At 49.4% G+C, this 225,376-nt stretch carries 237 protein-coding genes (2 of these 237 cut by a window edge); 170 read left to right on the forward strand and 67 right to left on the reverse strand.

Going from position 1 to position 225,376, the window contains the following annotated elements; all coding sequences use genetic code 11:
• The 10 genes from Q9M42_RS04945 to Q9M42_RS04990 all read left to right on the forward strand — a co-directional run.
• A protein-coding gene (locus tag Q9M42_RS04945; protein WP_322525411.1) for a methyl-accepting chemotaxis protein crosses the window boundary here: on the forward strand, positions 1-108 show its end. 807 nt of this gene lie to the left of the window's left edge; only the last 108 of its 915 coding nucleotides appear in the window; its start codon lies off the left edge, out of view; the stop codon is at positions 106-108.
• Positions 109-264: 156 nt separating this feature from the next.
• On the forward strand, positions 265-1,332 hold the full coding sequence (locus Q9M42_RS04950; protein ID WP_322525412.1) for an NAD(P)H-dependent flavin oxidoreductase: 1,068 nt from the start codon (positions 265-267) through the stop codon (positions 1,330-1,332).
• A 62-nt stretch (positions 1,333-1,394) separates the two neighbouring features.
• A complete protein-coding gene (locus tag Q9M42_RS04955) occupies positions 1,395-1,814 on the forward strand; it encodes a J-domain-containing protein (RefSeq protein ID WP_322525413.1) in 420 nt (139 codons plus the stop codon).
• A 96-nt stretch (positions 1,815-1,910) separates the two neighbouring features.
• On the forward strand, positions 1,911-3,257 hold the full coding sequence (locus Q9M42_RS04960) for an aspartate aminotransferase family protein (RefSeq protein ID WP_322525414.1): 1,347 nt from the start codon (positions 1,911-1,913) through the stop codon (positions 3,255-3,257).
• An 82-nt stretch (positions 3,258-3,339) separates the two neighbouring features.
• Positions 3,340-4,191 (forward strand): MurR/RpiR family transcriptional regulator, encoded by an 852-nt coding sequence (locus tag Q9M42_RS04965; RefSeq protein ID WP_322525415.1) that lies wholly within the window; start codon positions 3,340-3,342, stop codon positions 4,189-4,191.
• A gap of 245 nt (positions 4,192-4,436) precedes the next feature.
• Positions 4,437-5,420 carry a sodium:calcium antiporter gene (locus Q9M42_RS04970; RefSeq protein WP_322525635.1) on the forward strand — a complete coding sequence of 328 codons (984 nt, stop codon included), beginning with the start codon at positions 4,437-4,439 and terminating at the stop codon, positions 5,418-5,420.
• 123 nt (positions 5,421-5,543) lie between these two features.
• Positions 5,544-6,710: an MFS transporter gene (locus Q9M42_RS04975; protein ID WP_322525416.1), complete on the forward strand. Its 1,167-nt coding sequence runs from the start codon at positions 5,544-5,546 to the stop codon at positions 6,708-6,710.
• A gap of 1 nt (position 6,711) precedes the next feature.
• On the forward strand, positions 6,712-7,146 hold the full coding sequence (locus tag Q9M42_RS04980; protein WP_322525417.1) for a MarR family winged helix-turn-helix transcriptional regulator: 435 nt from the start codon (positions 6,712-6,714) through the stop codon (positions 7,144-7,146).
• A 148-nt stretch (positions 7,147-7,294) separates the two neighbouring features.
• Positions 7,295-7,843, forward strand: a complete 549-nt coding sequence (locus Q9M42_RS04985) for a DUF2812 domain-containing protein (RefSeq protein ID WP_322525418.1) — start codon at positions 7,295-7,297, stop codon at positions 7,841-7,843.
• Positions 7,844-7,875: 32 nt separating this feature from the next.
• A complete protein-coding gene (locus tag Q9M42_RS04990; protein WP_322525419.1) occupies positions 7,876-8,043 on the forward strand; it encodes a hypothetical protein in 168 nt (55 codons plus the stop codon).
• Between the two features lie 19 nt (positions 8,044-8,062).
• On the opposite strand, the gene Q9M42_RS04995 is transcribed toward Q9M42_RS04990, so the two are convergent.
• Complete coding sequence (locus Q9M42_RS04995) at positions 8,063-8,659, reverse strand: class I SAM-dependent methyltransferase (protein WP_322525420.1); 597 nt, start codon at positions 8,657-8,659, stop codon at positions 8,063-8,065.
• Between the two features lie 268 nt (positions 8,660-8,927).
• Between Q9M42_RS04995 and Q9M42_RS05000 the strand changes: the two genes are divergently transcribed.
• Entirely contained in the window at positions 8,928-9,188 is a 261-nt protein-coding gene (locus tag Q9M42_RS05000; protein WP_322525421.1) for a metal-sensitive transcriptional regulator, read from the forward strand.
• A gap of 135 nt (positions 9,189-9,323) precedes the next feature.
• Here the strand turns inward: Q9M42_RS05000 and Q9M42_RS05005 are convergent, their stop codons facing one another.
• On the reverse strand, positions 9,324-10,004 hold the full coding sequence (locus tag Q9M42_RS05005; RefSeq protein ID WP_322525422.1) for a GGDEF domain-containing phosphodiesterase: 681 nt from the start codon (positions 10,002-10,004) through the stop codon (positions 9,324-9,326).
• A 202-nt stretch (positions 10,005-10,206) separates the two neighbouring features.
• On the opposite strand from Q9M42_RS05005, the gene Q9M42_RS05010 reads away from it, so the two are divergent.
• The 7 genes from Q9M42_RS05010 (at position 10,207) to Q9M42_RS05040 (ending at position 17,851) form a co-directional block, all read left to right on the forward strand.
• Positions 10,207-10,659 carry a hypothetical protein gene (locus Q9M42_RS05010; RefSeq protein ID WP_322525423.1) on the forward strand — a complete coding sequence of 151 codons (453 nt, stop codon included), beginning with the start codon at positions 10,207-10,209 and terminating at the stop codon, positions 10,657-10,659.
• Between the two features lie 87 nt (positions 10,660-10,746).
• Complete coding sequence (locus tag Q9M42_RS05015; protein ID WP_322525424.1) at positions 10,747-11,094, forward strand: general stress protein; 348 nt, start codon at positions 10,747-10,749, stop codon at positions 11,092-11,094.
• A 139-nt stretch (positions 11,095-11,233) separates the two neighbouring features.
• Positions 11,234-12,040: a ZIP family metal transporter gene (locus Q9M42_RS05020; RefSeq protein ID WP_440972309.1), complete on the forward strand. Its 807-nt coding sequence runs from the start codon at positions 11,234-11,236 to the stop codon at positions 12,038-12,040.
• A 185-nt stretch (positions 12,041-12,225) separates the two neighbouring features.
• The gene (locus Q9M42_RS05025; protein ID WP_322525425.1) at positions 12,226-13,479 is read left to right on the forward strand and encodes an MFS transporter; all 1,254 of its coding nucleotides are present in this window, start codon (positions 12,226-12,228) and stop codon (positions 13,477-13,479) included.
• Between the two features lie 174 nt (positions 13,480-13,653).
• Positions 13,654-14,799 carry an iron-containing alcohol dehydrogenase gene (locus Q9M42_RS05030; protein ID WP_322525426.1) on the forward strand — a complete coding sequence of 382 codons (1,146 nt, stop codon included), beginning with the start codon at positions 13,654-13,656 and terminating at the stop codon, positions 14,797-14,799.
• A gap of 12 nt (positions 14,800-14,811) precedes the next feature.
• Positions 14,812-16,491, forward strand: coding sequence for an ATP-binding protein (locus tag Q9M42_RS05035; protein ID WP_322525427.1), 1,680 nt, complete (start codon positions 14,812-14,814; stop codon positions 16,489-16,491).
• Positions 16,472-17,851, forward strand: coding sequence for a sigma-54-dependent transcriptional regulator (locus tag Q9M42_RS05040; RefSeq protein ID WP_322525428.1), 1,380 nt, complete (start codon positions 16,472-16,474; stop codon positions 17,849-17,851). Before Q9M42_RS05035 ends, Q9M42_RS05040 begins: the two co-directional genes overlap by 20 nt.
• A 90-nt stretch (positions 17,852-17,941) precedes the next feature.
• Here the strand turns inward: Q9M42_RS05040 and adhP are convergent, their stop codons facing one another.
• The 3 genes from adhP to Q9M42_RS05055 all read right to left on the reverse strand — a co-directional run bounded on the left by adhP (position 17,942) and on the right by Q9M42_RS05055 (position 21,015).
• Positions 17,942-18,958, reverse strand: coding sequence for an alcohol dehydrogenase AdhP (gene adhP, locus Q9M42_RS05045; RefSeq protein WP_322525429.1), 1,017 nt, complete (start codon positions 18,956-18,958; stop codon positions 17,942-17,944).
• Between the two features lie 213 nt (positions 18,959-19,171).
• Positions 19,172-19,453 (reverse strand): adhesin, encoded by a 282-nt coding sequence (locus Q9M42_RS05050; protein WP_322525430.1) that lies wholly within the window; start codon positions 19,451-19,453, stop codon positions 19,172-19,174.
• Positions 19,454-19,716: 263 nt separating this feature from the next.
• The gene (locus Q9M42_RS05055) at positions 19,717-21,015 is read right to left on the reverse strand and encodes an arsenic transporter (RefSeq protein ID WP_322525431.1); all 1,299 of its coding nucleotides are present in this window, start codon (positions 21,013-21,015) and stop codon (positions 19,717-19,719) included.
• A gap of 194 nt (positions 21,016-21,209) precedes the next feature.
• Here Q9M42_RS05055 and Q9M42_RS05060 point away from each other — a divergent pair, with 194 nt between their 5' ends.
• Genes Q9M42_RS05060 through Q9M42_RS05070 form a run of 3 tightly spaced genes read left to right on the forward strand, consistent with a single transcriptional unit; the run spans position 21,210 to position 23,488 of the window.
• A complete protein-coding gene (locus Q9M42_RS05060; protein WP_322525432.1) occupies positions 21,210-21,800 on the forward strand; it encodes an NADPH-dependent FMN reductase in 591 nt (196 codons plus the stop codon).
• 27 nt (positions 21,801-21,827) lie between these two features.
• The gene (locus Q9M42_RS05065; RefSeq protein WP_322525433.1) at positions 21,828-22,325 is read left to right on the forward strand and encodes a cation:proton antiporter regulatory subunit; all 498 of its coding nucleotides are present in this window, start codon (positions 21,828-21,830) and stop codon (positions 22,323-22,325) included.
• A 5-nt stretch (positions 22,326-22,330) separates the two neighbouring features.
• The gene (locus tag Q9M42_RS05070; protein WP_322525434.1) at positions 22,331-23,488 is read left to right on the forward strand and encodes a cation:proton antiporter; all 1,158 of its coding nucleotides are present in this window, start codon (positions 22,331-22,333) and stop codon (positions 23,486-23,488) included.
• Between the two features lie 125 nt (positions 23,489-23,613).
• Here Q9M42_RS05070 and Q9M42_RS05075 read toward each other — a convergent pair whose 3' ends face one another.
• On the reverse strand, positions 23,614-24,219 hold the full coding sequence (locus Q9M42_RS05075) for a trimeric intracellular cation channel family protein (RefSeq protein WP_322525435.1): 606 nt from the start codon (positions 24,217-24,219) through the stop codon (positions 23,614-23,616).
• Between the two features lie 256 nt (positions 24,220-24,475).
• On the opposite strand from Q9M42_RS05075, the gene kynU reads away from it, so the two are divergent.
• Both kynU and Q9M42_RS05085 read left to right on the forward strand, forming a co-directional pair.
• Positions 24,476-25,747, forward strand: a complete 1,272-nt coding sequence (gene kynU, locus Q9M42_RS05080; RefSeq protein ID WP_322525436.1) for a kynureninase — start codon at positions 24,476-24,478, stop codon at positions 25,745-25,747.
• 36 nt (positions 25,748-25,783) lie between these two features.
• The gene (locus Q9M42_RS05085; RefSeq protein WP_322525437.1) at positions 25,784-27,388 is read left to right on the forward strand and encodes an FMN-binding glutamate synthase family protein; all 1,605 of its coding nucleotides are present in this window, start codon (positions 25,784-25,786) and stop codon (positions 27,386-27,388) included.
• Positions 27,389-27,506: 118 nt separating this feature from the next.
• On the opposite strand, the gene hemQ is transcribed toward Q9M42_RS05085, so the two are convergent.
• Entirely contained in the window at positions 27,507-28,256 is a 750-nt protein-coding gene (gene hemQ, locus Q9M42_RS05090; RefSeq protein WP_322525438.1) for a hydrogen peroxide-dependent heme synthase, read from the reverse strand.
• Positions 28,257-28,617: 361 nt separating this feature from the next.
• On the opposite strand from hemQ, the gene pta reads away from it, so the two are divergent.
• A complete protein-coding gene (pta, locus tag Q9M42_RS05095) occupies positions 28,618-29,622 on the forward strand; it encodes a phosphate acetyltransferase (RefSeq protein WP_322525439.1) in 1,005 nt (334 codons plus the stop codon).
• Between the two features lie 45 nt (positions 29,623-29,667).
• Here pta and Q9M42_RS05100 read toward each other — a convergent pair whose 3' ends face one another.
• The 3 genes from Q9M42_RS05100 to Q9M42_RS05110 all read right to left on the reverse strand — a co-directional run bounded on the left by Q9M42_RS05100 (position 29,668) and on the right by Q9M42_RS05110 (position 32,991).
• Positions 29,668-30,534 (reverse strand): MBL fold metallo-hydrolase, encoded by an 867-nt coding sequence (locus Q9M42_RS05100; RefSeq protein ID WP_322525440.1) that lies wholly within the window; start codon positions 30,532-30,534, stop codon positions 29,668-29,670.
• A gap of 109 nt (positions 30,535-30,643) precedes the next feature.
• Entirely contained in the window at positions 30,644-31,990 is a 1,347-nt protein-coding gene (locus Q9M42_RS05105; protein ID WP_322525441.1) for a sugar porter family MFS transporter, read from the reverse strand.
• 128 nt (positions 31,991-32,118) lie between these two features.
• Positions 32,119-32,991 (reverse strand): lipoate--protein ligase family protein, encoded by an 873-nt coding sequence (locus Q9M42_RS05110; protein ID WP_322525442.1) that lies wholly within the window; start codon positions 32,989-32,991, stop codon positions 32,119-32,121.
• Positions 32,992-33,199: 208 nt separating this feature from the next.
• Here Q9M42_RS05110 and Q9M42_RS05115 point away from each other — a divergent pair, with 208 nt between their 5' ends.
• The 6 genes from Q9M42_RS05115 (at position 33,200) to speB (ending at position 38,859) form a co-directional block, all read left to right on the forward strand.
• Positions 33,200-34,444 (forward strand): dicarboxylate/amino acid:cation symporter, encoded by a 1,245-nt coding sequence (locus Q9M42_RS05115; RefSeq protein ID WP_322525443.1) that lies wholly within the window; start codon positions 33,200-33,202, stop codon positions 34,442-34,444.
• 147 nt (positions 34,445-34,591) lie between these two features.
• Entirely contained in the window at positions 34,592-35,905 is a 1,314-nt protein-coding gene (locus Q9M42_RS05120) for an HD domain-containing protein (protein ID WP_322525637.1), read from the forward strand.
• A 70-nt stretch (positions 35,906-35,975) separates the two neighbouring features.
• Positions 35,976-36,479 (forward strand): YwgA family protein, encoded by a 504-nt coding sequence (locus tag Q9M42_RS05125; protein ID WP_322525444.1) that lies wholly within the window; start codon positions 35,976-35,978, stop codon positions 36,477-36,479.
• Between the two features lie 51 nt (positions 36,480-36,530).
• Complete coding sequence (locus Q9M42_RS05130) at positions 36,531-37,079, forward strand: YwhD family protein (RefSeq protein WP_322525445.1); 549 nt, start codon at positions 36,531-36,533, stop codon at positions 37,077-37,079.
• A gap of 62 nt (positions 37,080-37,141) precedes the next feature.
• On the forward strand, positions 37,142-37,981 hold the full coding sequence (speE, locus tag Q9M42_RS05135; RefSeq protein ID WP_322525446.1) for a polyamine aminopropyltransferase: 840 nt from the start codon (positions 37,142-37,144) through the stop codon (positions 37,979-37,981).
• A 2-nt stretch (positions 37,982-37,983) separates the two neighbouring features.
• On the forward strand, positions 37,984-38,859 hold the full coding sequence (gene speB / locus Q9M42_RS05140; protein WP_322525447.1) for an agmatinase: 876 nt from the start codon (positions 37,984-37,986) through the stop codon (positions 38,857-38,859).
• A gap of 55 nt (positions 38,860-38,914) precedes the next feature.
• On the opposite strand, the gene Q9M42_RS05145 is transcribed toward speB, so the two are convergent.
• Positions 38,915-40,126 (reverse strand): cytochrome P450 family protein, encoded by a 1,212-nt coding sequence (locus Q9M42_RS05145; RefSeq protein ID WP_322525448.1) that lies wholly within the window; start codon positions 40,124-40,126, stop codon positions 38,915-38,917.
• 135 nt (positions 40,127-40,261) lie between these two features.
• Here Q9M42_RS05145 and Q9M42_RS05150 point away from each other — a divergent pair, with 135 nt between their 5' ends.
• On the forward strand, positions 40,262-40,849 hold the full coding sequence (locus Q9M42_RS05150; RefSeq protein ID WP_322525449.1) for a hypothetical protein: 588 nt from the start codon (positions 40,262-40,264) through the stop codon (positions 40,847-40,849).
• Between the two features lie 19 nt (positions 40,850-40,868).
• On the opposite strand, the gene eutB is transcribed toward Q9M42_RS05150, so the two are convergent.
• The gene (gene eutB, locus Q9M42_RS05155) at positions 40,869-41,831 is read right to left on the reverse strand and encodes a hydroxyectoine utilization dehydratase EutB (RefSeq protein WP_322525450.1); all 963 of its coding nucleotides are present in this window, start codon (positions 41,829-41,831) and stop codon (positions 40,869-40,871) included.
• A 141-nt stretch (positions 41,832-41,972) separates the two neighbouring features.
• Here eutB and Q9M42_RS05160 point away from each other — a divergent pair, with 141 nt between their 5' ends.
• Positions 41,973-42,848, forward strand: coding sequence for an NAD(P)-dependent oxidoreductase (locus Q9M42_RS05160; RefSeq protein ID WP_322525451.1), 876 nt, complete (start codon positions 41,973-41,975; stop codon positions 42,846-42,848).
• A 46-nt stretch (positions 42,849-42,894) separates the two neighbouring features.
• Here Q9M42_RS05160 and Q9M42_RS05165 read toward each other — a convergent pair whose 3' ends face one another.
• From Q9M42_RS05165 to Q9M42_RS05180, 4 genes are all read right to left on the reverse strand, one after another.
• Positions 42,895-44,370 (reverse strand): MDR family MFS transporter, encoded by a 1,476-nt coding sequence (locus tag Q9M42_RS05165; RefSeq protein WP_322525452.1) that lies wholly within the window; start codon positions 44,368-44,370, stop codon positions 42,895-42,897.
• Positions 44,367-45,248: a TetR/AcrR family transcriptional regulator gene (locus Q9M42_RS05170; protein ID WP_322525453.1), complete on the reverse strand. Its 882-nt coding sequence runs from the start codon at positions 45,246-45,248 to the stop codon at positions 44,367-44,369. Before Q9M42_RS05170 ends, Q9M42_RS05165 begins: the two co-directional genes overlap by 4 nt.
• 143 nt (positions 45,249-45,391) lie before the next feature.
• A complete protein-coding gene (locus Q9M42_RS05175) occupies positions 45,392-47,056 on the reverse strand; it encodes a putative ABC transporter permease subunit (protein ID WP_322525454.1) in 1,665 nt (554 codons plus the stop codon).
• Positions 47,053-47,826 carry an ABC transporter ATP-binding protein gene (locus tag Q9M42_RS05180; RefSeq protein WP_322525455.1) on the reverse strand — a complete coding sequence of 258 codons (774 nt, stop codon included), beginning with the start codon at positions 47,824-47,826 and terminating at the stop codon, positions 47,053-47,055. Before Q9M42_RS05180 ends, Q9M42_RS05175 begins: the two co-directional genes overlap by 4 nt.
• A 120-nt stretch (positions 47,827-47,946) precedes the next feature.
• On the opposite strand from Q9M42_RS05180, the gene Q9M42_RS05185 reads away from it, so the two are divergent.
• Complete coding sequence (locus tag Q9M42_RS05185; RefSeq protein ID WP_022793068.1) at positions 47,947-48,189, forward strand: hypothetical protein; 243 nt, start codon at positions 47,947-47,949, stop codon at positions 48,187-48,189.
• A gap of 18 nt (positions 48,190-48,207) precedes the next feature.
• The gene (locus tag Q9M42_RS05190; protein ID WP_322525456.1) at positions 48,208-48,396 is read left to right on the forward strand and encodes a hypothetical protein; all 189 of its coding nucleotides are present in this window, start codon (positions 48,208-48,210) and stop codon (positions 48,394-48,396) included.
• A 33-nt stretch (positions 48,397-48,429) separates the two neighbouring features.
• On the opposite strand, the gene Q9M42_RS05195 is transcribed toward Q9M42_RS05190, so the two are convergent.
• Entirely contained in the window at positions 48,430-49,629 is a 1,200-nt protein-coding gene (locus Q9M42_RS05195; protein WP_322525457.1) for a DUF418 domain-containing protein, read from the reverse strand.
• 228 nt (positions 49,630-49,857) lie between these two features.
• Between Q9M42_RS05195 and Q9M42_RS05200 the strand changes: the two genes are divergently transcribed.
• The 3 genes from Q9M42_RS05200 to Q9M42_RS05210 all read left to right on the forward strand — a co-directional run bounded on the left by Q9M42_RS05200 (position 49,858) and on the right by Q9M42_RS05210 (position 51,445).
• On the forward strand, positions 49,858-50,187 hold the full coding sequence (locus Q9M42_RS05200; RefSeq protein WP_322525458.1) for a hypothetical protein: 330 nt from the start codon (positions 49,858-49,860) through the stop codon (positions 50,185-50,187).
• 96 nt (positions 50,188-50,283) lie between these two features.
• On the forward strand, positions 50,284-50,448 hold the full coding sequence (locus tag Q9M42_RS05205; protein ID WP_322525459.1) for a hypothetical protein: 165 nt from the start codon (positions 50,284-50,286) through the stop codon (positions 50,446-50,448).
• Between the two features lie 277 nt (positions 50,449-50,725).
• On the forward strand, positions 50,726-51,445 hold the full coding sequence (locus Q9M42_RS05210) for a Na-translocating system protein MpsC family protein (RefSeq protein ID WP_322525460.1): 720 nt from the start codon (positions 50,726-50,728) through the stop codon (positions 51,443-51,445).
• Positions 51,446-51,524: 79 nt separating this feature from the next.
• Here the strand turns inward: Q9M42_RS05210 and Q9M42_RS05215 are convergent, their stop codons facing one another.
• The 3 genes from Q9M42_RS05215 to Q9M42_RS05220 all read right to left on the reverse strand — a co-directional run bounded on the left by Q9M42_RS05215 (position 51,525) and on the right by Q9M42_RS05220 (position 53,163).
• Positions 51,525-51,770, reverse strand: coding sequence for a S8 family serine peptidase (locus tag Q9M42_RS05215; protein WP_322525461.1), 246 nt, complete (start codon positions 51,768-51,770; stop codon positions 51,525-51,527).
• A complete protein-coding gene (locus Q9M42_RS15535) occupies positions 51,746-51,859 on the reverse strand; it encodes a hypothetical protein (protein WP_369698792.1) in 114 nt (37 codons plus the stop codon). Before Q9M42_RS15535 ends, Q9M42_RS05215 begins: the two co-directional genes overlap by 25 nt.
• 95 nt (positions 51,860-51,954) lie before the next feature.
• Entirely contained in the window at positions 51,955-53,163 is a 1,209-nt protein-coding gene (locus Q9M42_RS05220) for a multidrug effflux MFS transporter (RefSeq protein WP_322525462.1), read from the reverse strand.
• A 205-nt stretch (positions 53,164-53,368) separates the two neighbouring features.
• On the opposite strand from Q9M42_RS05220, the gene Q9M42_RS05225 reads away from it, so the two are divergent.
• Both Q9M42_RS05225 and Q9M42_RS05230 read left to right on the forward strand, forming a co-directional pair.
• Complete coding sequence (locus Q9M42_RS05225; RefSeq protein WP_322525463.1) at positions 53,369-54,067, forward strand: TVP38/TMEM64 family protein; 699 nt, start codon at positions 53,369-53,371, stop codon at positions 54,065-54,067.
• 35 nt (positions 54,068-54,102) lie between these two features.
• Positions 54,103-54,894, forward strand: coding sequence for an SDR family oxidoreductase (locus tag Q9M42_RS05230; RefSeq protein WP_322525464.1), 792 nt, complete (start codon positions 54,103-54,105; stop codon positions 54,892-54,894).
• Between the two features lie 3 nt (positions 54,895-54,897).
• Here the strand turns inward: Q9M42_RS05230 and Q9M42_RS05235 are convergent, their stop codons facing one another.
• Both Q9M42_RS05235 and Q9M42_RS05240 read right to left on the reverse strand, forming a co-directional pair.
• Complete coding sequence (locus Q9M42_RS05235) at positions 54,898-56,127, reverse strand: NADH:flavin oxidoreductase/NADH oxidase family protein (protein WP_322525465.1); 1,230 nt, start codon at positions 56,125-56,127, stop codon at positions 54,898-54,900.
• Between the two features lie 79 nt (positions 56,128-56,206).
• On the reverse strand, positions 56,207-57,226 hold the full coding sequence (locus Q9M42_RS05240; RefSeq protein ID WP_322525466.1) for a zinc-dependent alcohol dehydrogenase family protein: 1,020 nt from the start codon (positions 57,224-57,226) through the stop codon (positions 56,207-56,209).
• A gap of 186 nt (positions 57,227-57,412) precedes the next feature.
• On the opposite strand from Q9M42_RS05240, the gene Q9M42_RS05245 reads away from it, so the two are divergent.
• Positions 57,413-57,706, forward strand: a complete 294-nt coding sequence (locus Q9M42_RS05245) for a hypothetical protein (RefSeq protein ID WP_322525467.1) — start codon at positions 57,413-57,415, stop codon at positions 57,704-57,706.
• Positions 57,707-57,724: 18 nt separating this feature from the next.
• The gene (yidA, locus tag Q9M42_RS05250) at positions 57,725-58,540 is read left to right on the forward strand and encodes a sugar-phosphatase (RefSeq protein WP_322525468.1); all 816 of its coding nucleotides are present in this window, start codon (positions 57,725-57,727) and stop codon (positions 58,538-58,540) included.
• Positions 58,541-58,602: 62 nt separating this feature from the next.
• Here the strand turns inward: yidA and Q9M42_RS05255 are convergent, their stop codons facing one another.
• Positions 58,603-59,568 carry a Gfo/Idh/MocA family protein gene (locus tag Q9M42_RS05255; protein ID WP_322525469.1) on the reverse strand — a complete coding sequence of 322 codons (966 nt, stop codon included), beginning with the start codon at positions 59,566-59,568 and terminating at the stop codon, positions 58,603-58,605.
• A 98-nt stretch (positions 59,569-59,666) separates the two neighbouring features.
• A complete protein-coding gene (locus Q9M42_RS05260) occupies positions 59,667-60,704 on the reverse strand; it encodes a potassium channel family protein (protein WP_322525470.1) in 1,038 nt (345 codons plus the stop codon).
• Between the two features lie 145 nt (positions 60,705-60,849).
• Here Q9M42_RS05260 and Q9M42_RS05265 point away from each other — a divergent pair, with 145 nt between their 5' ends.
• The 5 genes from Q9M42_RS05265 to Q9M42_RS05285 all read left to right on the forward strand — a co-directional run bounded on the left by Q9M42_RS05265 (position 60,850) and on the right by Q9M42_RS05285 (position 66,127).
• Complete coding sequence (locus Q9M42_RS05265; RefSeq protein ID WP_322525471.1) at positions 60,850-62,028, forward strand: galactokinase; 1,179 nt, start codon at positions 60,850-60,852, stop codon at positions 62,026-62,028.
• A 17-nt stretch (positions 62,029-62,045) separates the two neighbouring features.
• Complete coding sequence (locus tag Q9M42_RS05270; RefSeq protein ID WP_322525472.1) at positions 62,046-63,554, forward strand: UDP-glucose--hexose-1-phosphate uridylyltransferase; 1,509 nt, start codon at positions 62,046-62,048, stop codon at positions 63,552-63,554.
• 15 nt (positions 63,555-63,569) lie between these two features.
• Positions 63,570-64,571, forward strand: coding sequence for a LacI family DNA-binding transcriptional regulator (locus Q9M42_RS05275; protein WP_322525473.1), 1,002 nt, complete (start codon positions 63,570-63,572; stop codon positions 64,569-64,571).
• 89 nt (positions 64,572-64,660) lie between these two features.
• The gene (locus Q9M42_RS05280; RefSeq protein ID WP_322525474.1) at positions 64,661-65,230 is read left to right on the forward strand and encodes a DJ-1/PfpI family protein; all 570 of its coding nucleotides are present in this window, start codon (positions 64,661-64,663) and stop codon (positions 65,228-65,230) included.
• Between the two features lie 99 nt (positions 65,231-65,329).
• Positions 65,330-66,127, forward strand: coding sequence for a sulfite exporter TauE/SafE family protein (locus Q9M42_RS05285; RefSeq protein WP_322525475.1), 798 nt, complete (start codon positions 65,330-65,332; stop codon positions 66,125-66,127).
• Positions 66,128-66,171: 44 nt separating this feature from the next.
• Here Q9M42_RS05285 and Q9M42_RS05290 read toward each other — a convergent pair whose 3' ends face one another.
• The 4 genes from Q9M42_RS05290 to Q9M42_RS05305 all read right to left on the reverse strand — a co-directional run bounded on the left by Q9M42_RS05290 (position 66,172) and on the right by Q9M42_RS05305 (position 72,198).
• Positions 66,172-68,178 (reverse strand): methyl-accepting chemotaxis protein, encoded by a 2,007-nt coding sequence (locus Q9M42_RS05290; RefSeq protein WP_322525476.1) that lies wholly within the window; start codon positions 68,176-68,178, stop codon positions 66,172-66,174.
• Between the two features lie 260 nt (positions 68,179-68,438).
• The gene (locus Q9M42_RS05295) at positions 68,439-69,530 is read right to left on the reverse strand and encodes a copper resistance D family protein (protein WP_322525477.1); all 1,092 of its coding nucleotides are present in this window, start codon (positions 69,528-69,530) and stop codon (positions 68,439-68,441) included.
• Positions 69,527-70,102 (reverse strand): copper resistance CopC family protein, encoded by a 576-nt coding sequence (locus Q9M42_RS05300; RefSeq protein WP_322525478.1) that lies wholly within the window; start codon positions 70,100-70,102, stop codon positions 69,527-69,529. The genes Q9M42_RS05295 and Q9M42_RS05300 overlap by 4 nt, the downstream gene beginning before the upstream one ends.
• A gap of 164 nt (positions 70,103-70,266) precedes the next feature.
• Positions 70,267-72,198, reverse strand: coding sequence for a BglG family transcription antiterminator (locus tag Q9M42_RS05305; protein ID WP_322525479.1), 1,932 nt, complete (start codon positions 72,196-72,198; stop codon positions 70,267-70,269).
• Positions 72,199-72,420: 222 nt separating this feature from the next.
• Here Q9M42_RS05305 and Q9M42_RS05310 point away from each other — a divergent pair, with 222 nt between their 5' ends.
• From Q9M42_RS05310 to aroA, 8 genes are all read left to right on the forward strand, one after another.
• Positions 72,421-72,732, forward strand: coding sequence for a PTS sugar transporter subunit IIB (locus Q9M42_RS05310; protein WP_322525480.1), 312 nt, complete (start codon positions 72,421-72,423; stop codon positions 72,730-72,732).
• Positions 72,733-72,743: 11 nt separating this feature from the next.
• Positions 72,744-74,063 (forward strand): PTS cellobiose transporter subunit IIC, encoded by a 1,320-nt coding sequence (gene celB, locus Q9M42_RS05315; protein ID WP_322525481.1) that lies wholly within the window; start codon positions 72,744-72,746, stop codon positions 74,061-74,063.
• Positions 74,064-74,084: 21 nt separating this feature from the next.
• A complete protein-coding gene (locus Q9M42_RS05320; RefSeq protein WP_322525482.1) occupies positions 74,085-74,390 on the forward strand; it encodes a PTS lactose/cellobiose transporter subunit IIA in 306 nt (101 codons plus the stop codon).
• 93 nt (positions 74,391-74,483) lie between these two features.
• Positions 74,484-75,878: a glycoside hydrolase family 1 protein gene (locus Q9M42_RS05325; RefSeq protein ID WP_322525483.1), complete on the forward strand. Its 1,395-nt coding sequence runs from the start codon at positions 74,484-74,486 to the stop codon at positions 75,876-75,878.
• A 73-nt stretch (positions 75,879-75,951) separates the two neighbouring features.
• Positions 75,952-77,280: a 6-phospho-beta-glucosidase gene (locus tag Q9M42_RS05330; protein ID WP_322525484.1), complete on the forward strand. Its 1,329-nt coding sequence runs from the start codon at positions 75,952-75,954 to the stop codon at positions 77,278-77,280.
• Between the two features lie 120 nt (positions 77,281-77,400).
• On the forward strand, positions 77,401-77,742 hold the full coding sequence (locus Q9M42_RS05335; RefSeq protein ID WP_322525485.1) for a YolD-like family protein: 342 nt from the start codon (positions 77,401-77,403) through the stop codon (positions 77,740-77,742).
• 68 nt (positions 77,743-77,810) lie between these two features.
• Positions 77,811-78,107, forward strand: a complete 297-nt coding sequence (locus tag Q9M42_RS05340; RefSeq protein ID WP_322525486.1) for a hypothetical protein — start codon at positions 77,811-77,813, stop codon at positions 78,105-78,107.
• A 78-nt stretch (positions 78,108-78,185) separates the two neighbouring features.
• Positions 78,186-79,532 carry a 3-phosphoshikimate 1-carboxyvinyltransferase gene (aroA, locus tag Q9M42_RS05345; RefSeq protein ID WP_322525487.1) on the forward strand — a complete coding sequence of 449 codons (1,347 nt, stop codon included), beginning with the start codon at positions 78,186-78,188 and terminating at the stop codon, positions 79,530-79,532.
• A 45-nt stretch (positions 79,533-79,577) separates the two neighbouring features.
• Here the strand turns inward: aroA and Q9M42_RS05350 are convergent, their stop codons facing one another.
• Positions 79,578-79,907 (reverse strand): four-helix bundle copper-binding protein, encoded by a 330-nt coding sequence (locus tag Q9M42_RS05350; RefSeq protein ID WP_322525488.1) that lies wholly within the window; start codon positions 79,905-79,907, stop codon positions 79,578-79,580.
• Between the two features lie 107 nt (positions 79,908-80,014).
• Positions 80,015-81,106: a nitric oxide synthase oxygenase gene (locus tag Q9M42_RS05355; protein ID WP_322525489.1), complete on the reverse strand. Its 1,092-nt coding sequence runs from the start codon at positions 81,104-81,106 to the stop codon at positions 80,015-80,017.
• A 195-nt stretch (positions 81,107-81,301) separates the two neighbouring features.
• Between Q9M42_RS05355 and Q9M42_RS05360 the strand changes: the two genes are divergently transcribed.
• Complete coding sequence (locus tag Q9M42_RS05360) at positions 81,302-82,276, forward strand: NAD(P)H-quinone oxidoreductase (RefSeq protein WP_322525490.1); 975 nt, start codon at positions 81,302-81,304, stop codon at positions 82,274-82,276.
• Positions 82,277-82,313: 37 nt separating this feature from the next.
• On the opposite strand, the gene uvsE is transcribed toward Q9M42_RS05360, so the two are convergent.
• Positions 82,314-83,273 carry a UV DNA damage repair endonuclease UvsE gene (gene uvsE / locus Q9M42_RS05365; protein ID WP_322525638.1) on the reverse strand — a complete coding sequence of 320 codons (960 nt, stop codon included), beginning with the start codon at positions 83,271-83,273 and terminating at the stop codon, positions 82,314-82,316.
• 168 nt (positions 83,274-83,441) lie between these two features.
• On the opposite strand from uvsE, the gene Q9M42_RS05370 reads away from it, so the two are divergent.
• The 10 genes from Q9M42_RS05370 (at position 83,442) to allB (ending at position 95,644) form a co-directional block, all read left to right on the forward strand.
• Positions 83,442-84,341 carry an ABC transporter ATP-binding protein gene (locus tag Q9M42_RS05370; protein ID WP_322525491.1) on the forward strand — a complete coding sequence of 300 codons (900 nt, stop codon included), beginning with the start codon at positions 83,442-83,444 and terminating at the stop codon, positions 84,339-84,341.
• Positions 84,338-85,942 (forward strand): ABC transporter permease, encoded by a 1,605-nt coding sequence (locus Q9M42_RS05375; protein WP_322525492.1) that lies wholly within the window; start codon positions 84,338-84,340, stop codon positions 85,940-85,942. The genes Q9M42_RS05370 and Q9M42_RS05375 overlap by 4 nt, the downstream gene beginning before the upstream one ends.
• A gap of 27 nt (positions 85,943-85,969) precedes the next feature.
• Entirely contained in the window at positions 85,970-86,578 is a 609-nt protein-coding gene (locus tag Q9M42_RS05380) for a TetR/AcrR family transcriptional regulator (protein WP_322525493.1), read from the forward strand.
• Between the two features lie 145 nt (positions 86,579-86,723).
• Positions 86,724-88,343 carry a PucR family transcriptional regulator gene (locus Q9M42_RS05385; protein WP_322525494.1) on the forward strand — a complete coding sequence of 540 codons (1,620 nt, stop codon included), beginning with the start codon at positions 86,724-86,726 and terminating at the stop codon, positions 88,341-88,343.
• Positions 88,344-88,500: 157 nt separating this feature from the next.
• On the forward strand, positions 88,501-89,811 hold the full coding sequence (locus Q9M42_RS05390; protein ID WP_322525495.1) for a nucleobase:cation symporter-2 family protein: 1,311 nt from the start codon (positions 88,501-88,503) through the stop codon (positions 89,809-89,811).
• A 14-nt stretch (positions 89,812-89,825) separates the two neighbouring features.
• Positions 89,826-91,403 (forward strand): factor-independent urate hydroxylase, encoded by a 1,578-nt coding sequence (gene pucL, locus Q9M42_RS05395; protein ID WP_322525496.1) that lies wholly within the window; start codon positions 89,826-89,828, stop codon positions 91,401-91,403.
• Positions 91,404-91,754: a hydroxyisourate hydrolase gene (uraH, locus tag Q9M42_RS05400; protein WP_322525497.1), complete on the forward strand. Its 351-nt coding sequence runs from the start codon at positions 91,404-91,406 to the stop codon at positions 91,752-91,754. It abuts the gene before it with no gap.
• 27 nt (positions 91,755-91,781) lie between these two features.
• The gene (gene allC, locus Q9M42_RS05405; RefSeq protein ID WP_322525498.1) at positions 91,782-93,023 is read left to right on the forward strand and encodes an allantoate deiminase; all 1,242 of its coding nucleotides are present in this window, start codon (positions 91,782-91,784) and stop codon (positions 93,021-93,023) included.
• Between the two features lie 14 nt (positions 93,024-93,037).
• A complete protein-coding gene (locus Q9M42_RS05410) occupies positions 93,038-94,291 on the forward strand; it encodes a pyridoxal-phosphate-dependent aminotransferase family protein (RefSeq protein ID WP_322525499.1) in 1,254 nt (417 codons plus the stop codon).
• A 15-nt stretch (positions 94,292-94,306) separates the two neighbouring features.
• Positions 94,307-95,644 (forward strand): allantoinase AllB, encoded by a 1,338-nt coding sequence (gene allB / locus Q9M42_RS05415; protein WP_322525500.1) that lies wholly within the window; start codon positions 94,307-94,309, stop codon positions 95,642-95,644.
• Between the two features lie 17 nt (positions 95,645-95,661).
• Here the strand turns inward: allB and Q9M42_RS05420 are convergent, their stop codons facing one another.
• The 3 genes from Q9M42_RS05420 to iolG (Q9M42_RS05430) all read right to left on the reverse strand — a co-directional run bounded on the left by Q9M42_RS05420 (position 95,662) and on the right by iolG (Q9M42_RS05430) (position 97,759).
• Positions 95,662-95,814: a hypothetical protein gene (locus tag Q9M42_RS05420; protein ID WP_322525501.1), complete on the reverse strand. Its 153-nt coding sequence runs from the start codon at positions 95,812-95,814 to the stop codon at positions 95,662-95,664.
• A 106-nt stretch (positions 95,815-95,920) separates the two neighbouring features.
• A complete protein-coding gene (gene iolB / locus Q9M42_RS05425) occupies positions 95,921-96,718 on the reverse strand; it encodes a 5-deoxy-glucuronate isomerase (protein ID WP_322525502.1) in 798 nt (265 codons plus the stop codon).
• 15 nt (positions 96,719-96,733) lie between these two features.
• Complete coding sequence (gene iolG, locus Q9M42_RS05430) at positions 96,734-97,759, reverse strand: inositol 2-dehydrogenase (protein ID WP_322525503.1); 1,026 nt, start codon at positions 97,757-97,759, stop codon at positions 96,734-96,736.
• Between the two features lie 259 nt (positions 97,760-98,018).
• Between iolG (Q9M42_RS05430) and iolC the strand changes: the two genes are divergently transcribed.
• From iolC to Q9M42_RS05475, 9 genes are all read left to right on the forward strand, one after another.
• Positions 98,019-99,020: a 5-dehydro-2-deoxygluconokinase gene (gene iolC, locus Q9M42_RS05435; RefSeq protein ID WP_322525504.1), complete on the forward strand. Its 1,002-nt coding sequence runs from the start codon at positions 98,019-98,021 to the stop codon at positions 99,018-99,020.
• An 86-nt stretch (positions 99,021-99,106) separates the two neighbouring features.
• Positions 99,107-100,558 carry a CoA-acylating methylmalonate-semialdehyde dehydrogenase gene (locus Q9M42_RS05440; RefSeq protein WP_322525505.1) on the forward strand — a complete coding sequence of 484 codons (1,452 nt, stop codon included), beginning with the start codon at positions 99,107-99,109 and terminating at the stop codon, positions 100,556-100,558.
• A gap of 115 nt (positions 100,559-100,673) precedes the next feature.
• Entirely contained in the window at positions 100,674-102,593 is a 1,920-nt protein-coding gene (iolD, locus tag Q9M42_RS05445; RefSeq protein WP_322525506.1) for a 3D-(3,5/4)-trihydroxycyclohexane-1,2-dione acylhydrolase (decyclizing), read from the forward strand.
• A 193-nt stretch (positions 102,594-102,786) separates the two neighbouring features.
• Positions 102,787-103,800: a Gfo/Idh/MocA family protein gene (locus tag Q9M42_RS05450; protein WP_322525507.1), complete on the forward strand. Its 1,014-nt coding sequence runs from the start codon at positions 102,787-102,789 to the stop codon at positions 103,798-103,800.
• A gap of 81 nt (positions 103,801-103,881) precedes the next feature.
• Positions 103,882-104,922, forward strand: a complete 1,041-nt coding sequence (iolG, locus tag Q9M42_RS05455; protein WP_322525508.1) for an inositol 2-dehydrogenase — start codon at positions 103,882-103,884, stop codon at positions 104,920-104,922.
• A 48-nt stretch (positions 104,923-104,970) separates the two neighbouring features.
• Positions 104,971-105,909: a myo-inosose-2 dehydratase gene (gene iolE, locus Q9M42_RS05460; protein ID WP_322525509.1), complete on the forward strand. Its 939-nt coding sequence runs from the start codon at positions 104,971-104,973 to the stop codon at positions 105,907-105,909.
• A gap of 188 nt (positions 105,910-106,097) precedes the next feature.
• Complete coding sequence (locus Q9M42_RS05465) at positions 106,098-107,129, forward strand: LacI family DNA-binding transcriptional regulator (protein WP_322525510.1); 1,032 nt, start codon at positions 106,098-106,100, stop codon at positions 107,127-107,129.
• Complete coding sequence (locus Q9M42_RS05470; protein WP_322525511.1) at positions 107,126-108,040, forward strand: aldo/keto reductase; 915 nt, start codon at positions 107,126-107,128, stop codon at positions 108,038-108,040. The genes Q9M42_RS05465 and Q9M42_RS05470 overlap by 4 nt, the downstream gene beginning before the upstream one ends.
• Positions 108,041-108,190: 150 nt before the next feature.
• Entirely contained in the window at positions 108,191-109,546 is a 1,356-nt protein-coding gene (locus Q9M42_RS05475) for a sigma-54 interaction domain-containing protein (protein WP_322525512.1), read from the forward strand.
• A 53-nt stretch (positions 109,547-109,599) separates the two neighbouring features.
• Here the strand turns inward: Q9M42_RS05475 and Q9M42_RS05480 are convergent, their stop codons facing one another.
• On the reverse strand, positions 109,600-110,793 hold the full coding sequence (locus Q9M42_RS05480; protein WP_322525513.1) for an MFS transporter: 1,194 nt from the start codon (positions 110,791-110,793) through the stop codon (positions 109,600-109,602).
• Complete coding sequence (locus Q9M42_RS05485) at positions 110,790-111,212, reverse strand: MarR family winged helix-turn-helix transcriptional regulator (protein WP_322525514.1); 423 nt, start codon at positions 111,210-111,212, stop codon at positions 110,790-110,792. The genes Q9M42_RS05480 and Q9M42_RS05485 overlap by 4 nt, the downstream gene beginning before the upstream one ends.
• Before the next feature lie 199 nt (positions 111,213-111,411).
• On the opposite strand from Q9M42_RS05485, the gene Q9M42_RS05490 reads away from it, so the two are divergent.
• From Q9M42_RS05490 to hxlB, 7 genes are read left to right on the forward strand one after another with little or no spacing between them, the layout of a single operon-like run.
• The gene (locus Q9M42_RS05490) at positions 111,412-112,428 is read left to right on the forward strand and encodes a LacI family DNA-binding transcriptional regulator (protein WP_322525515.1); all 1,017 of its coding nucleotides are present in this window, start codon (positions 111,412-111,414) and stop codon (positions 112,426-112,428) included.
• 15 nt (positions 112,429-112,443) lie between these two features.
• On the forward strand, positions 112,444-113,454 hold the full coding sequence (locus Q9M42_RS05495; RefSeq protein WP_322525516.1) for a TRAP transporter substrate-binding protein: 1,011 nt from the start codon (positions 112,444-112,446) through the stop codon (positions 113,452-113,454).
• Positions 113,455-113,466: 12 nt separating this feature from the next.
• On the forward strand, positions 113,467-113,961 hold the full coding sequence (locus Q9M42_RS05500) for a TRAP transporter small permease (protein WP_322525517.1): 495 nt from the start codon (positions 113,467-113,469) through the stop codon (positions 113,959-113,961).
• Entirely contained in the window at positions 113,958-115,238 is a 1,281-nt protein-coding gene (locus Q9M42_RS05505) for a TRAP transporter large permease (protein ID WP_322525518.1), read from the forward strand. Before Q9M42_RS05500 ends, Q9M42_RS05505 begins: the two co-directional genes overlap by 4 nt.
• A 17-nt stretch (positions 115,239-115,255) precedes the next feature.
• The gene (locus Q9M42_RS05510) at positions 115,256-116,209 is read left to right on the forward strand and encodes a sugar kinase (RefSeq protein ID WP_322525519.1); all 954 of its coding nucleotides are present in this window, start codon (positions 115,256-115,258) and stop codon (positions 116,207-116,209) included.
• A gap of 11 nt (positions 116,210-116,220) precedes the next feature.
• Complete coding sequence (hxlA, locus tag Q9M42_RS05515; RefSeq protein WP_322525520.1) at positions 116,221-116,847, forward strand: 3-hexulose-6-phosphate synthase; 627 nt, start codon at positions 116,221-116,223, stop codon at positions 116,845-116,847.
• A complete protein-coding gene (hxlB, locus tag Q9M42_RS05520) occupies positions 116,844-117,404 on the forward strand; it encodes a 6-phospho-3-hexuloisomerase (protein ID WP_322525521.1) in 561 nt (186 codons plus the stop codon). The genes hxlA and hxlB overlap by 4 nt, the downstream gene beginning before the upstream one ends.
• A gap of 63 nt (positions 117,405-117,467) precedes the next feature.
• Here hxlB and Q9M42_RS05525 read toward each other — a convergent pair whose 3' ends face one another.
• Genes Q9M42_RS05525 through Q9M42_RS05535 form a run of 3 tightly spaced genes read right to left on the reverse strand, consistent with a single transcriptional unit; the run spans position 117,468 to position 118,448 of the window.
• A complete protein-coding gene (locus Q9M42_RS05525) occupies positions 117,468-117,707 on the reverse strand; it encodes a helix-turn-helix domain-containing protein (RefSeq protein ID WP_322525639.1) in 240 nt (79 codons plus the stop codon).
• Positions 117,700-117,876 carry a YvrJ family protein gene (locus Q9M42_RS05530; RefSeq protein ID WP_322525522.1) on the reverse strand — a complete coding sequence of 59 codons (177 nt, stop codon included), beginning with the start codon at positions 117,874-117,876 and terminating at the stop codon, positions 117,700-117,702. Before Q9M42_RS05530 ends, Q9M42_RS05525 begins: the two co-directional genes overlap by 8 nt.
• Positions 117,876-118,448 (reverse strand): RNA polymerase sigma factor, encoded by a 573-nt coding sequence (locus Q9M42_RS05535; RefSeq protein ID WP_322525523.1) that lies wholly within the window; start codon positions 118,446-118,448, stop codon positions 117,876-117,878. The genes Q9M42_RS05530 and Q9M42_RS05535 overlap by 1 nt, the downstream gene beginning before the upstream one ends.
• A 259-nt stretch (positions 118,449-118,707) precedes the next feature.
• Between Q9M42_RS05535 and Q9M42_RS05540 the strand changes: the two genes are divergently transcribed.
• The 7 genes from Q9M42_RS05540 to Q9M42_RS05570 all read left to right on the forward strand — a co-directional run bounded on the left by Q9M42_RS05540 (position 118,708) and on the right by Q9M42_RS05570 (position 123,836).
• Positions 118,708-119,568 carry a GAF domain-containing protein gene (locus Q9M42_RS05540; RefSeq protein ID WP_322525524.1) on the forward strand — a complete coding sequence of 287 codons (861 nt, stop codon included), beginning with the start codon at positions 118,708-118,710 and terminating at the stop codon, positions 119,566-119,568.
• A 49-nt stretch (positions 119,569-119,617) separates the two neighbouring features.
• Positions 119,618-120,244, forward strand: a complete 627-nt coding sequence (locus tag Q9M42_RS05545; protein WP_322525525.1) for a hypothetical protein — start codon at positions 119,618-119,620, stop codon at positions 120,242-120,244.
• 132 nt (positions 120,245-120,376) lie between these two features.
• Complete coding sequence (locus Q9M42_RS05550; protein ID WP_322525526.1) at positions 120,377-120,733, forward strand: lmo0954 family membrane protein; 357 nt, start codon at positions 120,377-120,379, stop codon at positions 120,731-120,733.
• 17 nt (positions 120,734-120,750) lie between these two features.
• Positions 120,751-121,389 carry a PspA/IM30 family protein gene (locus Q9M42_RS05555; protein WP_322525527.1) on the forward strand — a complete coding sequence of 213 codons (639 nt, stop codon included), beginning with the start codon at positions 120,751-120,753 and terminating at the stop codon, positions 121,387-121,389.
• 67 nt (positions 121,390-121,456) lie between these two features.
• Complete coding sequence (liaF, locus tag Q9M42_RS05560; RefSeq protein WP_322525528.1) at positions 121,457-122,179, forward strand: cell wall-active antibiotics response protein LiaF; 723 nt, start codon at positions 121,457-121,459, stop codon at positions 122,177-122,179.
• Complete coding sequence (locus Q9M42_RS05565) at positions 122,176-123,210, forward strand: sensor histidine kinase (protein WP_322525529.1); 1,035 nt, start codon at positions 122,176-122,178, stop codon at positions 123,208-123,210. Before liaF ends, Q9M42_RS05565 begins: the two co-directional genes overlap by 4 nt.
• On the forward strand, positions 123,207-123,836 hold the full coding sequence (locus Q9M42_RS05570) for a response regulator transcription factor (RefSeq protein WP_322525530.1): 630 nt from the start codon (positions 123,207-123,209) through the stop codon (positions 123,834-123,836). The genes Q9M42_RS05565 and Q9M42_RS05570 overlap by 4 nt, the downstream gene beginning before the upstream one ends.
• 48 nt (positions 123,837-123,884) lie before the next feature.
• Here the strand turns inward: Q9M42_RS05570 and Q9M42_RS05575 are convergent, their stop codons facing one another.
• The 6 genes from Q9M42_RS05575 to Q9M42_RS05600 form a co-directional block, all read right to left on the reverse strand.
• The gene (locus Q9M42_RS05575; protein ID WP_322525531.1) at positions 123,885-124,853 is read right to left on the reverse strand and encodes a sugar phosphate isomerase/epimerase family protein; all 969 of its coding nucleotides are present in this window, start codon (positions 124,851-124,853) and stop codon (positions 123,885-123,887) included.
• Positions 124,853-125,896 (reverse strand): Gfo/Idh/MocA family protein, encoded by a 1,044-nt coding sequence (locus Q9M42_RS05580; protein WP_322525532.1) that lies wholly within the window; start codon positions 125,894-125,896, stop codon positions 124,853-124,855. The genes Q9M42_RS05575 and Q9M42_RS05580 overlap by 1 nt, the downstream gene beginning before the upstream one ends.
• 31 nt (positions 125,897-125,927) lie before the next feature.
• A complete protein-coding gene (locus Q9M42_RS05585) occupies positions 125,928-126,749 on the reverse strand; it encodes a carbohydrate ABC transporter permease (RefSeq protein WP_322525533.1) in 822 nt (273 codons plus the stop codon).
• A 19-nt stretch (positions 126,750-126,768) separates the two neighbouring features.
• Positions 126,769-128,094 (reverse strand): carbohydrate ABC transporter permease, encoded by a 1,326-nt coding sequence (locus Q9M42_RS05590; protein ID WP_322525534.1) that lies wholly within the window; start codon positions 128,092-128,094, stop codon positions 126,769-126,771.
• 24 nt (positions 128,095-128,118) lie between these two features.
• On the reverse strand, positions 128,119-129,378 hold the full coding sequence (locus Q9M42_RS05595) for an ABC transporter substrate-binding protein (protein ID WP_322525535.1): 1,260 nt from the start codon (positions 129,376-129,378) through the stop codon (positions 128,119-128,121).
• Positions 129,379-129,454: 76 nt separating this feature from the next.
• Entirely contained in the window at positions 129,455-130,468 is a 1,014-nt protein-coding gene (locus Q9M42_RS05600) for a LacI family DNA-binding transcriptional regulator (RefSeq protein ID WP_322525536.1), read from the reverse strand.
• A 180-nt stretch (positions 130,469-130,648) separates the two neighbouring features.
• Here Q9M42_RS05600 and Q9M42_RS05605 point away from each other — a divergent pair, with 180 nt between their 5' ends.
• From Q9M42_RS05605 to Q9M42_RS05615, 3 genes are all read left to right on the forward strand, one after another.
• Complete coding sequence (locus Q9M42_RS05605) at positions 130,649-130,951, forward strand: metal-sensitive transcriptional regulator (RefSeq protein WP_371862273.1); 303 nt, start codon at positions 130,649-130,651, stop codon at positions 130,949-130,951.
• 59 nt (positions 130,952-131,010) lie between these two features.
• Positions 131,011-131,223 carry a copper chaperone CopZ gene (gene copZ / locus Q9M42_RS05610; protein WP_322525640.1) on the forward strand — a complete coding sequence of 71 codons (213 nt, stop codon included), beginning with the start codon at positions 131,011-131,013 and terminating at the stop codon, positions 131,221-131,223.
• Positions 131,224-131,345: 122 nt separating this feature from the next.
• Positions 131,346-133,763: a heavy metal translocating P-type ATPase gene (locus tag Q9M42_RS05615; protein WP_322525537.1), complete on the forward strand. Its 2,418-nt coding sequence runs from the start codon at positions 131,346-131,348 to the stop codon at positions 133,761-133,763.
• Between the two features lie 475 nt (positions 133,764-134,238).
• Here the strand turns inward: Q9M42_RS05615 and Q9M42_RS05620 are convergent, their stop codons facing one another.
• A complete protein-coding gene (locus tag Q9M42_RS05620; protein WP_322525538.1) occupies positions 134,239-134,505 on the reverse strand; it encodes a hypothetical protein in 267 nt (88 codons plus the stop codon).
• 172 nt (positions 134,506-134,677) lie between these two features.
• Between Q9M42_RS05620 and Q9M42_RS05625 the strand changes: the two genes are divergently transcribed.
• Both Q9M42_RS05625 and Q9M42_RS05630 read left to right on the forward strand, forming a co-directional pair.
• A complete protein-coding gene (locus tag Q9M42_RS05625) occupies positions 134,678-135,100 on the forward strand; it encodes a hypothetical protein (RefSeq protein WP_322525539.1) in 423 nt (140 codons plus the stop codon).
• Between the two features lie 116 nt (positions 135,101-135,216).
• On the forward strand, positions 135,217-135,603 hold the full coding sequence (locus Q9M42_RS05630) for a DoxX family protein (RefSeq protein ID WP_322525540.1): 387 nt from the start codon (positions 135,217-135,219) through the stop codon (positions 135,601-135,603).
• A gap of 48 nt (positions 135,604-135,651) precedes the next feature.
• Here the strand turns inward: Q9M42_RS05630 and Q9M42_RS05635 are convergent, their stop codons facing one another.
• Positions 135,652-136,698 (reverse strand): SEC-C metal-binding domain-containing protein, encoded by a 1,047-nt coding sequence (locus Q9M42_RS05635; protein ID WP_322525541.1) that lies wholly within the window; start codon positions 136,696-136,698, stop codon positions 135,652-135,654.
• A gap of 153 nt (positions 136,699-136,851) precedes the next feature.
• Positions 136,852-137,814 (reverse strand): L-lactate dehydrogenase, encoded by a 963-nt coding sequence (locus Q9M42_RS05640; protein ID WP_322525542.1) that lies wholly within the window; start codon positions 137,812-137,814, stop codon positions 136,852-136,854.
• Between the two features lie 182 nt (positions 137,815-137,996).
• On the opposite strand from Q9M42_RS05640, the gene Q9M42_RS05645 reads away from it, so the two are divergent.
• The 3 genes from Q9M42_RS05645 (at position 137,997) to Q9M42_RS05655 (ending at position 140,596) form a co-directional block, all read left to right on the forward strand.
• Positions 137,997-138,179: a hypothetical protein gene (locus Q9M42_RS05645; RefSeq protein ID WP_322525543.1), complete on the forward strand. Its 183-nt coding sequence runs from the start codon at positions 137,997-137,999 to the stop codon at positions 138,177-138,179.
• Between the two features lie 64 nt (positions 138,180-138,243).
• Entirely contained in the window at positions 138,244-139,680 is a 1,437-nt protein-coding gene (locus Q9M42_RS05650) for an NAD(P)H-binding protein (protein ID WP_322525544.1), read from the forward strand.
• An 82-nt stretch (positions 139,681-139,762) separates the two neighbouring features.
• Positions 139,763-140,596: an STAS domain-containing protein gene (locus Q9M42_RS05655; RefSeq protein ID WP_322525545.1), complete on the forward strand. Its 834-nt coding sequence runs from the start codon at positions 139,763-139,765 to the stop codon at positions 140,594-140,596.
• 69 nt (positions 140,597-140,665) lie between these two features.
• Here Q9M42_RS05655 and Q9M42_RS05660 read toward each other — a convergent pair whose 3' ends face one another.
• Both Q9M42_RS05660 and Q9M42_RS05665 read right to left on the reverse strand, forming a co-directional pair.
• Positions 140,666-140,905 carry a hypothetical protein gene (locus tag Q9M42_RS05660; protein ID WP_322525546.1) on the reverse strand — a complete coding sequence of 80 codons (240 nt, stop codon included), beginning with the start codon at positions 140,903-140,905 and terminating at the stop codon, positions 140,666-140,668.
• 75 nt (positions 140,906-140,980) lie between these two features.
• Positions 140,981-141,964 (reverse strand): aldo/keto reductase, encoded by a 984-nt coding sequence (locus Q9M42_RS05665; RefSeq protein WP_322525547.1) that lies wholly within the window; start codon positions 141,962-141,964, stop codon positions 140,981-140,983.
• 140 nt (positions 141,965-142,104) lie between these two features.
• Between Q9M42_RS05665 and Q9M42_RS05670 the strand changes: the two genes are divergently transcribed.
• The 3 genes from Q9M42_RS05670 to argS all read left to right on the forward strand — a co-directional run bounded on the left by Q9M42_RS05670 (position 142,105) and on the right by argS (position 145,406).
• Positions 142,105-143,091: a cyclodeaminase gene (locus Q9M42_RS05670; RefSeq protein ID WP_322525548.1), complete on the forward strand. Its 987-nt coding sequence runs from the start codon at positions 142,105-142,107 to the stop codon at positions 143,089-143,091.
• 202 nt (positions 143,092-143,293) lie between these two features.
• Entirely contained in the window at positions 143,294-143,731 is a 438-nt protein-coding gene (locus Q9M42_RS05675; protein WP_322525549.1) for a DUF1934 domain-containing protein, read from the forward strand.
• A 4-nt stretch (positions 143,732-143,735) separates the two neighbouring features.
• Complete coding sequence (gene argS / locus Q9M42_RS05680) at positions 143,736-145,406, forward strand: arginine--tRNA ligase (protein WP_322525550.1); 1,671 nt, start codon at positions 143,736-143,738, stop codon at positions 145,404-145,406.
• 41 nt (positions 145,407-145,447) lie between these two features.
• Here argS and Q9M42_RS05685 read toward each other — a convergent pair whose 3' ends face one another.
• Entirely contained in the window at positions 145,448-146,908 is a 1,461-nt protein-coding gene (locus tag Q9M42_RS05685; RefSeq protein WP_322525551.1) for a carbon starvation CstA family protein, read from the reverse strand.
• A 182-nt stretch (positions 146,909-147,090) separates the two neighbouring features.
• Here Q9M42_RS05685 and Q9M42_RS05690 point away from each other — a divergent pair, with 182 nt between their 5' ends.
• Positions 147,091-147,576 carry a GNAT family N-acetyltransferase gene (locus tag Q9M42_RS05690; protein WP_322525552.1) on the forward strand — a complete coding sequence of 162 codons (486 nt, stop codon included), beginning with the start codon at positions 147,091-147,093 and terminating at the stop codon, positions 147,574-147,576.
• Positions 147,577-147,916: 340 nt separating this feature from the next.
• On the opposite strand, the gene Q9M42_RS05695 is transcribed toward Q9M42_RS05690, so the two are convergent.
• Complete coding sequence (locus tag Q9M42_RS05695) at positions 147,917-148,108, reverse strand: hypothetical protein (RefSeq protein ID WP_022794603.1); 192 nt, start codon at positions 148,106-148,108, stop codon at positions 147,917-147,919.
• A gap of 193 nt (positions 148,109-148,301) precedes the next feature.
• Between Q9M42_RS05695 and Q9M42_RS05700 the strand changes: the two genes are divergently transcribed.
• From Q9M42_RS05700 to Q9M42_RS05715, 4 genes are all read left to right on the forward strand, one after another.
• The gene (locus Q9M42_RS05700) at positions 148,302-148,577 is read left to right on the forward strand and encodes a YhdT family protein (RefSeq protein ID WP_322525553.1); all 276 of its coding nucleotides are present in this window, start codon (positions 148,302-148,304) and stop codon (positions 148,575-148,577) included.
• Positions 148,574-150,025: a sodium/pantothenate symporter gene (gene panF, locus Q9M42_RS05705; protein WP_322525554.1), complete on the forward strand. Its 1,452-nt coding sequence runs from the start codon at positions 148,574-148,576 to the stop codon at positions 150,023-150,025. The genes Q9M42_RS05700 and panF overlap by 4 nt, the downstream gene beginning before the upstream one ends.
• A gap of 161 nt (positions 150,026-150,186) precedes the next feature.
• On the forward strand, positions 150,187-150,720 hold the full coding sequence (rpoE, locus tag Q9M42_RS05710) for a DNA-directed RNA polymerase subunit delta (RefSeq protein WP_322525555.1): 534 nt from the start codon (positions 150,187-150,189) through the stop codon (positions 150,718-150,720).
• A gap of 493 nt (positions 150,721-151,213) precedes the next feature.
• A complete protein-coding gene (locus Q9M42_RS05715; protein WP_322525556.1) occupies positions 151,214-152,815 on the forward strand; it encodes a CTP synthase in 1,602 nt (533 codons plus the stop codon).
• A gap of 62 nt (positions 152,816-152,877) precedes the next feature.
• Here Q9M42_RS05715 and Q9M42_RS05720 read toward each other — a convergent pair whose 3' ends face one another.
• Complete coding sequence (locus Q9M42_RS05720) at positions 152,878-153,399, reverse strand: DUF2529 family protein (RefSeq protein ID WP_322525557.1); 522 nt, start codon at positions 153,397-153,399, stop codon at positions 152,878-152,880.
• Positions 153,400-153,513: 114 nt separating this feature from the next.
• Between Q9M42_RS05720 and Q9M42_RS05725 the strand changes: the two genes are divergently transcribed.
• The 8 genes from Q9M42_RS05725 to Q9M42_RS05760 all read left to right on the forward strand — a co-directional run bounded on the left by Q9M42_RS05725 (position 153,514) and on the right by Q9M42_RS05760 (position 160,933).
• Complete coding sequence (locus Q9M42_RS05725; RefSeq protein ID WP_322525558.1) at positions 153,514-153,882, forward strand: response regulator; 369 nt, start codon at positions 153,514-153,516, stop codon at positions 153,880-153,882.
• A gap of 248 nt (positions 153,883-154,130) precedes the next feature.
• Complete coding sequence (gene fba, locus Q9M42_RS05730; RefSeq protein WP_298786347.1) at positions 154,131-154,994, forward strand: class II fructose-1,6-bisphosphate aldolase; 864 nt, start codon at positions 154,131-154,133, stop codon at positions 154,992-154,994.
• A 144-nt stretch (positions 154,995-155,138) separates the two neighbouring features.
• Positions 155,139-155,783 (forward strand): fructose-6-phosphate aldolase, encoded by a 645-nt coding sequence (gene fsa / locus Q9M42_RS05735; protein ID WP_091613202.1) that lies wholly within the window; start codon positions 155,139-155,141, stop codon positions 155,781-155,783.
• Positions 155,784-156,034: 251 nt separating this feature from the next.
• On the forward strand, positions 156,035-157,321 hold the full coding sequence (locus tag Q9M42_RS05740; RefSeq protein WP_322525641.1) for a UDP-N-acetylglucosamine 1-carboxyvinyltransferase: 1,287 nt from the start codon (positions 156,035-156,037) through the stop codon (positions 157,319-157,321).
• A gap of 18 nt (positions 157,322-157,339) precedes the next feature.
• Positions 157,340-158,311 carry a class II fructose-bisphosphatase gene (glpX, locus tag Q9M42_RS05745; protein WP_322525559.1) on the forward strand — a complete coding sequence of 324 codons (972 nt, stop codon included), beginning with the start codon at positions 157,340-157,342 and terminating at the stop codon, positions 158,309-158,311.
• A gap of 344 nt (positions 158,312-158,655) precedes the next feature.
• Complete coding sequence (gene rho, locus Q9M42_RS05750) at positions 158,656-159,933, forward strand: transcription termination factor Rho (protein ID WP_322525560.1); 1,278 nt, start codon at positions 158,656-158,658, stop codon at positions 159,931-159,933.
• A gap of 88 nt (positions 159,934-160,021) precedes the next feature.
• Complete coding sequence (locus tag Q9M42_RS05755; RefSeq protein WP_022794589.1) at positions 160,022-160,264, forward strand: type B 50S ribosomal protein L31; 243 nt, start codon at positions 160,022-160,024, stop codon at positions 160,262-160,264.
• A 90-nt stretch (positions 160,265-160,354) separates the two neighbouring features.
• Positions 160,355-160,933: a thymidine kinase gene (locus tag Q9M42_RS05760; RefSeq protein WP_298786336.1), complete on the forward strand. Its 579-nt coding sequence runs from the start codon at positions 160,355-160,357 to the stop codon at positions 160,931-160,933.
• Positions 160,934-160,990: 57 nt separating this feature from the next.
• On the opposite strand, the gene Q9M42_RS05765 is transcribed toward Q9M42_RS05760, so the two are convergent.
• Complete coding sequence (locus Q9M42_RS05765) at positions 160,991-162,319, reverse strand: FAD-dependent oxidoreductase (protein ID WP_322525561.1); 1,329 nt, start codon at positions 162,317-162,319, stop codon at positions 160,991-160,993.
• Positions 162,320-162,529: 210 nt separating this feature from the next.
• On the opposite strand from Q9M42_RS05765, the gene prfA reads away from it, so the two are divergent.
• From prfA to Q9M42_RS05900, 27 genes are all read left to right on the forward strand, one after another.
• Positions 162,530-163,603: a peptide chain release factor 1 gene (gene prfA / locus Q9M42_RS05770; protein WP_322525642.1), complete on the forward strand. Its 1,074-nt coding sequence runs from the start codon at positions 162,530-162,532 to the stop codon at positions 163,601-163,603.
• Complete coding sequence (gene prmC, locus Q9M42_RS05775) at positions 163,603-164,469, forward strand: peptide chain release factor N(5)-glutamine methyltransferase (protein WP_322525562.1); 867 nt, start codon at positions 163,603-163,605, stop codon at positions 164,467-164,469. Before prfA ends, prmC begins: the two co-directional genes overlap by 1 nt.
• Before the next feature lie 223 nt (positions 164,470-164,692).
• Complete coding sequence (locus Q9M42_RS05780; protein ID WP_322525563.1) at positions 164,693-165,745, forward strand: L-threonylcarbamoyladenylate synthase; 1,053 nt, start codon at positions 164,693-164,695, stop codon at positions 165,743-165,745.
• A 25-nt stretch (positions 165,746-165,770) separates the two neighbouring features.
• A complete protein-coding gene (locus Q9M42_RS05785) occupies positions 165,771-166,226 on the forward strand; it encodes a low molecular weight protein arginine phosphatase (protein WP_322525564.1) in 456 nt (151 codons plus the stop codon).
• A 72-nt stretch (positions 166,227-166,298) separates the two neighbouring features.
• Positions 166,299-166,736, forward strand: a complete 438-nt coding sequence (rpiB, locus tag Q9M42_RS05790) for a ribose 5-phosphate isomerase B (RefSeq protein WP_322525565.1) — start codon at positions 166,299-166,301, stop codon at positions 166,734-166,736.
• A 24-nt stretch (positions 166,737-166,760) separates the two neighbouring features.
• Complete coding sequence (locus tag Q9M42_RS05795) at positions 166,761-167,306, forward strand: TIGR01440 family protein (RefSeq protein ID WP_322525566.1); 546 nt, start codon at positions 166,761-166,763, stop codon at positions 167,304-167,306.
• Positions 167,307-167,520: 214 nt separating this feature from the next.
• Positions 167,521-168,780 carry a serine hydroxymethyltransferase gene (gene glyA, locus Q9M42_RS05800; RefSeq protein WP_322525567.1) on the forward strand — a complete coding sequence of 420 codons (1,260 nt, stop codon included), beginning with the start codon at positions 167,521-167,523 and terminating at the stop codon, positions 168,778-168,780.
• 160 nt (positions 168,781-168,940) lie between these two features.
• Positions 168,941-169,435 carry a peroxiredoxin family protein gene (locus Q9M42_RS05805; protein ID WP_322525568.1) on the forward strand — a complete coding sequence of 165 codons (495 nt, stop codon included), beginning with the start codon at positions 168,941-168,943 and terminating at the stop codon, positions 169,433-169,435.
• A 192-nt stretch (positions 169,436-169,627) separates the two neighbouring features.
• Positions 169,628-170,257 carry a uracil phosphoribosyltransferase gene (gene upp / locus Q9M42_RS05810; RefSeq protein ID WP_091613161.1) on the forward strand — a complete coding sequence of 210 codons (630 nt, stop codon included), beginning with the start codon at positions 169,628-169,630 and terminating at the stop codon, positions 170,255-170,257.
• Between the two features lie 443 nt (positions 170,258-170,700).
• A complete protein-coding gene (locus tag Q9M42_RS05815) occupies positions 170,701-171,069 on the forward strand; it encodes an ATP synthase subunit I (RefSeq protein ID WP_322525569.1) in 369 nt (122 codons plus the stop codon).
• A 58-nt stretch (positions 171,070-171,127) separates the two neighbouring features.
• Positions 171,128-171,856, forward strand: a complete 729-nt coding sequence (atpB, locus tag Q9M42_RS05820) for a F0F1 ATP synthase subunit A (RefSeq protein WP_440972312.1) — start codon at positions 171,128-171,130, stop codon at positions 171,854-171,856.
• A gap of 69 nt (positions 171,857-171,925) precedes the next feature.
• Positions 171,926-172,138: a F0F1 ATP synthase subunit C gene (gene atpE / locus Q9M42_RS05825; RefSeq protein WP_022794575.1), complete on the forward strand. Its 213-nt coding sequence runs from the start codon at positions 171,926-171,928 to the stop codon at positions 172,136-172,138.
• Positions 172,139-172,228: 90 nt separating this feature from the next.
• A complete protein-coding gene (atpF, locus tag Q9M42_RS05830) occupies positions 172,229-172,720 on the forward strand; it encodes a F0F1 ATP synthase subunit B (RefSeq protein WP_322525570.1) in 492 nt (163 codons plus the stop codon).
• A complete protein-coding gene (locus Q9M42_RS05835; protein WP_322525571.1) occupies positions 172,717-173,265 on the forward strand; it encodes a F0F1 ATP synthase subunit delta in 549 nt (182 codons plus the stop codon). Before atpF ends, Q9M42_RS05835 begins: the two co-directional genes overlap by 4 nt.
• A gap of 15 nt (positions 173,266-173,280) precedes the next feature.
• The gene (atpA, locus tag Q9M42_RS05840; RefSeq protein WP_322525572.1) at positions 173,281-174,789 is read left to right on the forward strand and encodes a F0F1 ATP synthase subunit alpha; all 1,509 of its coding nucleotides are present in this window, start codon (positions 173,281-173,283) and stop codon (positions 174,787-174,789) included.
• Positions 174,790-174,829: 40 nt separating this feature from the next.
• Complete coding sequence (gene atpG, locus Q9M42_RS05845; RefSeq protein ID WP_022794571.1) at positions 174,830-175,696, forward strand: ATP synthase F1 subunit gamma; 867 nt, start codon at positions 174,830-174,832, stop codon at positions 175,694-175,696.
• A 51-nt stretch (positions 175,697-175,747) separates the two neighbouring features.
• Positions 175,748-177,163: a F0F1 ATP synthase subunit beta gene (atpD, locus tag Q9M42_RS05850; RefSeq protein ID WP_322525573.1), complete on the forward strand. Its 1,416-nt coding sequence runs from the start codon at positions 175,748-175,750 to the stop codon at positions 177,161-177,163.
• A gap of 27 nt (positions 177,164-177,190) precedes the next feature.
• Positions 177,191-177,595 (forward strand): F0F1 ATP synthase subunit epsilon, encoded by a 405-nt coding sequence (locus tag Q9M42_RS05855; protein ID WP_322525574.1) that lies wholly within the window; start codon positions 177,191-177,193, stop codon positions 177,593-177,595.
• A gap of 310 nt (positions 177,596-177,905) precedes the next feature.
• On the forward strand, positions 177,906-178,181 hold the full coding sequence (locus Q9M42_RS05860; protein WP_322525575.1) for a DUF1146 family protein: 276 nt from the start codon (positions 177,906-177,908) through the stop codon (positions 178,179-178,181).
• Between the two features lie 38 nt (positions 178,182-178,219).
• On the forward strand, positions 178,220-178,348 hold the full coding sequence (locus Q9M42_RS05865) for a hypothetical protein (protein ID WP_322525576.1): 129 nt from the start codon (positions 178,220-178,222) through the stop codon (positions 178,346-178,348).
• 55 nt (positions 178,349-178,403) lie between these two features.
• The gene (murA, locus tag Q9M42_RS05870; protein WP_322525577.1) at positions 178,404-179,705 is read left to right on the forward strand and encodes a UDP-N-acetylglucosamine 1-carboxyvinyltransferase; all 1,302 of its coding nucleotides are present in this window, start codon (positions 178,404-178,406) and stop codon (positions 179,703-179,705) included.
• A 232-nt stretch (positions 179,706-179,937) separates the two neighbouring features.
• Complete coding sequence (locus Q9M42_RS05875; RefSeq protein ID WP_322525578.1) at positions 179,938-180,726, forward strand: flagellar hook-basal body protein; 789 nt, start codon at positions 179,938-179,940, stop codon at positions 180,724-180,726.
• A 43-nt stretch (positions 180,727-180,769) separates the two neighbouring features.
• Complete coding sequence (locus Q9M42_RS05880; protein ID WP_322525579.1) at positions 180,770-181,594, forward strand: flagellar hook-basal body protein; 825 nt, start codon at positions 180,770-180,772, stop codon at positions 181,592-181,594.
• 33 nt (positions 181,595-181,627) lie between these two features.
• Positions 181,628-181,882, forward strand: a complete 255-nt coding sequence (locus Q9M42_RS05885) for a DNA-directed RNA polymerase subunit beta (RefSeq protein ID WP_322525580.1) — start codon at positions 181,628-181,630, stop codon at positions 181,880-181,882.
• A gap of 22 nt (positions 181,883-181,904) precedes the next feature.
• Positions 181,905-182,327: a 3-hydroxyacyl-ACP dehydratase FabZ gene (gene fabZ, locus Q9M42_RS05890; protein WP_322525644.1), complete on the forward strand. Its 423-nt coding sequence runs from the start codon at positions 181,905-181,907 to the stop codon at positions 182,325-182,327.
• A gap of 362 nt (positions 182,328-182,689) precedes the next feature.
• A complete protein-coding gene (locus Q9M42_RS05895; protein ID WP_322525581.1) occupies positions 182,690-183,772 on the forward strand; it encodes a glycosyltransferase family 4 protein in 1,083 nt (360 codons plus the stop codon).
• A 113-nt stretch (positions 183,773-183,885) separates the two neighbouring features.
• Entirely contained in the window at positions 183,886-184,131 is a 246-nt protein-coding gene (locus Q9M42_RS05900) for a GlsB/YeaQ/YmgE family stress response membrane protein (protein WP_322525582.1), read from the forward strand.
• A gap of 40 nt (positions 184,132-184,171) precedes the next feature.
• Here Q9M42_RS05900 and Q9M42_RS05905 read toward each other — a convergent pair whose 3' ends face one another.
• From Q9M42_RS05905 to Q9M42_RS05915, 3 genes are all read right to left on the reverse strand, one after another.
• Positions 184,172-185,029, reverse strand: a complete 858-nt coding sequence (locus Q9M42_RS05905; protein ID WP_322525583.1) for an alpha/beta fold hydrolase — start codon at positions 185,027-185,029, stop codon at positions 184,172-184,174.
• Positions 185,030-185,168: 139 nt separating this feature from the next.
• Positions 185,169-186,245, reverse strand: coding sequence for a branched-chain amino acid aminotransferase (locus Q9M42_RS05910; RefSeq protein ID WP_322525645.1), 1,077 nt, complete (start codon positions 186,243-186,245; stop codon positions 185,169-185,171).
• A gap of 231 nt (positions 186,246-186,476) precedes the next feature.
• Positions 186,477-186,974 (reverse strand): sigma-70 family RNA polymerase sigma factor, encoded by a 498-nt coding sequence (locus Q9M42_RS05915; protein WP_322525584.1) that lies wholly within the window; start codon positions 186,972-186,974, stop codon positions 186,477-186,479.
• Between the two features lie 258 nt (positions 186,975-187,232).
• Between Q9M42_RS05915 and Q9M42_RS05920 the strand changes: the two genes are divergently transcribed.
• The 12 genes from Q9M42_RS05920 to Q9M42_RS05975 all read left to right on the forward strand — a co-directional run bounded on the left by Q9M42_RS05920 (position 187,233) and on the right by Q9M42_RS05975 (position 198,030).
• Positions 187,233-187,598, forward strand: a complete 366-nt coding sequence (locus Q9M42_RS05920; RefSeq protein WP_322525585.1) for an ArsR/SmtB family transcription factor — start codon at positions 187,233-187,235, stop codon at positions 187,596-187,598.
• A 262-nt stretch (positions 187,599-187,860) separates the two neighbouring features.
• The gene (locus Q9M42_RS05925; protein WP_322525646.1) at positions 187,861-188,778 is read left to right on the forward strand and encodes a thiamine pyrophosphate-dependent dehydrogenase E1 component subunit alpha; all 918 of its coding nucleotides are present in this window, start codon (positions 187,861-187,863) and stop codon (positions 188,776-188,778) included.
• A 21-nt stretch (positions 188,779-188,799) separates the two neighbouring features.
• A complete protein-coding gene (locus Q9M42_RS05930; protein ID WP_322525586.1) occupies positions 188,800-189,825 on the forward strand; it encodes an alpha-ketoacid dehydrogenase subunit beta in 1,026 nt (341 codons plus the stop codon).
• Positions 189,826-189,841: 16 nt separating this feature from the next.
• The gene (locus Q9M42_RS05935) at positions 189,842-191,149 is read left to right on the forward strand and encodes a dihydrolipoamide acetyltransferase family protein (RefSeq protein WP_322525587.1); all 1,308 of its coding nucleotides are present in this window, start codon (positions 189,842-189,844) and stop codon (positions 191,147-191,149) included.
• A gap of 14 nt (positions 191,150-191,163) precedes the next feature.
• On the forward strand, positions 191,164-192,549 hold the full coding sequence (lpdA, locus tag Q9M42_RS05940) for a dihydrolipoyl dehydrogenase (protein WP_322525588.1): 1,386 nt from the start codon (positions 191,164-191,166) through the stop codon (positions 192,547-192,549).
• Positions 192,550-192,631: 82 nt separating this feature from the next.
• A complete protein-coding gene (locus tag Q9M42_RS05945; protein WP_322525589.1) occupies positions 192,632-193,573 on the forward strand; it encodes a sugar-binding transcriptional regulator in 942 nt (313 codons plus the stop codon).
• 223 nt (positions 193,574-193,796) lie between these two features.
• Positions 193,797-194,219: a transcriptional regulator GutM gene (locus tag Q9M42_RS05950; protein WP_322525590.1), complete on the forward strand. Its 423-nt coding sequence runs from the start codon at positions 193,797-193,799 to the stop codon at positions 194,217-194,219.
• Positions 194,207-194,767 (forward strand): PTS glucitol/sorbitol transporter subunit IIC, encoded by a 561-nt coding sequence (srlA, locus tag Q9M42_RS05955; protein ID WP_322525591.1) that lies wholly within the window; start codon positions 194,207-194,209, stop codon positions 194,765-194,767. The genes Q9M42_RS05950 and srlA overlap by 13 nt, the downstream gene beginning before the upstream one ends.
• A gap of 34 nt (positions 194,768-194,801) precedes the next feature.
• Positions 194,802-195,836 (forward strand): PTS glucitol/sorbitol transporter subunit IIB, encoded by a 1,035-nt coding sequence (gene srlE, locus Q9M42_RS05960; RefSeq protein ID WP_322525592.1) that lies wholly within the window; start codon positions 194,802-194,804, stop codon positions 195,834-195,836.
• A gap of 57 nt (positions 195,837-195,893) precedes the next feature.
• Positions 195,894-196,268 (forward strand): PTS glucitol/sorbitol transporter subunit IIA, encoded by a 375-nt coding sequence (locus tag Q9M42_RS05965; RefSeq protein ID WP_322525593.1) that lies wholly within the window; start codon positions 195,894-195,896, stop codon positions 196,266-196,268.
• A 22-nt stretch (positions 196,269-196,290) separates the two neighbouring features.
• The gene (locus Q9M42_RS05970) at positions 196,291-197,583 is read left to right on the forward strand and encodes an NAD(P)H-dependent oxidoreductase (RefSeq protein ID WP_322525594.1); all 1,293 of its coding nucleotides are present in this window, start codon (positions 196,291-196,293) and stop codon (positions 197,581-197,583) included.
• Positions 197,584-197,682: 99 nt separating this feature from the next.
• Complete coding sequence (locus Q9M42_RS05975) at positions 197,683-198,030, forward strand: bh protein (RefSeq protein ID WP_322525595.1); 348 nt, start codon at positions 197,683-197,685, stop codon at positions 198,028-198,030.
• Between the two features lie 43 nt (positions 198,031-198,073).
• On the opposite strand, the gene Q9M42_RS05980 is transcribed toward Q9M42_RS05975, so the two are convergent.
• Entirely contained in the window at positions 198,074-198,286 is a 213-nt protein-coding gene (locus tag Q9M42_RS05980; protein ID WP_322525596.1) for a hypothetical protein, read from the reverse strand.
• A 307-nt stretch (positions 198,287-198,593) separates the two neighbouring features.
• Here Q9M42_RS05980 and Q9M42_RS05985 point away from each other — a divergent pair, with 307 nt between their 5' ends.
• A complete protein-coding gene (locus tag Q9M42_RS05985; RefSeq protein WP_091613066.1) occupies positions 198,594-198,776 on the forward strand; it encodes a hypothetical protein in 183 nt (60 codons plus the stop codon).
• A gap of 45 nt (positions 198,777-198,821) precedes the next feature.
• Here the strand turns inward: Q9M42_RS05985 and Q9M42_RS05990 are convergent, their stop codons facing one another.
• Both Q9M42_RS05990 and lhgO read right to left on the reverse strand, forming a co-directional pair.
• The gene (locus Q9M42_RS05990) at positions 198,822-199,184 is read right to left on the reverse strand and encodes a VOC family protein (protein WP_322525597.1); all 363 of its coding nucleotides are present in this window, start codon (positions 199,182-199,184) and stop codon (positions 198,822-198,824) included.
• A gap of 7 nt (positions 199,185-199,191) precedes the next feature.
• Positions 199,192-200,376: an L-2-hydroxyglutarate oxidase gene (gene lhgO / locus Q9M42_RS05995; protein ID WP_322525598.1), complete on the reverse strand. Its 1,185-nt coding sequence runs from the start codon at positions 200,374-200,376 to the stop codon at positions 199,192-199,194.
• 232 nt (positions 200,377-200,608) lie between these two features.
• Between lhgO and Q9M42_RS06000 the strand changes: the two genes are divergently transcribed.
• Positions 200,609-201,388, forward strand: a complete 780-nt coding sequence (locus Q9M42_RS06000; RefSeq protein ID WP_322525599.1) for a PAS domain-containing protein — start codon at positions 200,609-200,611, stop codon at positions 201,386-201,388.
• Between the two features lie 40 nt (positions 201,389-201,428).
• Here Q9M42_RS06000 and Q9M42_RS06005 read toward each other — a convergent pair whose 3' ends face one another.
• On the reverse strand, positions 201,429-201,617 hold the full coding sequence (locus Q9M42_RS06005) for a CsbD family protein (protein WP_298786233.1): 189 nt from the start codon (positions 201,615-201,617) through the stop codon (positions 201,429-201,431).
• A 105-nt stretch (positions 201,618-201,722) separates the two neighbouring features.
• Between Q9M42_RS06005 and Q9M42_RS06010 the strand changes: the two genes are divergently transcribed.
• The 12 genes from Q9M42_RS06010 (at position 201,723) to Q9M42_RS06065 (ending at position 214,969) form a co-directional block, all read left to right on the forward strand.
• Complete coding sequence (locus tag Q9M42_RS06010) at positions 201,723-202,700, forward strand: 2-hydroxyacid dehydrogenase (RefSeq protein ID WP_322525600.1); 978 nt, start codon at positions 201,723-201,725, stop codon at positions 202,698-202,700.
• Between the two features lie 550 nt (positions 202,701-203,250).
• Complete coding sequence (locus Q9M42_RS06015) at positions 203,251-204,210, forward strand: 2-hydroxyacid dehydrogenase (RefSeq protein WP_322525601.1); 960 nt, start codon at positions 203,251-203,253, stop codon at positions 204,208-204,210.
• Between the two features lie 88 nt (positions 204,211-204,298).
• Positions 204,299-205,504: an N-acetylglucosamine-6-phosphate deacetylase gene (nagA, locus tag Q9M42_RS06020; RefSeq protein ID WP_322525602.1), complete on the forward strand. Its 1,206-nt coding sequence runs from the start codon at positions 204,299-204,301 to the stop codon at positions 205,502-205,504.
• Positions 205,501-206,256, forward strand: a complete 756-nt coding sequence (nagB, locus tag Q9M42_RS06025) for a glucosamine-6-phosphate deaminase (RefSeq protein ID WP_322525603.1) — start codon at positions 205,501-205,503, stop codon at positions 206,254-206,256. The genes nagA and nagB overlap by 4 nt, the downstream gene beginning before the upstream one ends.
• Before the next feature lie 27 nt (positions 206,257-206,283).
• Positions 206,284-207,006 carry a GntR family transcriptional regulator gene (locus Q9M42_RS06030; protein ID WP_322525604.1) on the forward strand — a complete coding sequence of 241 codons (723 nt, stop codon included), beginning with the start codon at positions 206,284-206,286 and terminating at the stop codon, positions 207,004-207,006.
• Positions 207,007-207,100: 94 nt separating this feature from the next.
• Positions 207,101-207,559 carry a flavin reductase family protein gene (locus tag Q9M42_RS06035; RefSeq protein WP_322525605.1) on the forward strand — a complete coding sequence of 153 codons (459 nt, stop codon included), beginning with the start codon at positions 207,101-207,103 and terminating at the stop codon, positions 207,557-207,559.
• A 109-nt stretch (positions 207,560-207,668) separates the two neighbouring features.
• A complete protein-coding gene (locus Q9M42_RS06040) occupies positions 207,669-209,450 on the forward strand; it encodes a sigma-54-dependent Fis family transcriptional regulator (protein WP_322525606.1) in 1,782 nt (593 codons plus the stop codon).
• Positions 209,451-209,645: 195 nt separating this feature from the next.
• Complete coding sequence (locus tag Q9M42_RS06045) at positions 209,646-210,659, forward strand: thiamine pyrophosphate-dependent dehydrogenase E1 component subunit alpha (protein WP_322525607.1); 1,014 nt, start codon at positions 209,646-209,648, stop codon at positions 210,657-210,659.
• Positions 210,659-211,693 carry an alpha-ketoacid dehydrogenase subunit beta gene (locus tag Q9M42_RS06050; protein ID WP_322525608.1) on the forward strand — a complete coding sequence of 345 codons (1,035 nt, stop codon included), beginning with the start codon at positions 210,659-210,661 and terminating at the stop codon, positions 211,691-211,693. The genes Q9M42_RS06045 and Q9M42_RS06050 overlap by 1 nt, the downstream gene beginning before the upstream one ends.
• 17 nt (positions 211,694-211,710) lie before the next feature.
• Positions 211,711-212,952, forward strand: a complete 1,242-nt coding sequence (locus Q9M42_RS06055) for a dihydrolipoamide acetyltransferase family protein (RefSeq protein ID WP_322525609.1) — start codon at positions 211,711-211,713, stop codon at positions 212,950-212,952.
• A gap of 73 nt (positions 212,953-213,025) precedes the next feature.
• Positions 213,026-213,514 (forward strand): VOC family protein, encoded by a 489-nt coding sequence (locus tag Q9M42_RS06060; RefSeq protein WP_322525610.1) that lies wholly within the window; start codon positions 213,026-213,028, stop codon positions 213,512-213,514.
• Between the two features lie 90 nt (positions 213,515-213,604).
• Positions 213,605-214,969: an MATE family efflux transporter gene (locus Q9M42_RS06065; RefSeq protein WP_322525611.1), complete on the forward strand. Its 1,365-nt coding sequence runs from the start codon at positions 213,605-213,607 to the stop codon at positions 214,967-214,969.
• A gap of 12 nt (positions 214,970-214,981) precedes the next feature.
• Here the strand turns inward: Q9M42_RS06065 and Q9M42_RS06070 are convergent, their stop codons facing one another.
• Positions 214,982-215,710: an SIS domain-containing protein gene (locus Q9M42_RS06070; protein ID WP_322525612.1), complete on the reverse strand. Its 729-nt coding sequence runs from the start codon at positions 215,708-215,710 to the stop codon at positions 214,982-214,984.
• Positions 215,711-215,794: 84 nt separating this feature from the next.
• Complete coding sequence (gene nagE, locus Q9M42_RS06075; protein ID WP_322525647.1) at positions 215,795-217,177, reverse strand: N-acetylglucosamine-specific PTS transporter subunit IIBC; 1,383 nt, start codon at positions 217,175-217,177, stop codon at positions 215,795-215,797.
• 250 nt (positions 217,178-217,427) lie between these two features.
• Between nagE and Q9M42_RS06080 the strand changes: the two genes are divergently transcribed.
• The 4 genes from Q9M42_RS06080 to Q9M42_RS06095 all read left to right on the forward strand — a co-directional run bounded on the left by Q9M42_RS06080 (position 217,428) and on the right by Q9M42_RS06095 (position 221,575).
• Complete coding sequence (locus Q9M42_RS06080) at positions 217,428-218,234, forward strand: histidinol-phosphatase (RefSeq protein WP_322525648.1); 807 nt, start codon at positions 217,428-217,430, stop codon at positions 218,232-218,234.
• Positions 218,235-218,582: 348 nt separating this feature from the next.
• The gene (locus tag Q9M42_RS06085; protein WP_322525613.1) at positions 218,583-219,224 is read left to right on the forward strand and encodes a hypothetical protein; all 642 of its coding nucleotides are present in this window, start codon (positions 218,583-218,585) and stop codon (positions 219,222-219,224) included.
• Positions 219,225-219,619: 395 nt separating this feature from the next.
• Positions 219,620-220,588 (forward strand): C40 family peptidase, encoded by a 969-nt coding sequence (locus tag Q9M42_RS06090; RefSeq protein ID WP_322525614.1) that lies wholly within the window; start codon positions 219,620-219,622, stop codon positions 220,586-220,588.
• 204 nt (positions 220,589-220,792) lie between these two features.
• Positions 220,793-221,575: a CpsB/CapC family capsule biosynthesis tyrosine phosphatase gene (locus tag Q9M42_RS06095; protein WP_322525615.1), complete on the forward strand. Its 783-nt coding sequence runs from the start codon at positions 220,793-220,795 to the stop codon at positions 221,573-221,575.
• A gap of 33 nt (positions 221,576-221,608) precedes the next feature.
• Here Q9M42_RS06095 and Q9M42_RS06100 read toward each other — a convergent pair whose 3' ends face one another.
• The 4 genes from Q9M42_RS06100 to Q9M42_RS06115 form a co-directional block, all read right to left on the reverse strand.
• Positions 221,609-222,538 (reverse strand): LCP family glycopolymer transferase, encoded by a 930-nt coding sequence (locus tag Q9M42_RS06100; protein ID WP_322525616.1) that lies wholly within the window; start codon positions 222,536-222,538, stop codon positions 221,609-221,611.
• A 176-nt stretch (positions 222,539-222,714) separates the two neighbouring features.
• The gene (locus Q9M42_RS06105; protein ID WP_322525617.1) at positions 222,715-223,077 is read right to left on the reverse strand and encodes a hypothetical protein; all 363 of its coding nucleotides are present in this window, start codon (positions 223,075-223,077) and stop codon (positions 222,715-222,717) included.
• Positions 223,061-223,612, reverse strand: coding sequence for an acyl-CoA thioesterase (locus tag Q9M42_RS06110; RefSeq protein WP_322525618.1), 552 nt, complete (start codon positions 223,610-223,612; stop codon positions 223,061-223,063). Before Q9M42_RS06110 ends, Q9M42_RS06105 begins: the two co-directional genes overlap by 17 nt.
• Before the next feature lie 99 nt (positions 223,613-223,711).
• Positions 223,712-224,608 (reverse strand): LysR family transcriptional regulator, encoded by an 897-nt coding sequence (locus Q9M42_RS06115; RefSeq protein WP_322525619.1) that lies wholly within the window; start codon positions 224,606-224,608, stop codon positions 223,712-223,714.
• A 107-nt stretch (positions 224,609-224,715) separates the two neighbouring features.
• Here Q9M42_RS06115 and Q9M42_RS06120 point away from each other — a divergent pair, with 107 nt between their 5' ends.
• On the forward strand, positions 224,716-225,376 hold the 5' portion of the coding sequence (locus Q9M42_RS06120) for a tyrosine-protein phosphatase (RefSeq protein WP_322525620.1). 107 nt of this gene lie beyond the right edge of the window; 661 of the gene's 768 nt are visible here — the first part of the coding sequence; its start codon is at positions 224,716-224,718; its stop codon lies beyond the right edge, outside the window.

Below are 225,376 nucleotides of genomic sequence, written 5' to 3' on the forward strand. Positions count from 1 at the left end.
GAAAGCAGTCAGGAGCATATTAAGCAGGCTGTAAAAGAGTTCGAACATATTGGTACAGCAGCAAGAGGCCTGGAGGAAAGAGCAAAGCAATTCCGGCATATTTTATAAAAAGCAGCGGACCCATGTCCTTGCTTTTTTGTTTGCATAAAATGAATGTAAAACTTTAGGTTTAGTTCAAATGAATTAGATGCAATATATGTCATGCTATAATAAATACATTTCCAATTAATTGTATTAAACATTGTAGTAAAGGAGAGAGCACATATGGCGGTACGCCCTGAATTACTTATGCGTCTTCGTATCGAACAGCCCATTATTCAAGCCGGAATGGCCGGCGGGGTCACCACTCCGGAGTTAGTAGCTGAAGTCACAAAAGCAGGCGGGCTTGGGACTATAGGAGCCGGATATATGACTGCAGAGACTCTTCGTTCTGCTGTACAGCTTGTGAAAAAACAAACGTCGGGCCCATTTGCGGTAAATGTTTTCGTCCCGGAAAATCCGGAAGTGGTCGCTGAAGATGTTCAGGCAGCCAATGAAAAGCTCTCCCTGATTCATAAAGAATTAAAATTGGAGCCCCAAGCAATGCCTGAAAAGCTGCCTTCTTTCTTTGAAGAACAGCTTGAAATTATTATAGAAGAAGAAATTGCGGTTTGTAGTTTTACCTTCGGCATTCCTTCTGCTGCCCAGATTGAGCGGTTGAAAGCCCATGGCGTCTTTTTGATCGGTACTGCCACGACAGTTGAAGAAGCCGTTCAAAATGAACAGGCAGGGATGGATGCGGTCGTGGCTCAGGGAAGTGAAGCCGGCGGGCACCGTGGAACCTTTGTAGAATCCTTTGGGAAAGCGATGATCGGAACAATGGCTTTAGTGCCCCAGGTGGTGGACGGGGTCGATATCCCTGTAATTGCAGCTGGGGGAATTATGGATGGACGCGGTATTTTGGCGGCGCATGCCCTGGGCGCGGGAGCAGTGCAGATGGGGACTGCTTTTTTAACAAGCAGGGAAAGCGGCGCCCCGCAGGCCCATCAGGACGCGGTATTAATGAGTAAAGAAACGGACACCGCTGTTACTTCCATATTCAGCGGCAAGCCGGCTAGAGGGATTGCAAATAAAATGATGATATGGATGGAGGCGCTCGAGCATAACTGGCCGCCGTACCCCATTCAAAATATGCTAACGCAGCCGATTCGAAAAGAAGCGGCCAAACAAAACGAGCCTGCCTTTATGTCTCTTTGGAGCGGTCAGGGCACACGTCTGAGCGTACAGGAGCCGGCAGGTGCCATGATTAAGCGTCTTATGGAAGAAGCGGAGGAAACATGGGAAAGCCTTTAGAAAGACCCCGTATGTTCTGTTTGTTAAAATGAAAATATCATAAAAACAAAGGAGCAAAACGAATGGCGTTATCGAAGGATTACAACGAGAGACTCGCCGGGGAAAAAGAAGGACTAACGTACCGTGACCCTGTTGGTGAATTGATTCGGGAGCATGAAAAAAAGGGCGGCTTTGACAATCTGCCGGGACGCGGCAGGCCGCTGACAAAGGAGTATCTGCAAAGCGACACCTTTGACACCCTTTTAAAACGAAATGGATTTGTGCCTTCGTGGGTGCGGCTGCAGCGTGAAATCCGGCAGGATCTCGGGCGGATGCTGGAGCAGCAGACGGATGAAGCAATCTCTGATCGCCGTATAAAAAAAGAAATAAGTAAAATCAATAAAAAAGTCCGCCGGTACAATCAGCTTTGTCCAGCGCCAAGTCTGCAAAGGCGTTTAATAGAGAAAGAAAGCCTGCACAGACAGTATGAGTGCTGGCGTTAAACCGGTTGAAAGACACCGGTTTAAAATCAACCCTTTATGAAATATTTATTTCAATATATAATTTAAATGAAATAAATATTTATGGAGGTTCTTAATGTGAAAGAAACAAGCGTTTCCCGTAAAACTACACAATCAAGAAATCTTTACGAAAAAGCGAAGAAGGTAATGCCTGGTGGTGTTACTGCAAATATTAAATATTTTTCTCCGTATCCTATTGTGATGAAAAAGGGGGAAGGGAGTAAGCTATATGATGTAGATGGAAATGAATACATTGATTACCTGCTTTGTTACGGTGCTTTAATGACTGGACACGGGCATCCAAGGGTTATAGAAAAAGTAACAGAACAGCTTCATGACGCGGGTACGACTATTTTTGGCACTCCACACGAGCTGGAGATTATCATGGCAGAGAAATTAGTCTCCTTGTATAAATCTATTGATACAGTCCGCTATACTAATTCGGGTATGGAAGCAACTTTACTTGCTATACGAATAGCTGCTGCTTACACTGGAAAAAATCGACTGGCAAAATGTGAAGGCCATTATCACGGGGGATACAGTCAAGCACTGTACAGCGTGAATCCTGAACAAAATGAAGGAGGTCCTGAAAAGCAGCCGGAAGCAGTACCGGATTCTTCAGGCATGAGTTCTGAAGAAAAGCCGCTTATACTCCCGTTTAATAACGCTGGTGTAGCAGAATATCTTCTTAGAGCCAATGCTGCCACTATTTCTGCAGTTATTCTTGAACCAGTTCAGGGAGGATTTATTCCTGCTGATCCCGGCTTTCTTCAAATGCTCCGGAGAGTGACAAAGGAGCTTGGAATAGTGCTTATATTCGATGAGGTGAAGACTGGCTTTCGACTTGGACTCGGAGGCGCTCAGGAGGAGTACGGAATCACGCCTGACCTTACAGCTTTAGGTAAAGTTCTGGGGGGAGGATTCCCGGTTGGAGCTGTAGGAGGAAGTAAAAATATGATGGAAGTCAGTTCCCCGGACGGGGGTAAAGATATTCTGGCCGGCAATTCTTCAGAAGAAGGCAAAACTCTGTTTCACAGCGGGACTTACAACGGGCATCCCACGGTGTTGGCAGCCGGATTGGAAACGATAGCGCTATTAGAGGAACCAGGGGCTTTAAAGGGGATTTTTCAAAAAACTATGACGCTTCGGAAAGGCATCGAATCACTTTACGAGGAAGCAGGTATTCCCGTTCAAACAATAGGAAAAGGGAGTATCTTCAACTTTCTTTTTACTAAATCGCCTATTCACAATCACCGGGATTTAAAGCGTGTGAACATGGATTTTCGAAAACAAATCGATTGCAAATTGTTGGAATTAGGAATTTATACGAAGCCCCTCAATCGTTATTCCATGTCGATAGCCCATACAGAAGAGGATATTGAACGAACTGTACAGGCACATAAGCAGGCCCTCGCTGACATTTAAGAACAGGTAATGATTGAAGCGTAATCAAAAATGAAAAATGTTAAGCTGAAGGGGAAGTCATCTGGTAAAAAGGAAGAGAATAATGAAGGATATGAACGTATATAAATTGATTGCAGAAAAAATGTCCTCGATGACAAAGACTCAACAAAAACTGGGAAGGTACATCTTACAGCATCCGAATCAAGCCACGTTTCTAAAAGTCGGTGAACTGGCAGAGGAGGCGGGAGTGGGAGATGCTACTGTGGTTAGATTTGCAGTGCAACTAGGATTCTCCGGCTATCCAGCCCTCCAGGAACGGATGCAGGTTTCTTTACAGCAACAGCTCTCTACTGCAGAAAAAATGTATTTAAGTGAAGAAGTATATAAAGATGAAGCTCAAGGTATTCAACAGATCTTCCTCGGAGAGCAGGATAATATCCAGGCTACGTTAAAACAACTTGATATAAACGCTTTCCATCAAGTAGTACAGGATATTCTAGGGGCCAAACGTGTGTACATCATTGCTAATAGGAGTGCGAAGGCACTGGGGATTTTTATGCATTATTATCTAACAATGATGATTGATAAAGTAGAAATGATTGAGTTAATAGAGGAACAGGCAGATACATTATACGGGTTAAACGAGCAGGATCTGGTTGTCGGCATCAGCTACGCCAGGTACACGAAACGTACGACTGAGGTATTTTCATATGCAAAAGGTAAGGGAGCTAAAACAGCAGCATTAACTGATACCTGGGCTTCGCCTTTAGTACCGCACGCTGATAACGTGTTAACCGCTGAAAGTCAGATGCCTGCTATGATTAATTCATTTGTTGGGCCTCTTAGTGTTATTAACGCTCTATTAATCTATACTGGCCGGCAGAAGCAAAGCGGCTTTGAAAAAAAACTTCAGGACCTTGAAGAAGTGTGGAACAATTTCCAGGTGTTTGAGTAAAGGGTCAGACACCCGCAAAGTGAAAGCTTGAGGTAGTCGTCGTTCAGCCTTTACCTGCCGGGTAAGGGCTTCTTAATGTTAAAGCGTAAAGTTCTCAGTTTGAAAAGACTTCGAATATAAGAAATGAAGATTATTGTTATACTCGAGAGGGTAAAACGGGAAAGAGTTCTTAAATTTTTAAGGTTCCATGCTATGGGTCGTGACCAGAGGGAAGGAGTCAATGCTTTATTACCGCTACTCTATCAATTGTTGCATTTATACTTTCTGCTGCAGTTTCGGTATTTGCAGCCGTGAAACTGTCAGGTTATGCAGACATTATCAGCAGAAATACGAAGATTGGCGGGCTGCTGGCGGGGACTATTCTGCTGGCTGTTGCTACGTCTCTTCCTGAGCTAACCGCAACTATTTCGGCGAGTGTGATTGGCAATGCCGATATCGCCGTAGGCAATGGACTTGGAAGTATTATTTTTAATATTTTCTTTTTGTTTTTATTGGATATTTACTTTCGAAACAAACGATTGTTCCTTAAAGTATCAGACGATCATCTCTATACGGCTGTTATCGCGCTTCTGCTTTGTGTGGTAACTGCTGGCGGACTAATGCTTCATTACCCGCTCTCCTTTTTTGGGATAAGTGTTATCAGCTTGCTAGTAGTTGTTATTTATGTCGGCGGTATGTTCTATATATCTAAAAAGCAGAATGATGCGGCCGAAGAAGAGGAAAAAAAAGCTTCGCCGGACGAGAATGTAAATATTCGGCGTACTGTGATTAAATTTATTATGTTTGCTGTGGTTATCTTTGTATCTGGAAGTACGCTGTCTATATCAGGAGACGTGATGTCGAATACTACAGGTATCAGCGCTACGGCAGTTGGCAGTATTCTGGTCGCAACCGCCACCTCTCTGCCGGACGCTGTCAGCGTATTTGTAGCGCTTCGGCTGGCCAATGTGAATATGGCGATTGGGACGATTCTTGGAAGTAACATCTTTAACGTACTTGTAACAGCGATCGGGGACGTCTTTTACCGTGGCGGCAGTATTTGGATGGATACAAGCGATCAGACAACCATAATCGCCATTGCAGGATTTGTGCTCACGGGGCTGGTGATGATTATTGTGAAAAGAGATAGGACCAGAAATGCTTTCACCTACATGCTACCCTCGCTTGTAGTTGTGATAGGCTATATGGTTATGATTGCTTCCATTTTATTTTATAACGGAAGCACGTAAAAGCAGGCGCCCGCCTGCTTTTTTTATGGAAAAATATAATAAATAACCAGGCAGGTTAGTTGCACAAGCAACTAATCGTTTATAAAGTGGATAGAGTAAAATATAGACAAAGGAGTAATCTAAGTGTCTCAAAAGCTGGCTATACTATCCATTTCATTGATCACTGTTATGGCGGGGGCTACTATTTCTCCGGCGCTCGGTTCCATTTCTGAAGCTTTTCCCGACGCAAATGAAACCTCGATTAAATTAATCAATACCCTGCACGCATTGTTCATCATTCCATTTACTTTTATATCAAGCCGGCTCACGAAACGAGTGTCCAAAAAGTCTGTTTTAACAGCCGGACTCATCCTTTATGTTATTGGAGGTTTGGGAGGGGCTGTTGCTTCAACGCTTTGGCTGTTGCTCGTTTCAAGAGCGGTGCTCGGTATCGCCGTTGGGTTGATCATGCCGATATCGACGAGTCTGATCCCGGATTTTTATGAAGGTAAAGAAAAAACCGTCATGATGGGAAGAGTTAGCGCCTCCAATCAGCTGGGCGGTATTATCTCCATCGTGCTTGCGGGCATACTGGCAGGTATTTTGTGGAGGCTGACATTTGTAGTTTACGGCCTGGCCCTGTTGGTGCTTGTACTTGTTTTCCTTTTTCTTCCTAAACAGAAGCCGGAAGCGGCATCGGTGTCAGAAGACAGCGCATCGAGAGGAGTGGAAAAGTCTATTTTTGCTCTTGCCGGCGGTATGTTTATTGTCTTCTTATTCTTTTATTCCATTCCGACGAATATGGCAATCTTTCTGCAGGAGAGCAATATTGCTTCTGCTTCCCTGGCCGGGGTGATGATTGCTTCTTTAAACGTAGGAGGCTTTGCTGCAGGATCTATGCTTGGCAGTATTACAGATCGGCTGGGCAGATGGACAGTCCCTTTACAGCTGGCTGTAACTGGTTTCGGGTTCGTCCTTATCGCTTTTGGCGGGCAGGCGGTATTGATTACAATAGGTATCATTTTGATTGGTATCGGGCTTGGTACAATTATTCCGTTGATTTTTGACCGCGTGACGAAGGTGTCGAGCGCTGCCCAAATGTCTTTAGCAATAGCGGTGGTGCAGAGCTTTATGTATTTCGGACAATTTACGTCGCCGCTCGTGCTGGATGTTGTCGGCCGCCTGGCAGGTGGTTCGATCGGTACCAATCAGTTTATATACACCTTTTCTGGTATCACAGCTCTTGTAGTGGCAGTAATGGTGTTTCTGTTTATAGCTTTTGGGAAACGTAAGGCCCAGGAGGAGGAATAGTATGACTGTTTATTCTGTAGGAAAATGGGCAGCTGTTATTCAACGTTACACTCATCAATACATTGATAAACGATTCAATCATTTTGGTTTAGGGAATACAGAAGTGCTTGTACTTTTAACGTTATACGATCAGGAAAATGTACCTCAGGAGTACATTACCAGGCAGATAGTGATGGATAAAGCTACAATTACGCGCGCTATAAAACGCCTCGAAGAAAAAGGATATCTTTACCGGAAAGAGAGCGTTTCGGACCGTAGGGAAAAGATCGTTTTTCTTTCTGAAGCGGCCTGGAAAATAGAAAAAGAAATTTCAGAAGCGATGCGGGAGTGGAGAGATATTATGACAAAAGAGTTTACAGAGGAAGAAAAGCATACGCTTCTCAGGCTCATGGAAAGAGCGGCGGAGGGGGCAAGGGCCGAAGTGGAGTCCGGGTAGAGTGTTTGTGGCAGCAGGCAGGCCGTGGTAGCATAAAGATATATACTCCGCATAATTCTATTATTTCCCCGGCGCTCGCTGCCCTTCATTATGTCATCTTATCAATTTCCATCCGTGTATATTCCATATATAGGAGGTGTATAGTTACTTGCGAAGAGAAACCAAATTTTTATTTTCTTTTATGCCTTTCACTACCTACGATAAAGAAAAAATCCGTTTGAAGGAGCAGCGCCAAAAAGGATGGCAGGTCCAGGACTGCTCTCTGCTCGGTTATTCTTTGTCAGAAGTAAGGGAAGAAGAAAAGGAATATCAGTTCATCATGTCGAAAGATTATCAGGGATTGCGGAAAATTTCTGAGGATGAATGGACACTTCTGTGTTCCTCCCCGGTACTCCACATATTTGAAGGGGAGAAAGATGCTTCGTCCTTTCAGGACCACTGGACGCTTTATTTTTTGGAGGAGTACCGAAAAAAATGCCGGAGGTGGGGGGTTACAGCTGCAGTAAGTGCCCTTTTGTTTATAGTATTTCTGCTTTTGGTGGTAACTGATTTGAACCTGCCGGGCGTGGCAGTGAATTTTGCCTTTTTTATGCTCTCATTGTTTACGGGAATAGTAGCCTTTACCGTGATAAGGTGGCTCCGGACGCTTGCAGTCATCAACCAGGCTAAGCAGATTGTCAGTACCGGCACAAAATGATATTTTATCCTGTACATGAAAGGACGGCCTTCATGGAAGAAGAGCTTCGTTATTTGAATGAAGAGGACAAAAAACGATTTGAAGAAATTCAGGCAAAGCTTGAAGGAAATATTTCGTATGAAGACCAGAAAAAGCTCGTGACAGAGCTGGCAATACTGCGTGAAAGAAACGAACTCAAAAAAAGATCCCGGCCGGAATAGGCACGGGATCTTGCTGTATTCATGCCTCTGGTTTAATACATACAGCGATGCCGAGAGGGTAGTGAACACCGGGACGGGCGGGACGCTCGAAAGCGACTCCCTGTTGGTAATAAAGCTGCAGCTTCTCCCACGGCCAGTCTTCTCTTGATAAGAGCTCTTCCCATTCCTCTGTCGTCAACTGATGGTAATGAAAAGCGGAATTGCTTGGCTTGTGCCTTCCCTGGCCGAAGGGTGTAGAAACGATGAGTGTACCGCCAGGGCGAAGCAGGGCGTACATGCGTTTCATAAAGATACGGTCATCGGGCACGTGTTCAATGGTCTCAAAGGAAACAATCGTATCGAACGTGCCTATCTGCATGGGGAGACTCTCATCAAGAGCATCTCCTGTCTGGAAAGAAAGCTGGGGATGATAATAGTGCTTTTGGGCAAATACTATCGCCTCAGCGTCAATGTCTACGCCGAGCACATAGTCTACCTCACGTTTTTTGCCTTTAGCTGTCATCTGGGCTCCGTAGCCGACCCCGCAGGCAATATCAAGCACGCGGCCCTTCGCGTACGGCATGGCAAAATAATAGCGGGCGAGATGCTCAAGCAGCATCCCGTTGGTCGGTTTCATTTCTGAAGGGATGATTCGTTCTCCTGTGTCTTTTAGCACGAATAGTCACCGCTATCTGTATAGTTTAGTCTTCTCATCATATAAAAAGAAAGAAGGGAATTGCAAGGCTGAAAAATACTACGGGAGGCAGCAGCTTCCGTTACGCAGCATATGATACATATTTGACAAACAGGAGAGCATCGTATATATTTTTTATATACCCTCATGGGTAATAAAAAGGGATGAAGGCAGTATAAATAAATACTCTATTTGAAAGGAGGAGCCTTTCATGGAATACAATGATCAAATGAAAAACCGGGTAAAACGGGTAGAAGGACAGGTCCGCGGCATTCTTCGAATGATGGAAGAAGAAAAAGACTGTAAAGAGCTTGTTTCTCAGATGAATGCTGCACGTACAGCGCTCGATCGAGCGATCGGTCTGGTAGTGAGTGCGAATCTCGAGGAATGTGTGCGTGAACAGATAGAAAAAGGGGAAGATAGCGAAGAGCTGATCCAGGAAGCTGTTAATCTTCTGGTTAAAAGCAGGTAATCAACCGGGTTAATAAATTTTTAAAAGAAATAAAAGAAGCTTTTTAGCATATACTGAAAAAAGAAATAGATCAAACTGTTTAATGACTATAAGCCGCGTTCTTCCATGTGAAGAACGCGGCTTATTTAGTATGAACTATTGTCGTTTTTTTATACATTCTAAATAATTCATCACCGACACCAGGCGAACTGTATAAATAACCCTGATATTCATGACATTTTTTTGTCGTAAAAACTTTAATTGCATAGAGGTTTCAACATCCTCCGCGATAACATGAAAATTCAATTGTCCCGCAAAGTGTAGAATACTTTCGACAATAGCTGTTTCACGTGAAACACCGTTCATGCCCTGAATAAATGTTTCACCAATTTTGAGCGTATCAAGAGGAAAATTCTTTAAATATCCAGGTGAAGAATAACCGACACCAAAATCATCCAGAGAAAGCTTCATCCCGAGATTTTTTAACTGGTTGAGAACAGGGATAGCTTCTTTGGCATGCTGGATAATATTTTCCGTCAGTTCAATTTCAAGCACAGACGGCTCGAGACCTGTTTCCTTCTTCCAAACTTTGGTCTGGCGGCACGCTTCTTTTAGTATAAAACGGCCAAGGGGGATGAGCAGGCCGGTTTCTTCTGCTAAAGGGATAAATTCATCCGGAAGAGTTAGCCTAAGCTCGAGGCGACCCCAACGAACTAAAGCTTCAGTGTTTTTTTCGTTTTTAGGAAAAAGACTGATACCGATGGAGGCAGATACAAACATTTCAAAGCGGTCGATAATAACCGGCACGTTCAACATATCCAGAATACCTTCAGCCATATGAGCTGCCTGATAACCCTCCGCACGAGAAAGAACCACGACGAATTTTTAATATGTATATTAAGTAATATACGGGCGATCAAAAATTTTAAAGAACTATACCTTTTTTTTAAATTTTCCGGATGATAACAAGATAAAAGGGGTATAGATTTTAGGGCGATCGGCATAAGTTAAATTAAAAATTAATAAAGGTGGCTTTGCAATGCAGGGAGAGGACCGTGAAGTAGTATTTATCTCAGACAAGATCCATGCAATTATTCTTTTTTTGGATGATATTATCATTCAGGAAAAATATCACGTGAAGGATATTGAAAAGCTTCAGCCTGAAACGATGGAATCTCAAAAGCATAAATCAGCAATTATTTTAAACATTATGGAACGCACGGCAGAATTACTCCGTGGACGGTTTCCCGACTGCTGTGAAGCAGGGTCGCAGGTTACTTACACTGTGAGGGATCTGGAAAAGGCGAGGGAAGATTTAAAAACAATTCACAATGAAACTTTTAAAGAGTACGGAATTATTAAGTCCACGTACGAACCGGGAGAGAAAAACGAAGATTCTTTTATTACGAAAACGGTTGTAGGCCTGGTGAACTACAATGTGCATCTATTTGAAACAAAGTTTCTGGACTACATAGACCCACACGCTCTCTAGGTGAAAAGAGGGAGTTTGCCGGGAAATGGTTTAAACAGAGGCAGAATTGTTTATTAGAATAACAGTAAACAATAAAGGGAGGTTCTTATGAAACCATTTGTAAGAGAATACACCAATGACGAAGCTCTGCAGCAGGATGTTCAGCGCTTAGCTGAAAAGGGCATTGATAAAAGTAACGTGTACGTTATGACCCACGATAATGATCGCACTGGCCGTATCGCGGAGAATGCGAATGCCAACACTGTCGGCATGAAAGAAGAAGGAATAAAAAATGCAGTAGGAAACATGTTCAGCAAAAAAGGTGACGAACTCCGAAAAAAACTGCAGGAAATTGGATTATCCCAGGAAGAAGCTCATGAGTATGAGGATGAACTCGATGAAGGAAAGATCCTTCTCATTGTGACAGACACTGAAGGGGTCAACACAATTATTTAACAGTGCAAGAATAGAGCCGCTCTCCAGACGGAGGCGGCTTTACGTTTGTCGATTGACAAACTTTTACAATAAGGAATAGAATAACTTTAGACTTTCCTTAGGGAAACTTTTTTTAACAGAGTGAAAAGGAGATTATATTATGGAGTGGTTTGCGGAGCTGCATCCTACACTGCAGGCGCTGATTGGCTCTTTGTTTACCTGGGGTATGACTGCAGCAGGCGCTGCAGTTGTGTTTTTTACGAACAGAAACAATCAGAAGCTGATGGATAGTATGCTTGCATTTGCCGGCGGGGTCATGATTGCTGCGAGCTTTTGGTCGCTTCTTTCACCCGGCATTGATATGGCAGAGGAGCAGGGGCAGATACCTTATATTCCAGCTGTTATTGGTTTTTTACTTGGTGGTGTTCTTCTGTTGCTGCTCGACAGGGTCATTCCCATGATGGATGAAGACACATATTTCAAGGAAATAAAAGACAAGTATGCTAAGCACCGGACTACAATGCTGGTTTTTTCGATTACTCTGCATAATATTCCGGAGGGACTTGCTGTAGGAGTAGCGTTCGGGGCACTTGCTTCGGAATTCAGCAGCTCTACGCTCGCTGGAGCAGTAGCGCTTGCGCTTGGCATCGGCATTCAAAATTTTCCGGAGGGGACGGCAGTATCGATGCCGCTTCGCCGGGACGGAGTATCGAAAAAGAAAAGCTTCTTTTACGGTCAGCTGTCCGGTTTTGTAGAGCCGGTGGCTGCGGTAATTGGTGCTGCTGCAGTTATCATCATCCAGCCGCTGCTTCCATTTGCTCTCAGTTTTGCAGCAGGGGCGATGATATTCGTCGTTGCCAAGGAAGTCATCCCCGGTTCCCAGGAAAAGGGCAATGTACGGCTCGCGACTTTCAGCCTGATGATTGGTTTCAGCGTCATGATGATACTGGATGTAGCTTTAGGATAAAAGGGGGCGGCTGAAGCAGAGGGAGTTTTTCTGCTTCAGCTTTTTTTATATGGAAGGCTATTTTTAATGAATTAAGGATCAAAACCATGCACCCTTTTGTGATAAAGTAGCATAGATGAGCACACGGAGCAGAAGACTGAATTTATTTATAGCTTCTGGAGAAAATGCTGAAAAGGAGCTTCGACATGTGGGCTGATAAACCGAAAAACGGGTCGGGTCCTATTTTTTATGGATGGGCGATTGTGGCTTTATCCGCGTTAAGTATGTTTTTTTCCGGACCGGGCCAGACGTATTCGATTTCTATTTTTATTGATTATTACATTCAGGATTTTTCGTATTCGCGTTCTTTTGTCTCTGGTATTTATTCGGTTGGTACTCTGGCTGCCGGTATTACTCTTTTTTTCGTTGGTCGCGCAATCGATCGTCTGGGCCAGCGCCTGGTAATGGGGGCCGCAGGAATTCTTTTGGCTCTCGCCTGTATTTGGAATGCTTTTTTAACAGGTGCTGTAATGATGTTTATCGGCTTTTTTGCTATTCGATTATTTGGCCAGGGCTCGCTGACCCTTGTTCCTAATACGCTTGTGCCGCAGTGGTTTGTGAAGAAGCGCGGCCGGGCATTGAGTTTCATGGCGATTGGCGGTTTTGTCGGTGCCGCTGCCCTGCCCCCGTTGAACACATGGATGATCCATATGGTCGGCTGGCGGGATACATGGTTAATTTGGGCTGGACTGTTACTTGTTGTTTTTGTGCCACTGGCCTTTTTAGTGGTGCGTAATCAGCCGCAGGATGTCGGCCAGGAGCCTGATGGCAGAGGATCGAATGCCCAAGGGGAGAGCGGGACGCAGCGAAAAGCCATGCAGGAAAAAAGCTGGACCCTTCAGGAAGCTCGCAGAACTAGAGCGTTCTGGCTTATTCTCTTTTGTGTCAGCGTTCCAGCAATTGTAAACACAGGTGTTTCCTTCCACTTAGTATCTATCGTAGAAGGAAAGGGTCTTTCAATTTCGCTTGCAGCGTTGGTTCTCTCATTAATGGCATTTGTCGGTTTTCCGGTAACGTTTGCTGTAGGGTATTTGGTGGACCGCATTGCTGTGCATTACGTGCTTGCGATGACGTTTGGGGTACATATTGTTTCACTTTTGGTGCTTTTAACTATAAATTCCTGGACAGGAGCTATCATTTTTGGAGTGCTGTGGGGCATAGCCCACGGCTTTGAACGTATTGTGTTAAGCATTGTTTGGCCCAATTATTTCGGTCCCAGGCATTTAGGAAGTATTAAAAGCATTGCCCAGACGGTAATGGTTATTGGCTCTGCTCTTGGACCACTCCCGTTTGGCATTTTTTACGACTGGTTCAATAATTATACGGCAATACTATGGCTTATGATGCTTCTACCAGCTACGGCTTTAGTTTTTGCGCTTTTGTCCCCGAAACCCTCCTGACCGCTGTATTACTAATATATTTTTGTTCCGCGGGTCCATAAGTCCGCGGTTTTTTTCGTCAAAACAGGAGCAGGAAGCCTTTGCACATTAAGCAAGGGTGAGAGATAATAAATGCATATTAAGTAAACGTTTTCAATCAAACAAAAGCTTTCAACTAAATATGGTGGTGAGGATATGATTTCAAAATTTATGGCTCCCGAAATTATTTTCGGAGATCATTCGATTCAACAGACGGGTGAGAGCTTTTTACGACTGGGAGCGCAGCGTGTACTGGTAGTAAGCGATCCGGGCGTCAAAGAAGCCGGCTGGACAGTTCAGGCTATGGAAAATATACAGACTTCCGGTCTTGATTATCACCTGTTTTCAAATATCAGTACGAACCCTGACACGGCCCAGGTATTAGAAGGCGTGGAGGTTTATCAAAAAGCCGGATGTGACGCTGTACTTGGCATTGGAGGAGGAAGTGCGCTGGATGTGGCTAAAGCGGTGGCTGTCATTGTGAGCAACGGTGGAAAAATCGAAGATTACGAAGGTGTTGACCATATCCATAGTCCGCTTCCCCCGGTCATTATGGTGCCGACAACGGCGGGATCGGGATCCGAGGTCTCGCAATTTTCGATTATTGTCGATCCGGTGCGGAAAAAGAAGATGACGATCGTTTCTAAATCGCTCGTACCAGATATTGCAATTGTCGATCCGTTTGTATTAATGACAAAAGACCATTTGCTTACAGCAGCTACCGGACTTGATGCAATTACCCATGGCATAGAAGCGTATGTAAGTGCAGCAGCGACGCCGCTGACGGACGTGCATGCGGTTAATGCGATGAAGCTGGCGGCTGAGTTTTTGCGGCCGTCGGTGGCATCACACACAAATGTGGAAGCCAAGCGTGCGATGGCGATGGCGAGCATGCAGGCGGGACTTGCGTTTTCCAATGCCATTTTAGGAGCGGTACACGCGATGTCCCATGCGATTGGCGGCCGTTATGCTCTTCCTCACGGAGAAATTAACAGCATTTTGCTTCCGCATGTCATGGAATTTAATCTAATTGCTTCGCCTTCCCGCTTTGCTTCTATTGGCGATATTTTCGGTGCTTCTGCAGACGCCGGGGAAATGGTTCGTGCCAGACACGGCATTCAGGCCGTCCGGGCTCTTGCAGACGATATCGGCGCTCCAAAGACACTGCGCTCTGTCGGTCTGAGGGACCCTGACTTTGAAAGCATGGCCCGCGTTGCCCTTGATGACGCATGCATGATCACCAACCCGCGGGACGTAGCTTTGAAGGATATCGAAATGCTGTTCAAAAAGGCTTACGAATAAAGGAGCGTCGGTATGTTTACAGAAAAAGAGATGGTGATTGAAAAATTAACCGGGGTCCGTGCCTCAAAAAAAAGCTATTATACAGACTTGAAAGCAACGATTGCGGAACTTGAAAAAAAGAATCGCAAGCTTGAAATTTTGAGCGAAGTAGCAAAGGGGTTTCAGGTTACAGGGACAATGGAGACGGCACTGCAGCATATTCTTGAAACCATTTACGAACTGTATCCGATCGACCGGGTAAGTCTGTCGTTAATCGAGCATGGGGCCATGTCGTTGAAGAGTGTCTATCCTCTCTATGCAGAGGATTCCGCACTAGGTATGCATCTTCCGAAAAAAGAGTCGTTATACTGGAAAGCAATCGAACAGAATATGATTATTCTTCACGAATGGGAGCCAGCTGATACGTATGCATTTGTGGAAGAGCAGACGCTTTCGGCTTTGAATTTTCACTACGCGTGTGTCATACCGCTTCGGATAAAAGCGTCTACCATTGGTGTTCTCACCTTTGCAGCGGCTGAACGGATCGAGTGTGACCAGTCTGATATCAGCTTCTTCCGGCAGCTTTCGGATCATATTGCCGTTATGATGGAGAATGCGAGACTGTATCAGGAGGTGTATCAGGGCAAAAAGGAATGGGAGGAGACCTTTCAGGCTGTGGCGGATCTTCTGATATTAACTGATAACGATCACCGCATCGTCCGCTGCAACCAGGCCTCCTACAGTTTTTTTAATGAACCTCCGGAGGCTGTGGTCGGGCGGCACTGTCACGACCTGTTGTTTCACGATACAGAAGCGTTCTGTCCAATTGAAGAAAGCTATCACGGTGAATCGATGAAAAACTACCAAATGACGTTGAAAAACGGCCGTGTGTGCGATATTCAGACGTACCCAGTCCGGGACGGGAACAGGGAGATGAAGGGGCTGCTTATTTATATTAAAGATGTAACTGCGAGAATCAAAACTGAAGCGCAGCTCCAGCATTCCGGGAAGCTAGCGGCGATAGGGGAAATGGCGGCCGGAGTGGCGCACGAGTTAAATAGTCCGCTGACCGCGGTAATCGGCAATACCCAAATACTGCAGCGGAGTCTGACAGAAGAAGGTCCCTCAAAGGAGCTTGCGGTGGCGATTGAAAGAGGAGGCCGCCGCTGCCAGACGATCGTGCAAAACCTGCTTTCTTTCTCCCGCCCGGAAAAAGAAGAAAGTACGGAGTGTAATGTTAATGAAGCGGTTGAAGATGTACTGAGTCTGATTGGCTTTCAGATCGAAAAAGAGAATATCCTGATTGAAAAGCATTATACACCCGGTCTGCCGTTTGTCGAGGCAGGACCTCATCAGGTCGGTCAGGTGGTTATCAATCTGCTTTTAAATGCAAAAGATGCATTAAAGGAAAGCGGAGAGGCAGATAAAAAGATTCAAATTAAAACCAATGTTGTTCATTCAAGCGTTGTGCTTGAGGTAGAAGACAACGGATGCGGAATCGCCCAGAGTCAGAAATCGTCAGTGTTTGAACCCTTTTTCACCACGAAAAGAAAACAGAATGGGACCGGTCTGGGTCTGTCGGTAAGTAAAGATCTTGCAGAGAAAAACGGTGGCCGGCTGACGTTTATAAGCGAAGAGGGTAAAGGAAGTGCCTTTCAATTGAAGCTGCCGGTTCATAGAGGAGGAGATGAGTATGAAAATATTAGTCATTGACGATGACTATGATATCGGCACCTTTTTTCGTTATCTGCTTGTAGAACAGGGCCATCATATTGATCTTGCCCATGATGGAAAGGAATATGAGCGACTTCGCAGCCAGAACCATTTGTATGAACTGGCTTTTATTGATTTAAAGCTCCCTGATACAAATGGGTTAAGGCTGCTCGCGGATCTGAAGCAGGCGCAGCCCTCCTGCCGCTGTATTGTCATGACAGGATACAGCACAATTGATACAGCTGTGGAAGCAGTTAAGCTAGGGGCGGAGGACTATATTGAAAAGCCGTTTGAAGATATCAGCATTATTGAAGAGAAAATAAAGCAGCCGCAGTCAGAGCCGGGAGTTTCAGGACAAATTGAACAGGCAGCCGCACGAAGCGGCTTGATAATCGGAGAAAGCGAAGCAATGAAAGAAGTGGTGCGGCTGGCTGGGCGCTTTGCGCCAAAGCCTTTAACAATTTTAATAGACGGGGAAACGGGGACAGGAAAAGAAGTAGCCGCCCGCTTCATTCATGAGCTTGCCGGGCCGGGGGAACGTTTATTTCTTGGTGTGAACTGTGGAGCACTGCCGGAGCAGATGCTTGAAAGTGAGTTGTTCGGTCATGAAGCAGGAGCCTTTACCGGGGCAAATAAAACAAGGAAGGGGTATTTCGAATTGGCCTCCGGAGGGACGCTCTTGCTTGATGAAATTGGAGAAGCATCCCTTTCAACGCAGGTGAAGCTGCTGCGGGTACTCGAAACGAGAGAGCTTTACCGGGTGGGTGGTGAACGCCCGATTAAAACAAAAGCCCGTATCATCGCTGCCACAAACCAGGACCTGCATCTTGCTGCAGAGGCAGGAGAATTTCGTGAAGACCTGCTGTACCGTCTCGAGGTCGTCCGGCTGACTATTCCGCCTCTGCGGGAACGAAAAGAAGATATCCCTGCGGTGGCCCAGTCGATTCTCCGCAAAGAAGCACCGGCAAACACAGTAATCAGTCTGGAAGCTTTGGACGCGTTACAGGCTCACCACTGGCCAGGCAATATCCGGGAGCTCACAAACGTGCTGGTCCGGGCGGCCGCAGAATCAGACGGAAGGATTGAACGCCGCCATTTAAATATGAGACCCTCAAGCCGGAAGACTGCTGCCAGGGCTCGGATTGTATCAGGGGACTGGCTCAGACAGAAAAAGCAGGAGCTCGAAGAGACAAAATATTTGTCGCTTGAAAGCACCGTGGAAGATATACGGAGTGAAGAAAAGAAAAGTATTCAGGATATTATTGACCACGCTTTAATGCTCACCCGTGGAAACCGCCGGGAGGCAGCAGAAATGCTCGGAGTGAATACAAGAAAGCTGCGCTACTGGCTGAATGAATAAATTCCGGAAGAACAATCAGCAAAACCCGGCGGGAAGAGGAGCCCGTCCGGGTTTTACTTTGTGTAAGCGTTTCGTCAGTTTACCAGTAGTCTAGTCCTGAATTTTGAGCACAATTCTGCCGTTAATATCGCCTTTTTCCATTGAATCAAATACGTCGTTAATATCATCCAGTTCCTTCGTTTCAATAATAGGGCGGATCTTTCCGTTAGCCGCGAGCTCGAGACACTCCTGCAGGTCTTTGCGTGTACCGACAATGGAGCCTTTAACGTTCACGGCGTTTAGCACGGTGTCAAAAATAGGAATTGGAAGGTCCCCAACAGGAAGGCCAACAATGACTAAATTTCCTCCCCGTTTGACCGTCGAGTACGCCTGTTCAAACGCTTTCGGACTGACAGCTACGCTGATCGCGGCTTCTACTCCGTTTAATTTTTCCATCAGTACCTTGCCGGGATCCTCATTCATACTGTTAATCGTCATATCTGCTCCCATTTCCTTTGCGAGCTCCAGCTTGTCGTCGCGTATGTCGACAGCTACAACGTTTAAGGCCATGGCTTTTGCATACTGTACGGCAACGTGCCCAAGTCCGCCGATACCAAAGATGGCTACCCAGTCACCCGGCTTGGCTTCAGATACCTTGAGTGCTTTGTACGTGGTTACCCCAGCGCAGAAGAGTGGAGCCACTGTGTCAAAGTCCAGGCTGTCTGGAATTTTCGTCACATAGTGGGCGGGAGCTTTACAATATTCTGCGTAGGCTCCGTCCACGGAATAACCGGCATTCAGCTGCTGCTGGCAGAGTGTTTCTCTTCCTGAGAGACAGAATTCGCACTCACCGCAGGCAGAGTAGAGCCACGGAATGCCGACGCGGTCGCCAATTTTGATGGATTTGACGCCCTCTGCAACCTTTTCCACTACACCTACACCTTCGTGTCCCGGCACGAGAGGCAGCTTTGGTTTAACCGGCCAGTCGCCGTGAGCTGCATGCAAATCGGTATGACAGACACCGCATGAATGAATTTTGACAAGCACTTCTCCGTAATCAAGCTCAGGCACCGGGATATCTTTAATCTCTAGTTTTTGATGAAATTCATTAACTACTGCTGCTTTCATGAATGAACCCTCCTTATAATTTTGCAGGATGCACTCTATGTATATGCAAGGAGCGTGCCAACATTGAAAGCGGAGTTAATGACTGGTACAAGCGGGCCAGGTTATAAATAATTAATAAAGTAAGCCGATATTTCGGCCCAATATGACAAAAAAAGGCTCCGAAAACAAAAAAAAACAGCTCTGCTGTTCAAGCAGAACTGTTTGGGGAGCTTGTTATTCAGCTTCCGGAAGACCAGCCATGACGAGCTGTGTTTCGCCGTCTTCATTTTCCTGGGTGTCGAGCGTAACGTCCTGCATTAAGTCTGTAACGCGGTTATCCACTGCTACTTTAATGCCGTTTGCTTCTAGCACTTGATCGCTCTCCTGGGGATCCTGAAGAACAAGACCGATTTGAGAGGATTCTTCCATTTCTTCGACTGCCACGCGAAGGTGGTCCATGTTGTTTTCTTCCATCAGCGGTTCCAGTACTGCTTTAGCACCGTTTGTAATTTCCAAGAGTGAGCCTCCTTAATTTTTAAACCTGTATAGAATATATCTATACCTTTTTTTCTATCACTGCAAACTGCTGAATACATTCCCTGCTCTCCGTAAGTGTAGACTGTCGGAGCCGGGCGCTGGATAATTATCATTTGCAACTCTGCCAAGGGTAACAACAATATTGCTGTTATTCAACTAATTCATTCAGGAAGCCTGGCAGGTATTCATATTCCGAGCGAAGAAGGCGTTATATTTCCCGGGAAATGCCTGCTGCTTGGCGGTCAGCCGCCAATGATTAACAGCCATACATACAGGCCGATAAGAGTAATAAAAAGCGTTGGAATGGTCAGAATGATACCGACTTTAAAGTAATAAGCCCAGGAAATATGAAATCCGAACTGACGCAGCACATGAAGCCAAAGCAGGGTAGCGAGTGAGCCGATCGGCGTGATTTTCGGCCCGAGATCGCTGCCAATTACGTTGGCGTAAATAAGGCCTTCACGTACAGCTCCGGAAGTAGCTGTTTCTGAAATAGCCAGAGCATCAATCATCACTGTTGGCATGTTATTCATGACAGAAGATAAGAGAGCGGCGATAAAGCCCATCGAAAGTGTTCCGACAAATAACCCCTCATCAGCAGCTGCCTGTATCACAACCGCCAGCTGCTCGGTAAGCCCGGCATTCTGAAGGCCGTAAACGACGACGTACATTCCCACTGAAAAGAAAACGATATCCCACGGCGCTCCCTTTAATACTTTGCCTGTTTCAACAGCCGGACTGCGGCGGGCCATCAGCAGGAAGAATAACGCCACGACACCGGCTATGACGGAGACGGGAACCGCTACGAATTCGCTGACGAAGTACCCGACGAGCAGCACCGCAAGCACCACCCATGAAAGCCGGAACATTTTTATGTCCTGGATCGCTTCCTTTGGATTTTTTACTTTTGTGACATCATAACGCCCGGGAAGATCCTTGCGGAAAAAAAGGTAGAGGACAAGAAGACTCGCCCCGATAGAGAAAAAGTTTGGAACTATCATCCGGGTCGCGTATTCAACAAAGCCAATGCCGAAAAAGTCGGCAGAAACGATGTTTACGAGATTACTGATAATCAGGGGCAGGGAAGCTGTGTCAGCGATAAAGCCACTGGCCATAATGAATGGTAGAATCATACGGTCCTTAAATTCAAGAGCTCTAACCATCGCAAGAACGATAGGCGTCAGTATGAGGGCAGCACCGTCATTGGCAAAAAGCGCAGCAACGACGGCTCCGAGCAGAATTATGTAAATAAACATCCGGAGGCCGCTGCCACCGGCGATTTTTGCCATATGGAGAGCAGCCCATTCAAAAAAACCAATTCTGTCGAGAATCAGACTGATAATGATAATAGCAACAAAGGCGAGCGTGGCATTCCATACAATTCCAATAACGGTTTCGACGTCTCCAAAGCTGACAACGCCTGCGATAAGAGCGATGATAGCGCCTCCGCAGGCAGACCAGCCAATATTTAAGTTTTTCGGCTGCCAAATAACCAATAAGAGCGTGATAAGAAAAATAACAACTGCGAGCAGGGTGTTCATACATACCTCCAGGCCGGGCCGAAAACAATGCGGCGTCCGTTTCTTTCTAATTTAATCAGGCAATTGCTGAATTTATTATATAAGCATATGCTAATATAAATATTTATAGAAGTCAAAGTGCGATTCAATACTTTTAGAAAAAAGTGTGATTGCTAGGGTAAAAGAGCAGAAAAAATGTATAATGAGGCTAGAAGATGAAGGCAAAGGCGGTGAACCTTATGACAGAGGAACAGATGAATGTAACAGTAATATGCGGGAGCCTGCGGAAGGAATCCTATAACCGGAAGCTGTTGGATTTAATGAAAGCAGAGTTTCCGGAGCACTGGGAGGTTGAAGAAGCATTTTTACATCACATTCCGCTTTATCATGCCGATGTGGAAGAAGCAGGAACCCCCGAAGCCGTTGTAGAATTGAAGCGCGCAATGATGCGTGCGGACGGGGTCATTATCGTAACACCCGAATACAATAACGGAATGCCCGGTGTTGTAAAAAACGCCCTGGACTGGGCGTCCAGCCCGCCTGCGCACTCCGCTCTGACCCACCGTGCTTTTGCGCTTGCCGGAGCGACTCCCGGTGGCGGCGGCACAGCTTTATCCCAGTATCAAGTCCGGCAGACACTCACAGCCGCTGAGGCGTACGTGATGCCCGGGCCGAAAATGCTGGTGGCGGGAGTGACAGGAAAAATGAACAAAGAGCTGGACAAGCTTGAGGATGAAAAAATCACGCAGCACGCAAAAAAGTTCGTGCAGGCGTTTGATAGCTGGATGCACCGTTTTGACGGGTAAAGAAAAGACTCACAGGAGGAATGACAAATGAGAATCAGAGAACATGACCTGCCGGGGGTAGGAAAACGGGTAGCGTTTGAAAACCGGGACGGTATTACCACGGTCATGATCGTACACCATAGCGGCAAGAGAGAAATTTATTTTGTGGAAGACGAAGACGATGACGAAGCGCTTTTTTCAACTATATTCACATCTGATGAAGCGAAGGAGCTGGGCGCCCGTCTGCTTGGGATTCACGATGAACCGGTAGATGAAGAAAGCTTTGAGCGTTTTCGCCTGTTAAGAAAGAAAATGCTTGTTGACTGGATCAAGGTGAAAAAAGGCTCTAAGATGGATGTGCGTTCAGTGGAAGAAGCCGAGACGTCAATACCGGAAGGAGTTTCTATTGTCGGCATCATGAGGGACAACGATATTCTTCCAAAGCCCGAGGATGATTTTATCATTCAGGCCGGAGATACCCTGCTTGTTGTCGGAAAAAAAGATATTATTGGGCGCTTTGAAGAAGTTTGTAAGGCGAAAGGATAATTCTTATGCCGGAAATGCCTGATTTGCTTGCTGCGGGATTGATGCTGCTTGTGCTTTTTATTGGGGGATGGATGTCTTTTAAAATGCGGTTCCCCGATGTTATCGTCTATCTATTAATTGGAATTGTCGTCAGCAGCTGGCTGGCAGATTCTCACCTGCTGTATTTTGCCGGTGAGGTTGGTATTGTCCTGCTTTTTTTTATGCTGGGAATGGAGTTTCCAGTCCGGCAGCTTATGCATGTCGCAACGAAGGTTTTCCGGGCTGGAATTTTGGATATTATACTTAGCTTTGGAGTTACCGTAGGTATTACGCTGGCGTTTGGGCTTGGATGGCTCGAGGCCTTAATCATAGGCGGGGTCACCTACGCGACAAGCTCTTCGATCACAGCCAAAATGCTTGAAAACTCTAAACGGATGGCAAACCCCGAGTCTGAATTTATACTCGGCCTCCTCATTTTTGAGGATTTATTCGCCCCGGTCCTCGTGGCGGTGCTTGTCAGCATGACCGTAGGCAGCGGAGTTACTATAGGCACGCTCGGATGGACCTTTGTTCAAATTATTATACTGGTCGCAGGAGCAGTCCTGCTCGGAATATTTGTTTTCCGAAAATTGCGTTCATTTGTGGACCGCTATATGGATGAGGATTTTTTTCTCCTCTTCGTTTTTGGTATTGCGCTTACGTACGGCGGTATTGCTTTATATCTGAATTTATCCGAGGTGCTGGGAGCTTTTCTGGCTGGAATTATCCTGGCTGAAGTAAAACGGAGCGACGTGCTCGAAGGTCTGGTCGTGCGCTTCCGGGATCTGCTGCTCCCAATGTTTTTTGTTTATTTCGGCACTACGATTGAGGTCGGGGAAGGGGTTCCGATGATTCCGATGCTTCTCGTGCTGCTTTTCTGGTCAGTGGCTGCGAAAATAATCGTCGGATTTGCAGGCGGGAAGCTGTACGGCCTGTCATCCAAGGTAGCTCTGCGCGCAGGCTTATCTTTAACCCAGCGCGGGGAATTCTCCATTATTATTGCGGCACTTGCTACAGGCACGCTGCGGACCTTCAGCAGTATTTTTATTCTTCTTTCGGCTCTAGCCGGAGTATATTTGTTCCAGAAAGCACCTGAGCTTGCCACAAGCATTTACGGAAAGAAAAGAGATAAAAAAATAGTATAGGACGAAGCTTTGAAGGCTGCTCATCGAAGAGCAGTCTGTTTTTATAATTTTAAAAATGCTTCATTTTTAATCATCTCTATAGTATGTTGAACATAAAAAAACCGCCGGAGACTGGCGGGAGAAATTTACATGGAGGGAATCGTCCGGTGGGGAAGCTTCCATTGAAAGCGGTAGGAGCATACACGGCCGGAAACGAGCAGAACGAACAGCAGGAACAGGCCAAAGCCGCCGGTAACCCAGCCCATACCGATAAATAAGCCGCCGACCAGTGCCCAAAGGGCGTAGACCTCGGAGTGAAGCACCATCGGTTTTCGGTTGGCGAGCACGTCACGGATCAGTCCGCCGCCGCTGCCTGTGAGTACCGCTGCCACGATGACAGCGCTGAGCGGATGTCCCATTTCCACTGCAAAGAGGGCCCCCTGCATCGCAAAAGAAGCAAGGCCGATGGCATCAAAAAACGCCCCCCAGCTGTGCCAGTGCTTCATTAAAATATTTGGAAACAATACAAACAGCAGAATAGAAAAAAAGGAAACCTGGAAAAACAGCCCCTGACTCCAAAGCTCCGACACGGGGACCCCGATCAGAATGTTTCGAATCGCTCCTCCTCCAAACGCTGTGATAAATCCTAAAAACAACACCCCAAATATATCAAGGTCTTCCTCCATAGCGACAACTGCCCCGCTGATGGAAAACGCGATGGTGCCTATCACTGTCAGCATATCCCAGGTCATACAGCTCCTCCTTTCCCGGTTGATACGTCTTCATATAAAAATCGCTGCCGGAAAGGCAGCGACGGCGTATACACTTATAGTCCGAGAATGATTATAAGCTGTAACTGTAAAAATAGCAACCCAGTGCTTGGGCCAAAGAGAGATGCAGAATATTTCTGTTAGTATGGTGCAAAGAGCAGTTAATGTTTCACTTGCCGGGGGAATCATATATAAAATGGAAGTTAAAAATAATATTTATACAAAAAGAAGGGGTTCTATGAATATAGAAAGCTTACATACAAAGGCTTATGCGAAAAAACTGGACGACAAGGATGAACTACGGAAATACCGCCGGGAATTCTATATGGGTGAGACGATTTATTTGGATGGAAACTCGCTCGGACTGCTGTCGGAGCGGGCAGAAAAAAGCGTACAGGAAATCATGGACATGTGGAAGCACCTGGGCATTGAGGGATGGACAAACGGAAGCCATCCCTGGTATTACCTGTCGGAAAAGCTGGCACAAACTTCGGCTCCGCTGCTCGGGGCAAAAGAGGCGGAGGTGATTGTTACCGGTTCGACGACCGTAAATATTCATCAGATGCTTGCTACCTTTTATCAGCCTACCGCCAAACGGTACAAAATACTCGCAGATGATGCGGCTTTTCCCACCGATATTTACGCATTAAAAAGCCAGCTTCATTTGCGCGGTCTGGGGGAAGAAGCGCTGGTTCAGGTGCCGAGCCGGGACGGGATGCTTGATGAAGATGAGATTATTGATAGGATGAGTGACGACACCGCTCTATTGTTTCTTCCGGGCGTATTGTACCGGAGCGGCCAGGTGCTTGATATGGAGCGGTTAACTAAAGAAGCCCATGCCCATGGTATTCTGGTCGGCCTTGATCTTTGTCACTCGGTGGGGTCAATACCGCATGAGCTTCACGCATGGGGTGTCGATTTTGCCGTTTGGTGCAATTATAAGCATTTGAACGGAGGACCGGGAGCTGTTGCAGGACTGTACGTTCATGAAAAGCATTTTGGGGAATCACCGGGGCTTGCAGGCTGGTTCAGTTCAAAAAAAGCTGTGCAGTTTGATATGAAGCATACCCTTGAGCCGGAGGAAGCAGCCGGAGCCTACGAAATTGGTACCCCGCATGTGCTGAGTATGGCCCCGCTGATCGGCTCTCTGGAAATGTTCGGGGAAGCAGGAATCGGACGAATCCGGAAAAAGTCGCTGCAGTTAACCGGCTATATGATCGATCTGATTGACTCCGGCATTGGCAGCGGCCTGAAGGTGGTAAGCCCGCGGAACCCGGCTGCAAGAGGCGGACATGTGCTTCTTAAACATGAATATGCCGCCGGCGTCTGCAACGCGCTGAAAGCTGAGGGCATCGTTCCTGATTTCCGGGCGCCGTCCTACATCCGGATGGCGCCGGTGGCGTTGTACAATACGTATGAAGAAGTCCGGATGGCAGTAGAAACGCTGAAAAGAATCATAGATAATGAAGAATATCTGCAGTTTTCAAATGAACGTGGAACGATTGCCTGAAAAAAGTGAGAAGAAATGAAAGGAGGGCGTTCGGAGATGGAAACAGCTATTATTGTTCTTTTGGGGCTGTTAATTGCTTTTATCGTTTTGGCGCCTGCAGGGCTGGTGCTTTGGATGTACGTTAAGGACCGCCGGCAGAGGCAGCACGCTATTTTAAAAAATTTCCCGGTTCTCGGGAGGATGCGTTATTTAATTGAAAAAACGGGACCGGAGTTTCGTCAGTATTTATTCAACAACGATCTTGAGGGAAAACCATTTTCAAGAGAGCAGTTCATTTCTACTGTAAAAGCCGGTAAATACAAAACACGCATGCTTGGCTACGGGTCGAAAGAGGACTTTAATACGAATGGCTATTATATCGTAAACGACATGTATCCGACGCTTGAAGAGGACGTACGCCGGGACCGGAAGGCAGAAGCCGTTCCGTCCAAAGTATATGAAATTGACAACGAACGTCTGTTTACAAGGCAGGAGCACCGGGTAGAGGAATCGTTCGATCCGTTTCTGCTCGATGAGCAGGACGTTCTTACGCTTGGAAAGCATAGCGGGGTTAAGCATCCCTTTCATGTTAAGGGGCTCATCGGCCAGTCAGGCATGAGCTACGGGTCGCTCGGAGACCGGGCGATTGAAGCATTGTCCATAGGAAATGCCCGGGCCACCGGCTCCTGGATGAATACCGGGGAAGGCGGTTTGTCAGACTATCATCTGAAGGGGGGAGCGGACATCATGTGGCAGATCGGCCCGGGATTGTTCGGTGCAAGAAACCGTGCCGGCAGCTTTAACCGGCAGCTGTTTCAGGAACAGGCAGCTTATAAGCAGGTGAAGGCTATAGAGATCAAGCTGGCTCAGGGAGCAAAGCAGCGGGGCGGACACGTTGATGGGGCTAAGGTTACCGAAAAAATTGCCGCTGTCCGGAACGTGGAGCCATGGAAAACGATAGACAGCCCGAATCGGTTTAAAGATATTGAAACAACCGAAAAGTTGATGTCCTTCCTTGAAGAACTGCGACAGCTGAGCGAAAAGCCCGTCGGCATTAAAATTACTCTTGGCTCAAGACAGCACGCTTCCAAGCTGGCGGAGGAGCTGAAGACTTCAGAGATCCTTCCCGACTTCATTACGCTGGACGGCAGCGAGGGCGGCACGGGAGCTTCCTACAAAGAAATGGCGGACAGTGTAGCCCTCCCGCTCTTTTCAGCGCTTCCGATGCTTGAAGAAGCGCTGCTTGAAGCAGGGATTAGAGACAAAATCACTATCATTGCCTCCGGGAAGCTTTTAACGCCGAACAAGGCAGTCACTGCACTGGCCCTGGGCGCAGATTTGATCCACGTGGCAAGAGGGTTCATGGTCAGCGTAGGCTGTATCATGGCGCAGGTGTGCCACACAAACGAGTGCCCGGTCGGGGTGGCCACGACTGATCCGAAGCGGCAGGAGGCTCTTGATATTGAAGAAAAATCCTACCGCGTCACTAATTTTATTATTTCCATGCGGGAAGGAATGCATAATTTAGCAGTGGCGGCCGGGCTTTATTCGCCGACGGAATTTAACCGGAATAATCTTATTTATAAAGATATGGATGGCCGGACGTATTCCGTCGAAGACATTGTAGAAAGAAAAATGGAAAGAACGCAAAGCAGGGTTTGAGAAAATTTTAATCCGCCACTGAGAGCTAAAATATTTCCCGGGAAATACGCGGATTCTGCAGGAGACTCAAAGATAAAAAAACCGCCGAAGTGTATGCTCACTTTGGCGGTTCGTTCTATTATACAGAAAAATGTGCCTGGATTTTTTCGGGCTCGAGAATGTTTCCGACATAAAAGGCTCCAAAATCGCCGTAGCGGGCAGAGACTTCGTCAAAACGCATTTCGTATACGAGTTTTTTAAACTGGAGGGCGTCATGAGCAAATAAAGTGACTCCCCATTCCCAGTCATCAAGACCGGTGGATCCGGTAATAATCTGTTTTACTTTTCCGGCATACTGACGACCGGTCATGCCATGTGCTTTCATTAATTCGCGGCGTTTATCGATCGGAAGCGAATACCAGTTGTCTTCGCCCTCCCGCTTTTTATCCATCGGATAGAAGCAGAAATGCTCCCATTTTGGCAGGATAGGGTAAATGCGGCCACGGATCCACGGGTTCTCGAGAGGATCGCTCCCATCTTCCGGGGGCAAGTAGTTTCCGAGCTCTACGATGGAAACGTAAGAGTAGGCAGGAGTCGTGTAAGCTGCCAGCCCGGATTTATCGAAAGCAAGCTCAATATCGTGAATCTCTTTCATGGTCTCACGGAGCACCATGATAACAAAATCGGCTTTTTGACCGACAATCGTGTATAAAGCATGGCTGCCTTGTTCAGCCTCTTCCACTTGCTGAAATCCTTCAATCATACGATGGAATTCGTTAACCATCTGGTCGCGCTCTTCGCTTGGCACCTGCTTCCATGCATGCCAGTTAAAGTGGCGGAAGTCATGCAGACAATACCAGCCGTCCAATGTTTGAGAAGCTTCGCTCATCATGATTCCTCCTTCATCTAAACCTTCCGTTGCCCACTATATCACAGTACGAAAGCGTCCAAAACGAATATGATTGAGCAATTTGTGACATGTGCATGATCGCAGTTGAAAATGGCCATCCCTTCTATATCAGGAATTAAGAGGGGGCAAAAGTGTGAAAATTTACAAATCATTGAATTTATTCGTCCCGGTTTATTTTTTCTCACAGAAGGAGTATGCTAATGTATGAAAACTGTGCAGGTATTTTCATAATGAATAAACGAATGCTTCTCTGCAGGAGCTTCGCTAATTATCTGAAGAACTACTACAATGAAACCAACACCATATACACTTGTTTACAATATTTTGAGGAGGAATTTTGTTGAGCGATCTTTTCGCATCCATCTATGATCAGGTGAAAAAAGAACATCCTTCCATCGTACTGCCGGAAGGGGACGATGACCGTGTGGTCCAGGCAGCTTCACGTCTCGGGGAAGAAAATGTGCTTACCCCTATTCTTATTGGAGACGAGCAGGAGATAGAAGCCAGGGCACAGAAATTAGGCGTCTCCCTCGAGAACGTTACTGTCTTCAACCCGGAAACGTATGAAAAAATGAACGAGCTTGTAGCGGCTTTTGTTTCCCGCCGGAAAGGGAAAGAGACAGAGCGGACAGCAAAAGAAAAGCTGAAGGACGTCAATTATTTCGGCACAATGCTCGTATATATGGATTTTGCAGACGGGCTCGTCAGCGGGGCAGCTCACTCTACCGGTGACACCGTGCGACCGGCGCTTCAAATTATTAAAACGAAACCAGGTATTCAAAAAACGTCCGGCGTTTTTATTATGGTGAAAGAAGATCATAAATTTGTGTTTGCGGATTGTGCCATTAATATATCTCCAAGCGCTGAAGAATTAGCGGAAATTGCTATTTCGACCGCAGAAACGGCAAAATCATTCGATATCGATCCAAAAGTAGCGATGCTCAGCTTCTCTACAAAAGGCTCGGCCGCTTCCATGGAAACGCAGAAGGTATCTGAAGCAACAAGAACCGCCCAGGAGACCCGCCCGGATCTTGTCATTGACGGAGAATTCCAGTTTGATGCTGCGTTTGTGCCGGCGGTAGCACAGAAGAAAGCCCCGGATTCACCACTTCGCGGCGAGGCGAATATATTTATTTTCCCAAGTCTTGAGTCCGGCAACCTTGGCTATAAGATCGCCCAGCGTCTCGGCGGCTATGATGCCATCGGTCCGATTCTCCAGGGCCTGAACAAGCCGGTGAATGATCTCTCGAGAGGGTGCAGCATAGACGATGTGTATAAGCTTTCCCTTATTACGGCCAAGCAGGCTATCACCGAACGCGAAGCAGTAGCAAATAAGAAATCATAAATGAAAAAGGCCTTTCGGATAAAAACTCCGAAAGGCCTTTTTTTGCTACTGCCGTGTATCGTGCGTCTGCGTTTCCGGTACGGCTATGGTATCAAAGTCGTCCGCAAGCTTTTGCAGCCCTTCGCGCAGTGCACTGCCGCGAATTGGCATACCGTGGCCGGTGATTGCAGCGGCCGGCTCGAGCTTGTTTAGTTTTTCAACGGAGCTTTTAGCGGCGACCCAGTCCATTGTTAAATATTTCGGAGGACCGTGGATTTCGAGCTTTTGCGTCGTAACACGGGAGAGGGACTCCTGTTTTACAGTAACAAAAGCGTCCCCGGCGATGAGCGTCCGGTCCTGTTCACGGAACAGCGAGATGTGCCCCGGTGTATGTCCCGGTGTATGCAGCCATTTCCACTCGCTCAACTCAGGGACAGAACCGTCGGACGGAAGTGGCTGTACGAAGTCTCCCAGATTGATCGGATCGGTTGGAAACCGCGGCGACATCTTCGCCACGAGTCCGCGGTCTACAGAGCTGTCCGCCTGAGGATACGCTTTCTTTCCGGTCAGATAAGGCATCTCCTCCGGGTGGGCGTAAACGGGAACATTCCATTTTTTTACGAGCTCCACTACTGTACCCACATGATCAAAATGACCGTGCGTGAGTATGATGGCGTTTGGTTTATTGTTTGTGCCGTATAAATCCTCGACAGCCTGAATAACTTTATCCGTGGATTTAGGCATGCCGGTATCAACCAGCACCCAGTTGTTGTTATTGTCATGCTGCTCGATAGTACAGAGATTAACTATTTTATTTGTATAAGCGTGTACTCCTTGGGCTACCGTATGCTCTTTGCCGCTTTTCACCGAGGTCATCGGCAGATACTTGTCCGCCATTGGATTATGCAGCTCTTCGTTCGTTTCTTCGCTCATTATTTTCCTCCTTCAGAAATAAGCATGTATGATACGTATTTCCGTGTCCCGGATAATTAAAACCAGAAAAAAGACGGACGCTCCTGCAAGCGCCCGTCTAAAAAAGCTTTTATGATTTGGAGGATAATCCTCCGCGAAGATCTTTTTCAATATCTTCGAGACTGCGCCCTTTGGTTTCCGGAATAAACCGCAGTACGAATAAGAAAGCAAGAACGCCCATGAAGGCGAAGATAACGAAAACCCAATTGATGCCTATAGCACCTAATAGGATAGGGAAAGTCAGGGAAACAATTAAGTTTGCCAGAGACAATACGAGCGTTGTAATGCCAGTAGCTGCACCGCGGGCTTTCATTGGGAAGAGCTCTGGAAGCATTACCCATACAACCGGCCCCCATGTGGCAGAGAAAAACATGATAAATACGCCAAGGAAGACCACGATCAGCCAGGCAACGGTAGTGGTGAGTTCGACGCTGAATAAAATAATGGATAGTGCTGCCAGACTGCTGACCATACCTACGTTTCCAGTCAACAGCAGTTTTTTCCGTCCCAGCTTGTCGATCGTTGCGATCGCTACGAGCGTCATCAACACGTTTACCGTACCGATGCCGACTGTTCCAAGAATTGAAGCGGCGTCACCGAGTCCTGCTTCCGTAAAAATGGTCGGCGCATAATAAATAACGGAGTTAATACCAATCAGCTGCTGAAAGGCAGCGAGCAGACAACCGACTATTAACATTGGCCGCAGCCATTTTGCCTTCAGGAGATCGCCGGTACCTTCTTCAATGTTTTCGATTTCCTTCATCTGTTTCATTTCATCTTCGATTTCTGACTGGTCGCGTGTTAAGCCCATGATGTTCCGGGCTTCCTGTTCACGGTTCCGTTTGACCAGCCAACGTGGACTTTCAGGCATAAAGATTACGCCGATCATAAGCAGAATCGCGGGCACGGCTGCGAGCCCGACCATCCAACGCCATCCCTCAATTGGAGTGAAGGCGTAGTTGACGATGTAGGCAAGTAAAATACCGAGAGTAACCATCAGCTGGTTTAAAGAAGAAAGAGCGCCGCGCTGGTTTGTCGGGGCCATTTCCGATAAGTACACTGGTACAAGCGCAGTTGAGCCGCCGACTGCAAAGCCGAGAATGATACGGCCGGTAATAAGTACAGCTGCGTTTGGAGAAAATGCAAGAATCAGAGAGCCGATTAAGTAGACGAGAGCGATTACAAATACGACCCGTCTTCGGCCGAACTTATCCGATACATAGCCGCTCAACCCGGCACCAACAATAGCCCCTGCGAGCAGCGAGCTGACGACGACACCCTGCAGGAAATCCGAGAGAGGAATGTCCTGGTTAATGAAAATGAGAGCGCCGGATATAACACCGGTTTCATAACCGTACAATAATCCGCCAAGGGCTCCGAAAAAGTATATCCAACCCTTGCTTAAGCCGTTAGACATCATATACCCACCTTTAATTTTTTGTCCTGACAGGATTCTTCCACGTTTGGGAGTATTCCAAACATTTCCATTGGAATCATAAGAAAACAGCCGCAAACAATATCTGTGTTGGGCTGTGTTAAGTTTTCCTATGAGCGTGGCTGGGTCGCTTTTTTATTTCTTGCAAGCACCCTGTCGTAAAAATACGCAAAACGGGACTGCTCGTCCTCCGTGAGCTGATCATCGTACACAGAAGCACCCAGGCTCTCTGCTGTCTGCTGGATCCGCCGGTTGATATCCTGAATGGAAAAAGCGGTTCCGTACAGCTCTTCGAGGGAAGTCATCACAGAAGGAACTACGGCCGGCCAGGTGATCTTTGTGTCTGCCTGGTCATGAGCGGCACGCTCGTAGAATTCCCGCAAAACTTCTGCGCGGGCAGCGCCGCTCCGGGTGACGGCTAAATAAATCTGCACCGCTGCACCGCCTCTGATACGCCGCTGTGAAATGCCCGCGAATTTTTTTCCGTCGATGCTTAAATCGTAAGATCCCGGACAGTACGAGCCGACAATTTCATAGGCGTCAATATAACCTGGACTGTCGTCAAATACTTCCTGTATAAATGCCCACATCCATTCATAGCCGGCATGAATAGAAGTTCCGCGTTCTTCTTTAAAAATGAGGGAAAGATTATAAATTCCTTCATCGAGTACTACAGCAAGGCCGCCCGAATTGCGTACAATAACTTCGTATCCCTGCTCCCGAAGATATTCAAGCCCATCGGCTGCAGCGGGCAGCCGTGTATCCTGAATACCGAGGACAACGGTGGGGGCATGGACCCAGGCACGCATAACAGAAGGGGAAGAACCCTCTCCCAGACTCACACAAAAATTATCATCAAAGGCAAAAGATTGCAATGGATCCATATTAATTCCAGTTACTGAATGATCGATCCACCGCCATTTTTTACCCGTAAAAATATCTTTCATTTCCATTTTATGTACCCCGATTCTATTCATTTTCATTTTGACCGGTATTATTATAACATTGCTCTTTCTTTGTGAGATATTGCCTCGCACTAAATAGTAGAGGAAACCAGGATTTTTCCTTTCCAAACAGGATAATGAACAGTATAATTACGGTATCTGCCTGAGAGAGTTTTTAGTGGAGGGGCCCAAAAACAACATAGAGAGAATATTCATAATATTTATATTTAAAAAGGGGGACCTTAACATGAACAAGAAATTGACGATTTGGATTTTAATCGCGCTTGTTGCTGGTGTGATCGCAGGGATCATCTTGAGCTTTGGACCGGACAGCGTCTACAATCCAATAGATACATACTTACTGTATCCTGTCGGCGAAATTTTCCTTAATTTAATTACTATGCTTGTAGTACCGATTGTGTTCGTGTCGATTACGCTCGGGGCCGCAGCTTTAAATCCGAGAGATCTCGGACGGATTGGCGGCAAGACAATTGCGTTTTACCTTATCACGACGGCTATTGCCCTGACCATCGGCGTTATTGTTGCTTACGTGCTTCAGCCTGGGGCCGGCGGGGACTTTGATATTCAAAACGCCAGCTACGACGCAGAAGAAGCGCCTTCCATTGCAGATACCCTGCTCGGAATTATTCCGGACAACCCTGTACAGGCAATGGCAGAAGCAAACATGCTCCAAATTATTGCTTTTGGTATCTTCATCGGTATTTCCCTGGCCATGCTTGGAAGCAAAGTATCGATGGTAACGAAATTCTTTGAACAGCTGAATGATATTCTCATGTTTTTGGTTACGATTGTAATGTACACAGCTCCATTCGGCGCGTTTGCGTTGATCGCTTCTGCTATTGGGGAAGCGGGACTGGACGGACTTCAGTCCATTCTCATGTACGCTCTCGCAGTTATTCTCTCTCTCGTTTTACAGGCAGCTATTGTTTATACCCTTGCGATCTACTTACTCGGCAAAGGCAATCCGCTCACGTTCTTTAGGGAGTTTTTCCCGGCGATGGCCGTGGCCTTTAGTTTATCGAGCTCCAGCGGTACCCTGCCGATTTCGATGAGAATGGCCCAGGAACGACTGAAGGTAAGCAAGCCGGTATCAAGCTTTGTGCAGCCGCTTGGTTCGACGATTAACATGGACGGCACCGGTATTATGCAGTCTGTGGCAGCGGTGTTTATCGCGCAGGCGTACAGCATTGATCTTTCGTTTACACAAGTTATTGTGATTATTCTGACGGCGACCCTGGCAAGTATTGGTACTGCCGGTGTTCCGGGTGTCGGCCTGATAATGCTTTCGCTCGTGCTGACCCAGGTCGGGCTGCCGGTGGAGGGCATTGCCCTGATTATTGGTATTGACCGCCTCCTTGATATGCTGCGGACTTCCCTGAACGTGACAGGTGACGCCGTATGCGCGTTTGTAATTGACCGTTCGGAGAAACGAAAGCGTGGAGAAGAGATAGGTCATATTGGAAAAGAATAACGGGAACAGGTACCGGCGGCATATGCTGCCGGTATTTTTTATGGCTGCTTTTTTTGCTAAGCCAGGAAAGAACTTGCTATAATAACAGTATTGAAATATACGATCAGCGGGCCCGCTGAAACAGAGACGGAAAGGAACGCAATGACCATGCCGGTTGGAAACAAAAAGCTTCCAGAAGAAAAAGTGTTTAAGGATCCGGTCCACCGCTACATTCATATCAGTGATGAACTCATATGGGATCTGGTGGGGACAAAAGAATTTCAGCGGCTGCGCCGTGTTCGCCAGCTTGGAACGACGTTTCTGACGTTTCACGGAGCGGAGCATACCCGTTTCAACCATTCCCTGGGCGTGTATGAAATCATGCGCAGGATTATCGAGGTATTTGAAGGCCGTCCGCATTGGAATGGGGACGAGGGGCTGCTTTGTCTGAGTGCGGCGCTTCTTCATGATATCGGCCACGGCCCGTTTTCCCATTCGTTTGAAAAAGTGTTTAATACAGACCATGAAGAATGGACGCGCCATATCATTTTAGGTGATACAGAAGTGAATACCGTTCTCCGTCGGATGGGCGGGGATTTTCCCCAGCAGGTCGCAGACGTGATAGAAAAAACTCATCCGAATAAACTGATTGTCAGCATGATCAGCAGCCAGATTGATGCGGACCGGATGGATTACCTGCAGCGTGACGCCTTTTACACCGGGGTCAGTTACGGTCATTTTGATATGGAGCGCATACTCCGGGTCATGAGGCCGACAGAAGATCAGGTAGTTATTAAAGCAACCGGCATGCATGCGGTCGAGGACTATATTATGAGCCGGTACCAGATGTACTGGCAGGTATACTTTCATCCGGTAACGCGGAGCGCGGAAGTGATACTGACGAAAATTTTACAGCGCGTTAAAGACCTTAAAAACGAAAACTATCCGTTTAAATATCCCCCGGACCATTTTGAAAGCTTTTTCCGCGGTGCCATTACGCTCGAGGATTACCTGGACCTCGACGAGTCGGTCGTTATGTATTATTTTTTGATGTGGCAGAAGGAAGAAGATGCGATACTTCAGGATTTGTGCCGGCGCTTTATGAACAGGCGGCTGTTTAAATATGTGGAATTCGACCAGCATTTTATGATGAATGAGTGGCTTCGCCTGCAGCAGCTGTTTGCAGATCTCGGTGTAGATCCTGCGTATTACCTTGTCGTCGATTCTTCGTCAGATCTGCCGTATGATTTTTACCGGCCCGGCGAGGAAGAGGACCGGGTGCCTATTCATCTTTTGATGCCAGACCGCCGTCTTCGTGAATTGTCGAGAGAGTCGGATGTGGTAGAAGCGATTTCGGGTAAAAAGCGGACCGACCATAAATTATATTATCCGTCAGAGATTCTCGAGGAGCCCGGACAGGAAGACACGAAGCAGCAGATTAAGGACATACTTCATTTAAAATTAGGGAAAGTAGAACGGTGATTCCGCCGTCCTTCCGGTGAAGCCGGAAGATACATAAAGAAAGCAGCAGAAAGGGAGGGGGCGCGGCATTATGTTACCGGATCACGCGAAGATTATGGCCCTGCTTGAGGATACAAAAGAAGTTATTGGACGAAAAAAACTGCAGAAAATCGTATATATTGGAAAAAAACTGAACCTTCCATTTCAGGAAAAATACACATTTCGTATGTATGGCCCTTATTCAGAGGAATTGACCCTCCGGCTCGAAGAACTGTGCGGTCTCGGACTTATTACAGAATGTAAAGAAACAAAATCCGGCTATTATCAGTACCGGTATGAGCTTTCTGAAGACGGAACTTCGTTTTTGGAGAAATTCCCGCTCGATTGGCCGTCTGAGCGGGCAAAGCCTGTACTTCAGAGTCTAAACAGCCAGAGCGCCCGGTTTTTAGAGCTTGTATCCACCATGCTTTATTTTGATCACCTGTCCAAAGAAGCGGTGGAAGCCAGGGTGGCGGAGCTGAAAAAAAGCCAGAATTACCGCCCGGAAGAATTCGAGGAAGGCTGGGAATATATCGAATCGTTGCAGAATCAGTAAGAAAACAGGTACGATAAGAATAAGGAACGATTAAAGGAGGAGCTTTTCCGAATGAGTGAATTCAGTAAAGATAATAATAAAGGCGCTGAAAAGAAACGCGGCAGCCAGTTCAATATTCTAAGCGGGGACGCTACTAAAGGGGACGGAGGCTTTAACGCCGGTGCCCTTAGTCTGGACAATGTGACCCCCGTCTTTATCGACCCGGCGGAAGACGCAGCATTTATTGACATGGGAGCTCTGCACGCCAGATCCGAACCGGAAAAGAGGGTGAAATTCGGACCTGATAAAAGCAACGTTCCGGATGGCAAGCTGTACTGGCTCGTATGGGTATCAACGGAGCAGGGGGAAAACGGTCCGTTTTACGCCGGTCTTGGCGCCTGCGAAATGCTTGTGGACAAAAAAGCCCGCCGTGCGTACAAAAGTATGCCGGAGCATGTGAACAATCTGGATAAAGCAATTAAAGGGCGCATAGCGATTGCGCACATGGATGAGCACTCCCGCTACATTCTGCAGGAATATTTAAAAGCATTTAACCGGAACATGTGGGACAATTCGACCGAAGAGCTGTATGAGGCCTTCCGCGGAGCAGCGGAGCAATAAAAAAACAGGGCGTGCGGGGATATTTCCCGCACGTTTCGTCTGTGAAAAGAGGAGGAACGGCTATGGAAACGTGGTTTACAGAAAAACAAACAGAGCATTTCGGCATTACTGCACGTGTTACAAAAACGCTGCATTCCGAGCAGACCGATTTCCAGCAGCTCGACGTAGTGGAAACGGCAGAGTTCGGGAATATGCTGCTGCTTGATGGCATGGTTATGACTACAGAAAAGGACGAGTTCGTCTATCATGAAATGATGGCCCACGTTCCGCTTGCAGCACACCCGGAACCCAAGCATATACTGGTTGTCGGCGGCGGCGACGGCGGCGTTATCCGGGAAGTGCTGAAGCACCCCTCGGTGGAGGCAGCCACGCTTGTGGAAATCGATGGCCAGGTGGTAAAGTATTCAAAAAAATACCTGCCTTCCATAGCCGGGGCGCTAGATGACTCGCGGGTCGATGTGCAGGTAGCCGATGGGTTTATGCATATCGCGGAAAGTGAAGCAGCGTATGACGTGATCATGGTGGATTCCACGGAGCCGGTCGGCCCGGCCGTAAAGCTGTTTGAAAAAGGTTTTTACGAAGGTATTCACCGGGCGCTAAAGGAGGATGGCATCTTTGTCGCCCAGACGGATAACCCGTGGTTTCACGCAGACCTGCTTCGGACAGTATACAACGACGTAAAAGAAATATTTACTCATACCGAAGTATATACGGCAAACATTCCGACGTATCCGAGCGGCCTATGGACATTTACTATCGGTTCGAAGGAGTACAGACCGAAAGAGTTGCACCGACGTCGGGCAGAAGCATTGGACACTCATTACTATACGGCAGATATACATGAGGCTGCGTTTGCGCTTCCGGCTTTTGTGCAGCGGGGCCTTGAACGAATGGAGGCGTGACCATGGATGCCTTTGATCCGGCTTATACAGGAAAGGTATTTATCGGGAGCTCTGCTTCCTATGAGAACAGCAGTGTGGTATTGTACGGAATGCCGATGGACTGGACAGTCAGCTTCCGCCCGGGGTCCCGTTTTGGCCCGAACCGAATCCGGGAGACCTCTATCGGTCTCGAGGAATACAGTCCCTATCTGGACAAACATTTGGAGGACTATGCGTATCACGATGCCGGGGATATGATGCTCCCGTTCGGAAACCCGGCCAAAAGCGTAGAAATTATTCAAAAGACAGCGGCGCGTCTGTTTGCGGATGGCAAATTCCCTCTGGGGATAGGGGGAGAGCATCTTGTAACCTGGCCGATTATGCAGGCAGCCTGCGCGCATGATCCTTCTGTCGCTTTTATTCATATCGATGCGCACACGGACCTGCGCGAAGATTATGAGGGAGAGCCATTATCCCACGCCACCCCGGTACGGAAAATCTGTGAAAAAATAGGAGCGGAAAATGTTTATTCCTACGGAGTGCGCTCCGGAGAAAAGGAAGAGTTCGACTACGCCCGCACGTCGGGCATGCACTTCTCCCCGTTTGAAGTAGCAGAGCCGCTGCAGCGGGATTTGAAAGGACTGCAGGGCCGCTCGGTATACGTATCGATTGATATCGATGTTTTGGATCCGGCGTACGCTCCGGGCACAGGCACGGCGGAAGCCGGCGGCATAACATCAAAGGAGCTGCTGGAAGCCATTCACGCAATTGCCGCCTCGGAGGTTAATGTAATCGGGGCCGATATTGTGGAAATTTCACCTCCGTACGACAGCGGCGATCAGACCGCGATTGTGGCCGGAAAATGTATTCGGGAAATGCTCCTTGGCTGGACAAAATAGAAGCTGGGGCCATCAAAAAGGCCGGAAAGCCTCTTAAGGTTTTCCGGCCTTTTATTTACGTCAGACGAACGGGAAGCTCTGTGAGGCCGCGCATGAGTATGCCGGGACGCCATTCCAGGTTATCAGACGCTGTGTCCAGCTGCATCTCGGGGAAACGTTCAAGCAGCGTATTCACGGCGACTTCCGCTTCAACTCTGGCAAGCGGGGCCCCAAGGCAGAAATGGATGCCTTTGCCAAAAGCAAGGTGTTTGCTGTGGCCACGGGTGATGTCGAAAACATCCGGGTCTTCAAATGCTTCCGGATCACGGTTGGCCGCATCAAGCGCGACGAGTACATGGTCTCCCCTGTTGATCGTTTTTCCCTGAAGTTCGAGTGTTTCAGAGGCCCAGCGGTCGGTGCTGAATTCAACCGGTCCCTCGAAACGAAGCATTTCTTCAATGGCCGGGCGGATAAGGTCCGGCTGCTGCTGTAACGTGCGCATCTGCTCCGGGTGAGTCATCAAAGCGAACAGGCCGTTTGCAATGAGGTTTACCGTCGTTTCATGGCCGGCGATAATTAGCAGCGAAACGACTCCGTAAAGCTCCTGCTCGGATAAACGATCGCCTTCCTCTTCTGCCTGGATGAGCTTACTCACCATATCATCCTCCGGCTGCTCCCTTCTGGTGGCTATCCAATCCCTGAGGTAGGCGGTGAATTCCTCCGTGTGCTGCTGAATTTTTTCGGCTTTTCCCGGGTCATTGGAAGCTTCGACGAGGGTATTGGACCAGGTACGGAATTTATCCCTGTCCTCGCTCGGCACCCCGAGCATTTCGCAGATAACAATGATAGGAAGCGGAAAAGCGAAATCATCGATAATATCAATTCGGGAGCGGTCCTGCATGTCTTCGATCAGTTCATTTGCAATTTCTGTAATTCTGTCCCGAAGCTCTTCGATCATTTTCGGTGTAAATGCCTGCTGAACGAGTCCTCGCAGCCGTTTATGATCCGGAGGATCCGCAAAAAGCATATTTTGGGAAAAAATATTTTTCTGTGCTTCAGCGCGCTCTTCTTCATTTAAAAACACAGTGAAATCCTTTATGAAGCGATTGTCCTTCAGCACCGCGACAGCGTCCTCGTACCGGGTGACGATCCAGGCGTAATGGCCGTCGGGCATTAAGGTCTGGTGTACCGGGTCATGCTGCTGGAGAGAGTGGAAGGCAGGATACGGGTTCTGGTTAAAGGCATGCGTGAATAAGCCGGCTTCTTTACGGTGGAAATCGTTCTTCATTGTAATCGGCTCCTTTATAGTAGGATGAGGAAGGTTAATTATATTCCCGTTTTTTCGAAAGCGTCATCATTGTTGTTTGAAGAAGAAACAATTAGAATGTAGAAAAATCCATCCTTTGCGGAGGTATAGCAAAATATGATTTATCATGAATGGAATCGTAAATGGAATGAACTTGAATGCCACCGTCTATACCGCAACGATGATTTAGAAAAGGATAAACACGGATACATTGCCTGGGAACGGGAGCTGCCTTTTTTTAAAAGCTACCGCAGCCGTGCGTTTTATGTTGCTGAGACGTCCCGCTATATTGAACATTGGGCTGCCGCCGAAGAAAGGAAAGCAAGAGCAATCACGCGTCGTTTTCCGGAAAAATTCCGGGAGCAGAAGGAGGAAGCTGACCGTCTCATCCAGGCGGACTACCGGCTGCTGCTTTACCGTCGTCTGTATGAAGGAAGAGTGCCGTATGTATTAATGTCTCCGCGGCAGATGGAAGCGTGGCTGCAGAAGGAAGAGGCATTTCAGCTGCAGCTGACAACGCTGAATGCCGAAGAGGGCCCGCTTCAAAGCCTTTCTTTTTTGAAAAAGCAGATGGGAAACAAAAATTACCGTAAATGGTTCGCCCAGCGCCGGAAGGAATGGGAAAAAATAAAGAAGCAGGACGCAATGGACCTGCTTTCCTTGTCTCCGTACCGGTCGCGCCAGCGGGAAGAAAAGAAAATATAGCCAACAGGCAGCGGTCTGTTTAAATATACGGAGCGACTGCTTTGCGGTGGGTGTGGACGTCCACACTGCTGCCGGAAACGATAAGAACAGTGGGACCGTTAACGGCCACGAGTCCGTCTAAAAGAGCGCCGGCGCCGACAGCGGCTGCTCCCTCGACAACCATTTTGTGCTTATCGTATAAAAACGCCATGCCCCGGGCGATCGTGTCTTCATGCAGCCGGAGTCGCTGATCGGCATAGCGCTGAACCATGGAAAAAGTGTATTGATTTTCGAGTCCGATGCCTCCGAGCAGGCTGTCAGCAAGTGTTGGGGCCTCCGGTACGATAGTCGGCTTGCCGATATTCAGGCTCTCATCCATAGCAGCTCCTTCCCGGAGGGACAAACCGCTAAGCTCAAGATCAGGAATTTGTTCCTTCAGGGCAAGACCGAGGCCGGCCAGCAGGCCGCCACCGGACAGGCCGGTGAGCACGTGCTTCACAGAGGGCAGATGCTCGATGATTTCGAGTCCCATCGTTGCCTGCCCGGCGATGACAAAAGGGTGGTCAAAGGGAGGGATAAGAGTCAGCCCCTCCTCCTCGACGAGGCGGGCGCTGACTTCTCCGGCTTCATCCTGGCCGCTGCCTTCCACATGCAGCTCAGCGCCGCTTGCTTTCAGTGCCTCGACTTTATTTGCCGGTACGTTTTCTGAGACACATACGACGGAGCGGATGCCGAGACTGGCTGCTGCTGTCGCCACCGCAAAACCGTGATTACCGGTGGAAAATGTGACTACGCCCTGGGCCCGTTGCTCTGGAGTCAGAGAACGAATCATGTTAGTCGCTCCCCGGAGCTTGAAGGAGCCGGTGACGTGCATTTGTTCGAGCTTTAAGTACACAGGCTGGCCGGCAATATTTGTCAGAGGCTGGGAAAAAAGGAGCGGCGTTTCCGGAAGTACCGGACGTAATCGCTGTCTTGCTTCCCAGGCATGCTGAAGTGTTAACATAGAATCATCTCCTGCTGCAGCAAAATTTATAATTATACTTATTTAAACATAAGCGGAGAAGCGAAAACAATACGCTCTGGCGGACGTTTGCCAGGTTGCGGATAGGGAACACCCAAATAGAAGTGTACGCAGAAAGGATGAATGAGTGTGAGAGTTGGGTTTATTGGAACAGGGATTATGGGTTCAAACATGGTGAAAAATTTAATGGACGCCGGGGAAAAGGTTACGATTTATAACCGGACTAAGCAGAAAGCCCAGCACCTGCTCGACGCAGGAGCAGGTTGGCGGGAAACGCCGAGAGAGCTGGTTTCCAAGGTGGATGTCGTATTCACGATGCTGTCGAACCCTGAAGCAGTAGAGGAAATTGCGAACAGCGTGGATGGTTTGCTTGCCGGCGAAACAAGTCGAAAAATCTGGGTGGACATGAGTACCGTTAATCCCGGCTTTACCCGGCAGATGGCCAGAACCGCGAAAATGAAGGAAATGCGCCTGGTGGATGCACCGGTATCCGGATCTAAAGGACCTGCTGAAAAGGGAGAGCTGGTGTTTTTGGCCGGCGGTCGTGAAGAGGACGTACAAAAGGTACAGCCGCTTCTCGAAATTATGGGCAAAAATGTTCATTACATGGGAGGCACTGGAAGCGGATCTGCGATGAAAATGTCCGTTAACTTAACGCTGATGCATGCTATGACTAGTTTATCAGAGGGGCTGCACGCAGCGGAAGGACTGGGACTTGATAAGCAGCAGGCGCTTGATGTGCTGCTTCAGGTGCCGACGACGGCCCCTGCCGTCGCTGGAAAGCGTGACATGCTTCTGAGTGGCAGCTATGAAACCCAGTTTCCATTGAAGCATGCCTACAAGGATTTACACCTGCTCGAGGAATCAGCCTACCAGGCGGGAATTTCCCTGCCGGTCACCGGCTCAGTCCGGGAAGCGTATGCGCTGGCAAAGCAGTACGGTATGGGTGATGAAGACTTTGCGGCGGTGTATAAGCTGCTGGCAAAAGGAAGCGAATAAAAAATACCCCGGCAGGCCTTGTGTTCAGGTCTGCCGGGGTATTTTACTATTTAGCGGGAGCGTTGCTCTGCTGTTCTTCGTTTGCCTGGCGGGTCATTTCCTTCTCTTCTTTCGGGGAGCTTAAGAAAAGGGAAAGAATCAAAGCGACAAAGGCAAGAGCTGTGCTTCCCATAAAGGCCCACTCAAACCCGACTACCTGTGCGAGCTGGGGAGCCGCTTCTGCGGAGGTCGAAGCCTCCGGCTGATACTGTTGGGCGCCCAGGGCAACAAAGGTAACCAAAAGGGCTGTACCGATAGAAGCGGAAATCTGCTGCAGCGTATTCGCCATCGCTGAGCCGTGGGCGTACCATTTCATCGGCAGCTGGTTTAATGCTGACGTCATGACCGGCATCAGTGCGCAGGCGAGGCCGAACATGCGGATGGCGTATACAATGGTTAAATACGTAAAAGATGTTTCAAGCGAAAGGTTCGTAAACATAAAGGTAGTGATGGTAACAATAGACAGCCCGGTGATTGCGAGCCATTTCGCACCGAAGGCGTCAAACAGACGGCCTGTAATAGGCGACATAATCCCAATCACAATGGCTCCCGGCAAAAGCATCAAGCCGGATTCCAGCGGGGTGAAGCCTAACACATTCTGCATGAACAACGGCAGAAGCGTTTCCGCTCCTATTAATGAAATCAAAACAGCCATAGTGATACCAATGGCGAGACTGAATATCTTAAACTTAAACACGCGAAATTCGAGCATCGGTGAATTTAATGTAAACTGACGCCAGACAAATAATCCGATAATCAGAGCCCCGACGATCACGGCGGTAAGAACGACCGGGCTGCCCCAGCCGCTTTCGGAAGCCGTCCCGAAGCCGTATAAAAAGGATCCAAACCCAAAGGAAGAAAGGATAATGGACAATACATCAATCTTTGGGCTGCCCAGTTCGGTCACGTTTTTCAAAAAGATAGCTCCGGTAATAATCGTCAGTGCTACGATTGGGAGCACAGTAATAAACAGGGCTCTCCACGGAAAAAGCTCGAGAAGAAAGCCGGAGAGCGTCGGGCCGATAGCCGGGCCGAACGAAATAACGATCCCGATCATGCCCATCGCTGTACCGCGGCGCTCTACGGGAATAATGGCCAAAAGCACTGTCATTAATAGCGGAAGCATAATGCCGGATCCGGATGCCTGGACCACACGTCCAAATAGAAGAACTGGAAACGAAGGAGCGATAGCGGCGATCGAGGTGCCGACGCCGAATAAGCCGATCGCCGTCAAAAATAATCCTCTGGTCGTAAAGCGTTCAATTAAAAATGCGGAGATTGGAATCATAATGCCGTTTGTCATTAAGAAGGCCGTCGTCAGCCACTGAACGGTCCCCTGGGTGACCCCGAGGGCGTCCTGAATGGAGGGGAGGGCGGTGGCTAGCAGTGTTTCGTTAATAATTCCCATAAAGGCGCCAAGCAGCAGGGCCGTAATCATAGCTGCCTTCTGCCGGGTGGGGATGTCCCAGGATGAAGAACTCATAGTACTTGTTTCTCTCCTTTCCATGCGCTCCATTTTGCACTCAGCTTTTGTGTGTGTATATGGAGATTCGCGTGGTGCTGCAGCTGATGCAGTAAAGCATCGATCAAAAATTCCCTCGGTATTTCTGCCTTGAACTCTTCGTGAATCATTTCAGTTGTCTGAAGTGTCTTTTCAGGCAGTTCTCCCTGCGTGTGCCGGGCTTTTACAAATAAAAGCAGTGCTTCGGATTCACAGCGGATGCTTTCCATACCCTGCACGGGCTCGTCTCCTCCGGCCCATTCTCTCGGAAGCTGGGGCTCGAGGTCACTGTCATCTTTAACGATGGAGTGAAGCCTATCTACGATGAATGTAGAAAGCTGGTTCAACGGGAGGGCAGAAACATGCCAGTTCATAAGGGTTAAATAAGAGTGCATGACCCCTTCGAGAATGACAGCAAGATCGCTGACGTAAGGGCGTACCCGGGGGCCGAAGGCTTCCAATAGTGATTGTTCATGCCATTCCTGAAAAAAGCGGCGCATACGGTTTAAGTAGTTGGAAATTTTGTTTTCCATATGAGGAGGAAACTCCGTGAAAAGCATCTGAAACAGCGGCCGATACTCCGTGAATTTCTCCAGCTCGATGCGTATTTTACCCTCGAGTCGTTTGAGCTCGGGCTCATGCTGTGTTCCCTGATAGTTTTCGGCCTCATAAAGCATATTTTCATGCACCTTGCGGAGCAGCTCTAAAAGCATCGTTTCTTTGGAATCAAAATGCTTATAAAAGCCACCTTTGGATATGCCGCAGGCCGCTGTAATGTGCTGGATGGAAGTGGAGTGGAACCCCTGCTTCACAAATAGCTGCAGTGCTGCTTCCAAAAGCTTATCCTTACGCTCTGCCATGCAGTTTTCGACCCCCTTTTGACTCTATGGTTACTTTTGGTGAACGTTTAGTCACAAAGAGTATCGTAGCATTTGCTATGTAGAGAATCAAGTAATGAGCTTAGAGATTTTAACACAAAAAAGCTGCCGGACTCCCGGCAGCTTTATGGATCTAAATAATCCACGCCACGCTCTTTGAGCTCTTTTGTACCATGACGCAGATGTAGATAGACGATTAGGATCGCAATCCCAGCGGCAGACAGAAGCCCCCCTGCTCCCAGCAGGCTGATCCATTGCCACGGGGCTGTATTCCATAAGGGAAGAAAGGCAGGCTCCGGGCCGTGGTGCCATTTTGAGTGCAGGGATAGACCGGCACTTAAAAGCATCCAGGCGGGGAAGAAAAAAAGCAGAAGGTACAGAACGTTTAGAAAGAAGGATACTACTCCTGTATCGAACCGCACCCGTTTTTGCGGATTTTTTTCATTGTACGTTCCCCCGGCCGCTCCGGCCCACACACCGGAAGCCGCGGCAACTGCTGTAAGGGATAGCGTCAGGACAAGCCCGGCGAAAAACAGTACGATGTTCCACCTAAAGACTATAAAGGTGATCAATTCAAGTGCAGCAATTGCCGCTCCTGTCATGACCCAGTGGCCCAGGAATTTTCCGAGGACAATCTGCCGGGGAGTTACAGGAAGCGCTCGCAGCATCCAGCGGGAGTCGCCCTCCCGTCCAAACGAGGCCGCGGCAAATTGCTGCAGACCAAGCAGAATGGCGGGTCCGAGCATAGCGTGCACACTACTCCAAGCAGAGGCAGGATTTGCCCAGGGGGAAGCAATTGCCGATCCGCTGCCAAAGAAATTAATGAACATTAAAATAAGAATAAGGGCAAATGTGAAGAAGGTGGTCCATTCTTTCGGGTTTCTCTGCACGGCCCGCCATTCTTTAAAGGCAATGGCATAGAGGACAGAGCGGGCTTCACCGGGCCGGGTCGATCTGATTTTGTTTCCCACGGGCTCGGTGGCCCGCTGCCAGGAGGAAAAGTAGCGTTTTTCCACGAACCACAGAGAGGCGAGGCTTATGACCGTCAAAGCTCCGAGACAGGCCGCTGTATAAATGATTCCTGCGCCTTCTCCCTGAAAAGAAGTGAAAAGAGCGGCTGCTGCAGGCTGAGTGGGAAGCCATACGGGAGCTGCTTCAATGGTAAGAGATGTGTTACCGTTTTGCATAATGATGTTTGGCATCTGCGCAGCCAGAACAAACAGGGCTGCAGATAGAAAGCTGATTACAGTAGTCAGCTGCTGGACGCGTTGGGCCGGCAGAATATAAACGAGAAACAGATTCAATAGAAACGCGAGACCTGCTCCAAAAACAGACAGGCCGAAAAACAAAAGAGCAGCGGCCGGATAAAACAGAAGGTGGGCTCCCGAAACGGCCCCGATGATAATGCTGAGCCCAGTTAACAATAAGAAGGAAAGCAGAGGAAATCCAGCCCACCCGGTGAAAAACTGCATGGCAAACAGATGCCTCGAGCGGATGGGAAGAGTGAATAAAAACTCAATATCTTTGGAGCCGAACAACAATTGAAACGTGCGCGGCATGGTCACAAAAGTGATGACAGCCATAATGCTCAGCAGCAGGTAAACGACGACCGCATGTAAGCTTTCCGGAGAGAAAACGTCCCCAGCCGCAGCCATGCCGAGACCAAAGGGAAATATAATGAACAGGGCCAGGGCTGTCAGAGTGATGTATAATACTTTCCGCCCGGACGGCAGAGACTCGTACTGATGACGCATGGTTTTTTTCTGATAATACCAAAGCGTTTGTATCATGGAATCTCCCCTTCAGGGTCTTCGTTCTCCTGCTGCTCTGTCATGCGCAAAAAGACATCCTCCAGAGAACCCCCGGCATGACTGGCGTGCTCCTGCTTAAGCTCCTCGGGAGTGCCTGTCTGCAGAAGCCTCCCCTGATGAATGATTCCGACCCGGTCACAGAGCTGGTCAGCAACGTCGAGCATATGAGTAGAGAAAAAAACAGCAGTGCCTTCTGCTGCGGTTTCGCGCAGAATGGCCCGGAGGTCGCGCGAGCTCTTCGGATCGAGCCCGACTGTAGGTTCGTCCAGAAAAATAACAGATGGCTGGTGAATCAGGGCTCCGGTTAAAGCTATTTTCTGCTTCATGCCATGTGAATACGTCTCCATCAATCTACCGGCACTTTCTGTTAAATCAAACCGGTGCAGCAGCTCCTCTGCATGTTCTATCCATATGTTTTTGTCGAGTTTAAATACAGAAGCAATAAACTGAAGAAATTCCCATCCTGTGAGCTTTGGATAGATATCTGGTTTATCGGGCAGATAGGCAAGCTGCTGCTTTGCTTCGAGCGCTTGACTTTTAATCGATTTGCCATGAATGTATCCATCCCCGCTGCTCGGTTCAAGCAGGCCGGCGAGCATTCGCATCGTCGTAGTTTTACCGGCCCCGTTTGGTCCGAGAAAGCCGAATATTTCATGAGCATGTACCTCGAAACTCAATGGGTGCACAGCAGTGGCCCCTTTAAATTGTTTTGTCAGCTGGTTTACTTCTACTGCGGGAGAATCGTGCATGTCGGGCCCTCCTTTGTATGATATGCTGTGGGCAGATGCACAGGCATGTTCATCATAAATGATATAGAAAATAATGGAAATGATAATAAGCGTACCGTGTAAGGAGGCAGAGAGACTGAAATGACCTATGAAGAACTGGCGGATAGACTGGACCGCACGTCTGACGGTGAAATGATTGGTTTTTTGATGGTACCAAAAGCGCACCGGAAGCAACAGAAAAAAGTGAACAGCTATTTAAAGGAACGCTACGCTGCATCTGATTCTGATTCCTTGAAAGACATTGTGGAGCACTTTTGTGAAGAAAACCTGGAACCTGGGGAAAGCCGGGAAATTGAGTTTTATCCAACGGAAAAATTAACCTAGCCAAACGGGGGAGAGACGTTGAAACCAAAAAAAGTGATGAATCTGGCTACGCTTATTAACGGCATCGGCGTATTTTTATTTATTTTAGCCAGTGTCCCAAACTGGATTCCCGCTATTTTATGCCTGTTTGGATGCACGCTGCTCGTGTTTCGCAAACAGGCAGCAGACTGGTGGAATAAAAACATTACTAAAGAACCGGAGCAATGAAGGCAGCTGCGCTTGAGCGGCTGCCTTTTGGTTTCACATTGTACGGGCGTAGGTCCATTTGCGCCACAGGTATTCCATTGGCCCCTGGGAAAATTTCTTCACATACCAATGGCTGCCGGCGAGCTGGAAAATATAAATGATTAGCGCTACAGTAAACCCGCTAGTAACAGAAACCTCCCCGAACAGCCCCAGACCGTAGCCATGAAACAAGAGAACAGCAATAACAGTCTGCAGCAGATAGTTTGTTAAAGCGAGTCTTCCCATGGAGGCGAACGGAAGCAGAAGCCGGCGCAGGCCTGGTTTTTTTACGGCCAGCACAAACGACGACACGTAAAACAGCATCAGCACCGGTCCGGCGATATAATTCAAACCATCTCCGAGGCCGGTGCTGAGACCGCGGGGAAGGGCTGTCCATTCCTGTTTAAATGCTGTAACGACGGTATTTAGAGCGAGGCCAAGCCACAGGCTGTGCACCCAGAGACGCTTCCATGACTTTATATGAGAAGCAGCTTCTGTAAACATGCTTCGGCGTCCAAAATAAAAGCCGAGGAGAAATAAACCAAGAATGAAGGGTATAGAAAACGGAAGCTGAAGCAGGACGAATACGACTTCATTACTCAGCCGGTAGGATAAAATATCGCCGTAGGAGCCATTTCTCATTACAGAAATCCCCGAAGCAACTGACTGCTCGGCGGAGGCCCCGGGATTTATTGAGGCAGTACCCGCAGAGGCTGCAGTTAAGAGGAGCGTCATAAAGAATCCCGAAGCAAGGATAAGCCCGATAGCCCATGCTAAAATTGCTTTACTGCTTCTATGGGTGAACATAAGCAGAAAGAAGCCGGTCACCGCGTATAAGTGAAGAATATCGCCGGACCATAAAAATACGAGGTGAATCATGCCGATAAACAGCAAAAAAAGAAGCCGGCGCTGAAAAATACGGTCAGCGGGAAGGTTTTTTTCTACCAGACGCTTGTGGAACATATAAAATCCGAGTCCGAATAAAAAAGAAAACAGAGGATAAAATTTTCCGATCACAAAAAAGTCCAGCAGCGTATTAATAGCTTGATCGGCGGCTGTGGTCTCCGTCAGGCTGGTATTTATCATGTCTGTGTACTGGCTGAAGCCTAAAGCTTTAAAGGCAGCCATATTTGCCAGTATAATGCCGAGCAGGGCAAAGCCTCTCAGCATGTCGATCGTATGTATACGTTCTTTTAGAGATACCGCCCGAGCCATCTGATTTCCTCCTTCTTAGGAACTAGATCCAGTATACCAAACCTACGTACAGAGAAAGAAAAGGTTGCGGTAATTCTTTAAAGAAAGATTACACGGAAAAAAATGAGGGTAGTAAGGAAGTATGGTAAATATGTTATTTCTCTACAGCTCTGTATAACGTTAAATTCACAGAGCTTTTTATTCATAAATAACTATCAATTAAAGTAAATAAAGAAAAGGAGAGATACATTGAGAACAATAGAAATTAATATTCATGAAGATGAAATGCACGGCACGATTGATGAAACACATAAGTTCACGTTTAGAAAAATGGAAAACCGGTCCAAAAAAACATTTCCCTTTGGTTTATTTAAAGGACACGCAAAGGAACATTCAAATGCTGCGTATCTTGAGATTTATCAGGAAGAACAGCGGGTGCTTTACTGGGAGCTTGAAGATTTTCAGGATAAGGATTCTCTTGTTTTTACCCGGGAAGGGCTGCTTGAGGAAGGGGAATGGAAGCCAGAAGAACTTACGCTTGAAGGACTCCGGGTAGAATTTTACGAACCGGAATTATAAAGCTTCGTACATAACAGGAAACAGCTTCTAAGACTAATACCTCTATGTCCTTGTTATGGTAATTTTAATATTTTACCACTGTATGGGAGGGGTTTGATGCTTAGTTTTTTGGTTGGAATGCTGATCGGAGCTGTTTTTTCCGCCGTGATTTTTTTCATAAAGGCCCAGCGTACTGTACGTGTGCAAAATCAGCAGGAAATTGTCCACCGGCTGCTCGCCAGTGAACGGAGGAGCCGTTTCGATGTACGGAGTATGAAATGAATACGGAAAAAGGACCGGTGCTTGAAAAAAGTGTCCGGTTTTTTATGTGGGTTTATTTTAATAAAAATGCGGGTTAAACGCAGATTATCGAAATTAAATGATTGAATGAAGCGCATGGGCGGGAAAGAGATAATAGAATATCATTTATCAAGGTGGTATTTTGCAGGCACAATGGCCGGCCTTCCCGGGGAGGTAGGCCTTTATTTTGCAACTAATACATAGATCTGTTTTTGAGATCTTTAAATTTAGTCGGTATATATTAAGAGGAGGAGAGGGCATGGCGGAAAAATACTCAAGTGAAGACCTGCAGGAGCAACAGAAGCAGTTGGGAAGCTACCTTGGAAAGTTATTAAGGGATCACTTTGGGAAGGGCCCTGAATCGGTCTACGTCAGTATTGATCCTCATTGCATCGTAATGCATATCCGCAAATTTCTCTCCCCGATGGAGCAGGTAATTATCGGGCAGAGAAATCAGGAAGCTGTCGAAGAGCTTCGGGAGACAATGATGGAGCAAATTCTTCCCGAAGTGAAGCATTACCTGTCAAGGATCGCAGATATAGAGGGCTGGGAATTTTACTTTGACTGGAATATCGAAAACCGGTCTGGCATGATTACTGCCCTGAATTCGCAGGAATTAAAAATTAAAAAAGACCAAAAACGACCGGAATACGAAGAAAATATCAAAAGAAAAGTAAACGATGTCAGCGCCAAAACAGAAAAAATTCCTGATGATATCGCCATGTACCAGATTAATGAACGAACATTAATAGCGGCCCGGACAGGTATTTTAATTCTGATTGAAAAAGAATTAATCAACCAGGGGCATGGATCAAACTTGAAAACGGCGAAGCGCCACCTGGAAAAACAGCTGTTAAACGAAATACGCTTTGATCGTCTGTTCGGGACGAAAGTACATGATATTTTCGTGGACTGGGATTTTTACAATGACACAAGTGTTGTAGTTTTTGTTACGGATCCAGTGCCGGAAGCGAAATAACTGTACGGTATATGTAAGGTCATGCCGGATGTGCGGCATGACCTTTTTTGTGTCCCCGCAGGATTAAAGCACGACAGCTTCACTTTGAACTGTCTGGACAAGACGTTTGCCAACGTTTGCCAGTACCGAGCATTAGCATGCTGCTGCCGCCTGCGCTCAGTGGATAGCCGAGAGGAACCGTGCGGAGGAGCTGGGCATACAATTCCGGCTCGGAAATACGCCAGCCAAAGCCTGTTTCCGCCCAGTTGGTTATAAGGGCAAGGGCGCCAGAAGCGTGAGGGGCTGCCATGGAGGTGCCGCTCAACCGGACGTAGGAGCTATCCACATACGCAGATAAAATCGAAGCCCCAGTGCTGGGAGATCAATTTCATCGTTGGTATTCGTAAACGGGGTCAATTCGTTGGAAATGTTCACAGCCCCGACTTGAATGACTTCATTATAGGCCCCCGGATAGGCAAACTCTTCAGTATCAACATCCCATTAAATTAATTAAAAATATTTATTGATTATTAAGCCGGCTTTTCCGTTGGTCCGCCTCGTTTAGCCATGAATACGTATGTTGCGAGAGCTAACGCACTCATCAAAAAGATGGTGAGTCCCATCGGCACGGCTGTTTCTTCGCCCGCAATGCCAACCATAGGAGCCGTTACGGCACCAAGCACAAACGGCAGAAGACCTAAAAGCGCTGAGGCGCTGCCGGCGATATGACTCTGGGTTTCCATCGCAAGGGAAAACGAAGAAGTAGCGACAAAGCCGATAGAGGTAACAAAAAACAGAATAGGAAGCACAATCCCCCAGAGCGGGCCTTCAAAAATAACGACCACAAGCAGAGCAAGACCGGCGGCAAAGGCCATCACAAGTCCGGATTCAAGAAATATTTTTTCGGGAATCACTGAGGCAAAACGACCGACCATAAACGTTCCCAGCAGAAGGCCGAGCCCGTTTAATCCAAACAGAATACTAAACACCTGAGGGGACACGCCGTATATATTTTGATAAATAAATGGAGTACCGGCTACGTAGGCGAAAATCCCGCCGATCATAAAGCCCTGGGAGAGAGCGTACCCCGAAAACTGCCGGTCTTTAAGAAGGGATAGAAAATTGCTGAAGGTAGCTCCGAGATTGCTCGGCACCCGGTCGTCTGCAGGAAGGGTCTCGCCTAAACGAAACGCCGTAATCAGCAGCAGGATGGTACCTAGTATAGAAAGCGTTAAAAAGATTCCGGGCCAGCTGGTGAAAAGGAGCACCCCGCTTCCGATAGAAGGGGCGAGCAGCGGCACAAGGTTGTTGACGAGCATCAAAAGGGCAAACAGCTTCGTGAGTTCGGCCCCGCTGCTGACGTCCCGGACAATTGCCCGGGAAATAACGAGTCCGGCTGACGCGGCAAAGCCCTGTATAAAACGCCCGGCGATCAGAATGAAAATATTCGGCGCAAAAATACAGGCGGCTGATGCGGCAATATAAACGATCAGGGCGACAATCAGCGGACGACGCCGGCCGTACACGTCACTGAGGGCCCCGGCGACGAGCTGGCCAACGCCGAGTCCGAGCAGACAGGCTGTTAAACTCAGTTGTACGATAGAAGCACTGGTCTCATAGGAAGCAGTAATATCAGGAAGTGCAGGAAGATACATATCAATAGTCAAAGGAATCAGTGCTGCAAGTGCTCCGAGCAGGACAACAAAACGGGCCCGCCTGAAGCCGGTTAATTGGTTCATATGTAGACCGCCTTTCTAAGCGAAAATATAAATAAAGGAAAAAGCTTAAACCTGCTTTAGCTTACCTAAAAAAAGAAGAGATGGAAAGTTTTTTGCCCGTCCTCATAAAAAGAGAACGATTCTACAAGCATAATTTTTTGGAAAATAAGGCGTATGAAGCCACTTCTCCGTTATAATAAAAAGAGATATTGAGGAGGAAAGCGTCATGAAAACAAAATTAAAACACTACGCTCTGCGACTGACAATTACGGTGAGTGCCGCCATTTTGATTCTGCTGCTTTCGCGTTTTTACCTGCACCTCAACCCTGAAGACGTGAAAGGTTGGATGGAAAGCATTGGATTCTTCGGCCCGGTGGTGGTGCTTCTGCTATTTGCCGTCCGCCCATACTTGCTTGTTCCTTTACCTATATTCGCAGTGGCTGTCGGGTTCTTTTTCGGGCACTGGCTGGGGGCTCTCCTTATTTTTCTAGGAGCCGTGCTGGGGGCGTCAGTTTCTTTTTTCACTAAGAGGCGTAAAGCGGGAGATTTGAACTTAGATGAGAAAAATATGGAGGAACTGGATAAAATCAAGGAAGAACTCGAGGATCATGGCTTTAAATTTTTATTAATGCTCCGGCTTATCCCTGTGCTTCATTATGATTTATTAACCTCCCTAAGCGCCCGGATGGACGTGGGGTGGGGGCAATACCTTGGGGCAACAGCACTCGGGACTATCCCGAGAGCTGTTCTGTTGGGTTTTTTTGGATCAAGCATTTTGTCCTTCGATCCGATGAAAATGATTATCCTGGGAGTCCTTGCAGTAGTGATAGCTGTGCTCGGCTATGTACTTAAACGAAGGGTAGAGGACGAATTTGACACCGAAGAACTAAAAGAAGAAACGAAACAGCTGGAGCCGCCGGTATGAATGCATTCGGGCCACAGCAAGAAGGAGAGAAAAATATGGATCTACAGCTTGCAGGAAAAACGGTGCTCGTACTCGCATCAAGCCGAGGCCTTGGAAAAGCATCGGCTGCCGCATTCGCAAAAGAAGGCGCTGATATCATGATTACGGGCCGCTCGGAGGAGAGCCTGAAAGAGGCGGAAAAAGAGCTTCAGTCTCTAAGCAGCCGCGGCCGGGTCGGCTATTATGTATGCGATGTTACAAAAGGGGCAGAGGTAAAAGCGCTTGTTGAATACACCGTGGAAGCATTCGGTCCGGTTGATGTGCTTGTTAATAACGCCGGCGGTCCTCCTGCCGGCACGTTTGATGATTTTGATGACGATGACTGGCAGCAGGCGTTTGATTTAAACCTGATGAGCTTCGTACGCGCGACACGCGCAGTACTGCCGTCAATGAAGGAGAGCGGTGGCGGACGGATTGTCAACATTACGTCTTCTTCGATGAAACAGACGCTGGACAATTTAATTTTATCGAATACATTCCGGGCCGGCCTGATGGGTCTGGCTAAAAGTCTGTCCCAGGAGCTCGCTCCGCACGGCATTCTCATTAATTCCCTGGGGCCTGGAAAAATAGCTACAGACCGAGTGGCAGAGATTGATGGAAAAAAAGCCGCACAGATGAATAAGAGCCCAGAGGAGGTGCGCAGGGAGTCGGAAGCAGCGATTCCGACCGGTCGCTACGGGCAGCCGGAAGAGTTTGCGGCACAGGTTGTGTTTTACGGATCCTTTGCCAACACCTATGTGACCGGCCAGACACTGCTCGTAGACGGCGGGCTGATAAAGGCGCTGTAAAGCTTATCCTCTGCGCTGCCGGATAACATTTAAGCCATTTTTCATCAGAAGAATCCCTAAAGAAAGAACGGGTGGGAGACCCGGGGCGGCTTTCCGGCCTTTACTAAGCCGGGCGAGCTGCTGGTTATACCACGCAAGCTCCATAATTCCGAGATTATCAATAAACGGAAGGCCGGTTTTGACAGGAGCAATCCGTGGGACCGGAGCTTTTGAAAGCAGCCTGGCCGGATAGTCCGGGCACGCAGCCATGGGTCTTGCCAGACCGATGAAATCGGCTGCTCCTGACTGGAGGGCGTTGTCCATCGCTGTACGGGTGCGAAAGCCCCCGGTTAAAATTACCGGAACCTCTGTGGTCTGCTTCAAACTTTCAGCATATTCGAGGAAATAAGCTTCACGCCGAAGCGTAGAGGCAGAAGCATTTTTTCCAAATAGCTCCGGACGTTCGTAAGTGCCTCCGGAGATTTCAATCATATCCACTCCAAGGCGTTCGAGCTCTTTAATTACATACTGGGATTCTTCCTCCGAAAAGCCGGCTTTCATAAAATCCGCACTGTTAATTTTTACTCCGACAGGAAATTCCGGCCCAGTGGCCTCGCGGACAGCATTAAAAATTTTACGCAAAAAGCGGAAACGGTTTTTAATCGAACCTCCCCATTCGTCGGTCCGCTGATTATGGCGGGGCGAGAGAAACTGGCTGATCAAGTAGCCATGGGCGGCGTGAATCTGAACACCGGTGAAACCGGCACGTTTGGCCAGAGAGGCAGTACGGGCAAACTGCCGGATGATTGTTTCTATTTCTGGAGGCGTTAGAGCCCGGGCGTCGGGAAAGAAGCGTTGGATCCCTGATTCAAACGGTACAGCCGAAGGGGCTACGGCTTCACGGGCAACGCCTTTTGGTACCTGTTTGCCCGGGTGATTGATCTGCATCCATAAATGGGTGTTATTATGCGTGCCGGCACGGGCCCAGGCGCGGAACAGGCCAAGCTGCTTTTCGCTCTCAAGCACGACGTTTCCCGGCTCCCCAAGTGCCTGCTGGTTTATCATCACGTTCCCGGTAATTAGCAGGCCTGCGCCTCCTTTGGCCCAGGTATAGTACAGCCGGAAAATATCAGCGCCCGGTAGGTGGACGCTCGAAGCGAGGCCTTCGCTCATGGCTGATTTAACGAAGCGGTTTTTAAATGTCACATTTTTATTATGTAATGTAAACGGGGAAGCGGCGGTAACGTCTGTCAAAATGATCCTCTCCTTACTACTTCGAATGGATTGGGAAAAATTAAGCGGAGCGCGTCACAGATGCGCTCCGCTTGCTTTATTACTGCTCGTGAGAAATAACAATTTTGCCGAAGAAGTTTTGGCTCTTCATGTGGCGGTAAGCCTCCTGGGCCTGTTCGAATGGATAGACCGTATCAATGACCGGCGTCAGCTGATGGGAAGCGATGGCGCGGTTCATGGATTCAAACATGTCCCGGCTGCCGACGCCAATCGTTCTTGTCGAAGCTTTTCCGAACAGATCATAGTAATCGATTTTGTCCCCGGTTCTTGTGAGCACGCCGATTAAAGCTACTTCTTCACCGGGGGCGACTGCTTCAATTGACTGGTGAAATGAGGCAGGGCCGACCACTTCAACGACACGGTTTACGCCGCCGTTGGAGAGTTCTTTGGCACGTTTGCCCCAGTCCGGGGTGTCGTTGTAGTTGATAATGTTGTTAGAGCCGAGTTCCTCAAGCTTTTCCTCTTTCCAGCTGCTCGAGGTGGTGGAAATAACGCGAAGTCCCAGAATTTTCGCCAGCTGCACGGCGAACACGGAAACGCCTCCGGTGCCAAGCGTCAGAACAGTGTCTCCGGGCCCTGTTGGAGAGGGACCGTGCAAAGCGTTCCAGGCAGTAACGGCCGCGCATGGAAGCGTGGCTCCCTGCTCGTACGTGAGATGGTCAGGAAGACGTACAAGCTCCTCGGGATTGATTACTTTATAGTCTGCCAGCCAGCCGTTACTGTGTGTGCCATACGGCTCCATATAGGAAGGGCGCTTTCCGCCAAACCATTCCCGCGTGAAATTGCCGGCTACCCGGTCTCCGACTCGGAAGCGGCGCACGTCTTCGCCTGCTTCAACAATTTCCCCGGCGCCGTCCGACAGCTGTACGAGATTTTCCCGCAGCTCGCCCGGGTAGTTTCCTTCGATCATCGCGAGGTCCCGGTAGTTTAAGGAAGTAGCTTTCACCCGGACAAGCACTTCTCCCCGCTGTACCTGCGGGATGGATTCTTCTGTCATCTCTAGACTTTCTATGCTTTTCGGCTCACGAAGCCGAAAAGCCCGGTTTTGTGCTGATACCATTGTATAGCCTCCTTGGATGTTTGGACTCCTTACTGTTCATTCCCCCGGGGACGATTTTTTAAAAGAGGCGGGCGTGATTTTATGCAAAAAGTTATACTGAAAGCATAACCGGATAATTTTCCGTAAAAAAAGGAATTTTATTACGTTTAATAAAGAAGGAGGCCCGGGGTGCGGAAAAACACAGCTATGACTGAAGTAGAAAATGTGATTGTCCACAAAGCAGCAGAATTTGAGGGATATACTGTTTTATTCTCGATCCACGGCCAGCGTTTTCAATTTTTAATAGCCGATGGAAAGCCGTTATTTCCGTTAAATGTCCTTCATACGTTTACTGAAAAAGATGTATGCGGCCAGTGTGGAAAAAAGGTGCTGCAGGTGCCGGTGGGCCAGCAGGTGTGCAGAGCTCTTCAGCACCGGAAAAAAGAACTGCTCGCCTATATGGAGGAGCATTTCCTTTGGGGACCGGCAGGACATATTTAAATACGCAGGAGGATTGGTATGTACAAACTAATAGCCGTAGATATGGATGGGACCATGCTGAATGATCAGCATGCACTGACGCCGGAGGTGATTCAGGCGGTCCGGAAAGCAAAAGGAGCCGGTATCAAAATTGTACTGTGTACCGGACGGCCGCTCCCGGGTGTTCAGCGTTATGTGGATCAGCTGTCACTTCGGGAAGAGGGCGACTATATCGCTGTATTTAACGGCGCGCTTGTCCAGGAGACCTTCACAAGCCGGGTCGTCAGCCAGCTCGATATGCTGTATGAAGACGTTATGGAGCTTGAGTATCTGAGCCGGGAGCTTCCCATAGCCATGCAGTACTTTAGTGAAAAGCATATTTATACCCCGCAAAAGGATATTGATAAATACACGGTGCTTGACGCTTATCTGAATAGTATACCTTTGCGCGTGCGCACGCTTGAAGAGGTAGGGCCGTCTTTGGCACTGCCGAAGGTGATGTTTGTCGGCGAGAAAGATGACATTGACCAAACAGAGCTTTTACTGCCGGAGAAAATTAAAGCGAGAAATGAAATCATGCGCAGCACGCCGCATTTCCTGGAATTTCTTCATCCAAAAGCAAGTAAGGGCAACGCAGTGATGGATCTGGCGGCCCGGCTTGGTATCGCCCGGGAGGAAGTAATGTGCATCGGGGATAACGGCAACGATTTATCTATGATAGAGGCAGCAGGGTGCGGGGTGGCGATGGGAAATGCCATTCCGGAAATCAAGGCAGCCGCTGATATTATTACGTTGACAAACAATGAAAACGGGGTGGCAGAGGCTATTAACAATGTCCTGCTGCAGTCCCGTTAAGTAAAAAAGCCTTTATTCCATGCGGAATAAAGGCTTTACTTGTATTTCCCGGGAAATGCCGTTTATTCGAATGAATAGCGGAAATTCCACTGCCGCCTGGATTCGTCCATGAGTGCCATCACATCAGAGGAATACTGCAGGATCGAGGCATAGTCCCGGCTGGAGACAGACCGTTCCATTTCCCGAATTTCATAATGCAGGGCTTTTGACGTCTCGCCCTGAGTAACGCGCTCGCTTTCTCCGTTTGTATACTCAATGACTGCCTCGTCGGCCCGGGGAAAGTTGTCGACAGTAATTGAGCCTTTATCGCCGGCAATAATCCCTCTTTTGGGCATCCTGGAGCTGAAGGAAAGCTGAACTGTCGCTATCTGGCCCCGGCTGTTTTTTAAAACGATCCCCGACTGGTCATCGACACCGCTCCCGGCCATTTCTCCAATGGTGGCTACCTCCTGCGGCTGCTCCTGCAGAAAAAAACGGGCAAACGACAGGGCATAAACACCGATATCAAGCATCGCGCCCCCGGCAAGGTCCGGATTAAAGAAGCGGTTGGTGGTGTCATACTCTTTAATAGTGCCAAACGTGACGTTAATAGAGCGCACGCTGCCGATTACCCCGTGTGCGATCTTTTGCTGCAGCTCACGGTGAAGCGGATGGTAATACAGCGTCATCGCTTCAAGCAGCACCAGTTCCCGGTCTGAAGCAAGCGCTGTCAGTTCATCGAGCTGCTGCTTGTTAACAGTAATGGCCTTCTCGCAAAACACATGCTTCCCATTTTCAAGGCACTGCCTGGCAATCTCATAGTGATTCGTGTGGGGAGTGGCGATATAGACGATATCAAGCGCTTCGTCTTCGAGGAATGTGTCCAGCGAATCAAACGGATGCCCAATGTTAAAATCATCTGCAAAGCCTTTGGCTTTATCCATGGTGCGGGAGCAGACGGAATGAATCCTGCCGTGCTCATCGTTTAATGCTTCAGCAAATTTTCCGGCGATATTGCCGGTGCCGATGATTCCCCAGTTAAAGCTCATATGCGTCACACCTTTTCTTTTAGTTGTTTACCCGGCTATTATAACGCAGCGGAAGAATAATAAGGAGATAGTTTCCAGTTAAACAGTGGAGAATAATTTTATTTTGCCTGTTTCCCGCTAATTTTATGGTACGTATCTTCGTGGCAGATAACGAAAAGCTGCGCGTCCTCCGGAATACGTTCGTCGAGCTTATGGTTAATATTTAAATCCTCGTGGTCTGATACGAGAGTTGCCCCTTCTTCGAGCAGATCCATATAAGCTTCGCGGTACGTCCCCCAGGAGGGGCGCTTAGGTATTTCATACAAATCCTCTCCGTGCCTCTTGGATAACAACTGAGACACGATCCTTGAGGTACCCGGGCTGAAGGCGGAACGGACGGCCAGCTGTGAGATCATTTCGGAGCTGACGATAAATTCATCCACCTCCACGTGGGTAAAGTTGTGAATATTATTTCGTTCTTTGACTTCTACGATGGTGTAAATGTCTTTAAAGTGTCGCTGGATGCTGGTGGCAATTAATAATGATTTTCCGTCGATATAGGAAGGGTCATGGATATATTCCCCGTTGATGGTAATTTCATTGGGGAAAATAAATACCGCCCGGGCTTCACTAATGTTTGCCTGCTCCAGTACCTCTTTGTCGACTGGGTTGCCGCGGACGTAAAACAGACGTTCATGATGATAAGGCGTTTCTTCATACTGATCGATAAGTACGATTTCAATATTTTTTTCCGTATTTAAAATTTCCTGGATCGCGATTTTCGCATGCTTGCTCCAGTCGGCGATGACGATATGGTCTTTTCCACTGTACTCCAATTTTCCCCGCTCCTTTCTGCGGTTATATACATATATAAAATCAATAACCTTACTGATCACGATAGAAATCAGACCAATGCCAATCATGTACAGAAAAATGCCGTACAGCTTTCCGGGCACTGTCTGAGGAACGTAATCACCAAAGCCGACGGTAGTGACAGAAGTCATGACCCACCAGAAGCCGTTGAATGGGCTGCCGAATTCTTCAGGCTCTATGTAATAGATCACAAAGGAACTTCCCCCAATCACGAGGGCAGTAATCATAAAAATAACTGTTGTATTCACATTAATTAGACGTTCAAACAACTTATTAAAAAACACCCGGGCCGCCTCCTTCCTGCTAAAAGTACTATTACCCCTATTGAAGCTGCGAAAATCTGAAACTTTATAGTAAAAATTTTAGTAAAAGATTTATTTCAGCTTAGCTTTCCGTTATACTGATAAAAAGAATGGAGGAGGCTATTCCATGGATGCAGCGGTATTGAAAGAATTTGAACAACAGTTTTCCCGCCAGGCGGAACGGCTGTTTTTTGCTCCCGGCCGTATCAACGTCATTGGTGAACATACAGATTATAACGGAGGATATGTGTTCCCGTGTGCGATTACAAATGGAACGTATGCAGCAGCGGCTGGCCGGAGTGACCGAAAAATGCGGCTAGTGAGCGGCAATTTTTTAAACGACGGAATGGTAACGCTCTCATTGGATGAGCTTTTGTTCCAGGAGGAAGACGGCTGGGCGAATTATCCGAAAGGGTTATTTGCCATTTTGGCAGCAGAAGGCTATCAATGTGAAACCGGCTATGATATTTATTTTTCCGGCAATATCCCAAATGGGGCCGGCCTATCCTCGTCGGCGTCAATTGAACTGGTTACAGCCGTATTGCTTAATGAGTGGGAAGGCTGGGGACTTTCCATCAAAACCCTGGTGCTTTACGCCCAGCGGGTGGAAAACGAGTATATCGGTGTTCAGACCGGTATTATGGATCAGTTTGCGATCGGATTTGGCAAAGATGGGCACGCCATGCTGCTTGACTGTGGAACGCTCGAATATGAATACGCTCCGCTTCCGATAGATAAATATACCATTTTGATTATGAACACGAATAAGTCCAGAGAACTTGCAGACTCAGCGTATAACGAGCGGCGGGCCGAATGTGAAGAAGCACTGGCGGAAATGCAGCAGCACCGGGATATTACGAGCCTTTGTGAGTTATCGGTAGAGGATTGGAACCAGCTCAGCCTGGAGGTCAATAATGAAACAGTCCGAAAAAGAGCCCGGCACGTTATTTACGAGCACGACCGCACGAAGCAGGCAGCAGCAATGCTGAAGGCGGAAAATTATGAAGCGTTTGGCCGACTGCTTAATGAGTCACACCGCTCGTTAAAGGAAGATTATGAGGTAACCGGTCCTGAGCTCGATACGCTGGCTGAGACCGCCCAAAAGCAACCTGGGGTGATTGGGGCCCGGATGACGGGAGCGGGATTTGGCGGATGCGCGATCGCTTTTGTGGAGCATAGCCAGGCCGAAGAGGCAGAGAAAAGTATTGCAGAAGCCTATGAAAAAGCGACAGGCTTCAAACCTTCGTTCTACAAAGCTACTGCCGGCGGGGGAGCGCGGGAGCTGACACGGGCTGGGCAGAAGTAAACAAAAGGAGAGGTTCTATGGCCATGCAGGTGGATTCAGCCATCATGTCGCTCGTCGATTGGGCAGAAGAAAATAAATTGATTCATGCAGAAGATAAGGTGTATGCACGCAATCAGCTGCTGCGGGAGCTTCACCTCGAAGCGATTGATGAAAATGCAGCTGGAGGCCCAAAGCCGTTTGAGGAACTGCTCGGGCAGCTCATCTCCTACATGGTGGAGGCAGGGATCGTGGAGGATTTGCTCGACAGGCGGGAGCAGGCCAAAGCAGACATCATGAATATTTTCCTTCCCCGGCCTTCTGACGTCCAGCGGACCTTTGAAGAAAAGCACAGTCGGAACCCGGTCGAAGCAACCGATTATTTTTACTGGCTGAGCCGGTCCTCCAACTACATTCAGATGGACCGGGTAGCCAAAAACGTTCATTTCCCGTATGCATCTTCCTATGGGACGATCGATATTACGATCAATTTGTCCAAGCCGGAAAAAGATCCGCGTGATATTGAAGCACAAAAGCAGAAGAGTGCGCCGGTGTCGTACCCGAAATGCGTTCTGTGTAAAGAAAATGAAGGATACCCGGGGAGGATCGGCCATCCGGCCCGGTCGAACCACCGGTTAGTCCGGACAGAGCTTGAAGGGGAAACGTGGTATCTGCAGTATTCCCCGTATATTTATTACCCGGAGCATTCCATTCTTCTCAGCGAGTACCACCGGGATATGAAAATCAACCGGGAAACCTTTACCCGCCTGCTTGGATTCGTAGAGCAGTTTCCGCATTATTTCATGGGCTCAAACGCCGATCTTCCGGTAGTGGGCGGATCGATTTTATCCCATGATCACTACCAGGGCGGAAGGTATACCTTTGCCCTGGAAGAGGCAGAGCCGGAAACTGTTTTTGGGGTCGTGGGAAATTCGGATTTAACTGTGGAAATTGTTCACTGGCCGATGAGCGTTCTGCGGCTTCGCTCGGAAGAGCAGACAAGCGTGATTGAGGCTGCGGAAGCTGTAAGGAAAACCTGGCAGGATTATACCGATACGAAGCTTGAGATAGAAGCTTACTCCGGCGTAGAACCGCATAACACGGTAACACCGATTGCAAGGAAAAATGGCACGGCCTGGGAAATGGATATAGTGCTGCGCAACAACCGGAAGACCAATCAGCGTCCGTACGGCCTGTTTCATCCGCACGAGGAAGTGCATCATATTAAAAAAGAAAATATCGGTCTGATCGAAGTCATGGGACTAGCTGTTCTTCCGGCAAGACTCCTCGGTGAGCTCGACCAGATCACTGAGTTTGCTGCAGGACTTGGGGGGACTGTGCCCGGACAGCACGCAACGTGGGCCGAAGAGCTACGCGGTAAGCTGGAGGGACGACCGAAGGCTGAAGTACGGCAGAAGGTCGAACAGGGTGTGGGTAAAAAATTTATGGAGGTGCTGCATCACGCCGGCGTTTTCAAGCAGGATGCTGCCGGACGAAGCGGGTTCCTTCAGTTTTTACATGCTCTGCCCTTAGAGCTCAAAGAAAAATAAAAGGAAGCTGATGACATGGCAACGATAAAGGATATCGCAAAAGAAGCCGGCGTGTCGATAGCGACTGTCTCCAGGGTGCTGAACTACGATGACACGCTCTCTGTGGCGGAAAGCACAAAGCAGCGTATTTTCCAGACCGCCGAAGCGCTGAACTATACGAAGCACGCCAAACGGAAACAGGCCGTTCAGGCCCTTACTATCGTTTACTGGTATACCGAACAGGAAGAACTCGAAGATCTCTATTATCTGTCGATCCGCCTTGGTATTGAAAAACGCTGTGATGAGCTGGGCATCCGGGCCCGGCGCCTGCTGCTTGAAGAATTCCTGAACCAGGAAGCGGCCGAAAGCGAGCCGGTCATTGCCGTAGGTAAATTCAGCCAAGCGCAGGCGGAACGTCTGCAGCATGTGAGCACTCAGCTCGTCTTTGTGGATTCCACTCCGGATGAAGAGACGTTCGACTCCGTTATTGCCGATTTTCAGCGGGTGACGGAAAAAGTTCTTACGTATCTCCGGGAGCTGGGGCACAAGCGTATCGGCTATCTGGGCGGACGGGAGTCGTACCCGTCAGAAACGGTGACGATTCCGGACCCGAGGGAAGAGACATTCCGCCGGCTGATGACTGAAAAAGAACGCCATACAACGCCCTGGATGCGAACGGGCCGCTTCACGGTTCAGGATGGTTATGATTTAACAAAAAACGAACTGGCCGCTGAGGCTGCAGAAACGAGACCGACAGCTCTGTTTGTGGCCAATGACACGATGGCAGTAGGATGCCTGCGCGCGCTCCATGAAGCGCAGATCAGAGTACCGGAAGACATCAGTGTGGCCAGCGTCAATGACGTCAGCGTCGCGAAATTTGTTTATCCGCCGCTTACGTCCGTGAAGGTTTACACAGAAGTGATGGGGGAGACGGCGGTGGATCTTCTGCTTGAAAGACTCGATGGACGGAGAACGGTTCCCAAAACGGTGCTTGTGGGCACCGAGCTGCAGAAAAGAGAAAGCTGCGGTCGTGCTTAAACTTTTATGCAGAAAACATATTTCTATTACATCAAAAGGGGTATAAAATAAAAGTAAGCTTTCCATCAATCAGAAAAGGAGCGTGTACGATGAGTGCGAAAAGAGTATTGATCGTGGCCGGTGATGCCGTGGAAGCGCTGGAGGTGTATTACCCGTATTTTCGGTGCATGGAGGAAGGATTTCATGTGGATCTGGCAGCTGCCAGTGTCAAAAAGCTGCATACGGTAATTCACGACTTTGAGGACTGGGAAACGTATACGGAAAAGCCGGGGTACGGCATCGAAGCGAATATCGCTTTTGAAGACGTAAACGTCTCTGACTACGATGCGCTGATTATTCCGGGAGGAAGAGCACCGGAGCACATCCGGATGAACAAGGACCTGCTTGAAATCGTAAAGCATTTCTTTGAAAAGGATAAGCCAATTGCGATTATGTGCCACGGAAGCCTTGTGCTGACACCAATCGCAGAGGTGGCCAAAGGAAGAAAATTGACCGCTTACCAGGCGTGCAAGCCGGAAGTGGAAAGCATGGGCGCAGAGTATATCAATGAAATGGATTACGTGGATAAAAACCTGGTTTCCGGGCACGCATGGCCGGATCTGCCTGCCATTATGCGGGAGTTTGTGAAACAGGTAAACGATGCCCCGGTAACAACGTAGGACGGGGTTCGGGCGGGCCGGCTGGATAAGCCGGCTTTTTTTGATGGCTGTTCATGCTAAAATGGAGTTGAACTACATAGAAGAAAAGAGGACAAGGAAATGATGGAAGCTGTTTTACTGCTGCTCACAGGCATATTTGCTGCTGCCTGCGGTTCGCTGGTCGGCCTCGGCGGAGCGTTTATTATTGTACCGATACTTGCACTGTTCTTTCCGATGCCGGCCTCGGATATTGCCGGCACCTCGATGGCAGTTCTTTTGTTTACTGCCATTTCAAGCACGTGGACATATTCGAAGCAAAAACGGATTGATTATAAAAGCGGTGTCTATTTTGCGCTTGCCATGATGCCGGGCGCAGTCTTTGGGGCGTGGCTGACCCAGTTTTTTGATACAGATACGTTTTATACTGCGTTTGGCATCTTTTTATTCTGCATGGCCCTGTTTCTGCTGTTCCGGCCGAAAAACAAACAGCGGAGCGCCGGCAGGCCGACGACAAGCCGGACGTTCACAGACCTTACCGGCCATACATATGAATACTCATACAATCGCTGGATCGGCTTGTCGATTGCGCTGGCTGTCGGCGTTATTTCAACGTCGTTTGGTGTCGGGGGAGGATCTGTTATGGTGCCTACCATGGTGATGCTGCTTGCTTTTCCGCCCCATATTGCAACGGCCACCTCGATGTTTTTAATGGTACTTTCGGCGGCAGTGGGAACGGCGGCTCATGCCTGGTTCGGCCACGTGCAGTGGGAGAGCGTGCTCTGGCTGGCGATTGGGGCTGTAATCGGCGGCCAGATTGGTTCTGCGCTTGCGGCGAAGCTGCCGGGCGCTATTATTCTGCGCGTGCTTGCCATTAGTCTTGTCTTTGTTTCGTTAAGGCTGATCTTCGGAAGCTCATAAATAAAGATCCCGGCTCGATACGAGAGCCGGGATCTTTTTGGGATTTAGTCGTTTTCTGTTTTGAAATGGGAAACGATTGTATTTAACTCTTTGGACATCATATTCAGCGCTTCTGCGAGAGCGTCGATCTCCTCCACTGCCTGAAGCTGCGTTTCCGAGGCTGAGGCCACGCTTTGGGAAGTGCCGGCATTGTGTTCAGATATTGCCGAGATTTCGTCAAAGGAAGCAGTGATTTCCTGGGAGCTTGCCGCCATTTGCTCCGAAGTAGCTGCCACACTTTCAAGGCGCACGCTGACTTCGTTCGTGTAATCCGAAATTTCCTGAAAAGCTGCCTTCGCCTGTTCGGTCATCTGCAGACCGTCCTGAACCTCGCCGGTGACCTGCTCCATGGAAACGGCAGAATCCTGAATTTCTGTCTGAATCGTAGTAATAATGGAAGCAATCTGGGAGGAAGAATCCCGGGACTGCTCAGCTAGCTTTCGGACTTCTTCTGCGACGACGGCAAACCCTTTGCCGTGCTCTCCAGCCCTGGCTGCTTCAATAGCAGCATTTAAGGCAAGCAGGTTGGTCTGCTCTGAAATGGCAGTGATGACATTTAAAATGTTTTCAATTTCCCGGGAGCGGGCGCTCAGCGTCTGGTTTACTTCATTGGATCGTTCGACGGAGGCATGAATGGAGCGCATTTTTTCCAGGGCGTCGCTCACCGTAATGAGGCCGCCGTTCGCTTTTTCTGTCGTCGAAGCCGCATGCTCGGAAATGGAGGTCGTGCTGCCCGCCACTTCCTGGACGCCTTTGGAGACCTCCTCCATGGCACCGGCGCTTTCTTTAATACTTACAGACTGCTGCTCCGAGCCTGAGGCTACCTGCTGCAGGGAGGCATTGACTTCGGTAATGGCCTGGCTGGAGGTATTGGAATTTGATAAAAGCTGTTCTGATGAGTCCTGAAGAAGACGGGAGCTCATATCAAACTGGCCAATCAGCTCCTTCAGCCTGGTGCTCATCCGGTTAAAATGCATGGCAAGCTGGCCGATTTCATCCCGCTGGTTCAGCTCAATATCCTCACCGGTTAAATCATCATCGGCTACCTGCTTCACCCGGTCGGTAATTAAACGGATAGGCTTTGTAATACGGCCCGCGATCAGAATGGCAGCACCAATAATGAGCAGAGCTGCCACGCCGATAATCGTAAGCACTGTCCACTTGAGGGCGTTTGTTGCTGCGAGGATCTCCTCCATTGGCGTCAGAAAGAAAATTTTATAGCCTGCTTCCTGAACCGGCGCAGCGGATACGAGCAATTGTTCATTGCCGTTTTCTATTGTCGTGGAGGATGCTTCCTCCTGATCCTGGGCAAGCAGCTCCTGCCATTCACCGCTGATATCAGCCTGGCCGACCGGCTGGCCGGTAAGGTCTTCCTGCGGATGAAGCTGGATGACGTTTTGATTATCCACGAGAATAGGAACAGCGCTGTTTTCCTTTTCGTTGTCTGTATAACGCTTCATTAAAGCATCAAAATTAACAGATGCAGACATAACGCCGGCAATCTCGCCATTAGAGGCGGTCACCGGAGAAGCCACGACCACAATGCGGTTTCCGGTAGCATTGGAGTTAAGGACGTCGGAGATCGTAGTCTCGCCGCTCATCCCATTCTTAAAGTAGTCTCTGTCGCCGAGATCGAGTTCCCCTATGTTTTCTTCAGTAGTATGCGCCTCTACGATTCCACTTTTGCCGGTAAATACGACGGTTTCAAATGTTTCATCGCGTTCCATGATCTGGTTCATCAGACTGAGGCGGGTATCGGTATCGCCGCTGCTCATATCCTGCGTTCCCGCAGCGAGTACAATTTCATCAAGCCGTTTGACGAGCCAGCGGTCCATCTCCTCTGCGGCGGTTTCAGAAGTCATCGTCAGTTTTTCTTCTTCTTCAGCCACTACGACACTGCTGCTTTCCTGAAAGACAAAAAAAGCGACAGCCGCAGCCGGAACCAGGCCGATCACTAAAAACCATATGAGTAATTTTTTTCGAAGATTCGGCTGTAATAATTTTTCCTTCACGTTCATCCACTCCCCCAATATGTAAACAAATTCCTTCTCTTACTTCATATCGGGTAAATGGAAAAAAAGTGAAGCTTTTCAAGAAAGCAGTTTTACTGCTGATCCTTCAGCTGCATGGATTCGTTAAAATACCGTTTATTTTTCAAATGAAATATAATACCCCCGCCCGTTCATAATTGAAATTATTTCCCGGAAATACTGCTGTGCAAATAAAAAAGCACTCATGAATACTTCCATGAGTGCTTATGCAGCAGTCCTGCTCAGGCAAAATCCAGAATATAAACGAGACCGGTATATGCACTAAGCACAAACATACAGCCGAGAACGAAAACGCTGACCGGCGAGCGTCCGCGATAAAAGCTCTGGACCATCAAGTATAAAAATCCAATGGACAACAGCACGCTTAAAATGGTTATGGGATTCAGCTGCAGCTGAAAGGAAGCACTATCCGTTATAGAAGCAGGATAGAGTACATGAAACAAAAAAGCCGGGTTTTCATAATGCAGACTGCCGCCTGGCTCCTGCTCGGTCATAAAAGCAGTAATCACAAAGATGAGCATGGCGGTCAGGCTTTCCGCCCGCAGCCAGGGACGTGGATTGTAATCCGTGACCTGCTGCAGGCGCCTGCGGATGAATATTCCGTTAAAAAGCGCAAAAATGAGAATAACAATATAAAACAAATGCTTCCATATGAGGGCTTCACCGTATGGAAGAGCCCATGAGCCGATAAATGGGTCTGTCAGCAGCTGTCCCATGATAACGCCGGTAAAGGCTATGATGATGACACACATGACAGCGATCAGTGTGAACCATTCCAGAAAAGAAGCCCATTGTTTATAGGAAACGGCAAACCAGCTTACCATCAAAAGCGTTCCAATCCACAGACTCACGGCAAGCAGATGGAAAAAGTGAAGTGTCCCGCCGATGAGCGGAATCGCATTCGCAGCGTGGCCGGATGCTCCGAGAGCGCCAATCATTCCCATAATAAGAACGAGCCCGACCACGGCAGCAGCGCGCGGCATGCCGGTGGAATGAAAGAAAAGAATAAATATCCCGAGCAGAAAAAAGCTCAGGACAAACAGTGCTACCCAGCTCTGGCCTACTTCGTACTGGAACAATATGCGCTCAAGAGCGCCAAAAAAAGGCATGTCCCTGCCAGAAGCTATCGTGCGGGTGAGCTGGGCGATGGGCACGAAGGATACGACGGGCAGCAGGGCTGCGGCTGCTGCCGGAACGAAAAACGGGATGGAAAGAGCCGGCCGGTGCGTTGCAGGGATAAGCTGAAGCACAAGCGTACCGGCGAGCACAGCAAAAAACAAATACTGCAGAGCATTGCCTGCTGCAAGAATCATGTCCGGCGTTTAAGGCGGAACAGGAATAGGGCCACAATGGCAACTACGAGACCGAGGCCGATCACTCCAATGGTTATGCCGAACCCGGAGCCGGCTTCTTCTTCATTAATGGCGCTTTCGGTTTCACCGTCAGCGTTTTCCTCCGCTCCTTCCGCGTTGTTTTCAGAAGAGGAGGCGTCCTCGGAGGTGGCTGCTTCTTCTTCGGATGTTTCTTCTTCGGCTGCTTCTTCTACAGTAAAGGAAGAGCTGTCCTCCATAATGTGGCCGTCTTCACTGACAATATCAAAAGAGGCTTCGTATTCTCCGGCTTCGAGCGGCTCTTCCATCGTTACGTTCAATTGATCCTCGGGTTCGATGGAAATATCAGCGGTTTCCACGTCATTTCCTTCTGCATCTTTGACCGTAACCCCGTTGTAGTCTTCAATAGGACCGTCAAAATAAAACGTGATGTCTTCCGGTGCTTCTACCGTGGCCCCGTCTTCAGGGTCGGAGCTTTCGAGGTGTGTATGTGCTTCAGCCACTGCAGGCGAAAGCAGGAAGCCTGCGGCTACGCAGGCGATTAAACGGCGCATAGGTTTTTCCTCCTTTTATATGAACGAAAACGTGATTATAAACGTCTTATTCCTTTATAACAAACAATACGTTCGGAAAGGAGGAAAGGATGTGAATAATTTACGAAAATCGTTTTCCAGAAAGAAAAAAAGCAGAGAAGAGTCATTTTCTCTGCTTCATCAAATCAGGAAGAGGCGAGGAGCTGGAGAAACCCTTCAGCAGTTTCTGCTTTTAACAGCCGTTGAATTAATTTCGGCTGTTCAATCACCCGGCCGAGCAGCTCATACATCTCCTGGAGGTCTTCGGTGCTGTCTTTTTTTACATTTAACAGGCAGACAAGCTGCACAGGCCGCTCACCCCAGCGAACAGGTTTATCGAGTGTGCAGAAAGCCAAGAAGGTCTCCTCGGTCTTCGGCGTGACCGGATGAGGAATGGCGACAAGATTGCCGAAGGCAGTCGAGGCCACATTTTCCCGCTCGAGAACAGAATCGAGAAAACCATCATCAATCAAGCGCCGGGCCGCCAGCTCCCGTTCGAAAAACGTGAGTATCTGCCCAGTAGTCGAAAACGGTTGGTGCAAAAAGACGAGGGACTCCCGTAAATACGTGCGGATAGCGGGTTCTTTGGTAATGAAGGCCTCGATGGTTCGCATGTCGGCTTCGCTCAGAATCGTATTTACCTGAAGGACAGGAACAGGCAGGTCGTCGTAAATCGGAACTGAGCTGATAATAACGTCGATATGGTCAAAATTCATGTCCCGAAGCCGGTAGTATTCCGTTGTGCCCATAATATGGAGACGTCTTCCGAACTTTGACTGAAGCCGGTAGTAGAGTAGCTGGGCGCTTCCGCGGCCGGAGGCACAGACGATCAGGCAGCGGGAAGGCATTGTTTCCATTTTACTGCGTTCCAGAGCGGCACCGATATGAAGAGCCAGATAACCAATTTCATTTTCATCAATACGAATATCGTAATGCTCTTCGAGAGCGATGCCGGCGACCACGCCGGCTTCAAAGGCGAGCGGATAGTTGGCCTTAATATCGGCAAGCATCGGATTGCGCACATTCATATTGTAACGGAACCGGCTGATAGCGGGCTGCAGATGAAGCGCAAGGGCGATGATAAGCTCTTGATCGTGCTGGAGCTTCAGATGCAGCTCTTTGTCAATGTGAGCGAGCAGAAAAACCACCATATCATACGTATCGGTATCGAGAGAGTTTTTTACTGCCTCAACAGTGCCTTCTTCGTTGTCAAACAGGCGGGTTCCAAGCAGGTGAAGCGTAATGTAGGCAATCTCTTCTTCGGGGAATGACACCTGCCAGGTCTGGTTGATTTCTTCAACAATGTTTTTGGCTACCTGGTATTCACGCTTTTGCGTCAGTTCATCAAATTCTGCGTGATACATCGATACGTAATACTCGTCCTGAATACGCTGGTAGGCAATAAGAATATGGTTAAATAAATTGTGGAGGGCAATATCGGATAACGAAATATGCTGCATTTTAATCTGCTTTAAAATGATGCTCCAGATGCTTTTTCGTTCTTCTTCGGAAAGGTGGAGAAAAGGCAGCGACTGATCGTAGCGTGGCTGCTCATTTTGCCGGTCGAAAATATATTCAGCGATGCAAAAACGCATGCGCATCTCGCTTCCCTGAAGATGCAGGCCATCATTGGCCGTCCGTTCGAGAGCAATATTATACTCCTTTAAAATCTCCCTTACCTTTTTCAGGTCATTCTGTACCGTGGAACGGCTTACAAACATCTCGTCGGCAAGCTCATCCAGCTTGATGAAGGAACTGGCAAGAAGAAGCCGCTGAATCAGATACGCGACCCGTTCTTCGGGCAGGTTGGGGAGCGCCTGGGAATCAGGGGATGCCGGCTGCAGGTACTCCTTAACATAGGCCCGGAACTTATCATTGTCGAGGATTTTCAGCTGGTATCCCTTTCCTTTAATGGCTTCAATTTCTGCCCCGTGCGATTGAAGCATTGTCTGAAGCCCTTTGATGTCCTCCCGGACGGTCCGGCTCGACACCTGGTGCAAAGACGCCAGGTAGCTTCCAGTCACCGGGACGCCGCTTGCCACCAATTCTCTTAAAATGCTGTTGCTGCGTGTAGTCATATCTCTCCCCCCTTAAGGTAAACACGTATGTAAGCGCTATAAAATTTCATGATCTACAGTGCGCAATTAGGGATACTATAAAAGTAGCACAAAAGAAGCAGGAAGGAAGTGCAAATCATTTCCGCTTCCTAACGGAAGAACATTCTCTATCTGTGAAAGCGCTATTTTATTATATTGAATATATCAACCGCACATCATTTTATTTTAATTGGAGGAATATCAATGAATATTTTATTAGCATGCTCCGCCGGAATGTCGACAAGCCTTCTTGTTTCAAAAATGAAGGAAGCAGCCGAGGAGCAGGGGGTCCAGGCAGAAATATGGGCAGCAGCCCAGGATAAAGCACCGGAAGAAATCAAAAAGGCGGATGTCCTTTTGATTGGCCCGCAGATGCGTTTTATGAAGAAAAAATTTGGCAAGGTCGCCGATGAGCAGGGTATTCCGCTTGATATTATTGATTCCGTCGCTTATGGACGTGTGGATGGAAAAGCTGTACTTGATCACGCCATGAAGCTGTTAAACGAGCAAAAATAGGGGGGAGACATATGAATCGTTTTATGGAGGTATTGGAAAACATTCTGATGCCAATCGCAGAAAAATTGAATAACAACCGTCATCTGACGGCCTTGCGCGACGGGTTTTTGATTGCCCTGCCGTTAATCATTTTTGGCTCCATTTTCGTCGTTATCGCCAATTTTCCTTTTCTCGACCAGCTGATCGGGGAAGACGCATTTGCAGCCTATCAGGCAGCACTTGGGCCGGCTTCGGCATCGACGCTCAGTATTATGGGGCTTTTTGTTATAGTTGGTATAGGGTATAAATTAACAGCCTCTTACGGCGTGGAAGCACTCTACGGCGGTGTCGTTGCTCTGGCTGGTTTTATCATATTAACACCGCAGGTCTTCGAAGACGTTGAGGGAGTTATACCAACTTCCACTCTCGGCGCGGAAGGCATGTTCGTCGGTATATTAACCGCGTTCCTCGCAGCCGAGCTGTACCGCTACTTCGTCCAGAAAAACCTGACGATTAAAATGCCGGCTGGGGTTCCGGACGCGGTCTCGAGATCGTTTAGCGCCTTAATCCCAGTGTCATTGACCTTATCCGTATTTCTCGCTATCCGCGTTTTGTTCAGCTTTACCCCGTTTGAATCTGCCCAGAACTTTATTTATACCGTTTTACAGGAACCGTTAACCGCGCTTGGCAGCGGGCTGCCTGCTACGATCATTGCTGTTCTTATGATTCAGGTGTTCTGGTTTTTCGGCCTGCACGGGCAGATTCTGGTTAACTCCGTGTTTGACCCGATCTGGTATGCGCTGAACGAGCAGAACCTGAGCGCCTTCCAGGCAGGAGAAGAGCTTCCGAACGTTGTAACAAAACAATTTATTGATACATTTATTGTAGGGATGGGCGGCTCCGGGATGACGCTTGCGATCGTGCTCTGGCTTTTCATGCTCGCACGCAGCAAACAGGCGAAGCAGCTCGGCAAAGTCGGCGGGCCTCCAGGATTCTTTAACGTTAACGAACCGATTATTTTCGGTCTGCCGATCATTATGAACCCACTGGTATTAATTCCGTGGCTGGTAGCTCCGGTCGTTATTGCAGTCATAACGTATGTAACGATGTCGATCGGCCTGGTGCCAAAGCCGGCAGGAATCATCGTTCCATGGACCACCCCGATTTTCTTAAGTGGCTTCCTGGCGACCGGGAACGCCTGGCAGGGAGCTGTCCTGCAGCTGTTTAACCTGGCCGTGGTGTTTATCATCTGGTTCCCGTTTCTGCGGATTCTGGACCGTCAGTATGTCCGGAATGAAGTAGAAGGAGAAAAAGAAACGACAAATGCAGACAACAAGCAAAAAAGCGGTTAAATCAGAATAGGAGTGGAGAATATGGAAGCGTTAACAGAAACCGCGTTTCAGATTATATTATACGCTGGCAATGGCAAAGCAAACGCCATGGAAGCGATCCAGGAAGCGAAGGCCGGAAATTTCGACCGCGCAGAAGAACTGATCAAGGAAGCAGGGGAAGAGCTCGGGAAAGCACATTCCTATCAGACAGACCTGCTCACGAAAGAAGCGAGCGGTGAAGACTTTTCCGTGAATGTCATGCTGATTCATTCGCAGGATCACCTGATGACCTCGATGACGGTCAGAGACCTGGCGGAAGAGATCGTGGAAGTGTATCGCACCCGGTAAGTATAAAAAGGGACCCGGCAGAAAGAAAAAACAAGCCGGGCCCTGCTTTTTGTCAAACGTACACAGGCACAACCATTTTAGGAGGTACCATCTATGGCAGAGCAGTTCACGTTTCCAAAAGGATTCTGGTGGGGGGCGGCCACATCCGCCACCCAGATTGAAGGCGCCGCAACTGAAGGCGGCAAAGGGAAAAATATTTGGGATCAATGGTTCGAAGAAGAGCCGAATCGTTTTTTTAACGGGGTGGGCCCTGGCACTACGTCCGATTTCTACCATCAGTACAAGGACGACATCGCCCGGATGAAGGACATTAATTTTAACTCCTTTCGCTTGTCGATCTCTTGGTCCCGGCTGATACCGGACGGCTCCGGGGAAGTGAATCCGGAAGCCGTTGATTTTTACAACAATGTTATCAACGAAATGATTGCGCAGGACGTGGAGCCATTTGTCTGTTTATATCATTTTGATATGCCGATGGCGATGCAGGAGATTGGCGGCTGGGAAAACAGGGAGACGGCGGAACACTTTGGCCGTTATGCCGGCATCTGCTTTGATCTGTTCGGCGACCGGGTAAAAAAATGGTTCACGCACAATGAACCGATTGTTCCGGTGGAGGGCGGCTACATGTATGACTTTCACTATCCTAACGTCGTCGACATGAAGCGGGCGGCCCAGGTGGGCTATCATACGCTTCTGTCCCACGTCTTCGCGGTGAAAGCTTTTCGTGAAAAGGGCCGAGCTGGAGGGGAAATTGGCATTATTTTGAATCTGACACCATCGTACCCACGGAGCAGCCACCCGGCAGATCTGAAGGCTTCCCGGATTGCCGATTTATTTTTCAACCGGAGCTTTCTTGATCCGACGGTGCTCGGGGAGTATCCGCAGGAGCTGATTGACCTGCTTGGGGAGCATGGGGTGCTTCCGGATACCGAGAGCGGGGACAAGACGCTGATTCAGGAAGGAAAAGTCGACCTGCTGGGTGTGAACTACTATCAGCCTCGCCGGGTTAAAGCGAAGGAAAACCTCCCGAATCCAAGTGCTCCAATACTGCCGGAATGGTTTTTCGATCATTACGAAATGCCCGGCCGGAAGATGAATCCGTACCGCGGATGGGAAATTTATCCGAAGGGTGTCTATGACATCATGATGAATCTCCGGGATAACTACGGGAATATTCCGTCGTTCATTTCTGAAAACGGCATGGGGGTCCAGGACGAGGCCCGGTTTATAGAAAATGGCATGATTCAGGATGATTACCGCATTGAGTTCATCCAGGATCATCTCGAATGGCTGCACCGGGCAATCGAAGAAGGCGCTAACGCCAAAGGGTACCATCTCTGGTCGTTTATCGATAACTGGTCGTGGATGAATGCCTACAAAAACCGCTACGGCTATTTTTCCGTCAATATTGATACAGAGGAGCGCACACCGAAAAAAAGTGCCTACTGGATCACTGCCGTCCACAAAAATAACGGATTCGAAAAATAGCATTACGGGACCGTCTGTCTACACGCAGGCGGCCTGGTCTGTATAAAGACACGCAGAAAAAAGGAGCGAGACGATGAAGGAAGGTATTAAGATTGTAACGATCGGCGGGGGCTCGAGCTATACGCCGGAGCTTGTGGAGGGCTTTATTAAAAGACATTACGAACTGCCGGTGAAGGAGCTGTGGCTCGTGGATATTCCGGAAGGAAAAGAAAAGCTGGAGATCGTAGGAAAACTCGCCCAGCGCATGGCAGCTGAAGCAGGTATCGATATGGCAGTGCATCTTTCCTACAGCCGGGAGGAAGCACTGCCGGGGGCGGATTTTGTCACCACCCAGTTTCGGGTCGGCATGCTTGAAGCACGGGCGAAGGACGAGCGGATTCCGCTTTCCTACGGCGTGATCGGCCAGGAAACAAACGGGCCGGGCGGATTGTTTAAAGGACTGCGGACCATTCCGATTATTATTGACATTGTTCATGACATCGAGCGGCTGTGTCCGGACGCGTGGCTTGTAAACTTTACGAATCCGGCCGGTATGGTGACAGAAGCGGTGCTGCGCTATACGAACCATGAACGTATTGTCGGTCTCTGCAATGTGCCGGTAGGAATGCAGATGGGTGTGGCCGAAGCGCTCGGAGTAGATGGCAGCCGTGTCCGTATTGATTTTGCGGGGCTGAATCATATGGTGTACGGGCTGAACATTTACCTCGATGGCCAGGACATAAAGCAGCAGGCGCTTGAAGCGGTGGCAGATCCGGCGAATGTCTCCACCATGAAAAATATCGCAGCGCTCGGATGGGAGCCTGATTTTATCCGGGCTCTGCAGGTGCTGCCCTGCCCTTATCACCGGTATTACTATAAAACAGAGGAAATGCTGGCCGAGGAACTGGAGGCTGCCAAAGAAGCAGGTACCCGGGCCGAAGTCGTCCAGGGGGTGGAGGAGGAGCTGTTTGCCCTCTATGCCGATGAAACGCTCCGGACAAAGCCCGAGCAGCTTGAGCAGCGCGGCGGGGCTTATTACAGCGAAGCGGCCTGCAGCCTGATCAATTCGATATATAATGACACCCGGGACATCCAGCCGGTTAATACGAGAAACCGCGGTGCCATTACAGGGATTCCGGCAGAGTCGGCGGTGGAAATCAGCTCCGTCATTACGAAGGAAGGTCCCAGACCGGTGGCTGTCGGAGAACTGCCGGTGGCAGTCCAGGGGCTTGTGCAGCAGATCAAATCGTTTGAGCGGGTCGCTGCCGAAGCAGCAGTGACGGGAAGCTACCAGACGGCTCTTCTGGCAATGACGATTAATCCTCTCGTCCCGTCCGACACGAAGGCAAAGCACATGCTTGATGATATGCTCGAAGCCCACAGGGAGCATCTGCCCCAGTTTTTCCAGACAGAAAGGGCTTGAAATGATTAAGGTCTCCTAATGCAGGAGGCCTTTTTTGTCAGAAAAAATTTCCATATTTTAAAGATAAACCACAAAAAGAACAAATGTTCGTGTATACTAAAACGAAAGGAGGCGTTACGGATGAAGGAAAACAAATTAACCCCGGGGTCGAATATGCGCTGGGAATCCAGCCGGATGATTCTGCCGGAGCACCGGGAAATGTGGCTGCGTCATCAAAAAGAGGACCGGATGAAGTTCAGGCCTCTCTGGGATGAGCAGCAGCTTGAGGAATTTTCCCATCGCCTTCAGGAGGCGATGGCGGCCGGGTCGGAAGTGACGCTTCACGTGTTTGATCCTTATGCAGAAATCAAAATGACCGGAAAAATTCTGCATCTGGATGCGCTGAACAAAACAATTAAAATAGAGGCAGGTGGAGACGTTCGGCATGTCGGCGTGCAGGATATTATGGATCTGGAAACGTAAACGCACGTTTTTGAAATAGGCGTGAGGGAAAGGAGGACAAGAAAAGAACTCAAAAGGGAGAGGATGAAATGAAGGATAAAAAATTCAGCAGAATTTCTTTAACGTCTTCTTTGGGAGGTCTCGGGCTGATTGCTGTATCGATTATTGTTTCAGCGGTGTTTTCCCTTCCCGACAACAGTCCCTTTGTGCCGTTATTCGGTTCGCTGCTGACGATTGGCATTCTGCTGCTTGCACTCAGCGCATTTATGAGCATGATTGCTTTTTCGCGCCGGGAGCCGGGATGGATGAAGCTGAGCGGCTGGGTTGTTATGGCGGTGCTTCTTCTCTGGTTTATGGTCAGTCCGGCACTTACCGGGGTGGTGTAAGCCTTTGGAAAAACGTTGGTTGCGCGCAGTACTGGTTCATGGTGTAATGTAGAAAAAGATGCAGAGGACGGATGTTTTATGAGTACACCAGATTTTCGGGCCCGCTCGCCGTGGGCATCATTAACGGATGTAGACAAAGTACACGTTTCTCCAGTTGCGCCAGGGTCGATTCAGAGCTCTTTAACAGTGCCCGGGAGTAAAAGCTTTACGAATCGGGCACTGATCATGGCTGCCCTCGCCGAAGGCACGTCCATCCTTTCGGGTATTTTAAAAAGTGATGACTCGTACTGGTGTCTTGGTGCGCTCCGGGCGCTTGGCGTCAAGTCTGAAGTGGAGGGCGATACAGTTACGATCCACGGATGCGGAGGCCGGTGGCCGGAGGAGAACGCAGAGCTTTACATAGGCGCTGCCGGTACTACGGCCCGTTTCCTTCCGGGGCCGCTTGCAGCAGCCGGGAGCGGGGTTTACAAAGTTGAAGCGAGCAAACGGATGAGTGAACGTCCGGTGGAGCCGTTAATGGAAGCCCTGGAAACGCTCGGGGCTGATGTTCATTACATAGGTAAAAAGGGGTTTTACCCGCTTGAAATTCATGCGGGCGGGCTCCCCGGGAAAGAAGTGACCATTTCCGGGAAATTATCGAGTCAGTTTATCAGTGGCCTGCTGCTGACGGGCGCCTATACAGAGGAAGGCCTGCGTATCCGGATTCCGGATTACATTGTGCAGCATGCCTATGTACACATTACGCTCGATTTAATGAATCAGTTCGGGGTACCGGTCACGTACAATGAGGATTTAACCGATATGCAGGTGCCGGCAAAGAGCTTTCAGGGCCGGAGTATGGCGCTTGAAGCAGATGCGTCGACAGCCAGTTATTTTATGGCACTTGCGGCACTCACGGCCGGAACGGTCCGTATAAATAATTTAACGATGGACACCAACCAGCCGGATATAGGAATGGTGGATGTGTTTGAAAAGATGGGCTGCCGTGTGGAAAAAGGTGACACCTACATTGAAGTCACAGGCCCGGAACAGCTTTCGGGCGGGTTCGAGCTCAGCATGAAGGAAATGTCCGATCAGACGCTGACCGTTGCTGCCCTGGCTCCGTTTGCCGATGCGCCGATTACTATCCGGGACGTGGAGCATATTCGTCATCACGAATCAGACCGCATTCACGCAGCGTGTACCGAGCTCCAGAAAATGGGCATCCGTGTGGATGAATACTCGGACGGACTGAAAGTATACCCGGGAACACCGGTCGGGGTGTCGCTTCACTCGTACGATGATCACCGGGTGGCTATGGCCCTTTCGCTGATCGGAGCGAAGGTGCCCGGGATTCATATTGAAGACCCGGGGTGCGTGTCGAAAACGTGCCCGACCTTCTATGATCTGTTTGAAGCAGCCGGCGTACCGGTGAAATTTTCATAAAAAAGAAGCCCTCTCCATTTTTAGGAGGGGGCTTTTGTGCAGAAATTATGATGCAGCAAGCTCCCGGCATGCTTTTTCACAGCGGTAGCAGGCATCGGCGCAGTCTTTGCAGTGCTGGTGATCATGCTTGGAACATTCATCTCCGCATGCCTTGCAGGCCTCTGCACACAGCTGAGCGGTCTCTTTCATCAATGGACTGTTAGACTGGATTGCTTTAGCCGTCATAGCGCAAATATCTGCACATTCGCGGTCAAGGCGTATACATTCGGCCATCATTTTCACGTCGTCTTCTTGCAGGCAGTCGTTAAAGCACTGATTGCACTGCTTCATACATTCGATGCAGGCTTCGAGGCATTCCTTTTGGGTAGAATTCATATTCATCATCCTTTCTAATATTTGGTGCTGGTATAGGGGTTCCCGGAAGGGGTATTTATTCAAACGTAAAATATGTAGAAGCAGATGAAGCCTGCTTCTTGGTATCATTATTTGTAAGGGTGCTGCTGGTAAAAGAAATTAGGCGTGTGCATGATATTGCGGTAGGAGCTGTGGAAAATATGAGTAGAGGCCGGCGATACCGGAGGGATCAGCCATGTCCAGTCTCCGGTTACTTCCCGGCCTGCTTTTTGCTCCTGCTGCTCAAACCGTCTGAACTGCGAGGCGGCCGTGTGATGATCCACCATGCTGACGCCTGCTTTTTTATACGAATGAAGCACAGCGCGGTTCAGCTCGACAAGCGCCCGGTCCTTCCATAAACTTCCCGCGTACGTCCGGTCGATGCCAAGTACGTCTGCAACCCGTGGCAGCATATCGTAGCGGTCCTCGTCTGCGAGGTTCCGGGCGCCGATTTCCGTTTCCATGTACCAGCCGTTAAACGGCGCGGCCGTATACGTGATGCCGCCGATCTCCATTTTCATATCCGAAACAATGGGGACAGCGTACCATTTTAAATCGAGAGTGGCGAAAGCATCGCTATCCGGGTGGGTAATCGGTACTTCGAGTACTTCTTCGGCTGTCAGCGGAAACCACTGGGGATCGCCTTCGTTTACCTGAACGACCAGGGGAAGAAGATCAAACGATGTTTCTTCGCCCTTCCATCCCAGAGATTCACAGTAATTTGTAAAGGCCGCAGACTGCGGGTCGCCAATGATTTCCCCGTCCCGTTCGTAGCCGGCGTAGCGGATCAGCTGATAGTTCCATATGCGCATCCGCTCCTGCCCGTTTTTGACCGAAGGAAATACGGAGATAGTCGGAATGATTTTTCCGCCGTTTTCTGCGTAACGGATATGGCGGCGGAGCGCTTCAGCCGCCTGTTCCCCGGTATGCGCGTCCCGACAGTCAATAACCTGCAGGCTTTTCCAGAAAAACCTACCGATGCAGCGGTTGCTGTTGCGCCAGGAAACCTTCGCTCCGAATGCCATCTCCTCAAACGTATGCTCATAATGCCCGGAAGCTTCAATCTCCTGCTCCACGTTTTCCCAGCGCGCCTGAAAAATTTCCGCCGGCTGGTCTGTTTCCCGGTAATACTGCTCTAAAAATGCGTATGCGTCCTGTTTTAATACTTGTATATTAGTCATTATTTGTCTGCACCTCAGCTTTTGCCTTTTTTCCAGTATAAAGGTATTAGCTGCTATTATCGAAAAATCAATCTTGCAAAAGCTATTTCCCGGGTAATAAACAGCTGTGACGATGGCAGATAAATGTACGAGTTGACACGTGCTTTAAGGAAGCGAATACTGGAAACGAAAGATAAAGGGAAGCGAGTGATAGCAATGAAAGCAGTAATTACCACAGAAACCGGCGGACCGGAGGTACTGCAAATTCAGGATCGTGAGGCTCCAAAGCCGGAGATGGATGAGGTGCTGATCAGGGTAAAAGCAGCAGCCGTGAACCGGACCGACATTTTAAACCGGGAGGGCAAGGCCGGATATATCGAAAACCCGGTGCTCGGCATTGAAGTGGCTGGTGTGGTGGAAGAAGCAGGTATTGAGAACCCGTTTTCACCGGGGGACCGGGTGATGGGGCTTGTGAATGGCGGCGGCTACGCAGAATACGCCGTCATGCGGGCCGACCGGGTGATGCGGATACCCGATGCGTTCACATATGCCCAGGCAGCAGCCGTGCCGGAGGTATTCTTAACGGCCTACCAGACGCTTTATTGGATCGGGCACCTGAACCAGCATGAATCCGTTCTGATCCATGCCGGGGGAAGCGGTGTAGGCACGGCGGCCATTCAGCTTGCAAGCCAGCTTTCGTCGGCCCGCATCTTTACTACCGCCGGATCAGCGGAAAAGCTGGAATTTACTCAAAAGCTCGGCGCAGAAGTACGCATCAACTATAAAGAGCAGAATTTTGAGGAAGAGGTACTTGCGGCTACCGATAATAAAGGTGTAAATGTGATTTTGGATTTTGTCGGGGCCTCCTACTGGGAACAGAACCTGAAAAGCATTCAAACCGATGGGCGCTGGGTTTTAATTGGCGTGCTTGGCGGGGCGAACGTGCCGAATGTGAACCTGATGAAGCTGCTGATGAAGCGCGTGCAGCTGACCGGTACGCTTCTTACACCGCGGAGCGATGAGTATAAAGCCGAGCTGAGCAGGGATTTTGTGAAGCACGCAATGCCGCATCTTGAAGACGGCTCCATCCGTCCTATCGTAGACACAGTTTTTTCATTTGAACAGGTTGCAGATGCGCACCGTCATATGCAGGACAATAAAAACATCGGAAAAATCATATTGGAATGGTAGAAAAGAGCCTGGCTTCAGGCTCTTTTTTTATGGCTGCTCATTTCCACTGGAGCTCTGCACCGCCGGTCCGGGTCACGTTCCGTCGCGAAGCGAGGTCTTCGACGAGCTGCAGAAGTGCGTAGTCCTTCTGCTTTGCTTCAATCATGCCATCAATGGGCTCGCCGATTTGCTTTAAGGCTTGAAGAAACGGAAGATTGAACTCCGGATCCACGTAGTCGGCATGGCTGCGGAAGGCCTCGGATGATTTCGGTGAGGAAAGATGGATTTTCGGTCGGCTATCGGTATGTGCCCACGTATCGATAAAACGTGGCAGCAGCTCCTCCAGACGTTCCTCCCCGGAATGGTTGGCCTCGAAGTGATGATAATCAAACATCATTGGAATTTTTTCCTGTTCACAGACAGCGAGCACGTCGCCTGCTGTGTACGTTTTATCATCATTTTCCAGTGTCATCCGTGCCTTGATTTTTTCGGGCAGCTGCTGAAGGTTTTTGTGAAACCGTGCCACCGCTGCATTTTTATCCCCGTAGGCTCCTCCGACATGCAGGTTGATCCATGCCCATTGTTCAAGTCCCATGGCTTCAAGCATATGGTAATGATACTCCATGTCCTGCACGGCATTGGCGGTGACATTCGGCTTGTCGCTTGTAAATAACGTAAACTGGTTCGGGTGAAAGCTCGGGCGGATATTGTTTTTCCGCACGAGTCTGCCGATTTCCCTGTATAAATCCGCAAAAGGCGTTATGTAATCCCATGCGGCGTCGTCATGAGTGGCGAGCGGCGCAAGCGAGGAAGAAAAACGGTACAGGGGAATGTCGTGGGCGATATTGTAATGAAGCATCCGGATCGTATGCTCCAGATTCAAACGGGTGACCTCGTGCAGCTTATCCTCGCGGCTGTCCTGGTCCATTTTCTGCCAACGCGTTAGTGTCATTGTTTTGCCCGGAGAAGCATTCCAGAGAGCGAGAGCCTGGGATACGTATCCGAGTCGTAAAGTCATCATACATACTGCCTCCAATTTCAGATCTTTGTTACACATACCCAAAAAGCTGCAAACGTAGTCTTCAGGGGCAGTGGCAGAGAAAATAAATCGTGACTTAATTGAACGAATATTGTAAAATAGTTTAAACGATAATAATAAAAAAGTTCAATTTAAGGGGGTGCAGACGTGAATGAACTGGTGAAATTAGAGGGTGTGTCAAAATATTTTGGAAAGCATGCGGCGCTTGAGCATGTGGATTTGATGATCCACCAGGGAGAAACGGTAGGGTTTCTCGGTCCGAACGGATCCGGAAAGTCTACAACGATCCGGGTGATGCTCGGTCTGCTGAAAAAAAGCGGCGGTGAAGTGAAGCTGTTTGGCAAAGATGCGTGGACTGAGGCAGTAGATATTCATAAACGGGTGGCTTACGTACCGGGTGATGTGAACGTCTGGCCGAATTTAACCGGCGGCCAGGTGATTGATGTTCTTGGGAAGCTGCATGGTGATTTTAATGAAGAGAAACGCCAGCAGCTGATTGAACGTTTTCAGCTCGATCCGAGAAAAAAAAGCAAAACGTATTCGAAGGGAAACCGGCAGAAGCTGGCACTCATTACGGCGTTCGCCTCGGAGGCGGATCTGTATATTTTTGACGAACCGACTTCGGGTCTGGATCCGTTAATGGCTTCCATCTTCCGGGAGTGCGTGCGGGAGCTGCAGCAGGAAGGAAAGGCTGTGCTTCTTTCGAGCCACATACTGGCAGAGGTGGAGGAGCTGTGTGACCGGGTGAGCATCATTAAAGAAGGAAAAATTATTGAATCCGGAACGCTTGAGGAGCTTCGGCATTTAACCCGTATTTCCATTACGGCAGAAACGAAGCAGACGGTCGCTTCTTTAGCGGAACGGAGTGACGTTCACCAGTGGAAGGCAGACGAGTCGAAGGTGCACTTTTATGTGGATGCAAAAGGACTGGCACCGGTCATGCAGGAACTCGCGGCAGCGGAGGTGGTTTCACTGGAATCCAGGCCGCCGACGCTCGAAGAAATTTTTCTTCGCCATTATGAATCGAAGGCAGGGGAAGCAGGATGAACACGTCCATGTTCACAGGAACGGGCAGGCTGTTTTGGGTCATGCTCCGGAAAGAAAGAGTGCGGCTGCCCATTTGGATCGCTTCGATTTCAGTGCTGTTTCTGCTCAGTATTCTGAGCTTTCCGGAAACGTATCCGACGCAGGAAGACCGGCAGGGAAGGGCTCTGCTTCTGGAAAGTCCGGCGCTCCGGGCGATGGCAGGACCCGGCTATGGGCTTGAAAACTATACGTTCGGAGCGATGATTACGAATGAGATGTTTTTATACGTGGCGGTCGCTGCTGCGTTTATGAGCATCTTCATGATCGTTCGCAATACAAGAGCAGAAGAGGAAAGCGGACTATCGGAGCTTGTGAAAGCAGGAGTTGTCGGCCGGGTTAGTATGTCCACAGCTGCTTTTTTGCTGATGGTGCTCGCGAATCTTTTCGTCGCCATCATTATTATTGTCGGCATGCCCTATACGATAGAGGGGCTCAGCTGGGCAGGGGCCTTGGTCTTTGGACTCGGGGTCGCCGGCGTCGGGATCATGTTTGGCGCCATCAGCCTGTTGATGGCTCAGGTGAGCGAAAGCGCCGGAGCGGCATCCGGCATCAGCTCTGCGCTGCTTGGCCTGGCATTTTTATTCCGGGCCGTCGGCGATGTGGCTGCCGTGGATGTATGGCGGTGGCTGTCTCCGATTGGATGGGGCCAGGCGATGCGCGCCTTTGTGGATGAGCGCTGGTGGCCGCTCGGTCTGTTTGCCGGGGGTATTATACTACTCGCCGTGGCAGCTATTTATGTAGACTACCGCCGGGATGACGGGGCCGGGGTGCTGAGGGTTCAGGGCGGTAAAGCCCGGGCCGGCAGCAGTTTGACTCACCTGCTTGGTCTGCAGAGCTTTTTATTTCGATGGGTTTTTCTGAGCTGGGCAGCGGGCGCGGCCCTGTACGGTATGGCGATGGGAGCCATCAGTGAAGAAGCTGCGGACTTTTTTGCGGATAATCCAATCGGGGAAGATTTTCTCGTACAGGCCGAAGGAGCCACGCTTGCAGAATCGTTATTTGCCACGTATATGGCCTTTCTTGCCATGCTCGCGGCTGGCTATGCGCTGCAGGTGATGACCAAAATGATCCGGGAGGAAAAGAGCGGCCGGGGAGAGATTTTGCTGGTACAGTCTGTACCGCGTCCGCGGTGGATGCTTGATTATCTCCTGATTTCCTGCGTGGGAAGCTTCATGCTGCTTGTGATCAGCGGCATCGGCGCCGGAGCGCTTTACGGCTACTACACGGACAGCGTGGAAGGGGCATGGAAGGTGTTTTTCTCTGCCATCGCACAGACGCCGGCTGTCTGGGTGTTTATTGGGTTGGCGGCTTTATTAATGGGCCTGTGGCCCAGGGCGATGTCGCTCGTCTGGCTTGTGTATACGGCGTTTACCCTGATCGGGCTTATTGGGCCGCTGCTTCAGCTGCCAGACTGGGTGAGTGACATTTCACCATACGCGCAGATTCCGGGCGTGCCTGCAGAGGAATGGACAGGCTGGTCGACAGTTATTCTTCTGGCAGTATTTGCCGCTTTTACAGCAATCGGAATGTATACGATTAGAAAAAGAGACTTAATCCTTTAAAGTAAGGATAGAAATGGGGAAGCAGCAGTGGCGCACAATAAAAAACGACGAACAACAAGAAAAAAGAAAGATCTGGTCGAAACTGCGCACCGCCTGTTTCTGCAGGAAGGGATAAAAGCGGTCACCATCGAACAGCTGTGCGCGGAAGCAAGTGCAAGCAAGGCCACATTTTATAAATACTTTACAGACAAAGAAGGCATTTTAAGCGAAATGCTCGACGGCGTGATGCAGGAGTCCAAAGAAAAAATGGAAGAACTGATCGGGCAAAGCAGAAAGCATGGGATGACCGAAGAAATGCTTTTGAAAATATTTGATATGAAGGAATACGAATCATTTTTTCAATCAAGCTTTCTCACAGAATTAATGCAGGATTATCCGCATGTACTGGCCGATTACAGCAGCCGGGGCGAAAAGATAGTCATGCCGGTATTCCGGGAGCTGGTGGAGCTGGCAAAGACGCAGGGAATACTCCGGGAAAATATTAATATTGATTTTTTCATGTCGTATGCCATCTCGCTCCGGCAGATGGTGGCCTTCCGGATTCAGCAGGGGGAGGACGTGCCGGGGGGCATGACGCTTGAAGAATACCAGACGCATTTTTATGATTTGTTTTTGTACGGTATCGTTAAAAGATAATCAAAAAGGCTGCCGGGGACGGTGGCTTTTTTGCGGTAGCTGGGATTTCCCCTGGCGGGTGGAGGGCGTTTTCTGCTACAGTAAAAGTTAAATTAACCAATCGTTTCAGAAATGATTGGATATGTATCACAAGGAGGCAGAAACGGTGAACATAGGAGAAACGCTGCAGCGCCCGGTTTGGAAAGATGCAACACTGCTTGCCGGAAAAGACGGGGACATCCGGGAAATCCGGCAGGTGAACATGATGGATGCGCCGGATATTGTTGATTATCTGCAGGAGGATGATCTGCTGGTAACGACCGGCTATCATTATAAAGATCGTCCTGAGGAATTGAGTATACTCATCGAGCGGATGGACGCTGTAGGATGTGCCGGCATTGGGCTGAAAATCGGGCGTTTTCTCCAGGAGGTTCCGGAGAACGTTCTCGAAAAAGCAGACGAGCTGCAGTTTCCTATTATTGCCCTCCCGGAAGATATCGGTCTTGGAGCAATGGTCAACGATATGCTCAACGACATGCTTTCGGTACGGACAAGAGAGCTGCGCGAAGCGTTAAACATCCACCAGCGGCTGACCGATCATGTAATGCATGGAAAAGGCCTGACAGCGCTCCTTGAAGAAGTGTGCGACTACATCGGCTTTCCGGTTCTGCTGCTGGATGCCTATGACCGTCCGATCTATGCAGGCGAAGGAATGGAGAAAGCGCAGGGAGTACTTGAAGCGCACCGTAGGGCAAAACGGGATTTATTTTTAAGCGGCAGTACATACAGCAGCTTCTGCGTGTGGGAAACAGGGCAGACGTACACATTGTTTCCGGTACGGACGCATGAAACACGCAGCGGGTGTCTCGTAATTGGCGGCGAAATTCTGATTTATGACAACGGGCTCGTGCTGATCATCGACCAGGCTGTGAACGTGATCGGATTCGAACGAATGAAGCAGAGTGCCATCGCTCAATATGAACGAAGAGCCCGTGACGAATTTTTTCAAAATTTCATTAACGGAGGCTATTCGTCCGATGAAGAAGCGCGAAACCGGGCGGAGGAGATGGGGCTGCCAAATAACCGTAATTACGGCTGCGCCGTCGGTATGCTTGACCCCGAGCCCCGCCTTCCGGTCACCTATACCCAGCAGCAGCGGGAAATGGACCACATGTATGAATACATTGAAGGCGAGTTGGACAAATGGCGTTCCCCGGCCTGGTTTTTTAAAAAAGAGCGGCAGTGTATTATTTTGTGGGAAGCGGAGCAGCTGCATGCAGACGCTGATGAAGATTCAGTGGAAGCCCTGCGGCAGCTGCAGGAGGGGATTCGCCTGTTTTTTGACCGCTCGATATCCTTTGGCCTCGGAAATGCGGCGAGGACGTTTCTTGACACCCCGGCTTCCTACAAAGAGGCGGAAAACACCCTTTACAACAGCCAGCTCACCGGTGAGCGCGGCTTCATCCGCTCCTATTATACAAAGGATATCGCCCAGCTTCTCCGGCTGCTGCCCACCGAAGAGCTGGCCTCGTTCAGCCACTCAGTCCTGCAGGAACTAACGGAGGGGGGCCAGGAGGACCAGGGGCTTGTGCAGACGTTATCCGTCTACCTGGAGTCGCACTGCCATGTGGCTGATACGGCAAAACGGCTTTACATTCACCGCAATACGGTGCTCTACCGCCTGGAAAAATGCGAGGAGCGCTTAGGGGTTTCCCTGAAAAATCCCGAAACGACGATGCGGCTGCGCCTGGCGCTGCGGGTGCAGAACGTCCTTTCCTCGGAATGATGTAAGATAATCTGCGCAGAGCCCTTCGCTTTCTTAAGAATTATAGATAAAGTAGCTAAAATATTTTGATAAATTTATATAGAATATCTAATGAAACGAGTCCGGGCCTCCTATAAGATGAATAGTAAGGTAATAATAAAAGGAGGAACACCTAATCATGGCTAACGGAACCAACGGGCTTCGGACTTTTTCATTGGGACTTCAGCACGTACTTGCAATGTACGCCGGAGCGATACTCGTTCCGCTTATCGTAGGACGCGCGCTGGAGCTTTCAGCAGAACAGCTGGCATACTTAGTGGCAATTGACCTGCTTTCCTGCGGTGTGGCAACTCTGCTGCAGCTGTGGAGAGGAAAACATATCGGCATCGGACTACCTGTCATGCTTGGGGTATCATTTGTAGCAGTGACACCGATGATCAGTATTGGCACCAATTACGGCATAACAGCTATTTACGGTTCGATTCTTGTGGCGGGACTGTTTGTTGTTATCTTTGCCAGATTTTTTGGAAAATTACAAAAGCTGTTCCCGCCGATTGTGCGAGGCACTGTCGTAACGATTATCGGGCTGTCGCTTATTCCTACTGGTATTAAAAACATGGCCGGCGGAGAAGGAAGCGAAAATTTCGGTTCTCTTTTCAATCTGCTTTTATCTGTCGGCGTACTTGCCGTAATAATCCTTCTATTCCGGATGTTCACCGGGTTTATGAGGTCGCTCGCTGTTCTGATCGGTATTGCCGGCGGCACGATAGCCGCAGCAGTGATGGGACAGGTCTCCTTCGGAGAAGTGATGGAAGCCTCGTGGTTCCAGTTTCCACAGCCGCTGTACTTCGGCATGCCAACATTTGAAATTGGGCCGATTATCACGATGGTTATCGTGTGCAGTGTGATCGTCGTTGAAACGACAGGGGCCTACTACGCAGTTGCCCGTATTACGGATCGTGAACTAAACGAAGACGATCTGGTCCGAGGCTACCGTTCCGAAGGGCTCGCAGTCATTATCGGCGGCTTGTTCAACGCTTTTCCCTACAGTACATTTGCCCAGAATGTAGGTCTGCTCGAGCTGTCAAAGGTAAAAACGAGAAACGTTATTTTCTCTGCAGCTATGACCCTGATCGTCCTGGGACTGATTCCAAAGGTTGCTGCCCTGGTGGTCATAATTCCAACGCCGGTGCTTGGCGGAGCGACTGTCGTCATGTTTGGAATGGTCGTCGTGGCGGGTCTGCAGATGCTTCGCGAGGTCGATTTTAATGAACAGTCGAACCAGCTGGTGGTGGCCTGCTCCGTATCTCTTGCGCTGGGCGCCACAGTAGTGCCCGAGCTGTTTTCAAGCCTTCCGGAAGGGCTTGCCATCATCTTCGGAGACGGTATTATCACTGGTAGTTTAGCCGCAATTTTCATCAATCTCCTATTTAACACACGGTGGAAGGGGGAACATGTATATAATGGAGAAAAACAAAGCAAAGCTTGAAGGAGGAGTAGTGCATGCTGACTATTGAACAAGTAAACCAATTATCCCGCCGGGAATTTATCGACACTTTCGGAGGGGTGTATGAAAATTCTCCGTGGGTGGCAGAGGCAGTTGAACCGGTGAGGCCGATGGAATCTGTTGAAGATCTGCATCAGCGGATGGCAGGCGTAGTTATGACATCCGGGGAAGAGAACCGGCGCGCGTTGATCCAGGCGCATCCTTCTCTCGGGGAAAAGAAGCCGATGAGCGGGGCATCCACTGCCGAACAGGAAAGTGCTGGTTTAACGGAGATGGAAGAAGAGCAGCAGGAAGAGCTGCGTATTTGGAACGAGCGTTACCAGGACAAATTTGGCATGCCGTTTATTATGGCGGTAAGAGGAAAGACGGCAGAGGATATTTTACAGGCAGTACAAACACGTATGGACCATACCCAGGAGGAGGAAGAGCGCCAGGCTCTCCGGGAAATTCACCGCATAGCTTTTCTGCGGCTTGAGGCCATCATTGAAGAGGAGCAGCCGGAAACGGGGGCTGCATCAAACGAAAGTGTGGAAACAGACAATAGTGCCGCAGGCGGAGAGCATGAAGCTTCTGCAGCACTCGCGGCAGAGCCGGCCCGCATGTCCCAGACAGTGACAAGGACAAGCAGTAAAAAACGGAGAACAATGAGCTATGGCAAAGGCGATGTGTTTGCCTACCGAACCTTTTCCATTCCATTTACAGATATTACGCCAATACCGGAGTCTCCGTACGAGGGCACCAATAATACGATCTTTGGTTTGAATGTGTCCGTTAATATTACCGGGGAAGCCTTTCTGCCGAGCTTCACCGAAGGCGACAACAGTATGGTGGTGGCAACAGACTCCATGAAAAACTTTATCCAGCGCCATCTGGGAAGCTATGAAGGTGCGACGGTGGAAGGGTTCCTTGCTTATGTCGGGGAAGCGTTTCTCGAAAAATATGATCATGTTGAAACCGCGGAAGTATACGCTGATCATCTTCCTTTTGAAAAAGTGAATGTAGACGATACAGGATACAAAAGCGGTGTAGTTTTTAAAAAATCTCATAACGAAAAACCTGCAGCGATGGTAAAAGTAGGACGGACTTCATACGGGGCTCCGCAAATTATTGAGCAGGAGAGCTACGTAAAGGACGTCCAGCTCGTGAAGGTAGTGGACAATTCATTTGTCGGCTTTATCCGGGATGAATACACGACGCTGCCGGAGGACTCCAACCGCCCGTTGTTTATTTATTTAAATATCGGCTGGACATATGAAACGCCACATACTGCCTTCGGACAGGGCGGGGAAGGCTACGTAGCTGCTGAGCAGGTGAAGGATATTGCAGCTGCCGTTTTCCATGAAACACAGACGGCCTCGATTCAACAGCTGATCTATTATATCGGCCGCCGGGTGCTTGAGCGGTTCCCGCAGCTTCAGGAAGTCTCGTTCGAGTCGCAGAACCATACGTGGGATACTGTTGTCGAAGATATTCCGGGAAGCGACGGCAAAGTATACACAGAGCCGCGCCGTCCATACGGCTTCCAGCGCTTTGCGGTACACCGCGAAGATCTGGATCCTGAAGGAGAAGTATAAATGGGACTCACAACACATGTGCTTGATCTGGCTTCCGGCCATCCAGGCGAAGGTATAGCTTTAACGCTGTACCGTCTGGATGGCAGCCGGAAAATTAAAGAATCAGAACGGGTCACCAATGCAGATGGACGGGTGGATGAACCGCTGCTGCAGGCAGATGATATTCAAACAGCTGCGTACGAGGTGGAATTTCAAACAGGGGAGTATCTCCGGCAGAAGGGATGGACAAAGGAGGAACCGCATTTTCTAGAAACGGTGGCCCTCCGCGTCACGCTTTCGGCGGAAGAAACGTCCTATCACCTTCCGCTGCTGTTATCCCCCTACGGCTATCAAACGTACCGGGGAAGCTGATTAAAAGCCAGGCAAAGGAGGGACCGTATGGCTGTTCATTCTTCAAACATAATTCAGGACCAAATCGATCAGCTGCTGGAGTGGCTTGCCGGCTTTGGAAAAACAGAAGACGGCGGTGTGACGAGGCTTTTATATGATAAATCGTGGCAGCAGGCGCAGGAAGCAATAAAGGAGAAAATGGGGGCAATGGGTCTTGAAGCCCGGTATGATGCCGTCGGAAATGTATTCGGACGCTTTGAAGGGACAGAAAAAACGGACAAGGTCGTTATGACAGGCTCTCACATTGACTCTGTCGTAAATGGCGGTATATATGACGGTGCTTATGGAGTGGCTGCTGCAATGCTTGCCGTAGAAAGGCTGAAGCAGACTTACGGGCGGCCGAAGCAGAGCATTGAAATCGTATCATTCTGTGAGGAAGAGGGAAGTCGTTTTCCGGTCACGTTCTGGGGCTCGGGCCATATTACCGGAAGGCTGTCAGAGGGTGAAACAGAGACCCTGAAGGATACAGACGGTATCTCTATCGGCCAGGCGATGCGGGCATGCGAATTTGAAGCTGCGGCATCGCTTCCGCTCAAGCGTGATGACATTGACTCCTTCATCGAGCTTCATGTGGAGCAGGGAGGCACATTGAAAAAGACGAATGCTTCTGTTGGTGTGGTGTCAGATATTGTCGGACAGCGCAGATATCACATTACCGTGGAGGGAGAAAGCAATCACGCCGGAACCACTCCCATGCCTGAACGCAAGGATGCGGTGGTGTTATCCAGTGAGCTGATTACAAATATCACCGCGATGGCCAGGCGGAAGGACGAAAGCATGGTGGCCACAGTGGGCAAAATGGAAATTACGCCAAACGTACCGAACGTGATCGCGTCTAAGGTCGTTTTCAGCCTGGATGTCCGTCATCACAGCAAAGCGCTGCTCGAAGAATTCGAGCAGGAGCTCGAAAATCTGTACGCTGCGCAGGCTGCACAGTGCGACATGAGCGTTTCTTCAAATTGCTGGATGGAGGTAGAGCCGGTGCCAATGAGCAGAGATGTATATGAAACGATGCACAAAGCTGCTGAAAGCCTGCATATTTCATCGCAGCTGATGATCAGCGGAGCCGGGCACGACGCCCAGGTCATGGGCAGCTATTATCCGACTGCACTGTTGTTTGTGCCAAGCGAAGCCGGTGTGAGCCATTCCCCGAAGGAATACACCAAGTCCAGCGACTTGGAACAGGGAGTCAAAGTGCTTGAAGAAACACTGTTTCGTTTAGCGTATTAGAAAGGAGAGTAAATATGGGCTATCATCAGGAAATCCAGCCGCCGCTCCGCACGATCATGACACCGGGCCCGGTGGAGGCGGATCCCCGGGTGCTCCGTGCCATGAGCACGCCGGTAGTCGGACAGTTTGATCCGGCCTTTACGAGTATTATGAATGAAACGATGGAGCTTCTTCGCCACATCTTTCAAACTGAAAATGAATGGGCCTTTCCGGTGGACGGGACCTCCCGTTCAGGTATTGAAGCAGTGCTTGCGAGTACGATTCACCCGGGGGACCGGGTGCTCGTGCCTATTTACGGTCGGTTCGGGTATCTTTTAACCGAGATCGCCGAACGGTACGGCGCAGAGATCCACACGCTAGAAAAGGAATGGGGGACGGTCTTTTCCCCGGAAGAAGTCATCGAGGAAATGGACCGTGTGAAGCCGGATATTGTTGCGATGGTGCACGGCGAAACGTCGACCGGCTGCATTCAGCCGCTTAAAGAAATCGGGCACGCCTGCCGGGCACGCGGGATCTACATTGTAGTGGATGCGGTGGCGACGATCGGCGGCGTGCCGGTCAAAACAGATGAATGGTGTCTTGATGCGGTCATCGGCGGGACGCAGAAATGCTTCAGCGTCCCCTCCGGGATGGCACCGCTTACGTACAATGAGCGCCTCGAGCGCCGCTTTCAGGATCGGAAAAAAGTGGAGCGGGGAATTACGACTGAAGCAGACAAGCAGCCGGAGGCACCGATGATCCGGAGTAATTACTTTGATCTCAGCCAGCTGCAGGACTACTGGGGTCCACGCCGCTTGAATCATCATACCGAAGCGACGTCGATGGTTTATGCGCTTCATGAAGGTTCGAGACTGATCGTCAACGAAGGGCTTGAAGCCCGTTTTGCCCGGCACCGCTACCATGAGGAAGCGCTGACATCCGGTTTAAAGGCAATGGGCCTGTCGCTGTTTGTTGAAGGCGAACCGAAGCTGCCGGTTGTCACCTGCATTAACGTCCCAGAGGGCATTGACGCAGATGAGGTCCGCAAAATGCTGCTTGAACAGTTCGGGATTGAAATCGCGTCCTCTTTCGGACCACTGCACGGCAAAATCTGGCGCATCGGTTCCATGGGCTACAGCTGCCGGAAGGAAAATGTGCTGGCCGTGCTCGGAGCGCTGGAATCAGTGCTTTTATACGCCGGGGCCCAGGTGAATCCCGGAACTGCCCAGCAGGCAGCCCTGTCCTTTTATATGCAGGAAAAAGATACAAAAGCCACGGCTGAAGTATAGGAGGACACATAAAGAATGTATGATCTGCTGATTAAAAATGGAATCGTTGTCCGCCCAACCGGTACAGAAGTAACTACCGTGGCAGTCACAGATGGAAAAATAGCAGCCTTTGGCGTTTCTGATGAAAAGAAAGCGCAAAGCGTAGTAGACGCTGATGGGATGCTCGTTATGCCGGGAGCGGTAGATGTTCACGTTCATTTCAGTGAGCCCGGCCGGGACTGGGAAGGCTTCGAAACAGGCTCCCGGATGCTTGCAGCGGGCGGTATCACTACGTATATGGATATGCCCTTAAACGGTATTCCTTCTACGATTACAACGGAAAACGCCGAAGAAAAAGCAGCGCTCGGCCGGCAGAAATCCGTCCTGGACTTTGGGCTTTGGGGCGGCCTCGTCCCCGGGGGAGTAGAACATATTCCGGCTATGGCGGCGCGTGGCATACGTGTATTTAAAGCCTTCATGTCGCCGAGCGGCAACCCGGAGTTTGAACGGGCGGATGATGAAACACTGTTCCGGGGCATGCAGGTGATTGCTGAACACGGAGGGATGCTCGGTCTTCATGCAGAAAGCGAGCCGGTAGTGAGTACGCTCAGCAGGCAGTTCGAGGAGCGGGGCCAAACGGAAGCGGATGACTATTTAGCTTCGAGGCCGGTGGAAGCAGAACTCGAAGCGGTACAGCGCGCTCTCGTTTTTGCGAAGCAGACAGGCTGTCCGCTGCACTTCGTACATATTAGCTCTGCTGAAGCGGTCCAGGTGATTCAGCGCGCAAAAGCAGCCGGGCAGGACGTTACGCTCGAAACCTGCGCCCATTACCTGATGTTTGACCACGAAGCACTGCAAATGCGCGGAGCCGAAGCAAAATGCGCGCCACCGTTACGGGAGGCCGCGGTGCAACAGGAGCTTGTGTCCAGATGGAAGCAGGGAGAGATAGATATGGTGACCTCCGATCATTCACCGTGTCCGGAAGAGTTGAAAGAAGGCGGGCTGTGGCAGGCGTGGGGAGGTATTTCGAGCGGACCATACACGCTGTTAAGTGTACTCGAGCTCACAGCGAAGCATGATCTGTCATGGGGACAAGCAGCAGCGTGGACTGCAGAGCAGCCGGCGTACCGTTTTGGACTGCATCAAAAGGGGAGCCTGGAAAAAGGGAAGGATGCAGACATCGTGCTGGTCGACCTTTACGAAGAAACGACAGTAGCACGTGAAACAATGCATATGCGCCACAAACACAGCTTGTTTGAAGGGCATCGTTTTCCGCACCGCATACATTCGGTCTGGCAGCGGGGCACAGAAATTTATAACGGAAAAACTGATACATTTACAAACAATAAAGGAAAGTGGCTGCAGGAACAATGATCCGGCAGCCACTTTTTTTAGCGCAGAAGGCGGTTAATGAATTTACGTGCTGTACGGTTGGCAGAGCGGCGCGCGAGGCGTTTCCCCAGGGAACCGTTTTTAGCTGCCTTTACATCACCAGTCACACGGTTAGCTTTTAAAATCGTACGTGCGAGCTTTTGAAAAGCCATCTGAACACTCCTTTCCGGGAACTTCTTGTTGTATAGTATATATCCTAATTTGTACAAAAATAAGCCTCCAAATGAATTTCATTTGAAGGCCTGGAAGCGGAAAAGTTTATTTCAGCAGCCATTCATGATCCGGGTCATTATGGAATTTCCACTGGCGTACCGGGCCGGCCATCACGTTCAAATAATAAGCCTGGTAGCCTGCAGGAGCTGCCACCGGATGGTAGCCTTTAGGCACCATCACTACATCGTTGCTGTTTACGACCATTGTTTCATCAAGGTCTCTCGGATCGTCGTAAACGCGGTGAATCAGGAATCCGCCTTCCTCCGGGTCCACTTTATGAAAATACGTTTCTTCCAGGTAGGACTCGTGTGGAAGGTTTTCGGTATCGTGCTTGTGCGGCGGATAGCTTGACCAGTTTCCTTCCGGTGTATACACCTCCACCACGAGCACGCTCTCGGCTTCCTCAGAGTCCGGAAGGATATTATGCACTCTCCGGGACATGGAGCCGGAGCCGCGGTCTTCTGTGCCTACATCCTCCGGGCCGATCAGGCGGGCATTGTACTTTCCGGTTGCCGGTGCCTTACAGACGGCGAGTTCAATATCTGTATTCGCCTTTACCTCAAAGCGGTCCCTGGCCGGAACGTATACCGAATACGGCGGAATTTTTTCGAAAACACTCATGCGCTTGCCGAGGTTTTCAAAGGAGTCATTGCTGGTCTGGATGTCTGCTTTGCCGCTTAACAGCACGAGGCATGCTTCGTTATCGCCGGTGTCGGCCTGAATGCTTTCGCCCTCCTGCACACGGTACACCTCGAAGCCGACATATTTCCATCCGGCGCTTTCCGGGGTAACATCATGGATTTTTTGTGCGTTGGTATCTGGTTTTACGACTAAGTTTGGCATACATAAACACCCTTTCTAAGAGATTTCAATTGTTTCGGATTCCACATCAGCAACATATACGGTTTTTTTCTCTTTCCATGCTTTTGCTGCAGCCAGTGCAGCCGTCTGGGCGGCGATGCCATCATCGCCGGTGCAGACAGCCGGGGTGTTGGACTGCACGGATTCAGCGAACATCGCAATTTCGCGCTCGAACGCCGTCTGATACCGTTCGAGGAAGAAATGCACCGGCTTTTCCGATTTAATAAAATCGTCCTGCCACCACTCCACCTGATGGATTGGCTGGTTCGGCACCGTGGCTGCCCCGTTGGAGCCAAACAACTCGAGACGCTGGTCATAGCCGTAGACCGCCCGCCGGCTGTTTTCAATCACACCGACGGCCCCGCTTTCAAATGTTAAAGAAATAACAGCCGTGTCAATGTCGTCGTAATCGTTGAACCGCTTGTCGGTCAGGGCACCGCCGTGCACAGAAATAGCTGCAATATTTTCTCCCATAATATAGCGGGCCATATCAAAGTCGTGAATAGTCATATCCACGAACAGCCCGCCGGATGTTGCCACGTATTCCATGGGAGGCGGGGAAGGATCGCGTGAAATAATCTGCAGCATCTCGGGGGTGCCGATCTGGCCGTTAATCCGCATCTTTCGCACCTGCTGGAAGGAAGGATCAAAGCGGCGGTTGAAGCCGATCTGAAAAACAAGACCTGCTTCTTTGGCCGACTTGACTACCCGGCGGGATTCTTTAATATCGAAGCTGATTGGTTTTTCACAAAAAATATGTTTTTTGTTATCAATGGCCTTATCAATCAGAGAAATATGCTCTGAGGTGGCAGCGCAGATGAAAACGGCATCAATTTCGGGGTCAAAAAGAATATCTTCGGCATTGGACGTTACGTACTGCGGAGAAAAGGCCTGCTCGATCGTTTCAAGAGCAGAGGTGTTTATATCTGCGACAGCCCGGAGGCCAGTGTCAGGAAGATGATGAAGGTTTTCTATATGCAGCCGGCCGATGCGCCCGGCGCCGATAACACCTATATTAACCATATGCGGAACCTCCATAAAAATGTATTTTAAAGAAAGCGCTTAACTTTAATGTGAATTATACATTAATGAATCGCTTACATCAATCGAAGAATGAGATTTTTCAGAAAGCATGCAGCAGCATTCACCTTTAATATAGAAATTAAAGAAAAATCAAAAAAATACTTTACATCTGAATGCGCTTTCTTTAGAATCAGACGTATAGAAGAGGAAAGCGCTTAACCATAAATCGATTAAAATAACGAAGGGTGGTTATGTTTTAATGGAATTTCCAAAAAACCGTTCAAGGGATCTGGTTGGCATGGGCCGGCTGACGATTGACATGAACGCGAATGAAATTAACCGTCCGATGGAAGAAACGAGGACGTTTACGAAATATGTGGGAGGATCTCCGGCAAATATTACGATTGGGGCATCGAGACTCGGTCTCAGCACCGGCTTTATCGGCAAGATAGCAGATGATCAGATGGGCAATTTTATCCGCAGCTACTTTGAAAAAAATAATATCAATACGGAAAACGTAAAAACAGACGATACGGGTGCGGTGACCGGTCTCGCCTTTACGGAAATTATTAGTCCGGAAGACTGCAGTATACTTCTGTACAGAGACAATGTGGCGGATCTGAAAATCAGCCCGCTCGAAATTTCCGAGGAATACATTAAAAATACATCCGCGGTAATGTTTTCCGGCACGGCGCTTGCTGCGAGCCCTTCCCGCGAAGCGGTCTTTCTCGCGGCAGAATATGCGCATAAACATGGAACGAAGGTGCTTTTTGATATTGACTTTCGTCCGGCGACGTGGAAATCAAAGGAAGAAACCGCCACGTATTACAACCTGCTGGCTGAAAAAAGCCATCTGATTATTGGAACAAGAGACGAATTCAATATGATGGAAAACATGGAGTCAGAAATGGATGGAAGCGATGATAAGACTGCCTCGAAGTGGTTTAATCACTCAGCAGAGATTGTGCTGATTAAGCACGGAGCCGAAGGGTCGTTTGCCTATACGAAGGACGGGGACTATTTCACCGGGAAAACCTTCGAAACCGAAGTGCTGAAAACGTTTGGAGCCGGAGACGCCTATGCTTCCTCCTTTGTTTATGGCCTGATGCAGGGCTGGGAAGTCGACCGGGCGATGGATTTCGGCGGCGCGTCCGCAGCCATTGTCATTTCCCGGCACAGCTGCTCCGAAGCGATGCCAAAGGCGGAAGAAGTACAGGAGTTCATTGATGAAAGTGTGAGAAAAGGTACCATAAAGTCCTAAGAGGACAGGGTGCTCAGGTATAATCATATGAAAGTACTTCAAAAAGCAATTCTAACATCCGTTAATATAGAAAGGACGATGAAGATATGCAGGAACAAGCAGTAACGACCTTGAAAAATTTTATCGGCGGCGAATGGGTGGAATCCCGGTCGGCGACCGACAATGTCTACAACCCGGCTACCGGTGAAGTGATCGCCCGCGTCCCGCTCTCCTTGAAGGATGAAGTGGACGAAGCCGTGAAGGCGTCCCAAGCGGCGTACCGCGACTGGTCGAAAAAGCCGGTCCCGCAGCGGGCCCGCATCCTGTTCGCCTACCAGCAGCTGCTCATCCGCCACTGGGACGAGCTCGCCGAAATCATTACGCTCGAAAACGGCAAAAACCTGAAGGAAGCCAAGGGCGAAGTGCAGCGCGGCATCGAGTGCGTGGAATTCGCCGCCGGGGCCCCGACGCTCATGATGGGCGACCAGCTGCCGGACATTGCCACCAACATCGAGTCCGGCATGTACCGCTACCCGATCGGTGTGGTCGGCGGCATTACGCCGTTCAACTTCCCGATGATGGTGCCGTGCTGGATGTTTCCGCTTGCGATTGCCTGCGGCAACACGTTCGTCATGAAGCCGTCCGAGCGGACGCCGATGCTTGCGAACCGGCTCGCGGAGCTGTTGGAGGAAGCGGGGCTTCCGAAGGGCGTGCTCTCCGTGGTACACGGCGCGCATGACGTCGTGAACGGCCTGCTCGAGCACGACGACGTGCCGGCGATTTCCTTTGTCGGCTCCCAGCCGGTCGCGGAATATGTGTATAAAAACGGCACGGCGCACGGCAAACGCGTGCAGGCACTCGCCGGGGCGAAGAACCACACCCTCGTCATGGAGGATGCGGACCTCGATAACGCCGCCTGGCAGATTCTGAATGCCGCCTTCGGCTCTGCCGGGGAACGGTGCATGGCCGCCTCCGTGGTCGCGGTGCAGGAAAGCGTGGCCGATCAGCTGGTGGCAAACATCCAGGCCTATGCCGACGACGTCACCATCGGCAACGGCCGTGAAAAAGACGTGTTCCTCGGGCCGGTGATCCGCGAAGGCCACCTCGAGAAAACGAAGGCCTACATTGACAAAGGCGTCGAGGAAGGCGCGACGCTCGTGCGCGATGGGCGCCAGGACGAGGTTGCCAAGGACGGCTACTTTATCGGGCCGACGATCTTTGACCACGTGCAGCAGACGATGACGATCTGGCAGGACGAAATTTTCGCGCCGGTGTTATCCATCGTGCGCGTGCCGGACCTGACGGCCGGCATCGCATGGGCGAACGAGTCGCGCTTTGCGAACGGCGCCTGCCTGTTCACGAGCTCCGGGCACAGCGTCCGCGAATTCCGGGAGAACATCGACGCCGGCATGCTCGGCATCAACGTCGGCGTGCCGGCCCCGATGGCGTTCTTCCCGTTTTCGGGCTGGAAGGATTCCTTCTACGGTGACCTGCATGCGAATGGCAAGGACGGCGTGGAGTTCTACACCCGCAAGAAAATGGTCACCGCCCGCTGGTAAACGTATAGCTTCAGCCAAATAGCACAAGCCCAGACTGTCTTCTCTTTCCTTTCTATTCTGAGAGAGGAGAAGGCAGTTTTTTCTTCTATAAAACGACAACAGGAAGGGGATTTTTATGCCCGTATTAACGACAGCACAGGCAATCGTACGTTTTTTGGAGCAGCAGTATATTGAATGGGACGGCGAGGAAATTCCGTTTGTAGATGGAATGTTTACGCTCTTCGGCCACGGTAACGTTCTTGGTCTCGGCCAGGCTCTTTCTGAAGCGAAGCGGCTCCGGGTGTACCAGGGAAAAAACGAGCAGGGGATGGGGCATGCGGCCATATCGTATGCTAAACAGAACAATCGCAAACGCATCATCGCCTGCACGTCTTCAGTCGGCCCTGGCTCTGCCAATATGGTGACAGCGGCGAGTGTGGCGACCGTAAACAACATACCGCTGCTTCTTTTTCCGGGAGACATCTTCGCAAGCCGCCAGCCGGACCCGGTGCTGCAGCAGGTGGAACAGCCTCACGACTTAACGATTTCCACGAACGATGCGTTCCGCCCGGTAAGTAAGTTCTGGGACCGTATAACAAGACCCGAACAGCTGATGAGCTCCTTAATCCAGGCGATGCGTGTACTGACAAATCCGGCAGAAACGGGTGCTGTTACCGTGTCCGTGCCGCAGGACGTCCAGGGGGAAGCGTACGATTTTCCGGAATCGTTTTTCCAGAAACGCGTTCACCGTGTTTCAAGAAAAGTGCCGGATGAGCGTTCGGTGAAGGAAGCAGCAGCTTTAATCCGGAGCAAAAAGCGTCCGTTTATCATTTGCGGAGGAGGCGTGCGTTATTCAGAGGCGGGAGAAAGCCTGAAAAAAATGGCGGAAGCCTGGAACGTGCCAATCGCAGAGACGCAGGCCGGCAAAAGCGCGGTGGAAAGCACGCATGAGTGGAATGTTGGAGGTCTTGGTGTAACTGGTAATCTGGCAGCGAATACGCTCGCTCCGAAGGCGGACGTTATTATTGCAGTAGGTACGCGCCTGGCTGACTTTACCACCTCCTCGAAGCAGCTGTTCCGGGATGAAAATGTCGAATTTATTTCGATCAATGTGTCGGAATTTCACGGGGTGAAAATGGATGCAGCCCCATTAATCGGGGACGCTCAGGCTGTAATTGACGCGCTGGTAAACGAAACAGGAGACTATACGTCTGAATTTAAAAACGAGACCGAAGAGGCGAAGGCGGCCTGGACCAGGGAAAAAGAGCGGCTTTATTCTGTCCGATACACGGAAGAAGGCTTTACGCCTGAAATCGCCGGTCATCTTGACGAGGAGCTGCAGGAGTACCGTAAAGTGCTGGGCACGGATCTGGCGCAGACGACAGCACTCGGTATTGTGAACCGGGAAATCGATGAAGACGCTGTAGCCGTCGGAGCGGCCGGAAGTCTGCCTGGCGACATGCAGCGCCTGTGGGAGTCGAGCCAGAAATACCGGTACAACATGGAATACGGCTACTCCTGCATGGGCTATGAAATTTCCGGGGCGTTTGGGGCCAAGCTTGCTGAGCCGGACAAGGAAGTATACGCCATGGTCGGGGACGGCAGCTTTTTGATGCTGCATTCAGAAATGATTACAAGCGTACAGGAAAACAAAAAAATTAACGTAATGCTGTTCGACAATTCTGGATACGGCTGCATTAACAACCTGCAGATGGGCAACGGCATGCAGAGCATTGGAACCGAATTTCGTCATCGTGATGAAGAAAAGGATGAAATGTGTGGCAGTGTGATGCACATTGACTATGCGAAGGTAGCTGAAGGCTACGGCCTGAAAACGTACCGGGTGACGACAGAGCAAGGGTTGAAAGAAGCAATCGCTGAGGCGAAAAAGCAGACGGTGTCTACGCTGATTGACGTAAAGGTGCTGCCGAAGACAATGACCGGAGATTATGAATCCTGGTGGCACGTCGGAGTATCAGAGGTTTCTGAGCGCGAAAGCGTGCGGGAGTCCTTTGAAGACAAAGAAAAGCAGCTGCAGCATGCCCGGAAATATTAAATGGTTAAACGCGTTCAGAGCCCCGGCTCTGGACGCGTTTTTTAAATGTAAATTATCTTTTTGATAAATCGCTTACATTTTTTCCGTTTACCCCTTGAATTACCCGGAAGGAAACGATAATATGAACATAAGTTAAGCGCTTACTCAAAAACAATTATATTAACTATAAAAACAGTGCAGGAGGTTCTAGGTCGTGGATAAAGTGAAGGTTGGAATACTCGGAGCGGGGCACATCGCTGCAGTGCATGCTGCTCTTTTAAAACTGGATGAACGGGTCGAAATCGTTGGAATTGCTGACATTTTTGAAGAAAAGGCGAAGGCACTGGCCGCAGAAGCAGGCCCGGACGTTCGTACAGCGGGCTCCATCGAAGAGCTGATTGCGCTTGGTGTGGACACGGTCTACGTCACTACGCCAAACACGATGCATGTCAGTCCGGTTCTTCATTGTTTGAAAAATAATGTAAACGTCTTCAGCGAAAAGCCAATGGCCACCTCGGAGGAAGAAGCAAGACAGATACGCGATGCCGCGCGGGAGTCTAAAGGCTGCTACAATCTTGGCATGAATCGCCGGTATGCCTATGTGTATAAGAAAATTAAAAGCTACATGGATTCCGGCCAGCTGGATGCGTGCTCCGCCCATTTCAAAATGAACCGGGGAGAGCTGCTGCATCCTGCCTGGACCTCGGATCCAGCGAAGACTGGAGGCTTTTTATACGAAACGCCTTTTCATTTGATGGATCTCTGCCGCTATTATTTCGGGGAAGTAAAGAAAGTGAAATGTGAAGCAACACAGGCCGTTTCAGACAGCGAGCTTGATAACTTTGCGATTCTTTTAACCTTTGAATCCGGCCTGGTCATGACGTTCAACACCTTTGCCCATTCCGGATGGAGCTTCCCATTTGAAGCGATTGAAATTTACGGCAAGTACAGTACGGCGTCAACCGCTGAACTCGAAACGGTGAAAATTGCCTGCGGCCTTGAAGGGGAGATTGACTCGTCGGATTATCACCTCATGCCTGTCAGTAAAAAATGGGGATATGAAGAAGAAAACCAGCTGTTCATTGATGCTCTGGTCAAAGGTACAGAACCGCCGGTAAATGCAGAGGAAGCGTACAAATCAACCTTCCTGTTAACAAGCATTTATGAAAGCGCTAAAACCGGTAAAGAAATAAATATTGCCGACCAGTTAAACAAAGTACTTTCTTAAGTAAAGAGACAAGGAGTGGCCAGAGGCTATAAAGAAGAGCAGCTAAGTCAGGCGGACAGAAAAAACACAGGAGGTGCGCAAATGGCACAGAACGATATAAGAGTAGCGGTGCTCGGACTCGGACGACTGGGACTGTTTCATGCAAGCAACATGATGAACAAAGTAAAAGGAGCCGAGCTGATACTGGTGTGTGATCCACTCGCCGAACACGCCGAAATGGTGGCTGAACAGCTTGGGGTGGAACGCTGGACGTCTGACCCTGAAGAAGTGTTTGCCGACCAGGAAGTGGACGCAGTCGTGATTGTAACGCCGACCAGTACGCACGCTGACATGATTACGAAAGCGGCCCGCAGCGGCAAGCAGATCTTTGTTGAAAAGCCGCTGACCTCCACGGTGGCAGAAGCCGAAGAGGTGATCAAAGTCGTTGAAGAGACCGGCGTTGTCTGCCAGGTCGGCTTCATGAGAAGGTACGACCCTGGTTTTCATGATGCCAAGGAGCGTATAGAAGCCGGAGAAATCGGCAAGCCGATTTATTTTAAAGGGTTCTCGAGAGACAGCGGCTCACCGCCTGCCTCTTTCATCAAAAACAGCGGCGGCATATTTCTGGACTGCTCTATTCATGACTATGATATGGCCCGGTATTTAATGGGCTCGGAAATTTCTTCCGTTTCCGGCCACGGCCGCATTCTCATTAATTCCTTCATGGAAGAATACGGAGATGTCGATCAGGCGATTACGTATTTGGAGTTTGAAAACGGAGGCGCCGGAGATGTGGAAGCAAGCAGAACATCTCCATACGGCCATGACATACGTGCAGAGATTATCGGCACCGAAGGAGCAATCTTTGTCGGTTCGCTCCATAACAGCGATGTGACAGTGCACAGCAGCTCAGGAAGCAACCACGAGATTGTGCCAAATTTCCAGACGCGGTTCCGGGAAGCGTATATTCTCGAGCTCGAACAATTTATTAAATGCGTCAAAGGAGACCAGGAACCGCGGGTCACTTCATTGGATTCCAAAATCAATATGCAGGTAGCGCTTGCGGCCACCGAATCATTTAAACACAACGGAGAACGTATTTATATGAAAGATGTTCACCAGGATAAGGTTTATACCGACTAAATAGACATTAAAAAATATCACGAAATGATAAGAAAAGGGGTGCAGCATATGGCGGGGCTTGGGAACTATGAGTTCCATCTCGGAATTGCAGCTATCAGCTGGGTGAATGATGACATTCCGGGACTGGGAGACCACTATTCACTGGATCAGATTTTAGGAGAGATGCGGGAAATCGGGTACGAAGCGACTGAAATGGGTCGCACCTTTCCACGTAACCTTGACGAATTAAAAGCGATTCTCGAAGAGCACGATATTACGCTTGCCAGTAAATTCGTCGGCACGCAGTTTTCCAACCTGCAGCATAAGGAGCAGGAAGTCCGCGATTTCGAACAATGGGTCCGGTTTTTGAAAGACATGGACTGCGAATACGTGATTGTGTGTGAAATGGGCAACTCGATGCACTGGGATAAACATGATCCTGACAAAGCAAAAATTACAGCACCTTCAGAAGCGCAGTGGAAAAGCATGGTGGACGGCTTGAACGAAGCCGGACGCATCGCGGAAAAATACGGACTCAAGCTCGTGTATCATCCGCATGCCGGCACGATTGTAGAACAACGCGAGGACGTGGACCGCCTGATGGCAGAAACCGACAAAGATGCTGTGTCGCTGCTGTATGATACCGGGCATGCCTTTTTCGGCAACTACGACCCGATGGACCAGCTGACGCGCTACTACGACCGCATTAAGTACGTACACTACAAGGACGTACGGGAAGACATTTGGAACAGGACGATTAAAGAAAACCTGACATTCCGGGAAGCTGTACTCGAAGGCCTGTTTACCGTTCCCGGCGACGGCTGCATCGATTTTGAGCCTGTCCTTGAAGAGCTGATGAAACGGGGCTACCAGGGGTGGACAGTAGTAGAAGCAGAACAGGATCCAGACGTCGCCCCGCCGTATAAATATGCGAAAATGGCGAAGGATCATCTGGATGAAACGATGGACAGGGTTCTGGAAAAATACGGGGAAAAAGCCGGGAGATAAACGAATGAAGGCATTTCGAGGGAATATCGAAATGCTTTTTTCTGCTTCAGGGAGCCTGCACTCCCGGAGGCTCGCAGTGATTTTTGTTTTCCCCTGGGCCAGAAAGCTTAAAAGAAAAGGCTTTCCCGGTGGATAGGAAGGAACGGAGGATTTATAATAAACGAAACGACAAAAATGAGGAAGATAAAATGAGACCGACAATTTACGACATCGCTGAGCGGGCTGAGGTTTCGATCGCTACAGTGTCAAAGGTGATAAACAACAAAGGAAAAATAGGGGAGAAAACTAAACAACGGGTGCTCGCCATTATGGATGAGCTTGATTATCAGCCGAGCACGGTGGCCTCTGCCCTGACAGGAAAGCAGACGAATACGATCGGCCTGCTGGTTCCTGATATTGCCAACTCCTTTTTTGCCGAGCTTGCGAGAAGCGTGGAAGACACAGGACACGCCGGTGGGTTCAATGTCGTTATATGCAATACCGACAACAATCCGGAAAAAGAAATTCAGTATTTGTGGTGGCTGAATCAAAAAAGAGTGGACGGTATTATTCTGGGCACAGGGATACAAAACACTAAAGCCCTGCAGGATTTTATGAAACAGAACATTCCCCTCGCGCTCGTGGCTAGAGACGCTTCCGAGATTAATGTAGATACGGTGCTCGTCGATGACTACCGGGGCGGATACGCGGCTACGAAGCATCTGCTCGAAGCAGGACATACCCGGATTGCTTTTGTTGTAGGCGAGATGAATAATTCGAGTGATACAGAGAGGCTGAAGGGGTTTTACGAAGCGTACGACGAGCACGGGATAAGCCGGGAGGAAGCAGTGCTCGTAAAAGACAATAATTCAATTGATGACGCTAAAAAGTCGATGCTGCAGGCTTTGCAGAGTGACCCTGGTATTACCGCAGTATTTGCTTTGAATGACTTTTTGGCAATCGGCTGTATTCAGGCAGGTAAAGAAGCCGGGCGGCGGGTACCTGAAGATTTATCCGTTGTCGGCTTTGATGATACATTTATTGCTACGCTGAGCGATCCACCGCTGACTACAGTAGCGCAGCCCATTCTTGAAATGGGGCGGCTGGTGACACAGATGCTCGTGGACCGGATCGGCGGCAAAAACGAAACGACACGGACGGTTATTTTAAATCCGGAGCTGCACGTGCGTAAGACGACCGCAGGCATAAAAGAAGCAGAAAGGGATGTTACGAGCTCATGAAATATAACACGCTTGGAAAAACAAACGAACAGGTCTCTATCGTAGGTATTGGAACGTATCAATTCGGCGGAGAATGGGGCAAGACCTTCACTCAAAAGGAAGTGGACGGTTTGTTTGAAGCAGCAAGAACGGAAAACCTTAATTTTATCGATACCGCCGAATGCTACGGGGACCATCTTGCGGAAGAACTGACCGGCACGGCCATTCAAAAGGATCGCGACCAATGGTTTGTAGCCTCCAAGTTCGGCCATCATTTTCACGGGCCGAACGACCGGACCCGGCACTATGATCCGGAGGATGTGCAAAAGCAGCTTGAATCCTCTCTCCGGGCGCTCCGGACAGATTACATTGATCTTTACCAGTTTCATTCCGGCACAGACGAAGAGTTCCGGGATGATAAGCTGTGGACGATGCTCGATAAACAGAAAAAAACCGGCAAGATCCGTCATCTCGGTCTTTCCGTGAAAAAACAGGACTACATGGATCAGATCAGGAGGGCAGAAGCTGTCGGTGCAGAAACGATACAACTGGTGTACAACCGCCTCGACCGTGAAAACGCCGAGGATGCTTTTCCGGAATGTGACCGTCAGAATCTCGGTGTTATCGCCAGAGTCCCGATGGCGAGCGGCTACTTAAGCGGAAAATATACACCTGGAGCTTCCTTTGAAGAAAATGATGTCCGCCACCGTCATCCGCAAAATGAGCAGGAAGCAGCCCTTCAGGAAGCCCTGCGGCTCAAGGAGAGTCTGCCGGACGATGTACCGCTTGCCCAGTGGTCTCTTGCCTGGTGTCTGGCCAACTCGAGTGTGGATGCTGTCATCCCCGGCTGCAAAACTCCGGAACAGCTGGTAAGCAACGCCAAAGCTGTAGATCTTCTTGATAATAAAGACACTTCCCTGTTCACTATTTAACTGAAACAGCTGACGCCTTTTCCTGAGTAGGGAAGGGCGTTTTTTTACGTAAAGAATAGAAAAATGTCCTTGAAGTAAAGCTGTTGTTTCTTTTGGGAAGCAGAAGGGAATAGTGGGGTAATAATTCATAAACAGAAAGGATGATGGAGTGTGGCAGAAGTAGAATACTGGAAACAGTTCGTAGTAGAACCACAAATGCTCGAAGCGTCGAAAACGGAAGTGTCTGACGTGTTGAAGGTTTGGAAGAACGGAGAAAAAGATGCAATCGTGATGGTTGATGAAGACAGCCGCCCGGTGGGAGTTCTTGATGAAACAAAAGTGTGGAATCACATCTACAAGGAAAAAAGCCTTGATAAAAAGATTAAGGACGGATGGATCTTGGAAGTTTCTCAGATTACGGAAGGACAGATTCCAGAATCGTGGGAACAGCAGTATCCACCAATCGCAGTCGTTAACAAAAAGGGGAGAGTCACCGGTGTCTGGACGGAAAAAGCGTTAAAAGAGCTACATACGTCTGAAACGGCTTCCTCTCCTACCTTCCGGCCCTCCATTGCTTCCTTCCGGCGTGTCATAGGGGAAAATGAAGAGATTCACCGGGCGATCCAAACAGCGAAGCGGGCCGCTAAAACGAAAACCCCCGTCTGGCTTTCCGGGGAAACGGGCACAGGCAAGGAATTGTTTGCCCAGGCGATTCATCAGGAAAGCGGCAGGACAGGAGAATTTGTGGCAGTGAACTGCGCCTCCATCCCGGACACTCACCTTGAAGAAGAATTATTCGGAAAAGAAGTCCCAATGCAGCCCCAGCAGGGTGCCGTTGGCTTGCTTGAAGCAGCTCATGAAGGCACTTTGTTTCTAGATGAAGTAGGCAATATGTCCATGGCGATGCAGGCAGCTCTTTTGCGCGTGCTTGAAGATTCGTATGTACGTAAGATCGGCAACGCAGCCCCAATTCCGGTAAATATGAAGATCATTTCTGCTACTAATGAAAATATTGAACAACTGGTGGAAGAAGGGAGATTCCGCCGGGATCTCTATTACCGCCTGCATGTGGTGCCTGTAGATCTGCCGCCGCTCCGCGAGCGGACCGAAGACCTCCCGCTTCTGGTGGAATATTATAATACGCATTTTTCCACTGAGCTGGGCGTGAAGCCGCTAAAAATAACGAACAAAGCCATGGAAGCCATGAAACAGTACGACTGGCCGGGGAACATCCGGGAATTGATGAATGTTATTGAGCAGCTTTCTGCGATGCACGACGGCGGGAAAATACGCACGGAAGACCTTCCTATCTCTTCTGTTAAAGCCCGTGAAGCCGCAGAGCCCGTTCAGGCAGCCCGGACCGAAAGTGCGAACGCAGCAAACTGGAAGGACCAGAAATCGGCCCAGGAGCAGACCATGATCAAGCAGGCACTTGAAGAAGCAAACGGCAATAAGACAGAAGCTGCTAAAAAGCTTGGGATCCACCGGACAACGTTATATAAAAAAATGCGCGATCATCATATGTAACACAAAAAAGCAGGAGCTTTCCTGCTTTTTTTATATACATAATATTATACAGATCAGGCCTTCTTTTCTTCATAGGCATATACCGACGACGTCCGGAAATACAAAAACAAAGCCCCAATCGTCAGCAGTATAATGCCTGCCGTAATTTGATATAAATACTGATATCCGACAGCGTTCACTAAAAGCCCGAGAAAAAAGGAGCCAAGAGCGATGCCGGAGTCAAACATAATAAAAAATGTAGCGGTGGCATGTCCGCTTCGGTGCGGCTCGGCCGCCTGAATGGACATCGTTTGAAAACCGGGAAGAAGGGTTCCGTAGCCAAGGCCGATCAAAGCGGCAGACAACAGCAGCATCCACCCGGCAGTGGTAAAGCTGAGTGTTACGAGGCCGATGGCGAAAATCAACAGACACGGGTACAGAACAGTCCCCGGCCCGCGGGAGTCAAATAACGGCCCTGCCACCGGACGGGAAGCAATGACGACAACAGCGAACACAAGAAAAAAGAAACTCGATACCTGGATCAGGCCTATGGCTTCAGCAAACAGGGACATGTATGAAATAACACCGGCGTAAGAAAAAGAAGCAAGCAGCCCGATAGAAGCAATTGGAAGTGCCCGCAGTTCGATAAAATCATGAATGGACAGCTTCTTTTTTTCAGTGTGCGGCGCGGCAGGGATTCCTGGATCCCTGGCAATGGCTGCGCACCAGACTCCAACAATCATAAACATGCCGAGCAGTACAAATAAAAGGGCAAACGGAGCAAACTGTATCAGCGTCAGTCCGATGAATGGCCCGATGACGACCGCGACATTCATGGAGGTCGTGAAATAACCGAGGCCTTCCCCGCGGCGTTCATTTGGAATAACATCTGCAGCGATAGCGCCGGTAGCTGTACTCAAAATCCCAAAAGGAATGCCATGTACAAACCGGAGCAGCAGCAGCCCCGTATACGTATCAATAAAAAGGTATAAAAAGGTACAGAGAACAAACGCGGCGGCGCCCCAGACCAGCGCCCGTTTACGCCCGGTTTTTTCCATGATCTTACCGGCAAATATCCGGGTGAGGATGGTAGCAATAAGCATAATCGTGACGATGAGCCCGCCCTGGGCACTGGTGCCGCCAAGACTGCCGGTAACAAAAAGGGGTAGTGTAGTTAAAAGAGAATAGAATACAGTGAAAACCATGAAATTGGTGATCGTGATACTAATAAAATCCTTTGTCCAGATGGGATGTTCATGACGGCTCACTCTTCCCCACTCCTTTCGTTCGTAATTTTTCCAAGCAGTTCAAGCAGAACTTCCCGGTCCTGGTCTGACAGGTGCACAAGAGAACGCTTCTCTGCCTCTGCAACTCGTGCTTTAATTTCGGGAAGTATCTTTTTCGTGCTGTCGGTAAGGTGGATAACTTGCGTACGCCGGTCTGCGCCAGGACGTTTTTCGATCCACCCATTGCGATCCATCGTGCCGATTGTGCGGGCAATCGTCGGCGCTTCCACCTGCAGATATTTCCGCATATGTGTCTGGGTGGATGCTCCACCGGTAGCAAGCACATAAATAATCATATACTGCGCATGGGACAGCCCAAACGGGGCAAGCGTTTCGTTTAGCGTGTTCGACAGCGTACGCGACCGCTGATGAATCATATGAATAAGCTGATCTGATTTCATAGAAAAGAAAGCTCCTTGTGAATTTAATTAGCATGCTAACTAATTGCAGCTCCACCAGTATACGAAGTAATTGGAGAAAGGTAAACCCTGGAACCAATTTACGAAAAGCAAAAAAATAATAAAGCGTTTGCAATTTAGGGGTGTATCTTTTAGAATGAAATAAATCGTTTTACTAAAACGTTTTATCAGGAGGAAAGCTATGCGTAAAAATGTGACGCTGCGTGATGTGGCAAAAGAAGCAAATGTTTCCATAAGCACCGTATCCCAGTTTATGAACGGCCGTTTTACATACATGGGTGAAGAAACAAAAGGACGTATCGAGCAGGCGATTGCCCGGTTAAACTACCGGCCGAATGCGATTGCAAGAGGGCTTAAACAACAGAAAACGACGACGATTGGCGTTATTATCGCGAACGTGGTGCACCGGTTTTCCACGCTTGTGGTCAGAGCGATTGAAGATATATGCATTAAGTACAATTATCACGTCATCATCTGTAATGCCGATGACGACGAAACAAAAGAAAAACAGTACATTGATATGCTGATGGCAAAGCAGATTGACGGAATAATTATTATCCCAAGCAGTCAGGACCGAAAAAATTATAAAGACATTCTAAGCTATCAAATTCCATTAGTATTTCTGGATAGAACGGTAGAACAGTCGGAAATTCCTTCTGTAGTGGTGAATAATTATAAGGCTTCTTACGAGGCGGTAAAGCATTTAGCCGATAGAAGATACCATAATATCGGCTTTATCGGTCCGGAGCTGAAGATGAATACAAGAAAAGAACGCTTCCGCGGGTTTGAGGATGCGCTCGAGGCAGAGGGGATCGCTGAAAATAAAGAGCTTGCATACCACGGAGAGGTCAGCGGTGCCCAAGAGGCATTGAGGGCCATGATGAAACAGCAGTCCCCTCCGGATGCGCTGTTTATCTCTAATGACCGCATGCTCGTAGAAGCACTGACATTTGCCAAAGAACAACAGCTCAATATTCCTGAAGACCTTGCTCTGGTAACGTTTGATGAAGTGGAATACGCTGCTTTCTTTTCTCCATCGCTAACAACTATTGAGCAGCCGGCCTATCAAATGGGACAAAAAGCAGCAGAGCTTCTCCTGGAGCAGGTGAACGAGGGCGTGCCGGCCGAGAAATTAAGTCGTGAATATATATATGAGACAACTTTTCATGTACGGGATTCCACTGAAGCAAAAATATAAAAGGAGGTTTGAATGATGAAAAAAGTAAGCGTTACCATGATGGCGCTCGCCGCTGGAGTGCTCGCCGGCTGCAGCAGCGGCAGTACTGAAAGCACGGCCGGGGCTGAAGAAAATGTTCATTTAGTAGCCGCCACCCAGCTTGATGATCAGAGTCCCTACGCTGTTGGATTGCGGGAATTTAAAGAAGTCGTAGAAGAAGAAAGCGATGGAAGTGTCACGGTGGAGGTACACACAAACGGATCGCTTGGCGGAAGCGAAGCAGAGCTTGCCCAGAGCGCGGAGACTGGCTCGGTAGACCTGGTGGTCGCTTCTCCCGGGTATTTGGCTCAAAAAGTAAAAGAAGTGGATTTTTTCTCCGTTCTGTATCTTTTTGAAGACCGCGAGCACTGGGAGCGGGTAGTGGACGGCGAGGTAGGCGATGAAGTAGCACGTGTGACAGAAGAAGAATCAAATTTTAAAGTGCTTGATTACTGGTCGGCAGGCACACGTAATTATTACGGAACGCAGCCAGTCGAAACGCCGGAGGATTTGGAAAATAAAACGGTCCGGACTCAGGATTCACCGGTGGTGACGAATACTTGGCAGGCGCTTGGCGCCCAGCCGACGAGTGTGGCCTGGAATGAGATGTATCAGGCGCTTCAGAATGGATTGACGGATGCAGCAGAAAATGATTTCACCAATATTTATTTAGCCAGTCATTACGAAGTAGCGGATCATCTGTCACTCACGGAGCACGACGTTACGACACGGGTATTTTTCACCACCCAGGAAGCGTACGACGGTATGAATGCCGAGCAGCAGGAAGCGGTTGATACAGCTGTACAGGAAGCGACTGAAACTGCTCGGGCAACTGATGAGGAATTGGCCAGTGAGTATAAACAAAAGCTTCAGGAAGAAGGCATGGAAATCAACGAGGTGGATAAAGAAGCCTTTACGAGGCAGACGGAAAGCGTACGCAGAGATGCTGTAGAAAACCTTGGGATGGAAGAAGAATACGAAAGGGTTCAGGAACTAAAGGATAAATAGGTGGGTGAGAAGATGAGAGAATTTATCGATAAAATTCAGCGAGTATTTTTGTGGGGAGGTGCAGCCGCCTTTTCGATTTTCTTTATATGCGTAGCACTTCAGGTGATGACCCGCTATGTCCCCGGAGTCGCCTTTCTCTGGTCAGCTGAGGTGGCTACATATGCCTTTATATGGATGGTGCTGCTCGGAGCGGCAGCAATGGTTAGAGAACGGCAGCACTTTACCGTGAGCATTCTTTTGGAGAAGCTGTCCGGCAAGTATTTGCTGGCGCTCCAGATAGTTATCCATTTCTTTTTAGTTCTGTTCGGTCTCGCGTTTGTCATCCACGGGATCCAGATTACGACCCAGTTCAGCAGCTGGACACTGAACTACCTGCCGGGAGTCAGTCAATTTTTCATTTGGCTGCCTGTGCCAATTGCCGGAGCAGGAATCATACTGTTCGCGTTTCAGAATGCGATGGACCACTGGCGTCACTACCAAAATGTCGTGGAGGTGAATAAAAAATGATAACCGCGATTGGATTAATACTGCTCTTTTTAATATTAATGGTACTTGGCATTCCTATCGCATTTGTGATTGGCATCGTCAGCTATATTGGTTTTCTCGTTATGGGAACGGTGCCGCTTGAAGCTGTTATTCAGCAAATGTTCGTCGGGTTAAACTCCTTTATTTTGCTCGCGGTGCCGCTGTTTATCTTTGCGGCAAACATCATGAACCGGGGAAAAATATCCGAGCGGCTTATCCAGTTTGCGGTGTCACTCGTCGGTCATATCCGTGGGGGACTCGCCCACTCCAATGTCGTCGTTTCTATGTTTTTCGGAGGCATATCCGGAGCGTCTACGGCTGATACGGCAGGGGTGGGAAAGATTTTGATCCCAAGTATGAAAAAGGAGCAGTACAGCACGGAAACATCAGTGGCTGTAACTGCTGCCTCCTCCACGATGGGGATGATTATTCCGCCATCGATTCCGATGGTTATTTACGGAAGCCTGGCAGGGGTATCGATTGGCCAGATGTTTATCGGCGGAATTATTCCAGGGTTGTTAATTGGCGTTGGATTAATGCTGTTTATATCAGTCATCTCGAAGAAAAATAATTATCCGAAGCATGACCGGCTCGATACAAAGGCGATTGTTAAACACGGCATCCGGAGTTTTCCGCCGCTGCTTACGCCGATTATTATCCTTGTTGGCATCATGGGCGGGTTTGTTACTCCGACCGAAGCGTCGATCATCGCCTGCATTTACTCGTTTATTCTGGCGTTCTTTTTTTACAGAAGCATCCGCCTTCGGGATATGCCCGAGATCGTTATTGAAACATTGAAGCTCAGTTCGCTCACGCTGTTTGCACTGGCAACTGCCACATCGCTTGGGAGACTGATCAGCTTTAACAATATCCCGGCCCATATTTCCTCCTTTTTCCAGGAGTCGGTGCCGTACGCGTGGCTTCTGATTGTGCTGATTATTCTTTTGTTTTTATTTGTCGGTATGTTTATGGACACTGTGCCTTCGATCATTTTGTTTGTGCCCATTATCCTGCCGGCAGCATCAGAGCTCGGCCTCGATCCGATTCATCTCGGAATTGTCGTACTCATGTGTCTGGCCGTAGGTCTCGTGACGCCTCCGTACGGTCTGTGCCTGCTGCTTGCAAGTGCGATTGGCGGGCTTTCCATCAGTCGCTCGTTTAAAGCTACGATTCCGTACATTGGCATGATTCTGGTTGTGATTTTAGTAATTGCATTCGTACCGGGCATTTTCATGTGGCTGCCGAATGCGTTTGAATAAGAATGGAGGCAGTAAAGATGCGGGACGTCCTTACAATTGGCGACGCAATGATTACAATGAATCCGAAACAGCGGGGGCCGATGCGTTTTACGACTGAGTTTGAGCGGAAAATTGGCGGAGCCGAGTTAAACGTGGCTGTCGGCTGCGCCCGTCTCGGGCTTCAGACAGGCATGATCAGCCGCCTGGGCCGCGATGAATTTGGCCGCCATATTTTTAATATCCTGCGCGGAGAAGGAATTGACGTTTCGGGAATAGCTCTTGAAGAAAACTATACTACTCCCGTGAATTTTAAAGAAACGCTTGAAAACGGAAACGGGCGTACGTTTTACTACCGTTTCCCATCACCGACAGAAGAAATAACGTTACAGCATGTGAAAGAACAGCTGAGCGGGCAGCCGAAGGTATTTTATATTACCGGCGTGTTTGCTTCGCTCCGCGCGGAAAACGTGGAGATGCTCCGGGAAGCGTTGCGTTTTGCAGGAGAGCAGGGAGTGCTTACAGCTATGGATCCGAACATCCGTCTGCGTCTTTGGAACAAAGAAGAGGCAGGGGAGGCCATCCGGTCTTTGCTTCCATATGTAGATATCGTGCTGAGTGGAAGAGATGAAGCGGATATGCTGTTCGGTGCGCAGTCAATAGAAGAGCATCTTGCTTCTTTTCAATCGTACGGCATTGATCGTGTCATTATTAAAAACGGCAGTGACGGAGCAGCCGGAAAACACGGAACCAGGGAAACCGTGCATCAGCCGGCGGAAAAAGTAGAAAAAGTGGCTGATACCGTAGGAGCAGGAGACGGTTTCAACGCAGGCTTGCTGTACGGCCTGCTGCAGGGATATTCACTGGAAAAGGCTTTGAGAATCGGCGCGGTAGCCGGAGCAAAGGTGGTACAAGTAGCAGGCGACAATGAAGGGCTGCCGCTTTTAGAGGAAGTGAAAGCAGCGCTTGGGAACGAAGAGCGTGTGGAACGTTAAAGGAGGAAGCAATGAACATACAGCTGGCGTTGGACCGGTTAGCTTGGGACGACTGTTTTAATGTCGTTCATCAAACCGAATCATATATCGACTGGATTGAAATAGGCACGGGAGTCATCAAAGAATACGGCATGGACATCGTCCGGCAGATGAAGCAGGAATACCCGGATAAAATGTTGGTCGCCGATATGAAAACATGCGATGCAGCAAGGGCAGAAACAATCCAGGCCTTCGAGGCAGGCGCAGATGTAACGACGGTGATGGCTTTTGCATCGGACGCTTCTATCCAGGCAGTACTGGAGACCGCTGAAGAATACGGTAAAAAAGCTTTTGTGGATCTGTTGAATGTGCAGGAAAATCGGCGGCTTGAGGAACTTGACAAGCTTGGCATCCGCAGTGCTTCGCTGCATATAGGTAAAGACATGCAGCAAACAGGAGCAGGCGACAATAATTATTACAAGCTGCTGGAGGCATTTCCGCACTGGGAAGTATCAGCAGCCGGCGGTTTAAAGGCAGAAACCCTTTACAAAATTAAGGATGCCCGTCCGGACGTCATAATTATCGGAGGCGCTATTACAAAAAGCGTAAATCCCCGGCAGGCAGCGGAACAAATACGATTGGAGGCAGACAGGCTATGAATGCAGAACACGTATTAAACACTATTTCCGGGGAAATAACAGAGGTTGTGGGCGGCGTGCGTGCAGAAGAAATGGAACAGGCTGCTGCGAAGCTTAACCGCGCTCCAAGAATTTTTGTAGCCGGTGAGGGACGCTCCGGTCTTGTCGGAAAAATGTTTGCAATGCGTCTCATGCACAGTGGATATAACGTTTTTGTAGTCGGTGAAACGATTACCCCTTCCGTGGGAGAGGGAGACTTACTTGTAGTATTATCCGGTTCAGGAAATACTTCGATTCTTGTTCATACGGCGGAGCAGGCGAAAAAAAGCGGAGCAGAGCTTTTGGTCTGCTCGACCAACCGGGAGTCTTCCCTCGGAAAGCTCAGCGATGCTTTTATCGCTGTTCCTGCCGCGACAAAAAAACGGCTGGAGCACGAGCCGGAAACGATCCAGCCGCTCGGAAATCAGTTTGACCAGAGCCTGCATTTAATACTGGACGGCCTGATTATTACTGCTGTCCATGCACACGGGGAAGCTGACTACGAGCAAATGGCCAGGCGTCATACCAACATGGAGTAGCATATATGTAGCAACCGGTCCGGCCGAAAGCCGGTCCGGTTGTTTTTTATGGAGCGAGCCGGTTTATTCGTTCGCCTGCTGCTCGTAGCGGCGTTTGTATTCCCAGAAGCCGGGAACTTCCGGCGGCTCGTACGTGAGTATTTTTTCAATACATTTCAGGCGGAGCTCCTGCTGAAGATCCTCACGCTCCTGATAGGAAGTTTGACGCAGCGCCTGCTGGATGAATGGTTCGAATTTTTGAAGCTCTTCATACAGCGCTTCCTCGCTCATACGCTGATTTTTTGTGGTCCGGTTATTAGTCATCATGCATTGTATCCTCCTTTTTTGGTGAAGAGCACGCCAGACGGGTTACATCCCGGCGTAAATGCTCAATCCGCTGTTCAATCCGCAAAAGCAAATAGAACGTTACAACAATAGGAAAGCCGACATTGGCCAGCAGTTCGACAACGGCACTGGTATCAATAATGTGCATCACCGCTCCTCCCGTTTCCCGGCATAAAAGCGAAGTGTCTTCAAACCTTTCCGGTGGGCGTTTGACACTGCCTGGCGGCTTATTTGAAGGTGGCTGGCAATGTCTGTATCCTTCCACCCGCAGCTGTATTTTTTAGAAAAAATCCACTGCTGGTACGGAGTCAGCGAACGAAAGCCGAGCCAGAGCGGATAATGGCGCAGCTCTTCTTCAAGGCTCTGCTCTGAGCCCTCACTGTAAAATGAACTGGTTTCTTCAAACAGTGCCTCCTGGTCGGACAGAGGCGTCCGCTGCTGGCGCCGGCGATGATAACGATCATAGCGGACGGCTTCCCAGTGCAGGGTTTTTAACATATAAGAACGCCAGACCACATCCTGGTAGTAACGCTTAAAAGATAGATCAATGGCTTTGTGGGCCCAGGCAGCATCATCGTTTAAAGCCTGTTTTAACAGCTGCTGATGGACAGTGTCCTCCAGAAATTCGCGGATGAGCCGGGTGCGCAGGAACGAATGATTTTTCTCTTTGAAAGCTTCCCATGCTTCTCTTTTTGAATCAGCGTATGATGAATGTGTCATAGATGCCTCCTCTCCTTACCCCTGTTGTTTATAAAAGACATCTTCAAGATAAAAAGTAAACCATATATACGAACATTTGTTCTTATATTTTATACGAACACTTTTCCTGTAAACAAGAAAATACTGAAATTAGAAAAATTTACAGGTTAAGTCCTGTTAAAAAAGACTCATCGGTGGCATAATGTGTTTACAAAAAGATTAGTAAAAAACAAAAGAGGGAACAAACATGTATTAGCTTCATGTAACAGGAGGGGAAAAAGTGAGTTTAACATCAGGGCCGTCAAGCAGGTACACTTTCTCCATTGAAGAGATGGCTGAAGAAATCATGAGCGTGATCGCTGAGTCCCTTCAGGTGGACTCTGTTTATATTGCAAAAAAAGAAGATACTTATATGGACGTATTAAGTGCTTACAACAACCGTGGGGATGATCTTGTTTCTGAAGGAATGAAAGTGGAGCACGAAGCATCGTTCTGTCAGTACGTGCTGAAAAATGATGACCAGGAGTATTTTCATTTTTCCGATGCAGTGAGTAATGAAGAAACCAAAGAACTGCTGATGTCGAAAAATTTCAATGTACATACCTTTCTGGGCGTGTACATTAAAGATCAGGACGGCGGCCCGTTTGGCACACTGTGCGTATTGAACCGCGAGCCGCGTGAATTTAAGAAGGAAGAAATTTCGTTGATGCAGACGTTTGGTAATTTACTGAGCTACCTGATTCGCGTAGACCGCATGGATGAAAAAATAGAAGTGCTCGGGTACCCGATTGTGCCGATAGGTGAAGGGATCGCTGTGCTCCCGCTCGTCGGGACGATGGATGAAGCAAGATCCAACCGTTTGATGGAAACAGTACTGCAGGAAGTGTACGGCGGGAAATACGACTATTTTATGATCGATGTGTCTGGCGTTTCCGCCTTTAATGAAATGTTTACAACGTATATTTCCCAGGTTATTCAGGCGCTGAAGCTGATGGGCATTGACCCTATTCTAACCGGCGTCCGCCCGGACATGGCTGTTCAGGATATACGAAAAGATATCCTCGGCGAAAATATTATGATCGAAAAAAGCCTGGAAACAGCGCTGAAGTCTATTGGATTCCGCCTGGTAAGAAACGAGTAAACAGAAAACGCCGGAAGGTTTACATATCAAGTTGAAAGAAGGAACTGGTATGAGTACAAAAGCAGAACAGATGGATGAAAAAGTGGAAAATGAAAATAAACTCACCGTGGCTGTGGTGGAGCGCCTTGTTTCAGAGATTTTCGGCATCTCGCTGCAGAGCATTGCTGCGGACCCGAAAGCCCCTGGTGCCCGGAGGTCACAATCTGTTTTTGCAGCATGGACTGAAAAAGAATGGGAGACTGCCGGCAAAGAGGAACTGCTTGATTATGCACTCGCCCGGCTGCCCTCCCCTCCGTCCGGGGAAATGGTGCGGCAGGTTATTAATGACGTGTACCGCGTGAATCTCAGCGGCATTTCCGCCCTCGAAGCATCAACGTTTTCGCTCTTTTCCAAAGGGAAATGGATTAAGCAGAATGAGGACGATTTATTTATACTGGACACCGGATCGACGGATACAGATGTCACAGTCTCTGTAACAGAGCATTTTATCCGGCAGACGGGGTCCGGCAGACTGCCGGCGGGACTTTGCGGAGAGCTTGAAGCACTGGGATATGTTTACCTCCCGGCGAAAAATCAGCTGAATTATTCGAGTCCGGACGGCCGTCCGGTTGACGATGCATTTAAAAAGAAGACGATCGGGGCCCTTGAAAATGCTGGGCAGCAGATCGAGACGTAAGCACCCTTTTGTACAGAAAGGGTGTTTTTTTATGATAAATACGTCTTGAGGCGTAGAAAAGATAGACCCCGGGCTGCTCCCGTAAGCCGTGAAACCGGCGTAAGATAAAAGTACAGGAAGGGGGGAAACACCATGTGGAAAAAAATCGGATTAGCATCAGTGATTACGATCGCAGCGATTATCGTTTTATCTAACCTTGGGCCGCTGCTGCTGCTCGCAGCTGGAGTAGCACTGGCGTATATCGTCTACCGCCAGTTTCAGGAAAGCACGTCTACCGCGGCAAGGGTTTTCTGGGTGATTGTGGGCATCGCAGCGATACTGCTTGCGCTCACCAACATCTATGCAGTAATCGCGCTTCTCGGCTTGTATGCCATATACTGGAGCGTGAAAAAATGGAGTGATGATGAGTTGGATATTGACCGCCGGACCAGAACGAAAGATCCGTTCACTGGCTTTGAAGAAGAATGGAAAAAACTAAAACGCAGATAAAAAAGGAGGAAAGAGCCATGGCGGGCATTTGGCAGCAGTTCAAGGAGGATGTCGAACAGGAATGGGAGCGGTGGAATATGAAAAAGGAAACAGACAATCCGATTGTATCGCTCAACCGCTATATTAAAGAAGCGGAACGCGAAACGGAAAAGGTAAGCAGGCTCACAGACCGTCAGCGCCGGCTGGTGGAAGAATTTCAGCACGAACAGGACGAAGCAGAAAGCATGCTGGATAAACGTAAGCAGCAGGCCTCGGTGGTAAAGCATTACGAAGAGAATGAGCTGTATGAGATTGCTTTGAGGGAAATTGAACAGTACGGTGACCGGGCGCAAAAGCTTGCCACGATGAAAAAAGAAGCAGAAGAGCAGCTGCAGACGCTTGAGAGGCGGTATCAGGAAATGGTGTACAAGCTGAAGGATATGCGTCTGAAACGGATGGAGTGGATGGGGCGGGAAAATGTAGCCCGGGCCAATCACAATATTACGAAGCTGTATGAAGAGAGCGGGCGCAGCCCGGAAGCCCGCTTTAAGGAAGTAGAGCAGTATTTAGAAAGTATGGAGCAGCACCATCAGCAGGAGTATGAGCATTCCACCTTCGACGAACGGGTAGCCCGTCTTGAAAAGCGGAAGACAGAGGCGGAGCAGGAAAAAGCGTGATAAAATAGAGACGCTGACCAGGGCGTCTCTATTTTTAACTTACATAAACAAAAAAAGGAGGGTTCCTATGTTTTCCCACATATCAACGAAGATGATCCAATTCGTGTTTTTTACGGGAATCCTCCTGTTCCTACTGGAATTTTTTTCGCATGGAGCCGGTTTAGTGCCTGTGCTTTTCTTTTTCGCCCTGTTTATTTTTATTGGAAAGAGGACGAAAAGGCGGACGCTTTCGGCCATTTTCTGGTGGACCGGGTGGATCGGCCTGGGCCTTACAGCGATCACTCTCTGGGCTGTACAGTTCTGGGTAATTGCCTTTTTTGTTCTGCTGCTTCTGCAGATGCGCCGGTCAGGCAGGGAGCCTGTCGAAGAACAGGCAGAGGTGGAAGAGCTGGCGGGCAGGGTGGAAATTTATGAGCGGGACCAGCTGCTTGGCAACCGCCTGTGGGGGCGGGAGAAGGTCGGACGGAAGCCGTTTCACTGGAAGGACATTAACGTGATCGGCGGCGTGGGCGATAAAATTGTTGATGCCACCAATACAGTTCTGCCGGCGCAGGCAGTGGTTATCGTCCGTCACGGCCTTGGCTCAGTGACCGTTTATGTGCCGTACGAAGTGAACGTGATTATCCGTCACAGCACGATATACGGGCGTGTGCGCCTGTTTGGAAAAGAAGAAGCAAAGCGCTGGAACCAGACGGTCACTTATCACGCTCCTGCGGCAGATAAGGAAGCCTCCACGCTTTATATTTTCACCTCGCTTCTCAGTGGAGATCTGGAGGTGGAGCGACGATGAACAGCTTTGTGAAAGCGGCCGGATGGGGGATCGCTGCAGCCTTTCTCGTCAGCGCCTCCACCGTCATTCCGTTACTGTTGCTGCTGCCTTTTGACATGTGGGATGTGCTGATGGGGCAAACTGAAAGCGGTCTCCCGTATGGCTTTTTGTTTGTTGTTCTGATTGTTCTGCTCGGCACCGCTCTCGGGCTTTTGACGCTCCGGGCCTGGAATGCCCGCTGGCAGCAGCTGCAGGCTGTGCTGGAGCGGTTGAGCAGAGGAAGCTCTAAAAATATCTGGCCTGCGGAGATATACCGGGAAGTAGAAGAGCTGCGCACGGAGCTTGAAGCAGTGGAACGTCAGCTGCAGGGGCAGGCGGAGCGGGGGCAGAAGCTGGCCACAGAACGGGCTGAAGACCGGGAAAAAAGTCTGCAGGAAGTCATTTCGCAGGAAAGAAACCGGATTGCCCGTGAGCTCCATGATTCGGTCAGCCAGCAGCTGTTTGCGGCTTCCATGATGATATCTGCGGTTAATGAACAGGCCGGAGCCGGAGAAGTCTCCCGGGAATGGCAGACTATCGAGCGGATGATCAACCAGTCCCAGCTTGAAATGCGGGCGCTGCTTCTTCATCTACGGCCGGCGGCGTTGAATAAGCAAACACTGCAGGAAGGAATTACGCAGCTGCTGAACGACCTGACAGCGAAGGTGCCGCTTCAGATTAAGCAGGTGATTGAACCGTTTCCGATTGAAAAGGGAGTGGAGGACCAGCTGTTTCGAATCAGCCAGGAGTCCATTTCCAACACGCTTCGCCACGCGAAGGCGAGCGAGCTGAAGGTATCATTGCTGCAGCGCGAAGAATTTATTATTTTGCGTGTCCAGGACAACGGTGTCGGATTTTATATGGAGGAAGAAAAACCGGACAGCTACGGACTGAGTACGATGAAGGAACGAGCGGAGGAAATCGGCGGGCACTTTCATTTAGTGAGCCTGCCGGGAGAGGGCAGCCGCATCGATGTAAAAGTGCCGTGGCTGCCGAAGGAGGAAGAGGCATGATTACCATCCTGTTTGCAGATGACCACGAAATGGTTCGTATTGGAGTGACTTCATATTTATCGACGCAGCCGGACATGGAAGTAATCGCTGAAGCCTCAAGCGGAAGGGAAGCGGTCAGGCTGGCTCTGGAACTCAGGCCGGATATCATTCTCATGGATCTGGTGATGGATGATATGAATGGGATTGAGGCGACAGAAAAAATTATGGAGGCATGGCCGGCAGCCAAAATTATTATTGTCACAAGCTTTATCGATGATGAAAAGGTATACCCGGCGCTTGAAGCGGGCGCAGTAAGCTATATTTTAAAAACCTCGCGGGCCGGGGAGATTGCAGCGGCGATCTGGAAAACACACGACGGGCAGTCAATTCTGGAGCCGGAAGTAGCGGGAAAGCTGATGGCAAGCATGAAACGGCGGGACCAAAGGGAACTGCACGAGGAGCTGACCGCACGCGAGCTCGAAGTGCTGAGGCTGCTTGCGGAGGGGAAAACCAATATAGAAATTGCCGAAGAGCTGTTTATTGCCCTGAAAACAGCGAAGGTACACGTAAGCAATGTCCTCCATAAGCTGCAGGTGCAGGACCGGACCCAGGCAGTTGTTTATGCGTACAAGCATCGCCTATTTTAAAAAGCTGCCCCCTGAATAAGGGAAGCAGCTTTTTTCATACGGAGGGCTCTACGCCCACCACATGTCGACCGGTCGCTCGGAAATGTTGACGGAATTCAGATTTTGTACAGCCCGCTCGAAGCCCTCATCGAGTGACATGATCGGATCTTCATGCTCGATGCTGACCACATGGTCATAGCCGAATGTCCGAAGTGCACTTATCATATCGCTCCATTCCTTCATGCCATGACCGAAGCCGACCGACCGGAAGCTCCAGGCCCGGGACTGAACGTTGCTGTATGGCTGCATATCGGTGAGGCCGTACATGTTGACGTTGTCCTGATCGATATACGTATCCTTGGCGTGAAAGTGGTGGATGGCTCCTTCTTTTCCAAGAATTTTAATCGCGGCTACCGGGTCGATCCCCTGCCACCACATATGACTTGGATCAAGGTTGGCTCCCACTGCCTCATTGGTCGCCTCCCGCAGCTTTAATACCGTGTACGGCGTATGAACGAGAAAGCCGCCGTGGGGCTCGATGCCAACCTTTACACCATGTTCTTTAGCGTAGCTGCCCGCTTCCTTCCAATACGGAATAAGCTTTTGCTCCCACTGCCAGTTGTAAATGTCTGAATAAGCGCTCGGCCACGGGGCGACCGGCCAGTTTGGGTGTTTGGCGCTTTCGTCGCTTCCGGCGACACCGGAGAACGTATTGACGACCGGGATGTTCAGGAGGCTGGCAAGCTGCACGGTTTTTTTGAACGTGTCGTCCGCATCCTTCGCTTCAGCCGGGTCCGGGGAAATCGGATTGGCGTGGCAGCTGAGTGCGCTGACGGTTAAGCCACGGGCATCCAGTGCTTCCTGGAACTGTTTGCGTGCATCTTCGCTGTCTAAAAGCCTGTCTACGTCTGCATGGGCGCTGCCTGGATTGCCGCCGGTGCCAAGCTCTACGGCCTGCACCCCGGCACGTTTAACCTTGTCGAGCATATCTGTAAAAGCCAAATCAGCATAGAGAACAGTAAAAACGCCGATCTTCATTATTCAACACCCTCCTTTCCGATAGCCACAAAATGGCCGCGTTCGCTGGAGGCAAGGGCTGCCAGAATAACAGCGAGGGCCTGCTTTCCGTCTGCGCCGGACACCGGAACCTCTGTATTTGAGACAATGCTTTCGGTAAAGGCGTCAATCACCCCGGAGCTTTCCTGGCCGCCGGCGTCATTGGTCTGAATGCCGCCTAGCTCGTAGCGGACCGTATGCCCGTTGGTGTAGTGGGCAGTCAGCGAATGAACCGGGTCGTCTTCAAGGCGGAGTGTTCCTTTTTCGCCGTAAATGATCGTCGAGTTGTCTTCCTCGGGAACATACGCCCAGCTGGCCGTGAGGGTGCCGATTAAGCCTCCCGCTGTTCTAAGCAGGCAGACCGCGTTGTCATCCACTGTAATATTTTCCTTCGCATTGTTTTCCACGAAAGCAGCTACCTGGGTCACTGGCTCCCCGAGCAGAAACTGAATCAGGTCGGATTTGTGCACCCCAAGGTCTCCCATGGCGCCGATAAAGGCCTCCTCTTTGCGGAAAAACCAGCTGTCCTTGCCGTCAATGCTCCATCCTTCGGGACCGCCGTGGCCAAACGTCGTCCGGAAGCTGAAGATTTTGCCAAGGTCGCCGTTTGTAATCAGTTCTCTTGCTTTCACGTGTGAAGGAACGAAGCGCTGATTGTGGGCTATCATTAATTTTTTACCGCTGCGTTTTTCAGCTTCGATCATTTCTTCAGCTTCCTGTTCGCTTGTCGCCATCGGTTTTTCACAGAGCACGTGCTTACCGGCAAACAGGGCGTCGATACTGATTTGGGCATGCATATGGTTGGAGGTGCAGACGCTGACCGCCTCAATCGATTCATCCTTTAACAGTTCATGATAATCCGTATAGGCCGAAGCCCCGAGACGGGAGGCTGTTTCTTCGGCGCGCTCCTTTACGAGGTCACAGACCGCCCGGATAGTGGTATGTTGATTTGCTTCATATTCTGGAATGTGGCGGTTTCTTGCGATGCTTCCACACCCGATGACACCGATATTTACTGCTTTCATGTGAGTTCCACTCCTTTTTATATAGTGATGATTATTCTTTTACTGACCCGCTCGTAAGTCCGGAAACAATCCGGCGCTGGAAAATCAGAACGAGAATGACAATCGGGATGGTAACGATGACGGTGGCAGCCGAAATGTCGCCCCACGGGACCGTGTATTCGCTCTGATAGAAGGAGATGCCAACTGGAATCGTCCGCCAGGCATCGGCGGTGTTGATGGCCAGGGCGAAAAGATATTCGTTCCAGGCTGCGACGAAAACAAGAATCGCCGTGGTAAAGATACCCGGGGTAGCGAGTGGCAGAATAATCTGGCGGTACGTCTGAAATGGCGTAGCGCCGTCTAGCTTGGCCGATTCTTCAAGCTCCCAGGGGATTTTTTGAAAAAAGGTGGCCAGAATCCAAATCGCAAGCGGCAGGCTGATGGTAATGTACGGGATAACAAGTCCAATATAGCTGTTGCGAAGTCCTGTGTCCGTCACAAAGTTAAAGATCGGAGACAAAATTGCAATTGGCGGAAACATCGACGAGGCCAGTACAAGACCTAAAATTAAGGACTTGCCGCGTATAGGCAGCCGCGTAACCGCATAGGCCGTGAAAGAAGCAATCAAGAGCGATAAAACCGTAGTCAGGCCCGAAACGACAAAGCTGTTAAGCATGTAACGGAACAGCGGCCTCGTCGTAATCGCTGAAGCGTAGGATTCAAGAGTAGCATTGGATGTAAACCAGGCGAACGACGTCAGTTCATTCTGGGGCTTCAGGGATGTTAAAAAGATCCAGATGAACGGAAACATAACGAGAAATACGAAGATGGCCAGGAAAATGTAAAAACGGATACCGGCTTGGTTTTTAAGCATGTACAGTCACTCCTTCCACTTATTTTTTCGCTCTTTCCGGAAACAGGTCTGACCCAAGCAGCTTAACGAAGATAAAGCTGATGATGGCCACACAGACAAACACAATGACGGAAAGGGCAGAGCCGGCACCGAAGTTCTGCTGTTCAAACAGGGCCTTGTAGGCAAAGACGGAAATTGATTCCGTGGCGTTTGCCGGGCCGCCGCCGGTCAGTACATAAATCAGGTCAAACACGCGGAAGGCGTCAAGTGTCCGGAACAGCAGGGCAACAAGAATCGCTGACTTTAACAGTGGCAGGGTTACAAAGAAGAACTTCTGTATTCTGCCAGCTCCGTCGACTTCTGCTGCTTCATACTGCGTATTTGGTATCGTCTGCAGCCCGGCAAGCAGAAGGAGGGCCATGTAAGGTGTCGTTTTCCACACATCTGCGAAAATGATGGAAAACATGGAGCCGGAAGCCGTCGTTAAAAGTGCACCCGGGTCAGAAATTAAGCCAACCGCTGCCATATAGTGAGCGACAATCCCCGACTGTCCGTCGAACAGATAGCTCCACATCATGGCAGCTACCGCTGTTGGGATAGCCCACGGCACGAGGACTGAAGCCCGGACGATACCGCGCCCTTTGAAGGTTCGGTTGATTAACAGGGCGACACCGAGTCCGATGATCAGCTCAGCACCGACGGAAACGATCGTAAAGAATGTCGTATTTGTCAAAGCGGTCCAGGTCCGGCCGTCAAGCAGGTAATCCGTGTAATTCTGCAGGCCGACAAAGTTCGAGGACAGCACCGAACCCTGCAGGTTTTCGAGCTGAGCGGCCAGGTAGCCAATTTCTAAGGCGATATCACCATCAGCTTGCTGCTGCATGGAGTTGACGGCTTCGATCTGTTCATCCATCGCGGCTTCAAAGTCGCTTCCCCACGAGCCATCAATAGATTGAATACGCAGGTTATCGTCAGTGATCGGCTCGTAGTCATTCAGCATGCTGTTGACTTCCTGATAGCTTGAAGCCATGGCGTCTTCAGCCACAAGCTCTTCGTGATGCTCCTGGACGACTGCCCAGGTTTCGTTGAACGTTTCCTCTCCTTCCGGATAAGCCTCGCTTAACTCATTGACATTTTGCTCGACAAGGTACCGGTTATCGGCGTATTCCTCGAGGTTCAGGCTTTCGCTCATTATTCGCTCCGACTTGGTAGGGTCATTCAGCCGGTAGTCAAACAGGCTGTTCCAGCCGGAAAGCATGATCGGCCATACAACAACAAGAAGAATCAAAATGAGCGCCGGGGCAACCATTGCGTAGCCTAATTGTTTTTCGCTTAATTGAAATTTTCGTTTGGGTTTTCCAGCCATGCGGGTTCCTCCTTCGAATCCGTGTTATTCTTCATTCAAAACGGCACTCAATTTGCGTTCCATGTTGGCCGCAGCTTCTTCAGCCGTAATTTCTCCTGCCGCTGCCCGCGAAAGTTCAATCTGCATAATATCCGATACTTCCGGATAATCTGCTGTGACTGGACGCGGTACTGCATTTTGAAGCGTTTCGACGAAGGCATCATCCGCAAACAGAGCGTTTGCTTCCTGGATGTCTTCATCTTCATACAACGACTCAATAGTAGGAGCCCGGCTGCCTTCGAGAGCACCGATTTTCTGGCCCTGCTCACTGGACATAAATTTCACGAATTCCCAGGAAGCATCGACTTCTTCGGAGTTTTTATTGATCATGGTGGTCCATCCGCCGAGAGCAGAAGCGGTGCCGTCGCTGCCTGAAGGAAGCGTAGTGAAGCCGACATTGTCAGGAATATTGGAGATTTCCGGGTCGGTGGAAGTAGACAGCAGGTACGGCCAGTTTCTTGCAAAGACGGTGTTACCATTTATAAACGCGTTTTCTGTTTCAATTTCCTGGAAATTCAAAATATTATCAGGCACAAATTCAGACTGGGTTATATCGATCATTTTTTGGATACCTTCAATGGCCTCCGGAGAATTAACGACTACCTCCTGATTTTCGTTAATGATCTGGCCGCCATAGGCGCCGATGTATTCAATGGCATTAGTCACAAGGCCCTCGTACTGGGAAGCCTGCATCGAGTAGCCAAAGGAGGTGCCTTCTTCGCCCTGGAGGTCTGCAGCCATCGTTTCGAGCTCTTCCCAGGTTTCCGGTGGTTCGTCTACGATATCCTTACGGTAGAACAGCAGACCGGCATCTGTATAAGCCGGCATGGCGAACTGCCGTCCGTTATAGGAGGTGGATTCAATAGTGGCCGGGAAATGGGCATCAATATCGACGTTGTCTCTTTCAATCAGACGGTCGAGCGGAAGCGCATAGCCGGCCTGGGCAAATTCCGCCGGCCAGACCACGTCAGCCGCAAATACATCGATTTCATCACTGCCGCTGCTTAAAATCGTAGCGTACTGGTTGTGCTGTTCTCCCGTATCAGGCGGCATCTCCCGTACATCCACATTGATGTTTGGATGCTCTTCTTCAAATGCCTTGATCGTGGCATCTGTTGCGTTAGTCGTATCCACACCGCGGGCGTACGTAATTGTGACTTCGTCCTCAGCAGTGGGAGAGATGTCCGCAGTTGAACATCCGGTGAGCATTATAAACGCTCCTGTAACGGCTGCAGCTTTCTTCATGCCTATTCCTCCTTAAGTGAAATCGATTTCAAAATATCCGAAACGTTTCGGGTGGCAGAAAGAAGCAGTAAATAACCTACCTGCCCCCCGGAATGCCGGTGGATTCCCGCACGGTTAACGAAGCAGGAATTATCAGGCTGGCAGGCGTATCTCGTCCTTCAATCTTCTCAATAAGTAATTCACAGGCTTTGCGCCCGAGCGTGTACCGGTCCTGATGGACAGTGGTCAGGGGCGGGGAAAAATACTCTGCGAGTACGAGGTCGTCAAAGCCGACAATTGATAAATCCCGCGGCAGAACGTACCCGAGATGATGGGCTGCCCGCATGACCCCGTGAGCCATTAAGTCACTTGCGCAAAAGACGGCAGTAATGTGTGGATGGGCTTTAAGCAGCCCGAGCGCTTCCTGCTCTGCCTTTTTTTCATCGAAGGCTGCCTCCCGGACGTACTCCTCCCGGTAAGGCAGGCCGGACTCCCGAAGTGTTTCTTCGTAGCCTTTCCGGCGTTCTTTGGATACGTAAGCGTAATGATGGCCGTTAATAAATGCGATGTGTTCATGACCAAGTCCGATCAAATGTGCCAGTGCCTGACGGGCCCCATCAGCGTTATCGGTAGTGACAAAGCTTGCGTTACCGCTTTCCACTTGATTGTCGATAAACACACATGGAAGTCCGGTAGCCGCCAATTCCTCGGTAGCGGAGTGGTCGTGGGGGAGGTTCTGGGTAATGACTCCTTCGAGCTGTCGTTCCCGGCACATTTGGTAATACGTACGATCCCCGGTAGGACGGGATTGAAACAGGATAAGGTCATAACCGCATTCATTGGCGTATTCGTTTACGCCGGCCAGGATATCAAGTGTGAACGTATCCTTCGGATTGGACGGAAAGGACTGGGAGGTTAAGAGCCCAATTGTCTTCGAACGATTCATAACGAGACCGCGGGCGATGTGGTTTGGCGTATAGTCCAGCTGTTCAGCGATCTCCTGAATACGCTGGCGCGTCTGTTCATTGACGTCGCTGTATCCATTCAAAGCTCTTGAAACAGTCGTGACGGAAACGCCGGCTGCTTTAGCGATATCTTTTATGGTATTCATAGTTAGCCTCCGAAACGTTTTGGAAGAATGACTTTATTATAGAAAACGCTTTCATTTTACGCAACCCTAAATTGAAAATTTTTAAAAATTAAAACAAAAACAGTGCTTTTCTATGAATCATAAAAATTGATTAAAGCCGCTCCACCTAGTAAACTAGCGGTAAATAAGCGATAAGAAGGAGTGGACAGTATGGAGCATGCTTCAGGCAATAAAAGGACCGTCCAACCTAATAAACAACAAATGCTGAATCGGTTAAAGCGCATTGAAGGACAGGTGCGCGGCGTTCACGATATGGTTGAAAACGATCGGTACTGTGTCGATATTTTAAACCAGATTGCAGCTATTCAGTCTGCGACCAACAAAGTGTCACTGGCATTAATGGAGGACCATACCTCGCACTGTGTGGCGAACGCCATTAAAGACGGCGAAGGTGAAGAATCCATTGAAGAGCTGATGGCCGTTATGCGGCGGATGATGAAGTGATTTTTGACAATACCCCTGCGGTGTATTATATAATTAGGGGGAGAGAAAGGATGGTTGAAATGAAAAAAGAAACGATCCAGGTAGAAGGAATGAGCTGCGGACACTGCGTTTCTGCGGTAGAAGGCAGCGTTGGTGAACTGCAGGGCGTCTCAAATGTGAAAGTAAATCTCGATACAGGCGTCGTAGACGTAGAATATGATCCTGAAGTAACTTCACGAAAAGATATTGATGAAGCGATAGATGACCAGGGATACGATGTTGTATCTGCATAAATAATTAAGAAGGAGCGGATCGTGGCTGCACGATCCGCTTTTTTATCACAGTTTTTGTTTGCTAAATACTATACGGGGGTATAATATTAAAAGAAAGCCTGCAATGGAAATGAGGTGCCGGTATGGAAAAGCATAAAACCAATAACAATCTTTCCCGCTGGAACGCATCCGTGGAGGGCATGACCTGTGCGGCCTGCTCCCGGAGGATTGAAAAGCAGGTAGGGAAAATGGACGGGGTCTCGGAAGCCTCCGTTAACTTAACAACCGAACAGCTTTCGGTGCAGTACGATCCAAGCGAGGTAGCACCACACGATATGGAAGAAAAAATAGAGAAGACTGGCTACAGCGTCCGCCACAGTGAAGCGGTGTTTGACGTCTCCGGTATGACCTGTGCAGCCTGTGCCAACCGGGTGGAAAAGAAGCTGAATAAAATGCCGGGCGTGTCGGAAGCCACCGTCAATTTGGCGATGGAGCGTGCAACGGTTCACTATTTGGACGGGGAAGTTTCTGTAGAGGACATGGAACAGGCAGTGGATAAATTAGGATATGGATTAACCGAACGGACCGAGGAAGAGACGGAGGATCCGAGAGAAAAAGAACAGCGGAAAAAGGGATGGCAGCTGCTGATTTCCGCGCTTTTAACCCTTCCGCTTGTATGGACGATGGTATCCCATTTCGGATTTCTGTCCTTTCTCTGGTCTCCGGAAGTACTGATGAATCCATGGGTTCAGTTAGGCATTGCGACGCCGGTGCAGTTTGTGATCGGCTCCACGTTTTACCGGAGCGCCTATAAATCACTGCGGAGCGGCAGCGCCAATATGGATGTGCTGGTCGCCCTCGGAACCTCAGCTGCCTATTTTTACAGCCTGTATTTTGTGCTGACAGGCAATGCATCCGAAGGGCTGTATTTTGAGACATCAGCAGTGATTATTACCCTTATTCTTCTCGGCAAGTGGTTTGAGGCGAAAGCGAAGGGACGTACCTCGCGCGCCATTAAATCGCTGCTTTCGTTAAAAGCCGAAACCGCCCTGGTGGAACGCGGCGGAGAAGTAACAGAAATAAAGAGCGAAGACGTCCAGGAGGGCGACGTCGTCCACGTGAAGCCGGGAGCCAGAGTCCCGGTGGACGGAGAAGTCATAGATGGCCGCTCATCCGTGGATGAATCCATGCTTACGGGTGAAAGCATTCCGGTGGAAAAAGACACGGGAGACACGGTGATTGGGGCGACGGTGAATGGAAACGGACGTATCCGCATGCGCGCCACCCGGGTCGGCAAGGACACGGCATTGTCCCAGATTGTCCGTGTCGTCGAAGAAGCCCAGGGCGGAAAGGCGGAGATTCAGCGCCTTGCCGACCGCGTATCCGGCGTGTTCGTGCCAATTGTAATTGGCATCGCGCTATTGACTTTTCTCACCTGGATTCTTTTTGTGCAGCCCGGATCGCTTGAAGCGGCGCTCCTGCCGACTATTGCCATTCTTGTTATTGCCTGTCCATGTGCGCTCGGCCTGGCAACGCCGACGTCTATTATGGCGGGCTCCGGAAGGGCTGCTGAAAACGGCGTGCTGTTTAAAGGCGGCCAGTACTTGGAAAGCACCGGGGCAGTAGAAACAATCCTGCTCGATAAAACCGGCACGATTACAAAAGGAGAGCCGGCAGTGACGGATATTGTACCGGCACCGGACTGGACGGAGCAGCAGGTGCTGATGCACGCTGCTGGAGCGGAGCAGTCCTCCGAGCATGCGCTGGCCCAGGCGATTGTCCAGGATGCGGCGCAGAAAAATATGATGCTGCCACGGGCCTCTTCGTTTGAAGCAGTGCCCGGCAAAGGAGTGCTTGCAGTCACAGACGCTGGTATTGTCGCGGTTGGCACGAGTGCCTGGCTGGCGGAGCGCCATGTGGCAGGAATTCCGGAAGAAGCGGAAAACGAAACGCTGGAGGAGCAGGGCAAAACAGTCATGGGAGTAGCAGTAAACGACCGCTTTGCCGGCTGGATCGCCGTAGCTGATACAGTGAAAGAGACATCTAGACGGGCAGTGGAACGCATGCAGGCGGCAGGGCTTGAAGTCGTTATGATTACCGGTGATAACGAAAAGACGGCCCGCGCTATTGCAGCAGAAGTAGGGATTGACCGTGTGATTGCGCGCGTACTCCCTGAACAGAAAAGCAGCGAAGTAACGCGGCTGCAGCGTGAAGGGCGTCGCGTCGCCATGGTCGGAGACGGGATTAACGATGCGCCGGCGCTTGTGACAGCTGATATCGGGATGGCTGTTGGTACAGGAACGGATATCGCTGTGGAGGCAGCCGACATTACGCTGATGCGCGGGGATCTAAACAGCGCAGCAGATGCGGTACTCATGAGCCGGGCAACGATGAAAAACATTAAAGAAAATTTATTCTTTGCGTTTGTGTATAATTCCATCGGCATTCCTATTGCCGCCATCGGCCTGCTCGCTCCGTGGGTAGCCGGGGCAGCCATGGCGTTCAGTTCCGTTTCTGTTGTGCTGAATGCCCTGCGCCTTCAGCGGATGAAAATTTCATAATAAAATCAGGCAGTGCTTAAGCGGCTCTGCCTGTTTATTGTTCACCAGGAGAGGAAAATAATCATGAATCCAGTTCATTACTATATTACTATTAATTTTCTTCGTTTGTGTTATAATAGATAGGAATTTATAGGTATAATATAATGGTTCTAATGCATTTGATAGATGCTTCTCCAATTAAAAAGTGATTCAAGGAGGCTGTTCAAAATAACTGCAAATTGTATGTCCCCATCCATAGGCAGTGCTAAAATCGCTAATTCTGACTCTATCGATAAACTCACAAAGTGCCTGTATCAAACCGCCAACATCGAACTTGGTAAATTAACAGCTTCGATAAACAGTGCCCAGAAAGAGCTCAATTTATTAATGCAGGAGATTCAAAGGCTCCAGGGTAAATCTGTATGATGCCTGGATATATGCTAAGCAGCTATCTATCGTAATAAAAACAGACAGGGCGTAATGCCGCTGTCTGTTTTTAGGCTGCCCCTATTTTTTTATCCAACAGGGCGGCGATAACGAACATAAAAATCATGCCGACGCTTACGACGAATAAGTCGGGTCCAATCCAGCGGGTGAATACAATGCTTAAAATTAATACAGAGAAAAAGGCTATAAATGTTACATTCGCTGCGGCGAATCGGTGCCGGCGGCCGTGCTGTTTAATGCGGGCGATGACGTAAATAACGGCATTTAATGCCAGGCCGATAAATAAAAGGTAATACAGATTTAATGTTAGTTCCATGACTCATCGATCTCCTCAACTACATTCTGGTATGTATTCGTGTATCGGGACGTCTTCTTATATCACTTTACATGGTAACATGAACTTGAAAAAGGCGGTAGGAAAGATAAACCGTGCCCGCATATGCTACACTTGCCGTAGAAGTTAGTGATGGAAGGAAGGAACAATTACGATGCAGATAGAAAAATACGAAGGTATGCCTCCAAGCGAAGTGCTTCAGGGCATCCTATATTTACACGCGCAGCTTTTTGAAAAAATGGAACCAATGCATCAGACCCTCGAACAGGCAGAGGCATCCCTTGTACAGGTAGCACGGAAGGAAGGGAAAATACTCGGCTACGACATCAGCTATGCGAAAGATGACAGCGTATGGTACAGCTGGCTGAACGGAATGGAAGAAGCGTTTGAAGATGACGGATGGAGAAGCCGTCTTGTCGGCAACGTTCTTATTCATGCCCGTGAGCAGGGATATCAGGTAGTGCAGACGAAGCTTGCCCACCGGTATCCGGAATTTATTGATATGCTGCAGGCAGCAGGCTTTCAGGTTAAAGAGGAATTAACAGATGAACGCATCTGGCTTGAGAAAAAACTGTGACAAGAGGCCGCTCCGGTCTCTTTTTTTATAGGCAGAAATCACGTCTCTTCTTACAGTGCCTTTTCAAATTCGCAGTAGTTCGGCATACTGATGAAAAAGAAAGAGGAGGAAGTCATATGAAAAATATCGAAGCCGGGCTGCTGATTCTCCGGGTCGTGACGGGCGTGATATTTTTAGCTCATGGAACTGATAAATTATTGAACGGGATGGACGCTTCAACTGCATCGCTTGGCAGCATGGGAATGCCGGATGGCACTGCTTTCGCTGTAGCGGTCATCGAAGCCGCTGGAGGCATTTTACTGATTCTTGGACTGCTGACGCGTGTTGTGGCCGGCTTGTTTGCACTCATTATGCTTGGAGCGATTGTAACGGTCAAATGGCAGCAGGGGCTGATTGGGGGCTTTGAGCTTGATCTTATACTGATGGCTGCCTCTATTCATCTGGCGCTTACCGGAAGCCGCATGCTTGCTTTGAAAAAACGAAAAAAGAAACGCTCTTTCTGAAACAGTAAACGGCCTGCAGGGAGCAATCCCTGCAGGCCGTTTACTGTTTTATGCATTTTCATTTGAAGTATAAGGCTCCATCTTTTTCCACTGCGTACGAATAGTGGACGAGGCTACGCCGTAGCGTTCGGCGATTTCCTTCTGAGTGCCGCCTCCTACTGCGTATTCAAGGGCTGCTGCCTGGGCTTCCGGCTTGCGGATCACAGGGTTTTCCTGTTCGCAAAAGCGGAGCCACAGCTCTGAAGCTGCAGCTGCTGCGTCTTTAGACAGCTGATCGGAGTTTTCGAGCGCGTCCACTACTTTCTGCTGGTCGTCATTCAGGCCTGAAGTAGATGCCGCAGCGGTCTCTTTTGTATCGGCCGCAGTATCTGAACCTGTTTCAGAAGGGGTGGAGGTGCTATCTGCTTCTTGGTATTTTTCCTGAAGATCGTCCTTCAGTGTGCGAAGCACGTCCGGCAGGTGATGTGTGATCCAGTCAGCTTTATCCGCTTCGTTATCCGGAACGGAGCCGGTAACACTTTTAATGACGTCGTCGCCGAAATCCGGATGGAACGGCAGCAGGCCGAGCATTGGATACCATTTGTCCTCCACAGGAACTAAAAAGGCGAGAAACACAATGTTTTCCTGCAGGTCCCGGAAAAAGGAAAGTGGCTCAATATGGTGAACTTCCTCGCTCAGCAGGTCAGTGACTTCATACCAGTCGTCGGTCATTTTATTCAGGCGGAACAGTGACAGGTTATGTCCGGTCCAGTTGGAATAAAGCCGCTGAAGCCGCGGGTGCTGATTATTCTGCTCTATCTGCTGATGGATGTTCATCCATTCCCTGCGCTCGTTGCCGTGCAGTAAAAAGTCGGCAAGCGCCAGGTTCTGGACAAATTTATGCCAGGCATAAGGGAAATAGTTCGGCCGGTAGACGCGGCGGTAATAATGGCTGAAATCCTTCCGGCTGTCTTTGTTTGCAGCGGCTGCAAGATCCAGCTGTATGTTGGTTACTTCTTCAGTCGTATAAGCTGGCTGGTTGGCGGGATCGCCGCAGCATTTTTTGTATTTTTTACCGCTGCCACAAGGACACGGATCGTTACGTGAAATACTCATACATTCAGGCTCCTTCTCACTAGTATGTTACTATTCCTTCAAATTCTAACATACATTGCCCCAAAATGGGGAATCCGTGCGCTTCAGGGGGAATGGAGACATGAAAAAGCCCTTCGCAGTGGAAGGGCTGTATTTGTATAATAAGAGACTTGTTTAATTAGCTGCCTGTCCGTTCGCATTTTCCCATACGTTGCGGAGTGTCTCTGCGCTGTGGCGGAAGTCGCGGGCTTCTTCTTCATTCAGTGGCAGTTCGATCACTTCCCGTATCCCCTCGCGGTTAATGATGGCCGGCACACCGATGCACAGATTATTTTCTCCGTACTGGCCGTCCAGGTGGGCGCTGACGGTCAAAACACTGTTTTCGTTTTTAAGAATCGCGTTTGTAATACGGGTGAGTCCCATCGCGATGCCGTAGCTGGTGGCGCCCTTGCGCTCAATGATCTCATAGGCAGCCCCGCGGACGTCTTTAATCATGCCTTTCATTTCCTTCACATTTTTGTCTTCTTTTTCATCCGCGAGCTCTACTGCGTTTCGGCCTCCAACGTTTGCCTGGCTCCAGACGGCAAGCGACGTGTCGCCGTGTTCACCAATGATATAGGCATGGGCATTCTGGGCAGCAGTGTCGAAATAGTCACTCAGCATAAACCGCAGGCGGGCGGTATCCAGAATCGTCCCGCTTCCAATGACCCGTTCTCTTGGAAGTCCGCTGAACTGCTGAGTGGCATACGTAAGAATATCCACAGGGTTGGTGGCTATAAGGAATATTCCATCAAAGCCGTTATCCATCACCTGACCGACAATATTTTTAAATATAGCGGTATTTTTGCCTACAAGATCGAGACGGCTTTCACCGGGTTTTTGGTTAGCACCGGCTGTAATGCAGACGATGTCGGCCTCCCGGCAGTCTTCATAGGTGCCAAACCATGTTTTAGTAGGATGCGGAGCAAAGGCTTTACCGTGATTGAGGTCCATCACGTCCCCTTCGGCCTTGCGTTCATCCAGATCGATGATCACGAGCTCCTCGACGACGCCCTGATTAATTAACGAAAATGCATAGCCGCTGCCGACAGCGCCGGCTCCGACAACAACAACCCGGTGGACGTGATTTCTTTTCATATATAAAATCCCCTTTCGAATATGAATCATGTGAATGAATGAGCAAACTTTATCTATCTATATTGTGCACTATTTCACAAATTGATGCAAGTACAGAAAATATATAATTGTGAACAAATGATGAACTTACGTGTTGGGAGGAAATCGAAACGGGAAAGAAGCAGAAGAGGGGGGATGACTCAATGGAAAATGCGTTAAAATATGCGATGCCGACAGCGTTGACGTGGGCAGTGATTGGTCTGCTCGCCGGTCTGAATCTTGACAGAGGATGGCTGTGGGTGCTTGCTTTTGTAGTTTTCGGATTTCTCGTCAGTTTTGTTACAGTGATAATTGCACAGTGGATTATTTCTAAAATAAATATGTAATTAGCAGCGGAGAAATTAGGGAATGGTATATGTATAGCTTATAAGCGAAAAGGAGCGTGCAAGCATGGAGGATATAAACGGCCGGAGGCCGGTCATAGCTATTACTGGCGCTAGTGGATACATCGGAAGAAACCTGATGAAGGAACTGAAAAAGCATGCAGATATTATTGCTCTGTCGAGAAACATAGATACAAAAGAAAACGAGGAGCATGTAACATGGCGCTCGTGCGACTTATTTTCATTAAAGGACGCGGAACAGGCACTCGAAGGTGCAGATTACGCTCTATACTTAGTTCATTCGATGATGCCGACATCCAAATTAACCCAGGGCAGCTTTGAAGATATGGACGTTATCCTTGCCGATAATTTCGCGCGTGCCGCTGAGCAGAAGCAGGTGAAGCAGGTCGTTTATTTGAGCGGCATTATTCCTGAAGCTGACCGGCTGTCCCGCCATTTAAGCAGCCGGCTCGAGGTGGAAGATATCCTAAAATCATACCGGACGCCTGTGACTGCTATACGTGCGGGATTAATTGTCGGTCCACAGGGCTCTTCGTTTCCTATTCTCGCAAAGCTGGTAAAGCGGCTGCCGGTCATGATCCTTCCGAAATGGACGCAGACCAAGACCCATCCCATTGCGCTTGCCGACGTATTAAACAGTCTGCAGAAGAGCATCGGGGAAGAATCGCTTTACAACCGTTCCATCGATGTTGGAGGGCCGGACGTAATGACCTACCGGAAAATGATGAACATCACTTCAAAGGTGATGGGGAAAAAGCGGTACGCAGTCACCGTGCCGTTTTTCACCGTGCGCCTTTCAAGACTGTGGGTGAGTGTAACTACAGGGACACCGAAAAGCCTCGTTTATCCACTGATTGAAAGTCTGATCCATCCGATGGTGGCTGACCCTGCTAAAAGTGTGAAGGGCATCAGTGATGGAAAAATTCCATTCCGGGAGGCGGCAGAAAACTCTCTGAAGGAAAGCAGGAAGGAGCAGTCCTCCATTCTGGCACGCCTGAAGCCGGCCCCTGTGGAGCGGAATGTACGCTCTGTCCAGCGCGTCACCATTCCAAGAGGGAGAGACGCGGACTGGACGGCCCGTTACTATATAAAGTGGCTTCCGAAGCTTCTGCGCCCATTCGTAAAGGTGGAAACGACCGACCGCTACCAGTACGGTCTGCGGCCTGCCTTTATGAAAAGAACATTTCTCGAGCTCTCCTATTCCAAGGAGCGCAGCGAAGAAGACCGGGCGCTGTACTATATTACCGGTGGACTCCTTGCACAGGTAAATGAAGGAGAACGGGGCCGGCTGGAATTTCGTAAAATTCCTCATACAAACCAGTGCATTGTAGCGGTACATGATTATGTTCCAGCTATGCCATGGTACTTTTATCAATATACCCAGGCGTTTATTCATCTTTGGATCATGAACCGTTTTAAAGCACACCTTGAAAAAGATCAGTGGACGTTAAGAAGGTCCCGGCAGCTCCAGCCGGAGACATAACTTTCCCCGTTTGGTTTCACCTTTTTTAAGGAACACGGAAAAGGATATGAGTACTCTGCATATAGAAGGGAGACGGTGCCGTATGAGCACCAACCAGTTGATCCGTGACTATTTCTTCAATCACGCAGCGGAAATGGCGAATTCATGGTACGAAACGTTGGAGGAATCAGATAGGGAATCTGCTTACGCAACGACGGACCCAAAAAAAGTGGAGGAACTGAAGTCTCAGACGTATGAGTTTCATTTATATTTCTCGAGTATTTTTATCGAGGACCGGAATACATGGGAGAATACCTTTGAAGTATGGATAGACGGCATTATAAGTGATCCCAAATACTTCCGGACGAAGGATGCGCGAGTCGTCCGGGAAATGATGAGATACCGGGAGCAGTATACAGCCTATTTGAAGCGCTTTTACGCTGAAGAGCACACAGAGCTCTCTGCCAATATGAAGGAACAGCTACGGGAGCTCGTAACAAACGGCGTGGATCAAATTATTCTTTCTTACGTGGAAAAATCCAACCGGCTGCTCCTGCAGAAATTAGAAGCGAGGGAAAGCATTATTAATGAACTGAGCGCTCCGGTTATCTCTCTGAATAAATCATCCGCTCTTCTTCCGTTAATTGGAGAAATTGACGAAGAACGGGCTGCGGTAATTCTCGAGCACACACTCGAGGCATGCTCGAAAAAGCAGGTCTCTGAATTGTTTATTGACCTTTCCGGGGTAGCCGGCATCGGTACTCACGTCGCTCATCAGATTTTCGGGCTGATCCGTTCGTTAAAGCTGATTGGCGTACAGCCTGTCCTGGCAGGAATGCGTCCCGAAATCGCCCAGACCTCCGTCAATCTTGGCATCAGCTTTCAGGATGTGCCGATTGCTTCATCGCTTTCCCAGGCAATGGATCAAAAGCATTAAAAAAAGCCGGCCCCCCATATTGATGGGCGCCGGCCTTTTCTTCGTCTTTAATACAGAATCACTCTGCTTTTAGACTTTTTCGACAACGTACGTTGGCTTCTCAACGAATCTTTTGCCGCCTAGTTCTTCAGAATGATCGAAGTAGCCGCCGAATTTATAAACGACTTTGTACTCGCGGTCTGGCTCTGTAAACAACTGGTTTTCGTTGTTGGAGATGACCGTGACGTGGTTGTTTTCTACAAAGCTGTCAATTTCACTCGCTTTATAGTTTGTACCTGCAGTAAGTTCGGAAACAGATTGGCTTCCCATATATAATCGCTCCTTTGCGTTATAATTTGTCCACTGGTACTGTTACCCGGGTAAAGCCTGTCTTAATCATACGATTTAATAGCCGCCCCTGATGCTTGGCTCCACGTCCTCTAAATAAAACTTCGTCAGCTTCTCCTGCTCCTCCCTGGAGAAGGAAGGCACGCTGACCGCTTCGAGGCTGTCGGTCACCTGTTTTTCGTTACGGAATCCCGGTATGACGCAGGTGACATCCTCGTTATCCAGAATCCAGCGCAGAGCTGCCTGCGCCATTGTACCCCGCTGCTCTTTAATCCACTGGAGGGAGGTGCTGAGCTCCACGCCCTTTTGGAAAGGAAGGCCGGCGAATGTTTCTCCGACATTGAAGGCGTCTCCGTCCCGGTTGAAATTGCGGTGGTCGTCTTCAGCGAATGTCGTTTCTTTTGTATATTTTCCAGTTAACAGTCCGCTTGCGAGCGGCACGCGGGTCAGGATACCGACGCCCTGCTTTTTCGCCTGTGGAAAAAGCCGTTCTGCCGGCTTCTGGCGGAAAATATTGTAGATAACCTGAAGTGCCTTAACATTTGGGTAATGGAGGCATTCCATGCCCTCCTCCACTGTTTCCACGCTGACTCCGTAGTGGCGGATCTTTCCCTGTGCCTGCAGGTCATCAAGCACCTTAAACACCGAGCCGTCTTTTAAAACGTCAATCGGCGGACAGTGAATCTGATAAAGATCCAGGCGTTCGCGTCCGAGGCGCTTCAGTGTAGCGTCCAGGTAGGCCGTGACACTTTCCCTGGAATAAGTATTTGGGTCATTAATATCGCCGCCGCGCGCAAATTTGCTGGCCACGTGAATCTTCTCTTCTTTTCCTTTCGTTGCTTTTCCAATCAATTCCTCGCTGTGTCCGTCCCCGTACACGTCAGCCGTGTCGAAAAAATTCACGCCGGCGTCCATGGCAGCCTCGAGGCCCTTAAGCGCTTCGGTATCGTTTGTTGCTCCCCACGCGCCGCCAATTGCCCACGTGCCAAAGCTCAGTTCACTTACTTCCAATTCGGTATTTCCTAACTGACGATATTTCATATCGTCCACCTGCCTTTTAATTAAAGTATGTTGGGCTATTCCCGATCTGCAGATATTTAAGCGTTCTCATGATTAATGGTTTTGATTTAGTGCAATGTTTCCTATAATAAAAGCAGCACATTTTAAAGGAGGCGGAGTCCTTGTATTTATTCAAAGAAAAACCGATCAGAAATACGATTGATGTCAATCAGCAGGCGCTTTCCCTTATTGAAGACGGCTTTCGGCGCCTGCAGGCAGGAGAAGTAACCATGCCTCCCGTACTCAGCATGCCCATTGCCGATAAAAATGGTGAAATGGATGCAAAAACGGCCTACGTCAAGGGCATGGACCAGTTTGCCCTGAAAATTTCGACCGGTTTTTTCGATAACCCGGACAAAGGGCTTCCAAGCCTTAGTGGCATGATGCTTTTGTTTCATTCGGATACCGGCTTCCCGGCAGCAGTGCTTCAGGACAATGGATATTTGACCGATGTGCGCACAGGAATTGCTGGCGCTGTGGCAGCCAAATACCTGGCTAAAGACGAGGCAAGGATTGCAGGTATCGTCGGCACCGGCACGCAGGCGCGCTTTCAGCTGCGGGCGCTGAAAATGGTGCGGCCGTCAATTGAAAAAGTATATGTGTACGGACGCAAAAAAGAACGGATTGAAGCGTATCAGCGTGAAATGGAGCATGAGCTCGGTGTTACGACAGAAGCTGCCGATCTTGAAACAGTAGTACGAAACTGTGACGTGCTCGTTACGACGACGCCGTCGACAGAACCGTTCATCAAAAAAGAATGGCTGCACCCTGGGCTGCATATTACAGCTATGGGCTCAGATGCCTCGGAAAAGAATGAAATCGAGCCGGACGTACTCGGAGCGGTGGACATTCTTGCCTGTGATGCGGCTTCGCAGGTGTTTTCCATAGGGGAACACCGGACGGCAAAAGAAGCAGGGATTATCGATGAAAGCAGCACGGTGGAAATCGGTGCGATTATCAGCGGAGATGCCCGTGGCCGGGAAACGATGGAGCAGGTAACCTTCTGTGACCTGACAGGCACCGGAGTGCAGGATACAGCCATTGCCGTTTATACGTACGACCAGCTCAAGGCCTCCGGAGAAGGAATCGAAATAACAGAAGACGAATAAATGAAGGACTCCGGTCCTGCTTTCCGGCTCGGTCAAAGGGTGATCGAAGCTTCTCTGCTCCGGCAGGGAAGCTTTTTTGTCTGCAGGCTTTTCAAATGATCAATTTTCCCTTCTCAATGCGTGAAGTCGTGTTAAAATAAGACAGTGATTAACCGGAACGTTAAAAGCGAGTATGTGCAGGCATAGAGAAAGGTGGCTCATCGTGGCAGACACAGCAAAGACCCCGGTAAAAGTCGCTATGACAACCAATATGCAGCAGGAAGATGAACGGGAAACCATTCAGCTGAACGCAGATGGCGAAATGTACGAAAAGCAGGAATGGACGTATGTCCGGTTCGAAGAAGAGCTTGAGGGCATAGGAAAGGTACAGACAACGCTGAAAATCGGAAACGCAGAGGTGATGGTACTCCGAAGCGGGGCCGTGGCCATGCGTCAGGTATACGCGTACGGCGAACGTACCGAAGGCACCTACGATATGGGCTACGGCCGGCTTCATACAGAAGCGGTAACAGACCATCTGGCTGTGACAAAGGCCAACCTCGGCTGGGTGATGCATATTGATTTTCATTACCGGCTGGTACTGCAGGGAACGCCGGTAGGGCGTTACGAAATTTCGATCGTTATTGAGGAGGACGCATGAGCATATGAATATAATGGATCAGGTGAAGGAGCAGTTAAAAACAGAAATTGCGGCGGCAATTGAAGCGGCAGGACTTGCCCGGGGGGGAGACGTCCCGGAAATTGTGCTTGAAACCCCGAAGGAAAAAAGCCATGGGGACTTTGCATCGAACGCAGCGATGAAGCTCGCAAGCGTGGCAAAAAAGGCTCCGAGGGCGATCGCCGAAGACATCGTGAACCACTTAAACACAAGCAAAGCCTCCGTCAAAGAAATTGAAATTGCCGGACCTGGCTTTATTAACTTTTTTATGGATAACCGTTATTTGATTGATGTGATTCCGGAGGTGCTTGACCAGGGAGCGGAGTACGGTCGCTCTAATGTTGGAAGGCAGAAAAAGGTTCAGGTGGAATTTGTATCGGCGAACCCGACCGGCAATTTGCATCTCGGTCATGCCCGCGGCGCGGCCGTTGGGGACTCGCTCTGCAACATTCTGGACTTCGCCGGCTACGACGTGACGCGTGAATATTACATTAACGATGCCGGCAACCAGATCGTAAACCTGGCAAGATCGGTCGAAAGCCGGTACTTTGAAGCCCTTGGCATGGAAATGGAAATGCCTGAAGGCGGCTATCAGGGAGCAGACGTGCGCCAGTTCGGCGAAGAGCTTGCAAGCGAACAGGGAGACCGGTTCGTCCACGTTGAGGAAGAGGAAAGGCTTGAGTTTTTCCGCGAGTACGGCCTGAAGCGTGAAATCGAAAAGCTGAAGCAGGATCTTGAACAATTCAGAGTACGTTTTGATGTGTGGTATTCAGAAACCTCTCTTTATACAAACGGCAATGTTGAAGAAACGCTGCAATACCTGCACGACCAGGGAGAAACATACGAAGAAGACGGGGCAGTATGGTTCCGCTCGAGCCGTTACGGAGACGATAAAGATCGGGTGCTCGTGAAAAATGACGGTACCTATACGTATCTGCTCCCGGATATTTCGTATCACCGGGACAAATTCGGCCGCGGCTTTGAAAAGGTTATTAATATCTGGGGAGCAGACCACCACGGCTATATTCCGCGTATGGAAGCAGCGGTACAGGCGCTCGGCCATGATAAAGAACAGCTCGAGACGAAGATCATTCAAATGGTGAATCTGTTTGAAAACGGCGAGCGTGTGAAAATGAGCAAACGGACCGGCAAGGCGGTAACACTGAAGGATCTCATGGAAGAAGTCGGCATCGATGCGACCCGGTATTTCTTTGCGATGCGGAGTCCGGACACTCACATGGACTTTGACCTGAGCCTGGCCAAATCGCAGTCCAACGAAAATCCGGTATACTACGTGCAGTATGCTCATGCACGGCTTTGCAGCATCTTCCGTCAGGCGGAGGAACGCGGTATCACCTTTGATCCGGCGGCAGATTTGACGCCGATTCACAGTGAAAAAGAACTGGACGTACTGAAAAAAATCGGGGAATTCCCGGAAGAAGTGGCGATTGCAGCGGATAAATACGCTCCGCACCGCATGACTACCTATCTTCATGAACTGGCTTCTGCGTTTCACAGCTTTTACAATGCGGACCGCGTGATGGACGCTGAGGATGAGCCTAAAACCCAGGCAAGGCTCGTACTGGCGAAGGCAGTCCAGACGACGGTGCAGAACGGCCTGGATCTTATCGGCGTGAACGCGCCGGAAACGATGTAATAACGACGAAGGCACCGCCCGAAATGGGAGGTGCCTTTTTGTTATGCTTTGGCGGGAGCTTTTTCATATGCGGATTCGATCTGTTCGTCGACCGGAAACCTGGTTCCCACGTAGGCGCGGGCCCGTTTAACAAATAGGGCGATAACAATCAGTGTGCCGACAGCTGCAATAATATAACTCAATTCCATCGGAAGCCCGAAGCCGATCGGCGCATTTAAAATGTAGGTAAACGTTGCCATAGTCATGAACGTGGCTGGAATCGAAGCGACCCAGTGGTTTTTCCCGGCAAGCACGAGATACATGGCCCCGACCCACAGGGCGATCATAGCGGTGGACTGATTGGCCCAGGAAAAGTACCGCCATAAAATGGTGAAGTCCATGTTTGTTAAAGCAAACGAAGCGACAAACAATGGAAGCGCGATCCAAAGCCGGTTCGGCATTTTCTTTTGATTGATCCGGAAGTAGTCCGCAATGATCATCCGTGCGCTTCTAAACGAAGTATCACCGGATGTGATTGGAAGAACTATAACCCCAATGACTGCGAGCGTACCGCCAACGGCACCAAGCATCGTCATGGAGACTTCACTAACTACAGCTCCGGGACCGCCGGCAGCGATGATTTCATTCAGGGAAACGCCGTTAAAAATGCTCATGGCAGCAGCGGCCCAGATCATGGCGATGATGCCTTCGGCGATCATCATGCCGTAGAAAATTTTTCTTCCGCTGCCTTCATTTTGTGTAGTCCGTGAAATGATCGGCGTCTGGGTGGCATGAAAGCCGGAGATAGCCCCGCAGGAAATAGTTAAAAACAGAAGCGGGAAAATAGGCGCCTGATCCGGGTGCATGTTTTGGAACGAAAGCTCCGGAATTGGCTGTCCCTGAACGATAAGTCCACCTCCGATACCGACAGCGCTGAGCAGAAGGAGCGCCCCGAGGATCGGATAAATCTTGCCGATAATTTTATCGACCGGAAGCAGGGTTGCGAGAGTATAATAGGCGAAAATAACGGTAATAATAGCAGCAAGGCTGATCCATCCAGGAAGAATTCCGCTCAGCAGCTCCGCAGGAGCAGTGACGAAAACGGTTCCAACTAATAATAAAAGAAGCACTGAAAACCCGTTTACAATATGCTTCATCGACTTGCCGAGAAATTTGCCGGCAAGCTGAGGAAGGTGGGCGCCGCCGTTCCGTATGGAAATCATTCCGGTTAAGTAATCATGCACCGCTCCGGCAAAAATAGCTCCGAACACGATCCATAAAAAAGCAACTGGGCCGTAAAGGGCGCCCATAATCGGGCCGAAAATTGGACCAACGCCGGCAATATTCAGCAGCTGAATCATGGAGTTCCGCTTCGTCCCCATAGGGAGGTAGTCTACGTTATCCTGTTTCGTGAAGGCAGGAGTGGCCCGTTTTTCATTTGTAGTGAATAATTTTTCAATAAAAGCGCCGTATGTAAAATAGCCGATAATTAGTAACGCTACTGCGACGATAAAAGTAATCATGATGTCATCCTCCTGGCAAATTTGAATACGCTTACAAATTAGTTATACAGTTGGAAATCATAAACGTCAAGCAGAAAATGAAGCAGGTACGCGCGGTTTTTATTACAGACAGGAAGGGTAAATAATGGTAGATCTAGAAGAATAACAGGAAGACATGCTACCATGCAGAAGGAGGAAACGATATGGCCGTAGTTATTCGTTCGATGGAGTATAAAGATTTGGACCGTATCCGTGAAGTCGCAAGGGAGTGCTGGTACGACGCCTACGAGGGTATTATTCCTCTGCCAGCCCAGGAGATGTATTTAAGTCAGGCCTATAACGATGAGATGTTAATGCGCCGCATATCCAAGCATACCTCCAAAGTAGCTGAAGTGGACGGGAAAGTCGTGGGATTTTCTGATTTAGGACCGATCGACGACAAACGAAGCTGTAAAATGTCTGCTATGTACCTGCTTCCTGATTATCAAAGCCAGGGGATTGGAAAACAGCTGTTTGACGAAACGCTGATGGAAGAGCCGAACGCTAAAAAGATCCGGGTCTATATAGAGGAAAAAAATACACGCGGTCAGAAATTTTATGAAAAACAGGGATTTGAGAAAAAAGAAAAGCTTCAGGGGGAATTCGGCGGCTATCAGATTCCGATGCTGATTATGGAGAAGGAAATGTAAAAGAAAAGCGGAGGAAGCCTGACCAGCGATGCGTACCCTGGAAGAGCTTTGGAAAAGTGGCTTTTTCACTTTGACAAAGGTCTGAAGGGATGCGACATCGTTGGCTTCCGGAGCTGGACAGAGAAAACGCGGTTGGCGAATAGAGGAAAAAGTAACACCCGGGTTAAAGGAATTTCGACTAAAACCGCTACGTCGTGTAGCAACGTCGAACTGACCCGCGTCGTGCGGGCCCGAAAAGCGGAGTTAGCCATAGCCTGTCCCCCGGGTCTGCGATTCTATAAAATAAAAAAGCTGCTTCCTCACAAAAGAGGAGCAGCTTTGCACTTGATAGATGATTATTTTAATGGGTTACTTCATTTTTTAATAGAACGATGCGGTGGTAAGGAAATTCTTCTTCTTTTCCTACAATTGGATAATCACTGAATTCTACAATAACCGTACGTTCAAATTCAGAAATAACTTTCATTTCATAGCCTTCGTAATGAACGACTTCTCCGGGCTCGAATTGGTCAAATTGTTTTTCGCCAGCCATTTACATCAACACCTTTTGACTTTATTAAATTACATTACCCTTTTTTATAATGATTAAACATCACTTGAAAGTACAGGCATAATACATATATTCTCGTGAAACAGGAACGATTTGTCAATATAGTTGCAGCAGACTGGTAAATCAGCTAAACTAATTGAAGTTTTTGAAGGAACGAAATAAATGGAGGATGGTCATGAGCCTGGAAGAAAAAGAGAGAAAGCTGCAGCAGCTCACAGCTAAAGAAGCGCTTCTTGGTGTTGCTATTGCTGTGGGCCATTTTATTTGGTGGTTTGGTTTTGCATATGGGCTTGGGGGCAGAGACCCCGAGAATTATCAATACATACTGGGTATGCCTGACTGGCTTTTTTACAGCTGCGTACTCGGGCCGGTTCTTTTACTCATTACTCTTTGGTTTGTCGTAAAGTTCGTCCTCCGCGATATTCCTCTTGATCAGGAGGAAGACCGATGAATATAGAAGTGATTGTGCCATTAGTCGTTTTTTTACTTTTTACGTTTGCGATCGGTATCTGGTCCGCTAAAAAAAGGACCGGAGCTACATCTTTTCTTCATGACTACTATTTAGGAAGTCGTGAACTTGGAGGACTGGTACTGGCCATGACAATGGTTGCGACGTACGGCAGTGCGAGCAGCTTTGTTGGAGGTCCCGGCATCGCCTACGACCGCGGACTTGGCTGGGTGCTGTTATCCATGGCCCAGGTGGTTACCGGCTATTTCACGCTCATGATCCTCGGCAAGCGGTTTGCCATCATGGCCCGCCGGTACCGGGCTGTTACACTCGTGGATTTTCTCCGCTCCCGCTATAATAACGGACTGGTCGTTATTATAGGAGCATTCAGCATTGTCATCTTTTTATTTTCCGCGATGGCCGCGCAGTGGGTAGGAGGAGCGAGGCTGATCGAATCGGTCACAGGCATGAGCTATCAGGCGTCCCTGTTTCTGTTTGCAGCAGCAGTGCTGTTTTATGTAATCATCGGAGGCTTCCGGGCAGTAGTGGTTACAGACGCAGTGCAGGGTATTATTATGGTCGTCGGTACGTTGATCATTTTTACCGCCACACTGATAGCTGGAGGCGGAATGAACAATATTATGACCTCCCTGTATCAGGAAAACCCAAACCTAGTTACACCGTTCGGCGCAGACGGGGATTTAACCGCACTCTATGTATCGTCATTTTGGATTTTAGTCGGTGTGGGAGTAGTCGGACTGCCCCAGGTGGCAGTACGGGCGATGTCATATAAAAGCTCAGCTGCTATGCACCGTGCGCTTCTTATCGGAACAGCAGTGGTTGCTTTTATGATGTTTGGCATGCATATGGCCGGGGTGATGGGCCGCGTCGTCGTCCCGGGCATTGAAGTGGCCGATACCGTTATGCCGGAGCTGACGATGACCGTCCTTCCCGGATGGCTGGCCGGTATCGTACTGGCAGCGCCGATGGCGGCTATCATGAGCACCGTGGATTCCCTGCTTCTAATGATCAGCTCCTCAGTAGTCAAAGACGTATACATTAACTATATCAGGCCCGACGCTTCGGAAAACAGAATACGCATGCTGAGTTTGGTTGTTACGGCAGCAGTCGGCATTATCGTTGTAGCTATTTCGTGGAGTCCGCCGGAGTTTTTAATCTGGCTGAATCTGTTTGCCTTTGGAGGACTGGAAGCCGCGTTTATCTGGCCAATCGTTTTAGGACTGTATTGGAAAAAAGCAAACGGATGGGGAGCGCTTGCAGCGATGATCACCGGTATCGCCTCATACATGATTATTTCGATCTGGCTCCCGGGGTGGCTCGGTATGCACGAAGTAGCAATGCCTGTTCTTTTTTCACTTGCAGCGTTTGTGCTCGTGTCTCTTGTCACAAGCCGGCAGCAGAATGAATGGGCGCCCCTGGAAAACAATTAAGCAGGCAGCCGGTAAATTCTATCAGTAAGAATTGAATAATAATTATGGAATTTTTCTTCGAAATATGTTTATAATTTTAGGTATGAATTTTCGTAGCGATGAAGCGATTAATATAAAGGAATCAGCATAAGGGCATGTTTGTGAAAAGGAGCGATGAAGCTGTGAAAATAAACGAGTTGAGCGAAGAAAAAGTACGGGAAATGTCTTCGATGGAACTGGCGTATATGATCCTCGAAGAAGAGGGCGGAGCATCAGGCTATACGAGAGTTATGGACCGGCTGACAGAATTAAAAGGGTACACAGAAGAGGAAAGAAAAAGTCGGATGATCAAATTGTTTACATCCATGAATTTGGATGGACGGTTTGTGCATCTGGGCGAAAATCACTGGGGTCTTCGCGGATGGTATCCTCTCGATCAGTCAGATGAAGAACTGAGCCACACAGTGCAGGGTTCGGACGAGCTTGCTGAAGAGATTGATCCGGAGGAAGAAACGTATGACGATGATCTGGTAGACATTTCCGATGACCTGGACGCCATCTCTAAAAAAGACGACGCCGATGAAGATACATTTGATGATAATGATCTTGAAGGCTTTGAGCCGGGCAACTCGGGGCCAGGCTTCGATGAAGAAGACGAAGATGAAGAAGAAAGTGGAAGCGACAATACAGAGGAAAGTGGAGAAGAGAGCCGGTAATTTTATCGTGGTCAAATCTTGACTTTCGAAACTCGTATAGGTACAATCATTTTTGGGCTGTGACGTAAAGGTGAAAATGATACCTATATAAGCATGAACGATAAACAAAAGTGTGCCCCCTCCATATGGTGGCAGGGCGCCACTTTTGTTTTTTTTATGAATAAAGAAAAGCGGGGGAGCCTTGTTCAACCGCGACAGGTACTTCCCAGACATGCAGGGCAGCCTGCTGTCCGAAACCGGCTGGAAAGTAACCCCGAGCGGTTAGGCTCCGAAGCTGGACAAAGAAAAGCGGAGGGTGTTTGGGCACCAGCTTAAACGGCTCGTCGGTTTCAGTCGGCTTGAGACGAAGTCGCAAACGATCTGAAATCACGAATGGGTTAAGCTGGTAACACCCGAAGCTGGACAAAGAAAAGCGGAGGAAGCCTATTCAACGGCGCGGACCCTGAAAGCACTATTTTAAAGAACATTTATATAAAGAGAGGCAGATAGGTATATGGCGAGTAAATATATTTTCGTTACTGGCGGCGTTGTATCTTCGTTAGGTAAAGGCATTACAGCAGCTTCCCTCGGAAGACTGCTTAAAAACAGAGGACTTAGTGTTACTATCCAAAAGTTTGACCCATATATCAACGTGGACCCGGGAACAATGAGCCCGTATCAGCACGGGGAGGTTTTCGTTACAGACGATGGAGCGGAAACAGACCTGGATCTCGGACACTATGAACGCTTTATCGATATCAACCTCAGCAAAAACAGCAATGTCACGACCGGAAAAGTATACTCCTCCGTTATTCGCAAAGAACGGCGCGGCGACTATCTCGGCGGCACTGTACAGGTTATTCCGCACGTCACAAATGAAATCAAGGAACGGGTGTACCGTGCAGGAAGGGAAACGGGAGCCGATGTAGTAATTACAGAAATCGGCGGTACGGTCGGCGATATTGAAAGTCTGCCGTTTCTTGAAGCCATTCGTCAGATCAAAAGCGATGTCGGACGCGACAACGTAATGTACGTGCACTGTACGTTAATTCCATACTTATCCGCAGCAGGAGAAATGAAATCAAAACCGACGCAGCATAGCGTCAAAGAGCTGCGCGGCATTGGCATCCAGCCGAACGTCATTGTGCTCCGGACAGAAAAGCCGGTACCGGAAAACATGAAAGAAAAGATTGCATCGTTCTGCGACGTGCCTTCAGAGTCAGTCATTGAAGCAGGGGATGCAGAAGTGTTATATCAGATCCCGCTTGAACTGCAGCGCCAGCATATGGACCAGATCGTCTGCGATCATCTGAAGCTGACAGCGCCGCCGGCAGAAATGACGGAATGGACGGCGCTCGTCGACCGGGTGAAAAACTTAAGCAAAACGGTACGTATTGCCCTGGTGGGAAAATATGTAGCGCTTCCGGATGCGTATCTTTCAGTGGCGGAGTCGCTGAAGCACGCCGGGTACCACTTTGATGCAGACATCGAAATCGACTGGGTGCAGTCGGAGGATCTGGATAAGAATAATGTGGCTGAGCGCCTGAAGGATGCCGATGGCATTCTTGTGCCCGGAGGCTTCGGCGACCGGGGGATCCAGGGCAAAATTGAGGCGATCACCTATGCACGGGAACAGAAAATCCCGTTTCTCGGAATTTGTCTTGGCATGCAGCTTGCAAGCGTGGAATTTGCGAGAAACGTGGCGGGCATAGAGGATGCAGGCTCGGCAGAATTTCACCCCGACGCCAAAAACGCAGTAATCGACCTGCTTCCGGAGCAGAAGGATGTAGAAGATCTTGGCGGCACGCTCCGGCTCGGTCTTTACCCTTGTAAGCTAAAAGAAGGGTCCCGTGCAAAGGAAGCTTACGATGAGGCGGAGATCGTCTACGAACGTCACCGCCACCGCTATGAATTCAGCAATGCCTACAGAGAACAGCTCGAAAACAACGGATTTATCTTCAGCGGTACGAGTCCAGACGGGCGCCTGGCAGAAATTATCGAAGTAGCAGACCATCCTTACTTTGTTGCTTCGCAGTTTCACCCGGAATTTGTTTCCCGCCCGACTCGCCCGCAGCCTTTGTTCCGCGAATTTATCCGTTATTCCGCAGGGGAATAAATAAAAGTAAGCCTGGATGGTGTCTATGCCATCCAGGCTTCTTTGTGCAGCATACTTCTGCTTTATTCGAGTTCATCTGATAATTCTTTAATATATAAATATAAAAGCTGACCGGCGAAGAAAGCTGATAAAGCAAATGGGTCCCCGTAGCGCTCTCCCTTTTCATCTGGAATGACCGGTTCGGCTGAGGGTGCTGTAATATGGCAGTTTAACGGCCCGAGCAGTTCGTTGATCCGGGCATCGTCCTGCGTGTAAATAATTAAAGGTGTTTCGCTGTTTTGGCATGTCTGGATAAACGAAAGCATCTCCTCGCGTTCGTCGGGATGGATGATTAAAAGCAAACGGTCGACCTCGGACAGGGCTTCGGTATCGGGAGAAGGTATAATGGCCGTTGTTCCTTCCGGGGCATCCGATTGAGCGGCAAGCGCCAGGGCAATGGAATGAGCGGACGGAGATCCCGCTACCCAGAGTCTGCCCAGTCCCCTAACAGCCTGGACAGCCAGACGTGCTGCGTCTTCAAACTCTTCCTCCTGATCCATGATGCTTTGAAATTTACCCTGAAGCTGGGTGGAAAAAATTTTCATGAAAATCCTCTTTTCTGCTTTGAAATTAATGGATGGCTGAAACATACGTGGTCATAAATCTTATAGTAATATATACTGCAGGTAGAAGAAAGTAGAGAAGGAGGAATTCATGCAATGGAACGGGTGTTAATTGTAGATGATCAAATGGGAATCCGGCTTCTCTTAAAAGAGGTACTCGAAGAAGAGGGGTACACCGTCAAAGAAGCACATAACGGCGAGCTTGCTTTACATATGGTGGAAGAATGGACGCCGGAAATTTTTATCATCGATATGAAACTCCCGGGGATCGACGGACTCACACTGCTTAAAGAGCTTCAAAGCGCCTCCCGCCTCGAAGACGCCTACGTGATTATAATGACCGCCTATGGTGAAAAGGAACAGGTGGAAGCGGCCAGGCAGAACGGAGCGGATTACTATATCGCCAAGCCGTTTGACATTGAAAACTTAAAGAGCGTCATCGGCAAACTTTCGCAAGAAGGGTGACAACTGGCCTCGATATGCTATAATGAAAAAAGAATTTGAGTAAGATTTACATAGCATAGTCGGTTTGTTTTCAAGCGGAAGTATCTGACAGTGAAGACGTCCTGATCGTATCATCATTACGCTTTAATACACACTACCCGATGCAGCCTGAATGAAAGCTGCAGATGCTTTCGTGTGCTTAAATATATTTACTATGTATGGAAGCTGCTCAAACATTTTGCTTGAAACGAAGAGGGAGGATATTTTTTATGCCATTGGTATCAATGACGGAAATGCTGAAAACAGCACAAAAAAATCAGTATGCCGTAGGACAGTTCAACTTGAACAACATGGAATTCACCCAGGCCATTCTTCAGGCGGCTGAAGAAGAAAAATCCCCAGTAATCTGCGGTGTTTCTGAAGGAGCAGCCCGCTACATGGGTGGCTTCGAAACAGTCGTTACTCTGGTAAAAGCGTTGATGAAAGAATATAACGTAACAGTACCTGTAGCCATTCACCTCGACCACGGTTCGAGCTTTGAAAACTGCATGAAGGCAATGAAAGCAGGCTTTACTTCTGTAATGATCGACGGCTCCCACCATCCGCTTGAATACAACATTGAAATGACTAAGCGCGTTGTCGACGCTGCACATGCGATCGGCGTATCTGTAGAAGCCGAGCTCGGCCGTGTAGGCGGCCAGGAAGACGACCTGGTCGTTTCTGAAGCGGAAGAAGCTTACGCTATTCCTGCAGAATGTAAAGAGCTTGTAGAGCAGACTGGTGTTGACTGCTTCGCAGCAGCGCTTGGCTCTGTGCACGGTCCGTACAAAGGCGAGCCGAACCTCAGCTTTACCCGTATGGAAGAAATCCAACAGCTCGTGGATGTTCCGTTCGTTCTGCACGGTGGTACAGGCATTCCGACAGAAGATGTGAAAAAAGCGATCCGTTACGGTCACGCAAAAGTGAACGTAAACACGGAAAGCCAAATGTCTTCTGCGGCTAAAGTACGAGAAGTACTGGCAGAGCAGCCGAACCAGTATGACCCTCGTAAATATCTCGGCCCAGCACGCGATGCCATCAAAGAAACAGTGAAGTTCAAAATGCAGGAATTTGGTTCTTCCAACCAGGCGTAATTAATGAGCATGAAGCGAAGAAAAAGGGGCCCATTACCGGGCCGCCTCTTTCTCCGCCTTACTTTCTTCTTCTCAATAGTAAAATGATTTGCAAGCGTTTGCTTGAAACGGATAAAGAGTATTAAATAATAGGAGGGAACATGTATGAAGTTTTTTGTAGATACAGCGAATGTCGATGAAATCAGAGAGGCGAATGACCTCGGGATTCTTGCCGGCGTCACTACGAATCCGAGTCTCGTCGCCAAAGAAGGCGTCGACTTTCATGAACGTTTAAAAGAAATTACAGCTATCGTCGACGGCTCCGTCAGTGCCGAAGTCATTTCGACTGAAGCAGAAGGCATGATCACGGAAGGCCGGGAGCTCGCAAAAATCGCTCCGAATATTACAGTTAAAGTTCCAATGACACTAGAAGGCATGAAAGCCGTAAAGGTCTTTACAGAAGAAAACATTCAGACAAATGTCACGCTCGTCTTTTCTTCCGTACAGGCGTTAATTGCGGCAAGAGCAGGAGCGACATACGTCTCCCCATTCCTTGGACGTCTGGACGATATCGGCCACAACGGCTTGGACCTGATCAGTGAAATTTCCGAGATCTTTAACGTTCACGGCATTGAAACGAAAATTATTGCTGCATCCGTGCGCCATTCTACTCACGTGGCAGAAGCAGCGGCCCGCGGTGCCCATATCGCGACGATTCCATTTAAGGTCGTTCCCGGCCTTCTGAAGCATCCGCTGACAGATCAGGGGATCGAAAAATTCCTGAGCGATTGGGAAAACCGTAAGCAGTAAAATAAAACAGCACAGGCTTCTGCAGGGTTTCTGCAGAAGCCTTTTTTTGTATGAAAATTCAGCCAAATTCTCTTGCTAATAAGTGGAAAAACATCTATGCTGAAAAAAGAAAACACTTTTAACGATTAGTAGGACACAAATAGCATAAAAAGGACAGTCCCTGCCCGAATCCAGGCCCGGGCTTCAGCTTTTACATGCCGTTCATACAGAGTGGCTGAGGATGCTGGATAATGACTATAGAGGATGATTGCATGCAGAAAATGATTATTGAAGGCGGCAGGCCGCTTGAAGGACAGGTGTCGGTCAGCGGAGCGAAAAACAGTGCAGTGGCACTTGTTCCGGCAGCGCTGATGGCAAATGGCCACGTGACTCTTGAGAACCTTCCCGACATTCACGATATCGACACGCTGGCTGAAATTTTGCAGGATGTGGGAGCGAATGTAAAAACAGAAAATCACCGGATGAAAATTAATGCGAAGAATGTTCGTCCGCTGTCGATGCCAAATGGCAAAGTAAAAAAGCTGCGTGCTTCCTATTATTTGATGGGAGCAATGCTCGGGCGGTTTAAAAAGGCAGTGATCGGCATGCCGGGCGGCTGCTATCTTGGTCCTCGGCCGATTGATCAGCACATCAAAGGCTTCGAAGCTCTCGGGGCTACGGTCGAAAATGAACACGGCTCGCTCCATATTCACGCAAAAGAGCTGAAGGGCGCCCGTATTTATCTGGATGTGGTGAGCGTTGGGGCGACGATTAACATTATGATGGCGGCAGTCATGGCCAAGGGGCGGACGGTAATCGAAAACGCCGCGAAGGAACCGGAAATTATCGACGTAGCCACGCTTTTGACAAATATGGGGGCAAATATTAAAGGCGCGGGGACAAACGTTATCCGCATTGATGGTGTAGAAGAACTGAACGGATGCAATCATTCGATTATTCCTGACCGGATCGAGGCGGGCACCTATATGATTGCGGGTGCGGCTATGGGAAGTGAAGTAGTGATAGATAACGTCATTCCGGATCACCTCGAAGCGTTAACGGCCAAGCTCCGGGAAACAGGAACAGGCGTGGAATGGTATGACAATTCGGTCCGGATCACCGGGGCGGACCGGCTGCAGGCCGTGCAATTAAAAACCCTCGTTTACCCCGGATTCCCTACTGATCTACAGCAGCCGTTCACGGCGCTTATGACAAGGGCCGAAGGAAAAACGATTGTTCACGACACCATCTATCCGTCGCGGTTCAAGCACGTGGATGAACTGTCGCGCATGGGAGCGGACGTGACTACCGGTGAAGGCACTGCGATTGTGCGGGGGCCGGCGCAGCTTCAGGGGGTGCAGGTGGCAGCAAGCGATCTGAGAGCCGGAGCTGCCCTGATTGTAGCCGGGCTGATGGCTGAAGGCCGTACCGTTATTACCGGGTTTGAGCATGTGGCCCGGGGCTATGAAAAAATTGAGCACAAATTGCGTTATTTGGGCGCTGAGATCCGTTTAGAGACTATCAGTGAACAGGAAATGCAGGAAATTCAAAATTCGTAAGCTTGGGGGAGTATAACAATGGAAAGAAGTCTGTCGATGGAATTAGTACGGGTGACCGAAGCAGCGGCATTATCGTCTGCACGCTGGATGGGCCGCGGGAAAAAGGATGAGGCCGACGATGCCGCTACAAGCGCAATGCGCGATGTGTTTGACACGATCCCGATGAAAGGGACCGTGGTAATTGGTGAGGGGGAAATGGATGAAGCCCCGATGCTCTACATTGGAGAAAAGCTTGGGACCGGTTTCGGGCCGAGAGTCGATGTGGCGGTAGATCCGCTTGAAGGTACAGAAATCGTCGCCAGCGGCTCCTGGAATGCTCTCGCAGTACTTGCCATTGCTGACCATGGAAGGCTTCTCCATGCTCCGGACATGTACATGGATAAAATTGCGGTAGGACCTGAAGCGATCGGGACAATTGATATCGATGCGCCGGTCGCAGACAACCTGCACGCCGTAGCAAAGGCAAAAGGCAAGGATATCGAAGACGTTGTTGTCACTATTCTGGACAGAGAGCGCCATGCTAAACTGATCCAGGATGTCCGAGATACCGGTGCCCGCATCAAGCTGATTCCTGCAGGGGATGTGGCCGGTGCGATTAATACTGCCTTTGATGAAACAGGGGTGGATATACTGCTCGGCTCCGGAGGAGCTCCCGAGGGCGTTATTGCCGCTGTCGGACTTAAGTGTCTGGGCGGGGAAATGCAGGGCAAGCTTCTTCCGCAGAACGACGATGAACTGGCCCGGTGCACAGAAATGGGTATTGACGACGTTAACCGGCCGCTTCTTATGTCGGATCTGGTCGGCGGGGAGGACTGCATCTTTGCCGCTACCGGCGTAACAGAGGGTGAACTGCTGAAGGGCGTGAATTTTAAAAGCTCCAAAGCCACGACCCAGTCCCTTGTCATGAGGGCTAAATCAGGAACGGTCCGCTTTGTAGACGGCAAGCACAACGTTCAGAAAAAGCCGGATTTTGTGATCAGAGACGAATAAAACGGGCTGAGGGCAGGGAGACCTGTCCTTTTCTCATTTTATGCCGGAAGCGTTCCATCCTAATAATTTCACTTGCAGACAGAGGCGTTCAAAGTTAAAATAATGAAGTACAAACTGTATTCGTAAAACGTTTACTGCCATTCAACAGTTCTCCTCTCCTTTATGCAGGGCATCCGTTCCTTTTCTTATCCTCCAATTATCCCAACACTTTTTGCCGGAAAGCCATAACGGAAATAAAAAGGCAGCTTACATTCACAAAGTGTAAGTGTTTCTTCACGTTGACGGAACTAATATACATGATTATTTTTTTACATTCATAATAGAAAAAGAAAGTGGTGACCGCATTGGCAGTCAACATCGCAGAGCTCGAAACAATGACGCTAAAAGAATTGTACCGGCTCGCCAAAGAATACAAGGTATCGTATTACAGCAAATTAAACAAAAGGGAACTCGTCTTTGCGATCTTAAAAGGACAGGCGGAAAAAGATGGCCTGATGTTTATGGAGGGCGTGCTTGAAATTATCCAGACAGAAGGCTACGGTTTTCTGCGTCCGATTAACTATCTGCCGAGCACGGAGGACATTTATATCTCTGCTTCGCAGATCCGCCGTTTTGACTTGAGAAATGGGGATAAGGTTTCCGGAAAGGTACGTCCGCCAAAGGATTCGGAGCGGTACCACGGCCTGCTGCAGGTGGAAGCAGTCAACGGGGAGGACCCCGACTCTTCGAAGGAGCGCCCGCATTTTCCGGCACTGACACCGCTGTATCCGGACGAGCGCATGCAGATGGAAACTCATCCCAATCGCGCCTCTTCGCGGATCATCGATCTGATCACCCCAGTAGGCTTCGGCCAGCGCGGACTCATTGTGGCTCCGCCAAAAGCCGGAAAGACGTCGCTGTTGAAAGAAGTCGCCAACAGCATTACTGAAAACCATCCGGAAACCGAACTGATTGTGCTGCTCGTGGACGAACGTCCGGAAGAGGTTACAGACATCGAGCGTTCTGTAGACGGAGACGTAGCCAGCTCTACATTCGATGAGGTGCCTGAAAACCACATTAAAGTTTCTGAGCTTGTGCTTGAACGGGCGATGCGTCTCGTGGAGCACAAAAAAGATGTCGTCATTCTGCTCGACAGCATCACCCGTCTTGCACGGGCGTACAACCTGGTGCTGCCGCCAAGCGGACGGACGCTTTCCGGTGGTATTGATCCGGCAGCTCTTCACCGTCCGAAGCGCTTCTTCGGGGCGGCCCGTAATATTGAAGAAGGTGGAAGCCTGACCATCCTGGCAACAGCCCTTGTAGAAACCGGGTCGCGGATGGACGATGTGATTTATGAGGAATTTAAAGGTACAGGAAACATGGAGCTCCATCTCGACCGTCGTCTGGCCGAGCGCCGTATTTTCCCATCGATCGATATCCGTCGCTCGAGCACCCGGAAAGAAGAACTGCTCGTCTCCAAAGAGCATCTGGATAATTTATGGGCGATCCGCAAGACGATGAACGATTCCCCGGATTTCGTGGATCACTTTATCCGGCGCATTAAGCAGACCAAAACAAATGAAGAATTTTTTGAGGAGCTTCAGAAGGACAAGCAGGGAAAAGTAACGACTGGAAAGAAATAAACGAAATGAACGATTGATAAATTTCGGGGAAGTTGTTATAATCTCGTTATGTGTGAAAAAGAGAAGAATCGAAAGGAAGTGACCAGCTATGAAACAACAAGTGCATCCGGAATATCATAAAGTTGTATTTATGGATACAAGTACGGGATTCAAGTTTTTGAGCGGTTCGACAGAAAGCTCGTCTGAAACTATCGAATGGGAAGACGGAAACACGTACCCAGTAATCAAAATTGAGGTAAGCTCCGACTCCCACCCGTTCTACACCGGCAAGCAGAAGCAGAACACTGCCGGCGGCCGTGTGGACAAGTTCAAAAGAAAATACAACCGCTAAGCACCATGGTTGGGTAAAGGCGGAAGCTGCGGCTTCCGTCTTTTTTATATCACGAGCACGAACCGAAACCGATAAGCAGGGGAGAAAAATATGGCGCAGTTATTTTTTAAATACGGAACAATGAACAGCGGCAAGTCCATCGAAATTTTAAAGGTGGCCCATAACTATGAAGAGCAGAATAAGCCGGTGCTCATCTTCACCTCCGGTCTGGATGATCGGCGCGGAGTCGGATTTGTAGCAAGCAGAATCGGAGTGGAGCGTGAGGCTGTACCAGTGTTTGAAGAAACAAACATTTACGATATCGTCCGTCAGGAAGAAGAGCGTCCGTTCTGCATCCTCGTGGATGAGGCACAGTTTCTGTCCCAGGAGCACATTATTCAGCTGGCAGAAATTGTGGATAACCTTGATATTCCGGTGATGAGCTTCGGCCTGAAGAACGATTTTCAGAATGAGCTGTTTGAAGGCAGCAAGCATCTGCTGCTCTACGCGGATAAAATCGAGGAAATGAAGACCATCTGCTGGTTCTGTCATAAAAAAGCAGTCATGAATTTAAGGCTCGACGGCGAGGGTCGGCCGATTTATACGGGCGATCAGATTCATATCGGCGGCAATGACTCCTATTATCCGGTGTGCCGGAGATGCCACGCGAACCCGCCTATTGCCCTGTAAACAAAAAACAAGCCAGCCGGAGCAGTGCCGGCTGGCTTTACCTGTGCAGGAAGACTGTTATTTCGCCCGCCGGATCACCTGCTGGAGCGGATCCCACACTTTATTGTACGGCGGGGCATAGCTCAGATCCAGATCCTCAAAATCGGTTACGGTCATTCGGTGAAAGAGGGCGGTGGCCAGAACATCGAGCCGTTTGTCTGTGCCGTCACCGCCGATCAGCTGGCCGCCGAGGATAACGCCTGTGTCCGGGCAGTACGTGACTTTGATATGAAGCTTGCTATTTCCCGGGAAATAGCCGGCATGACTCGAGGTAGTAAGCATCTCGCTGCGGTAAGGAAAGCGCATACCAGCAGCTTCCGCTTCGGAGATGCCGGTTTTTCCAAGCGTCAGACTGAAAAAGCGGAGAATGGAGGTGCCGGTTACTCCTTTAAAGGACTTTACGCTTCCAGCCATGTTAAGGCCGGCGACGCGTCCCTGCTTATTGGCATGCGTTCCGAGTGGAAGATAATCATCAATCTCCTTAATCCGGTGAAACTGGGTGGCGCAGTCTCCGGCGGCATATACATCCGGGACATTGGTTTCCATGTAGCGGTTCACCTGCAGAGCTCCGTTAGCATGACGGAACAGGCCGCATTTGGACACCATTTCTGTATTCGGGCGCAGGCCGACACCGGCGATCACCGCATCGGTATCGATCACCCGCCGGTCGGTATGAACGGCTCCCACCCGGCTTTTGCCCGACAAATGCTGGATGTTTTCCCCGAACAGCAGCTCGATGCCGTTCGCCTCCGCTTCCTCAGCGATATATGCTGCCATGTCCGGGTCGAATATACCGGCCAGCTGATCGCCGCGCTGCAAAAGCGTTACTTTCTTGCCGGCGTGAATACAGTTTTCCGCCACCTCAAGACCGATATAGCCGCCTCCGACGACAGTGACGTGGTTTACGTGCGCAAGATCTGCTTTGATCGTTTCGGCATCCGGAATTGTTTTCAGCGTATGAACGCCTTCCAGCTCCCGTCCTGGCCATTCCGGCAGGAGCGGTCGTCCTCCGGAAGCAATCAGAAGCTTATCATACGTAACCTGAAATGACTTGCCGGTATCGGTATGTACGCCGGTCACTTCTTTTTTATCCACATTGACCCCGGTTACCTCGTGGTTTACCCGGGCATCGATGCCGTACTTTTCCCGGAACGTTTCGACGTCGCGGGCGATTAAATTCTCGCTGTCCCTGACTTCGCCCCCGAGTATGTAAGGAAGGCCGCACTGGGCGTAGGAATAAACTTCTCCTGCCTCCAGCGTAATAATTTCTGCATTCTCATCCTGCCGGTAGATCTGCATAGCTGCACTCATGCCGGCGGCGTCACCGCCGATAATAACGTATTTCATTGTTTTCCCCCTTCTGCTTAAACAATAGGCACTTACAGGGCGGTTCCCCGCTCTCGCATTGGTCAAACGAAATTTATGGATGCGGTGGCATTTTGACGCCCCTATGCCCCTGTATTATAATTAGTATACTGTAAAGGAGAACGAGAAACGTGTAAAACGTAACGAAATACATTTCAGCCGGATAAAATTTAAAAGATAGAGGTGAACGGTGTGTTAGAGCGACTGCAGACGGTAGAAGACCGTTATGAATATTTAAACGAACAGCTGAGCGATCCGGAAATCGCAAACGATCCGAATAAAATCAAGGAGCTGTCCAAAGAGCAGGCACAGATGCAGCGGACCGTGGAGGTGTACCGGGAATATAAAGAAGCCCGGCAGCAGCTTGATGAAGCGAAATCGATGCTTGAAGACGAGCTCGATGCAGAAATGAAAGACATGGTAAAATCGGAAGTCGAAGAATTGAGCGAGCGTATTGAAAACCAGGAGGAAGAGCTCCGGAGACTCCTTCTTCCAAAGGACCCAAACGATGATAAAAACGTTATTATTGAAATACGCGGAGCCGCAGGTGGTGAAGAAGCGGCCCTGTTTGCCGCTGATTTGTACAAAATGTACTCCCGCTATGCGGAGAAACAGGGATGGAAAGCAGAAGTCGTGGAATCGAACGCGAGTGAGCTCGGCGGCTACCGGGAAATCATTTTTATGATTAACGGCGATTCGGCATATTCGAAAATGAAATATGAGAACGGGGCCCACCGAGTTCAGCGGGTGCCAAGCACGGAATCAGGCGGACGCGTGCATACATCCACAGCTACCGTAGCTGTCCTTCCGGAAGCCGAGGAAGTGGAAGTGGACATTCACGATAAGGATATCCGCGTCGACACGTTCGCAGCGAGCGGTCCCGGTGGCCAGAGTGTAAACACGACCATGTCGGCGGTGCGGCTGACCCACGTACCGACAGGGATTGTCGCTTCCTGTCAGGACGGAAAATCCCAGATTAAAAACAAGGAAAAAGCAATGACGATTCTTCGTGCCCGGGTGTATGACAAATTCCAGCAGGAAGCCCAGGCGGAGTACGATGAAAACCGGAAATCAGCGGTAGGAACCGGGGACCGTTCCGAGCGGATCCGGACGTACAATTTTCCACAGACGCGCGTAACCGATCACCGTATTGGCCTGACGCTGCAAAAGCTGGACCAGATTCTTCAGGGAGAGCTTGATCAGATTATCGAGCCGCTCGTAATGGAAGAACAGGCCGAGCTGATGGAAAAAGCAGGCGAAGCGTAATGAAAGAAGAGCTACTTGTATTTGAAGCCCGGAGATGGGCTTCTTCTTTTTTGAGTGAGCACGGAAGAGAAGAGACGGCAGCCGACTGGCTTCTGGAGCATCATATGCAGCTTTCCCGGTCCCAGCTGCTGTCCGCTGCGAGAGAACCGGTGCCGTTACAGGCGTGGGAGCATTTCCAGCAGGACGTGCGTCTTCACGCAGCCGGGACGCCGGTGCAACATTTAACCGGCAGCAGCTTTTTTTACGACCGCGAATTTCACGTTAATCCGGACGTGCTGATCCCCCGGATGGAAACCGAGGAGCTCGTCTGGCACGTGATCGACTGGGTGCAAACAAACAAAGAGCTGAAAAGCCCGAGAATTGTCGACGTTGGTACAGGCAGCGGCATCATTGCAGTTACGCTCGCGTTGGAGCTTCTATCGGCGCAGGTGCAGGCTGTGGATATTGACAGCCGGGCGCTGGAGACGGCTAAACGAAACGCAGAACGGCTGCAGGCATCGGTCACCTTTCATCAGGAATCGTTTCTTGAAGGCATGGCCTCCCGGAAAGAACAGGCGGACGTTATTGTATCCAATCCTCCCTACATTCCAAAAGAGGAATGGGAGCGGCTCGATCCGCTCGTCCGCGATAAAGAACCTGCGGTGGCTTTGATTGGCAAAGGAAAAGAAGGAATCCACAGCTATGAAGAAATTATCAAATACGCTGCCGAGGTTTTGGCTCCGGGCGGACTGCTTGCCTTTGAAATCGGATGGCAGCAGGGGAGAGCCGTGATGGAAGCAGCTGAAAAAGTGTTTCCGGGAAAAAGGATCCAGGTAATAAAGGACTTGAATGGGAACGACCGAATCGTTACAGTTGTGAATAAGTGAGAAAGTTATCCACGATTTGTGGATAACAAAAGACAAATACCTCCATATATGTGGAAAACATTAAATTTTCGTAAATAATGTAAATTAAAAGACTGAATTAGCAGCACAAATTAAAGTTATCCACAGAAAATAAGATCCTGTGAATAGTGTGAAAAACCTAAATTAATATAAAATAAACCCTGTTGTTAAGGCATTTTAAATTTTTGGAAGGAACGAAGGCTGAATGAGTTATAAACAGACGGTTATAAAAAATGTGGATAAAATAAATGAAGCTTCTGCGGAGAACTCTGTACTAAAAGAAATGGGGATGTGGATAACGCAGGGTAAAACAGTGGCTCTCCCGACAGAAACCGTTTATGGTCTGGGGGCAAGCGCGCTATGCACCGAAGCTGTCCGGGCGGTTTTTGAAGCTAAAAACCGTCCGCCCGACAATCCGCTGATTGCCCATATTGCTGACCGTGCCCAGCTCAATGCGCTTGGAGTTACGTGGACAGAGAGCATGGAAAAGCTGATGGACGCATTCTGGCCGGGCCCGTTGACGCTTATATTCCCGCTGAAAGAAGAAACTCCTCTGTCGCCCCTTGTAACGGCAGGGTTATCCACAGTGGCTGTCCGAATTCCGGAGCACGAGGTCGCGAGGGCAGTGCTGAAGCATGCCGGTGTACCGATCGCAGCCCCGAGTGCCAACCGGTCCGGATCCCCGAGCCCGACCACGGCAGAGCATGTCTACAGCGACCTGCACGGGAAAATTGACGCGGTAATTGATGGCGGCCCGTGTGGATACGGAGTGGAGTCCACCGTCGTGGACTGTACGTCAGCAGTCTGTTGGATTCTGCGTCCGGGAGGAGTTACTAAAGAGCAGATCGAGCAGGTGCTCGGCCCGGACACAGTCCGCTATTCGCAAAGTGCTTCTTCAGAGGAAGCACCTGCAGCACCGGGGATGAAATACCGTCACTATTCGCCGGCGACCTCCCTTTATTTAATGAAAGGGCCGGAGGAAGCATGGCAGAGAAAGCTCCGGGCCTGCCAGGAGGACGGAAAGAAGGTAGCGGTGCTTGCCGTGGAAGAGAACAGATCAGCGTGGATGCAGGCGGATGCCTTTCTTAGTTTAGGCTCGCGCCGGAGGCCCGAAGAAGCGGCAGCAAAATTGTACGCTGTTCTTCGTGAATTAGATACAATGGAGGTGGACGCTGCGTTCTGTGAAGTTTTTTCAAAAGAAGGGATCGGGACCGCACTCATGAACCGTTTGGAAAAAGCAGCATCTTCAGAACAATGAAAACTTCTACAAGGAGTCGATGACGATGAGTTATCACGTATTGTTTATTTGTACAGGGAACACGTGCCGGAGTCCGATGGCCGCTGCGCTGATGAAGCACCATTATCCGGAGGTGGAGGTGGCTTCAGCCGGTGTGATGGCTACAAATGGAGAGCCGGCAGCAACAGAAGCCGTTCGGGCGATGGATGAAAGACAAGTGGAGATGGATCATGAATCCCAGCCGCTCACAAAGGAATTAATCGACTGGGCAGACGTTATCTTTGCAATGACCCAGGGGCATAAAGATATTATGCAGCGGATGTTTCCGGGTACGGAAACGAAAACGGTACTCTTAAAGGAATATGCCCGGAGCGTTGGGGATAAGGATATTGGAGACCCTATCGGCGGAGGCCGGAAGGTGTATCACGAAACGGCCGAGGAAATGGAAGAAGCGCTTCAGGCAGCATGGGAGCGGTACAGGAAAGAAAAGTCGCTGGACTGAGCCTGGAGATTTACAGGCGGATGGATACGTGAGAGACTGAAAACAGTACAATCAAACGGAGGAGAGGTTGACATGAAGGTAGCATTGGGTGCCGATCACGGCGGATATGAACTAAAAGAGGAAATTAAATCTGTACTGGACGAAGCAGGGGTGGAATACGAAGACCTGGGCTGTGACTGCAGCGATTCTGTGGACTATCCGGACTACGCAGTTCCGGTGGCTGAAAAAGTAACGGCCGGCGAAGTAGACCGTGGGATTCTTGTCTGCGGCACGGGCATCGGCATGTCGATTGCTGCGAATAAAGTTAACGGTATCCGCTGCGCACTGGTCCATGACGTATTCAGTGCAAAGATGACCCGGGCGCATAACGACAGTAATGTACTGGCGATGGGAGCGAGAGTCATTGGATCCGGCCTCGCCGGCGAAATTGTCAAAGCTTGGATCAGCACGGAGCACGTTGGGGGCCGTCACGCCGACCGCATTCAAAAAGTATCAGCTATTGAACAATAAGGAACGAAGAAAGGATGAGTTGTCATGTTGAACAAAGCAGAATGGCAGCAGTCTTTACGGGAATTGTTAGCTTCATTAAAGGAACAGGCATCACTCCGTAGCGGCCAGGTGCTTGTGATTGGCACGAGCACAAGTGAAGTGCTCGGCGAGCATATCGGTAAGGCAGGCTCTGAGGAAGTCGCCGAAGCGCTGTTTGATGTCTTTCAGGAGTTCCGGGAAGAAACCGGCGTACATCTTGCGTTTCAGGGATGTGAGCATATTAACCGTGCGCTCACGGTGGAAAGAGAGACGGCGGACACTTACGGCCTTGAAGCTGTGAGCGTGGTGCCTCATCCGAGAGCAGGCGGTTCGATGAGCTCGTATGCGTATAAACACATGAGCGAGCCGGTTGTCATCGAAGCAGTAAAAGCAGATGCAGGCATTGATATCGGATCCACCCTGATCGGTATGCATTTGAAGCCGGTGGCGGTTCCGGTTCGTGGCCCGCAGAAGCAGATTGGTTCTGCCTATGTAACGATGGCAAAAACACGGCCGAAGCTGATCGGCGGTGAGCGCGCCCGCTACGAATAGCCTCCAGAAAAAGAATCGCATGCTGCGGTTCTTTTTTCTTCAAATGCACGAAGGAAATAAAGAAATTCGAAAAAATTTCGTAAGGTACGGAATTTCGTAAAAAATACGTGTTACAATGAAAAACATAGTAATATGGAGAGAAAAATAACGAATGAAATATTCGCGAAAAAGATAATCGTTCGTTATTGTACCGAAAGGGAAGGGAGATTTACAGATGGAAACAAAGGTAAATGCAGAAAGTGTACAAACGCAGGACCCGGTCATATTTGAGGCAATGCAGAAGGAGCTGGGGCGCCAGCGCGACAAGATCGAGCTGATCGCTTCGGAAAACTTCACGAGCCGTGCAGTAATGGAAGCGCAGGGATCTGTGCTTACCAACAAATATGCGGAAGGCTACCCGAATCGACGCTATTACGGCGGATGTGAGCACGTCGACACGGTCGAACAGCTCGCCATTGACCGGGCGAAGGAACTATTCTCGGCAGAATATGCGAACGTGCAGCCTCACTCCGGTGCCCAGGCAAATATGGCAGTTTACTATACGATTTTAAATCACGGTGACACGGTGCTTGGAATGAACCTTTCCCACGGCGGCCATTTAACCCACGGCAGTCCCGTCAACTTCAGTGGTGTGCAGTACAACTTCGTGGAATACGGTGTGACTAAAGAAAACCAGGTGATTGATTACGATGAAGTGCTTCGCGTGGCAAAAGAAACGCAGCCGAAATTAATCGTCGCCGGTGCAAGTGCGTATCCGCGTGAAATTGACTTTAAAAAATTCCGTGAAATCGCCGATGAGGTAGATGCGTACTTGATGGTTGATATGGCACACATTGCTGGACTGGTAGCAGCAGGGGTGCACCAAAACCCGGTTCCTCATTCGCACTTTGTTACGACAACAACACACAAAACGCTGCGCGGACCGCGTGGAGGGCTCGTGCTTTGTAAGGAAGAATTCGGCAAAAAAATTGATAAAGCAGTATTCCCGGGTCTTCAGGGCGGACCGCTTATGCACGTGATTGCGGCGAAAGCTGTCGCTTTTGGCGAAGCACTGCAGAAGGATTTCGTAACGTATTCCGAAAACGTCGTAAAAAACGCCCGCAGCTTAAGCGACTCGTTGCAGAATGAAGGAATTACTGTTGTCTCGGGCGGCACCGACAACCACCTCGTGCTGATGGATACCCGCAGCCTGGAGCTGACAGGGAAAATAGCGGAAAAAGCGCTGGACGAAGTCGGCCTCACAGCAAACAAAAACGCCATTCCGTATGATCCGGAAAAGCCATTCGTTACAAGCGGTATCCGTCTCGGTTCTGCAGCCGTTACGTCCCGCGGTTTTGGGGAAGAAGAAATGAAGGAAATAGGTGCCATCATTGCTTATACGCTGAAAAACCATGAAGACGCGGAAGCATTAAAAGAAGCGGCTGAACGGGTGAAAACTTTAACGGGCCGTTTCCCAATTTACGAATATCTGTAAGACGGCAGACCCCGGCTAAAAACAGGGCATGGATACAGCTGTTCTCCTATTTAAAGGAAGCAGCTGTTTTTCTTTATCATTTTTGGAAGAACTCTTTGTTTTTCAGGGGTGAATGCAAGTGTGTTAGGGTATATGTAGATTGGGAAAAGGAGGAGTTCAAATGGTTTTTGCACTAAATGAAAAAGCGCCGATGTTCACGCTTGCTGATGTGAACGGCGAAGAATTTAAACTCGAAGAAAAAATAGGCAAGGGATGGCAGCTGCTCGTGTTTTTCCGGGGTTCATGGTGCCCGGTATGTAAGGAAGAGCTGCAGGCCTGGGAAGAGCACCGCAGTTTTTTTGAAAATAATAATGTAAATATTACAGCCATCTCCACCGATAATCCCGAGGATCTGCGTACGATGACCGAAGAATACAGGCTCACGTTCCCGGTGCTCGTCGACGAAGCACTGAAGGTACTCGACGATTACGGCGTCTTTTATCACAGCTCGGAAGCGCCGTATGAAGATCACGGAGCTCACGGGGAGCCTGCATATTTTCTGATCGACGAAGAAGGCAGATTTTTATACCAGCACCGTCAGACAAATCCATTCGGCCGACCGGGACCGAAAGAGCTGCGCAAAACGGTAAAATACATTGAAGACAATTTAAAATAAACCTCTGCAGCAGTGCACCCGGGCGCTGCTGTTATTTTCAGCAGCACTCAGAAGTTGCGGCATATTTCTGTCATTTCATATAACCTTGAATCCATCACGCTTTTTAGGTAGAATTTCTAAAGAATATGTTCGATAGGGACATGGGTTAATAAGCACCGGCTGACGCCGGGGAAAAAGGAGCCGACTATACTTATGGGAAATGTACATGTACTGGATCATCCGCTCATTCAACATAAACTTACATTCATCCGGGACGTCTCAACAGGAACGAAGGAATTCCGGGAGCTTGTCGATGAAGTGTCCACCCTGATGGCGTTTGAAATTACAAGAAACCTTCAGCTTCAGGAAGTAACGGTGGAAACTCCGGTGGGACCGGCCAAATCCTATACGCTTGCAGGCAAAAAGCTGGGAGTGGTGCCGATTTTGCGCGCAGGACTCGGCATGACTGACGGCATCATCAAATTGATTCCGGCGGCAAAAGTAGGGCACGTCGGGCTGTACCGGGATCCGGAAACGCTGCAGCCGGTAGAATATTATGTGAAGCTTCCGAGTGATGTCGAAGAGCGGGAATTTATCGTGATTGATCCGATGCTTGCGACAGGTGGTTCTGCTATTGAGGCATTGAACAGCCTGAAAAAACGCGGAGCCCAGAATATCAAGCTCATGTGTTTAATCGCAGCGCCTGAAGGAGTGGCACTCGTTCAGGAAGCACATCCGGACGTGGACATTTACCTGGCTTCGATGGATGAGAAGTTAAACGACAAAGGCTACATTGTTCCGGGCCTCGGGGACGCAGGAGACCGTTTATTCGGCACGAAATAATAGATGAGAGAGCTTTTCCCGTATGTGCGGAAAAGCTCTTTGATTTGTAAAAGGGCGTTCTGTTAATGAGGCAGGGCAGTTAGAGAACGTTCATGCCTTCTGCCCAGCTTTTTCCTGGCTTGAAGATATGAAAATGTCACTTAATAGACACAAAATAAAAAATGCCTGAAACACGCGACAATACAGGGTTTTTATTAATTTCGTCCATTGACATCATGTGGCGGCTATTGTACGATGATGAAGAACGTATGATAAGGTTTACATATGGGAGAAATTTGTATTTCCTTCATAAACGGCAGGATTCACGCAATTGTTTCTTTTTTTTGCCTAAAACATGCAGGGGACAACTACGTTACATAAAGTTGTGTAAAAATTCTCTCAATGGATTTCGTAGTGTATTAACGGACTAATCAGTCTGTTATGGAGGAAAAGGTGGCCCGCGCATGAATGATACAAGCTTGTATCTCCGCTCGTTATTTATAGGATTGGCTGGAATGCTTGTATTGTTTGGTGCTCCGTCGCTGATTCCAACGTTCCGGCAGGAAGCAGTGAGCTTATTTGCAGGAGCGTGCGGAGGAGCTTTTAACATCTGGCACGCCCATCGGGAGACAAAACGAATCCAGAAGGCGGTACTCGCGGAAAAAAAGATTTTTCCGTTTGGCATGGCCACAAGGCTTGCAGTAGGAGTAGTCATTGCTATGCTCTATGTCCGGTTTCCGGAACAATTCCGTCTGCTTTACCTTGTGATTGGATTGTTCAGTCCTTATCTGCTGCTTTATGCTTTATCCGTTCACTTCAGCAAAGAAAAGTAGTTTTTTAGCTGCAGCGCACAATCGACTAACATAGTAAAGGGGTGACTGAGACTTGAATATAGAGCACGAATCGCCGTACGTCTATGATGTGTTTGGAATACCGGGTTTCCATGCTAATCTTTCCAACATCATGATGCTGACTATTGCGGCAGTCATTGTGTTTATCATTGGTGTGGTGAGTGCGCGGACTCTTTCTATGAAACCAACCGGTATGCAGAACGCATTTGAAATGATTATTGAATTCGTCCGCAATATGATTGGAAGCACCATGGACTGGAAAACCGGGGAGCGCTTCTTTGGCCTTGGAATTACGATCTTCCTGTTCATACTGGTAGCGAACATGCTTGGGATTCCGTTCATGCTGATTAATGAGGAAACCCACGTGCTTTGGTGGAAATCACCGACCGCTGATCCGGTGGTGACGATGACACTTGCTGTCATGGTAATTGTGATTTCACACTTCTACGGCATCAAGCTTCGCGGAGCGAAGGAGTACGGAAAGAACTACTTCCGGCCAAAGAAATTTCTATTTCCGATTAACATTCTTGAAGAATTCACCAACACACTGACACTCGGGGCACGGCTTTTCGGCAATCTTTATGCCAAAGAGATACTGCTGACGCTTCTGGCGACGGTGGGTACAGCTTTTCCAGTCGGTACCGCTCTTGGTATTATTCCAATGGTTGCCTGGCAGGGATACAGCCTGTTTATCGGTTTTATCCAGGCGTTTATCTTCCTGGTACTGACGATGGTCTACATTTCGCACAAAGTGGAAACGGATCATTAATCACAGCAGCATTTGCAGAAACAACGAAACAACAATATAGTTTTAAACTAATTTAAGGAGGATTTGCACATGGGTCTTTTAGCAGCTGCAATCGCAGCAGGTTTAGCAGCAATTGGTGCAGGTATTGGTAACGCAATCGTAATCAAAGGGGCGATCGACGGTACTTCCCGTCAGCCGGAGCTTGGCGGCAGATTGCAGACACTTATGTTCATCGGTATCGGTCTTGTTGAGGCAGTTCCGATCATCGCAGTCGTTGTTGGTTTTATTACGCTTTTCCAATAAACATACGTTTTGGAAAGGGAAGCAAAATGGCGGAGTGGGGGAACTGGCTTCGCCATTCCTTTTGTATATCTAAGAAAGGAGTGAAATCTTTTGCCATCTACATTTGCGTTAGCTGATGTGCTTTTCTCACTTGTTACGTTTTTCATTTTACTGCTTTTGCTTCGTCGGTTCGCCTGGGGTCCAATTGTGGAACAGATGAAAAAACGTGAAAATCACATTTCCAATGAAATAGAGACAGCGGAAAATCACCGTCAGGAAGCGGAAAAATATTTAGAAGAGCAGCGGGTGGAAATGGAGAAAGCGCGTGAAGAAGCGCAGTCCATCATTGAAACATCCCGTAAAACAGCTCAGGAGCAGTCCAAGGAAATTATCCGGGAATCCCACGAAGAAGCCAACCGTGTGAAAGACAATGCCCTCGCTGATATTACGAGAGAGCGGGAGCAGGCAGTGGAAGCGCTTCGTGCCCAGGTCGGCCAGCTTTCTGTGTTAATTGCGACGAAAATTATTGAAAAAGAATTAGATGAAGAAGAACAGGAAAAACTGATTCAGGAATACGTACAGGAAAGCGGCGGTCGCTTATGAGTAATCCAACCCTGGCGAAACGCTATGCCCGTGCATTGTTAAAGAGCGCGGAAGAACACGATGCTCTTGAAGAGACCAAGCAGGAATGGGAAGCGATGCTCGAAGTATTTCACGCTCACCCGGAGATTGCTCAGGTTTTCAGATACCCGTCGATCAGCCGTGAAAGAAAGCAGTCTTTTATTGCGAGTACATTTGGTTCCTGGAGTGAGCGCAGCCGTTCAATGCTGAATGTGCTGCTTGACCGGAAACGGCTTCACCTGATTGATGAAGTGGCAGTGGAAGTAATTGCTCTGATTAACGACCGTCTCGGCATTGCCAACGCGGTCGTTTATACCGTGAAGCCATTAACGGATGAAGAGAAGCAGGCAGTCTCCCGCAAGTTTGCCCAGCGGGTCGGAAAGCGCGAGCTTTATATTGAAAACAGAGTGGATCCTTCGCTCATTGGCGGCATGAAGGTGCACATTGGACATACAATTTTTGACGGAAGCATTCAAGGTCAGCTAGACCGCTTGCAGCGTAATATAACGCAAACGAATTTATCATGAATGGGGTGAATCCTGGTGAGTATCAAACCCGATGAAATTAGTTCTTTAATTAAACAGCAGATTGAACAGTTTGAAGCGGAGACAGAGTCCAAAGAAGTCGGCATCGTCATTCAGGTAGGGGACGGTATCGCCCGCGCCTACGGCCTGGACAACGCGATGGCCGGTGAACTTCTGGAATTCGAAAACGGCGTCATGGGTATGGCGCAGAACCTTGAAGAAGGCAACGTGGGTATTATTATTCTCGGTGCCTATGAAGAAATTCGTGAAGGCGACCAGGTCAAACGGACCGGCCGCATCATGGAAGTGCCGGTTGGTGAAGAGCTGCTCGGACGTGTAGTTAACGCCCTTGGCCAGCCTGTAGACGGACTTGGCTCTACAAACACGACCAAATCCCGTCCAATTGAAAGCGGAGCACCGGGAATTATGGACCGTCAGTCGGTATCCGAACCGCTCCAGACAGGTATTAAAGCCGTGGACACAATGATTCCTATCGGCCGCGGCCAGCGTGAGCTTATTATCGGCGACCGCCAGACCGGTAAAACGGCAGTTGCGATCGATACGATTTTGAACCAGAAGGACGAAGACGTTATCTGCATTTACGTAGCGATTGGACAGAAGGACTCCACCGTGGCAGAAGTCGTGGATACGTTCCGCCAGAAAGGCGCGCTTGATTACACGATTGTCGTAAACGCCGGAGCTTCCGAGCCTGCACCAATGCTTTACCTGGCTCCGTATGCCGGAGCTTCCATGGGCGAAGAGTTTATGTACAAAGGCAAGCACGTGCTTATTGTGTATGATGACTTAACAAAACAGGCGAACGCCTATCGTGAACTTTCCCTTCTCCTTCGCCGCCCGCCGGGCCGTGAAGCCTTCCCAGGGGACGTCTTTTACCTTCACTCCCGTCTGCTCGAACGTGCAGCAAAGCTGAGTGATGAGAGAGGCGCTGGTTCAATGACCGCTCTTCCAATCATTGAAACCCAGGCAGGGGACGTAGGTGCCTACATTCCAACAAACGTGATTTCCATCACTGACGGCCAGATCTTCCTGCAGGCGAACCTTTTCAACTCCGGCGTCCGCCCGGCCATCAACCCGGGTATTTCCGTATCCCGTGTCGGCGGCTCGGCTCAGACGAAGGCAATGAAAAAGGTATCCGGTACGCTCCGTCTGGACCTGGCCTCGTTCCGTGAACTTGAAGCCTTCTCCCAGTTCGGTTCCGACCTGGACAAATCGACGCAGGACAAACTGGCCCGCGGGGGAAGAACAGTAGAAGTACTCAAACAGGGGCTGCACCAGCCGCTTCGTATGGAGCTGCAGGTAGCAATTGTGTTTGCCCTGACAAGAGGCTTCCTGGACAACATCCCGACAGACGACATCCGCCGTTACGAAAAAGAACTGCTTGCGTATCTTGAATCAAGTCATTCAGAGCTTTTGGCAGGTATTCGTGACACTGGAAAACTTCCGGACGAAGAAGAGTTTAAACAGGCGATTCAATCGTTTGAGAAGTCATTTAACCCTTCAAAATAAAGAGTGCCGAACGTAAAAAGGTTCAAAAGGTGGTGAACAGATGGCTTCCTTAAAAGAAATTAAAGGCCGTATCCAGTCGACGAAAAAAACGAAGCAGATTACAAGTGCCATGGAAATGGTTTCTGCGTCGAAGCTGAATAAGGCCCAGCAAAATGCTCAGCGATATGAGCCGTATACGAAAAAAATTAAAGACGTTGTTTCCGGTATCGCTGCCGGCAGCAGCGGTATCTCCCATCCCATGCTTGAAGAACGGCCTGTAAAGAAGACCGGCTATATTGCCATATTTACAGATCAGGGGCTTGCAGGGGCATATAACTCGAACATTCTTCGGGACTTAATGCAAAAGCTGCGGGAGCGTCACCAGTCAAAGGACGAATACAGTGTGATTGTAATCGGCCGGACAGGGCGGGACCTGTTAAAACGTTACGGTATCCCGATGTTCGATGAAATTACGGGCCTGCCGGACCAGCCGTCCTTTAATGATATTAAAAACGTTACGCGTCTTGCCGTCGATTTGTACGCAAATGAAGACGTGGATGAATTGTATATCTGGTACAACCACTTCATTAACCCGATCCAGCAAAAGGTAACAGAAAAGAAACTGCTGCCGTTGACGGAGGAAGTAAGCGAAGAGGACAGCAAAGGCACGGCCCAGTACGAATACGAGCCTTCGCCGGAAGCGATTTTAAAGCAGCTTCTTCCGCAGTATGCGGAAAGCTTAATCTACGGCGCCCTGCTTGATGCCAAAGCCAGTGAGTTCGGGGCCCGGATGACAGCGATGAGTGCAGCAACCGATAACGCCAACAACATGGTCGATGATTTAACCCTTTCCTACAACCGTGCCCGCCAGGCGGCCGTTACGCAGGAAATTACCGAAATCGTCGGCGGTGCAGCTGCGCTTGAATAGAAGAATCATTTCGTCCGGCCGAGCCGGACAGTAAGGAGGGGAACAATTACAATGAGTGAAGAAAACGGTCGAATTACTCAGATTTTGGGACCGGTTATTGATGTTCAGTTCCCAAGCGGTCAGCTTCCGGAACTAAACAACGCGCTCCGCGTATCACAGCCGGCCACCGAAAATAAGGATGCAATTGAAGTTACTCTCGAAGTTGCGCAGCATTTGGGCGACAACTCTGTGCGGACGATCGCAATGTCTTCGACAGACGGTTTAATCCGCGGAACAGAAGTGACCAACACAGGAGGGTCCATTTCGGTTCCGGTTGGAAATGACACGCTGAGCCGCGTATTTAACGTTCTTGGTGAACCTATTGATATGAAAGAGCAGGTGGAGGACAGCGTCGAACGCAAGCCGATCCACCGTAAGCCGCCACAATTTGACGAGCTCGCTGTGGAAACGCAGGTGCTTGAGACAGGCATTAAAGTTGTAGACCTGCTTGCCCCTTACGTAAAAGGCGGAAAAATTGGTCTGTTCGGTGGTGCCGGCGTAGGGAAAACCGTACTTATCCAGGAGCTTATTAACAACATTGCCCAGGAGCACGGCGGGATTTCCGTGTTTGCAGGGGTAGGGGAGCGTACCCGTGAAGGGAACGACCTTTACTTTGAAATGAGCGATTCCGGCGTTATCAATAAAGCAGCCATGGTGTTCGGCCAGATGAACGAGCCGCCAGGTGCCCGGATGCGCGTAGCTCTGACCGGCCTGACAATGGCAGAGCATTTCCGTGATGAAGAAGGGGCAGATGTGCTTCTCTTTATCGACAACATTTACCGTTTCACTCAGGCAGGCTCGGAAGTATCCGCCCTCCTCGGCCGGATGCCGTCCGCCGTTGGGTATCAGCCAACGCTTGCGACTGAAATGGGACAGCTGCAGGAACGTATCACTTCCACGAAAAAAGGATCGGTTACGTCGATTCAGGCAGTGTATGTGCCGGCCGATGACTATACGGACCCGGCACCGGCAACAACGTTTGCCCACCTTGACGCGACAACCAACCTGGAGCGCCGACTAACAGAAATGGGTATTTATCCAGCTGTGGATCCGCTCGCTTCCACATCACGTGCGCTTGCACCGGAGGTTGTCGGTGAGGAGCATTACGATGTCGCCCAGCAGGTGAAACAAACTATCCAGAAATACAATGAACTTCAGGATATTATCGCCATCCTCGGTATGGAAGAGCTTTCCGAAGAAGACAAGCTCACGGTAAACCGTGCCCGCCGCATTCAGTTCTTCCTATCACAGAATTTCCACGTGGCAGAGCAGTTTACCGGCCAGAAGGGTACGTACGTATCCGTACAGGATACAGTGCGTGGATTTAAGGAAATTCTTGACGGGCAGCACGATGACGTACCGGAAGACGCCTTCCGTCTTGTCGGCCCGATTGAAGATGTAGTGGAAAAAGCAAAAACTATGTCCTAAGGACGACACGGAGGAGGGAGAACACAGATGGCAACGATGCATCTCAGCGTAGTGACTCCGGACGGGTCCGTCTTTGATGGAGAAGTAGAGATGGTCAGTGTTCGAGCGGAAAGTGGCGAAATGGGGATTCTCCCCGGCCACGTTCCAACCGTGGCTCCTCTAAAGATTGATGCAGTCCGCATTAAGTATGAAAATAAGGTGAAATTACTGGCTGTGAGTGAAGGATTCGTAGAAGTCCGCTCTGACGCCGTTAATATCCTGGCGGAATCTGCAGAAACTCCAGGAGAGATCGATCCGGAACGAGCCCGCATCGCCAAAGAGCGGGCGGAAGAACGCCTGGGCCGGATAAATGAAGAGGAAATTGACATCATGCGGGCACGCCTTGCGTTAAAACGGGCCAATACCCGCCTGAAGGTTTTCGAAGGCTCATAAAGATACACCTGAAGAACCGTTTTTCCAAAAGGAGAAACGGTTCTTTTGTTTTACATGCGTATGGTAACCGGCAGGCAATAGTGAAATTAAATAAAACAGTATCTTCCTTTTCTAAAGAAGATAGAACTATAGATGTTTGATTACGAATCCTTTATAATAAAACATGCTTATAGTTATACAAATTTTCATAAAAATAGTACAAGACCTCGTGACTCCAATGATCGCCGCACATAGTAGTAGAACCTTTGTCTCTTGTTTTCCCTGATGCATTTGATTATTCTGAAATGTGGCCCAAAATTTGCAAAGAACGTTGTACAGCAACAAAGAAAGGCATGATGGCATGAATCCGGACGGCCAGGAAGCACTAATACATATCCTGCTTCATCTCTCTTTTTTTATCCTGACCTGGTGGTGTCTGCAGGCATTTCGGTTTGACGTTTTTATCCGGAGGCCGGAAAGCCTGAAGGGAAGACTTCTGATTATATTGTTCGCTATTGCAATCAGCTACTCTGTAAGCAGCTTCTTTATCGATTATTTTGATTTTTCTTTGTATCTTCGTTACCTGTTTTTCACACTTTTGTCATAATAGATTACGAAAATGCGGGAGCGGGTAAAGGATTCTGTATGAAACTCATCGATGCTGCTGAAATGGACACGGAAAAACTGTCTCTTTACCCCTGTAACGTTTTGAGACGGGAAGCGACTAATGAAAAGGTTAGACAAATGAACGAAAGAAAAGCACAGCTCTTTTAGGTAAAGCACGCAGCACAAAAAGATAATATGCATAAGTATAGCGGAGGGAATTAAATTGGATAAAATTATTGTACAGGGAGGCAGACGCCTAAAGGGGTCCGTCAAGGCAGAAGGAGCAAAAAATGCGGTTCTGCCTGTTATTGCAGCTACTCTTTTGGCAGAAGAAGGGCAAAGTACACTTTATGATGTACCGCCGCTCGCAGACGTAGACACGATCTCCAATGTTCTGCGCCATGTCGGAACAGAGGTTAATTACGAACACCACCGATGGACGGCTGACGCTACCGGAGACCTTTCCACAGAGGCCCCGTTTGAGTATGTCAGCAAAATGCGGGCTTCGTTTCTCGTCATGGGGCCGCTTCTGGCAAGAAAAGGAATCGCCCATATTGCACTTCCGGGGGGATGTGCGATTGGCTCTCGTCCGATCGATCAGCACCTGAAAGGTTTTGAAGCGATGGGCGCCCACGTTGAGATCGGCAATGGTTATATTGAAGCGAAGGTAGAAGAACGCCTGCAGGGAGCACGCATTTATCTCGATTTTCCAAGCGTTGGCGCTACGGAAAATATCATGATGGCCGCTGCTCTTGCAGAAGGTACTACAACGCTTGAAAACGTCGCAGAAGAGCCGGAAATCACGGATCTTGCTAACTTTATTAACGCTATGGGTGGCAAAGTACGCGGCGCCGGAACCGGCACCATCCGCATTGAAGGTGTAGATAAATTAACCGGAGCGGAGCATACGATTATTCCGGACCGGATCGAAGCAGGCACCTTTATGATTGCTGCTGCGATCACCGGCGGCGAAGTATTCATTGAAGGTGCAATGCACGAACATTTACGCCCACTTGTAGCAAAAATGCGAGAAATGGGTGTGGAAATTGAAGAAAGCGATGCGGGCATGCTCGTCACCGGCCCAGATATTTTAAAGCCGGTTGATATTAAGACGATGCCGCATCCTGGCTTTCCAACAGACATGCAGGCGCAGTTTATGGCGCTTCTAACCCAGGCAAAGGGCACCGGTCTTATTACAGAAACTGTTTTTGAAAACCGATTTATGCACGTAGAAGAATTCCAGCGTATGAATGCAAGTATCAAAATTGAAGGGCGCACGGCTATCATCAGCGGTCCGAAAAAACTGCAGGGAGCTGAAGTGTCTGCTACCGATCTCCGTGCAGGCGCCGCTTTGATTGTTGCTGGTCTCGTAGCAGAGGGAGAAACAACGGTAACAGAGCTCCGTCACCTTGACCGTGGCTATGTAGACTTTCATAAAAAGCTTCAGAGTCTTGGCGCAAATGTAAAACGTGTAAATGCAGACGAGGAAGCAGACACTTCCTTGAAAACAGCCCAGCGCTCCTAAGTTTTGAATAACACAGGCCATCACTATTCAGTGGTGGTCTTTTTATGCTTTAAGAGTAGGTATATAGTATCCGTTGAAATAGGATATACTTCACTAAATGCAGGCTTATATTCCTCAGTTCATGCTTGTGTGGTAAAATAGAACTAATTATAAATGTATACGATTTGGAGAAGCAAGCATGCCCTGCCGGGTTTATATTCGGCCTACATTTACGGAAACGGGGAATACAATTATGCTGAGGGGTTTTTATAACGCTGCGTCGGGGATGACAGCCCAGCAAAGAAAAACGGATATGCTGAACAATAATATTGCCAACGCCAACACACCGGGCTACAAATCCGATCAAAGCGCGATCCGGACGTTTCCCCAGCAGCTGCTGCATGCGGAAAATGCAGGAAAAGGGCCGCATACGATCGGCTCACTTGGCACAGGCGTATACATGCAGGACCAGGCTCCTTCGTTTACTCCGGGAGAACTGCAGGAAACGAACGCGCCAGCCGATGTTGCATTGCTTGAGGCAGAGGTGCCGGATGAAAACGGGGCAGTACTGTTCACGGTCCAGGGGGAAGACGGAACGGCCTATACCCGGAACGGCAACTGGACAGTGGATGCAGAAGGGTTTTTAACGACAGCGGAGGGGCAGTATATACTAAGTAACGAAGGCGCGCCTGTGGAAACCGGAAACGAAAATTTTCAAATTACTGAAGACGGCACAGTGCTGCTTGAAAACGGCGGGGAAGCTGGTCAGCTGGGAGTGGCGTATGTACCGGACACCAACGATTTAGTCAAAACCGAAGCGGGTCTTTTTGAAGCGGAGGAGGAGCTTGGCGCTGCTGCAGGAAACGAAGACGTCCGCTATCAGATGAAACAGGGATTTCTCGAACAGTCCAATACCGATTCCACCCAGACGATGACAGAGCTGATGGAAGCGTACCGGATGTTTGAATCCAATCAGAAGGTGATGCAGACGTATGACCGCAGCATGGAAAAGGCTGTGAATGAAGTGGGGCGGCTTGGTTAACTATACTGGGAACACATAAAACAGAATTCAGGAGGAACACAGCATGTATTCGGGATTACGTATACCATTTCAATCCATGGGGTCTGTCCAGCAGCAGATGGATACTATCAGCAACAACCTCTCCAACGCGGAATCAGCCGGGTTTAAATCACGACAGGCGACGTTCAGCGAAATGATGTACCAGCAGGAGGACAACATGCCGATGCCGGAAAACGGTACTGGACGGCTTACTCCACCCGGAATACGGACCGGTGGCGGCGCAGCAGTCGGCCAGACAGCGCTTCGCATGGATCAGGGCTCGCTAAAAGAGAGCGAACGGGAACTCGATTTTGCGCTTGAAGACAGGGATGCTTTTTTCCAGATAGAAGCAGAGGACGGGGCAGTTGAATATACTAAAGACGGGCAGCTGTATCTGTCAGAAAACCCGGAAGTGCCCGGCAGCTATACGCTCGTTGATCAGAACGGCGGATTTGTACTAAACGAAGCCGGAGGAAGATTTGATATCCCGGCAGGGGCTTCGGAGTTTTCGATGCAGGAAAACGGGGAACTGACAGCTGTAACGGCGGCCGCTGACACAGTGAATCTTGGTTCATTTGGCGTAGTACAGGTGGAGCGTCCGCAGGCGTTAACGTCTGTCGGGGGCAATCGGTATCGTTTTGAGGATTTAGATGGACTCGGGGCAGCGGAAGATGATATGGTTATAGAAGCTGACCCGTCCAGCGTAAAGCAGGGGATGGTCGAGCAGTCTAATGTGGATTTATCGAATGAATTAGTAAATATGATGAATGCCCAAAGACAATACTCGTTTAATTCCCGCGCGTTGACGCAGGGAGACCAGATGCTTGGATTAATTAACAGTATTCGATAAGTCTTTGCGGTTAAGGGAGCATAGATAGTACATATGAACAATCAGGACAACCATACGAGGACTTCCAAACCGAATAGAAAAGAGCAGCTGAAAAGAGGCGCGCAAAAGGTGCGTGCTCGTCTTCAGCAACTGCTCTGGTGGCACTGGCTGATTATTATTTTAGTCCTGGCTTTTGTCTGCTCGATTATCGGCTTGATGATCGGCTATGCGGTCGGGGGAGGCAATCCTTTTCAGGCTTTAAACCCATCGACCTGGCTGGAGATTTATCGGTTAACCCGAGGAAATTAGCATAAAAAGTGAGGAAAAAATGATGCTTTCAACAGAACAAATCAAAGAGATTATTCCCCACCGCTATCCGTTTCTGCTTGTCGATAAAATTATCGAAGTAGAACCCGGAGAGCGGGCAGTAGGCATTAAAAATGTCAGCGCCAACGAAGAATTTTTCAATGGGCACTTCCCTGACTATCCAGTGATGCCGGGAGTGCTTATTATTGAAGCAATCGCCCAGGCCGGCGGCGTCGCGCTGATGCAGCAGGAAGACATGAAAGGAAAGCTCGCCCTGTTTGCAGGGATTGATGAATGCCGGTTCAAAGGACAGGTGAAGCCGGGAGACCAGCTGCGCCTCGAAATGGAGGTCACTAAACAGCGACGCTCCATCGTTAAAGGAAAAGGCACCGCTTCCGTGGACGGCAAGGTCGTTGCAGAAGCGGACCTGATGTTTGCGATTCAATAGTAAAAAGGACTGCAGCGACCGTTCAAGCTGCAGTCCTTTTTCGGTATGTGATTAATGAGACGGTTTATTTTCGTATGTTTAACACTGATCACAGCCCACCAGAATTTTCTAAAATTTTTAATTTTATTATGTTATAATAGATGAAGCAACTTTGAGACTAGTATTTCTATTTAGAGAGTTCTTAAGATATTTTGTTATATTCTTAAATTAATGAAACCTTTTATTTTAACTTACGTCTTATTCGTTAGGGAGATTAGATGAAGTTTTACCTAATTTCAAGAACGGGTATTGTAAGTTAAGAAAGATATGCCTACAATGAAATAGGTTTACAAAAGAGCAGAATAAAGTGGGTGAATGACTCAATGAGCCTTTGGGAGTACGCGATAGCTTTTGTAATAGCCTTTACTGTCGCATTGCTGACGAATCCCCTTATCATTCGTTACGCTGGTAAATTTGGATTTATAGATAAACCCGAAGAAAGAAAAGTCCACTTAAAGTCAATGCCCCGGGTAGGGGGACTCTCCATTATTCTTGGAACGATAGCTGGTTGTATCTATCTGCAGGTGGAAAGTGAATACCTTCCTCAAATTGGTATTGGGGCGGCTATGATCATAATAATGGGGCTGTTGGATGATCGTTTTACTTTAAATGCTAAATTAAAGTTTTTAATTCAATTAATAGCTGCGATAGTAGTAGTTAGTTCAGGTTTAACCATTGAATTTATAGAAGTCCCATTAATTGGCAGAGTGGAATTGGGTTTTTTAAGTTCTACAATGGCTTTACTTTGGATTATAGGTGTGATGAATTCCATTAATTTAATTGACGGTTTAGATGGATTAGCCGGGGGCATAGCTACAATTGCTATATCTACTATATTAGTAATGGCTATCATAGACCCGTTGGCACATGTAGCAGTCATTTCAATTGCTGTAGTATTAATTGCGAGCACAATGGCTTTTCTGATATTTAATTTTCACCCAGCCAAACTGTTTATGGGTGATACAGGTTCTTTATTTCTTGGTTATTCTATAGCAATAATCTCACTGATGGGTTTTTTCAAAAGTGTGACTTTGTTCAGTTTAATCGCTCCTGTATTAATTCTTGCAGTGCCAATATTTGATACGCTTTTTGCGATTATAAGAAGGTTTTTAAACAAGCAGCGTATTATGTCGCCTGACAAGGGACACTTGCACCATTGCTTGTTAGCAATGGGTTTCAGTCATAGGGCGACAGTTCTAATAATTTACACTATAGGTATCTTTTTTGGTGCTTCAGCGCTGCTATTTTCCAATGTCACATTATGGAGTGCTGTGATCATATTTATTTTCCTGTTGATTCTCATTCAATTGAGTGCAGAAGTAGTAGGTTTAATTGGAGCTAAAAGACAACCTCTTTTAAATATGATGCGTAGATGCACTGGCGGTTCACAAGAGATAAAAAAATAAGTTTGCCGGCTTTCGAAAAGAAAGGCCGGTTTTTTTGTATAAAAAGAGATTGGATATAAATTGTTACGGGAAAAAGAAAGTCTGGACGAGATAATGAAAGGAGAGTCAATGTAATGGGATTTATACTATTTCTTATCGTCGGCGGTCTGATCGGCTGGCTTGCCGGTTTAATTCTGGGCAAAGACCTCCCAGGCGGCATTTTGGGTAACATTATTGCAGGTATTATTGGTGCCTGGATCGGCGGGGCCATCTTTGGTTCTTGGGGACCGGTCATTGGCAGTATTGCGATTTTCCCGGCGTTAATTGGTGCGATTATTTTTGTCGTCATTCTAAGCTTTATTTTAAAAGCTATCCGCTAAACAATAAACGAAGCCGTCCTTTTATCGGGGCGGCTTCGTTTTATGACAGTGCGCGGTTTTTACTGATCTGCTGAAGAGCTGTATTGATGCCGAGAACCTCTGTCGCGATATGACCCATGCCGGGAAACGTTTCAAGGGTGGAGCGCTCGATATGGTTGGCAAGGTATACCGCGTGCCGGAGGGGGATAATTTCGTCTTCTTCACCCGCCCAGATGTAAGCCGGCGTGTCGATGTTTTCCAAATGGTAGGCCCAGGGTGTCATGAGCGTCTGGAGATCCCGGAGGAAGCCTTCAGCAGAATGGGCGGATTCCTGAACCGCAAACCTCCACTTATCCAGAATAAACGGAGTCACGTACTGCTGTTCTTCCCTGGAAAGCTGTTCGGATTCCGTCTGGAAGATTTTATCCTCCATATTCGTCTGCTCCCACCGGCTGCGTAAAAGCTCCGGCGCTTCCTGAATCGTTTGCAGCGGTGCTTTTAAGGAGGTATCGAGCAAACGAAACAATTCAGGATCCTCCGTGGGACCGAGTGAACCAACTAAATGGAGCTCGCTGATGCGCCCCTTCAGAAGACTGGTGCTGGTTGCTGCGTATGGACCTCCGCAGCCGACACCGATCAAGGAACAGCGCTGAATTTCAAAATGATTCATTACCTCATCGATGTCTTTGGAAAACTGCAGAAAAGTACCATGAGGATCAGGAGTGGACAGGCCGTAGCCCGGGCGGTCAACAGAAATAATACGAAGAGAGTTGGAAGCAGCAGCTTCTTCTCCAATTGCGGCTTCAAGCCGGGAGCTTCCGACTCCGTGTACATAAAGGACAGGTGTTCCGTCTGGATCACCGAACATGGAAATACTGAGCATACGGCCATCGCGTAAAGAAAGCGCTAATTGTTTCAATCCTTCCCTCCTCCTCTTTCCGTGCGGGTATCACTTGTAAAAGATGCGTAGGTATATTCTATCATACAATATGAAAAACGGAAGAATTTCATTCAGAACAAAACGGCCCTCCGTGATGGAGAGCCGTTGTTTATCCATTTTATACCGTCCGGGTCCAGTGCAGCACATCTTCCTTCTCTCCGGTCTGAATGCCGGTGATCGTATCGTATAGCTGCTTGGCCAGTGGCCCGGTTTCTTCATTATTGATTTTATAGGTCTGGGCGTCCCAGCGCAGCTTGCCTACAGGAGAAATGACCGCTGCTGTGCCGGTGCCGAAAATTTCCTCAAGCGTGCCTGCTTCGTATGCCGTACGTATTTCTTCCATATCGATGCGGCGTTCTTCTACAGGAATCTCCCAGTAATGCAGCAGTTCAATGACGGAGTCGCGGGTAATCCCTTCAAGAATACTTCCGTTCAGCGCAGGAGTTACAACCTTCCCGCTGATTTTAAAGAAAATATTCATGCTGCCTACCTCTTCAATATAGCGCTGCTCTACACCGTCCAGCCACAGCACCTGGTCGTACCCGGCGCTTCCGGCCTGCTCCTGGGCCTTCAGGCTGGCTGCGTAGTTGCCGGCGGTCTTGGTGAATCCGACGCCGCCGCGGACGCTGCGGACGAATTCGTTTTCCACATAGATGCTGACCGGCTTCATGGCATCGCCGCCACTGCCGTAGTAAGAGCCAACAGGCGTTAAAATAATCAGCAGTTTGTAGGAGGAGGACGGCTTCACGCTGAGACTTGCTTCCGTCGCAATTACAAACGGGCGGATATACAACGACTGTCCTTCTCCGCGTGGAATCCAGTCGCGCTCAAGCGAAACAAGCTCCTTTAAAGAATCTATCAACAGCTGCTCGTCGATCTCCGGAATGCTCATCCGGCGGTTGGACTGGTTCAGGCGTTCGAAGTTTTTTTCCGGGCGGAAAAGCATAATATTGCCGCCGGAATAATAGGCCTTCATTCCTTCGAAGACCGCCTGTCCGTAATGAAATACAAGACTCGAAGGATCCATGGTAAGCGGCTGATAAGGTACGATTCTTGGATCAATCCATCCTTCTCCCTCCACATAATCCACGACAAACATATGGTCGGTAAAGTTTTTTCCGAAAGCGAGCTGAGAAAAATCCGGCTTCGTTTTCGGAGATTTTGTACGTTCAATGGTCAATGACTCAGCCACAATAACATCACTCCTATGTATTTATCGTTCCATTTATTTCTCTACTGGTAACAGCATTTAAATTGTATCATACAAAGAAAAGTTCTATCCACTTGAAAGCCGGCGACAAGCGCTGTCCGCCTTCCGCGAAATGGTTTTTCATTTTGCAGGAAGGAGACAGCGACCTCGAGCCGGCAGTGGATGGAACTGGACAGATAGAAAAGCTTTCTCCACCTGCACCCCGCCTAAGGCACATCAACCCAGCTGCTTTTCATCAGCGTAGGCACGCAGCTTGCGCAAAGCGGATTTTCGCCATGATTTGACCGTAGAGGCCGCTACCCCGTGTTTCGCGGCAATATCACGTATAGGAAGGGAATATACGGAAAAGTCAATGAGCCAGGTTCGTTCCCGTGCCGAAAGAAGGGGAAAGTAAGCTTCAAGCTCAAAGCGGTCCTCCATTTCCGATGACTGTTCAAAGGGCTCGTGGTCATCAAACAGCTGATGCCGCTCGGAAAACCGTACTTCTTTGCGAAGCATCATCAGCATCTCCCCACGCACGAGGGTGAAAGCGTACGCCGGAAAAGCACCCTTTTCCGGAGAAAAGGTGGAGTAGGCCTTCCATAATCCTACGTATCCGGCCTGCATATATTCCTCCTGTTCTTGATAAATACGGAGGCGTGTAATCATTCGTTTGACGAGCGGAGTATATTTTTTATATGCTTCTTCAAATGAAGCAGGGATTGTATCAGTCAATGGTCTCTCCTGCGAAGCCGCGCGCGGTTCTTATTTATTCCATGGTAGATTCAGCATATATAAAAGCCGGAAATGCTGCCGGAGTGCTATGTATGGATACATCCTGCGCATTGCGTTGTATTATAGAAAAGAACAAAGCTGCCTGAGTATAGAAAACAGACAGTCCGTATATAAAAAAATAAAGCAGATCGGTTGAAAGCAGATAAAGAAAGCGTACAATTGAAATAAGAATGATTACGATCAGGCAGGTGAACAGAAATGCCAAACGAAGACAAAGAAACGCAGGCAAATGTAGGCTGGATCCAGCAGCAGATTCAGGAGCGATCGCTTGATATTATGACAGATATGCTGAAGGGACTCGCTGACGGCAAGCGGATGCAGATTGCCCAGGCGCTGGCTTTGACTCCGGAATTGAGTGTACATAGTATTGCCGAGGTTATTGATTCCTCTATTGCTACCGCGTCCCATCACCTTCGGTATATGCATAAGCTGGGACTGACGAAGTTCCGGAAGGAAGGAAGAACTGTGTATTATTCTCTTGATGACGAACATGTCAGGCAGGTGGTGGAGCTCGTTGTAAGCCACCAGGCAGAAATTAAAGAACGGCAAGGAAAAGAGACGTAACGGCGTCTCTTTTTTTATTTGCAGTAAACAAATGTTTCACAATACTACAATTGCAAAAATCAGCTGAATTTATGAAAGCGGAAACAATATTTTGAAATCAACGATATTTTACAGATGTTTAGTTGACGAACGAATGAAATAAGGCTATTATGTTTACAAAGGTCATAATAAAGAACAAATGTAAAAGGGAGGCGTTATTGTGACGCAGGCAGATTGGGTTTGGGAAGAGCCGAAGGAAAAGCTGGTCAATTGGCTCGAGCAGATGTGGACCGTTCGCTGGTTCGATGAAAAAGTAGATGAATTTTTCGCCAAAGGCATGATTCACGGTACGACTCACTTATGTGTAGGACAGGAAGCTTCGGCTGTGGGGGTATGTGCGATGCTTGAAGATAAAGACAAAATCACGAGCACTCACCGGGGCCACGGGCACTGCATCGCTAAGGGTGCAGACCCGGACCGGATGATGGCAGAACTATTTGGCCGTGAAACCGGCTACTGTAAAGGCAAAGGCGGGTCCATGCATATTGCAGATGTTGAAAAAGGCAACCTGGGTGCCAACGGTATCGTCGGAGGAGGCATTCCTTTAGCCGTAGGATCAGCACTTACTTCAAAGATGCGCCAGGAAGGGTACATTACTGTCTGCTTCTTCGGGGACGGGGCAGCAAATGAAGGCAGTTTTCACGAAGCAGTGAACCTGGCTGCTATCTGGGATCTTCCGGTCATCTTTGTCTGCGAAAACAACCAGTACGGCATGTCCGGCCCGGTCAAGGATATGGTGAAAATCGAAAATATTGCCGATCGTGCTTCCGGCTACGGTATTCCGGGCTATGTCGTTGACGGCAATAATCTTCCCGAGGTCATGACGGTTATGAAAGAAGCCGTGGAGTATACAAGAAACGGAAGCGGCCCGGTTCTCATAGAAGCGAAAACGTACCGGTGGAAGGGCCACTCCAAAAGCGATGCGAAAAAATATCGGACAAGAGAAGAAGAAAAAGAATGGAAGGATAAAGACCCGATCCGTTTTTTCCAGGAGGCCTTGATCGAGCGTGGGATTATCACATCAGAAGAAGCCGAAACGGTGAAGAAAGAAACGAAAGCCCAGATTGAACGATCGGTGGAATTTGCGGAACAGAGTCCCGAACCTTCTGCGGATACACTGCTTGAGGATGTCTATGCTTAATATAGAAAGGAGTGCCTGACGATGCAGTCGAGCGCAGTAAATTCTTCAAACGACAATAAGACAAAACGGAATATCACCTTTGCCGAAGCGGTTCGGGAAGCCTTATCACAGGAAATGCGTGCAGACCAGGACGTTTTCATTCTTGGGGAGGATATCGGAGTATACGGCGGGGCCTTCGGCGTCACCCGAGGAATGATTGAAGAGTTCGGACCGCAACGGGTACGCAACACCCCTATTTCCGAGGCGGCTATTACCGGTGCCGCGATCGGGTCGGCTCTTACTGGCATGAAGCCCGTCGTAGAGCTGCAGTTTTCTGATTTTATTACGATCGCGATGGATCAGCTGGCCAACCAGGCAGCGAAGCTGCGGTATATGTACGGCGGCAAAGGAAACGTGCCGATGGTACTGAGAACGCCGTCAGGCTCGGGAACAGGGGCAGCAGCCCAGCATTCACAGAGTCTTGAAGCATGGGTGGCTCACGTGCCCGGCCTGAAGGTAGTGCAGCCGTCTACGGCGTCAGACGCCAAAGGGCTTTTAAAGGCAGCGATTGCTGATCCGAACCCCGTGATCTTTTACGAACATAAGCTACTGTACAAAACCGAAGAGCACGTTCCGGAGGAAGCGTATACGATTCCTCTTGGAGAGGCGGACGTGAAGCGTGCCGGGACAGATGTAACGATTGTTGCGACCGCTGTGATGGTGCATAAAGCGCTCGAGGCGGCTGAAAAGCTGGCTGAGGAAGGTATTGAAGTTGAAGTGATTGACCCGCGGACCCTCGTGCCGCTCGATGAAAAAACAATCGTGGACTCCGTTAAAAAAACTGGAAAAGTAATCGTAGTGCATGAAGCCGTTAAAAGAGGCGGCTACGGCGGTGAGATAGCGAGCATGATCGCAGAAAGCGAAGCCTTTGACTATTTGGATGCTCCAGTCCGCCGGCTCGGGGCGCTGCCAATTCCTGTGCCGTATAACCCGGCACTTGAAAAAGCAATGGTTCCGCAGGTGGATGATATTATGCAGGCGGCGCGCGACAGCGTCCAGCGCCGGTAAAGGAGGGCAGGCTCTTATGGCAAAAGAAGTATTTATGCCCAAATTAAGCAGCACGATGGAAACGGGGACAGTTCTGCAGTGGTTTAAGCAGGAAGGCGACCCGGTGGAAGTTGGAGAACCGCTTTTAGAAGTAATGACAGATAAAATAAATATTGAAGTAGAAGCGTATGAAGAAGGCGTCCTGCTGAAACGCTACTACGATGAAGACGATGAAGTGCTGGTAAATGGCATTGTCGGTTATATTGGTGAAGAAGGCGAGCAGGTGCCGGAGGAAACCCCTGGTGCTGAAGATAAGACAGAAGCAGAAAGTGTTCCGGCAGCCCCGGAAGAGCTGTCCCGGGCAGAAGCGACTACAGGGGAGGCCGGCGGGGGCAAAGACGTACGGGCGACTCCGGCAGCCCGGAAGCTTTCACGTAACCAGGGTGTTGAGCTTTCCCTTGTACAGGGGAGCGGAGCGCGGGGGCGCATCCACGCTGCTGATGTTCAAGCCGCTGCAGACAAGCAGCAGGTGCGCACTACGCCACTTGCTAAAAAGGAAGCGGAAGCAAATAACGTGGATCTTTCTGCTGTGGAAGGGAGCGGAAGCTACGGTAAAATTACGCGGGCCGATGTCACCGCGCCACCGGTGGAAGAGGATCTTCACTCTGAGCCGCTTCAGGGCATCCGGAAGGTAGTGGCAGAACGGATGCAGCAGAGTGCAAGCGAAGTTCCCCACGTGACTCTCAATACGGAAATTGATATGGAAGCTGCCATGGAATTACGGGCCCAGCTGCTTCCGGTTATAGAAAAACAGACTGGCCAGCGGCTGTCAGTGACCGAGCTGTTAATGTTTGTCGGCGCGCGGGCCCTTCAGAAGCATCCGGATGTACATGCCTCCATGACAAACAATCGCATTACGAAGCAGTCATCTGTGCATATGGGCCTCGCCGTCGCCACAGACCGCGGACTTCTGGTGCCGGCGATCCGTCATATAGAAGAAAAAGGGCTTGCAGATTTAGTTGCTGAAACAAAGCGGGTAACAGCGGCAGCCCGGAACGGAAGTCTTCCTGGCAAAGAGCTTTCGGGCAGTACGTTTACGATCAGTAATTTAGGGATGTATGCAGTTGACCATTTCACCCCGATTATTAATCAGCCCGAAGCGGCTATTCTTGGTGTCGGGCGTATACAGGAGAAGCCGGTAGTAATAAACGGAGAAATCACGGTGCGCCAGATGATGGCCGTAAGTCTTTCCTTCGATCACCGTATTATTGATGGGGCACCGGCTGCTGCATTTTTAACAGACTTCAAACAAATGCTCGAACAGCCGTACCAGCTGTTTGTCTAGAAAGAGGTGGATCAATGGAAACGTTTGATCAAGTGATCGTCGGCGGGGGCCCAGCAGGGTACGTTGCTGCTCTCCGGGCATCCGGCCTCGGTCAGTCCACGGCGCTTGTCGAAGACCGCGAACTCGGAGGCACCTGCTTAAATCGCGGGTGTATTCCGTCCAAAACGCTTCTCCAGCACGCTGAAGCAGTGAACTACGTACGAAACGCTTCTGACTACGGCATCCAGGTTGAAGGCTTTCATCTGCGCTACGGGGACATGCTCGAACGGAAGGATAAGGTCATTCAGCAGCTCCGCCAGGGAGTCCAGTCATTGATGAAAAAAGGACGTATTCAGGTGTTTCAGGGGCGCGGGGCAGTTCATGTGAACAAACAGGTGACTGTCACGAATAAAGATGGAGAGGAAAAAGTGATCACAGGCAGAGCCGTCATCATTGCTTCAGGCTCTGTGCCGGCAGTACCACCTATTCCCGGTCTTGAAGATACTGAACATTATACGAGTGACACGATTTACGAACGCCAGTCGCTTCCTTCGTCAATGGCCATCGTTGGCGGGGGATTCATTGGTACTGAATATGCCTGCCTGTATCAGTCACTCGGGGTGCAGGTGACAGTTATTGAAGCGGCTGAACGGCTGATACCACAGGAGGATGAAGATGCTGCGAAAATGCTGGCCGGGGCACTTGAAGACTCAGGAGTGACTACTCTTACAGGCACGTCGGTTACTTCTGTCAAGCAGCAGGGAAATCAGGCAGTCGTCAACGTGCAGGACTCCTCGGGAAACGACCGCGAGCTCACAACAGATATGCTGCTTATTTCCACCGGGCGTTCGCCTGTCATCGCGGCAGCTGAAGACCTTCAATTACGCATGGACGGCCGATTTGTAGCGGTGGACGGTTCGATGCAGACATCGGTCCCGGGTATTTATGCTGCGGGGGATATTGTCGGCGGATGGCAGCTTGCCCATGCGGCAAGTGCCGAGGGCATTCTTGCAGCAGAGCATGCTGCGGGCGCTGAGCCTTCCATGGATCTCTCGCTCGTGCCAAGGTGCATTTATACCGTCCCGGAAATAGCATCTGTGGGTCTGTCTGAGCAGGAAGCAAAAGAGAGGTACAGCGATGTTAAAGTAAAAACTGTACCGCTGCAGGGTAACGCCAAAGCAATGACGATGGGGGAGACCCGGGGTTTTGTTAAAATCATTTCCCGGGAAATGTTCGGCGAGATTCTAGGCGTTGTGATGGCCGGCCCCCACGTTACCGAAATGATCGGAGAGCCGGCCGCCTATATCCATCTTGAAGGCACCACCGAAGAATGGAGCAGTCAGGTACATGCGCATCCTTCGCTATCAGAGGCGTTGTTTGAAGGCGCGTCTGCGCTCGCGGGACGTCCGGTTCATCAATAAAAAGCGATGTAAGCGTATATAGTTTTTTGGCAGGGAGTGATATACTGGGGACAGATGAATCTATGGAATAGAGGGAAGAATTATGCTCAACTGGGAAGAAAAAAGAGAAACCGTAAAAGTAGCGAAGCTGTATCATTTCGATGGCTGGACCCAGGCGCAGATCGCCAAAAAGCAGGGTGTTTCCCGTCCGGTTATTTCCAAAATGCTGCAGCGGGCCCGGGATGAAGGCATCGTTGAAATATATATTAAAGATGAAAGTGTGCATACTGTTGATCTTGAGCAGAAGCTTGAAAAAAAGTACGGCCTGAAAGAAGCAGTAGTCGTTTCAACGACAGGCTTCACGCCTGATCTTGGCAAGCGTCTGATCGGAAAAGCAGCCGCTTCCTATGTGGCGAAGAGATCCGAGCAGGTAAAGCGGATCGGTATTTCATGGGGATCAACTTTGCGTTCGCTTATTGAAGAGTATCCGTACGTCGAACATAGAGACATTCATATTACGCCGCTGATCGGGGGAATGGGGAACAAATACGTGCATCTGCACTCCAATCAGCTGGCATTTCACTTTGCCCAGAAGATGAACGCCTCCTGTTCGTATTTGTACGCTCCGGCGATGGTCGAAACCGACGATTTGAAAGAGCGTCTCGTGCAGTCCAAAGACATTGCCCAGGTGCTCGAAGAAGGAAGAAATGTAGAAATAGCCCTCGTCGGCCTCGGCAATCCGCTTCAGGACTCCACCATGGAAACGATGGGGTACCTGCAGGAAGAAGATATCGTCACGCTCCGAAAAGCCGGGGCAGTTGGCGATATCAGCTCGAAGTTTTTTGACGCTCTCGGCCACGGCGTGGATCACCCGATCAACAACCGGGTCATCGGCCTGACTCTCGAGGAGATTAAAAACATCCCCGAGGTCGTTGGTGTGGCCCAGGGCTCTCATAAAGTCCTCGGCATCGAAGCAGCGCTGAAGGGCGGCTATCTGGACGTGCTGATCGTAGATAACCAGATTGCAGAAGCATTAACCGAATAACGTATGACGGCCCTTGGGAAGGGGCCGTATTTTTTTAACATATATGAACATATGTGCTATTTAAAACATATGTAAAATAAAAGAAATATTTTACAACCAACAAGCCAACACCGCAAAAAATTAATTTTTAAAATATCTGAAAAATATATTGACGGCTATATGAAAACGCTTTAATATGGTTACAAAGGTTACAAGTTGTTACAAATGTAAAGGGGTGGTGAGGATGTGGGGTTATTTTATCGCCGCGTTCGTGGTGATATGGCTGATTCAATTTTATCTGACATTCCGCCAGATGAAATACTACAACGGAATGATTGCTTCAATGGGCAGACGCCCTTCGGGATACCTTGGCACAGGTATTGATAAGCGCCTCCTTGGTATCGGGACGGTCATTCTGCTCGTAACCAATGAAGCAGGAACGGTGATCGATGCGAAGATCATGAGAGGAGTGACGGTGTTCGCCAGGTTCGCAGAAGCGCCGGAGCTGATGGATAAAAATATTTATGAGCTAAAAAAACAGTGGGAAGAAGAGGGCGCTGCCAGTAAGAAGAAGCATCCGAAAAGGGCACATCTGATGGCTGCCCAGCAGATTCTTGCAGAACAAAAACGCAAGCACAAAAAGGGGGATAACAAATGGATTTCTTAGTAACGCTCGCAGAAGGCTTTATCGGAATGTTCGAGGCAGGCGGCGAAACATTCGTCGGGCTCGTTACAGGTATTATTCCGACACTCATATGTTTAATTCTTGCCGTAAACGCGTTAATTAAGTTTGTCGGGGAAGAACGAATCTATTCGCTGGCTCAGAAGAGCACAAAGTATTTCTTTCTCCGCTATACACTGTTTCCGGTACTGGCCGTGTTTTTCTTAACCAACCCAATGTGCTACACCTTCGGGCGCTTTCTGCCGGAACGGCAGAAGCCGGCCTTTTATGATTCCGCCGTCTCGTTTGTTCACCCGATTACAGGCTTGTTTCCTCACGCGAATCCGGCTGAACTGTTTGTCTACACCGGGATCTCGGCTGGAATCACGACCCTGGGCCTGTCGGCCGGTCCGCTTGCCATCCGTTTCTTTATCGTCGGTCTGATCGTTATTTTAATCCGCGGTGTAGTAACTGAATGGATTACCGCTATTATGCTCAGACGTCAGGCAGCTAATGCAGAAGGCGATTCGTCGGAAAAAAGCGCCAGCGCATAGATGAAAATTTAAAAGAAAAAGTGAGGGAAGAATAATGGCTGAATATAAACCGGTAGAGGTAACAAAAGGGAGAGGCGGCTGGGGCGGACCGCTCGTCATCCATCCGAATGATCAGAAAAGATATATTATGTCGGTAACCGGCGGGGGCATTCATCCAGTTGCCGAGCGCCTGGCGGAACTGACAGGCGGCGAAGCAGTGGACGGGTTTAAAGCCTCGTATGATAAAGAAAACATTGCCGCAGCAGTTATTGACTGCGGTGGAACCGCACGCTGCGGGGTCTACCCAAAAATGGGAGTGCTTACGGTCAATATTCACGGCACGTCCCCGGCCGGCCCGCTTGCGCAGTATATTAACGAAGAAAACTTTGTCTCGGGCGTGGGCGAAAGGGATATGAAGGCTATCAGCGAGGACGAGGTACCGGCGGCCGAAGCGGAGGCAGAGGACAAAGCTTCCCCGTATAACTCTCTGATGGACCGCGACGTGGCTAAAAAAGTGAAAGACGATGCGAAAATGAAAGCAAAAGGATCCGGTCCGAAAAAGGCAAATATTATTGAACGTATCGGCCGTGCCGTCGGCAACGTAGTAAGTGTCTTCTTCCAGGCCGGTCGGGAAACCATTGATACGGTTGTACGAAACATTCTGCCGTTCATGGCTTTTGTCAGTACGATTATCGGGATTATCACTTTCACCGGCATCGGGGATCTGATCGCAAACTTTGTATCCCCGCTCGCGAGCAATATTTTCGGGCTGCTGCTTTTATCCTTTATATGTGCAATTCCAATTTTATCACCGCTGCTTGGCCCGGGCGCTGTTATTGCCCAGGTGGTCGGGGTGCTTATCGGAACCCAGATTGGCATGGGAAATATCCCGCCGGCAATGGCACTTCCAGCACTTTTCGCTATTAACCCGCAGGTAGGGGCAGACTTCGTACCGGTTGGCCTGACACTCGGAGAGGCAGAGCCGGAGACCATTTCCGTCGGCGTACCGGCCGTTCTGTTTTCGAGGGTTATTACCGGTCCGCTTGCCGTTGTGATCGCTTATCTTTTCAGCTTTGGCCTGTATTCATAAAAATAAACCGGCGGGTAGGCGCGCTTGCCCGCCCTGTATTTCTTAGGAGGAGTGACCATGCAGATGAAAACAGAAGTATTTACAGCCACCGTGGTCGGCATTGGAGAGGACGCCCAGATGCTGATGGACGACGGCATGATGATTTTATTCAACGAAACAGCACCGAAGGATTTGTATGATATCAGCTTTGTTCATAACGCCGAAGGGTTAAACGAAGACCTGGAGGCCGGGGATGAGCTGATCATAGACGGAGAAGTGTTTTCTTTGACGTTTGTCGGCGGTAAGGCGAATGAAACGCTGCGGGACCTCGGGCATGCAACCTTTCAATTTAACGGAGAGACAAATTCAGATCTGCCGGGAACGGTCTGTATAGAAGCCAAGCCGCTGCCTGTGATACAGGTGGGGAGCACCATCGTATTCCGTAAAAAATAAAGCTGGATAGGAGTGGAGAGCAATGATAGGAATTAACCGAAAGCTGCAGGCGCTCGAAAAAGAGGGCCGCTACATTAAGGTGGGTCTTGTCGGCGCCGGCCAGATGGGACGCGGCATGATCGCGCAGATTGAAAATATGAAGGGCATGCGGGTCGTCCTTACCGCAGACATAAATGAAGATAACGTCATTAATGCGTACGGGCACGCCGGTATTGAGCGGGGAAATATTGTTTCTACTAACAATAAAGAAGAAGCCTCGCAGGCTATCCGGATGAACAAAGTGGTGGCATCCACCAAAGCACTGCTCGTATGCGCGCTCGATGAAGTGGATGTTGTCGTGGATGCGACCGGGGTGCCGAATATCGGAGCAGAAATTGCCTGGAACGCTATTTTGAGCCGGAAGCATATCGTCATGCTGAATGTCGAGGCGGACGTTACCGTCGGGCCGCTGCTGAAGCGGATGGCAGATGCGAGCGGCGTCGTGTACACCGGATCGGCAGGGGACGAGCCGGGAGCGATTATGGAGCTGTATGATTTTGCTGATGCGATTGGCTTTGAGGTAGTGGCGCTTGGTAAAGGCAAAAACAATCCGTTAAATGTGGAAGCCAATCCGGATACAGCAGCAGCTGAAGCCGAGGAGAAGGGCTCGAGCCCAAAAATGCTTGCCTCCTTCCAAGACGGTACGAAAACGATGGTGGAAATGAATGCCGTGGCAAACGCCACTGGATTTGTCCCCGAGAAGCCGGGGATGAACGGATTCGAAGCGGGGGTCGCGGCTCTGCCGGAGATTTTCCAGCTGCGGGAGCAGGGAGGGAAAGTCGGCAGAAAGCACGTGGTTGAATACATCAACGGCATCGCCCCGGGCGTGTTTGCTATCGTTGCTTCTGATATGGAAGAAGTGAATGCGGAAATGAAATATTTAAAAATGGGAGACGGGCCAAACTACGTACTGTACCGGCCATATCACCTGACAAGCCTGGAAACGCCGCTTTCCGTGGCGCGGGCGTACCTGGACGGCCAGGCGACAATTGCTCCGGACGCCGGCCATATTGCTGAAACAGTGGCCGTGGCGAAGCGCGATCTGGAAGTGGACGAGCATTTGGATTCGATTGGCGGCTTTACTATTTACGGCACTGTAATGGAAGCCCCGGAAGCAAAAGAAAAGGGAGCACTTCCAATCGGTCTCGCAGACAAAAATGTAAAAATGACAAGGGCTGTAAAGAAAGGGGACATCATTACGTATCAGGATGTGGAGCAGACAGTGGAATCCACCATCTGGCGCCTTAGGAAAATGCAGGATCACGAGTGGAAATAAAAAGAGAAGGAAGCGCTGCCGAAATTAGCGGCCGCTTCTTTTTCCGTCTTCAAATCGTGGTATAATAAAAGAGTAATAAGCAAAGGAGGGGCTGAAGCGATGAAAAAACGTAAGGAGCTCATTTACTTACAGTGCGCTCATTGTAAGGAAGAGACGCCCCACAACGTGGAATACATTAATGGGGATGTGTACAGCATGGAATGCCGCACATGCGGCCGGGAGCTGACATTAAACCGCGATATCATGAAAGAATGGTACAGCGAAGTGTATGACCGCGTAACTACCAAGCCGACTCGTTTAACAGAGGAATATAAAGAAAGCAAAACGCCGTTTGTAGTACGGATGCCGTTCCGGCTGGCAAGCAAGCCATACCGGCTGATGCGGGATTTAAATGATACTCAGAAAACACTGCGCTATTATAAAAATAAACAAAAGAAATCTTCCTGACCACGCGTGAGCGGGGAGGAAGATTTTTTATGGATGTATATATTTATCCGCTGGCTAACAGCCGGCGGGGCGCAGGAGTCTTTTCATACGCACGGTTGAACTCCAGCAGAGGGCAGGCAGCGCAGGCCTCTGACACTCCAGTGCATGTAGCAACAGAGTCAAACACGCCATCTCTATAAACGTAGGATAATTCGTGAAGCACCTTCTGTTTTGTAATCGTGCAGTAAATAACCTGACGCGACATGGAGTAGTCCATCGTATTTCACTCCTTCGGCGTATAATAAATGGTAGGAATAAAAGCGGTATATAATAATTTACTTAAAGACTATGTACCCGGAACAGCTTAAAAGAAAACCAGAGGTTGTAAGCAGATAGTATTAAGCGGGAGAAGTTTACACCGGGCGGTATCCGGGAAAATAATATTTCTGACAGCTCATTTAATCTTAAACAAACCACCATTAATCTAATCCAACAAGCAGAAATGTGACAGTAACGGCATATGTGAGCAGATAAAACACACAACGGCTGAAAAAGAGAGGGAAAAGAGAAAAGGGGGAGCATTCATGAAACAAAAGTATATGCTGATCGCAGTAGACCAGGACGGCCATGAAATTTCATTAAAGAACTATAAGGGCCGTGAGGCGAAAGAGGAATTAATTTTAGAAGGAAAAGACTGCGCAACGACGATGTATGAGCAGTTAAAGGAAGAGCTGCATCCGAACTCGGTGAAAATGCTCAGTCTGTAAAAGCTAATATCATCAGCCCCCGGCATTTACGCCGGGGATTTTTTATTATCTTTCAATCAGTTCGAGGCGGTTGCCAAACGGGTCCTCCGTATAAAAGCGGGGAGAGCCGTTCAGCGGCTGTTCGGGTTTGACGGGCCAGTTAAACTCCTGCAGTCGTTCCCTGGCAAGCTCGAGATTGTGCACGCGGAGCGCCGGGTGTGCCTTGCGGGCCGGAGAAAATGGCTCTTCAACGCCAATATGAACCTCAAGACCACCGCAGTCAAACCAGACGCCGCCGCGTTTGGCCAAATCTTCGGGTTTGGGTATTTCGGGCATGCCGAGGATGGTGTGGAAAAAATGACGGGCTTTTTCTTCGCTATCCGGCGGGGCAGCAAGCTGTACGTGATCAATTCCAGTAAATAATGTCATAAGAAGGTCATCCTTTCACTTTTTGGGCTATCGTTTTACCGATTTCAAGAGAAGCTGTTGCTGCAGGCGACGGGGCGTTTAATACGTGGAGACTGCGGGAGCCCGCAATGAAGAAGAAATCGTCCATCAGCGTTCCGTCTTCCTGAAGAGCCTGGGCGCGTATCCCCGATTCGCCGGGCACAAGCTCATCGGCTGAAAGAGAAGGAATCAGCTGCTGCAGCTCTGCGGTAAATGCCTGTTTGGAAAAGGAACGCACGTATTCCTGCGCCCCTGCCTTCCAGTACCGGGAAGCAAGCTTCCTTAACCCGGGGGAACGGAGGTGCTCCCAGGCATCTGCCGGATTAACCGCCATTTTGCCGTACCCCTCCCGCTCAAAGCTTAATACGGCATTCGGGCCTGCTTCTACGCCTCCCCGGCTCATGCGGGTGAAATGAACGCCGAGAAATGGAAAGGCCGGGTCCGGTACCGGATAGATGAGCCAGGAAACTTTATGTTCAGCCTCCGGAGCGAGCGTGTAGTATTCCCCGCGGAATGGGACAATACGGACATCTGTATGGTAGCCGGCCATGCGGGCGATTTTATCGCTCTGCAGCCCGCCGCAGTTGATGAGCTTCCGTCCGGTAAACGTCCGGTCCGGGGTAGTGACGCTCACACTCTGTTCAGCCTCCTGAATTTGTTCGGCCTGCTGTCCGATCAGGATAGCACCGCCCCGCCGGCGGATTTCGGCAGCAAGAGCCTGGGCGACTCCGCCGTAATCGACAATGCCGGTTTCAGGCACGAGCAATGCGTGCCGGGCGCTTACATATGGCTCTCGTTCTGCAAGCTCCTCAAGCGACAGGTAGCGCGGCTGCAGCCCGTTTTGTCTGCCGCGCTCGTAGAGCTTCCGCAGCTGCAGCAGTTCACCTTCATCCCTGGCGGCAATGACTTTTCCACAGATCGTATAGTCGACCCCGTGCTGATCGCAGAAAGCAGCGAGCGATTTCCGCCCCTTTTCTGTAAGAACAGCCTTCAGGCTGCCGGGGCGGTAATAAATGCCGGAATGAATAACACCACTGTTTCTGCCTGTCTGATGAGAGGACAGATGAGATTCTTTTTCTAAAACGACTACTCCGGCGCCGGGTTCTTCTTCAAGCAGCGCATAAGCTGCAGCAAGTCCGACGATTCCGCCGCCGATAATGATATAATCGTACATATCGAAGCTCCTTTAAACGACAATTTTTTAACAGAGACTGCTTACGCACAAGCATACCCGTTTTTTTAAAACTTACAACGGGACCATTTTTTGAAAATCAAGTTTCTATTATAATGAAAAAGGATTGTATTCCGAAAAGAAAAATTGGAAGTTTACCGTGCTGCAGAAAAAAGGAATAACATATATGAGGTACATAAATAAACACTCAGATTGGGAAAGGATTGCACACGCCATGGACGAGTTTAACGATGATATTCTGACAGATTCGTTAATTTTAAAAGCGATCGATCATTCGAAGGTCGGACTGGTTATCACAGACCCGAATAAGGAGGATAATCCCATCGTTTATGTGAACCGGGGTTTTACCGATGTTACCGGCTATACGTACGAAGAAAGTGTAGGATATAACTGTCGTTTTCTTCAGGGGGAAGATCGAAACGAGCAGGCAATAGAAAATATGAAACGGGCATTGGCCGCCCTGGAAGAATACGTCCTTGAGCTCGAGAATTTTAAGAAGGACGGCACGCCGTTTTGGAATGAAATTTATATTGAGCCCATTTATATGGAGAACCGTCTGTATTTTCTCGGCGTCCAGCGCGACATTACCCGGCAGAAAAAATACAAAGACGATCTGGAGAAAAGCGAACGTCAGGTGGACCGGCTCTCAACGCCAATCGTGCCGATCACAGAAAAAATATCTGTGCTACCGGTGGTGGGGGATTTGTCCTATGAACGGTTTGAAATGATCTTTCATAAAATTTCCGAAGCGTATGGAAATATCCATTATGAAAAACTGATTCTTGATCTTTCCGGCATGGATGAGTACGACGAGCAGGTGGCTGACAGCATTATGAATCTGCATCATCTGCTCCGCCTTCTCGGATCAGAGCTGATTGTGACCGGGATCAGGCCGGAGCTTTCAATGGCTTTCACGTCGCAGAACATTTCGCTTTCCTATCTGCGTACCGCAGCTACGGTGAAAGAAATGCTGCAGGAGCTCGGAATATCGTAAAAAGCCGGAATACTAAGGATTCCGGCTTTACCAATGCTGCTTATTTTTCCTCGTCCTGCCTTTTAGCGTCGCCGGCTTTGTTCTGTACTTCGCCTTTTACTTTATCCTTCTTGGCGTCGCGCTGCATTTTCGGATCGTCCTTGGCATTGCCTGCCTGATCCTTCGCTTCGCCCTTTACTTTATTAACAGCGCCCTTTACTTTATCGCTGAAGCCTTTTTTATCTGCCATAAATAAATACCTCCTGTATTAGGTTCGTACTGGGAATATTCCCGGTGAAGCCTGGGATAAAACAATTGATTCTACAAAAATACGTATGCAAAGGAGCACACCTGTATGTCTGTCATTATTGCCTATACGAATCCGCCGGAGCATGTCCGGGAGTACCTTGAAGCAGAGGCGGAGCTTTATGTGATCCGTCCGAATAAAGAACGGGAAAAATTCATGGAGGTGCTGCCGAACGCGGAGGCGCTTATTGGAGCAGGTCTGCCTGTTGATCAGAAGCTGTTGGATAAAGCGCCGGAGCTTCGGGTAGTAAGCAACGCTTCAGCTGGGGTGGATAACCTTGACGTCGGTCTGCTGACAGACCGGGGCATTGTAGTTACAAACACTCCGTCGGCAGTTATCGATACGATGGCGGACACGATGTTTGGGCTAATGCTCGGCGCTTCGAGGCGTCTGATAGAGATGCATGAGCTTGTTAAAAACGGAGAATGGGACCGGAACGCGCCGAAGGAATGGTTCGGCTTGAACGTTCATCATAAAAAGCTCGGCATCCTTGGCATGGGAGGCATAGGGAAGGAAGTAGCCCGCCGGGCAAAGGAAGGCTTCCGGATGGAGGTCAGCTACTATAACCGTTCACGGCACGAACAGGCAGAAAAAGAAACCGGAGCCGTCTATGAGCAGCTCGATGATCTGCTCGCTTCGTCGGACGTAGTAATGGTACTGCTGCCGCTAACCAGTGAAACCAGGCATATGCTGGGTACAGAGGCTTTCCGGAAAATGAAATCAACAGCGGTATTTCTGAACGGAGGGCGCGGGTCTGTAGTGGATGAACAGGCGCTGATCACGGCACTCCGGGAAAAAGAGATTTTCGCGGCAGGGCTCGATGTGTTTGAAGAGGAACCGCTGCCATCGGATCATCCGTTTTTCACGATGCCCGAAGTAACGCTGCTTCCTCATATCGGCACCGGTACGACGGAAACTCGGGAAGCGATGTACATGGAGGCAGCCGAGCAGTGCATAAAGGCCCTCAAGGGAGAAAAGCCGGAAGCCCTCGTCAATGAGCAGGCATGGGGCAAAGGCAGAAAGTAGCCCCCCCCCGGAAGCAGACAGGAGGCGGCTTTGCAAATAAGAAGAACCGCCCTCTGTATGCGAGAACGGCTGTCTTTTTCAGCTTTTATATGAGCGCTTCATGATTTCAGCGCTTTTGTTTGCGGTTTTTCCACCATTTTCGTACATACGGATAAACAAAAGGTCCAACTTTGACAGCCATTTTAATTAGTTTTCTCATAGTAGATAACGTCCTCCATCTTCAAATTCTTACTTAAAGAATACCCTGTTGAAGGACGTGGTAATCATGAAGTTCGGTTTCAGCTGCTTTTGCGTTTACGGAATTTCCGCTTCGAGGCCTGCTTTGGTTGTTTGACCTGCTGTTCCCCGTTTTTGATAAGGTCTTCCTGCATGCGTTTGCGGGCTTCAATAAATAACATGAAAATGCCCCTTTCTTTTGAATATTGTACAGGGACTATTCCCAGGGTAAAACGAAGATAAAACATCGTTTTTAAAGAAAATGAGCTTATAAAGGAGCTATCAGTGAACAAACAGTGAAAATCACTGAAAATGGGGCGAAAGGAGAATATGTATGGAAAAACCATTAGTCGCTGCCTATAACCGGGTTAGCAGAGAGGCTCGTGAAAAACTAGCAGAAGTGTGTGAAGTCCGTTATTTTGAACGCAGTGAAACGCTTGAAGATCCGGCGTTCCGCGAAACGATGGCTGAGGCTGCAGCCATTATCGGTATCGAATATGAAATCGATGAAGCTTTTCTCGAACAGGCTCCAAACCTCCGTATTGCCGCCAACGTTTCTGTTGGCTACGATAATCTGGATCTGGAAGCTTTAAAAGCCCGGGGCGTATATGCTTCCAATACGCCGGAAGTGTTAAACGATACGACAGCAGACGCTATTTTCGGCCTGCTGCTGGCCGCGGCCAGACGCATTCCGGAAACTGACCGCTACGTTAAAGACGGAAGGTGGCAGAACACGCTCCCAGATGATTATTTCGGTGTGGACGTGCACCACCGGACGCTCGGCATAATCGGCATGGGGCGGATTGGGGAAGCAATTGCCAAACGGGCCCGTTTTGGCTTTGATATGAATGTTTTATATTATAACCGTTCACGAAAGCACGAAGCGGAGGAAAAATACGGCGTTTCGTGGACAGAACTTGAACCGCTGCTCGAACAATCGGATTTTGTCTGTACGATGACACCGCTCACCAAGGAAACGTATCACTTAATGAACGAAGCCGCTTTTCAGCGGATGAAATCGTCTGCTGTATTTATTAACGGTTCCCGGGGAGGCGTCGTGGATGAACAGGCGCTTGTCAAAGCGCTTCAGAATCAGTGGATACGGAGTGCTGGTCTGGATGTATTTTCGGAGGAACCGGTGCCGTCCGACCATCCACTGCTCTCGTTTCCACATGTGGTGACGCTTCCGCATATCGGTTCCTTCACCGAAGAAAATGAAAACAATATGTCGCTGCGGGCGGCGGAAAATGTGCTGCAGGTATTGAACGGCCAGAAGCCTCAGGATCAGCTGTAAAACAGGAGAGGGCTCCTGTTTTTTAGTGCAATTGGTATAGACAACTATATTTTATACTGGTACGATATAGAAAAGGAGGGGACTCGTAGTGGAAGATACTATTATATATTCAGCGACTATTGTAAACGCAGACCGTACCTCAACCGACCAGTTCATCTGGATCCGCGGGCAGACAATCCACCGGACAGGAAGCATGGACCGCCTGCAGGAGGTGCCGGAGGAAACGCGCCGCCGGGCAACGATGGTGGACGGCTCCCGGGGCTTCTTTATACCGGGCATGATTGATATGCATATTCACGGCGTCCAGGGAGCAGACGCGATGGACGGTACCGTGGAGGCACTGGAAACAATGGCCCGGGTGCTGCCGGCTGAAGGTACAACAGCGTTTCTTCCAACTACGATTACCCAGAGGAGCGAGGAGATTACCAAAGCCCTGGAAGCGGTGGCTGAACACCGGAAAGCAATGCCGGGAGAAGGACGGGCGGAGATTGCAGGCGCTCACGTGGAAGGCCCGTTTTTTGAACCTTCCAAAGCCGGGGCCCAGCCGGCTGAATTCATGGTCCCGGCTTCGGTGGAGCTGTTTGAAAAGTGGCGTCATGCTTCCGAAAATGCGATCCGGGTTGTCTCACTGGCTCCGGAGCATGACCCGAATTTTACGCTGACCGCTCACCTGCAAAGCATTGGGGTCGTCGCTTCCGCTGCACATTCGAACGCCTCCAAAGCGCTCGTGGACGATGCAGTAGAGAATGGGCTTTCGCACATCACCCATTTGTACAACGGCATGAGCGGGCTGCATCACCGGGAGCCCGGCGTTGCTGCCGCAGCGCTTTTAAATCCCGGACTTACTATTGAAATTATCGCAGACGGCGTCCACAGCCATCCGGACATGGTCAAGCTTGCCTATCAGGCAGCCGGTCCCGGGCGGATCTGCGTTATTACTGATTCCCTGCGGGCTAAAAATCTGCCGGACGGTTCATATGATCTCGGCGGCCAGCAGGTAACGGCGGCCGGAGACAAGCCGTATCTGGCAGATGGCACGATTGCCGGAAGCATGCTCGCTATGGATCAAGGCTTCCGCAACATTCAGGCGTTTACAGGCTGCAGCCGTGAGGAAGCGGTGCGTATGACCTCCTGGAACGCCGCGCATGAAATAGGACTCGCAGAGCGGAAGGGCAGCATTCAGGCTGGGAAGGATGCCGATATTGTCTGGATGGACGCCAGTATGCATATACAGAAGGTCTGGTGCCGCGGAAGCATTGCCGCGTTCGAACAGAAGGGAGAAGTGAAGCCGTGAAGCTTATCCGAGTGGCTGACAGAGAAGTATTGAGCGTACATGCGGCAGAAATGATTGCCGGAAAAGTGAAGGAAAAACCGGACTGTGTGCTGGGCCTGGCTACCGGTGGTACACCGGAGGGCACGTATCAGCAGCTGAAAAATATCTATGACCGCGGGGAGCTGGATCTGTCCCGTGTTACGACATTTAACCTTGATGAGTATGCCGGCATGCCGAAAGACCATCCGCAAAGCTATCATGCGTACATGCAGCACAAAGTCTTCCAGCCGCTGCAGCTGCAGCCGGAACAGACGCATCTTCCAAATGGCACAGCCGATGACCTGGAGGAGGAATGCAGGCGCTACGAAAAGCAAATTGCTGCAGCCGGCGGCATTGATATGCAGCTTCTTGGCATTGGTGAAAACGGCCACATCGGATTCAATGAACCCGGCACCTCCTTTTCAAGCCGGACGCATGTGATACAATTGAAACCGTCAACCAGAGAAGCCAACGCGAGGTATTTTACGACTATTGAAGACGTGCCGAGGCAGGCGGTAACCATGGGAATTGAAACCATTATGGACAGCCGCGAGATTCTTTTGCTCGTGTTTGGCAGACGTAAGAAAGAAGCGCTTCTTCGTCTGCTTGAAGGAGAGGTGCAGGAAGACTTCCCGGCTTCCGTACTGAAAAAGCACTCCAGCGTGACGGTGATTGCTGATGAAGAAGCGCTGGCAGATGTTCCCAAAGAGGTGTTGCAGCGCTTTACCGGGTGAAAACGTGGAAACGGGAGGAGGCCGTAAATGAAAATTAACAAAAAATCCCCGCTGCCGATTTATTATCAAATACAGGAAATGATCCGTGGAAAGCTTGAGAGCGGCGAATGGCCTCCGGGCTACATGCTTCCGTCCGAGCGTATTTTTGCTAAAGAATTTGATGTGAGCCGTATGACAGTCCGCCAGGCGGTGACGGAGCTTGTAAGTGAGCAGCTGCTGACGAGGGAAAAAGGCAAAGGCACGTTTGTAGCTGAACCTAAGATTGAACAGATGCTTCAGGGCCTTACGAGCTTTACCGAGGATATGAAAGCGCGTGGCATGAAAGCAAGCAGCGAGCTGCAGCTGTTTCAAATGGAAGAAGCGGATGCGGCAACAGCGAGACTGCTTCAGCTGAAAGGCGGATCGGTCTATCGGATGGAGCGGCTGAGGCTCGCAGATAATAAGCCGATGGCGCTTGAGAATTCGTATCTGCATGCAGAGATGTTTCCCGGCCTTGGCGAAGAATCGGCATCAGGCTCTATTTATAATCGGCTCGAGCAGGATTATGGAATTACAATTGGGTCCGCCGATCAGTCCCTTGAGGCATCCCTTGCGTCGGAGCGTGAAGCAGAGCTTCTCGGCATTGTACCGGGAGCCCCGGTTCTTTTAATTTCCCGGACTACGTATACTGCGGAAGGGGAGCCGTTTGAACACGTCATTTCTTCCTACCGCGGAGACAGGTACAAGTTCCGTATTCATATGCCGCGGTAAGAGCGGTCGAAGCGGCTTTTCTGGTTTTCTCGGCTGATTTACGTTAAAATGCTCGCAGGATAACGATTAGCTGATAATGAGGGAGGCCGCACAAATGGATGATCGATTGTTTAAAGCAGCCATGGGCAAATTTACGACCGGTGTTACGGTACTTACGACGGAGCTTGAAGGGACAGTCCATGGTATGACGGCAAATGCGTTCATGTCTGTTTCACTTGAGCCAAAGCTGATTCTCATTTCCGTTGCGAAAACGGCATCGATGCACGAATATATGCAGCAAGCAGAGCAGTTTGCCATCAGTGTTCTCGGCAACGGCCAGGAGGCAGTATCGCGCTACTTTGCCCGCCAGACAGAAGACGACGCAGAGGTGAGCTTTGAGCGGTTTGAGGACCGTCCGGTCATTGAAGGAGCCATCACACAGCTTGCCTGCACGAAATATAACGAAGTCGACGCCGGGGACCATACGCTGTTTATCGGTTCCGTGGAAAATGTGACGGTGCAGGATGAAGCACCGCTTGTTTACTTTGAAGGCAAATACCGCTATATGGAATAACTCATCCGGCTTTTGGCCGGGTGTTTTTTTATGTTCCGGCTCTTTTTTCTCCAGGAAGGACGTGCTACATTATATATAAGAAAACGCTTTCAAAAGAGAGGTGCGAGTCATGAATAAAGCGGAATGGAACCGGTGGTCGGAGACGGGGATGCTGGACCGGACACGGATGGAAAAGCGGATCGCAGAGTCATGGCATACATGTGCACGGGAAGGAGTCGATCCAGCTGGAGGCATCGGTCAGCTGCCAGAACGAAAAGAATGGATGGCCTACAAAAAAGAACGGGAAATGTATTTGGAAGCAGCAGACCCAATGCTCCGGCAGCTGCAGGGATTTTGTGAGGATATGAAGCTTTTGCTTCTGCTTACGGATGAACAAGGCAAAGTGCTCTACATCAATGGTCATCGGGACGCCCTTGCTCATGCCTCGAGCATTCATTTTGGGGAGGGAGTCACCTGGACCGATCGGGCAGTGGGGACGAATGCCATCGGTACCAGTCTTTCTACAGGGGAGCCGATTGTGGTAGTAAAAGAAGAGCATTACGCTAAAGCCTCCAAAAGCTGGGAATGCGCAGCTGTACCGGTATACGACGGTAAAGGGGGCATCCTTGGCGTGCTTGATATGTCGAGTCCCTTTGGTTTTACGCATAAAGAACAAATCATGGGCACGGTGGTTTCAGCGGCATTTGCGATTGAGCGCTCCTGGCAGGAAAAGCTCCGTCAGCAGGAAATCGAGCTGCTTCAATACGCCCTCGCAGGCGACCATACGTTCACACCGTATTTGCTAACGAATGCTTACGGAACCGAAGTGTACCGTCATCCGGAATGGAAGGAAAACGAGCTGGGAAATGATCCGGCCATCAGTAGGCTGGCAGTTCCAATCTATTCTGCAGCCACCCGCCGGCTGCTCGGCTACCGGTATCAGCCGGTGCATACAGAGGTGGAAAAAAAGAAGGTGCCACCGGCCCGGCCTTTCTTCCGGGGGGAAGCCGTAGGGGTAAGCCCGGCCTTTGAACAAACGATCGCAGAAGTGAAAAAGGCTGCCAAACAATCGGTGTCCGTTCATCTTTTCGGTGAGACGGGGACGGGCAAGGAGGTTATGGCAAGACTCTTGCATAACAATAGTGAATACCGAAATGGTCCGTTTATCGCAGTCAACTGCGGGGCTATTCCGGAAAACCTGCTTGAAAGCGAACTGTTTGGCTACGAAGGCGGCGCATTTACCGGGGCGAAGAGGGGAGGCGCCGAGGGGAAAATTCGAGAAGCGAAAAACGGCACCCTCTTTTTAGACGAAATCTCTGAAATTTCCTCGGCAGCCCAGGTGGCATTTTTACGGGTATTACAGGAAAAACGGGTCACGCCGGTTGGAAGCAGAGACTCCATCCCGGTTAATTTCCGGCTAATTACTGCAAGCAATAAAAATATTACCGAACTCGTTCAGGAAGGAAGCTTTCGGCAGGACTTGTATTACCGCATTTATGTGTACCCGCTCACGCTGCCGCCGCTCAGGCAGCGGATGGAGGACCTGCCGGAGCTGATCCGCTATATTTCAGAGAAACAGGGATGGAGCACCAACTGGCCGAAACAGCTGCTCGCCCAGATGGCCGGCTACGATTGGCCGGGCAACATTCGGGAGCTCTTTAATGTACTGGAGCGCATGTATACGTATTATGAAGGAAGTGTACCGATGGACGTACTTCTTGAGCCTTTTCTTTCTGCTCCGGAAGCCCGGAAGCTCACGGCGAGCCGGTTTACGTACCGGGAGCAGATGGAGTGCGACCGGATCGAACGGGCGCTTGAAGCCTGCAGCGGCCGTGTTGCTGCTTCGGCCAAACAGCTTGGGATGGCGAGAAGCACGCTTTACCGGAAGCTGAAAAAATATGGACTGGAATAATTGCGACAAAATGAGACAAACCGGAGCATGATGCTCCAGATTGTCTCATTTTTTTGTGGAGCAAAAGCCTGAAACTGCAGCGGCTTGCCTGAAAATAACGCAGATACTGTTGGCACAAAACTTGCAAGTGTATAGGGCGAGAACGCCCGCAGGCTTCTTTTGCCTGCAATAAATGAATATTAAAGGAGGATCAGTATGGAAGCGTCCAACACAAGAACGCAGACGATGGATTCCCATCAGGCCATGTGGATGTATCAAAAAATGTCTGAAATCCGGTATTTTGAAGATACTGTCCATGAAACGTTCAGCAAAGGAGTGCTGCCGGGATTTGTTCATTTGTATGCAGGTGAAGAAGCGGTGGCAGTCGGCGTATGCGCGCACCTGAATGACAAAGACAGCATCACAAGCACTCACCGCGGGCACGGTCACTGTATCGCAAAAGGTTGTGATCTGAACGGTATGATGGCGGAGATTTATGGCAAAGAAACCGGGCTTTGCAACGGTAAAGGCGGCTCGATGCACATTGCTGACATCAGTAAAGGCATGCTCGGGGCCAATGGCATCGTTGGCGGCGGTTTTCCGCTCGCTACTGGCGCCGGTCTGACAGCGAAGCTGCAAAACACGGGAGGCGTGGCGGTCTGCTTTTTTGGAGACGGGGCCAATAATCACGGCACGTTCCATGAGGGGATTAATATGGCGGCTATCTGGAATCTGCCAGTCGTTTTTGTTGCCGAAAACAACGGCTACGCTGAAGCAACTCCGTTTTCCTACGCCTCGAGCTGTGAAAATATCGCCGATCGTGCAGCCTCCTACGGCATCCCGGGGGAAATTGTTGATGGCAAGGACGCAATGGCTGTATACGAAGCGGCAGCACGGGCAGTTGAAAGGGCAAGAAACGGCGAAGGCCCTTCCTTGATTGAATGTAAAACGTACCGGAACTACGGTCACTTTGAAGGCGATGCCCAGAAATACAAAGGCTCGGAGGAACGTGAAGAGCATCTGAAGGACAAAGACGCGATTTTACAGTTCCGCCAGTATATGCTCCAGCACAACCTTTCCAATGAAGAAGGGCTGAACAAGCTGGATGAACAGGTGAAAGCTTCCATTCAGGCCGCTGTCGAATTTGCAGAAAGCAGTGATTATCCGGATGCAGGCAGCTTAATAACTGACGTGTATGTAGATTACACGAACACAGGGAGGGAGTCGTAATGGGGAGGACCATCAGCTTTTCTGATGCAATTAATGAAGCACTTGCCGAAACGATGCGAAGGGATAAAAACGTTATTTTAATGGGTGAAGACGTAGCTGGCGGCGCGGCCGTCGATCATCTTCAGGACGAGGAAGCCTGGGGCGGGGTCATGGGTGTCACGCAGGGGCTGGTGCAGGAATTTGGCAGGGACCGCATTCTCGATACACCGATTGCAGAAGCAGGCTATGTCGGTGCAGCCGTCAGTGCAGCAGCAACTGGCATGCGCCCGGTAGCGGAACTGATGTTTAACGACTTTATTGGCAGCTGCCTCGACGAAGTTATGAACCAGGGGGCGAAGCTGCGGTATATGTTCGGTGGTAAAGCGAAGGTACCGCTGACCATCCGGACGATGCACGGAGCGGGTTTTCGTGCGGCGGCCCAGCATTCGCAGAGCCTGTACGGAATGTTCACTGCAATCCCGGGGCTTAAAACGGTCGTTCCCTCCACGCCGGCAGAAGCAAAGGGACTCCTGATTGCAGCAATTGAAGATGATGACCTGGTCGTCTTTTTTGAAGATAAAACGCTCTATAATATGAAGGGAGAAGTGCCAGAGGGTTATTACAAGACCGATCTCGGCAAAGCGGACATTAAGCGCGAAGGCAGTGACGTCACGATCGTTGCTATCGGCAAGCAGGTGCATACCGCGCTTGAAGCGGCAGAACAGCTGTCGGCTAAGGGCATTCAGGCAGAGGTTGTAGATCCGCGAAGCCTGTCGCCTTTGGATGAAGATACGATTTTAGCTTCAGTGGATAAAACCAACCATTTAATTGTCGTGGACGAAGCGACCCCGCGCTGTAACGTAGCGACCGATATTGCCGCGATGGTTGCAGATAAGGGGTTTGATTCCCTCGATGCACCGATCAAACGAATTACCGCTCCGCATTCCCCGGTACCATTTTCGCCGGTCCTCGAGGATCTGTATCTGCCGTCGGCGGACACAATCGTCCGAACCGTCATGGAGCTTACTGGTGAAGATACTGCGATGACTATGTAAACGAAAGGAGGGACAGTATGGCCACAGAGATCATAATGCCGAAGTTTGGTATGAGTATGAACGAAGGAACCATCGCCGAATGGCTCAAGAAAGAAGGAGAGGAGATTAAAAAAGGAGAACCTATTGTCACGATCAGCTCGGATAAAATTACAAACGAAGTGGAGGCGCCTGCAGACGGCCGGATGCTCAAAATCGCCGCTGCAGAAGACGAGACGCTGGCGGTCGGTCAGGTGATTGCCTATATGGGGGAGCCCGGCGAACAAATAGCAGAAAGCACAGCAACCGAAGAAGGAGCAGCACCGGAACCGGCAGAAGCGGTCGCAGAAGAACCGGCTATTTCCCGGGAAATAACGCATGCGCCCCAGGCTGAATCGCGTGTGCGGGTCTCTCCGGCCGCCAAAAAGCTAGCATCGGCGCACGGTATTCCGGTAGAAAACATTGAAGGCACCGGGCCGAAAGGACGGATTACGAAGAAGGACGTGGAAGCGCTAATAGAATCGGATGGCGGTAAAGAAAACACCGCTCCGCCGCAAAACGAGCCAGCCTCAGCTAATCCATCGCTCGACACCACTCAGGTGACGGCTGTCAAAGGGATGCGTAAAGTCATTGCTGACCGTATGCAGCAGAGCTTGCAGGAAAGCGCCCAGCTTACACTGATGAGAAAGGCAGATATTACCGGGCTGCTGCAGATGCAGAAGCAGGCGAATGCCGAGCTTGAGCAGAACGGGGAAGCAAAAACAATGACTCTGACAGCGTTTATCGCCAAAGCAACGGTACTGGCTCTTCAAAAGCATCCGGCGGCGAACGCTTCGTTTCAGGATGGTACGCTTTACCGCTACGATCACGTGCATTTAGGAGTAGCGGCTGCATTAACAGAGGGACTCGTGGTGCCGGTCATTTTCCACGCTGAAGCCAAATCGGTGCGTGAGATTGGAGAAAGCATCCGCTTGCTCGGACACGGGGCGAGGGAAAACCAGCTGGCATCTGAAGATATGCAGGGGTCCACGTTTACGATTACGAATGTCGGTGCAACGGGAGTGGAGTATTTTACACCGATTTTAAATACACCGGAAGCGGCTATTTTAGGTGTCGGAGCCGTGCAGGCAGGTGTACAGTTTCACGAAGGCATCCCAATGGAGCGAAAGCTGCTGCCGCTCAGTCTGACATTTGACCACCGGGCTCTTGACGGGGAACCGGCCGGGAAATTTCTTGCAGAGCTTACCGGTATTTTAGAGAATCCGCACCGGTTGTTTTTCTAAAACGTTTCTCCCCGTACAGGGTTAAGCCGTTTCCATAATGGGAACGGCTTTTGTATGACAAAGGAGGGAGATTATGACTGGAATCACCCACATCGGTTTAACCGTTCCGGATATTGATGCAGCTATTGAATGGTACACGCGGGTGCTGAATTTTGAGCTTCTGGCCGGCCCGTTTACAGCGAAGGCTGACGATACGGACGATGCTTCCACGAATATGACGATGGATCTTCTCGGCGAAGAGGTGAAGGAAATGCGCAATGCTCATCTGACTGCAGCCAACCAGGTGGGACTCGAATTGTTTGAATTTGTTGACCCGAAGCCTGATCTGAAACAAAGCCCGCCGTGGCAGCAGCGCTTTTTTCACCTGTGTCTTCTTGTTTCTGATATAGAGGAAACGGCTGTACGCATTGAATCAGAGGGAGGAAGACGGCGAAGCAGGATCTGGCACCCGAGGCCAGAAAAGCCGTACCGGCTTGTGTACATGGAGGACCCGTTCGGCAATATCATCGAGCTGTATTCCCACAGCACCGAAGTCACCTACGGAAACATGGACAGCAAATAAGCCGCCTGCGTGAGGTGCCCTTTCCGGCTGAACAATGTTATTCTATACAGATGAACAGAACGGACGGGAAAAGTCAGCAGGAGGCAGAGCATGTATCACGCAGAAACGATCAAAGAAAAGCTGCGGCTGTTTACGGTTATTTTAGTACCCATTTTGATTACGCAGCTAAGCTATTTTGGCATGAATTTAATAGACACAATCATGTCCGGACGGGCCGGGACGGATGATCTGGCGGGTGTGGCGATCGGGGCTAATCTATGGATGCCGGTATTTACAGCGGTGAATGGCATCCTGCTCGCCATCACACCGATCGTTTCCCAGCAGCTAGGGGCCGGGGAAGGAAGAAAGATTGCCGGAACGATTACGCAGGGGCTATACCTGGGCATACTTTTCGGGGTACTCGTCATTGCGCTCGGAGCGGTGGCTTTAAGCCCAGCTCTTTCTTTTATGTCGCTCGAACCGGGTGTTGAACGGATTGCGGCTCATTATTTGATTGGCCTCGCCTTTGGAATTATTCCGTTCTTTTTATCGATCGTGCTCCGAAACTTTTTTGACGCTCAGGGCCATACGCGGATAACGATGGTTATCATGCTCGGTACGCTTCCGTTTAATGCGTTCTTTAATTACGTATTAATCTTTGGCAAATTTGGCTTTCCGGAGCTTGGCGGTATCGGAGCAGGATACGCCACGGCGATTTCCTATTGGATCATTTTTGCGTTCAGTATCATGATGACATTCCGTATCCCGGCGATGAGGCGGTTCCGCATTTTTCTGGATTGGTACAGGCCCTCCTGGCAGGCGTGGAAGGAGCAGCTGCGGATCGGCGTGCCGATGGGGATGTCGTTGTTTTTTGAATCGAGTATTTTTTCGGCAGTGAGCCTTCTGATGGCGTCGCTGTTCAGCACTGTCACGGTCGCTGCCCATCAGGTGGCGCTCAGCTTCACGTCCCTGATATTTATGGTGCCGTTAAGCATTTCCATTGCGCTGACGATTGTGGTCGCGTTCGAAGTCGGCGGCGGCTACCTTGAAGGAGCCAAAGCGTATACACGCCTCGGGGTGGCGGCAGCCATGGGTATTCTTGGTGTAGCCTCTATTGGTATATTTCTGCTGCGAGAGCCGATTGCCTATATTTATACAACCAATGAAGAAGTAGTACAGCTTGCTGCCCAGTTTTTCCTGTTTGCGATCGTCTATCAGATTTCAGATGCCGCCCAGGCCTCGCTTCAGGGAGTGCTCCGTGGCTATAAAGACGTGACCGTTCCGTTTTTCACAGCGCTTGTCTCCTACTGGGCGCTCGGCCTGCCGGCCGGGTACCTGCTTGCGGTCTCGACGCCGCTCGGGCCGTTTGGCCTCTGGCTTGGCATCACTGTCGGCTTGACCAGTGCCGCGATCGGTTTTTTCATCCGGCTGAAGATAGTGGTAAAAAGGCACGAAGGCGGCTGTGGTGTCTCTTAGTCCCGGATTTCTTTAAAACCCAAGCCGATCACGGTATTTCTGCAGCCACTGTTCGTTTTGAGTGTCCCCGCCCTCAGTATTGCCGCTCGCAAAAATAGGCGGTGTTTTCCCACGGTCCGCCGTTATTTCAATCGCACGGGCGATAGATGCCTGCAGCATAGCGGTTCCTACTGCTGTAGAGCTTGAGGCGAAAGGAGTGGCGAGATCCGGATGCTTCAACAGTGCATCGCCGGGCGGCGCATGGTTATCGAGAACGATATCGACGACATCCATGAGCCTGAATCCGTCTTTATGACGGGAAGGCTGACCCGAAGAATAAGCAACCGAGGTCAGGCCGGCGACTACAGCGCCGGTTTTTTTAGCATGGAGAGCGACATCGATCGGTACAGGATTTCTCCCGGAGGTGGAAATAACGATCACGGTGTCCTCCGGCTGAATATTTTCCTTGGCTAAAAACGTAGAAGCGTAATGGTTTGTCCGCTCAAGCTCGGAGGAGCGCAGAGCCCCTTCGTGAAGCATCACCGGCTCGTGGAGAATGGGGTGGATCGGCACGAGGCCGCCGGCCCGGTAGTAAACTTCAAGCGAAAGAAGATGCGAATGCCCACATCCGAATAAATGAATGACCCCATCGTGTTCGAGCGTATTGGCGATCGCTCCGGCACACGCCTCCATCTGGCTGTATTCCTGTTCCTCTACAGCGCTCAGCTGCTGTCGGATGCTGGAAAAATATTTCTCTATCATAATACGTATCATCCTTTCTTCACGATAAAGTATACCTGTTTTTTGGCAGAGAAAAAGCCCCCGTCTGTAAAACGGGGGCAATGATTATTCTGCCTTGGAATCAGGATGCTGGGTGCGCATAGCGTCTGCGACAAATTCTACCTCAGTGCCAATAATAACCTGCAGGTTGGTTTTATCTACTTTTACTACGCCGCGTGCCCCGTTTTGCTTCAGCTTGTCTTCATCGACTTCGTCCATGTCATTCATCTGAAGTCGCAGCCTCGTCACACAGTTATCGATCGATTGAATATTGGAATACCCTCCGAGGGCAGCCACGTAATTTTTGGCGAGAGATTCATATTTGTCATCGCCGTTGAACGTATTGGTTGTGGTGACCGTTTCTTCATCCTCGCGGCCCGGGGTTTTAATATTAAGCAGCCGGATGAGCACTGAGAAGACCACGAAGTAAAGAACACCGAATATTAATCCTACCCCAAGCAGCAAGACAGGCTTGGTCGCAATGCCGAAGTTGAGCAAGTAGTCTATAAACCCGGCGGAAAAACCAAAAGCGTCTAATATTCCCAGCTGGAATGTTACCACCATCGCAAGCCCGGTCATGAGCGCGTGCACTACATAAAGCAGGGGGGAAAGGAACATGAATGTAAATTCAATTGGTTCCGTAATACCGGTCAGAAAAGAAGTGAGTGCCAGGCTTCCGAGCATACCTGCTGTTTCTTTGCGACGTTCCGGCTTTGCGGCCATAATCATTGCGAGACACGCACCTGGAAGGCCAAACATCATAATCGGGAAGAATCCGGCTGTATAGGCACCAGCGTCCGGGTCACCGTTTAAGAAACGGGTGATTTCCCCGTTATAGCCCTGGAAGGAACCAAAGTCATACCATATATATACGTTGATAATATGATGAAGGCCAGTTGGAATCAAAAGCCGGTTCAAAAATCCGTACAGCCCGGCGCCAGCAGCTCCTGTATTTGTAATAACACTGGTAACCTGGTCGATTCCGGTCTGGACCGGCGGCCACACATAGCCGAAGATAAAAGCAAATAAAAGCATCGTGACGGCGGTGATAATAGGCACGAACCGCCTGCCCCCGAAGAAGCCGAGGAACTGCGGCAGCTGAATGTTATAAAAGCGGTTATATAAAAGTCCGGTCGTAATACCTGCGATTATGCCGCCAAACACTCCCATGTCAATATCTTCGTTTATCCCTTCCAATCCTCCAGTTAAAATTAAATAGCCAACAACGCCCGCCAGTGCAGCGGCACCGCTGCCGTCCCTGGAAAAACCAATTGCCAGACCGACTGCAAACAGCAGGGCCAGGTTGTCGAAAATAAACTGGCCGGCGTTTGCGACAAAGGCGATATCAAGCAGGTCCTCCTGCCCGAAGCGCAGGATAAGAGCGGCAGCCGGCAGGACGGCGATCGGAAGCATCAATGAGCGCCCGAGCTTCTGGAACTTGCCCATGATTTGAATGTTTCCAAGCATAAGTAGATCCCCCTTTAATAAAATGTATGATGAAAATGTACCCTATTTTAGTTATAGATGTCTATACCAATTTTCTTAAAAATTTAAAAACTCTGTTAAAGAATCTGACGACATCTATAAGGTAACGCTTACAAACATAGTAACACATTATATATAGATGTCTATACCATTTTCTCGATGGATTTTTAACGCAGGCATGATACGATAAAAAGAAAAAGGAAAGGTGATAAAAGTGAAATTTGACCTTCATAACCATCACGACCGCTGCGGGCATGCGGAAGGAACAATCGAGGATTACATTCAGGCAGCAATCCGGAAAAAGCTCGACGTTATTGGTATTTCCGACCACTCCCCGTTTTTTGCAAGCACGGAAGAGCATCCGTATCCACGCATTACAATGGCCAGAGGAGAATTTCCTGCGTATATTGAGGAAATTCGTCAGCTGAAAGAAAAATACATAAACGACATTGAAGTGCTGATCGGCGTGGAGTCCGACTATTTCCCGGAGAAGGAAGCACCCTACCGGAAGCAGTATGAAAGGTATCCAATGGATTATGTGATCGGATCGGTCCATTTTGTAAACGTCGTCAATATTTTCGATACCTCAAGGTGGGAAGGCATGGACGATGCGGATATCCGGCAGGTAAAGGAAGAATATTACCGTCAGATTGCGCTGTCCGCCAAAAGCGGCATGTTTGATATTCTGGGCCATATCGATGCCTTAAAGGGTTATTTTCCTTATGCGGCAGAGATCGATACTCCACGGGTGGATGAGGCGCTCCGTGTAATAGGAAATAAGGGCACAGCCATTGAAATTAACACCTCCGGCAAGACCAAATACTGCGGAGGCTGGTATCCCTCGGATGAAATGCTCGAACGGGCCCTGTATTACAACGTTCCGGTTACGTTTGGCTCCGATGCACACGTGCCGGAGAGAATCGGGGACGATTTGGAAGAAGTGCGGCATCGTCTGAAGCAGATCGGCTACCGATCCTGGAGGTTTTTTCGGAAGCGCCGACCGGTAGACGTGAATCTGTAAGCTATATAATTTTGTATATATAAGCCGGAAAAAAGTGAATGTATGCTTTTTTCCGGCTTTTTCGAGTTCGTATAAAAATATTAATAAAGACCGCTGTAAATATCGAGAATGAAGACCGATGAAAGTAGTAGAAGAATAACGTACGATAGAAGAGGTTCTATGTGTAATTTATAATTATACAGTAGGAAAGTATAGACGCCGGGACGCCAATATGAAAAAATATATTAAGTATAATTCAAATGTTTAATTATTTTTGCACCTGTACAGCTAAATGAATCAATTTCTATACAGAGGCAAAAACGATTAACATTACGGAGCCCGTCACTGAAGAAAGGGGATTTACTCTTAATGCCAGCAAAATATGAAGAACAGTTACAGGAAATTCTGTACGAGGCGATTCAGGAGCATAACTACGACCGCGCCGAGCAGGCCGTAAACCATATGCGTAACCTCGAGCGGATGGAGGCCTTTATCGCAGGAGAGGACGTCACTTATCCGGAACGAAACAGCGCAGAAGCTGCAGCTTCCGGGGAAAACGGATTGGTCGACTTATCCGCTCCCACAGTCTCCTTCAGGGAGCAGCCTCGGATGAACGGAAACAATATTTCCACAGGACGGGGGCAGGAAACGCTCCTTTTATACTATATTGAAGAAGAAGGGCTGCTGAAATTCAAAAAAGCACCGCAGACATATGCCGTAAGTGTTGATTTTTTCCGGACATTTTTGCAGAACCTGGTCTCCTGGGAAAATAAATCTCCTTTTTCCTCAAAGGATTACTTTGAAGCCTTCGGGGATTCACTGAAAGAAAAGTCCACCTATCAGGCCTCCACGCTGCGCCAATTTATAACACTTCTTTTCCGTTACTGTGTAAAGCTTGATATCCTTGAAAAGCCGGAAGTGCATCAGCGCAGCAGATACATTCTGGCAGACGATATCAACGTGGAAGAGATCATTGATTATATTAAAAAACATAGAATACTGCAGATGTAGTATAAGGATAAAGCAGAGCTTCTTCCGCCGGATAGCAGGCGGAGGGGGCTTTTTTATATAATGGTACTAATATAACGGGCATAAAGTTTTACGTAGGTCTAATATCACCAATAAAGTTACGGATTTGTGTGTATAATTACAGTTGTGTAACAAAAGTTCTCGTTCTATTGAATTAGTTAAACCTCCAACATATAATACGAGTAGCTTATAAAAACAGAAAAAAACATATTAAATAATTAAAAAATAAAAAAACAGGAGGTGTAATCGTCTTAAACTCTTAATAATAAAAAATATCCCTTTTATTACATATATTTCTATCAGATACTTTATTCTGAAACTTTAGAACCACAACATACACACTCCGGATATTAAGAGACCTTACAGACGAACACGTAATGAAAAAATTCTTATTCAGCGCTGCGCTTGCAGCAGGACTTCTAGCAACACCTACTGTCGCAGATGCAGCACTCGGAGATCAGACATTAAAAGTAGGCCACCGGAATTCAGATGTAAAAGAACTGCAGGAGTATCTGCAAAGCGAAGGCTTTCACACCGGTGCAATTGACGGGGTGTTCGGACCAGTAACAGCAGGCTCCCTGAAATCATTCCAGCGTGCCAAGAGTATTGGCGTGGACGGCGTGGCCGGACCAATAACGTTCAGTAAAATGAACCTCGGCGGCAGCAGCTCTTCCTCCACCGTTTCTTCGAATTCTTCGGCTTCCTCCAGCTCGAGTGTGTCTTCAAGGCTCCGCCAGGGCGACCGCGGCAGTGAAGTGAGCAGCCTGCAAAGTACGCTGAAAAGCAAAGGATTTTATAACAGCGCTGTGGACGGTGTCTTTGGTCCGGTAACAGATGCAGCGGTGAAAGATTTCCAGCGGACAGCCGGCATCGGCGTGGATGGCGTCGTCGGACCCGTGACAAGGAAGGCATTAAGCAGCAATGTAACAGCCTCTTCAGGCAGTTCGAGCTCTTCCTCAAGCTCAAGCATTACGGTAGCCGGAGTATCGACAGGCTCTTCCTCAGCGGTGGTGGAAACAGGCAAACAGTATATCGGCACTCCATACGTTTGGGGAGGCACCTCTACGAGCGGCTTTGACTGCAGTGGTTTTATCCAGTACGTTATGAAGCAGCATGGCGTCACTACAAAACGTACAGTCGCGCAGATGTGGACACAGGTATCGAAGGTATCAAGTCCAAGTGTCGGCGATGTCGTGTTTTACGAAACAAGGACCGGTCCATCGCACATGGGCTTCTATGTTGGAAACGGCAAGTTTCTCCATTCCGGTGCTTCAACCGGCGTTACCATTTCCGACATGAACAGCTCCTACTGGAAATCCCGTTATATTGGAGCGGGCCGCTTCTAAATAACATAAATAATCGTGAGGCTGAAAAGCAGAGTAATTGCTTTCAGCCTCTTTTTTGTGATAAAAGCAGCAGTTGTCATAGGATTTGAAATTAAGAAGTTTTTACTTTGTTCAAAAATTAATGTGGTATACTTAAATTACTTAGTCGTTCTCCGTGCTGAAGGAATCATACGGGCAATAAGCCGTATAAAAGGAGTGGACGGATTGATTGACATTAACAGCTACATCTTAAACGATGAAGGTGAAACGGCGGAGAAAGAGAATAATGTCAGGCAATTACTCGCAGAGTACAATAAGGCAGGAATAACAGATGTTATTCCTGCTCCGAAACAGTGGTACGGTAACGACAAACGTCCGGGAGATACGATTCCGTTTTTAATTGAGCAGTTTCAAAAGCAGTGGCACGGTGAGTTGAAAGCTCTCCGTATTCATCCAGGTCAGTGCGTACGGCTGACGGAAACCTTGGTGCAGGAGTTAAAAACAGACGAAGCATTAACGTTAAACAACAGCCGGTATGTACTGGTAGAGGGGAAAGCAGACCTTTCGTATCAACAAATAAGCAGCCATTTATACGAACTTCGGCTTGAAGGATACGTGCCCATCCTTGCTGAACCGGAAAAGGAAGCAGGTTTTCAACATCATCCTGAAGAGCTGTACCGGCTGATCAAAGATGGCTCGCTCGCCCAGGTGAATGCAGGAAGCTTTAGCAAATCTGCGCCTAAGCCGCAAAGGCATCTGGCTGAAAAAATGATTCAGTACCGGTGGGCAAATATTGTTGCCAATGTGACCATCGATTCCTTTGATGAAGGGCCCTCCATGGAAGTCGCTTTCGACAGTATCGAAAAAATAGCCGGCGGGGATTATGCCCAGATGCTGATAGATAACACAGAGTGTGTTCTGCACAATCAATACGTCAGTACCGAAGAGCCGTTTTCCCTAAAAGAAAAGCGAAAGTGGTTTATGCCGAGCCGATCCAAATCCAAATAAAAACGGTGTCCTCTGTTGAGGGCACCGTTTTCGTTATTCCGCGGGAGCTTCTTCACCGTCTTCGAGCTCCAGGTGGTTCCGGAGTTCGTTGGAGATCTCATCTACCTCCGCTGGGTCCTGTTCCATGTAATAAATACCGTCAATGGTCCGGTCCTGACCGTTTTCAAAGTTGATATTTTCAATATCTTTGCGGGCACCGTAGTAATTCGAGCGCAGATCCTTCATGTCGTCGAAGGTCATGTTTGTGCGCACGTTATTTTCCACGACATCGAGGTAGTCATCGATGCGGGTGATAGAGGTCACACTCCGACTTTTATTTGCGACAGCTTCGATCACCTGGCGCTGACGTTCGTTGCGCCCGAGGTCCCCTTGTGGATCTTCTTTTCTCATGCGCACGTAGGTGAGCGCTTCCTCGCCGTCCAGTTCAATTTCACCTTCCGGGAAATCATGGCCATTGTCACTGAACTCAAAATCGTTTTCCACTGTAACGCCGCCCACAGCATCTACGATGTCTTCAAATCCTTTAAAGTTGATGGTGGCGTAATAGTCAATCGGCACGTTCAAAAAGTTTTCCACAGTGTTCATGGCCATGTCGGCTCCGCCAAATGCATAGGCATGCGTAATTTTATCCTGCGTACCTCGTCCGATAATTTCCGTGTACGTGTCGCGCGGAATACTGACCATTTTGGTCGACTCTGTTTCAGGATTGATGGTAGCTACGATCATGGTGTCGGTTCGGCCCGAAGTGCTTTCTTCAGAGTCAACGCCCATAAGCAGAATGGAAATCGGCTCGCTCGTATCCATATCCACGTCCGCGTCGCGGAGGTTGCTCTGGCGGTCTTCGCCTTCGTTGATATTTTCTGCCGTATCTGCCACGGAATCGTAGAGATACCAGGCGTAAATGCCGACTGCTATAAGGAGCGCCAGAAACAGCCCGCCAATAATAAGTAATGCTTTTTTCATATGTGTTCATTTCTCCTGTCTGCCTAGTTATGTAGTATCGCTTTATTTTATAGTTAATTCAGCAATAGTTCAATAGGCTGTAATTATATGATATGTGCTACAAATAATAGTCGCCTAAAACACTGGAAAGTTACAAAAAAATCCAGACGGTAAATTGTCTGGATTTTCTAGCTAATTTATTTTAATCCTTTAATAGATTCCGGCGTAGCCCCGGCGGTCAGCGCACAAAAGGCTTCCTGCTCTTCAAAGGAAAGCGTCTGGATAAACTGCTGCAGCTGATCGTCATTTGCCTCTTGGCGTAGCTTCTCCACTTCCTCAACGTAAAGGCGGCGTACAGAAACAGGCAGAGCCTGGACATCTGACGGCAGTTCTTCTGGCATCTGAAGCAGCGTACAGAGACTCTGATAACGGAGCTGAAGCTTCCGGGTCAGCTGGACCGCATGGGTCCACAGCGTATACAGCTCTTCGTTGTTATACCTCAATGCGCAGCGTTCTTCATCAACGCTCCGGAGCGTCTGAATACTAGTTAACGTGATCATACTGCATGCCCTCCTCGTGTTCATCCCATGGTTTTTCCAGGGTAATGAATTTTGCGAGCTCCTTGCTTTTTTGCCGGTGATGCTTACGGTCAATTTCGCGGTCCTGTCCGGTTTCAAACAGCGTTTTTTCTTCATCGGTTTCCGGAATAATACCCGGGACCGGCACTGGTTTGCCGTGGTCGCCGAGAGCGACAAAGGTTAAAAAGGCAGTAGCCGCAATACGGCGCTCCCCGCTCATCATGTCTTCAGCGATGACTTTGCAGAAGATTTCCATTGAGCTTGTGCCGGTATAGGAAACGAATGATTCAATGCAGACCGAATCCGTCTGGAAAATCGAACAGAGAAAATCGATGGAATCGGTCGAAGCGGTAACGCATTCCTTCGCACGCGAATGCCGGCGTGCCGACAGCGTGGCGCAGCTGTCGAGTTTTTTCATCAGAACGCCGCCAAAAAGAGAGTTGTAATTATTTAAATCGTTCAGCAGTACCTGGTCGGTGTTGACGATACGGCTTTCACGCATTTTTCGTGCCTGCATAGTGAAGTCTCCTTTCATTTATAAGGATACTTCACACATGATCATAATAAAAATGAATGGTTAATATAATAACCATAACCTTTGTCTATGCTGTAAGCATTAATCCTCCTGCTTCATTTGGGAAAGCACCGGAATGGAAAAGTCGAGCCACTCCTTAGCGATAAAAGAAAGGTAATGCTCGCGGTGCCAGATGAGGCCGAGCTTCCAGCGGAGTGCTTCTCCGACAAGCGGCCGGATAATGACCTCGCTGCCAAGCTCCCGGCAGATGCTTTCGGGAAGGAGAGTGATGCCGAGGCCGCCTGCAACCATTTTCTCGATAAAATCCCACTGCGAGCTTTCCGAAAGAATATTGGGCATAAATCCAACGTCCCGGCAGGCTGTAATAATCTGCTGGCGTAAAGAGAAATCCTGGTTAAACAGCAGAAAACGCTCTCTGCTAAGCTCGGGAAGTCCGACAGATGCCTGCGCCGCAAGCGCGTGGCGGGCAGGGAGCACGACCTGGAGCGGTTCGTCGACAAACGGGTGCGTATGAAAAAGCGATTCCTCAGTAGGCAGGACCACGGCGCAGACATCGAGGTCGCCGTGCAGAAGAGCCTCTTCAATTTTTTTCGAGCCGTTTTCTTCAAGATGCAGGGTGATCTCCGGATACTTCTCGTGAAAAGGAGCGATAACCCGGGTGAAAAAGGAGGAGCTTAAGATCGGCGGCAGGCCGATGCGGAGCTGACCGCGCTTTAAGCCGCGGAGGGCATCAAGCTCGTGATCAAGTTCGTGGTAAGCGTGACGTATTTTTTTGGCCTGCTCGAGCATGACAGTGCCGGCATCGGTGAGGGTCAGTTTTTTACGCGAACGGTCAAACAGCGTTACTCCCCATTCCTCCTCGAGCTGCCGCAGCATTTTGCTGATTGTCGGCTGGGTAACGTACAGATGTTCAGCGGCGCGCGTGATGCTTTCGAGTCGGGCAGATTCCATAAAATAGACGAGCTGGCGGTAGTCCATGCGATCACTCCAATCTTCTGAGTCCCAGTATAGAGAATAATCATGTAGAAAAAAATAAAAATATGATAAGCTGTTCACATGGAAAAAACGTAAAGGAGCAAATGATTATGATTGATTTGCATTCACATATACTCCCCGGTATTGACGACGGGGCCGGAACGATTCAGGATAGCATCGAAATGGCAAGAGCCGCGCAGTTAAACGGCATACATACTGTTGTTGCTACACCGCACCACAAAAACGGGGCCTGGGACAACAGCGGCCATGACATTCCGCACCTAGTGGATTACGTGAACGAATCACTGAAAAGCGCCCGTATTGACCTGAAGGTGCTCCCGGGTCAGGAGAACCGAATTAACGGAGAGCTAGTCGATGATTTAAAAAAAGGCGTTTCGATCGGAATCAATCACAGCCGCTACGTGTTTGTCGAATTTTCGAGCGCTCAGGTGCCGCGGTACGCCAAGCAGCTGATGTTTGAACTGCAGGTGGAGGGCTATGTTCCGGTTATCGTGCATCCCGAGCGGACGAAGTTGTTCCGCGAGCAGCCAGACCTTTTACATGAGTTCGTGAAGAACGGGGCACTCACGCAGCTCACCGCCCACTGCTTTACCAGTAAAGTGAACAAAAGCATCAAGCAGTTTGCCGAAGACATGGTGACCCATAATTTAACGCATATCGTCTCGACGGATGCCCACAACATCGATGTGCGTCCGTTTGACCTGCGGGAAGCCTATGATTACATTGATCATCATCTCGGCTCGGAATACG

The sequence above is a fragment of the Marinococcus luteus genome (genome assembly GCF_034497705.1).
Taxonomy (GTDB): Bacteria; Bacillota; Bacilli; order Bacillales; family Marinococcaceae; genus Marinococcus; species Marinococcus luteus_A.

What these genes read in the sequence shown, in the direction of transcription:
- Q9M42_RS04950 (WP_322525412.1), top strand. Translation starts at nt 265, where the DNA reads ATGGCGGTACGCCCTGAATTACTTATGCGTCTTCGTATCGAACAGCCC.
- Q9M42_RS04955 (WP_322525413.1), top strand. Translation starts at nt 1,395, where the DNA reads ATGGCGTTATCGAAGGATTACAACGAGAGACTCGCCGGGGAAAAAGAA.
- Q9M42_RS04965 (WP_322525415.1), top strand. Translation starts at nt 3,340, where the DNA reads ATGAAGGATATGAACGTATATAAATTGATTGCAGAAAAAATGTCCTCG.
- Q9M42_RS04980 (WP_322525417.1), top strand. Translation starts at nt 6,712, where the DNA reads ATGACTGTTTATTCTGTAGGAAAATGGGCAGCTGTTATTCAACGTTAC.
- Q9M42_RS04990 (WP_322525419.1), top strand. Translation starts at nt 7,876, where the DNA reads ATGGAAGAAGAGCTTCGTTATTTGAATGAAGAGGACAAAAAACGATTT.
- Q9M42_RS04995 (WP_322525420.1), bottom strand. Translation starts at nt 8,659, where the DNA reads ATGAAACCGACCAACGGGATGCTGCTTGAGCATCTCGCCCGCTATTAT.
- Q9M42_RS05000 (WP_322525421.1), top strand. Translation starts at nt 8,928, where the DNA reads ATGGAATACAATGATCAAATGAAAAACCGGGTAAAACGGGTAGAAGGA.
- Q9M42_RS05005 (WP_322525422.1), bottom strand. Translation starts at nt 10,004, where the DNA reads ATGGCTGAAGGTATTCTGGATATGTTGAACGTGCCGGTTATTATCGAC.
- Q9M42_RS05010 (WP_322525423.1), top strand. Translation starts at nt 10,207, where the DNA reads ATGCAGGGAGAGGACCGTGAAGTAGTATTTATCTCAGACAAGATCCAT.
- Q9M42_RS05015 (WP_322525424.1), top strand. Translation starts at nt 10,747, where the DNA reads ATGAAACCATTTGTAAGAGAATACACCAATGACGAAGCTCTGCAGCAG.
- Q9M42_RS05020 (WP_440972309.1), top strand. Translation starts at nt 11,234, where the DNA reads ATGGAGTGGTTTGCGGAGCTGCATCCTACACTGCAGGCGCTGATTGGC.
- Q9M42_RS05025 (WP_322525425.1), top strand. Translation starts at nt 12,226, where the DNA reads ATGTGGGCTGATAAACCGAAAAACGGGTCGGGTCCTATTTTTTATGGA.
- Q9M42_RS05030 (WP_322525426.1), top strand. Translation starts at nt 13,654, where the DNA reads ATGATTTCAAAATTTATGGCTCCCGAAATTATTTTCGGAGATCATTCG.
- Q9M42_RS05035 (WP_322525427.1), top strand. Translation starts at nt 14,812, where the DNA reads ATGTTTACAGAAAAAGAGATGGTGATTGAAAAATTAACCGGGGTCCGT.
- Q9M42_RS05040 (WP_322525428.1), top strand. Translation starts at nt 16,472, where the DNA reads ATGAAAATATTAGTCATTGACGATGACTATGATATCGGCACCTTTTTT.
- adhP (WP_322525429.1), bottom strand. Translation starts at nt 18,958, where the DNA reads ATGAAAGCAGCAGTAGTTAATGAATTTCATCAAAAACTAGAGATTAAA.
- Q9M42_RS05055 (WP_322525431.1), bottom strand. Translation starts at nt 21,015, where the DNA reads ATGAACACCCTGCTCGCAGTTGTTATTTTTCTTATCACGCTCTTATTG.
- Q9M42_RS05060 (WP_322525432.1), top strand. Translation starts at nt 21,210, where the DNA reads ATGAAGGCAAAGGCGGTGAACCTTATGACAGAGGAACAGATGAATGTA.
- Q9M42_RS05065 (WP_322525433.1), top strand. Translation starts at nt 21,828, where the DNA reads ATGAGAATCAGAGAACATGACCTGCCGGGGGTAGGAAAACGGGTAGCG.
- Q9M42_RS05070 (WP_322525434.1), top strand. Translation starts at nt 22,331, where the DNA reads ATGCCGGAAATGCCTGATTTGCTTGCTGCGGGATTGATGCTGCTTGTG.
- Q9M42_RS05075 (WP_322525435.1), bottom strand. Translation starts at nt 24,219, where the DNA reads ATGACCTGGGATATGCTGACAGTGATAGGCACCATCGCGTTTTCCATC.
- kynU (WP_322525436.1), top strand. Translation starts at nt 24,476, where the DNA reads ATGAATATAGAAAGCTTACATACAAAGGCTTATGCGAAAAAACTGGAC.
- Q9M42_RS05085 (WP_322525437.1), top strand. Translation starts at nt 25,784, where the DNA reads ATGGAAACAGCTATTATTGTTCTTTTGGGGCTGTTAATTGCTTTTATC.
- hemQ (WP_322525438.1), bottom strand. Translation starts at nt 28,256, where the DNA reads ATGAGCGAAGCTTCTCAAACATTGGACGGCTGGTATTGTCTGCATGAC.
- Q9M42_RS05100 (WP_322525440.1), bottom strand. Translation starts at nt 30,534, where the DNA reads ATGAGCGAAGAAACGAACGAAGAGCTGCATAATCCAATGGCGGACAAG.
- Q9M42_RS05105 (WP_322525441.1), bottom strand. Translation starts at nt 31,990, where the DNA reads ATGTCTAACGGCTTAAGCAAGGGTTGGATATACTTTTTCGGAGCCCTT.
- Q9M42_RS05110 (WP_322525442.1), bottom strand. Translation starts at nt 32,991, where the DNA reads ATGAAAATGAATAGAATCGGGGTACATAAAATGGAAATGAAAGATATT.
- Q9M42_RS05115 (WP_322525443.1), top strand. Translation starts at nt 33,200, where the DNA reads ATGAACAAGAAATTGACGATTTGGATTTTAATCGCGCTTGTTGCTGGT.
- Q9M42_RS05120 (WP_322525637.1), top strand. Translation starts at nt 34,592, where the DNA reads ATGCCGGTTGGAAACAAAAAGCTTCCAGAAGAAAAAGTGTTTAAGGAT.
- Q9M42_RS05125 (WP_322525444.1), top strand. Translation starts at nt 35,976, where the DNA reads ATGTTACCGGATCACGCGAAGATTATGGCCCTGCTTGAGGATACAAAA.
- Q9M42_RS05130 (WP_322525445.1), top strand. Translation starts at nt 36,531, where the DNA reads ATGAGTGAATTCAGTAAAGATAATAATAAAGGCGCTGAAAAGAAACGC.
- speE (WP_322525446.1), top strand. Translation starts at nt 37,142, where the DNA reads ATGGAAACGTGGTTTACAGAAAAACAAACAGAGCATTTCGGCATTACT.
- speB (WP_322525447.1), top strand. Translation starts at nt 37,984, where the DNA reads ATGGATGCCTTTGATCCGGCTTATACAGGAAAGGTATTTATCGGGAGC.
- Q9M42_RS05145 (WP_322525448.1), bottom strand. Translation starts at nt 40,126, where the DNA reads ATGAAGAACGATTTCCACCGTAAAGAAGCCGGCTTATTCACGCATGCC.
- Q9M42_RS05150 (WP_322525449.1), top strand. Translation starts at nt 40,262, where the DNA reads ATGATTTATCATGAATGGAATCGTAAATGGAATGAACTTGAATGCCAC.
- eutB (WP_322525450.1), bottom strand. Translation starts at nt 41,831, where the DNA reads ATGTTAACACTTCAGCATGCCTGGGAAGCAAGACAGCGATTACGTCCG.
- Q9M42_RS05160 (WP_322525451.1), top strand. Translation starts at nt 41,973, where the DNA reads ATGAGTGTGAGAGTTGGGTTTATTGGAACAGGGATTATGGGTTCAAAC.
- Q9M42_RS05165 (WP_322525452.1), bottom strand. Translation starts at nt 44,370, where the DNA reads ATGAGTTCTTCATCCTGGGACATCCCCACCCGGCAGAAGGCAGCTATG.
- Q9M42_RS05170 (WP_322525453.1), bottom strand. Translation starts at nt 45,248, where the DNA reads ATGGCAGAGCGTAAGGATAAGCTTTTGGAAGCAGCACTGCAGCTATTT.
- Q9M42_RS05175 (WP_322525454.1), bottom strand. Translation starts at nt 47,056, where the DNA reads ATGATACAAACGCTTTGGTATTATCAGAAAAAAACCATGCGTCATCAG.
- Q9M42_RS05180 (WP_322525455.1), bottom strand. Translation starts at nt 47,826, where the DNA reads ATGCACGATTCTCCCGCAGTAGAAGTAAACCAGCTGACAAAACAATTT.
- Q9M42_RS05185 (WP_022793068.1), top strand. Translation starts at nt 47,947, where the DNA reads ATGACCTATGAAGAACTGGCGGATAGACTGGACCGCACGTCTGACGGT.
- Q9M42_RS05195 (WP_322525457.1), bottom strand. Translation starts at nt 49,629, where the DNA reads ATGGCTCGGGCGGTATCTCTAAAAGAACGTATACATACGATCGACATG.
- Q9M42_RS05205 (WP_322525459.1), top strand. Translation starts at nt 50,284, where the DNA reads ATGCTTAGTTTTTTGGTTGGAATGCTGATCGGAGCTGTTTTTTCCGCC.
- Q9M42_RS05210 (WP_322525460.1), top strand. Translation starts at nt 50,726, where the DNA reads ATGGCGGAAAAATACTCAAGTGAAGACCTGCAGGAGCAACAGAAGCAG.
- Q9M42_RS05220 (WP_322525462.1), bottom strand. Translation starts at nt 53,163, where the DNA reads ATGAACCAATTAACCGGCTTCAGGCGGGCCCGTTTTGTTGTCCTGCTC.
- Q9M42_RS05225 (WP_322525463.1), top strand. Translation starts at nt 53,369, where the DNA reads ATGAAAACAAAATTAAAACACTACGCTCTGCGACTGACAATTACGGTG.
- Q9M42_RS05230 (WP_322525464.1), top strand. Translation starts at nt 54,103, where the DNA reads ATGGATCTACAGCTTGCAGGAAAAACGGTGCTCGTACTCGCATCAAGC.
- Q9M42_RS05240 (WP_322525466.1), bottom strand. Translation starts at nt 57,226, where the DNA reads ATGGTATCAGCACAAAACCGGGCTTTTCGGCTTCGTGAGCCGAAAAGC.
- Q9M42_RS05245 (WP_322525467.1), top strand. Translation starts at nt 57,413, where the DNA reads ATGACTGAAGTAGAAAATGTGATTGTCCACAAAGCAGCAGAATTTGAG.
- yidA (WP_322525468.1), top strand. Translation starts at nt 57,725, where the DNA reads ATGTACAAACTAATAGCCGTAGATATGGATGGGACCATGCTGAATGAT.
- Q9M42_RS05255 (WP_322525469.1), bottom strand. Translation starts at nt 59,568, where the DNA reads ATGAGCTTTAACTGGGGAATCATCGGCACCGGCAATATCGCCGGAAAA.
- Q9M42_RS05265 (WP_322525471.1), top strand. Translation starts at nt 60,850, where the DNA reads ATGGATGCAGCGGTATTGAAAGAATTTGAACAACAGTTTTCCCGCCAG.
- Q9M42_RS05270 (WP_322525472.1), top strand. Translation starts at nt 62,046, where the DNA reads ATGGCCATGCAGGTGGATTCAGCCATCATGTCGCTCGTCGATTGGGCA.
- Q9M42_RS05275 (WP_322525473.1), top strand. Translation starts at nt 63,570, where the DNA reads ATGGCAACGATAAAGGATATCGCAAAAGAAGCCGGCGTGTCGATAGCG.
- Q9M42_RS05280 (WP_322525474.1), top strand. Translation starts at nt 64,661, where the DNA reads ATGAGTGCGAAAAGAGTATTGATCGTGGCCGGTGATGCCGTGGAAGCG.
- Q9M42_RS05285 (WP_322525475.1), top strand. Translation starts at nt 65,330, where the DNA reads ATGATGGAAGCTGTTTTACTGCTGCTCACAGGCATATTTGCTGCTGCC.
- Q9M42_RS05295 (WP_322525477.1), bottom strand. Translation starts at nt 69,530, where the DNA reads ATGATTCTTGCAGCAGGCAATGCTCTGCAGTATTTGTTTTTTGCTGTG.
- Q9M42_RS05300 (WP_322525478.1), bottom strand. Translation starts at nt 70,102, where the DNA reads ATGCGCCGTTTAATCGCCTGCGTAGCCGCAGGCTTCCTGCTTTCGCCT.
- Q9M42_RS05305 (WP_322525479.1), bottom strand. Translation starts at nt 72,198, where the DNA reads ATGACTACACGCAGCAACAGCATTTTAAGAGAATTGGTGGCAAGCGGC.
- Q9M42_RS05310 (WP_322525480.1), top strand. Translation starts at nt 72,421, where the DNA reads ATGAATATTTTATTAGCATGCTCCGCCGGAATGTCGACAAGCCTTCTT.
- celB (WP_322525481.1), top strand. Translation starts at nt 72,744, where the DNA reads ATGAATCGTTTTATGGAGGTATTGGAAAACATTCTGATGCCAATCGCA.
- Q9M42_RS05320 (WP_322525482.1), top strand. Translation starts at nt 74,085, where the DNA reads ATGGAAGCGTTAACAGAAACCGCGTTTCAGATTATATTATACGCTGGC.
- Q9M42_RS05325 (WP_322525483.1), top strand. Translation starts at nt 74,484, where the DNA reads ATGGCAGAGCAGTTCACGTTTCCAAAAGGATTCTGGTGGGGGGCGGCC.
- Q9M42_RS05330 (WP_322525484.1), top strand. Translation starts at nt 75,952, where the DNA reads ATGAAGGAAGGTATTAAGATTGTAACGATCGGCGGGGGCTCGAGCTAT.
- Q9M42_RS05335 (WP_322525485.1), top strand. Translation starts at nt 77,401, where the DNA reads ATGAAGGAAAACAAATTAACCCCGGGGTCGAATATGCGCTGGGAATCC.
- Q9M42_RS05340 (WP_322525486.1), top strand. Translation starts at nt 77,811, where the DNA reads ATGAAGGATAAAAAATTCAGCAGAATTTCTTTAACGTCTTCTTTGGGA.
- aroA (WP_322525487.1), top strand. Translation starts at nt 78,186, where the DNA reads ATGAGTACACCAGATTTTCGGGCCCGCTCGCCGTGGGCATCATTAACG.
- Q9M42_RS05350 (WP_322525488.1), bottom strand. Translation starts at nt 79,907, where the DNA reads ATGAATTCTACCCAAAAGGAATGCCTCGAAGCCTGCATCGAATGTATG.
- Q9M42_RS05355 (WP_322525489.1), bottom strand. Translation starts at nt 81,106, where the DNA reads ATGACTAATATACAAGTATTAAAACAGGACGCATACGCATTTTTAGAG.
- Q9M42_RS05360 (WP_322525490.1), top strand. Translation starts at nt 81,302, where the DNA reads ATGAAAGCAGTAATTACCACAGAAACCGGCGGACCGGAGGTACTGCAA.
- uvsE (WP_322525638.1), bottom strand. Translation starts at nt 83,273, where the DNA reads ATGACTTTACGACTCGGATACGTATCCCAGGCTCTCGCTCTCTGGAAT.
- Q9M42_RS05375 (WP_322525492.1), top strand. Translation starts at nt 84,338, where the DNA reads ATGAACACGTCCATGTTCACAGGAACGGGCAGGCTGTTTTGGGTCATG.
- Q9M42_RS05390 (WP_322525495.1), top strand. Translation starts at nt 88,501, where the DNA reads ATGGCTAACGGAACCAACGGGCTTCGGACTTTTTCATTGGGACTTCAG.
- pucL (WP_322525496.1), top strand. Translation starts at nt 89,826, where the DNA reads ATGCTGACTATTGAACAAGTAAACCAATTATCCCGCCGGGAATTTATC.
- uraH (WP_322525497.1), top strand. Translation starts at nt 91,404, where the DNA reads ATGGGACTCACAACACATGTGCTTGATCTGGCTTCCGGCCATCCAGGC.
- allC (WP_322525498.1), top strand. Translation starts at nt 91,782, where the DNA reads ATGGCTGTTCATTCTTCAAACATAATTCAGGACCAAATCGATCAGCTG.
- Q9M42_RS05410 (WP_322525499.1), top strand. Translation starts at nt 93,038, where the DNA reads ATGGGCTATCATCAGGAAATCCAGCCGCCGCTCCGCACGATCATGACA.
- allB (WP_322525500.1), top strand. Translation starts at nt 94,307, where the DNA reads ATGTATGATCTGCTGATTAAAAATGGAATCGTTGTCCGCCCAACCGGT.
- Q9M42_RS05420 (WP_322525501.1), bottom strand. Translation starts at nt 95,814, where the DNA reads ATGGCTTTTCAAAAGCTCGCACGTACGATTTTAAAAGCTAACCGTGTG.
- iolB (WP_322525502.1), bottom strand. Translation starts at nt 96,718, where the DNA reads ATGCCAAACTTAGTCGTAAAACCAGATACCAACGCACAAAAAATCCAT.
- iolG (WP_322525503.1), bottom strand. Translation starts at nt 97,759, where the DNA reads ATGGTTAATATAGGTGTTATCGGCGCCGGGCGCATCGGCCGGCTGCAT.
- iolC (WP_322525504.1), top strand. Translation starts at nt 98,019, where the DNA reads ATGGAATTTCCAAAAAACCGTTCAAGGGATCTGGTTGGCATGGGCCGG.
- Q9M42_RS05440 (WP_322525505.1), top strand. Translation starts at nt 99,107, where the DNA reads ATGCAGGAACAAGCAGTAACGACCTTGAAAAATTTTATCGGCGGCGAA.
- iolD (WP_322525506.1), top strand. Translation starts at nt 100,674, where the DNA reads ATGCCCGTATTAACGACAGCACAGGCAATCGTACGTTTTTTGGAGCAG.
- iolG (WP_322525508.1), top strand. Translation starts at nt 103,882, where the DNA reads ATGGCACAGAACGATATAAGAGTAGCGGTGCTCGGACTCGGACGACTG.
- iolE (WP_322525509.1), top strand. Translation starts at nt 104,971, where the DNA reads ATGGCGGGGCTTGGGAACTATGAGTTCCATCTCGGAATTGCAGCTATC.
- Q9M42_RS05465 (WP_322525510.1), top strand. Translation starts at nt 106,098, where the DNA reads ATGAGACCGACAATTTACGACATCGCTGAGCGGGCTGAGGTTTCGATC.
- Q9M42_RS05470 (WP_322525511.1), top strand. Translation starts at nt 107,126, where the DNA reads ATGAAATATAACACGCTTGGAAAAACAAACGAACAGGTCTCTATCGTA.
- Q9M42_RS05485 (WP_322525514.1), bottom strand. Translation starts at nt 111,212, where the DNA reads ATGAAATCAGATCAGCTTATTCATATGATTCATCAGCGGTCGCGTACG.
- Q9M42_RS05490 (WP_322525515.1), top strand. Translation starts at nt 111,412, where the DNA reads ATGCGTAAAAATGTGACGCTGCGTGATGTGGCAAAAGAAGCAAATGTT.
- Q9M42_RS05495 (WP_322525516.1), top strand. Translation starts at nt 112,444, where the DNA reads ATGAAAAAAGTAAGCGTTACCATGATGGCGCTCGCCGCTGGAGTGCTC.
- Q9M42_RS05500 (WP_322525517.1), top strand. Translation starts at nt 113,467, where the DNA reads ATGAGAGAATTTATCGATAAAATTCAGCGAGTATTTTTGTGGGGAGGT.
- Q9M42_RS05505 (WP_322525518.1), top strand. Translation starts at nt 113,958, where the DNA reads ATGATAACCGCGATTGGATTAATACTGCTCTTTTTAATATTAATGGTA.
- Q9M42_RS05510 (WP_322525519.1), top strand. Translation starts at nt 115,256, where the DNA reads ATGCGGGACGTCCTTACAATTGGCGACGCAATGATTACAATGAATCCG.
- hxlA (WP_322525520.1), top strand. Translation starts at nt 116,221, where the DNA reads ATGAACATACAGCTGGCGTTGGACCGGTTAGCTTGGGACGACTGTTTT.
- hxlB (WP_322525521.1), top strand. Translation starts at nt 116,844, where the DNA reads ATGAATGCAGAACACGTATTAAACACTATTTCCGGGGAAATAACAGAG.
- Q9M42_RS05525 (WP_322525639.1), bottom strand. Translation starts at nt 117,707, where the DNA reads ATGACTAATAACCGGACCACAAAAAATCAGCGTATGAGCGAGGAAGCG.
- Q9M42_RS05530 (WP_322525522.1), bottom strand. Translation starts at nt 117,876, where the DNA reads ATGCACATTATTGATACCAGTGCCGTTGTCGAACTGCTGGCCAATGTC.
- Q9M42_RS05535 (WP_322525523.1), bottom strand. Translation starts at nt 118,448, where the DNA reads ATGACACATTCATCATACGCTGATTCAAAAAGAGAAGCATGGGAAGCT.
- Q9M42_RS05545 (WP_322525525.1), top strand. Translation starts at nt 119,618, where the DNA reads ATGAGTACAAAAGCAGAACAGATGGATGAAAAAGTGGAAAATGAAAAT.
- Q9M42_RS05550 (WP_322525526.1), top strand. Translation starts at nt 120,377, where the DNA reads ATGTGGAAAAAAATCGGATTAGCATCAGTGATTACGATCGCAGCGATT.
- Q9M42_RS05555 (WP_322525527.1), top strand. Translation starts at nt 120,751, where the DNA reads ATGGCGGGCATTTGGCAGCAGTTCAAGGAGGATGTCGAACAGGAATGG.
- liaF (WP_322525528.1), top strand. Translation starts at nt 121,457, where the DNA reads ATGTTTTCCCACATATCAACGAAGATGATCCAATTCGTGTTTTTTACG.
- Q9M42_RS05565 (WP_322525529.1), top strand. Translation starts at nt 122,176, where the DNA reads ATGAACAGCTTTGTGAAAGCGGCCGGATGGGGGATCGCTGCAGCCTTT.
- Q9M42_RS05570 (WP_322525530.1), top strand. Translation starts at nt 123,207, where the DNA reads ATGATTACCATCCTGTTTGCAGATGACCACGAAATGGTTCGTATTGGA.
- Q9M42_RS05575 (WP_322525531.1), bottom strand. Translation starts at nt 124,853, where the DNA reads ATGAAGATCGGCGTTTTTACTGTTCTCTATGCTGATTTGGCTTTTACA.
- Q9M42_RS05580 (WP_322525532.1), bottom strand. Translation starts at nt 125,896, where the DNA reads ATGAAAGCAGTAAATATCGGTGTCATCGGGTGTGGAAGCATCGCAAGA.
- Q9M42_RS05585 (WP_322525533.1), bottom strand. Translation starts at nt 126,749, where the DNA reads ATGCTTAAAAACCAAGCCGGTATCCGTTTTTACATTTTCCTGGCCATC.
- Q9M42_RS05590 (WP_322525534.1), bottom strand. Translation starts at nt 128,094, where the DNA reads ATGGCTGGAAAACCCAAACGAAAATTTCAATTAAGCGAAAAACAATTA.
- Q9M42_RS05595 (WP_322525535.1), bottom strand. Translation starts at nt 129,378, where the DNA reads ATGAAGAAAGCTGCAGCCGTTACAGGAGCGTTTATAATGCTCACCGGA.
- Q9M42_RS05600 (WP_322525536.1), bottom strand. Translation starts at nt 130,468, where the DNA reads ATGAATACCATAAAAGATATCGCTAAAGCAGCCGGCGTTTCCGTCACG.
- copZ (WP_322525640.1), top strand. Translation starts at nt 131,011, where the DNA reads ATGAAAAAAGAAACGATCCAGGTAGAAGGAATGAGCTGCGGACACTGC.
- Q9M42_RS05615 (WP_322525537.1), top strand. Translation starts at nt 131,346, where the DNA reads ATGGAAAAGCATAAAACCAATAACAATCTTTCCCGCTGGAACGCATCC.
- Q9M42_RS05620 (WP_322525538.1), bottom strand. Translation starts at nt 134,505, where the DNA reads ATGGAACTAACATTAAATCTGTATTACCTTTTATTTATCGGCCTGGCA.
- Q9M42_RS05625 (WP_322525539.1), top strand. Translation starts at nt 134,678, where the DNA reads ATGCAGATAGAAAAATACGAAGGTATGCCTCCAAGCGAAGTGCTTCAG.
- Q9M42_RS05630 (WP_322525540.1), top strand. Translation starts at nt 135,217, where the DNA reads ATGAAAAATATCGAAGCCGGGCTGCTGATTCTCCGGGTCGTGACGGGC.
- Q9M42_RS05635 (WP_322525541.1), bottom strand. Translation starts at nt 136,698, where the DNA reads ATGAGTATTTCACGTAACGATCCGTGTCCTTGTGGCAGCGGTAAAAAA.
- Q9M42_RS05640 (WP_322525542.1), bottom strand. Translation starts at nt 137,814, where the DNA reads ATGAAAAGAAATCACGTCCACCGGGTTGTTGTTGTCGGAGCCGGCGCT.
- Q9M42_RS05645 (WP_322525543.1), top strand. Translation starts at nt 137,997, where the DNA reads ATGGAAAATGCGTTAAAATATGCGATGCCGACAGCGTTGACGTGGGCA.
- Q9M42_RS05650 (WP_322525544.1), top strand. Translation starts at nt 138,244, where the DNA reads ATGGAGGATATAAACGGCCGGAGGCCGGTCATAGCTATTACTGGCGCT.
- Q9M42_RS05655 (WP_322525545.1), top strand. Translation starts at nt 139,763, where the DNA reads ATGAGCACCAACCAGTTGATCCGTGACTATTTCTTCAATCACGCAGCG.
- Q9M42_RS05660 (WP_322525546.1), bottom strand. Translation starts at nt 140,905, where the DNA reads ATGGGAAGCCAATCTGTTTCCGAACTTACTGCAGGTACAAACTATAAA.
- Q9M42_RS05665 (WP_322525547.1), bottom strand. Translation starts at nt 141,964, where the DNA reads ATGAAATATCGTCAGTTAGGAAATACCGAATTGGAAGTAAGTGAACTG.
- argS (WP_322525550.1), top strand. Translation starts at nt 143,736, where the DNA reads ATGAATATAATGGATCAGGTGAAGGAGCAGTTAAAAACAGAAATTGCG.
- Q9M42_RS05685 (WP_322525551.1), bottom strand. Translation starts at nt 146,908, where the DNA reads ATGATTACTTTTATCGTCGCAGTAGCGTTACTAATTATCGGCTATTTT.
- Q9M42_RS05690 (WP_322525552.1), top strand. Translation starts at nt 147,091, where the DNA reads ATGGCCGTAGTTATTCGTTCGATGGAGTATAAAGATTTGGACCGTATC.
- Q9M42_RS05695 (WP_022794603.1), bottom strand. Translation starts at nt 148,108, where the DNA reads ATGGCTGGCGAAAAACAATTTGACCAATTCGAGCCCGGAGAAGTCGTT.
- Q9M42_RS05700 (WP_322525553.1), top strand. Translation starts at nt 148,302, where the DNA reads ATGAGCCTGGAAGAAAAAGAGAGAAAGCTGCAGCAGCTCACAGCTAAA.
- panF (WP_322525554.1), top strand. Translation starts at nt 148,574, where the DNA reads ATGAATATAGAAGTGATTGTGCCATTAGTCGTTTTTTTACTTTTTACG.
- Q9M42_RS05715 (WP_322525556.1), top strand. Translation starts at nt 151,214, where the DNA reads ATGGCGAGTAAATATATTTTCGTTACTGGCGGCGTTGTATCTTCGTTA.
- Q9M42_RS05720 (WP_322525557.1), bottom strand. Translation starts at nt 153,399, where the DNA reads ATGAAAATTTTTTCCACCCAGCTTCAGGGTAAATTTCAAAGCATCATG.
- Q9M42_RS05725 (WP_322525558.1), top strand. Translation starts at nt 153,514, where the DNA reads ATGGAACGGGTGTTAATTGTAGATGATCAAATGGGAATCCGGCTTCTC.
- fba (WP_298786347.1), top strand. Translation starts at nt 154,131, where the DNA reads ATGCCATTGGTATCAATGACGGAAATGCTGAAAACAGCACAAAAAAAT.
- fsa (WP_091613202.1), top strand. Translation starts at nt 155,139, where the DNA reads ATGAAGTTTTTTGTAGATACAGCGAATGTCGATGAAATCAGAGAGGCG.
- Q9M42_RS05740 (WP_322525641.1), top strand. Translation starts at nt 156,035, where the DNA reads ATGCAGAAAATGATTATTGAAGGCGGCAGGCCGCTTGAAGGACAGGTG.
- glpX (WP_322525559.1), top strand. Translation starts at nt 157,340, where the DNA reads ATGGAAAGAAGTCTGTCGATGGAATTAGTACGGGTGACCGAAGCAGCG.
- Q9M42_RS05755 (WP_022794589.1), top strand. Translation starts at nt 160,022, where the DNA reads ATGAAACAACAAGTGCATCCGGAATATCATAAAGTTGTATTTATGGAT.
- Q9M42_RS05760 (WP_298786336.1), top strand. Translation starts at nt 160,355, where the DNA reads ATGGCGCAGTTATTTTTTAAATACGGAACAATGAACAGCGGCAAGTCC.
- Q9M42_RS05765 (WP_322525561.1), bottom strand. Translation starts at nt 162,319, where the DNA reads ATGAAATACGTTATTATCGGCGGTGACGCCGCCGGCATGAGTGCAGCT.
- prmC (WP_322525562.1), top strand. Translation starts at nt 163,603, where the DNA reads ATGAAAGAAGAGCTACTTGTATTTGAAGCCCGGAGATGGGCTTCTTCT.
- Q9M42_RS05780 (WP_322525563.1), top strand. Translation starts at nt 164,693, where the DNA reads ATGAGTTATAAACAGACGGTTATAAAAAATGTGGATAAAATAAATGAA.
- Q9M42_RS05785 (WP_322525564.1), top strand. Translation starts at nt 165,771, where the DNA reads ATGAGTTATCACGTATTGTTTATTTGTACAGGGAACACGTGCCGGAGT.
- rpiB (WP_322525565.1), top strand. Translation starts at nt 166,299, where the DNA reads ATGAAGGTAGCATTGGGTGCCGATCACGGCGGATATGAACTAAAAGAG.
- Q9M42_RS05795 (WP_322525566.1), top strand. Translation starts at nt 166,761, where the DNA reads ATGTTGAACAAAGCAGAATGGCAGCAGTCTTTACGGGAATTGTTAGCT.
- glyA (WP_322525567.1), top strand. Translation starts at nt 167,521, where the DNA reads ATGGAAACAAAGGTAAATGCAGAAAGTGTACAAACGCAGGACCCGGTC.
- Q9M42_RS05805 (WP_322525568.1), top strand. Translation starts at nt 168,941, where the DNA reads ATGGTTTTTGCACTAAATGAAAAAGCGCCGATGTTCACGCTTGCTGAT.
- upp (WP_091613161.1), top strand. Translation starts at nt 169,628, where the DNA reads ATGGGAAATGTACATGTACTGGATCATCCGCTCATTCAACATAAACTT.
- Q9M42_RS05815 (WP_322525569.1), top strand. Translation starts at nt 170,701, where the DNA reads ATGAATGATACAAGCTTGTATCTCCGCTCGTTATTTATAGGATTGGCT.
- atpE (WP_022794575.1), top strand. Translation starts at nt 171,926, where the DNA reads ATGGGTCTTTTAGCAGCTGCAATCGCAGCAGGTTTAGCAGCAATTGGT.
- Q9M42_RS05835 (WP_322525571.1), top strand. Translation starts at nt 172,717, where the DNA reads ATGAGTAATCCAACCCTGGCGAAACGCTATGCCCGTGCATTGTTAAAG.
- atpG (WP_022794571.1), top strand. Translation starts at nt 174,830, where the DNA reads ATGGCTTCCTTAAAAGAAATTAAAGGCCGTATCCAGTCGACGAAAAAA.
- atpD (WP_322525573.1), top strand. Translation starts at nt 175,748, where the DNA reads ATGAGTGAAGAAAACGGTCGAATTACTCAGATTTTGGGACCGGTTATT.
- Q9M42_RS05855 (WP_322525574.1), top strand. Translation starts at nt 177,191, where the DNA reads ATGGCAACGATGCATCTCAGCGTAGTGACTCCGGACGGGTCCGTCTTT.
- Q9M42_RS05865 (WP_322525576.1), top strand. Translation starts at nt 178,220, where the DNA reads ATGAAACTCATCGATGCTGCTGAAATGGACACGGAAAAACTGTCTCTT.
- Q9M42_RS05875 (WP_322525578.1), top strand. Translation starts at nt 179,938, where the DNA reads ATGCTGAGGGGTTTTTATAACGCTGCGTCGGGGATGACAGCCCAGCAA.
- Q9M42_RS05880 (WP_322525579.1), top strand. Translation starts at nt 180,770, where the DNA reads ATGTATTCGGGATTACGTATACCATTTCAATCCATGGGGTCTGTCCAG.
- Q9M42_RS05885 (WP_322525580.1), top strand. Translation starts at nt 181,628, where the DNA reads ATGAACAATCAGGACAACCATACGAGGACTTCCAAACCGAATAGAAAA.
- fabZ (WP_322525644.1), top strand. Translation starts at nt 181,905, where the DNA reads ATGCTTTCAACAGAACAAATCAAAGAGATTATTCCCCACCGCTATCCG.
- Q9M42_RS05895 (WP_322525581.1), top strand. Translation starts at nt 182,690, where the DNA reads ATGAGCCTTTGGGAGTACGCGATAGCTTTTGTAATAGCCTTTACTGTC.
- Q9M42_RS05900 (WP_322525582.1), top strand. Translation starts at nt 183,886, where the DNA reads ATGGGATTTATACTATTTCTTATCGTCGGCGGTCTGATCGGCTGGCTT.
- Q9M42_RS05920 (WP_322525585.1), top strand. Translation starts at nt 187,233, where the DNA reads ATGCCAAACGAAGACAAAGAAACGCAGGCAAATGTAGGCTGGATCCAG.
- Q9M42_RS05925 (WP_322525646.1), top strand. Translation starts at nt 187,861, where the DNA reads ATGTGGACCGTTCGCTGGTTCGATGAAAAAGTAGATGAATTTTTCGCC.
- Q9M42_RS05930 (WP_322525586.1), top strand. Translation starts at nt 188,800, where the DNA reads ATGCAGTCGAGCGCAGTAAATTCTTCAAACGACAATAAGACAAAACGG.
- Q9M42_RS05935 (WP_322525587.1), top strand. Translation starts at nt 189,842, where the DNA reads ATGGCAAAAGAAGTATTTATGCCCAAATTAAGCAGCACGATGGAAACG.
- lpdA (WP_322525588.1), top strand. Translation starts at nt 191,164, where the DNA reads ATGGAAACGTTTGATCAAGTGATCGTCGGCGGGGGCCCAGCAGGGTAC.
- Q9M42_RS05945 (WP_322525589.1), top strand. Translation starts at nt 192,632, where the DNA reads ATGCTCAACTGGGAAGAAAAAAGAGAAACCGTAAAAGTAGCGAAGCTG.
- Q9M42_RS05950 (WP_322525590.1), top strand. Translation starts at nt 193,797, where the DNA reads ATGTGGGGTTATTTTATCGCCGCGTTCGTGGTGATATGGCTGATTCAA.
- srlA (WP_322525591.1), top strand. Translation starts at nt 194,207, where the DNA reads ATGGATTTCTTAGTAACGCTCGCAGAAGGCTTTATCGGAATGTTCGAG.
- srlE (WP_322525592.1), top strand. Translation starts at nt 194,802, where the DNA reads ATGGCTGAATATAAACCGGTAGAGGTAACAAAAGGGAGAGGCGGCTGG.
- Q9M42_RS05965 (WP_322525593.1), top strand. Translation starts at nt 195,894, where the DNA reads ATGCAGATGAAAACAGAAGTATTTACAGCCACCGTGGTCGGCATTGGA.
- Q9M42_RS05970 (WP_322525594.1), top strand. Translation starts at nt 196,291, where the DNA reads ATGATAGGAATTAACCGAAAGCTGCAGGCGCTCGAAAAAGAGGGCCGC.
- Q9M42_RS05975 (WP_322525595.1), top strand. Translation starts at nt 197,683, where the DNA reads ATGAAAAAACGTAAGGAGCTCATTTACTTACAGTGCGCTCATTGTAAG.
- Q9M42_RS05980 (WP_322525596.1), bottom strand. Translation starts at nt 198,286, where the DNA reads ATGGACTACTCCATGTCGCGTCAGGTTATTTACTGCACGATTACAAAA.
- Q9M42_RS05985 (WP_091613066.1), top strand. Translation starts at nt 198,594, where the DNA reads ATGAAACAAAAGTATATGCTGATCGCAGTAGACCAGGACGGCCATGAA.
- Q9M42_RS05990 (WP_322525597.1), bottom strand. Translation starts at nt 199,184, where the DNA reads ATGACATTATTTACTGGAATTGATCACGTACAGCTTGCTGCCCCGCCG.
- lhgO (WP_322525598.1), bottom strand. Translation starts at nt 200,376, where the DNA reads ATGTACGATTATATCATTATCGGCGGCGGAATCGTCGGACTTGCTGCA.
- Q9M42_RS06000 (WP_322525599.1), top strand. Translation starts at nt 200,609, where the DNA reads ATGGACGAGTTTAACGATGATATTCTGACAGATTCGTTAATTTTAAAA.
- Q9M42_RS06005 (WP_298786233.1), bottom strand. Translation starts at nt 201,617, where the DNA reads ATGGCAGATAAAAAAGGCTTCAGCGATAAAGTAAAGGGCGCTGTTAAT.
- Q9M42_RS06010 (WP_322525600.1), top strand. Translation starts at nt 201,723, where the DNA reads ATGTCTGTCATTATTGCCTATACGAATCCGCCGGAGCATGTCCGGGAG.
- Q9M42_RS06015 (WP_322525601.1), top strand. Translation starts at nt 203,251, where the DNA reads ATGGAAAAACCATTAGTCGCTGCCTATAACCGGGTTAGCAGAGAGGCT.
- Q9M42_RS06030 (WP_322525604.1), top strand. Translation starts at nt 206,284, where the DNA reads ATGAAAATTAACAAAAAATCCCCGCTGCCGATTTATTATCAAATACAG.
- Q9M42_RS06035 (WP_322525605.1), top strand. Translation starts at nt 207,101, where the DNA reads ATGGATGATCGATTGTTTAAAGCAGCCATGGGCAAATTTACGACCGGT.
- Q9M42_RS06040 (WP_322525606.1), top strand. Translation starts at nt 207,669, where the DNA reads ATGAATAAAGCGGAATGGAACCGGTGGTCGGAGACGGGGATGCTGGAC.
- Q9M42_RS06045 (WP_322525607.1), top strand. Translation starts at nt 209,646, where the DNA reads ATGGAAGCGTCCAACACAAGAACGCAGACGATGGATTCCCATCAGGCC.
- Q9M42_RS06050 (WP_322525608.1), top strand. Translation starts at nt 210,659, where the DNA reads ATGGGGAGGACCATCAGCTTTTCTGATGCAATTAATGAAGCACTTGCC.
- Q9M42_RS06055 (WP_322525609.1), top strand. Translation starts at nt 211,711, where the DNA reads ATGGCCACAGAGATCATAATGCCGAAGTTTGGTATGAGTATGAACGAA.
- Q9M42_RS06060 (WP_322525610.1), top strand. Translation starts at nt 213,026, where the DNA reads ATGACTGGAATCACCCACATCGGTTTAACCGTTCCGGATATTGATGCA.
- Q9M42_RS06065 (WP_322525611.1), top strand. Translation starts at nt 213,605, where the DNA reads ATGTATCACGCAGAAACGATCAAAGAAAAGCTGCGGCTGTTTACGGTT.
- Q9M42_RS06070 (WP_322525612.1), bottom strand. Translation starts at nt 215,710, where the DNA reads ATGATAGAGAAATATTTTTCCAGCATCCGACAGCAGCTGAGCGCTGTA.
- Q9M42_RS06085 (WP_322525613.1), top strand. Translation starts at nt 218,583, where the DNA reads ATGCCAGCAAAATATGAAGAACAGTTACAGGAAATTCTGTACGAGGCG.
- Q9M42_RS06090 (WP_322525614.1), top strand. Translation starts at nt 219,620, where the DNA reads ATGAAAAAATTCTTATTCAGCGCTGCGCTTGCAGCAGGACTTCTAGCA.
- Q9M42_RS06100 (WP_322525616.1), bottom strand. Translation starts at nt 222,538, where the DNA reads ATGAAAAAAGCATTACTTATTATTGGCGGGCTGTTTCTGGCGCTCCTT.
- Q9M42_RS06105 (WP_322525617.1), bottom strand. Translation starts at nt 223,077, where the DNA reads ATGATCACGTTAACTAGTATTCAGACGCTCCGGAGCGTTGATGAAGAA.
- Q9M42_RS06110 (WP_322525618.1), bottom strand. Translation starts at nt 223,612, where the DNA reads ATGCAGGCACGAAAAATGCGTGAAAGCCGTATCGTCAACACCGACCAG.
- Q9M42_RS06115 (WP_322525619.1), bottom strand. Translation starts at nt 224,608, where the DNA reads ATGGACTACCGCCAGCTCGTCTATTTTATGGAATCTGCCCGACTCGAA.